The following is a 229,608-nucleotide window of genomic DNA, read 5'->3' as shown; positions in this document are numbered from 1 at the left end:
GCCGGTCCACCCGCGTGGTGGACCGGCCGCCGTGCGTGCGGGTCAGTCGGCGCCGGCCAGCCCGATCGCGAACGCTTCCTCCAGGTCGGTCTGGGAGTACGCCCGGAACGCGATGTGCGACTCGGTGTTGAGCACACCCGGCACCTTGGAGATGCTGCCCGCGATGACCTGGGCGATCTGGTCGAACTCGCGGACCCGGACGATGGCGATGAGGTCGACGTGCCCGGCGACCGAGTAGACCTCGCTGACGCCGGGGAGGTTGGCCAGGGTCTCCGCCACCTCGGGAATCGCATCGGTGGCGCAGTCGATCAGCACGATCGCGGTGATCACGGGACATCTCTCCGTTCGTCGGCGTCGTCGCCCATGCTAGATGTTTCGGTCCGGAACTGGAGGCGGGAGCCGTCGGGCTTCAGCCGTGCGCGGCGCAGGGCACGGTCAGGTCGTCTCCGGCCCGGATCGCGTCGTGCAGCCGCTCGCCGTCGCGCACTGTCGCGCCCGGCCAGACCACTGACCGGCGGACGTCGCCGCCGACCCGGGCGCCCGCGCCGACCACCGACTCCACGCAGTGACCGGTCACCGTGGCCGACGGGTCGACGAGGACGCCACCGGCCGCGGCGTGCAGGTTGGCCGCCAGGTAGTCGGCCGGGGTGCCGGTGTCGTAGAAGGTGCCCGGGAAGGGCACCACCTCCAGGGCGCCCGCCGCCTCCGCGGGGCGCCACACGGCGCGGACCAGGTCGGAGACGACGACCGGCAGGTCGCGGACCAGTCGCCAGGGCAGCAGCGAGAACCCGGTGAAGCAGTGCCCGGCGAAGGTGCCCGGCGCCGCCGGGTCCGCGGCGGGCTGACCCAGCAGGCGTACGGTGTGCCCGTCCCACCCGTCGAGCAGGGCCGCCACGTCCGGGCCGGGCGCAGCCGCCGGATCGGCGAGGTACGCGTCGGCGTTGCCGACCAGTACCGGCCGGCCGTCGATCCAGTCCCGCAGATGGGCCACCCCGCCCGCGGTGCCCAGCGGGTCACCCGGCTCGACGGACAGGTGCGCGCGCTCGCCAACGTGGGCGACCACCTGGTCACCGAGGTAGCAGGCGTTCACCGCGACCCGGGCGGGACCGGTCAGGCCGAGCCCGGCCAGCCGGGCCAGGGCGCGGTCCAGCAGCGGCACGTTGCCCACCGGGCAGAGCGCCTTGGGGACCCGTTCGGTGAGCGGGCGCAGCCGGGTGCCCTCGCCGGCGGCGAGCACCACCGCGCACAGCTCCGCCGGCACGCCAGCCGCGCCGATCACGGCAGGTTGTCGGGAACCGGTGGCGGGAACTGCCCGGCCAGCGGCCCGATGTCGTAGTAGGCGAGCAGCCGGGCAGTGGCCCAGCTCAGCTTGGGCAGGTCGTCCAGCGGGTGCCAGGCGGCCTCGAAGACCTCCGCGCCGTCGACCGCCAGCTCGGTGCTGGACGCCGGGACCTCCGTCTCGAAGACCATGTCCACCCAGCCCTTGGCGTGCACGATCGCGTTCGGCACCGCCGGGCGCAACCGGGACGGGGGGAGCCGGATGCCGGACTCCTCGAACAGCTCGCGGGCCGCTCCCACCACCGGGGGCTCGCCGCGGTCCAGCAGGCCGGCGGGGAGCGACCAGCCCCGGCCGGGCGGCTGGCGCAGCATCAGCAGACGGCCCGCGCCCGTCGCCTCGCTGTCGCGGACCAGGGTGACCGCGCCGACGATGTACTTGGGCACGGCCAGCCGGACCAGGCGCCGACGCACCGGCAGCGGCAGCCGGTAGAAGGCCTGGTAGAAGATGGCCCGACCGGTGGCGCGGGAGCGGGGGATCATGACTCCAGGCTAGTGGTCACGAATGTCCTTCGGACGCGCCGGGGCCGGCCCGGTCACTGCCGGTGGTCGACCAGGTCGATGAGCTGGCGTACCACGGTGTCTGGCTCGATCACCCGGTCGAAGACCGCGACCAGCAGGGTCTCCAGGTCGGGATAGCCCAGCTCCTCGGAGAGGCGCAGCAGGGGCAGGTCGCTGGCGAGGCCACGATTGTGCTGACGCAGGGTCAGCCCGATGGTGGCCCGCCCGAGCCGGACCTTGTCGCTGATCGTGATGCCCGGCTCGGTGTGCTCGGCGAACCACCGGTTGATCTGCATCTGCGCGTGCGGTGACTTGACGAAGGTCAGCCACTCCCGACGGGGGCCGCGCGGCGCCACACCGGCCTCGAAACCGTTGTCGCCGTCGTTCTCGGTGAAGATCTCCACCACGTCGCCCTCGTCCAGCTCCGAACTCAGCGGGGCCAGCCGACCGTTGATCCGTGCGGCGAGGCAGTGGTCGCCCCGCTCGTTGCCCAGCTCGTACGCGAGGTCGACGGGCGTCGCGCCGGCCGGAAGCACGATCTGCCGCCCCTCGGCGAAGACCTGGATCTGGCCCTCGGCGAGGTCGCACCGCAGCGACTCGAGGAACTGCGCCGGGTCGGCCGCACCCGGCTCCCAGTCGAGCACCCGGCGCAGCCAGTCCAACTGCTCGGCGCGCGCCGCGGCGCTGCTGGCCCCCGAGCGGGGAAAGCGGAAGTCGGCGGCGATGCCGTACTCGGCCGAGCGGTGCATCTCCTCGGTGCGGATCAGCACCTCCACAGTGCGGTCCTGTGGGCCGCAGACGCTGGTGTGCAGCGAGCGGTAGAGGTTGTTCTTGGGGGAGGCGATGAAATCCTTGAAACGGCCGGGGATCGGTCGCCAGGTGCCGTGGATCGCGCCCAGCGCGGCGTAACAGTCGGTGGCCGGGCCGTCGACCACCACCACGATGCGGGGCAGGTCGTACGGGGCGGTGTGCTCGCCGGCGATGGTGTCTTTCCAGATCGAGTAGAGGTGCCGGGGACGAGGGCTCACCTCGGCGTCGACCCGGCTGCGCTTGAGCGCCACCCTGGCCCGGGTGACCACCGACTCGAGGTACGCGTCCCACCCCGGCCGGTCGTGCACGTGCCGGGCCAGCCGGGCGTGCTCGTCGGGCTCCAGGTGCAGCAGCACCACGTCGTCCAGCTCGCGCTTGAGGGTCTGGATGCCCAGCCGGTCACAGAGCGGGACCAGCACCTCCTGGGTCTTGCGGGCGATCCGTTCCCGGGAGGAGGCCGAGCGCACCCCGAGGGTGCGCATGTTGTGCAGCCGGTCGGCCAGCTTGATGATCAGCACCCGGACGTCCTTGGCGGCCGCGACGATCATCTTGCGGATCGTCTCCGCCTCGGCGGCCTTGCCGTAGAACGCCTTGTCGAACTTGGTCACCCCGTCGACCAGGTGGGCCACCTCGCCGCCGAAATCCTCGGAGAGCGCCTGGAGGGTGTAGCGGGTGTCCTCCACGGTGTCGTGCAGCAGCGCCGCGACCAGGGTGGTGGTGTCCATCCCCAGCTCGGCGCAGATCTGCGCCACCGCGAGGGGATGGGTGATGTACGGTTCCCCGCTCTTGCGGAACTGCCCGCGGTGCATGTTCTCCGCGATCGTGTACGCCCGTCGCAGCACCGCGGGGTCGGTGCCGGCGTGGATGCCCCGGTGGGTGCGCACCAACTGGGTGACCGGGTCGGAGTCGGTGGTCGGCCAACTGAGCAACGACCGCAGCCGGCGGGCGAGCGGCAGCTCACCCGGCTGTGTCGGCAGGGCGCCCCCCAGGGCGGCGCCGTGTCCGGCGTCGACGTCCACGAGGGACACCTCCTCACCCCGGCTCCGCATCGCCGAAACCCGGCGGCGGGGAGCAGGCCCACGAATCGGGCAGGACTGCACTTCTCTAACAGCCTAAGCGAGTCGACGTAGTCCGATCGGTCAGTTGGTCATGAGCGTTCGGTCGAGAGTTGATGGGACGCGCCGTTCTCAGCCTTCGCCAGCAGGTCACGGAACCGCCCCGCACCACCGGCCGGGGAGGACCAACCGGAGGACATCTCCACCAGCCGGGTCTCCGGTCGTTCCAACCAGGACAGAATCCGCTCGGACTCCTCGGCGGTGGCCGCCGGCACCGGGCCGTGCCCGCCCGACACCGTCTCGGCGGTCGCCCGGATGGCGGTCAAGGTGGGCCGCGGGTGCACGCCCGGCGGGGACACCCCCGCACCGGCCAGCCGGCCGTGCCGCACCAGCGCCAACTCCCAACCGCCCCGGGCGGCCGGCCGGGCGGCGGCCAACTCGACGATCCCGGTCAGCGCTGCCAGCCGCTGCATCCGCACTGTGGCCCGCAGCACCGCGGCCAGCCGGGATCGCAGCACCGCCGCCTCCTCGTAGCGCTGGTCGGCCGAGAGCACGTCGATCCGGGCGAGCAGCGCATCCACCACCGGCTGGGGGTCGCTGGCGGTGGCGGTGCGGAAGGGCGCGGCGGCCTGGTGGTCGTACTCCTCGGGGGTGATCTTGTGCTCGCAGGGTGCCGGGCAGCGACCCAGCTCGGCCAGCGCGCAGGCCGGCGTGATGGTGCGCAGCGAGAGCCGGTGCGTGCACTGACGCAGCGGCACCGCGTCGTGGAAACCGGCGGCGGCCAGCTCCGCGGCGCGCCGGGAGGTGAACGGCCCGAGGTACGCGGTGTCGGTGGGGGAGAGGTCGCGCACGATCGACAGCCGAGGGTACGGACCGTCGGTCAGCTTGAGCCAGACCATGCGCTCCGGGTATTTCGACCGTCGGTTGTACGGCGGGGCGTGCGCGGCGATCAACCGCAGCTCGCGGACCTCCGCCTCCAGCGAGTGGGCGCACTCCACCGCCTCGACCCGCTCGGCCGCCGCCAACATCTCGGAGATCCGGGCGCGCTTCTCCCCGGCGGTGAAATAGCTGCGCACCCGGGTGGCGATGTCGACGGAGGTGCCCACGTAGAGCGGGCGGTCGTCGGCGGCCCGGAAGATGTAGACCCCGGGGACCTTGGGCAGCCCTTCGGCCAGGTGCCGTTTGCGGCGCTGGGTCGGGGTGACCGCCCGGGCGAACTCGATGGCGTCGCCGACCGTGTCCACCCGGTGCCCGCCGAGCCGACCGATCAGCCCGTGCAGCACGTCGACTGTGGCCTTCGCGTCGTCGAGCGCCCGGTGGGTGGGCTGGGTGGCGGTGCGGAAGTAGGCGGCCAGGGTGCCGAGCTTGCGGTTGGGCACCTCGTCGCGGGTCAGCACCCGGCGGGCGAGCGCCGCCGTGTCCAGTACGCGGGGATTGGGCCAGCGGTAGCCGTGCTTCGCGCAGGCGGCCTTGAGGAAGCCCACGTCGTACGGGGCGTTGTGGGCCACCAGCACCGCGTCGGCGATGAACTCCAGGAAGCTCGGCAGCACCTGCTCGATCGGCGGCGCCGGCAGCAGCATCGCCTGGGTGATGCCGGTGAGCACGGTGATGAAGGGCGGGATCGGCTGCCCCGGGTTGACCAGGGTGGCGAGCACACCCAACTGCTCACCACCGCGCACCTTGACCGCGCCGATCTCGGTGATGCCGCCGCCGTCCGGCGCGCCGCCGGTCGTCTCCAGGTCGACCACCACGAAGGTGGTCGCGTAGAGCGGCAGCGCCGGGTCCACCCCACCCACCGCCGGGTCGAGACCAGCGAGGGACTCCTGGACGTACTCCGCCTGTGCCATCGGCGGCACGCTAGCGCCTCGGTCCGACACTCCCGTCGCAGCCGTCCCACCAGTCACCATGGGGCTAGGATGAGAGATCGGCTCACTCACCGGGCGGTGGGCCCGGTCGCGGTGGGAGACTTGCCACATGCCCCTCGCCGAGCCGCACGACGACCACCTCCCACAGGAGGACCTGGTCGCGCTCGGCGGGGCCATCAGCAACCCGGACGACAACGTAGTCACCGAGACATCCGGGGCATCCGACCCCACGGCGGCAGGCGACAGCCCGGACACCGAGCCGGAGCCGGCCCAGTCCGAGCCGGCCGTGTCCGAGCCGGCCGTGTCCGAGTCGGAGTCGGAGTCGGCCCTGCCGGAGCCGGAGCCGACCCTGCCTGAGCCGGTCCGGCAGCGGATCGTCACGCTGACCGCCGCGGTCCTGCCCACGCTGCCCGCCGACGAGGTGCCGGTGCCGCTGCGCCGGGTGGCCAAGTTCGCCCCCAACCGGCGGGCCCGGCTCGGCGCGCCCGTCATCGCCGCCCAGCTCACCGCCGACCCGCTGTTCCGGCAGCGGGTCACCGCCCGCGTCCTGGCCGACGCCGGTGACCTCGGGGCCGCCGTCGTCGAGGGCACCGCGCCCGCCGCCGCCGACCCGGTCGAGGTCGCCGCGCTGGCCTACCTGGCCCGGCCGCGTGGCTGGCGGGAGCTGATCGACGCCAGCGGCGCCGCCGTTCGCGCCGAGGCGGACAGCGCGGTCGTCGCCGAGCTGGTCCGGGAGGCCGAGCAACGGGCCACCCGCGCCGAGCACGACCGGGCGGTGGCCCGGGTCGAGGCGGAGAAGCTGCGCGACGAGCTGGCCCGCGTCCGTGAGGAGCTGGGTCAGCTCCGTGAGGAGTCCCGGCAGGTCGCCCGTACCCTGCGGGAGACCCAGGCCCGCGAGCGCAAGGCCACCGAACTGCTGGCCACCGAACGCGGCCGGGCCGCGCGGGCCAGCGCCGACGTGGACGCCGAGCTGCGCCGCGCCCGGGCCCGGCTGGCCGAGGCGGAGGCCGCCGCCGGGGTGGCCCGGGCGAGCGCCAAGGAGGCCCGCTCGGTCGACGACGCCCGGCTCTGGCTGCTGCTGGAGACCATCGGTCAGGCCGCCGTCGGCCTGCGCCGGGAGCTGGCCCTCGACCCGGTGGACAAACTCCCCGCCGACTTCGTGGCCGACGCGTTCGCCGAGCAACCGGGCACCGCCCCGGCCAGCCCCGCCGCACGCGCCCGCGACACCGACGACCCCGCCCGGCTCGACCAGCTTCTCGCCCTGCCCCGGGCGCACCTCGTGGTGGACGGCTACAACGTCACCAAGCGCGGCTTCGGTGACATGTCCCTGGAGCAGCAGCGCAAACGCCTCATCACCGGGCTCGGCGGGATCGCCGCGCAGACCGGCGACGAGATCACCGTCGTCTTCGACGGCGCCGAGCGGATGCACGGGTTGCCGCCCGCGCCGCGCGGCGTCCGGGTGCTCTTCTCCCGCAAGGGCGAGACCGCCGACGAGCTGATCCGGCGGCTGGTCCGTGCCGAGCCGGCGGGTCGACCGGTGGTGGTGGTCTCCTCCGACCGCGAGGTCGCCGACGGGGTACGCCGGCACGGCGCCTACCCGCTGGGCGCCGACTCGCTGCTGCGGCGGCTCGCCCGCTCCTGACCTTTGCAAGATCGACACGGGTTTCTTGAAGTCGGGGTGTCCGGCCGGGCGGGATGGCCCGGCTTCGCTAAAGAGGAGTCGATCTCGCCCTCGAACGGACGGTCGGTGCGGTTCTGTCGTACCCGGTGGTTAGCGTCGATGTGACCGACGGTGCTCGGTCGGCGACGACAGGGCGCCGGCCCTGCGCCGCGAGCCGATCAGGAGGCGTGATGCTCATCGACTGCGACGGGTGCGCGAAGCGGGCCGACGGCTGTTCCGGCTGCCCGCTGACCGCCCTGTTCGACGAGACGTCCCCGGCGGCCGGGCTGGTCGCCGCCGAGGTCGAGGCGATCGAGGTGCTCGCCCGAGCCGGCTTCGACGTGGAGGTGCTGGCCGCGCCCGCGCGGCCTGAGACCGCTCGCCGCCGCGCCACCCGGCAGGTCGCTTGAGCGCGAGACCGCGCCCGGGAGCGCGCTTTCCGCGGGCCATAGGATGAGCGGTCACGGCGGGAGGAGCGGCGCGATGAGCGGGGTACGACGGAACGACGGCACACTCGTCGGCGCTGCGCTCGCTGGCGCTGCGCTCGCTGGTGGCGACGACGCCCGCCGTGCGGGGAGCACGGCGGTGACGCAGTGACCCCGCGCGGGTGGGCGTTGCTGACCCTGGCCGGGTTGACCGTCGCGTTGGTCGTGCTCGCCGCGTTGCTCATCCCGTGGCATCGACCGCCGGCCCCCCGCGCCGACCAGCTCGCCGCGCTGGGTGACCTGCCGGCGGAGCAGGTCGCCAAGGGGCGGGAGTTCCGGGCCGCGCTGCGCCCCGGCGGCTACACGGCGCTCGCCGTCGGGCTGTTGGTCGCCCTGGCGCTCGGGCTCACCCCGCTGGGCAGCCGCCTGATCGAGCTGGTGGCTCGGCCCTTCGGCGGGCACTGGGCCGCGCAGGCCGTGCTCGGTGGGCTGGCCGTGGTGCTCGTCGCCGACCTCGTCACGCTCCCGTTCGCCGCTTGGCGTCAGAGCGTGCTCACCCGCTACGGGTTGAGCACCAACGGTTGGAGCGGCTGGGCCGTCGACCTGCTCAAGTCGTACGCGGTCAGCGCGGTGATCGGCGCGGTGGCGCTGTTCGGCTTCTACGCGGTCATCCGGCTCGCGCCCCGCTGGTGGTGGGCGTTCGGCGCGGGTGGTGCGGCGCTGCTGGTGGTGCTGCTGTCGTTCGTGCTGCCGGTGCTGGTCGAGCCGGTGTTCAACCGGTTCACCCCGATGGAGCAGGGCCAGCTGCGCACCGAGCTGATGAGCATGGCGGCCCGCGACGGGGTGCCGGTGCGCGACGTGCTGGTCGCCGACGCCTCCCGGCGCACCAAGGCGGTCAACGCGTACGTCTCCGGTCTCGGCCCGACCCGGCGGGTCGTCGTCTACGACACGTTGCTGACCGAGGCGACCCCGGCCGAGGTGACCGCCGTGGTGGCGCACGAGTTGGGGCACGCCAAGGACTCGGACGTGGCGGCCGGCACGCTGACCGGGGCGTTGGGTGCCGCCGCCGCGGTGGTGGCGCTCTACCTGCTCGGCTCGTGGGGGCCGCTGCTACGGCTGGCCGGTGTCGACTCGGTCGCCCAACCGAGCGCGTTCCCGCTGCTGCTGGCCCTCGTCACGGTGGCCGGGCTGATCGCCGCGCCGGTCCAGGCACTGATGTCGCGGCGGGTGGAGGCACGAGCCGACGCCCATGCGCTCGCGCTCACCCGCGACCCGGAGGCATTCGAGTCGATGCAGCGCCGGCTCGGCTCGGTCAACCTCGGCGACCCCGATCCGCCGCGCTGGGAATACCTCTACTCGGCCTCGCATCCGTCCACCGTGGAGCGGATCGCCGCCGCCCGCGCGTACGCCCGGGAGTCTGGCCGATGAGCCGCACACTGCTGATCACCAACGACTTCCCGCCCCGCCCGGGCGGGATCCAGTCCTTCGTGCACAACCTCGCGGTGCGTCAACCGGCGGGCTCGGTGGTCGTGTACGCGTCGAGCTGGCGCGGTGCCGCGAAGTTCGACGCCGACCAGCCGTTCGAGGTGATCCGGGAGCGCACCCGGGTGCTGTTGCCCACCCCGTTGATCGCCCGCAGGGCGGCGCGGCTGGCTCGCGCGTACGACTGCGACACGGTGTGGTTCGGCGCGGCGGCGCCGTTGGGTTTGCTCGCCGCCGGTCTGCGGCGGCGGGCCGGCGTCCGCCGGGTGGTGGCGCAGACCCACGGCCACGAGGTTGGTTGGGCGGCGCTGCCGGCGGCCCGGCCGGCGCTGCGGCGCATCGGCCGGGGCGTCGACGTCACCACCTACCTCGGCGAGTACACCCGCAGCCGGTTGGCCCGCGTGCTGGACGGGGTGACCGAGCTCCGCCGGTTGGCGCCCGGGGTCGACGTGGACACCTACCACCCGACCGTGGACGGTGAGCAGGTCCGGGCCCGGCTCGGGCTGACCGACCGGCCGGTGGTGGTCTGTGTGTCCCGGCTGGTGCCGCGCAAGGGTCAGGACATGCTGATCCGGGCACTGCCGGAGATCCGTCGTCGGGTGCCCGAGGCGGCGCTGCTGATCGTCGGCGGCGGGCCGTACCGGGCCACCCTGGAGAAGCTGGCCCGGCAGACCGGTGTGGAACGGGACGTCGTGTTCACCGGCTCGGTGCCGTCGGCCGAGTTGCCGGCGCACTACGCGGCCGGCGACGTCTACGCGATGCCCTGCCGCACCCGCAACCGCGGTCTCGACGTGGAGGGGCTGGGCATCGTCTACCTGGAGGCCTCCGCGACCGGCCTGCCGGTGGTGGCCGGTGACTCTGGCGGCGCACCGGATGCGGTCCGTGAGGGGGAGACCGGCTACGTCGTCCGCGGCCGGGACGTCGCCCAGCTCGCCGACCGGGTCGCCCGGCTGCTCGCCGACCGGGATCTGGCCCGCCAGCTGGGTGCTGCCGGCCGGGCGTGGGTGGAGCGGGAATGGCGCTGGGAGGCGCAGGCGGACCGGATGGCGGCGCTGCTCGCCGGCTGAGGGCAGCGCCGTGCTCAGCTCTCCCGGGTCGGTGCGTAGCGAGGCACGTACTCCTGGCCGGTGAGCTTCTGGATCGCCGCCATGACCTCATCGGTGACCGTCCGGATGTCACGTGGCCCGTTGATCCGTTCGGCGACCGGGATGGGCGGGCCGAACCGCAGGGTGACGGGGTGCCGGCGGGGCAGCCGCGCGTCGACCGGCAGCACCTCGGCGGTGCCGGTCACGCCGACCGGGATGATCGGCACCTCGGCGTCGCGGGCCAGGCGGGTCATCCCGACGCGGCCCCGGTAGAGCCGTCCGTCCGGCGAGCGGGTGCCCTCCGGGTAGACGGCGACCAGGCCGCCGGCGCGCAGCACCGGTACGGCGGCGTCGAGGGCGCGCAGGGCAGCCCGGCCGTCGGCGCGGTCGACCCGGATGGCACCCATCCCGGCGACGATGCGCCGGTTGAGCCAGCCGCCCGGGCCGCGGCCGGTGAAGTACTCGGCCTTGGCCCAGAAGGTCACGTGTCGGGGCGCCGCGGTGACGAGGAACAACTCGTCGGCGACGGACAGGTGGTTGCCGGCGAGGATCGCGCCGCCGTGCCGGGGCAGATGCTCCAGCCCCTCCACGCGGGGCCGCCAGCCCAGCCGCAGCGTGGTGCCGACGGTCAGCTTGGTGAGGTCGTACAGCAGGGGCACGTGTTCTCCGGGTTCGGGTTCAGGTGGGGTTCGGGCCGAGATGGGCGTCGAGCGCGGCGCGCAGCAGGGCGTCGTCCTCGGTGGCGCCGGTGGCCAGCGGCAGGCTGCCCCAGGCCCAGAGCTGGGCGATGCCGTGCAGGTTGGCCCAGAGCGCGCCGGCGAGCACCGGTGCGGGGGCGTCGGTCGGTCGGCGTAGCTGGGCCACCAGGTCGGCCAGCACGGCGAACAGCGGGAGGCTCGTCTCGCGCAGCCGCAGCCGGCCGCTGTCCAGCAGGTCGTGGCGGAACATCAGCTCGAACATGCCGCGATGGGCCGCCGCGAAGTCCAGGTACGTCCGGGCCAGGGCGGTGATTCGGGTACGCGGGTCCGGGTCGACGTCGCGCAGGGTCTTCTCGACCCTGGCGGTGAGGTCCGCGAAGCCCTCGCGGGCGATGGCGGACAGCAGGTCGACGTGGGTGGGGAAATAGCGGCGCGGTGCGCCGTGCGAGACGCCGGCACGGCGGGCGATTTCCCGCAGTGACACCGCCGACTGGCCCTCGCGCAGCACCAGGTCGACTCCGACGGCCACCAGTCGCGCCCGCAACCCCGTCTCGTCCGCGTCCATAGACACTGTCTACCATCCAGGCGTAGACGTTGTCTACGCCTGGTCGGCTTGCCCACGTGGGCGAGCTTCTCGCTGGTCGCGACCCTGATGGCGGGTCAGACGAGGCTCAGCACCGCCCCCGTCGGGAGTCGTCGGTCGGGCGTCGTTGTCTCGTTGAGCGGTATACCTGTGAGTCATATATATGCCGGTGAGGTATACCGCCTACTCGACTTGGTCGCCCGACCCCCGAGGAACCCGGCGACCGCGGCCGGGGGTCGGCGAGGGGTTCCGACCACGGCCAGGACACAACCCGAAACCGGACAATCTGTGCGCGTCTCGATCAGTCTGTCGCGTGATCCACTCCGGTTTCATGAAATCGGGGTGTTCTGGCGCCAGGGATACCCCGACTTCATGAAAGGCGAGTGGATCATGCTCGGCCGTGGGGCCGTGGGGCCGTGGGGCCGTGGGGCCGTGGGGCCGTGGGGCCGTGGGGCCGTGGGCCGGTCCGAGCGGGGCGCGGACGCCGGAGGTGGTCCGAGCTGGCGTGCGAAGGGGCACCGGGGTCGTGGTCAGGCCGGCGCGAACGGGGTCGGGGTGGCGGGGTCGGGCCCGAGGGGTCAGCGGATGCGGGCCAGGATGCGATCGGCGGGGGCCGGGCGGCCGAAGTGCCAGCCCTGGGCGGCGTCGCAGCCGATCGCCCGCAGTCGCTCAGCCTGCCCGGCGGTTTCCACGCCCTCGGCGGTGACGGTCAGGTCCAGCGCGTGCGCCAGCGAGACCAGCGAGGCGAGGATCCGCTCGTCGGTGCGGCCGACGGACGGCGACCGCAGGCCGGCCACGAACTCCCCGGCCACCTTCAGCTCGGTCACCGGCAGGTCCCGCAGGTACGCCAGGTTGCTGTAGCCGGTGCCGAAGTCGTCGATGGCGATCCGTACCCCGAGGTCGGCCAGGACCCGCAGGGCGCGTACCGGCTCCTCGGCGGTGCTCATCATCGTGCTCTCGGTGATCTCCAGTTGCAGCCGCTCCGGCGGTAGGCCGGTCTGCCGCAGCAACGCGCGGACCTCCTGCACCAGCCCGGGCCGGTGCACCTGGCGTACCGCCAGGTTGACGCTGACGAACGGTGCGGCGGCGCCACCGGCCGACCAGGCCTCCGCCTCGCGGCACGCCTCGGCCAGCACCCACCCACCCAGCTGCACGATCAGGCCGGTCTCCTCGGCCAACCCGATGAAGCTGTCCGGTCGAAGCACACCCAGCTCCGGGTGCCGCCAACGGACCAGCGCCTCGACGCCGACCAGGCTGCCGTCGCGCAGTGAGGTCAGCGGCTGGTAGTCGAGGTAGAACTCGCCGCGTTCCAGGGCGGCCGGGATGGCGGCGGAGAGCGCGTACCGGGCCAGTTCACGTTGGTTGCGCTCGGCGTCGTAGAGAGCCCAGCGGGCCCCGCCGGCGGCCTTCGCCCAGTGCAGCGTGCTGTCGGCGGCCCGCATCAGGTCGCTGGGGTTGGCACCGGCCACCTGGCGCTCGACGATGCCGATGCTCGCCGAGATCTGCAGCTCGTGCCCGTCGACCAGCGCCGGTGTCCGCACCGCGGCCAGGGCGGTCTCGGCCACCTCCAGCATGTCGTCGGTGCCGCCGCTGCGCTCCACCAGGATGACGAACTCGTCCCCGCCGAGCCGGGCCAGCAGGTGCTCACCCATGGCCTTGCACAACCGCTCGGCCACGGTGACCAGCAGATGGTCGCCAACCTGGTGCCCCAGGGTGTCGTTCACGACCTTGAAGCGGTCCAGGTCCAGGAAGCACACCCCGACCCGCTCCGCGCCCCGGCCCGGCTCGTTCAGCGCGGCGGTGAGCCGCTCGGTGAACAGCGTCCGGTTGGGCAGGCCGGTGAGGGGGTCGTGGGTGGCCTGATGCCGGAACCGGGCCTCGCTGGCCCGCAGCGCCCGCTCGGCCTGGGTGCGGGCCCTCATCGCGGCCCGGCGGATCGACTCCTGCTCGTCGAGCGTCCGGTCGCGCAGCGCGCGGGCGTAGCCGGTCGCCACCGCCGCGAGCAGTCGGGCCATCCGGTCCTCGACGTCCTCGGCCACCAACCCCAGGTCGCGCACCAGGCGGAGCTGGATGACCTCGACGGTACGACCGAGGCCCTCCGCGGAGGCGATGTGCGCGGCGACCAGTTCGGCGCCGACCCGGTGCCCGGCACGCAGGTCGAACGGTTCGGTGAGCAACGCGCCGGCCAGTTGCCCGGTGAGCCGGTGCAGCAGGGTTTCCAGCTGGGCCTGGGTCATCGGCAGGTAGCTGGTGCCGGAGACCGCCTTGGCCCAGGCGCGCGCGAACGTGCCCGGGTGGGTGGCCACCTCGGGCAGCTCAGCCACCGAGTCGCCCGACGCCGCCCATGAAGACCGCGCGCTCGGCGTCCTCCGCGCTCTCCGGGGTGTCCGGTCGCCACTCGGGCACCCAGACCACGCCGGGGTCGAGCAGCTCGAACCCGTCGAACAACTCGGTCAACTCGGCGCGGCTGCGCACCCACAGCGGGTTGTCGGTACGCCGGTAGACCCGTTCGGCCTCGGCGCGTTCGTCGTCGCTGCGCCCGTCGTCGCTGGCCTGCGACAGCACGAGGTAGCTGCCGGGGGCCAACGCGTCGCGCAGCGTCCGCAGCAGCTCCGCCGGTCGGTCGTCGTCGGAGATGAAGTGCAGGACGGCCACCACCATCACGGCGACCGGTTGGCTCAGGTCGAGCAGCTTGCGGACGTCGGGGTGAGCCAGGATCGCCTCCGGGCGCCGCAGGTCCTCCTGGACGACCACCGCCCGCTCGTTGCCGGCGAGGATCTCGCGGCTGTGCGCCACGGCCACCGGGTCGACGTCCACATAGACCACCCGTGACTGCGGGTCGAGCCGCTGGGCGATCTCGTGGACGTTGCCGACGGTCGGAATGCCCGAGCCGATGTCCAGGAACTGCCGGATCCCCGCCTCGGCGAGGTGGTGCACGGCCCGACGCAGGAACGCCCGGTTGGCCTGGGCCATCAGCGGCGCCTCGGGCACCGCCGCGACCATCGCCTGCGCCGCGGCTCGGTCGGCGGCGAAGTTGTGGGAGCCGCCGAGGTAGTAGTCGTACATCCGCGCGACGCTCGGGCGCTCGATGTCGATGGTGTCGGGTGCCCAGTCCGGCCGCTGCATGCGTCAACCCCTCGAATCCGCGACGCGAGCGTCGTCGCCCGCGCGGGTATTGTGCACCCGCCACGCACGCCAGACCATAGCGCGCCGGAGGTTGCCCGCCGACGTCGGTCGATACGCGACGGCCCGCGCCTGGCCGAAGCTGGCGCGGACCGTCGGTCGCGACGTCCCGCTCGACGAGCGGGGACAGGTCAGAACTTGGGAGCGTCCGGTGCCTCGAGCAGGCCGAGCCGGAGCGCGGTCATCAGGGCCTGAGCCCGGTTGGCCGCACCGAGCTTCTCGTAGAGCTTGGAGATGTGCGTCTTGGCCGTGGACTCGCTGACGAACAGCTGCTTCGCGATGCCCGCCACGCTCATTCCGTCGGCGAGCAACCGCAGCACCTGCCCCTCCCGCGGCGACAGCTGCGGGCCGGACGGGGCGAGCCGACGCTTCATGGCCTCAGCCAGGTCGGCGGCGGTGAACGCGCTGGGGGAAGAGGCGGCGTGCCGTGCGGCGGCCACCACCTCGTCGGCCGGGGCGGTCTTCGGCACGAAGGCGCTCGCGCCGGCCTCCAGGGCGCCGAAGAGCTGGTCGTCGCCGGCGTACATGGTCAGCACCACGATGCCCATCGACGCGCTGGACTTGCGCAGCGCGCGGGTGGCCTCCAGGCCGCTGCCGTCGGGCAGCCGCAGATCCATGATCACCACGTCCGGCTGCAGGGCGCCGGCCTGGCGTACGCCCTCCGCCGCCGTGGCCGCCTCACCGACGACCTCGAACTGGCGGTCGCGCTCGAAGGCGTGCCGCAGGCCCTTGCGAATCAGGTCATGATCGTCGACAAGGAGGACCTTGGTGCGGGTGGCCGGTGTCGGACTTGTGGTCATCCTCGGGTTACTCCCCTTCTGATGGTGCTGCGCTGTCGCGCACGTTGTCGCGCCGGGCCGAGGTGCCGAGAACCACCGCCACGGTCGTGCCGCTGGGTTGCCGCGGCCTGATCTCCAACCGGCCCCGGATACGTTCCGCCCTCTCGGCCATGATCGCAAGACCGTACCGTCCGTCGGGGCGCTGGTCAGCCATCCCCTGACCGTCATCCGACACTTCTATTTGCGCATACGGCGGGTCGACCTCACACGTGACCCACAGATTCGAGGCTCCGGCGTGCTTGCGGGCGTTGGTCACCGCCTCCTGGGCGATGCGCAGCAACTCGGCCTCGGTGGCGGCCGGCAGCCGCGCGGTGGACTCGTCCAGCGAGAGGTGCACCCGCAGCCCGCCGGACGCGCCGACGGTGCGCGCGTACTCGGCGATCGCCGCGGCCAGCCCGCCCTGCCGGTCCACCTCGCTGCGCAGCTCGAAGAGGCTCAGCCGCAGCTCCTGGATCACCCGGGTCACCTCGGCGCGCAGCGTACGCAGGGCCTCGGCGGTCTCGTCGGCGTCGTCGAAGACGGTGGCCAGGGCGTTGTCGATGCCGTAGCCGACCATCACCAGCTCCTGCGCCACCCCGTCGTGGATCTCCCGGGCCAGCCGCTGCCGCTCCTCGTTGGTGGCCAGCGAACGCACCTCGTCGAAGAGCAGCGCCGCCTCCAGCCGCAGCGCGGCCGGGCGGGTCAGCGCGGTCACCCGGGACACCACCGGCGGCGGGTACGCGTGCGCGGCGTCCGCCTCCAGCACCACCAGCCCCACCGTGCGTACCCCGGCGACCAGCGGAACGATCAGCGCGGACACGTCGCCGCCACGGTGCGAGCGGGACTGCGAGCGCGCGGCCGTCGTGGCCTGCTGGCTGGCCCAGGCGTCGGCGATGGCCGAGTCCGCGTCGAGTGTCGTCTCCCAGTCCACCCGGTCGACGCCGGCCTGGGCGAGCACCACGAGCCGGCCGCCGCCACTGGCCGACAGCACCGCGCCCCGGTCGGCCCGGGCCACCGTGCGCAACTCCTCCAGCAGGTGCTCGGAGATGCCGCCCGGATCCAGGGTTGCCCCGGGCAGTTGCCGGGCGACCGTCCGCAGCTGGGTCAGCAGTCGCGTGGCCTCGGCGTACGGCTGGGGTTTGCCCTCGTTGCGAACGGCCATCACCCGGTGCAGGGTGCCGGCGGCGTAGAGCCCCAGCGCCGCCAGGATGAGCCACTGCGCGCAGACCGCGAGGTAACCGAGCTGGCCGAGCTGGGGCCCTCCGTCGACCTGGGTCAGCGCGCCGCTGACCAGCAGGGTGGCGGCGGTGACCGCGAGCAGGGCGGTGCCCTCGGAGAAGCGGCGGCGCAGCGCGGTGACGGTCACCGGGACCGCCAGGTAGGGGAGTACCGCCGAGGCTCCGAGGCCGTCGACGGTGCCACCGATGGACGCGACCGCCGCCACGTGACTCGCGGCGAGGCCCAGCACCACCACCTCCGCCACCCGGCTCAGCGGCGCGATCAGCCGGTGTTGCGGGGCGAGCAGGGACGGCAGCCCGGCCACCGCCAGCAACGCGATCCACCACAGCTGGCCGACGTCACGGGTGGCGAACAGGGTCAGGACGGCGATCAGCGCCAGCATCACCAGGCGGGCGGCCGCGGCGAGGGGATGCGGGTGCGGTGCGGTTGCTGTGGATGCGGGCACGTGACGGATGGTAGTCAGCCTCGGTAGATATCGGCGATCTCCGCCGCGTACGTCTTGTGGACAACCTGGCGTTTGACCTTGAGCGACGGGGTCAGTTCGCCGGTCGCCTCGGTGAAGTCGCGGGGCAGGACCCGGAACACCTTGATCGCCTCGGCCTTGGAGACGGCCTGGTTCGCCGTGTCGATCGCGCTCTGGATCTCCTGACGCAGGCCCTCGTGCTCGCGCAGCTGCTCGACTGTGGTGTCGGCGGGCATCCCGGCGCTCTCCAGCCAGGCCGGCAGCGCCTCCTCGTCGACGGTGACCAGTGCCGCGATGAACGGCTTGCTGTCACCGACCACGACACACTGGCTGATCAACGGGTGCGCCCGGACCAGGTCCTCCAGCACCGCCGGGGCGACGTTCTTGCCGCCGGCGGTGACGATCAGCTCCTTCTTGCGGCCGGTGATGGTGAGGTAACCGTCGGCGTCCAGGTGGCCCAGGTCGCCGGTGCGGAACCACCCGTCGCCGCTGATCGCCTCGGCGGTTGCCGTCTCGTTGCCCCAGTAGCCCTGGAAGATCAACTCGCCGGATATCAGGATCTCGCCGTCGTCCTCGATGCGGATGGTCACGCCGGGCAGCGGACGGCCGACGGTGCCGATCCGGGTGCCGTCCGGCAGGTTCGCCGCGGCGGCGGGCGACGTCTCGGTGAGGCCGTAGCCCTCCAGGATCGTCACGCCGATGCCGCGGAAGAAGTGACCGAGTCGGGCGCCGAGCGGCGCGCCGCCGGAGATCGCGTCCCGGCACCGGCCGCCGAGCGCGGCGCGCAGCTTGCGGTAGACCAGCCGGTCGAAGACCACGTGCTGGGCGCGCAGGGCCAGGCCCGGTCCGCCCGGGGTCTCCAGAGCCTCGCTGTACGAGATGGCGACCTGCTCGGCGCGGGCGAAGATGCGCCCCTTGCCGTCCGATTCGGCCTTCTGCTTGGCCGCGTTGTAGACCTTCTCGAACACCCGGGGCACGGAGAGCACGAAGGTCGGCCGGAACTCCTGCAGCTCGGCGACCAGGTTCTTGGTGTCGGCGCAGTGCGCCATGGTGGCCCGGGCCTGCACGACGCCGATCTGGATCAGCCGGGCGAAGGCGTGCGCCAGCGGAAGGAAGAGCAGGGTGCTCGCGCCGGGGTTGAACAGGTTCGGCAGCACCGGGATCGCGTTGGCGATGTCGGCGTACATGTTGCGGTGGGTGAGCACGCAACCCTTGGGTCGGCCGGTGGTGCCGCTGGTGTAGATGATCGTGGCGAGGTCGCTGGCCTCGACGGCCTTGCGCCGCCGCTCGACCTCGGCCAGTTCGACGCTGGCACCGCTGGTGACCAGCTCGTCGACCCCGCCCTGGTCGATCTGCCAGACGTGGCTCAGCTCGGGCAGCCGGTGCCGGACGCCGGCGACCAGGGCCGCGTGCGCCTCGGTCTCCACCACGACGGCGACCGCGTTGGAGTCCTCGAGGATCCACGCGGCCTGCTCGGCGCTGGAGGTCTCGTAGATCGGCACGGTGACCGCGCCGACGGTCCAGATGGCGTAGTCGAGCAGCGTCCACTCGTAGCGGGTGCGGCTCATCAGGCCGACCCGGACACCGGGCTCGATGCCGGCGGCGATGAGCCCGCGGGCGACGGCGGCCACCTCGTCCCGGAACTGGAGGCAGGTCACCTCGGTCCAGGCGGTGACGGCGCCCTCGGCGCTCGCGGTGGGGCGGGCGAACTGGACGGTGTCGGGCGCGGCCTCGGCGTTGTCCCACACCGGATCGGTGAGGTTGGCCGCGTCGCCAACGGTGACGATCGGCGGGACGGAGAACTCGCGCACCTGCACTCCTTCGTGCTCGCACTGGTCGGGCCAGCCGCCACCCGCGGGTGCCGGCTGTGTCGAAACCTACCTGGTGAACACCGGCACACCGCCAACGCCCGGGGCTGTTCCGGCCCCCTGCGGTCCTCGGGACCTGCCGACGGGGGCGGCGCGGCACGGGGGCGCTACCCGCCGGGTAGCCTCCCCCCATGGCGGACTCCTCCACCCAGTCGATCATCGTCGGCGCCGCACCGGACCGGGTGGCGGCGGTCATCTGCGACTTCGCGCGTTACCCGGAGTGGACCGACGCGGTGCGTCGCGTCGAGGTCGTCGAGGAGTACGAGGACGGCTACGCCAGCCAGGTGCGCTTCACCATCGACGCCGGGGTGATGGCCGACGAGTACGTGCTCGCCTACTCCTACGCCGAGGACCTGTCCCGCATCGAGTGGCACCTCGTCGCGCCCTCGAAGATGCAGAAGAGCCAGCGCGGGTCGTACGACCTGGTGGGCAACCCGGACGGCAGCACCACGGTGACCTACACGCTGGAGGTCGACCTGTCGGTGGGAATGCTCGGGATGTTTCGCCGCAAAGCCGAAAAGATGATCATGGACACCGCGTTGAAGCAGCTCAAGCGCCGGGTAGAAGCATCCGGTGCGGCGCAGTGACGCGTCCGGTGGCACGGTAGAGGAGCCGAGGGTGGGCGGAACGGATCCGGGTTCGGCCCGGGAAGAGGCGGAGCGGCTGGTCGCCACCCTGCTCGCGGGGGCGCGACTGGCCTCCGCGGGCTCGGCGAGCGGCGCGTTCGGCTCGCTGGGCGGGGTGCTGTCCGGTGTCCTCGGTCACAGTGCCGGCCCGGACGGGCGTCCCGGCCCCGGAGGTGCTTTCGCCACCGGATCGGCCGAATGCTGCGTCTGCCCGGTCTGTCGGGGCATCGCCGCGTTGCGCGACCCGAGTCCGGAATTCGCCGAACGTCTCGCGACCGGCGCCGGAGACCTGGCGGCGGGCGTCGCCAGCCTGCTCCGCGCGTTCTCCCCGGCGGAGCCGCCCCCGACGAGCCCCTCCGACCCACCCTCCCAGCCACCCGCCCGGACCGCGCCGGCACCGGCCGCGACCACCGACGGTGTGCTCCCGCAGCCGGCCCCGGACGAGCCGCCCGCCGCGGCCGGTGACAACCACGTGTGGCGCGATGCCACCCGCACCGGGCATGATTCTCAGCCGGCGCCGGAGCGGGATGTCTGGTCGGTCGCCACCCGGACGGCGGACCCACTCGCCCCGGCCGCCGCACCACCCGTCGACGAGGCCGGGTCGGCGACCGTACCGGCACCGACCACCCGTCCCGTGGTGCCCGCCTCGCGGGTGCCCGACGACACCGACGCGGAAGCATCGGGCGACGGCGCCTGAGCGCGGGACATTTCCGACCCGGACCGGCATGCCGCCGGACACGGGCCGGACGGCACAGCAGAGGGGGGCGGCAGCGGTGACGCTGACCATCGGAGTCGACGTCGGTGGCACGAAGGTGGCCGGCGGTGTCGTGGACGACACCGGCACGGTCCTCGTGCAGACCCGACGGGACACTCCCGCCGATGACGTCGGCAAGACCCGCGACGTCATCATCGAGCTGGTCGGCGAGCTGGCAGCCGGGCGGACGATCGAGGCCGTCGGCATCGGCGCGGCCGGCTGGATCGACGCCAGCCGCTCGACAGTGCTCTTCGCCCCGAACCTCGCCTGGCGCGACGAACCGCTACGCGAGTACGTCAGCAAGGCCGTCGGTCTGCCGGTGATCGTGGAGAACGACGGAAACGTGGCCGCCTGGGCCGAGTTCCGGCACGGCGCCGCCCGCGACGCCGACGACTCCATGATCATGTTCACCATCGGCACCGGCGTCGGCGGCGGCATCGTCCTCGGCGGCGAGCTGATGCGCGGCGCGCACGGCATCGCCGCGGAGCTGGGCCACATGCTGGCCGTTCCGGACGGCCACCAGTGCGGCTGCGGCCGGCTGGGCTGCATCGAGCAGTACGCCAGCGGCAGCGCCCTCGTACGTTTCGCCCGGGCCGGCGCTCGCCAGGAGCCCAACCGGGCCACCGCGCTGCTCGACCTGGCCGGCGGCGAGGCCGAGGCGATCACCGGCCCGATGGTGACCGCCGCCGCGCAGGGCGGTGACCCGATCTCCGCCGAGGCGTTCGCCCAGATCGGCCGGTGGCTGGGCACCAGCCTCGCCGACATGGCGCAGATCCTCGACCCGCAGACCCTGGTGGTGGGCGGCGGTGTGATCGACGCCGGTGACCTGCTGCTCGGCCCGACCCGCCGTTCGTACCTCGACGCGCTCGCCCAGCGTGGTCGCCTGCCGGTGGCCGAGGTGCTCCCCGCGGAGCTGGGCAACAGCGCCGGCGTGATCGGTGCCGCCGACCTGGCCCGCCGGATCTGAGGCGGTCCGGGATGGGCGTACCGCTGCGGGTCGTGTCGTACAACATCCACAGCCAGCGCGACGACACCGCCGCGCTGGCGGCCGTGGTCCGGGCCGCGCGGCCGGACGTGGTGATCGTGCAGGAGGGGCCGCGCCGGTTCCGGTGGCGGCAGAAGTCCGCCACGCTGGCCGAGTCGTTCGGCCTGGTGGTGGCCGCCGGCGGCCTGCCTGCGCTGGGCAACCTGCTGTTGACCAGTCTGCGGGTCCAGGTGCGGGCCACCCGGTGCCAGCGCTTCCCGCTGACCCCCGGCCGGCACCTGCGCGGCGCCGCGTACGCCGAATGCCGGGTCGGCGACGCCCGGTTCACCCTCGCCGGCTCGCACCTGTCCACCGACCTGGGTGAGCGTCCGGCCCAGGCCGCCGAGTTCAAGCGTGGGCTGGACGAGGCGACCAGCCCGGTGCTGGCCGGGGCGGACCTCAACGAGGGCCCGGACGGGCCGGCGTGGGCGACCGTGTCGCGCGGGTTGACCGACGCCGCGGTGGCAGCCGACCGGGCGGACCGGCTCACCTACTCCTGCGCCGAGCCGCGCCGACGCATCGACGCCCTCTTCGTCGACCCGCGGATCACCGTGGTCGACTACGACGTGGTGGACACCCCGCAGACCCGCCGGGCCAGTGACCACTTCCCTGTGCTGGTCGACCTGCTGCTGCCCGACGCCGACTGACCCCCGACGCCGGTTCGACCGTCGACGCTTCCGCGTCAGGGCTGGACATCCGGCTCCGTTGTGGAGAGGATTTCGCGGCGACCGGCACGCCTGCCGTACCAAAAGGAGATGTTTCGGTGTCCACCTCCACCGACCACGGCCGGCCCGACCCCGAAGCGATCCCGTCCGCGCTGAGCAGCGACGGTCGCCCGGTCTCCGACCGGGGCGACACGGTCTGCGTCATCGGGGCCGGGGCCAGCGGCCTGACGGCCATCAAGAACCTGCGCGAGCACGACTTCGGCGTCGACTGCTACGAGCGGGAGACCGGCGTCGGCGGCGCCTGGAACTGGCGACACGACCGCAGCCCGGTGTACGCCAGCACCCACCTGCTGTCGTCGAAGCCGTTCACCCAGTTCCCCGACTTCCCGATGCCGGACTCCTGGCCGGACTACCCGCACCACAGTCAGCTGCTGTCGTACTTCGAGCGGTACGCCGACCACTTCGACCTGCGCTCGCACATCTGGTTCGGCACCGAGGTGATCCGGGTCGAGCCCGCCGAGGGGGACCGGTGGGACGTCACCACCCGCTCCACCGGCGGGTACGGCCCGGAGCGCACCTCCCGATACGCCGCAGTGGTGATCGCCAACGGCCACAACTGGTCGCCGAAGCTGCCCCGCTACGAGGGGCTGGAGGAGTTCCGCGGCGAGATCATGCACGCCTCGTCCTACAAGGACCCGGCGCAGCTGCGCGGCAAGCGGGTGCTGGTGGTCGGTGCCGGCAACACCGGCTGCGACATCGCCGTCGAGGCCGCCCAGCAGGCGTCGCGCTGCTGGCACTCCACCCGGCGCGGCTACTGGTACGCGCCGAAGTACGTGCTCGGCCGCCCCGCCGACCAGGTGAACGACACCCTGCTGGCGCTGCGCGTGCCGCTGCGGGTGCGGCAGTGGCTCTACCACTGGACGCTGCGCCTGACCGTCGGCGACCTGACCCGCTTCGGCCTGCCCAAACCCGACCACCGGGTGTACGAGACGCACCCCATCGCGAACAGCCAGCTCGTCTACTACGTGGGCCATGGCGCGATCGGCCCGGTGCCGGACATCGCCCGGTTCCACCCGTACGCCGTGGAGCTGGCCGACGGCCGCCAGATCGACCCCGAGGTGGTCATCTTCGCCACCGGCTACCTGCCGCGCTTCGAGTTCCTCGACGCCTCGGTGTTCGGCGACAGCGCGGGCGCGGGTCGGCCCACGCTGTGGCTCAACGCGTTCACCCCGGGGCACCCGACGCTGGCGGTCGCCGGCCTGTTGCAGCCGGACTCCGGGTTGTTCACCCTGTCGCACTGGCAGACGGTGCTCTTCGCCCGCCTGCTGCGGGCTCGCCGAGATCGGCCGGAGCGGGCCGCCGCGTTCGCGTCTCGGGTGCGTGACCGGGCCGGTGAGCGCTACTCCGGGCAGGTCAAGGAGAGCAGCCGGCACTGGTTCGAGGTCGGTCACGCCGACTACCTGCGCGCCATCCAGCGCGCCCTGCACGACCTGGAGGGCAAGTGAGATCCCCCGGTCGCGGACGAAAGGCAGACCAGTGACTGAGCTGCGGATCATGCGAGGCCGGGAGTGGTCGCGTCCGGTCCGGCCGGCGCGGCGGGAGGTGCTCAGCGCCCTTCCCGAGCTGGAGGAGGGGCGCCCGCCGCTGCTCTTCGTACCCGGGTTCGGGCACGGCGCGTGGGCGTTCGCCGAGCACTGGTTGGGTCACGCCGCGTCGCGGGGCTTCCCGGCGTACGCGGTGAGCCTGCGGGGGCACGGTGGCAGCGAGCCGGCCCCGGAGGCAACGCTGCGGGCGTACGCCCATGATGTGGTCCAGGTGGCCGCGAGCCTGCCGCGGCAGGCGGTGCTGGTGGGGCACGGCGCCGGGGCGCTGGTGGTGGCCCACGCGTTGGCCCGCTACCCTGCGCGGGGCGCGGTGCTGGTGGCACCCGTCTTCGGCGGTTGGGGAGTGCTGGGTGCGGCGCTGCGCCGGAACCCGGCGGGCACGCTGCCGGCGGTGTTCGGCGGACCGCTGCGGCTCAACCGCGCGCAGTTGTTCAGCCGTGAACTGCCCGAGGAGGAGGCCCGACGGCACGTCGGACGACTCGGTCGGGCGGGCCGCCGGGCGCAGTGGGCGCTGCTGGGCGAGCCGCAGGCCGAGCCGGCCGTGGGCTCGCCTCCGGTGCTGGTGCTGGGCAGCCCGGACGACCGGGTGGTGCCGGCGTCGACGTTGACCCGGGTGGCCCGCCGGTACGGTTCGGCCCCGCTGCTCTTCCCCGGGATGGGCCACGACCTGATGCTGGACGCGCGGTGGGCGGAGCCGATCGACGCGATTCTGGACTGGCTGGAGAAGGAGCCCGCGGCGGCACACTGAGCCCCCGGGCGCCGGTGCGGCCCGCCGGCCCCGTCGGTCAGCCGCCGGCCTGGTGGGTGGCCGGGCTGGCGGTCGGGGCGGTGGCGGGTCGCGGCACCCGAGCCACGCCGTCGGGGTTGGTGTCGGTGCTGGACAGGCGACCGACCAGGGCGCCGCCCTCGTCCAGGGCCCGGAGGTAGGAGCGGGCCCACGCCCGGATGTCGTGCTCGTGCAGGTGGGCGCGCATGGCCCTCATCCGTTGGGTGACGTCGGCCGGGCTGGCCCGCAGCGCCGCGCGCAGACCCTGCTTGAGCCCTTCCAGGTCGTGCGGGTTGACCAGGTACGCCTGGGACAGCTCAGCGGCGGTGCCGGCGAACTCGCTGAGCAGCAGCGCGCCGGTGTCGTCCACACGGGCGGCCACGTACTCCTTGGCGACCAGGTTCATCCCGTCGCGCAGCGGGGTCACCGCCATCACGTCGGCCACCCGGTAGAGCGCGGCCAGCTCGGCCCGGTCGAAGGGCTGGGTGAGGTAGTGGATCGCCGGCTCGCCGACCCGGCCGAACTCGCCGTTGATCCGGCCCACCTCGCGCTCGATGCGCTCACGCAGGATCTGGTACTGGCCGACGCGTTCCCGGCTCGGCATCGCGACCTGCACGAGCACCGTGTCGCGGACCTTGACGTCGCCGGTGGCGAGCAGTTCGCTGTACGCCTTGAGGCGCTGCTCGATGCCCTTGGTGTAGTCCATCCGGTCCACGCTGAGGATGACCTGCCGCGGGTCGCCGAGATCCTGCCGGAGCCGGCGGGCCCGGGCGGCCACGTCGGGGCGGGCGGCGAGCGCCCCCATCTCGGCGGTGTCGATGGAGACCGGGAACGCGCCGATGCGGACGACCCGGTCGTCGACGCCGATCCGTCGGTCGGTGGCCGGCAACTCCAGCACCCTGGTCACCAGCTGGGCGAAGTTGTGCGCCGCCTGCACGCGCTGAAAGCCGACCAGGTCGGCGCCGAGCATGCCGCGCAGCAACTCGGCTCGGCGGGGCAGCTGCATGAACAGCTCCGGCGGCGGGAACGGCACGTGCAGGAAGAACCCGATGCGCAGGTCGGGGCGGAACGCGCGGAGCAGGCCCGGGACCAGTTGCAGGTGGTAATCCTGCACCCAGACCACCCCGCCCGGCTCCGCCACCTCGGCGGTCGCCTCGGCGAAGCGCTGGTTGACCCGCTGGTACGCCTCCCACCAGCGACGGTGATGCTGCGGCTGCTCCACGGCGTCGTGGTAGAGCGGCCAGAGGGTGGCGTTGGCGAACCCTTCGTAGTGGTCGCGCAGGTCCTCCGGGCTGAGCGCGACGGTGTGCATCCGGACGCCGTCCACGTCCGGCAGCGCGGGGGCCGGGCCGGTGCCGCCGGCCCAGCCCACCCAGGTCGCCGGGGTGTGCCGCAGAAGTGGGTGCAGCGCGCTGACCAGCCCACCCGGACTGCGTCGCCACTCGCAGGCCCCGTCCGGGGCCTGGCTGTCGTCGATGGGGAGGCGGTTGGCCACCACCACGAGGGAACTCTGTCGCATCTCGGGCATTCCGATCAGCAGAGACTGACCGCCGCGAGCAAGGGAAAACCGGTCAGTCAGCGGGGGAAGTGACGTACAGCGGTATTCCTACTGACAGTAAGTTACACCACTGTTACGGCGTCGGCGGGCCGGTGCTGTCCCGGGATGCGGGCCGGAGGTCAGACGACGGCGCCGTTGTCCGGGTCGTCCTCGTCCTCGTCGCCGGGGCGCAGCCGCCAGATCAGCGTGACGAAACCGGCCAGGATGCCGGTGAACCCGAACAGGGTGACCGCCGACCTGTCGATCGGAAGCAGCCAGGGGAAGAGGAAGAGCACGAACCCGACGACCACCCCGAGCACGCCGATGACCGCGTACTTGCTGACCTGGGGCAGCGGCGGCGGCGGGGGCGGGTGGTAACCCTCGTCGTCGTCCTCGTCGTCGGGCAGGTCGGTGCCGAAGGTGTCCAGCCCGTCCAGGAGTGACGGCTCGTCCGGCCGGGTGCCGCGCCCGACCGAGATCCCCGAGATGTCGGTCGCGGACGGCAGCCGGCGCACGTCGGTGGCGGTCGGACCGGGCTCGTCGGCTCCGGAGCGGGCCAGCGGGCCAGCGGTCGACTCGTCCCGGGCGTCCCGTTCGTCCACGTTCTCCGAGGCCGGCCACGGGTGCTCGTCAGTGGTCGGGGTGGTGTGGAAGCCGGCGACGATGCGCGCCCACTCGGCGTCGATGTCCGGTTCGTCGCGGGCTGGCGGCTGCTCCGGAGCGGTCTCGTCGGCAAGCTGGGTCAGGTAGTCCCGTGCGGTGGTCAGGTGCGAACGGTCGACGTAGAGCCGGTCGACCGGCCGGGCCGGAACGGTGGTGGTGCGGGTGACCGGGTTGAGGTCGGCGGAGGGCTGCAGGTAGGCGGCGATCCCGCCGGCGGCCAGCACGTCGAGCAGGTGCTCACCGACGCGCGGATCGACGTCGCCGACGACGGCGTACTCGTTCGCGTCGAGCCCGTTGTCCCGCCGTCCCCGGCGGGCCCCACCCGCTGACACCCGGACATCCCCCTTAACGCGCCTTCCGGCGCGGCCACCCCTGCCCTTCGACGCCCGACGGCACGCCGTGCTCTGAATCGTGACACGTCAGGGCATGGTTCCGGGAGTGCGTTGTGTCGCGTCTTCCAAAGTCACGGCTGCTGCCGCAGGTCACAGCGGGGCTCCTTTGTCCGTTCTTGCGCGACAAGTGCGATCTCGGTGATCGTTGGAATTCACGCGACCGACGCCTGTTCGCCTACGAACGATCGAGGACCGGAGGGGTGCGGTCGATGCGTCGAATCGGCGCTTCGTCCGTTGTGGGGCGAGCGCGGGGTTCGTAGGCTCGTCGGCACGCTCCCGGGCATGGTGCTGTCGCGGGCACACCACGGAAAGGACGCCGGTGTTCTACTGGCTGCTGAAGTACGTCATCCTCGGTCCGCTGCTCAAGCTGATCTTCCGCCCGCAGGTGGAGGGTCTGCACCACGTGCCGGCGACCGGTCCGGTGATCCTGGCCAGCAACCACCTCTCCTTCTCCGACTCGATCTTCACGCCGTTGATCATCCCGCGGAAGGTCACCTTCGTGGCCAAGGCCGAGTACTTCACCGGCAAGGGGGCCAAGGGCTGGTTGACCAAGCTGTTCTTCGTGGGCACCGGCACGATCCCGGTGGACCGCTCGGGTGGCCGCGCCGCCCGCGCCGCACTGGACACCCAGTTGCAGGTGCTGCGTGCCGGGGGAGTGGCCGGCATCTACCCGGAGGGCACCCGCTCGCCGGACGGGCGGCTCTACCGGGGCAAGACCGGGGTGGCCCGGCTCGCCCTGGAGAGCGGCGCGGTGGTGGTGCCGGTGGCGATGCTCAACGCCGACGAGATCCAGCCGCCCGGCAAGCTCATCCCCAGGATCGACCGGGTGAAGATCCGCTTCGGGGCGCCACTGGACTTCTCCCGCTACGCCGGGCTGGCCGGCGACCGGTTCGTCGAGCGCGCGGTCACCGACGAGATCATGTACGAGTTGATGGAGCTCTCCGGCCGCGAGTACGTCGACGTCTACGCCCAGAAACTCAAGACGCCGGTCGCCGCCTGACACGGCTCAACACGCGACCGCCGGCCCGGTCGGGCTGATCGGCCGACCGGCCAGGGCGAGCAGGCCGGGGGCGTCGTTGCGCAACGCGAAGGTGCGTACCTCCGCGCGGATCGTCCGTGCACCGGCCGGGTCGCCGGCGCGGGTCAGCTCCGCCGCCGCGAGCGCAAGCGCCAACACGCGGTCGCTGACGTCCGGGATCCGCCCGTAGGTCTCGGCTGCGGCCAGGTGCAGCTCGGCGGAACGTCGGTGGTCGCCGTCCGCCGCGGCCAGGGCCGCCGTCACGGTCCGCAACGCCGCCTCCGACCAGGGCGTGCGGTGCCCGACGCGGTCCAGCATTGTGCGGACCCGCACCGCCGCGCTCCGACCGCTCAGGGCAGCGGCGTACGCGGCCGCGGCGATCCACTCGCCGCTGGCCAGGGCCGGCACCGCCGACCAACGCCCGTCCAGCTCCTCGATCAGCTCCGCCGCCTCGTCGTCGCGCCCCTGCAACGCCCGACACAACGCGGCCATGCTCAGCATCGTCCAGAGCAGCCGGTGGAACCCGCTGCGCCGCGCGGTGTCCAACGCGGCGGTCAGGTCGTCCGGATCCTCGTCGTCGCGCAGCACCAGCAGACAGCAGCGCAACCCGCGCACCTGCATGTCCCAACTCCCGGTGGGCGTGTCCACGAATGCCTCCGCCGCCGCGAGGAGCCGGCCGAAGTCGCCGTCGAACCAGGCGCGCATCGCCTCCGCCGAGTAGCTGGTGGTCAGGGTCTGACCGCTGGCGGTCCGCGCCGGCGCGGCCGAGAGCAGGGCGTCGGACCGCAGCCAGTCGCCCTCCTCCCGGATCGCCCAGGCGAGGTTCTGGGTGGCCCGGGGCAGCGCCAGCAGTTGACCGGCCCGGGCGAACTCGACGATCGCGTGCAGCTCGTCCAGCCCGACCCGGTCCCCGGACTGGTAGCGGGCGGTGGCCGCGGTGATCCGGGCGTTGGTGCGGGTCTCGGCCAGGCCCAACCGCTCGGCGATCTCCGCCGCCGTGTCCGCCGCTGCCACGGCCGCGTCCCGCTCGTAGTTGAGCATGTGCAGCCGGCCCACCTCGGCGTACGCGTCCGCCTTCTGCGGGGTGTCCGGTAGTGGCTCGAACAACTGCACCGCGCGGTCCAGGCAGGCCAACGCGTCGCCGCGGTCGGCCCGCAGCCAGGCGGCCTGGCCGAGCAGCGTCCACGCCCGGGCGGCACAGGCGTCGTCGCCGTGCGACAGCAGCCGGTCGGCGAGCGTGTGCACCTGCTCCGCGCCGCCGCCGGAGAGGAACGCGTTGCCGTCCCGGTAGAACGAGATCTCCGTGCTCAGCAGCTCCAGCTGGAGTCGACCCACCGGGTCGCTGTCGTCGGCCAGGCCGAGTGCCCGGCCCGCGTGGCTGGCCGCCGCGTCCAACCCGTGCAGCGCGTACGCCCGCCGGGCCGCCCGGTGCAGTGCCTGCCGCGCCGGCCCGGCGTAGCGCCGCACCTGCATGCTCAGCGAGCGGGCGATCTCGTGCGCCGCCCAGCGGTGGTGGGCGAGCACCTCGGCCAGGTCGGTGTCGCGGGAGTGCGACAGCGCATCGAGCCAGTCGGCGGCCCGCTCGTGCCGGGCCACCCGCTCGGTACGCGGCAACCGCTGGTAGCAGACGTCGCGGACCAGCACGTGGCGGAACCGGAACTCCGCCTGCCCGGCCATCGTCGACGCAGCCTGCTCGTGCACGAAGTCGCGCTGTTCGAGTCGGCGCAGCGAACGCTCGACCGACTCGACCTGCTGCCCGAGTGCGGCGGCGACCGCGCCGGGCCAGAACTGCACCCCGACCACCGACGCGGCCAGCAGCACCGCGCGGTCCTTGGCGTCCAGCAGGTCCACCCGGTTGGCGATCACCGCGTGCACGCTCTCCGGCATGGTCAGCTCAAGCTGCTTGTCCAGCGACCACCCCCGCCCCGACTGGCGCAGCGCCCCCTGCTCGATCAGCATCCGGACGTACTCGTGCGCGTAGAGCGGGTTGCCGCCGGCCACCTCGATCAGCGGGCTCAGCATGTCGGCGGAGAACGCCGCCTGGCCGAACAGGTGCGCGTACAGGGCGGCGATGCCGGTGTCGCGCAGTGGCGGCAGGGTGATGGTCACCGAGCCGGTGATCGTCCCGGCCCAGCTCGGGTCCCGGTCGACCAGCTCCGGGCGGGCGGTGCAGAGCAGCAGCAACGGCACGTCGCGGGCCGCGGCCCCGAGCAGCTCCACGAAACGCAGCATCGCGTCGTCGGCCCAGTGCAGGTCCTCGAAGACCAGCACTGTGGGACGCCGGGTGGCCAGTGCCAGCAGGAAGCGACGCCACGCCGACTCCGCCTCCTCGGCCGGCAGCGGCGTGCCGGGTAGCCCGACCAGCGGGCGCAGCGCGTCCACCACCCGGTCCCGTTCGCCCGGGCCGACCAGCTCGCCCACGGCGGCGGCCAACCGCTGCGCGGCGCTGGCCGCGGGGTCGGTGTCGAGGATGCCGGCCTCGGACTTCACGATGTCGGCGAGCGCCGCGAAGGTGACGTTCTCCCCGAACGGCGGGCAGCGCCCGGTGCGCCAGGTCAGCGGCTCGTCGACCAGCCGGCCGGTGTGCCGGTAGAGCTCCCGCAGCAGCCGGCTCTTGCCGATGCCGGCCCGGCCGAAGATGGTGACCACCTGCGGTCGCCGGTCGCGCAGCGACCGGTGCAGGGCGTTGACGAGCATCCCCAGCTCGTGTTCCCGGTCGACCAGCGGTGTGGTGTCCGGCTCCCGGTCGGTGGGCTGGCGACGCAGCGGGGACAGGGCGAGCCACACCTCGGTCGGCGACGACCGCCCGCGCAGGGTGACCGGGGGCTGCTCCTCGTAGCGGATCGCGTCCTTGGTGAGCGCGTGGGTGGTGCCACAGACCAGCACCCCTCCGGGTGGCGCGACCGACTGCATCCGGGAGGCGGTGTTCACCACGTCGCCTGCCACGATGGCCTGCCCGCCGTCGCGCGCGGCGGCCACGTCGACAAGCGCCTCGCCGGTGGCCACCCCGACCCGGAACCGCAACTCGGTGCTGCCGGTCGGCGCGAACCGGGTGAGCACCCGTTGCAGCTCCAGACCGGCCCGTACGCAGCGCAGCGCGTCGGTCTCGGTGGCGATCGGGGCACCGAAGAGTGCCATCACCGCGTCCCCGATGTACTTCTCCACCACCCCGCCGTACTGACCGACCACCCGACGGGCGGCGGAGAAGAACCCGGTCTGCATCCCACGGACCTGCTCCGGGTCGGCGCGTTCGACGTACGGCGTGAAGTCGATCAGGTCCACGAAGAGCACGCTCACCCGGCGGCGGTCCTCCTGCGGGGTGACCGCGGCCGGTCGGTCCGCGCCCGGTCGGGGTGACCCGCACGACGTGCAGAACGTGACGTCCGAGGCGAGAGGGCGCAGGCAGTGCGGGCACACCGCGCCCAGCTCGGAGCCGCAGCCGCCGCAGAAGCGGTCCCCGTCGGCGGCCGTGCGTCCACAGCGTCCACACTGCGCGGCGATGACATCCCCCCAGAGGTCAACGGGTCGACGCCGATGGCGCGTCCCCTGACCGGAATTATCGCCCCCGTCGGCCGCTGTCAGGTACCGGCCTGTTGGCTTGTGGACAGTCACCGAGGGTGCCGAGCGACTAGATTCAGGCGGCCAGATATCGATCAGGGACCAGAGGGGACAGGTCAATGGTGTACGTCAAGCTGGAGAGCGACTGGACCGACGGCAACGGGGTCAGCCACTCCGCAGGCGACTCGGTGGACGTCGACGCGGCCACGCTCGCCACGCTGCAGGCCGAGGGGATCGTCAGCGAGCAGTCCCACGGCCCGGGTGGCGACGGCAAGGGCCCGGACAAGTGGGCCGGGCCGGGCAGCTCCGGGGTGTGACCCCACGCCGATGACGCCGAACGGCCGGGTCGCCCACGGGTGACCCGGCCGTTTCGTGCTGCTCGTGAGGTGTCAGCGGTCGTTCATGCCGGCGCGGCGGCGCAACGCGGCCACATCGGTCACCACGATCCGGCGGCCCTCCGTACGCAGCCAGCCGCGGCTGGCGAACGAGCCGATCGCCTGGTTGACGCTCTGCCGGGAACCGCCGGCCATCTCGGCCAGCTGACTCTGGTTGAGCTCGATCGTGATCATCGGTGCCTGGCTCTCGCCGGCCAACCGGACCAGCGTCTTGGCCACCCGACCGGGCAGGTCGAGGAAGACGTGGTCGGCGTTCTGCTCGGTGAGCCGGCGGATCAGCCCGCCCAGCGAGCGCATCACCGCGTCCAGGATGCGAGGGTTGGAGTGCACCAGCTCCATGAACGCGCCCCGGGAGAGCGCCAGCGCGGCGCAGTCCTCAATGGCCTCCGCCGAGGCGGACCGGGTGGACGCGTCGAGCAGGGAAACCTCGCCGAGCACGTCCGGTGGTCGGATCACCGACAGCACGGCCCGCTCGCCGGTGGGCGCGGTCCGAAAGACGGCCACCGCGCCGCGGCGCAGCACGATCAGTGACTCACCGGGGTCGTTCTCCACGAAGAGCAGTTGGCCTTTGCGGTAGGTGCGTGGGACGGCGGCGGCGATGACACGCTGCCGTACCTCAGGCTCCAACCCGGCGAACATCTCGACACCCGTGAGCGCGTCACCCGGCTCCGGCAGGCGCATCTCCACGGCCCAACCCCTCCCCGGTCATGGACCACAAACTCGCTCACCGGGTGAACCTGATGGCCCTGACAAGGTGAACTGACACCGATTCGGCGTCCGGTAGCGGTACACATCAGATCATGACGGTCCGGTCGCTTGCTGTACACCCCTCGAAGCACTTCCGTGACCGTCGCGAGCTGCGGCGTACCCGTTTCGGAGCTGCCGGTCCGGCCCCGGCGCCCGCGTGACCGCCGGCGCCGGGGCGGACCCCCGCCGGGGACGGCCCCGCGGCGGTGGGCGAGGATGGCCGGAATGGTCTACCGCTACTTCTACGACTGCGAGTTCATCGAGGACGGCACCACCGTCGACCTCGTCTCGATCGGTGTCGTCGACGAGTACGGCCGCGAGTTCTACGCGGTCTCCACCGAGTTCGACGACTCCCGCGCCGTGCCCTGGGTCCGGCGTAACGTGCTGGACAAGCTGCCCTCCCCGGCGGACCGGGCCTGGCGGTCGCGCGAGCGCATCCGCGACGACCTGTACGACTTCCTGGTCGAACCGATTCGGGACCGGCCGGGCGAGCAGTTGGAGCTGTGGGCCTGGTTCGCCGCGTACGACCACGTGGTGCTCGCGCAGCTCTGGGGTGCGATGCCGGCGCTGCCCCGGGAGATCCCCCGCTACACCAAGGAGTTGCGGCAGCTCTGGGACGATCGTGGTCGGCCGACCCTGCCCGAGGCGGACGCGGCCCGGCATGACGCTCTCGTCGACGCCCGGCACAATCTGGCCCGTTGGCGGGCGATGACGACCCGCTGAACGCCGGTCGTACCGTCGTAGGTTTGACCGGTTCTGTCCCGGGCATCGGTTCGACGAACCGAAGCGGAGGAGAGTGCCATGAGCAACGAGCCGACCAACGCCGCCGAGGCCCGCGCCCGGGTCACCGAGCTGGCCCGGGCCGCACGGATCTGCATGCTCACCACGATCGCCCTGGACGGACGACAGGTGAGCCGGCCGATGGGGCTCCAGGAGGCCGAGTTCGACGGCGACCTCTGGTTCTTCGCCCACGCCGACTCGGCCAAGATCCGTCAGATCCGGGTGAACCCGGAGGTCAACGTCGCCTTCTCCGACCAGAAGCACAACGCCTGGGTGTCGATCTCCGGGACCGCCACCGAGGGGTTCGACCGGGCCCGGGCCGAGCAGTTGTGGAACCCGCTGCTCAAGGCGTGGTTCCCCGACGGGCTGGACACCCCCGGTCTCACGTTGATCAAGGTGCACGCCAGCTCGGCCGAGTACTGGGCCTCGCCGAGCAGCACCGTGGTCAATCTCTTCGGCTACGCGAAGGCGGCGGTCACCGGCCAGCCGCCGAACGCCGGGGAGAACCACGAGGTGACCTTCTGAGCCGCGTCGCCCCGGGGCGCGCTGTCGTCGCACCGGCACGCCGACTACAGTTCGCAGTGACGGCCCGCCCCGGGCCGGCAACGGCGCCGATGGTCTGACCTGACACATACCCTGGGGCATATCGGGCTTTACCTGATGCTCCAGGAGGATGACGGATCATGCGTATCGGCGTGCTCACCGGCGGCGGCGACTGCCCAGGTCTCAACGCGGTCATCCGGGCGGTGGTCCGCAAGGGTGTCGCCACGTACGGTCACGAGTTCGTGGGCTTCCGGGACGGCTGGAAGGGCCCCCTGGAGGGTCTGTCCCGCCCCCTGGACATCGCTGACGTCCGCGGCATCCTGCCCCGCGGCGGCACCATCCTCGGCTCGTCCCGGACCAACCCGTTCAAGATCGAGAACGGCGTCGAGCGGATCAAGGACAACCTCGCCGCCCAGGGCGTGGACGCGCTCATCGCGATCGGCGGCGAGGACACCCTCGGCGTGGCCACCAAGCTCTACGAGCTGGGCGTGCACGTGGTCGGCGTCCCGAAGACGATCGACAACGACCTCGGCGCCACCGACTACACCTTCGGCTTCGACACCGCGGTCAACATCGCGATGGAGGCCATCGACCGCCTGCACACCACCGCGGAGAGCCACCACCGCACCCTGGTCGTCGAGGTGATGGGCCGGCACGCCGGCTGGATCGCCCTGCACGCCGGTCTGGCCGGCGGCGCCAACGTGATCCTGCTGCCCGAGCGGCAGTTCGACGTCGACCAGGTGGCCGGCTACGTCGAGAAGCGCTTCCAGCACCAGTACGCCCCCATCGTGGTCGTCGCCGAGGGCGCCCAGCCGCTGGACGGCCAGATGGTTCTCGCCAACCAGGAGCTCGACTCGTTCGGTCACGTCCGCCTCGGCGGCATCGGCCAGTGGCTCGCCGAGCAGCTGGAGGCCAAGACCGGCAAGGAGGCCCGCACCGTGGTGCTGGGCCACATCCAGCGCGGTGGCACCCCGACCGCCTTCGACCGGGTGCTCGCCACCCGCCTGGGCCTGCAGGCCATCGACGCGGTCAACGACGGCGACTGGGGCAAGATGGTCGCGATGCAGAGCACCGACATCGTCCGGGTGCCGCTGGCCGAGGCCACCCGCGAGCTGAAGACCGTGCCGCTGGAGCGGTACGCCGAGGCTGAGGTGTTCTTCGGCAGCTGATCGACGGTAGGCGGCGCGGCGGTCCTGCGGGTTCGTCGCGCCGCGACCCGATGCGGCGCGGCAGGCTTGCGGGTCCGCCGCGACCCGATGCGAGAGGGGTACGGCCGAGATGTCAGCCGGGGTGCACACGGTCGCGGTGATCGGCGCGGGCAAGATCGGTGAGCTGATGCTCTCCGGGCTGCTGCGCTCCGGATGGCCGGTGGACCGGCTGCTGGCAACCGCCCGCAGACCGGCCCGCGCCGAGGAGCTGACCGCCCGCTACGGCGTACGGGTCGTCGACAACCTCACGGCGGTGGACGAGGCAGCGGTGCTCGCGGTCTCGGTGAAGCCACAGGACGCCGCCGCGCTGCTCGACGAGATCGGCCCCAAGGTGCCGGCCGACAAGCTCGTCATCTCGCTCTGCGCCGGCCTGCCCACCAGCTTCTTCAACCGCCGGCTGCCCGACGGCACCCCCGTGGTCCGGGTGATGACCAACACCCCGGCCCTGGTCGACGAGGCGATGACCGCGATTTCGGCCGGCGCGTACGCCACCGGGGCCCACCTGGCGTTGGCCGAGGAGATGTTCAAGCCCCTGGGCCAGACGATCCGGGTGCCCGAGTCGCAGCAGGACGCGGTCACCGCGCTCTCCGGCTCCGGCCCGGCCTACTTCTACCTACTGGTCGAGGCCATGATCGACGCCGGGATCCTGCTCGGGCTGCCCCGGCAGGTCGCCCACGAGCTGATCGTGCAGACCGCGATCGGTTCCGCGGTGATGCTGCGCGACTCGGGCGAGCACCCGGTCAAGCTGCGCGAGGCGGTCACCTCACCGGCCGGCACCACCATCTCCGCGATCCGCGAGTTGGAGAAGCACGGCGTACGCGCCGCGCTGCTCGCCGCACTGGAAGCTGCCCGCGATCGTGCCCGCGAGCTGGCGGCACAGGCCGACTGAGCATTCCGGGCCCGTCCGGGAGCCGGGCGTGCCGCATACTGGCGCGGTGTTCACACTTGCCCAGGCCCGGCACCTGGTGGCCACCCTCCAGCCGCGCGTCAACGAGTTGATCCGGGTCCGGGCCGACCTGGCCGAGCTGCGCGCCGACCTGGCCGACCACGGCGTCAGCGCGCTCGGCGGTCTGGCCGAGGTCAAGGGGCTGGAGGCCCGGCTGCACGCCGTCGTCGACGAGCTGCACCAGCACGACATCCAGGTCAAGGGCATCGCTCCGGTGCTGCTCGACTTCCCCGGCGAGCGCGCCGGCCGCGCTGTGCTCTGGTGCTGGCTGGAGGGCGACTCCGACGTGCGCTGGTACCACCGGGCCGAGTGCGGCTTCGCCGGCCGCCGCCCCCTCTGATCCGCCCCGCCCCGCTCCGCCCTGCCTCGCGGCGGGGCTGACCGACGCTGAACGCTTGATCGACTCGGGATCCTGAAAGTCGGGGTATCCAGGTGGGGTGGACACCCCGGTTTCCTTGAACCCGAGTCGATCAAGCGGTGATGGCCTGACGTCGGGGCTGGATCGGGTGCAGTTGGCACCGAGGCTGACCGGCTTGCGAGCAGCACCTGCGTCGAGAGCCCGGCGTCCGTCGAGGGGCCCGGCCTCCGTCGAGGGGCCAGGGCCCTGCGTCGAGAGCCCGGCCTCCGTCGAGAGCCCGGCCTCCGTCGAGGGGGCCTGGCGTCCGTCGAGGGGGCCCGGCGTCCGTCGAGGGGGCCCGCGTCCGTCGAGGGGCCCGGCGTCCGTCGAGGGGCCCGGGCTGCGTCGCGGGACCGGGCTGGCCGCTCAGCCGGCTGCGGAGTCCGGCAGCACCGGACCGGGCGCTTCGGTCACCGCGAAGACCACGATGTTGTCCCGGTAGTGCCTGCTGCGCCGGTCGAAGTCACCTCCGCAGGTGACCAGCCGCAGCTCCGCGCCGGGCGTCGGCCCGTAGACCGCGGCGGTCGGGAACTGGTCCTTGCGCGCACGAATCGACCCGGTCACCCGGAACGACAGCCGTTGCCCGCCGCGCCACACGTCAACCCGGTCGCCGGGCCGCAGTTCGTCGAGCCGGGCGAAGACCGCCGGGCCGCGCCGCGAGTCCAGGTGGCCGGCGAGCACGGCGGGGCCGGTGTCGCCGGGGGCCGGGCCACCGCCGTACCAGCCGGCGGTGTCGAAGTCGGTCGGCGGGATCAGTGCACCACTGCGGTCCAGGCCCAGCACCGTGAGCGTGGAGTCGACGCCGATGCGCGGCACGCGTACCCGCGTGGGTGGACCCTGTGGCGTCGGCGCGGCGGCCACCGACGGGCAGTCGTCGGTGCAGCCGGGGTGCCAGGTCGCGGCCGGGGGCGCCGGACCGGTGGTGGCCAGCCCGACCCCGGTGCCGGCGGCCAGGCAGACCGCCGCCCCCGCCGCGACCAGCCCGACCAGCGGCACCCGGCGGTCGCGGTGCCGCCGGATCGACGGGTCGGGCCCGACGGTCACCAGGTGGTGCGCCGCCGCCGGCGCCACATCAGCAGGACCACCGCGACGGCCGCCGCGGCCACCCCGCCGGCCACCAGGGGGTACGCCCCGAGGCCGGTCCCGGCGGTGCCCCCAGCGCCGGTGTCCACCCCTCCGGCGGGAACGACGGTGCCGCCCTCGGCGTCGCGGCGCAGCTCGGCGGTCAGCCCGCCCTGCTTCGCGTCGAGCACCAGCAGTGAGTAGACCGCCCCGCCGACGAGCCGCACCTCGGCGTCGGTGCTCGGCCCGCCAGCACCCGTCAGGCGCAGCCGCCAACTGCCCGGGTCGACCTGCTGATATGCGGTCGTGGTCGCGAACTGCACGCCGTCGGCGATCATCGGCCCGTCGGCGGCGGCCACGTCCAGCACCGGGGTACGCACGGAAGCCTGCACGACGCGCACCTTGGCGCGGCCCTGCGTGGGGGCGCTGAGGTCGTCGTTGAGCACCCGCAGCCCCAGGTCCGCGTGTCGACCGACACCGGCCACCGTGTACGCGTCACCGCTGGCCACCGCGACCTCGGTGGTGAGCACCGGGGGATCGCTGGCGGGGGCGCCGGCCTCGCGCATCGCCACCGCGTACCGCCCGGGTGCGAGCTCCAGGTAGTCGGAGACCACGCCGTAGCCGACCCCGGGGAAGACCCTGGGTTTCGCGGAGTCCGGCGCGGCCAGGTAGACGTCGACGGCCGGGGTGTCGGGGGAGAGGTGGGCCAGCCGGACGTAGCCGACGGTGTCCGTGCCGGTCGCGGCACCGGCCGGAACCGGGATGCCGGTGGCAGCGAGGGCGGTGGTGATCAGGAGCGCGCCGGAGCCGGCCAGCAGCCGGCGGGGAAGGGTACGGAGCGTGTGCATGTCGCCTCCGGAAGCACTTTCGGTGAGCGGGCGGCAACCCAGAGAACAGGGTCCCGTGCGCGGGACTGCAACGCAAGTTGCGACGAGATGTTTCTTGACGTGTCCCGCCGCCGTCCCGGCGCCGCGCCCACCTCGGCGGGCGACGTGTCGTCACCCCTCTCGGACGGCGAGGAGGCCGAACAGGTCGGGGACTCCGCCCGGGCCTGTCTCGGCGACCCGGAGCAGCCGGAGACCAGCCGCCACTGTCGCGTTGACCAGGTCGGCGAGAGGGAGGTGCCAGGCGCCGACCCGTACCCGGACGCCGCTGGTGTTCCAACTGTCGAAGCTGCGCGACCGGTCGGCGTATCGCGCGTCGACGACGACGCTCGGATGCCGACCCCAGGCGGCGAACGCGCCCACGAAGCACGGGTGAACGCCCCCATGTACGGTGGCGTGCACCCGGCGGAGATAGTCACCCCCGCCCGAGATGAAGCCCTCGTACCAGTCCGCGTGGGCGTCGTACGCCGGTGTGCTCGTGGTTCCCATCAGCCGATGCTAGGAATCGGAGCCGCCCACGCCGTGCCCGTTCTTCCGCGGGCAGACGTGCCGGCGTCTGCCACTACGGGCCGCCGCGGACGGTCGTGCTCCCTTATCCTCGATCGATGCGGGATCGCCGGGTGGCGCTGGTGTGGGCGGCCTTCGTCGTCGTCGCGCTGGTGTCCTGCGTGCTCGTGCTGCGCCGCGATGACCGCCTCTCGGACCTGCACATCTACTACGGCGCACTGTCCGATCTGCACGCCGGTCGCCCGCTGTACGGGTTCGTGGCGGCCAACGGTGGGCCATTCACGTACCCGCCGTTCGCCGCGCTCGTGCTGGGCCCGATCACCGCCGTGAGTGAGGGCGTACTCCAGGGGATCTGGCTGGTGGCGACGTGCGCGGCGGTCGTCGCCGTCGCCGGTGCGGTCGGTGTCGCGTTGACCACCCGGCAGTCCCGGCGACCCCTCGTGGTGGCGGTGGCCGCCACGGTGCTGATGCTGTCCGCGCCGGTGCAGAGCAACCTGCGCTTCGGTCAGGTCAGCATCTTCATCGTGCTGATGGCCCTGCTCGACGGGATGGGCGTCGTCCCGCCCCGGCTGCGCGGGATGTTGGTGGGGGTCGCCGCGGCGATCAAGCTGACCCCGCTGCTGTTCGTGGTCTACTTCCTCGCCACGGGCCGCTATCGCGACGCCGGGCGCGCGGTGGCGACCTTCCTGGCCTGCGCGGTTCTCGCCGCGGTGGTGCTGCCGGCGGAGAGCTGGACGTACTGGACCGAGGCCGTGCGGCAGACCTCGCGGATCGGCAACCTCGCCTCGCTGGGCAATCAGTCCCTGCACGGGATGTTGCTGCGCGTCGGCGTCGACGAGGCGACGTTGCCCCTGCTCTGGGCCGGTCTGGTGGCACTCGTGTGCGCGGCGGCGCTGCTGCGGGCCCGACAGTTGACGGTGGAGGGCCGCGCGGGGCACGCGGCCGTGCTGGTGGGCTGCGCCACCGTCGCCGCGTCCCCGGTGTCCTGGACCCATCACCAGGTGTGGCCGGTGCTCGCCGCGATGCTGCTGATCGGCGCGTCCGGCGTCGCCCAGCGCGCCGCCGGCGTGGCGCTGCTCGCCGCCATGGTCGTCTCGTTGGGTGCGGTCCTCAGCCCGGTGTCGACACGGCCGGGCGTGCAGTTCCTCTTCGAGAACGCCCGCGCGGTCGGGGTGTGCCTGCTGTGCCTGGTCGGCTTCGGCGGCGTCGCGGTGGCCGCCACCCGAACGGTTCGCCGGCCGGCGGGCGGGCGGGGCTGGTTGCGGGTGGGTGTCACGGCCACGGTGGCGGTCGCGTTCTTCGCCGTGCAGCCGCTGCCCGCCGGGGCGGACCCCACCTTCAAGGCGTACGCCCTCGACGACGTGGTCAACCCGCGATACTTCTTCGTCTGCCGTGGCCCGGCCGAGTGCGCCGCCTACGGCACCGACGCGCCGGTCACCTTCAGCACCCGCGCCGAGAAGACCAAGGTGCGGGTCAACGGCGTGGTCTCCCCGCAGGTGACCCGCCTGGAATACTTCTCCGCGCCCGGCGGGGCGCCCCGGGCCATCCCGCTGCTCGACGCGTACCCGGGTAGCCGGACGTTCTCGTTCCGCTCGGCGAACATGGCCCAGGGGCGGCTGGTCGCGTACGCCTCGGACGGTCAGCCGATCGCCAGCTACGACGAGGAACTCGCCGCCGCCCTCCGTGCGACCACCCGATAGGTGATCGCAGGAGGGCGGCGGCGTAGCTCAGCGGGTCGCGGAGGCCACGGCGGCGCGCACCTTGTCGGCGTCCGCCGGTGCCGGGTGCTCCCAGTCGGTCGGCGTCGCGGAGTAGATCGTGCCGTACGCCGGGGTGTCCGGCTGGTAGCGCCACCCCTCGGCCAACGGGCCCACGTCCACCGCGTCGTAGCCGATCCGGTCCAGGAAGGCGGTCACCTCGGCCTTCGCGGCGGCGTCGTCGCCAGCGATGGCGAGGGCGCTGCGGTCGGCCGCACCGGACGGGCGGGGAAGCTCGGCCAGGCCCTTGTAGTAGATGTTGTTGAAGACCTTGACCACCCGCGAGTCCGGCAGGTGCCGCTGGAGCAGTTCGCTGCTGGTGATCTCGCCCGAGTCCAGCTCCGGGAAGGCCCCGTCGCGCTGCGGGTAGTAGTTGTTGGTGTCGATGACGACCTTGCCGGCCAGCGGCTCGACGGGCACGGCGCGGTACGCCTTCAGCGGCACGGTGACCACGACCAGGTCGCCGACCTGAGCCGCGTCCTGTGCCGTGCCGGCGCTGGCGTGCTCGCCCAGCTCGTCGACGAGGTCCTTCAGCGTCTCCGGGCCCCGCGAGTTGCTCAGCACCACGTCGTAGCCGGCGCCAACCGCCAGCCGGGCCAGGGTGCCGCCGATGTTGCCACTGCCGATCAGTCCCACAGTTGTCATGATTGATTCCAACTCCGTCCACCCGCGACGCATTCCGGTTGCCCGGTGTCGATCGGCTGCGCAGACTGCCGAGCATGCGCTGTCTCGTCGAGGACCTAGCGACCTTCGCCGTCACGGCGGGTGCCTGGCTGTGCCGCGAGCCCGTCCTGCACAACGTACTGCTCACGCTCGTCGCTGACCGGCTCTCCGGTGACGTGCCACTCTCCGGTGACGAGCGGTTCGTGCGGGTGGTCGACGGCGAGGCGACGGTGGGCGCGATGGTGTGGACTCCGCCGCGCGGGCCGCTGCTCGCCGCGATGCCGGTCGCGGCCGCGCGAACGCTGGCCGAGCACCTCGTCGGGGCGGCGCCGCCGCTGGTCGAGGTGCACGGCCCGGTTCCGGCCGTGGCGGAGTTCGCGCAGCGCTACGCCGAATGCGCCAGCCTGATGGCCGTACGCGGCACCGCGCAGCGGATCTTCGCACTGGACGCGGTCCGGCTGCAGACCGGCGTGCCCGGACATGCCCGACCGGCGACCGCGGCGGACCGCGACCTGCTGGTGTCCTGGGCGGCCGCATACAGCGCGGAGACCTCGCCCGGCCGTCGACCCGTCGACCTGTCCGGGCAGGTGGACGCCCGGCTGCGGCACGGCCTGCTCTGGCTCTGGGAGTGGGCCGGCAGGCCGGTCTCTACGGCCTGGTTGAGTCGACCGGTCGCCGACGTGGTCCGGGTCAGCGGGGTCTTCACGCCACCGGAGGAACGAGGGCGCGGCTTCGCCAGTGGCTGCGTCGCGCACGTCAGCCGGTACGCGCTCGACGCCGGCGCGACGACCTGCACCCTCTACACCGATCTGGCGAACCCGACCAGCAACCGCATCTACCAGGCCCTCGGCTACCGGCGCGTGGCGGAAGCAGCCCAGTGGCGCTTCGCCCCGCCGTCAGAGGTGTTGATCAAGAGGTTTGCGTCGGAAACCAACCCCGGGCTGACGCAAACCTCTTGATCACCGCTCTCAGGCGGGGAGGACCTTGTCGACTGCTGCCTGGAGGTCGGTGGACTCGGGGGTGACCGTGGGGGCGAAGCGGGCGGCGACCGTGCCGTCCGGTGCCACCAGGAACTTCTCGAAGTTCCACCGGACGTCACCGGTGTGCCCGTCGGCGTCCGGGGTGTCCACCAGCGCGGCGTAGAGCGGGTGCCGGTCGGGGCCGTTGACGTCGACCTTCTCGGTCAGCGGGAAGGTCACCCCGTAGTTGACCTGGCAGAAGTCGCTGATCTCGGCGGCGCTGCCCGGCTCCTGCCCGGCGAACTGGTTGCACGGCACGCCGAGCACCACCAGGCCACGGTCGGCGTAGGTGTCCGCGAGGGTCTGGAGGCCGGCGTACTGCGGGGTGAGACCGCAGCGGGAGGCCACGTTGACGACCAGCAACGCCTTGCCGCGGTAGCGGGCCAGGTCGGCGGGTCCACCGTTGAGGGCGTCGATCGGGATGTCGAAGACGGTCATGGGCCGAGGTTACGCGCTGGGCGCCGAGCGGCCGGGGGACGGTCCCGACGGGTGCACTCCATGCACCAGAGGAAATCGAAACATGCGCATCTTGACGAAGTGATGACGCCGTGAGTACCGTCTCACCATCTCTTTTGGAAAGTTTCCTAACAGTTCGGGAGACGCCTCATGAAAAGATCGCTCCGCCGGGCCCTCTGGGCCGGTGCCGTGGTCGCCGTGACCGTCGCTGCGGTACCGGTGACGACTGCCTTCGGCGCCGGCACGGTCACCACCACGTTCACCAGGGCACAGGACTGGGGGACCGGTCACGAGACGAGGGTGACCGTCACCAACGGATCAAGTGCCGCCATCAGCACCTGGCGCATCGAGTTCGACCTACCGTCGGGCACCACCATCAGCAGTGCCTGGGACGCCGACGTCACCAGCAGCGGCAACCACTACGTCGCGGTCAAGAAGAGCTGGGCCGGCGGCATCGCGCCCGGCGCCTCGTTCAGCTGGGGCTACAACGGCACCGGCGCCTTCAAGGCGCCGCTGAACTGCACCATCAACGGTGCCGCGTGCGGTGGCGGAACGCCCCCGCCGACCACCACGCCCCCGACCACCACCCCGCCGACCACGACGCCACCCACCACGCCCCCGCCCACCACGCCCCCGCCCACCACGCCGCCGCCGAACACGGGTGGCAAGAAGGTCGTCGGCTACTTCGCCGAGTGGGGCGTCTACGGGCGCAACTACCACGTGAAGAACATCCAGACCAGCGGCTCCGCCGCCAAGCTGACCCACATCCTGTACGCCTTCGGCAACACCACCGGTGGCCGCTGCTCCATCGGCGACAGCTACGCCGACTACGAGAAGGCGTACACGGCGGCGGACAGCGTGGACGGCGTCGCCGACACCTGGGACCAGCCGCTGCGGGGCAGCTTCAACCAGCTGCGCAAGCTCAAGCAGATGAACCCGCACCTCAAGGTGATCTGGTCGTTCGGCGGCTGGACCTGGTCCGGCGGCTTCACCCAGGCCGCACAGAACCCGGCCGCGTTCGCCGAGAGCTGCTACAACCTGGTCGAGGACCCGCGCTGGGCGGACGTCTTCGACGGCATCGACGTCGACTGGGAGTACCCGAACGCCTGCGGCTTGACCTGTGACACCAGCGGCCCGAACGCGTTCAAGAACGTGATCAGCGCCCTGCGGTCGAAGTTCGGGTCCAGCGCTCTGGTCACCGCCGCCATCACGGCGGACGGCAGCAACGGCGGCAAGATCGACGCCACCGACTACGCCGGCGCCATCGGCAACCTCAACTGGCTGATGCCGATGACCTACGACTACTTCGGGGCGTTCGCCGCGCAGGGTCCGACGGCACCGCACTCGCCGCTCACCTCGTACACCGGCATCCCGCAGCAGGGCTTCAACTCCGATGCGGCGATCCAGAAGCTCAAGAGCAAGGGCGTCCCGGCCAACAAGCTGCTGCTCGGCATCGGCTTCTACGGCCGCGGCTGGACCGGCGTAACCCAGGCCGCACCGGGTGGCAGCGCCACCGGGGCGGCACCGGGCACCTACGAGGCGGGCATCGAGGACTACAAGGTCCTCAAGAACACCTGCCCGGCCACCGGCACGATCGCCGGCACCGCGTACGCCAAGTGCGGCAGCAACTGGTGGAGCTACGACACCCCGTCGACCATCAACGGCAAGATGACGTACGCGAACAACCAGGGCCTCGGTGGCGCGTTCTTCTGGGAACTCTCCGGTGACACCAGCAACGGCGAGCTCATCGGCGCCATCAAGGGCGGTCTCGGCTGAGCCGAGTGCCGACGCATCACCCACACGGCGGGGAGGGGCCCGCACCGTCCCTCCCCGCCCGTGACACCACGGCCCGGCCGGCGCCCAGCGTCGGCCGGGCCGCCGTCATTGGGCTGGCCCAGCTCGATGTGGCAGACTCGCGGCTCGGCACGTCTCGATCTCGATGGCACCGGCGACGGAGGTGGTCATGCGCCCGACCCACCGCAGGCTGGCGGCAACCGCCGCCGGGCTGGTGCTGCTGCCGGTCGCCCTGGTCGGCTGCGGGATCGGCGGTGGCGACACCAAGGACGAGCCCACGCCCAAGCCGGCGCGGGCCCCCGCCGAGGAGGCCGCCGCCCGCTCCCGTGAGCGCGTGCAGGCGTACCTCGACGCGATGACCGCGAAGGACGTCGCCGCCGGCCGCAGCCAGCTCTGCGCACTCCTGCACGACGGCTTCGACCTGGGTGCCACCGGGCCCAACGGTGACTTCGCCGACCACTTCCAGGTGCCGGAGGCGGCCATCACGGACATTCGGCCCGGTCCGCTCGGGCAGGAGGTCAGCGTCTCGGTCTCGGTCACCGCCGGCAGGCGCACCGTCACCCGGCCGCTGGTGTTCACCGTGACCCGCGACGGCAGCGACTGGTGCATCGCCGGAGAGGCGCCCACCGGCCCGCCGGGCGCCGAAGCGCCGCCGGCCGGCGTCGCCCCCACCCCCGCTTCCTGACCGCGCCGGGCGGGTTGATCTCCCATCTGCCGGAACCGTCCCCCTCGCCGCCCGGTCACCCCGACGGTCGCCGTACGCTTTCTGTCATGCGCCATGAGTGGCATCAGCTGAGCCATCCCGCGGTGAGCAGCCCGGGCCTGCAGACCAGCCGACCGACCGTCGACTCCGCCGAGGACGCCGCGCTCGGGCTGGACCGATGGCGGGAGCTGCCCCGCGAGCAGGTCCCACCGTGGTCCGACCCGGCCGCCGTCGCGGCGGTCTGCAAGGTCCTCGACACCGTGCCGTCGGTCGTCGCGCCCTACGAGGTGGACCAGCTCCGGCAGAAGCTCGCCCTGGTCTGCGAGGGCAAGGCGTTCCTGCTCCAGGGCGGTGACTGCGCCGAGACGTTCGTCGACAACACCGAGAGCCACCTGCTGGCCAACGCCCGCACCCTGCTCCAGATGGCGATCGTGCTCACCTACGGCGCGTCCCTGCCGGTGGTCAAGGTCGCCCGGGTGGCCGGGCAGTACACCAAGCCCCGCTCGCTGCCCACCGATGCGCGCGGCCTGCCCGCGTACCGCGGCGACATGATCAATTCGCTGGAGGCCGACCCGGCCGCCCGGGTGGCCGACCCGCAGCGCATGATCCGGGCGTACGCCAACTCGGCGGCGGCGATGAACATGCTCCGGGCGTACCTCGCCGGCGGGCTCGCCGACCTGCACGCGGTGCACGACTGGAACAAGGGCTTCGTGAAGAACTCCCCGGCGGGGGAGCGCTACGAGGCGATCGCTCGGGAGATCGACCGGGCGCTGGCGTTCATCCGGGCCTGCGGGATGACCGACGACGAGGCGCTGCGTACGGTCACGCTCTACTGCTCCCACGAGGCCCTGGCCCTGGAGTACGACCGGGCGCTCACCCGGGTCTCCGACCGCCGGGCGTACGGGCTCTCCGGGCACTTCCTCTGGATCGGCGAGCGCACCCGGCAGATCAGTGGCGCGCACATCGACTTCATCTCCCGCATCGCCAACCCGATCGGCGTCAAGCTCGGCCCGACCACGTCCCCGGACGAGGCGATCGAGCTGTGCGAGAAGCTCAACCCGGACAACATCCCCGGCCGGCTCACCCTGATCAGCCGGATGGGCAACCACCGGGTACGCGACGCCCTCCCGCCGATCGTCGCCAAGGTCACCGCCGCCGGCGCCAAGGTGGTCTGGCAGTGCGACCCGATGCACGGCAACACGCACGAGTCGTCCAACGGCTACAAGACCCGGCACTTCGACCGCATCGTCGACGAGGTGCTCGGCTACTTCGAGGTGCACCGGGGGCTGGACACCCACCCCGGGGGGCTGCACGTCGAGCTGACCGGTGAGGACGTCACCGAGTGCCTCGGCGGCGCCCAGGGCATCGAGGACCTTGACCTGCCCGACCGGTACGAGACCGCCTGCGACCCGCGACTGAACACCCAGCAGTCGTTGGAGTTGGCCTTCCTCGTAGCGGAGATGCTCCGTGGCTGAGCCTGCGAGCCCCGCAGTCGGCAGCCGAAAGGATGATCATGGCTGATCTGTTCGTGGACCTGCGTTCCGACACGGTGACCCGGCCCACCGCCGGGATGCGGGAGGCGATGGCCACCGCCGAGGTCGGTGACGACGTCTACGGCGAGGATCCGACCGTCAACGCGCTGGAGGCCGAGGTCGCCGCGCTGTTCGGGCACGAGGCGGCGCTGTTCGCCCCGAGCGGGTCGATGGCCAACCAGATCGCCCTGCAACTGTTGGTGTCGCCCGGCGACGAGCTGCTCTGCGACGCGGACGCGCACGTGGTCACGTACGAGATCGGCGCCGCGGCCGCGTACGGCGGGATCTCCTCGCGGACCTGGCCTGCGGTGGGCGCGGACATCGACCCGGAGGTGGTGGCCGGGATGATCCGGCCGGACGGCTACTTCGCCGTTCCGACCCGCGCGATCGCCGTCGAGCAGACCCACAACCGGGGCGGTGGCGGCGTGATTCCGCTGGCCACCCTGCGGGATCTGCGGGGGGTCGCCGACGACGCGGGTGTCGCGCTGCACTGCGACGGCGCCCGGATCTGGCACGCGCACGTCGCGGACGGGGTGCCCCTGATCGAGTACGGCCGGCTCTTCGACACGCTGTCGGTGTGCCTCTCCAAGGGCCTCGGCGCGCCGGTCGGCTCGCTGGTGGTGGGCAGCGCGGACAAGATCGAGCGAGCTCGGATGATCCGTAAGCGGATGGGCGGCGGCATGCGTCAGGCCGGCATCCTCGCCGCGGCCGGCCGGTACGCGCTCGCGCACCACGTCAACCGGCTGGCCGACGACCACGCGAAGGCGGCCCGGCTGGCCGAGGCGGTCGCGCCGTTCGGCGTGCTGGCCACCACGGTCCGCACCAACCTGGTCGCGCTGGATCTCACCAAGCACACCCTGGACGCGCGGGCCCTGGCCGCTGCCGCACGGGCCGAGGGCGTACTCATCTCGGTGCTCGGCCCCCGCACCGCCCGCCTGGTCACCCACCTGGGCCTCGACGACGCGGCCATCGACCGCGCGGTCGCGGCTCTGCCCCGCATCCTCGCCGCGTCCTGACCTCCGGCCGGCGCCCTTCCACGAACCGGTGATCAAGAGGTTCGCGTCAGAGTCCGGCCTCCGGATGACGCAAACCTCTTGATCACCGAGGTGGGGCAGGGGTGGGGCAGAGGTCAGGGGGTCGGGGTCAGCCGGGTCAGGGTTGTTATGTCGGCGGCGTGGCCGATCTGCTTCTCGCTCGGGGTCTCCACGACGAAGGGGACGCCGGCGGTGGCGGGGTGGGTCATCAGCTCGGCGAAGGCGGGCTCGCCGATGGTGCCCTTGCCGATGTTCTCGTGCCGGTCCCGGGTGGAGCCGCACAGATCCTTCGAGTCGTTGGCGTGGACCAGCCGCAGCCGGTCCGCACCGACCGTGGCCACCAGCGTGTCCAGGGTCGCCGTCATGCCGCCCTCGACCGCCAGGTCGTGACCGGCCGCCCAGGCGTGGCAGGTGTCGAAGCAGACCCCGAGCATGGGGTGCCGGTCCACCGCGTCGAGGTAGGGCCCGAGCTGCTCCACCCGGGAGGCCAGTGACCGGCCACCACCCGCGCTCGGCTCGACCAGCAGCATCGGCCCGCCGGCGTCGGCGGCCCAGTCGAGCAGCGGCAGCAACTCCTCGCGGACCTGTCGCATCGCCGCCTCGGCGTACCCCTCGTCCACCGAACTGCCAGCGTGGAACACTACCGCCTGAGCACCGATCGCCACACCCCGACGCAACGCGTGCGCCAGCGTCTGTGCCGACTTCTCGACGGTGCCCGGGGTGGGGGAGCCGATGTTGACCAGCAGCGAGGCGTGGATGAACGCCGCAATGCCCCGCTCGGCGCAGCCGTCGCGGAACAGGGCGTCCTGCACGGGGTCACCGTTGGGCAGCGCCCAACCCCGCGAGTTGGAGACGTAGACCTGCACCACCTGGGCGCCCGTCGCGTCGGCGTACGGCAGGGCGGCCTTGGCCAGCCCACCCGAGGTCGGAGTGTGTGCGCCCACCGGACGCGAGGTGACCGCCGGCATCAGAAGCACGTGAGGGTGACCGGGGTGCCCGGCGGCACCTGCGAATTCTCGCCCGGGACCTGGATCCGGACCACGGCGTTCGGGTTGACCACGACGGTCACCGGGAAGCCCTGGCTCTCCAACGCCTGCTTGGCCTGCTGACACGGCAGGTCGATCACCCGGGGCACGACGATCGCCGCCGGGCCCTTGCTGACGTCCAGCTTGACCTGGGTGCCCTTCTCCACGCCGGCGCCGTCGGCGGGGCTCTGGCCGAGGATCTCGTCCCGGGGCTTGTCGGAGTCCTTGTAGGTCTCCACCAGCACCAGGTTGAGCTGGGCCAGGGTTGTCCGGGCCTCGGCCAGGCTCTTTCCGACCAGGTTCGGCACCGACACCGGCGCCCTGCCCCGGCTCAGAATGAGGGTGATCTTCGCGCCGGGTTTGACCTCGCTGCCCACCTTGGGGGAGGTGTCGAGCACGACCCCGGCCGGCAGGCTGTCGTCGTAGCGGGAGGCGCCCTTGGCCACCACCAGCTTCACGTTGACCAGGTCTGCCTCGGCAAGATCGAACTCCTTGCCGATCACGTCCGGCACGGGGAAACGCTCCGGGCCGAGGGAGAGGGTCAGGGTGATCGCGCCACCCTTGACGATCCTGGTGGCGGACGCGGGGCTCTGCTCCAGCACGCTGTCCTTCGGGGCCTGCTCGTCGAAGCGCGGCTCACCGTACTTCAGGGTGAGCCCGGCACGGTCGGCCTGCGCCTGTGCCTCGGCCTTGCTCAAGCTCACCAGCTGCGGGGCATCCGTGTAACGACCGACACCGAACCACCAACCACCGATGGCGGCCACCAGGCCCAGCGTCACCACCACGGCCGCGACGGCCAGCCGGCCGCGTGGGCTCGCCATCAGAGTGCTGCGCAGCGCTGCGAGTCGGGACCCCAGGCTGTCCGCGGGCTCCGGAGCGGCCCGACGTCGACCCGGCCCCTGGCTGCTGGCACCCTCGGGCAACCGCGCCCAGGACGGGCGGTCGGAAGGGCGGACCGTCGCGACCACCATGGTCGGTTGAGAGAGTGGCTCGCCGCTCACCGGGCGGAGCACGGCGGTGTGGCTGTTGGCGTCGCCCAGGCGATCCCGGGCAGCCTGCACCTCGGTCAGCAGCGCGCCGGCGTCGGCGGGCCGCGCGTCGGGATCGCGCCGAGTCGCCCGCTGCACCAGGTCGTCGAGGACCGACGGCAGGCCGGGCACCAGCGTCGATGGTGCCGGCACGTCCCGGTCGACGTGCTGCCAGGCGACGTCCACCGGGCGGTCCCCGTCGTAGGGCACGCGGCCGGTGAGCATCTCGAACAGCACGATTCCGGCCGAGTAGACGTCGGTGCGTGGATCGGCACGGCCCTCGGTGACCAGCTCCGGGGCGACGTACGCCACGGTGGCCATCAGCTGGTTGCCCTGCTCCTCGTCGGCGCTCGCCTCGACCGCCCGGGCGAGCCCGAAGTCCGCCACCTTGACGACGCTGTCGACCAGGTTGGCGACGCCGCCGGTGGGTGCCTCGGCGACCAGCACGTTCTCCGGCTTGACGTCGCGGTGCACCAGACCGGACCGGTGCGCGGCGGCGATCGCGGCGAGCATCTGCTCGACGATGGCCAGCGCCTCGTCCGGGTTGAGCCGGCGACGCTCGGCCAGCACGTCGCGCAGCGTGCGACCGCGGACGTACTCCATCACCAGGTACGGCAGACCGGCGTGGGTGCCCTGGTCGTAGACCGCCACCACGTTCGGGTGGGTCAGCCGGGCGATGGTCTTCGCCTCGTCGGTGAACCGGGCCACGAAGTTGGCGATCCGGGCTCTGGCCTCGGGCGCCTGGGTCGGGTGAATGATCTTGACAGCGACGGTGCGCTCGAGGCGCTCGTCGGTGGCGGTGTACACGGTCGCCATGCCACCACGGGCCACGCGACCGCGAATGCGGTAGCGCCCGTCGATCAGCGAGCCCAGCAACGTGTCGGCGACCTGAGTGTCCATCGGCAGGGAGTCTATGTGTCCAGGGGGTGAAGGATGAACAGGATGCTACAGCCGTACGCCGAACTGGAACGTCCCGCCGCGCTCGCCGCCCTCACCCGCTGGTCAGCGACGCGTACGAGACCGGGCGCCGATCGGTCGTCCGGGGTGCCGTTGGCTCGTCGTGGCGACGGCGTGGCAGGGTGGTCGGGTGACCGAACCCGTACCCGACCAGGCCGTCCCCGGCCCGGAGCTCGCCGGACCCACCGACCCGGCCGGTTGGCTGACCCTGCCCGACGTCGCCGAGCGCCTCGACGTGTCGATCAGCAAGGTGCACCAGATGATCCGTGACCGGGAGTTGCTGGCGGTCCGCCGCGACGGCGTCCGCCGGATCCCGGCGGACCTGGTGGCCAACGAGACAGTGCTCAAGCACCTGCCCGGCGTGCTCAACCTGCTCTCCGACAACGGCTACGACGACGAGGCCGCCCTGCGCTGGCTCTACGAGCCGGACGACACCCTCCCCGGCGCCACCGCCGCAGCCGCCCTGTCGGGCGACCAGGCCCGCGAGGTGAAGCGCAGAGCCCAAGCCCAAGCCTTCTAACCCCTCCCCGGCCCCACCCCCCGGGTCCACCCCGTCGATCATGAAGTTAGCGGCGCGACACGCCGTCGCGAACGCCGCCAACTTCATGATCGACCGGGGGAGAGGGGCCGGGGGAGAGGGGCCGGGGGAGAGGGGCCGGGGGCGGGGAGGGTGGGTTAGTCGGCTCGGCGGGTTGCGGCTATGGCCAGGTCCACCAGGGCTTGGCGGGCCTCGGTGTCGAGGTCGACGGCGGTCAGGGCGGCCAGCGCGGCGTCGGTGAGCGTGACGATCCGCTGCTCGGTGCGGGCGAGCGCCCCGCTCGCGGTGATCAGCTCGCGCAGCCGGGCCACCCCCTGCTCGTCCAGCTCCGGGTCGCCGAGCCGGCTGAGCAGCAGCTCGCGGCCCGCGTCGTCGGTGGCCTCCCCAGCCGCCGCCACGAGGAAGGTGCGCTTGCCCTCCCGCAGGTCGTCCCCGGCCGGCTTGCCGGTCAGCGCCGGGTCGCCGAAGACCCCCAGCACGTCGTCGCGGAGCTGGAACGCCTCGCCCAGCGGCAGCCCGTACGCCGAGTAGGCCGTCCGCACGTCGGCCGTCGCGTCGGCCAGCGCGGCGCCGAGCAGCAGCGGACGCTCGACCGTGTACTTCGCCGACTTGTACCGGGCGACCTTGCTGGCGCGTTCCACCGAGGTGTCGCCGGTGGCCTGCGTCAACACGTCGAGGTACTGCCCGACGGTGACCTCGGTGCGCATCTCGTCGAAGACCGGCCGAGCCCGGGCCAACGCCCGGAGATCCAGGCCCGAGGAGTGCAGCAGCTCGTCGGACCAGACCAGGCAGAGATCGCCGAGCAGGAGGGCCGCGGCGTCGCCGAAGCCGTCCGGGTCGCCGCCCCAGCCGGACTGCCGGTGTCGCGCCGCGAACCGCCGGTGCACCGCGGGCTCGCCGCGGCGAGTGTCGGAGCGATCCATCAGGTCGTCGTGGATCAGGGCGCTGGCCTGGACGAACTCCAGCGCGGCCAGGGCGGCGAGCACCTGGTCGCCGTCCACCCCGCCGGCGCCCCGGAACCCCCAGTACGCGAAGGCCGGCCGCAGTCGCTTGCCGCCGCCGAGCACGAAAGCCTCGATCGCCTCGGCCACCGGGACGAGGGCGTCATCCACGGCGGCGAGCCGGACCCGTTGACCGGCGAGGAATTCGGTGAGGGCCTTGTCGACGCGCTGGCGCAGGCCGGCGCGGTCGACGGGAGAAACGGGAGCAGCGTGGGTCACTCCCCGACGCTAGCGGGTCGCCCTGACCCGCGCTCTCCCACCACGCGTAGTCCCGCCGGTGCGGCCCGGACCGGTGTGCCCCGCCGGTGGCGCGCCGGCCCGCCCGGTGCGGCCCGGACCGGCTGCTCCTGTCGAGCCGGCCCGACGGGTGGCTGCGGCGGCCTCGGCGAGCGTCACCAGCGGCACGTCCAGGACGACGGCGAGCCAGCCGAGCCAGAAACCGCCGGGCACGCGGCGCTGTCGTTCCCAGCGGGACACCTCATGCCGGCTCAGCGTCGGCACCCCGGAGGCGGCACACAACTCGGCGGCGGCGTGCTGCTGGCTCCAGCCGCGGGCCAGCCGGCAGCGGGCCAGCAGCGGCCCGAGCTGCGCGGGGCGCGGCGCTGCGGGTGGGGTCACGGGTCCTCCTGGCGGGCGTCGGTGTGGTGACGACCCGCCCTGCCGACTGGCCGGGACCGGCGTCACCGCTCGGTTGCTGACCCCCGCGCGGGACCCCGGAGCCGCCCCCGCCGCCCCTCCCACGCCACCCATTCCTACCCCGGGGGTACGACACCCGCGCGCCACCGGGCCGGGACGCGCGGGGGACACGGGTCACCGGGTGGGAAGCGCCTGGGTCGCGGTGGCGTCGCCAGCTAGAGTCGGGTCGTGGCGCTCGGTCTTCCTTCGGTCCTCCCCAATCCGCAACCGGCGATCGGGGAGCTCATCCGTGAGCGCCAGCCGACCTTCTCGTTCGAGTTCTTCCCGCCCAAGACCGAGGCCGGGGAGCGGCTGCTCTGGCAGGCCATCCGCGAGCTGGAGTCACTGCGCCCGTCGTTCGTGTCGATCACGTACGGCGCGGGCGGGTCGACCCGGGACACCACGGTGGCGGTGACCGAACGGATCGCCACCGACACCACACTGCTGCCGATGGCCCACCTGACCGCGGTCGACCACTCCGTCGCCGAGCTGCGGCACGTGATCGGCCGGCTCGCCGGGGTGGGGGTGCGCAACGTTCTGGCGGTCCGCGGCGACCCGCCGGGCAACCCGGGCGGTGAGTGGATCCGCCACCCGGAGGGTGTGGACTACGCCGAGGACCTGGTCCGCCTGGTGCGCGATGCCGGCGACTTCAGCGTCGGCGTGGCCGCCTTCCCGTACAAGCATCCCCGCTCGCCCGACGTGGCCAGCGACACCGCGCAGTTCGTCCGCAAGTGCCGTGCCGGCGCGGAGTTCGCGATCACGCAGATGTTCTTCGACGCCGACGACTACCTGCGGCTGCGTGACCGGGTGGCCGCCGCCGGCTGCGACACCCCGATCCTGGCCGGGGTGATGCCGGTGACCCAGATCGGCACCATCGAGCGGTCCGTGCAGTTGTCCGGCGCGCCCTTCCCGCCGGCGCTGGCGGCCCGCTTCGAGCGTGTCGCCGACGACCCGGAGGCCGTCCGCCGGCTCGGCGTCGAGCAGGCCAGCGAGATGTGCCGCCGACTGCTGGACGAGGGTGTGCCCGGGATCCACTTCATCACCCTCAACCGGTCCACGGCCACGCGCGAGGTCTGGCAGAACCTGAAGGCCGGCGCGCGGGTGTGAACGTTGCTTCTGCGACACCTGATGCCCGGCACGACGGTTGATCCGTGGTGGGCACACAGCTGAACTGGGATCAGTACGCCACGGCGTGGGCGCGGTTGCACGGCGGGTTCGACCCTCGGGTCGCGGCCCCGGTGGTCCGCGCCTGGCTGCGATTCGCGTACCACGTCGGCTATGTGCTGGGCCGGCTGCGGGTCAGCCCGACCGCGGTCACAGTGGCCGGGGTGCTGCTCTGCTTCTGCGTACCGTTGCTGGTGACCCGCCCGGGCGACGGGCTCTTCCTGGGCGCGTTGTTCGTGCTGCTCGCCGCCGTGGCGGACAGCGTGGACGGTGCGGTGGCGGTCGCCACCGGCCGCACCACCCGGCTCGGCTACGTCTACGACTCGGTCGCCGACCGGCTCGGTGAGGTGGCGTGGTTGCTGGCGTTCTGGCTGGTCGGCGCGCCGGGCGCGCTGGTCGTCGCGGGTGGCGCGCTGTCCTGGCTGCACGAGTACGTCCGAGCCCGGGCGGTCGCCGCCGGCATGCGCGACATCGGCGCGGTCACCGTGGGCGAACGTCCCACCCGGGTCTCGGTGGCGCTGGCCGGGCTGCTCGTCGCCGGGCTGGCCGGGCTGATCGAGCCGGAGCTGGCCGCCGGCACCATCACCATGGCGACCGCGGTGTGGGTGCTGCTGGCCGGGTTCGGCCTCGGGCAACTGCTCTCCACCATCCGCCGCGCGCTGCTCGATGCCGGCTGAGCCCCGGAGCGTGCCGCCCCGCGCCTACCAGGCCGGGCCGATCTCGTCGGCGACGATCTGCGCGGAGAGGGTCACCATCGGCAGCCCGCCGCCCGGGTGGGTGGAGCCGCCCACCAGCCACAACCCGTTGGCCGGGCCCCGGTTGGCGGGGCGGAGCAGCCCGCCGGCGGTGCCGTAGATCGAGCCACCCGGCGCGCCGGTCGCCGCGTCCAGGTCGGCCGGGGTGCGGACCTCGCGGAACAGCAGCCGGTCGCGCACGTCCATGCCGCGCCGCGCCAGCACGTCCAGGACCCGATCGGCGTACGCGTCGGCCAGCCCCGGCCGTCGCCAGTCGACCGCGCCCGCCGCGGTGCCCTGCCGAGGGGCGTTGACCAGCACGAACCACGCCTCGTGTCCGGCTGGGCGGACCATCGGGTCGTCGGCCACGGTGACGAACACCGTCGGGTCGGCCGCCGGCCGGGCCCGTACGCCGCGCCCGGGGTCGCCGAAGATCGCGTCGAACTCCGCGTCGTAGTCGCGCGGAAAGAAGACATTGTGGTGGGCCAGCCCGGTGCTGCCGGAGACGCCGAGCAGCAGCACGAAGCCGGCGAGGCTGCGGTCGGTCAGCCCGGCCAGCCGACGCGGGTGCGGCAGCAGGTCACGGTAGACGGTGAGAGCGTCCACGTTGGCCACCACCACGTCGGCGGGCACCGGCGCGGTGACACCGGCGAGGCGTACCCCGTGCACCCGGCCACCGGTGGCGTCGATCCGGGTGACCGTGGCGTCGGTCTGCACGACCACGCCGAGGTCCAGGCAGCGGGTGAGCAGCGCGTCGGCGAGCGTGCCCAGCCCACCGCGCAGGTACCAGCCACCGAAGGCCAGCTCGGCGTACGGGACCGCGACCAGCGCCGCCGGCGCCCGACGCGGGTCGGCACCGGTGTAGGTGGCGTACCGGTCCAGCATCATCCGCAGCCGTGGGTCGGACAGGTGCCGGCGGCCCAGGCCACGCAGGGTGCGGCCCGGGGCGATGGCGGCCAGGTCACCGACCCGCCAGGCCAGCGACGCGAGGTCGCGGGGGGAGTCGACGGTACGGCGCAGGATGTCCCGCGAGGAGGCGTTCCACACCCGCGCGGCCCGACGCCACAGCCGCTGCCAGTCGGCCGCCGCCCGGTCGCCGAAGGCGGCACCGATCCGGGTGGCGAACTCCACCGGGTCGGCGCACGAGTCCAGTGCCGGGCCGTCGGCGGGGAAGACGTGCCGGACGATCGGGTCCAGCGGAACCAGGTCCAGGTATTCGTCGAGCTTCGCCCCGGTCGCCTCGAACAGGTCGTGGAAGACCTCGGGCAGGGTGAGCAGGCTCGGCCCGGTGTCGAAGTGGAACGACCCGGCCGGGGTGTCGTGCGCGTACCGGCCGAGCTTGCCGCCGACCGTGTCGGCCCGTTCGAAGACGGTCACCTGGTGCCCGGTGGCGGCCAGCCGGGCGGCGGTGGCGAGGCCACCCACCCCGGCGCCGACGACCACGATCCGCGCCATTCCGCGTCCTCCTAGCTGACCGGGCGACCCCGCCAGGTCAGGCGGCGTCGCTTTCGCAGATGGTACGACCGCAGGGTCAGCCAACCGAGGACCACGACCGACACGGGGTGTGCGAGCGCGTCGGGCCACCACCGGCCCCCGGTCGCCCGGGCGGTGAGCACCCGCCCGGCCACGCCCAGCAGGTATGCGATGAGCGCAACCATTGACACCCGGGGAGCTGTCGAGGCGAACCCCAGCGCGATCAGCGGCGGTGCGGTGTAGAGCAGCAGCAGCGACGCCACCACGGCCGCAGCCGCTCCCGGGTGCCCGAACGACGCCCAGAGCGACTTCGAGTACCCGTCGCGTAGCTGCGGCCAGTCGTCGTACATCCGGCAGGTGGCCAGCCGGGAGCCGTCGGCCAGGGCGATGCGCCCACCGGCCCGCTTGACCGCCCGGGCCAGCTCGACGTCCTCCAGGATCTTGTCGGCGACCGCGACGTGCCCGCCGGCGGCGGTGTAGCCGGCCCGGTCCAGCACCAGGAACTGGCCGCCCGCCGCGGCCAGCGACGGCCGCGACGAGCGCTCCATCGCACGCAGCGGCAGGAACGTCAGCCAGAGCCACTGCAGCAGCGGCTGCACCAGCCGGTCGGCCGCCGTCGCCACCACGATCCGGGGGTACGGCGACAGCAGCGTCGCGCGGGCGGCGCGCAGCTCGGTGACGGCCGCGGCCACGGCGTGCGGGGCGAGCACCACGTCAGCGTCGACGAAGACCAGCGCGGTGGCGTCCGGGTCGGCCCGGGTGGCCAGTTGCCAGCAGGCGTGCGGCTTGCCCAGCCAGCCCGGCGGTGGGGCGACCCCGGTGAGCAGCGTCACCCGGGGGTCGTCGCCGGCCACCGCGCGGACCACGTCGGCGGTGCCGTCGGTGGACCCGTCGTCGAGGACCACGACGCGCAGCCCGGGCACGCCGCGTTGGGCGAGCAGGGCGCGCAGGCAGGGCGTGACCCGGTTGGCCTCGTCGCGCAGCGGCAGCAGCACGGCGACCCGCTCATCGACCTCGTCGGGCCGGTCGGTGGGCCGGCGCAGCCAGCGGGTGGCGTTGAGCCAGGTGTGCCCGGTCAACGCGGCGATGGCGATGACCAGGGCGAGCAGGACGCTCATCGGGTCGCGTCGACGCCGGGCCGGTGCGGCTGGTGGTCCTCCCGGCGGGTGTCGTGAGCCCGCCGGGCACGCAGCACTGTCACCGCCAGCGGTACGGCGGTCACCGACATGCCGGCGGCACCCCAGAGCGCCGAGGCGGGCAGGTCGAGGAAGACGGCGTGGGCCAGGATGCTGGAGAAGTACGTCCACAGGTAGAGCGCGACCATCGGATGGTCCCGCCGATCGGTGTGCTCGGCGGCCGGCCCGGCCAGCGGGCGCAGCGCGCTCATCATCAGCACCGCGAAGAGCAGCCAGCCGAGGTAGTTGCTGACCGGGATGCCGGGCAGACCGGGCAACGCCGGGGTGGCGTCCCGCCAGACCCAGTAGCCCTCGGCCACCATCTGCGGGTCGAGGAAGAGGTCCCAGGCGGCCAGCCCCACGGTGGCCAGCGCGATCCGCCCCACCCATCGACCCAGCGTCGGCCCGCTGCCGCCGGCCGTCGTGGCCCCGCCGCCGGTCAGCCGGACCGCCGCCAGCCAGGCCGGCCAGGCCATCCAGGTCCAGGCCAGCGGAATGATCAGCGGAACTCCGGCCAGTTTGGGGCCCAGCTCGCCGGAGTAGTCGTAGCTGCCGAACGGCACCCCGGTGGCCACCCCGATCGCCTCGATCGCGAACCCGCCGCCGGTGGCCACCGCGACCAGCGCCGCCGCCACCCGAGGGCCCCGGCTGAGCAGCGCGTGGCCGACCGAGAGCAGCCACCCGAGCACGACGGTGGCCACGGTGAGCCCGGCCCTGGTGGCGCCGGTGGTGAGCGGGTAGCAGATCTGGGCGAGCACCAGGATGGCGAGCAGCGCCCAGGAGATCCGTCGGGTCATGACGCCGGTGGTTCGAGGGGCAGGTCCCGACCGAGTACGCCGAACGGCCGCTCGTCGCCGGGGAAGTGGAAGTTGCGCAGCACGTCGACGAAACCGAAGCGCCGGTACAACCGCCAGGCCCGTGAGGTCTGCTCGTCGGCCTCCGGGGTGGACAGCAGCGTGGTGTCACCCTCGGCCATGCCGAGCAGCGCGCGCAGCTGGCCGGCGCCCAGACCGTGCCCCTGCGCCGGTGGCCGGACGTGCAGCTCGACCACCTCGAAGCAGTGGGTGAGCCAGCGCTGGCGGGTCGGGGCGTCCAGTGCCCGGTGCACCTGGTCGTGCCACCACTGACCGGAGGCGCCCAGGTAGCCGTAACCGAAGCCGGCGAGGTGACCCTCGCTGGTCAGGCTGGCGACCGCTCGGAAACCCGGCCGGCGGACGTGGGTGGCGATGTAACCGCGCCGGGCCTCCAGCAGGTCGGTGCGGTATCCCATCGCCTCGCCGTAGACGGTCACCACGTCGTCCAGCCGCCGGACGAGATCGTCCGGCGTCCAGCGCACCAACCTCATGCCCGTCCACCCTTCACTGTTTCCGGGCCACCGTCGGCGACCCATCCGAGCACCGACCGGTCGCCGACCACGTCGCGCACCTCGAACCGGGCGAACAACTCCTCGGCGTACCAGCCCTCGGTGGGGGTTCGCATGATCGCCGCCCGGTGCTCCGGGTGACGGTACGCGAACGCCACCAGGTCCGTCGGGTCGCGCCACACGCTCACCGTGCCCTGCCAACCCAGCGGCGCCTCCCCGACCCCGAACCGGGCCAACAGCCCGGGCGCGTCACGCAGGGCGGCAGCCACCGGGGGGATCGCCCGCCAGAAGGTGGCTGCCCGGCGGGCCCGCAGCCGAGCCCGGGTCAGCGCCAGCACCGGGCCGGTGACCCGACCACCCGGCGGGTCACCGAACGGCCGCTGGCCGGACCACTCGCCTCGGCTGGTCAGCGGGCGCAGGTCGACCCGGGCGGAGGCGTGGGCGATGCGCGCCCAGGCCCGCCCTACCGCCGAGTCGTCGAAGCCGGCCGCCGCTGCGGGAGAGTCCCAGACGGTCAGCGCCGCCCACCGGGTCAGGTCGGCGTCCCCCGGCCCGAAACCGGTGCCGGTCCCGGTGCCCAGCAGCTTGCCGAACCGGGCGCCCGGGAGGGCGCGCAACCGGCGTGGGTCCACCGCCATCCGGGTCAGCGCCCGGGGCAGCGCGGCGCGGGAGGTCCGCCACACATGCAGCGTGACGAGCTCCGGTACGGCGTTCACGCCACCTCGGCCGGGCTGCCGCCGGTGACCCGCAGCAGCTCGGTGTAGGTGGTCGGGAAGACCGCCTGCGGTACGCCACCCGCGGCCCAGATCTCGGGGTACGCCGTCAGCGCCGTGTCCACCAGGGTGCGCAGCGGGTGCGGGTGCCCGAGCGGGGCGACACCGCCGATCGGCTGCCCGGTGTGCGTCCGGACGAACTCCGGGGTGGCGCGGCGCAACCGGGTGACGCCGAGCGACGCCGCCAGGCTGGCGGTGTCGACCCGGTGCGCGCCGGAGGTGAGCACGAGCAGCGGCGCGTCGTCCGCGTCGAAGATCAGTGAGTTGGCGATCTGGCCTACCTCGACGCCGAGCGCCTCGGCGGCCGCCGAGGCGGTGTGCACCGCGTCGGGAAGCAGACGGACCGTGCTGGGCTCACCGGTGCCGTCGAGCGCGCCGACGGCGGTGAGCGCGTCCTGCACCGCTCGTACGTTCGGGTGTGGCTGCATGTCGCCATTCTTCCCGGTTCGGTCGGGGTCGGTTCACCCTGGTTCGCTCGGCCGGCACGCCTGGCGCGTCACACGTTGCATTTTCGTCGGAGGGGAGGTGTACTGTCAGGAGCAGTTAGAACGAGTGTTCGATTGCCTCGAACGCCCGTTCCAACCAGCCGGAGCGCGGCGTTTCGCGGCGCCAGCTCCGGGCGGTGTGGCTCCGCGGGCCGCACCTGGGTTTCCGGGCAGTCGCGAGCCTGGTCCCGACAGGCAGGATCGTCGCCCGCCGCCCACGACCCCCGGGCGGCGGGCGACGAACCCGCCGGTACGCCGGCCGGGTGTGGTGTGGGGAAGCATCCACACCCGGCCGGCCACACCCGGTGCGTCTTCCTCCGCACCACTCGACCTCGGCGTCTCGTCGGCGGCACCAGCGCGCCGGGGCGACGCCTCGGCCATGTGGAGGAGACATCCATGCCGACCAACTCGGCTCAGGCACCGACGGTGCCGGCGCACGTGCTGCCGCACCGCACCCCCGCCCAGCTGCTCACGTTGGCCCGGCGCGGGCTGGTCGAGGCCGGCCAGACCCGACCTGACGGTCTGCGTTACGCGGCTGCCCACCTGGCGGCGCTGCGCGCGGCGGCCGCCCTACTCGCCGCGCGTGCCCGACCCGCGCCGAGTCGACGCAACCGGATCACCAGCGTCTGGGTCCTCCTCTGCGCCGTCGCTCCGGAGCTCGACGAGTGGTCCCGGTTCTTCGCCGCCGGCGCCAGCAAGCGCGCCGCCGCCGAGGCCGGCATCCCCCGGGTGGTCAGCGCCCGGGAGGCCGACGATCTGCTCCGTGCTGTCGAACAGTTCGTCACGGTGGTGGAGACCGCACTCGGCGTGGCCCACCAGCCGGCCCTGGACGGCCTCGCCGCCTGATCCCGCCGTGCCACCGGCCGCCCCGCGGGGGGAGCCGGGCGGCCGGTGGCACGGCGTGCCGGTCCTGATCTGATCCACAGCAACGACGGGGGAGTTGGTCCAATGGCGGGCCGCATGGTGGTCGGTTCCGCCGCACTGGCCGATCTGGTGCGCCCGGCGAGCGCGCCCGACCAGGTCGGCGGGCACCGGGTGCTGCCGGTGGTGCCCGAGCTGACCGGTCTGCTGCCCAACAGAGGCCTGCGTCGGGGCAGCACCATCGCGGTTGCCGCCGGCCAGCCCCGGCGCAGCGGTGGCACCTCACTGATGCTGGCTCTGCTCGCCGAGGCGTCCCGGGCCGGCTCGTGGTGCGCCGTGGTCGGTGTGCCGACGTTCGGTGCGGGCGCGGCCGCCGAGCTGGGCATCGCCCTGGACCGGCTGGCCCTGGTGCCGAATCCCGGCCCCGAGTGGGCCACCGTGGTCGCTGCGCTGATCGACGGGGTGGACGTCGTGGTCACCACCGTGCCGGCCGCGGTCTCCGCCTCGGTCGCCACCCGGTTGGCCGCCCGGGCGCGGCAGCGCGGCAGTGTGCTCGTCCCGTACGGCCGGTGGGACGGCGCGGACGTGACGTTGCAGGTGGTCCGTGGAGTCTGGGAAGGGCTCGGGCATGGCCGGGGGCGGTTGCGCCGCCGGGAGGTCACCGTCTCGGCGCGCGGGCGCGGGGCGGCTGCCCGACCAAAGGAGATCAAGGTCTGGCTGCCGGGTGACGAGCTGACCCGGGTGATCCCGCGTGTGATGCCGTCGACCGTGGGCCGTCCGGCCGCGCCGCTCGCCCTGGTCGGTCGGGAGTGACCGGCACGCCGGCACGGACCCTGCTGCTGTGGTGCCCGGACTGGCCGGTGCTCGCCGCCGAGATCGTCGACGGGGTGCCGGCCACCGGCCCGGTCGCCGTGCTGCACGCCAACCGGGTGGTCGCCTGCTCCGAGCGGGCCCGCGCCGAGGGGGTGCGCCGAGGGCTGCGCAAACGGGAGGCGCAGGGTCGCTGCCCGCAGCTCACCGTCGTGGATTACGACCCGGGTCGGGACGCCCGGGCATTCGAGCCGGTGGTCGCCGCGGTGGAGGAGTTGGTCGCCGGCGTCGAGGTGGTCCGTCCGGGCGCCTGCGCGGTGGCCGCCCGCGGGCCGAGTCGTTACCTCGGTGGTGAGGAGGCGGCCGCCGAGCGGATCATCGAGCACGTCGCCCAGTCGTGCCTGGTGGAGAGCCAGGTCGGCATCGCCGACGGGGTGTTCGCGGCCGGGTTGGCCGCTCGCTCCGGTCGGGTGGTGCCACCGGGTGGGACACCGGAGTTCCTGGCCGGGTTGCCGGTCGAGGCGCTCGGCCGCTCGGCGCTGGCCGACCTGTTGCGGCGGCTCGGTGTGCGCAGTCTCGGCGACTTCGCCGCGCTGCCGGCTGGCGACGTGCTGGCCCGGTTCGGGTTCGACGGTGCGCTGGCCCATCGGCTGGCCGCCGGGCGGGACCACCGCCCACTCGCCGTCCGGCAGCCGCCGGCCGACCTGACGGTGACCGCCGAGCAGGACGAGCCGATCGACCGGGTCGACGTGGCCGCGTTCGTGGCCCGGGCGTTGGCTGAGCAGCTGCATGAGCGGCTGGCTGGGCACGGGCTGGCCTGCACCCGGCTCGGCATCGAGGCGGTCACCGAGCACGGGCAGGAACTGCACCGGGTGTGGCGGCACGATGGCCTGCTCACCGCCGCGGCCATCGCCGACCGGGTGCGCTGGCAGCTCGACGGGTGGCTCTCCGGCAGCAGTGGCCGCACCGGCGCCCGGCCGGCCCGACCGACGGCCGGCATCATCCGGCTGCGGCTGATCCCGGACGGGGTGATCGCCCAGGCCGGTCTGCAGGCCGGCCTGTGGGGGGAGACCGGCGAGGAGCGGGAACGGGCGCACCGGGCGCTGAGCCGTGTGCAGGGCATCCTCGGCCCGGAAGCCGTGGTCACCGCGGTGCTCGGCGGTGGGCGCTCCCCGGCCGACCAGGTGCGACTGGTGCCGTGGGGCGACGAACGCCTCCCCACGCGTCCCGGTCCGGCACCGCTGTCCGGCGAGCCGATCGCGCGTCCGGGTCCGGGGCCGTTGCCCGGCGGGCCGATCGCGCGTCCCGGTCCGGGGCCGCTGTCCGGCGAGCCGATCGCACGTCCCGGTCCGGGGCCGTTGTCCGGTGGGCCGATCGCCAGTGGCGGCGGCCGGGCCGTCAGTGCCGGTCGGCCTGCCGACCACAGTGCCGGCGGGGTTCCACCGTGGCCCGGCCGGCTGCCGGCGCCCGCGCCGGCTGTGGTGCTGCCCAGCCCGCTCGCGGCGACCGTACACGACGCCGCTGGTGAGGCGGTGGTGATCAGCGCGCGGCTGGCGGTGAGCGCTCCGCCCGCCCGGCTGGTGGTCGGCACCGGCCGGCCGGCGGAGATCGTCGGCTGGGTCGGCCCGTGGCCGGTGGACGAGCGGTGGTGGGCTCCGGCCGAGGCTCGGCGGCGGGCACGGTTCCAGGTCTGCCTTGCCGACGGCACCGCCCTGCTGCTCGCCGTCGAGGCCGGGCAGTGGTTGGTGGAGGCGATCTATGACTGAGCGTCCAGCCGGGCTTGATCGACTCGGTATTCCGGAAGTCGGGGTGTCCCGCCGACCCGGACAGCCCGACTTCCCGGAGGTCGAGCCGATCAGGGCGAGGGTGCGGGAATGAGCTTCCACAATCCGAAGATGCCCTGGTCGGAGCTGGAGCGGGTGCTCTCCGGGCGGGCCGGCGGCGGCTCCGGGCGGGGCGGCGGCGGCTCCGGGCGGTCGGGCGGTTCCGGCGGCGGGCGGTCGCGCGACGAGCGGCACCTGCACGTGGTGGACCCGCTCGCCGTGGACGCCGACGGGGGAGACTCCCCGGCCTGGAGCCGCCACCGTGAGCGGTACCAGCCACCGGAGCTGACCCGCCCCGACGGGGTGGTGCCCTACGCGGAACTGCACGCGCACACCAACTTCAGCTTCCTCGACGGTGCCAGCCATCCGGAGGAGCTGGCCGAGGAGGCGGCCCGGCTGGGGCTCACCGCGCTCGCCGTCACCGACCACGACGGCTTCTACGGGGTGGTCCGCTTCGCCGAGGCGGCCCGCACGCTGGGCCTGCCGACCATCTTCGGCGCGGAGCTGTCCCTCGGGCTGCCCGGCCCGCAGAACGGCGAACCCGACCCGCACGGCGCGCACCTGCTGGTGCTCGCGCACGGCCATGAGGGGTACGCCCGGCTGGCCACCACCATCGCCCGCGCCCAACTGCGCGGCGGGGAGAAGGGCCGCCCGGTCTACGGAGAGTTGGAGGAGGTCGCCGCCGAGCTACGCGATCACGTGCTGGTGCTGACCGGTTGCCGCAAGGGGCACGTGCCGGGCGCGCTGCTCACCGAGGGGGTGGACGCGGCGGCCCGCGAGCTGGACCGGCTGACCGCGCTCTTCGGTGCGGAGACGGTGGCGGTGGAGCTGACCGACCACGGCCATCCTGTCGACGCCGACCGCAACGACGCGCTCGCCGACCTGGCTGCCGCGGCCGGGCTGCCGACGGTGGCCAGCAACAACGTGCACTACGCCAGCCCTGGCCGGCGTCGGCTGGCCACCACCGTCGCCGCCGTGCGGGCCCGACGCAGTCTGGACGAGATCGACGGCTGGTTGCCCGCGGCGGCCACCGCCCACCTGCGCAGCGGTGCGGAGATGGCGGCCCGGTTCGCCGCGTACCCGGGTGCGGTGGCGCGGGCCGCCGAGTTCGGCGCCGAGTTGGCCTTCGACCTCCAGCTCGTCGCGCCGCAGTTGCCGGCGTACCCGGTGCCACCGGGGCACACGGAGATGAGCTGGCTGCGGAAGCTGACCGCCGACGGGGCACGGGAGCGCTACGGGCCGCCGCAGGCGCACCCGACGGCGTACGCGCAACTCGACCACGAGTTGAACATGATCGAGGAGTTGGGCTTCCCCGGCTACTTCCTGGTGGTCTACGACATCGTCACGTTCTGCCGTGAGCAGGACATCTACTGCCAGGGTCGGGGCTCTGCGGCCAACTCGGCGGTCTGCTACGCGTTGCGGATCACCAATGTGGACGCGGTCCGGCACCGGCTGCTCTTCGAGCGGTTCCTCGCCCCGGAACGCGACGGCCCACCGGACATCGACGTGGACATCGAGTCCGACCGTCGGGAGGAGGTGATCCAGCACGTCTACACCCGCTACGGCCGGGAGCACGCCGCGCAGGTCGCCAACGTCATCTCCTACCGGCCCCGGTCGGCGGTGCGCGACGTGGCCAAGGCGTTCGGCTACTCGCCGGGGCAGCAGGACGCCTGGAGCAAGCAGATCGACCGGTGGGGCTCGGTCGCCACGGTCGACGTGGAGAACATCCCCGAGCAGGTGGTGGAGTACGCCAACGAGTTGCAGACGTTCCCACGGCACCTGGGCATCCACTCCGGCGGCATGGTGATCTGCGACCGGCCGGTGATCGAGGTCTGCCCGGTGGAGTGGGGGCGGATGCCCGGGCGCAGCGTCCTGCAGTGGGACAAGGACGACTGCGCGGCGGTCGGTCTGGTCAAGTTCGACCTGCTCGGCCTGGGCATGCTCTCCGCACTGCACTACGGCTACGACATGATCGGGTCCCGGCTCGACCTCGGTGACATGACACTGGACGACCCGGAGGTCTACGACATGCTCTGCCGGGCCGACTCGGTCGGGGTGTTCCAGGTGGAGAGTCGCGCCCAGATGGCCACCCTGCCCCGGCTCAAGCCCCGCGAGTTCTACGACCTGGTGGTCGAGGTGGCGCTGATCCGGCCCGGCCCGATCCAGGGCGGTTCGGTGCACCCGTTCATCCGGCGCAAGAACGGCCAGGAGCCGGTGACCTTCGCGCACCCGCTGATGCGCAACGCCCTGGAGAAGACCCTGGGTGTGCCGCTGTTCCAGGAGCAGTTGATGCAGCTCGCCATCGACCTGGCCGGCTTCGACGCGGCCGAGGCCGACCAGCTGCGCCGGGCGATGGGCGCCAAACGGTCGGTCGAGCGGATGACCCGTATCGCCGATCGGCTCTACGCCGGGATGGCCGAGCGGGGCATCACCGGTGAGTTGGCCGACGACGTCTACCGCAAGCTCACCGCGTTCGCCAGCTACGGCTTCCCGGAGAGCCACGCGATGAGCTTCGCCTACCTGGTCTACGCCAGCTCCTGGCTCAAGCGTTACCACCCGGCACCGTTCCTGGCCGCGCTGCTCAACGCCCAGCCGATGGGCTTCTACTCCCCACAGACCCTGGTCGACGACGCCCGCCGGCACGGGGTGGAGGTCCGTCGCCCGGACATCAACGCCAGCGGGTCGAAGGCGGTGCTGGAGTCCACCCCGGACACCCGGTGGGGCAGCGGGCCGGGGGAGCCGCCGCACGCCTGGGGGTTGGGCGGCCCGGCGGTCCGGCTCGGCCTGTCCAGCGTACGGACTCTCGGCGCCGACGTGGCCGAGCGGATCGAGGCCGAACGGGCCGCCGGTGGGCCGTACCGGGACATGCCTGACCTGGCCCGGCGGGTCGGTCTCACCGCCGCGCAGCTGGAGGCGTTGGCCACCGCGGACGCCTTCGCCTGTTTCGGGCTGACCCGGCGGCAGGCGCTGTGGGCCGCCGGCGCGGCCGCCCAGGACCGGCCGGGCCGGCTACCCGGCACGGTGACCGGCGCGGCGGCGCCCACGCTGCCCGGGATGGAGGCGGTGGACCGGCTGGTCGCCGACGTGTGGGCCACCGGGTTGTCGCCGGAGAGCCATCCCGCCCGGTTCATCCGGGGTCAGCTCGACGTGCTCGGCGCGGTGCCGATCGCCCGGCTCGGCCGGGTGGAGCCCGGCCAACGGATCCGGGTCGGTGGCATCGTCACCCACCGGCAACGCCCGGCGACCGCGGGCGGGGTCACCTTCCTCAATCTGGAGGACGAGACCGGGATGCTCAACGTCACCTGTTCGCCGGGGCTGTGGCAGCGCTACCGGCGGGTGGCCCGCACCAGCGCCGCGCTGGTGGTCCGGGGGCGGTTGCAGCGGCACGAGGGGGTGACCAACCTGGTCGCCGACCGACTGGACGCCATCGAGCCGCCGGTCAGCCCCGCCTCCCGTGACTTCCGCTGAGAGAGTGATCCACATTACGGTTTCCTGGGTCGTTGGGCGGGAGACTCGTCCCGAGCGGGCAGAGCCGCCCGTGATCCGTGAGGGGGAATGACAGTGACGGGCAATCACGCGTACACCGGTGGAATCGCCAACGCTCGGCGGACCCGGCTGGGTGCCGGTTGGGTGCCGTCGCACCTCGCCGACCCCCGGGAGTACGAGGTGACCAACGGCCCGGTTGCCAACGAGCGCCGGTCCCAGGCGGAGGACGAGGCCGAGGGCACCGAGTCCTGACCGACCCTGGCACCGCACACCCGATCGGGCGTGTGGCGGGTACGCCCGCCACACGTCCGCAGCGAGGATGGACCGGGTGACTAGGCTCGACCGGGTGGAGCAGACCCGAGGCCGGTTCGCCGGGCCGCCGCTGACCCCCCGTACCGCCGTGATCTGGTCGGTGCTCCGCGCCGAGCTGGACCGGCGCGGCGACGCCGAGCTGACCGTGCTGGACGTGGGCGGCGGCACCGGCGGTTTCGCCGTTCCCCTGGCCCGCGCCGGGCACCGCGTCACCGTGGTCGACGCCAGCCCCGACGCGCTCGCCGCACTCACCCGCCGGGCCGCCGAAGCCGGCGTGGCCGACCGGATCGCCGCCGTGCAGGGCGACGGCGACGCCCTCGCCGGGCTGGTCGAGCCGGCCGGCGTCGACCTGGTCCTCTGCCACTCCGTGCTGGAGGTGGTCGACGACCCGACGCCCGTGGTGACCGCGTTGGCCACCGCGCTGCGTCCCGGCGGCGCGGCCAGTGTGCTCGTGGCCGGGCGGGCCGCCGCCGTGCTGGGCCGCGCGATGAACGGCCACCTCGACGTCGCGACCGCGCTGGCCGCCGACCCGGCCGGCACCGCCGGACCACGGGACACGCTGCGCCGACGCTACGACGCCCCGGGCGCCGCCGCGCTGCTCGGCGCCGCCGGTCTCGTGGTCGAGGAGATCCACGGGGTACGCGTGCTCGCCGACCTGCTGCCGGCCGCGGTCGCCGACGGGCAGTCCGCCGCCCTGGTCGAGTTGGAACGCGCGCTGGCCGCCCAACCGCCGTACCGGGACCTGGCCGCCCAACTGCACCTCTTCGCCCGCCGGCCGGCATGAGCGACTCGCCACCTGTGGCGCCGCTGGCGGTCCTCGGGCCGCACCACGGCGGCGGCCGTCTCGCCGACGTGCTGCCCAGCGCGCTCGCCGTGCTGGGCGTTCCCGGCTCGGCCGACCCGCTCGGGCTCGTCCCCGCGTTGGCCGGGGTACGCCGGATCGCCGTGCTGCTGGTCGACGGGCTCGGCTGGTACCAGCTGCCGACCGCCGCCCCGTACGCGCCGACCCTCGCCGGGCTCGCCGCGACAGTGGCCCGGCCGATCATCGCCGGTTTCCCGTCCACCACCCCGACCAGCCTGGTGACGCTGGGCACCGGCGTCGCGCCCGGCGCGCACGGGGTGCTCGGCTTCACCGTGCGGGTGCCCGGCACCGACCGGGTGCTCACCCACACCGACTGGGCCGCGGACCCGTCGCCGCTGCACTGGCAGCCGGTGCCCACCCAGTTGGAACGGGCCCGCGCCGCCGGTGTGACGGTGACCGTGGTGAGCCGGCCGGAGTTCGGCGGCAGTGGGCTGACCGTCGCCGCCAACCGGGGCGGCGACTTCCGGGGCGCCGCCGGTGGGGACGCGGTGGCCGCCGCCATGCTGGCCGCACTGGCCGCCGGCCCGGGGCCGTCCCTGGTCTCCGGCTACCACGCCGACCTGGACCGGCACGGCCACGTCAGCGGCGTCGACTCAGCGCCCTGGCGGGTCGCCGCCACCGAGGTGGACGCCCTGATCGCCCGGTTGGTCGACGGGCTGCCGTCGGACGCGGCACTGCTGGTGACCGCCGATCACGGCCAGCTCGACATTCCCGCCGACCACCGCTTCGACCTGGACACCGACCCACGACTGCGCGTCGGGGTGCGGGTGGTGGCCGGTGAGGCCCGGGTGCGCTACCTGCACGTCGAGGCGGGCGCGGTCGACGACGTGCTGGCCGCCTGGTCCGAGGTGCTGGGCGCTGCGGCGCGGGTACGCACCCGCGACGAGGTGGTGGCCACCGGCTGGTTCGGTCCGGTGCCCGAGGAACACCTGGGGCGGATCGGCGACGTGGTGGTGACCTGCAACGACACGTACGCGGTCATGGCCAGCCGCACCGAGCGGCCGATGGCGTCGAAGCTGGTGGCGTACCACGGGTCGGACACCGCAGCCGAGCTGACCGTGCCTCTGCTGGTCGTCCGCGGCTGACCGGCGTCCGGTCCGGCCCGCCGGCTGCTGGTGGTGTCGTATCCCCGGGTTAACCTGCCGGGATGGGCCGCAGTCAGTCGTTGCCCCGGGGCGACGACGATCCGCGCTTCGGGCCGGACGCCGACGACTCCGGCAGCCCGATCCTGCACGTCGACATGGACGCGTTCTTCGCCGCCGTCGAGGTGCGCCGCCGACCCGAGCTGCGCGGCCGGCCGGTGGTCGTCGGCGGCGTCGGGCCACGCGGGGTGGTCAGCTCGGCCAGCTACGAGGCCCGCCGGTACGGCGTACGCAGCGCGATGCCGACCAGTCAGGCCCGAGCCCGCTGCCCGCACGCGGTCTATCTGCCACCTGACTTCACCGCCTACACCGAGGCCTCCCGGGCGGTCATGCAGATCTTCCGCGACGTCACCCCGCTGGTCGAGCCGCTGTCCCTCGACGAGGCGTTCCTCGACGTGACCGGCGCCCGCCGGCTCTTCGGCTCCCCGGCCACCATCGCCCGGCTGATCCGCCGTCGGGTCGCCGACGAGCAGGCGCTGACCTGCTCGGTCGGGGTGGCGCCGAGCAAGTTCGTGGCCAAGCTGGGTTCCACCCGGGCCAAACCGGACGGGCTGCTGGTGGTGCCCCCGGGGCAGGTGCTCGACTTCCTGCACCCGTTGCCGGTGGACGCGCTGTGGGGGGTGGGGGAGCGCGCCGCCGAGTCGCTGCGCCGGCTCGGCCTGACCACCGTCGGCGACCTCGCCGAGGCGCCGGTGGGCATGATCCGCCGGGCGGTCGGCGCCGCCTCGGCGGCACACCTGCACGAGTTGGCCTGGGGACGGGACCCGCGCGGGGTCAGCCCGGAGCACGTCGACAAGTCGATCGGCGCCGAGGTCACCTTCGACGTCGACGTGGCCGACCCACTGGAGATCCGCCGCGCGCTGCTCGCGCTCAGCGCGAAGGTCGGCATCCGGCTGCGAGGCTCCGGGCAGGTCGGGCGCACCGTCGCCCTCAAGGTCCGGCTGGCCGACTTCCGCACCGTGAGCCGCTCTCGCACCCTCGACGTGCCCACCGACACCGCCCGCGAGATGTTCGACACGGTCTGGGCGCTCTACACCGTTTTGGACCCGGGCGAGCGGATCCGACTGGTCGGCGTCCGGGTCGAAGGGCTCACCTCCGCGCAGGGCGCTCCCAGGCAGCTCACCCTCGGCGCGCCCGAGCATGGTTGGCGCGAAGCGGAAGCTGCCGCGGACGCCGCTGCTGCCCGTTTCGGGCGGTCCGTCATAGGTCCGGCCAGTCTGATGGGCGACCGTGACAGCCGTCGAAACGAAAATCCACCCCACCCGTAGGTCGTCCCGCTTTCCGACGCGCGAGCCCCCTCGTAGACTTGCGGGTAAGCAGCCGGATGGCTGCCACGGTCTGTCGGCCCGAATGGGCACGACCAACGTGACCGGGGAGGAGTGCCGTGCCGCTCTCGGAGCACGAGCAGCGGCTGTTCGAGCAGATCGAGCAGTCGCTTGCCGAGGACCCCAAATTCGCCTCGGCCGTGCGCGCCAGCGATCCGCGCTTCCATGCGCGGCGTCGCCTGCTCGTCGCCGCCGGCGTCATCATCGCTGGCTTGGCTCTACTGGTCTATGGCGCGGTGATCAAGACTCCACCGCTGGCGGTGGCGGGCTTCGTCGTCATGCTGGCGTCGGCCGCGTTCGCGTACCAGTCGCACCGGCGGGCACAGTCACCTGACCTGCACGTGGTGGGCGGCACGACGAGTCGTCGTCGCCCCCGCGGTGGCCGATCCGGTCGCAAGTCGTCACTCCTGGACCGCATGGAGGACAGGTGGCGGCAGCGCCCGGAGGGACACCGGTAGGCCGGTTCCGCCCCTGAGGCGGGACGTACGCCGCTGAGGCGGCCGTACGTCGCGACGAGTGGGTCGCCGGGCATTCCCGCCGGCGACCTCAGTGGCACCCGCGCGCCCTTCTCCCCGCTGCTTCTTGTCGGCGGTCTCCCTCCCCGCGGTCTCCCTTCCTCCTGTCTTCCCCTGCGGCCCCCTTTCCGCATGATCGTGCTCGATCCTGGATGTAGGGGCATCGGGCGCGAGGGGAGGGGACTACTTCCTGGATCGAGCGCGATCTTGGGAGGGGCCCGGGTATCCGTCGCCGCGCCGCCGCGAATCGACGGGCGACGGGGGACTGACGCGGGGGGCGGGCGACGGGGTGACCCGCGCCGGGGCGCTGGGCGGTGGCGCCTGATGCAGCGTGGGGCGGCGATCCACCGACCGCCGCCCCACACCTGGACCTGCGTTGTTCAGCGGGCCGCCCGGTCGGCCAACAGCCGTCGTGGGTTCCAGCGCAGCAGCCGGTACCGGGTCCGCCCGGTCAGCGCCGCCATTCGCCCGGACGTGTCCGCCATCGCCGTTCTCCACCGCAGCAGCACCGACGGCGGCAACACGGCGGCGAGGATGCGGGTCCGTCGGTCCGCCCGTGTGGCGAGCGCCCCGCGAACCGTGCGCAGCGCCGGCAGCAACCGCTCACCGGTCAGCGGATCCCGCGCGTAGCGGGCCCGTTCCTCCGCCTTGCCGAGCAGCCGCGCCGACTCCACAGCCGCGGTGTCGTCGCTGAGGGTGTCCCGGATGAGCCGGTCCGCGGTCGCCCTCGGCGTCTCGGTGAGGTCGACCGGAACCCGGAAGTCCACCAGGGTGTCGAGCAGCTCCGCCCAGGCGGCGTGCGCGTCCGCGCGGGCGCGGTTGGCGTCGGCGACGACAGTCACCAGGCGGGTCCCCGGCTCGGTGCCGTCGGCGACGGTGGTGGCGGCCACCGTGGCGCTCGCCGCCCGGCCACCGCGTCGACGCCGCAGCGCGAGCCGGCGCAGAGCAGGCACCGCCAGGAGCAGCAGCAGGGCCAGCACGCCGGCCGCCCACCAGGGCCAGACCGGCGGCTGTTCGTCGGGCGTCGTTCCGCCGAGGGCAAGCCCCTCGTCGGTGTCCCGGTCGGCGTTGTCCGGGCCGGCCGGCCCAGCTGAGGCCTCGGGGCCCGTCGGGGCGTCCGTGACACCCGTGCCCGGGGTGGTCGGCTCCGGCGCGTCGGTGTCCGGTGCCCAGGCCGACCGGGTGGAGCCGGGCACCCCGGACGCCGGGGTGGCGTCGAACGGCACCCAACCGAGGCCGTCGAAGAAGACCTCGGTCCAGGCGTGCAGGTTGAGGTTGGTCAGCGTGAAGGTGTCACCGTCGCGCTTGCTGCCGTTGGTGAAGCCGAACGCCACGCGGGCCGGGATCCCGGCCGCGCGGACCAGCCAGGCCATCCCGGCGGCGTACTGCTGGCAGTAGCCGACCTTGTTGGTCAGGAAGTTGACGATGTCCTGCCCGCTGCTGCCGCTCTCGGTGCTCAACCGGTAGCTGAACCCGTTGTCCGCCGAGAAGTGCTGGTAGATGGCCAGCACCCGGTCGTAGTCGGTGCGCTTGCCCTGGACCAGCCCCTTGACCAGCTCGTCCACCTCCGGCACCCGCTCGGGGGTGGCGGTCAGCTGCCGGCGTACCGGGTGGTCGGCCGGGAGCGGCTGCGCGGCCCGCAGCGCCGCCGGGGTGTACGTCGAGCGGACGTAGTCGAAGGAGTACTTGCGGCCCCGGGAGTTTTCCCGGTTGGAGAAGACGACCTGCTGGTTGGGGTCGTAGAGCCAGTTGCCGTTGAGGTCCTCGGTGCGTACCGGCTCGGCGTACACCGGCATCAGCGACATGCTCAGGCTCTTGGTGACCTCGACGGTCGCCCGGTAGGTGGTCTGCTGCACGCCCCGACCGGCCCGTTCGGCCGGGTCCGGCAGGTCCCGGTTGGCTGGCCGGCCGCTCGGGCTACGCGCCTGGAAACCACCCGGGCGCAGCTCGTCGGCGACCGCGTAGCGCAGGTAGAACGGGCTCTGTTCGGACGTGGTGACCTTGACCAGATCGGCCACCTGGGACTGGTTGAGCTGGCCGGCGAGCGAGGCGAACAGGTCGATCCGACCCGATGTGCCACCCGAGCCGGGGCCGTTGCCGGTGCCGTTGCCCGACCCCCGGCTCAGGGAGTCGAGCAGCCCGCCGGTCATGCCGGGCACCGCCAGCGGCAGCATCACCGCCAGGGCCACCCCGACCGCCGCGAGCCGGCGGCCGGCGGACGCCAGCGGCGAGGCCTCCCACACGTCGACGTCACGGCCGTCACCGGTGAACCGGCGCCCGAAGCGGCGTACGCGGTCCACGTTGTCGGTGACCAGCAGCCAGAGGTAACCGGCGGCGCCCACGACGAACGGCACCGCGGGGACGCTGTCCACGTAGACGGCGACCGGCACCGAGTAGATGGCGAGCATCGGCAGCCCCGCCAGCGCGGGCCGGCGCAGCCCGACGGCCAGTACGTCGACCAGGACGGCGACCCCACCGACGCCGAGCACGGTGATGAACAGCAGCGGGTCGGTGTCGGGGACCTCGACGCCGTACGAGCGCATGTCCTGCATGGAACCGGCGAGCAGATCGTTGAAGTGCGCGAGCGTGCCCGGCGTGGGCAGGACGGCGAGCAGCTCCGCGCCGCTGGGGAACAACCAGGTCAGGGCAAGGAGCAGGCCGGCCAGCATGCCCAGCACCTGACCCCACAGGGGGGCCCGGGCGAGCCGGGTCAAGGCGGCCACCCCGGCCACCACGGCGACCGCGATGACGGACTGGATGAGCCACGTCCAGCTCTGGAAGATGGCCGACAGCGGCGCGGCGGCCAGCACGGTGGCCGTGGCCGCCACCAGGCCGATGTTCCGACTGGCGATCATGAGGGGAACCTTCCGTTCATCGCACGCCGCCGGCCACCGTCTCGGCCAGTGCGGCGCGAAGCGCGAAGCCCTGGGAGCCCCGGCCGGCCTGCGGCCACAGCGCGGGCAGTCGGCCGCCATGGTCGACACCGACCACCCGCCAACCGCTCTGCAGCATGGCGAGGACGGCGGCGGCGTGCGCGCGTTCTGCCTCGGCCCGGGCCTTCTCCGGCAGGCTGAGCCAGGTGGAGCTGTTCAGCAGGAAGCCGACGCAGGTGGCGCCGTTGCCCCGCAGACCGGCCAGCAGCTCGGCCTCGGCCACGCTCACCGTGCCGAACAGCCCGATGATCAGACCACCGTCGGCGCGTTGACGGACCCGTTGCACGAGGTCGGTCAGCTCGGCGCGCTGATCCAGTCGGACCTCCGCGAGGTGGTCGAGCAGCGCCCCGTCACCGCCGGCCTCCGAGGCGTCGACATCCGCCCCCGAGCCGGTGACCAGGCGCAACTTGTAGCCGGCCTGGCGCAGGTGGACGGCGATGCTCGCGGCGGCGGAGACGGACCACTCGAAACTCGCCGTCGGCCCCTCGCCGCGGTGGCCGTACGCGCGGGTGTCCAGGACGACAGTGGCCCGGCTCTCCCACGGCTGCTCCTCGCGGCGCACCATCAGCTCGCCGGTGCGTGCTGTCGACTTCCAGTGCACCCGGCGCAGGTCGTCGCCGCGCCGGTATTCCCGGGTCGCCGCGTCGTCCTCGCCGTGCACCGCGACCGAGCGGGCCCGACTGTCGCCGCTGCCCGCGTACTCCCCGGGGAGCCGGACCGACGGCAGTGCGGTGACCTGCGGAATGACCGTCAGGTGGTCGGTGCTGGGGAAGGACCTGGTGAGCTCGCAGAGACCGAACGGGTCGGTCATCCGGACCACCAGCGGGCCCACGTCGTAGCGACCCCGCACGTCGGCCCGGACGGTGTACGCCACGGAGGTGGCCTGGTGCGCGCCGAGCCGCTCCAACACCACCCGGGGCCGGCTGCCCAGCGCGTAGGGCAGCCGGTCCTCCAGGAGCAGGGTGCCGGTCGGCAGCCGGGAGAGGTTCTGCAGGCGCAGCACCACCCGGGAGTTGGCGCCGACCGGGACCCGGTGCGGGTCCAGTGAACGGTTGCAGGCCAGCTTGTAGCGGCTGCGCCCGACGTAGGCCGCGGCCAGCAACGGCAGGACGGCCAACAGCACAGCCACCCGGAGCAGGTCCTTCTCGCCCAGGATGGCGGCCGAGATCGCCGCCGCGATGGCGGCGGCGAGGAAGGAGCGCCCGCGGGTGGTCAGCCCGCGTAGCCCGGCACGCACGTCATGGCCTCCGCGGCTCGTAGGGCGCGCGGCCGTTGCCGGTGCCGGTGCCGGGGCGGGTGTCGTACGGGTTGCGCTGCCTGTCGTGTGGCAGCGGCAGGCGGTGCACCAGCTCGGAGACGATCGCGTCGGTGGTGCGTCGGGCGAGCTGCGCGTCGGCGGTCGGGATGATCCGGTGCGCGAGCACCGGCACCGCCAGGGCCTGCAGGTCGTCGGGGAGCACGTAGTCGCGACCCTCCAGGGCGGCGACCGCCCGGGCGGTGCGCAGCAGTTGCAGGGTCGCCCGGGGGGAGGCGCCGAGCCGCAGGTCGGGTGCCTCGCGGGTGGCGGTGACCAGGTCGATCGCATACTGCTTGACCGCGTCCGCGACGTGCACCTGCCGGACGGTGGCGATGAGCTGTCGGACGATGGCCGCGTCGGAGACCGCGCGCAGCTCGTTCAGCGGGTCGGTGGCCCCGTGCCCGTCGAGCATGGCCAGCTCGGCGTTGGAGTCCGGGTAACCCATCGCGATACGGGCGGTGAACCGGTCGCGCTGCGCCTCGGGCAGCGGGTAGGTCCCCTCCATCTCGATCGGGTTCTGGGTGGCGATGACCATGAAGGGGGTCTGGAGCTGGTAGGTGACACCGTCGACGGTGACCTGCCGCTCCTCCATGCACTCCAGCAACGCCGACTGGGTCTTCGGCGAGGCCCGGTTGATCTCGTCGCCGACCACCAGATTGGCGAACACGGCACCGGGACGGAACTCGAAGTCGTGCGTCTCCTGGTTGTAGACGCTGACCCCGGTGACGTCGCTGGGCAGCAGGTCGGGGGTGAACTGGATCCGCCGCACCGTGCAGTCGATGGACCGCGCCAGGGCCTTGGCCAGCTTGGTCTTGCCGACACCCGGCACGTCTTCGATCAGGAGGTGACCCTCGGCGAGCAGGACGGCCAGGGCGAGCCGCACGGTGGCGGTCTTACCCTCGATGACCTGCTCGATGTTGGCCACGATGGCCTCGCTGGCGGCGCGGAACTCGTCGTGCGGCAGTAGGCCGCCCACCTCGTCCCAGGTCTGTTGTGTCACGGGCCTCCTCCTCGTCGCCATGACGGCAGCTCTGTATAGAGCACCTGGACCCGCCGTTGGGTTCGCGACGTCGAGCCTCGTCTGCCGCAGGAATCTCACTGGTCTCTCAGGCTAACCATGTTTGTCGTTATCGCCGACCCCCGCAGGTAGTCCGCCGCTTACGCACCGGAATATTCGCCGTTCGGGAGATGCGTGACCGGTCCGAGCCCGGGTATCCGGTGGCCCGCCCGCGTGGCCCACCGGTCGGCGGCGGCGACGTAACCGGGGGAGAGCACCGTGTGGCGGGAGCGCGACATCTACGGGCAGGCCGACGACGGAGGCGTACGCCTCGGCGGCGGGTTGGCGCAGTGGCGGCTGCACGCGGACCACGTCGACGTGGCGGCCGGCACCGGCGGGCGACGGGTGCGCATCGAGGCCGAGTTGCTGCCGGTCGTGGTGGACCTGGACACGACCGCCCTGGTCCTGCTCGACATGCAGAACGACTTCTGCTCTCCCGGAGGCTGGACGGACCGGTCCGGGCTGGACTACACGGCCTGCCGGGAGGCGATCCCCGGCGCGGTACGCGCGGTGGAGGCCGCCCGCCAGCTCGGCGTACCGGTGCTGTGGGTCTACTGGTACAACCGTTCCGACCTGCGCAACCTCGGTGCGCCGACGCTCTGGTCGTTCAAGCACCGACTCGACCAGGCCGGCATCGGGGAACAGTTGGACCACGGCCCGGTGCTGACCGAGGGGTCGTGGGGCGCGACGCTCGTGGACGAGCTGCGGGAGCTGGTGCGCCCCGAGGACCTGCTGGTGGAGAAGTTCCGGATGAACGGGTTCCACGCCACCCACCTCGACCAGGTGCTGCGCACGCAGGGCATCCGCACCCTCCTGTTCGGCGGGGTCAACACCGACCAGTGCGTCAGCACGACGGTCGAGGACGCGTACTTCCGGGACTACGCCACACTGCTGCTGACCGACGCCACCGCCACGTCCAGCCCGGCGTACTGCAAGGACGCCGTGGTCTTCAACTCCCAGCAGTGCTGGGGCTTCACCACCGACACCGCCCGGTTCGCCGCGGCCAGGTGACCGGAGCGCCTCCGGCCCGGCGGCGGCGGTCCGCCCCCGCACCGGAAGGCGAGGTACACTGCGGGACATGGCCGGAGTCTTCCTGCTTCTTACCGGGCCGTGCTGATGCGCTGAACGCAGCGACAGCACGGCGGCCCCTCCTGCGCGAGGGGCTTTTTTGTGCCCGCCGCCGGCCCGGCCCGGTGGTGCCGAGACGAAGCGAAGCGAAGCGAGGAGAGACGATGAGTGAGGCAGCCGCACCGGCGGGCGACATTCCCCCGTTCCGGTACACCGCGGCCCTGGCCGACGAGATCGAGATTCGTTGGCAGGACATCTGGGCGCGCGAGGGCACCTTCCACGCACCGAACCCGACCGGCCCGCTGGCCGACCCGACCCACCCACGCGCCGGCGCGGAAAAGCTGTACGTGCTGGACATGTTCCCGTACCCGTCCGGCGCCGGCCTGCACGTCGGCCACCCGTTGGGCTACATCGGCACCGACTGCTACGCCCGCTACCAGCGGATGGCCGGCCGCAACGTGCTGCACGCGATGGGCTTCGACGCGTTCGGTCTGCCCGCCGAGCAGTACGCGGTGCAGACCGGCACCCACCCGAGGACCACGACCGTCGCGAACATCGAGCGGTACAAGGCGCAGCTGCGCCGGCTGGGGCTGGCGCACGACGAGCGTCGCTCGGTGGCCACCATCGACACCGATTTCTACCGCTGGACCCAGTGGATCTTCCTGCAGGTCTTCAACTCCTGGTACGACCGTGACGCCGGCCGGGCCCGCCCGATCGCCGAGCTGATCGCCGAGTTCGAGGGCGGCAACCGGCCCACCCCGGACGGCCGGGCGTGGGCCGAGCTGAGCGTCGCCGAGCGCCGCCAGGTCGTCGACGACCACCGCCTGGCGTACGTCTCGCAGGCCCCGGTGAACTGGTGCCCGGGGCTGGGCACCGTGCTGGCCAACGAGGAGGTCACCGCCGACGGCCGCTCGGAGCGGGGCAACTTCCCGGTCTTCAAGCGCAACCTGAAGCAGTGGATGATGCGGATCACCGCGTACGGCGACCGGCTGCTGGACGACCTGGACACCCTGGACTGGCCCGAGCCGATCAAGCTGATGCAGCGCAACTGGATCGGCCGTTCCACCGGTGCGCACATCGACTTCCCCACCGGGCAGGCGCCGGTGCGGGTGTTCACGACCCGACCGGACACCGTCTTCGGCGCCACCTACATGGTGCTGGCGCCCGAGCACGAGCTGGTCGACGCGCTGGTGCCGGCCACCTGGCCGGACGGGACGAGGGACGCCTGGACCGGCGGGCACACCAGCCCCCGGGCGGCCGTCGAGGCGTACCGCAAGACGGCGGCGGCCAAGACCGACGTCGAGCGGCAGTCCGACACCAAGGAGAAGACCGGCGTCTTCATCGGCGCGTACGCCACCAACCCGGTCACCGGCGGGCAGATCCCGATCTTCATCGCCGACTACGTGCTGGCCGGCTACGGCACCGGCGCGATCATGGCGGTGCCGGCTCAGGACGAGCGGGACTGGGCGTTCGCCGAGGTCTTCGAGCTGCCCATCGTGCGCACCGTGCAGCCAGCGGAGGGCTTCGATGGCAAGGCGTACACCGGGGACGGCCCGGCGATCAACAGCGCCGCGCCCGAGCGCGGCCTGGACCTGAACGGCCTGGGGGTCGCCGACGCCAAGGCGGCGATCATCTCCTGGCTGGAGGCGAACGGGCACGGCACCGGCGCGGTCACCTACCGGCTGCGCGACTGGCTGTTCTCCCGCCAGCGGTACTGGGGCGAGCCGTTCCCGATCGTCTACGACTCCACCGGCGCGGCCATCGCCCTGCCGGAGGAGATGTTGCCGGTCGAGCTGCCGGAGGTGGACGACTTCTCGCCGAAGACGTTCGCCCCCGACGACGCCGACAGCAACCCGGAGACCCCGCTGTCGCGCCGGCGCGACTGGGTCGAGGTCGAGCTGGATCTGGGTGACGGGCCGCAGCGCTACACCCGGGAGACCAACGTGATGCCGCAGTGGGCCGGCTCCTGCTGGTACGAGCTGCGCTACCTGGACCCGACCAACAGCGACCGGTTCGTCGACGCGGAGAACGAGCAGTACTGGATGGGCCCGCGCGGCGACGGCGACTGCGGGGGCACCGACCTGTACGTCGGCGGCGCCGAGCACGCGGTGCTGCACCTGCTGTACGCGCGGTTCTGGCACAAGGTGCTGTACGACCTGGGGCACGTGTCGTCGTTCGAGCCGTTCCGCAAGCTGTTCAACCAGGGCATGATCCAGGCGTACGCGTACACCGACTCGCGCGGCAGCTACGTGCAGGCCGAGGAGGTCGTGGAGCGCGACGGCGCCTACTACCTGGGTGACCTGACGGTCAACCGCGAGTACGGCAAGATGGGCAAGTCGCTGAAGAACGTGGTGACCCCCGACGACATGTGCGCCGCGTACGGCGCGGACACCTTCCGGGTGTACGAGATGTCGATGGGCCCGCTGGAGGTGTCCCGCCCCTGGGAGACCCGGGCGGTGGTCGGCTCGTACCGGTTCCTGCAGCGGGTCTGGCGGGCCGTCGTCGACGAGCAGACCGGAGCGCTGCGGGTCACCGAGGACCCGGCCGACGAGGCGACCCGCCGGCTGCTGCACACGGTGATCGACGGGGTCCGTGGCGACATGGACGGCATCCGGTTCAACACCGCGATCGCCAAGCTGATCCAGCTGACCAACGGGCTGACCGGGCTGTCGGCGACGCCCCGCGAGGTGGCCGAGCCGCTGGTGCTGATGGTGGCGCCGTTCGCCCCGCACCTGGCCGAGGAGCTGTGGCGCAAGCTGGGCCACGACACCTCACTGACGTACGCGGACTTCCCGACCGCCGACCCGGCGCTGCTGGTGGCCGACACGGTGACCTACCCGGTGCAGGTCAACGGCAAGGTCCGTGGCCGCATCGAGGTCCCCGCCGACACCGCCGAGGAGGCCGTCCGCGCGGCGGCCCTGGAGGCGGTGGCCGCAGCCCTGGCCGGTAAGGAACCCCGCAAGGTCATCGTGGTGAAGGGCCGGATGGTCTCCGTCGTCGTCTGACGCCGCCAGCCCTCACCGGTGTCGATCATGGAGTTGTGGTGCCTGGTTCGCCCCCTGGCGGCCGTTTGATCCCCCACCACAACTCCATGATCGACCCAGGCGCGCCCGGTCAGACCTCCAGCGCGGCCGCCACGATTGCGCGGTTTGACTGCAGCCAGTTCTGCCAGCTTCGTATCCCGTTGACCGCGCCCTGGTCGCGCAGCCGGCGCATGCCCGGCTCGTCGCGGTCGGCGCCGGCGTCGATGCCCCGCCAGGTGCTCTCGATCTGGTCGAGCATCACGCCCACCAGTTCAGCCCGCGCCAGCGTGGCGGGTGCGGTCGCGGTCGGCGCCGCGTCGTAGGCGTCGCAGAGAAGTCGGCAGCGCCGACCCAGCTCGACCGGGTCGGCGCCCTCGCCCAACGCGGCCCAGTGCCAGCCGGCGAACGAGACGTCCTCGATCCGGCGGCCCGGGGCGGCCAGGTCCCAGTCGAGGAAGGCCACCGGTAGTGGCCCGGCGGGGGAGTCCCGGTACACCGTGTTCTTCGGCGACAGGTCGCGGTGGCACACCGTCTCGGCGTCGCCCGCCAGCCCGGTGCCCGCACACGCGTCGTGCAGCCGCCGGATCAGCTCGGCCAGCCGCACCAGTGCCGCGTCGGAGAAGAACGCCGGATCCTCCCGGTCCCGCCACGGCACCCGACCCGCGACGTAGCTGAGCATCTGCCGACCGTGGGCGTCGACGCCCAGGTGGTGCGGCGCGAGGTCCGCGCCCACCCCGGCCAGGTGGCGCAGCAGCGCGCCGACGAAGTCCAGGTTGGCGGGCGGGGTACGTCGTACCGTGTCCCCGATCCGGACCACGTCGGCGACGAACCCGCCGGACAGTGGCTCTCCGGCCGGGCCGGCGGTCGGCTCGGGCACGGTCAGACCGGCATTCGACGGCGTCGGCGCTCGGCGCGCCACCACTGGTGGATGAGGACCACGCTGGCGATCAGGCCGAGGCTGGCCGGTGCGGCGGCGTACCAGTTGATGTGGCCGGGTGAGCTGACCGCGGAGCCGATCGCCGCGTAGCCGATGGCGGTCGGCGCGGAGGCGATCACGCTGCCGGCCAGGAACGGCAGCACCCGTGCGCCGGTCGTGCCGTAGCCGTAGCTGACCAACCCGAAGCCGGCGATGGGCAGCAGCCGCACGGTGACCACACCGAACACGCTCTGCCGGGCGAACCAGCCGTCGAGGCGGGCCAGGCGACCACGGACCCGTTCGGCCACGAACTCCCGGCCGAGCAGCCGGCCGACCGTGAACCCGATGGCCGCGGCCACAAGCGCGGCGCCCAGGGCGTACGCGGCGCCCTCCAGGGGGCCGAAGATCGCACCCGCGGCGAGCGTGATGAAGGTACGGGGAACCAGCGCGACCAGCAGCAGAGCGCCGCCGAGGATCGCCGCCACCGGGGCGAGGTCGCCCAGCCGGTCGGCCAGCAGCGGCAACTGCTCCGGATCCGGACGGGGCACCAGGAGCAGTAGCAGCCCGCACCCGCCGATCAGCAGCACGAGCAGGGCGAACCGGGCGGCCGACGGCTGCCGGAGCAGCCGACGGACGGCACGGATCATTGCCGGGCGGCGGCCACCGCGGAGCGGCGCTCGTTGCGGAGCCGGTCGGGCCAGGTGTCGTCCAGCGGAGGAAGCTGGTGTGCCCCGGTGGCCCAGCGCAGCAGCAGGTCGGCCAGGGCGGGGTTGCGGGCCAGCGCCGGGCCGTGCGAATAGGTGCCCAGCAGCTTGCCGCGCCACGCGCCCTCGGTGGCACCGTCGTTGCCCACCCCGGCGGTGATCCGGGCCAGCGGGGAGACCTCCGGGCCGAGGTGGGTGCGGCCGCCGTGGTTCTCGAAACCGGTCAGCGGTGGCAGGCCGAGCCGGGGGTCGATCTCACCGGCCAGCTCGCCCACGGCCCGGCTCGGACCCCGGTCGGACTGGAGGTCGAGCAGCTCCAGGCCGCGGCACTGCACGCCCTTGGCGAAGAACGAGGTGCCGAGCAGTTGGTAGCCGGCGCAGACACCGAACACCACCGAACCCTGGGCGACCGCCCGGTGCAGACCGCCGTCGGCGAGCAGGCGCTGCGCGCCCAGCGCCTGCGGGCCGTCCTCGCCGCCGCCGACCAGGTAGATGTCGGCGGTTGCGGGCAGCTGCTGGTCGGAGCGGACCTCCAGCACCTCGACGGGCATGCCGCGTTGGCGGGCCCGGCGGGCGAGGATTAGGGCGTTGCCCCGGTCGCCGTAGGTCGACAGCAGGTCGGGGTAGATCCAGACGATGCGCAGGCTCTCAGATGACACGGTCCAACTCCGCTCGGATGTCCTGGAACGCGGTGTAGTTCGCGATGACCTCCAGCCGCCCGGGCGGGACCGACCGGATCGCGTCGTCGAACGTGCGGACGTGCTGGAACGGCACGTCGTTGACGTCCAGGCGGACTGCCAGGTCGTATGCCCGGTCGCCGGTGATCAACACCTGCCGGCCGCGGAGCGGGGCGAAGTCGACGTCGAAGAGCCATGACGTGTCGAGGCCGTCGGGGTCGCGGGCGTTGATGGAGAGCAGGGTCGGCGCGTTGTCGGCCATGTCGAAGGCCTCCAGCCAGCTGGCCGGGTTCTTGGCCAGCAGCAGGCGGATGTTGCGCCCGTCCTTGTCGACCTGCGCGTAGCGGCCGGCGACCGAGGTGACGATGCCGAGGCGGGACACCGCGTCGACCGGACGGACGCCGAACTCGGCGGCCACGGCCAGCGCGGTCGCGGCGTTGCCGAGATTGACCTTGCCGGGCAGTTGGAGGGAGACCTTGTGCCAGGCGCCGGTGGGGTCGAGCACCCCCTCGTCCTCGACGACCCACTGCGGCTCTGGTCGGCGCAGCGCGCAGCCGGTGCACCACCACTGGTCGCCGGAGCGCTGGATGGTGGAGCCGCACTCGGGGCAGACCCAGGAGTCGTCGTGCCAGCGCTGGCCGGCACTGAACCAGGTCACGTGTGGCGGGTTGATGCCGCGGGCGGGGTCGCCCGGCGGGGTGGCGGCCCAGACCACCATCGGGTCGTCGGCGTTGGCCACCACCCGCACGTTGGTGTGCCGGACCAGGGCCGCGCGCCAGAGCTGCGCCATCATGGCGACCTCCTTGGCGCGGTCGAGCTGGTCGCGGGAGAGGTTGAGCAGCGCGACCACGTGCGGCTCGGTCGCCTCCAGCACCTGGGCGAGGTAGTGCTCGTCCACCTCCAGCACCGCGTACGGGGTGCTGCCGGCCTTGGCCAGCGCCGAGGTGTGCCCGCTGGGCATGTTGGCGCCGAACGAGTTGGTGGCGACCCGGCCGAGCACGCCGACCGCGGCGGAGGTCAGCCGGGTGGTGGTGGTCTTGCCGTTGGTGCCGGAGACGAGCGCGATCGCCCGCCCGGCCGAGAGGTGGGCCAGCAGGTCCGGGTCGATCTTCAGGCCGATCCAACCGCCGATCACCGAGCCGTCGCCGCGGCCGGCGGCCCGGGAGAGCGCCGCGGCGGTCCGTGACACGGAGCTGGCCACCTTGGCCCGTAGGGGCATTTTCGCGTCGGTCACGCGAGCGAGGTTACCGGACCGCCCGCCCCGCCAGATCGCCGCCGACGGTGAACCGTTCGGCCGTGGTGGCCGCGCGGGCGGCCGGGTGGACCTCCGCCGGACGGAGTCGATCTATGTCGGAAAGCGGACCACGCCGGAGGGCGGTCCGAGCCCTCCACTCTGCTCCACCCCTTGTGACGTGCTGTTTTAGGCGGGGATCGGGCGCGCCACGCGGGCGAATCTGGTTGCGGGTGGAGGGAAGTGGAGTAGAGTGGGGACCAATGGTGAGGCCGGGAGGGCTCACCGGCCCGGGGGGTCAGCGGCGCCGCGAACGCCGTTCAAGGGCGAGGGGGTTGGGCCGATGTTCCTCGGCACCCACACTCCGCGCCTGGACGAAAAGGGCCGGTTGATCCTTCCGGCCAAGTTTCGGGATGAGCTGGCGGGGGGTGTCGTGGTCACCAAAGGGCAGGATCGTTGCCTCTACGTCTTCCCGACTCCTGAGTTCCAGCGGATCGCGGAGCAGTTGCGCGCGCAGCCGATGACGCACAAGGCGGCCCGGGCCTACAGCCGGGTCTTCTTCGCGAGCGCTCACGACGAGGTTCCCGACAAGCAGGGTCGGGTGACCATTCCAGCCCATCTGCGGGAGTATGCCGCGCTCGACCGCGAGTTGGTGGTCATCGGCGCGAGCACGCGGGTGGAGATCTGGGACAAGGTCGCCTGGGAGACCTACCTCGCCGAGAGCGAAGACGACTTCGCCGACATCGAGGAGGGGGTGCTGCCCGGCGGTCTGTAGGGCGGAACGGCGCCCGACGTACTGCGAGATCTCCAGCCGCTTTCGAGTTCCTGGCACCCCTTCCCCGGTGCCAGGCGCACGATCCAGTCATCGGGCGACGGTCCGGTGTCCGGCGGGAGCGGATGGGGATCTGGCGGTACGACGGCAGCGCCGTCCGACGACAGGCGCACGAAGAGAACGGACGTTTCAACCAGTGGGGGTCATCATGGGGGAGTTGCGCGGCACGCACGTGCCGGTGCTGCTCGAGCGGTGTCTCGAGCTGCTGGCCCCCGCGCTGGGTCGAGGCGGCCGGACGATCTACGTCGACGCGACGCTCGGCTTGGCTGGGCACGCGGAGGCGGTGCTGGAGGCGCACCCGGAGACGGTCCTGATCGGGCTCGACCGGGACACCGAGGCGCTCGCCCACGCGCGGGTCCGACTGGCCCGGTTCGCCGATCGGGTGCACCTGGAGCACGCCGTCTACGACGAGCTGCCGGACGTGCTCGACCGGTTGGGCTATCCGGGCATCGACGGGATCCTGTTCGACCTGGGTGTCTCGTCGTTGCAGTTGGACGCGCCCGACCGCGGGTTCGCGTACGCCCAGGACGCGCCGCTGGACATGCGGATGGACCAGACCCGGGGGGTGACCGCCGAGGAGGTGGTCAACACCTACGGGCATCCGGACCTGGCCCGGGTGCTGCGGGTCTACGGCGAGGAGAAGTTCGCCGGCCGGATCGCCTCGGCGATCATCCGGGAGCGGGAACGCGCCCGGATCACCTCGTCCGCGCTGCTGGCGGAGCTGGTCCGGGACTCCATCCCGGCGCCGGCCCGACGAACGGGCGGACACCCGGCAAAGAGAACGTTTCAGGCTTTACGGATCGAGGTAAACAGAGAGCTGGCAGCGCTGGAGACAGCGTTGCCATCCGCGCTCGACGCACTGACCGTGGGCGGTCGCATGGTGGTCCTGTCCTACCACTCGCTGGAGGACAGGCTCACCAAGGCGGCGCTCGCGGACCGGGTCCGCAACACGGGCCCGGTCGACCTCCCGGTCGAACTTCCCGGGTCCGGTCCGACGTTCCGGCTGCTCAGCCGGGGCGCCGAACTGCCCGGGGAGGCGGAGGTCGCCGCGAACCCGCGCGCCGCCTCGGTGCGGCTGCGGGCCGCGGAGCGACTCGACCCGAACGCGACAGAGCTTGGGCGGACCGACCGCGAACGGTCTCGCCGACGGGTGAAGGGAATGCACCAACCGGGCACGGGGTCCGCCTGATCCGTGGGGGGTCAGGGGCACCGGGACGGCAGAGGGACGGACGTTGAGGGGGAGGGACATGAACATTGACAAGCGCGGCCGCCGGGACGTCACCGGCGGCGAGCAGCGCGCACCGCGGTCGGGGGGCCGGACCGCGGCGGAGCGGGCTCCGCGCCTCGGAAACGGTACGCCACGCATCGATCGAACGAATCGGCAGGGGGAGACTCGCGCCCGGGAGGCGCGCGAGTTCCCCACCCAGGGCACCGCCGCGCTGCGGCCGGTCGAGAAGGCGGCCAGCGCCACCGCTGCCCGCCCGCCTCGGCTGCGGGTGGCGCCGCCACCGCCGGTGTCGGTGCCGCGCGCGCCGTTCGCGGCGCTGATCGTGGTGTTGGTGGTCGGTGGGGTGCTGGGGATCCTGGCGGTCAACACCAAGATCAATGAGAACGCGTTCCGGTTGGAGCGGTTGCAGCAGCAGCAGGCTCGACTGGACCTGGAGAAGCAGCAACTGGACAAGCAGATCGCCGAGGCCGAGGCGCCGGGCAACCTGACCGCCGAGGCGCGGCGGCTGGGCCTGGTGGACGCCGGCGAGCCGGGTTACATCCGGCTGCCGGACGGCAAGACCATCGGCGTGCCGCAGCCGGCGACCGGCAAGCCGTCGGTAACCAGCCAGGGTGCGGGAGGCTGACCAGTGCCACCAAGGTCGGACGAGCCGCGCCGGGACCCCACAGGGGCCCGGCGCGGTTCTTCACGTGACGCCGGCCCCGTCGACGGGGAGTCCCGCGCCGGCGAACCAGGTATCGGGGGCATCTCCGGGGCTCGCGCGTACACCCCGAGGGGTCGAACCGTTCGCGAGGAGCGCGGCACGCCGGCGCGCAGCGGGGGTGCCGAGCAGCGGCGTACGCCCCGCAGCACCCGCTCCGGCGACCCGTTCCGGCCGGCGTTGCAGGTGCTCGACGGCGGCCGGGCCGCCGCCCGGGCCGGCCGGCGCGACGCTCCGGCCGCTGGGCGCGGCGGCGTCGTGCGCACCGTCTCGCCGCGCACCCCGCGTGCCCCGGGCGTCGACGAGCCGCCGCCACGCCGCCGGACCACATCACGCGCGCCGCGCCGCACCGACCGACCGGCGGCCCGTCGTCCGTCCCGGAAGCCACCGCGCCCGCCGAAGCTGGCCGAATCGCGACTGCGCCTGCGGCTGGGCACCGCGCTCGCCCTGACGTTGTTCGCCGCCATCGGGATCCGGCTGATCTTCCTCCAGGCGGTCGACGCTCCGGCGTACGCCGGGGGCGGCATCTCCGACCGCCTTCGCACTGTCGAGCTGCCGGCGCCGCGGGGCGCGATCTACGACAGCACCGGCGCGCCGCTGGCCCGCAGTGTCGAGGCCCGCTACGTCTTCGCCGACCCGACCGAGGTGAAGGACCCGCCCGCCACCGCGAAGGCGCTCTCCCCGCTGCTCGGCATCCCGGCGTCGAAGCTGGTCGAGCTGATGAAGCCCCGCAGGCTGGAGAACGGCAAGTTGTCCACGTTCGCCTACCTGGCCCGGGGGGTGGAGATCCCGACCGCCAAGCGGGTGCAGGCGCTGGAGCTTCCCGGCATCGGGGTGCACCGCGACGAGAGCCGTGACGTGCCCGGCGGCGACCTGGCGGCCAACCTGATCGGCTTCACCAGTCAGGACATGGCCGGCCTGGAAGGGTTGGAGGCCCGCTACGACGACGTGCTCGCCGGGCAGGACGGCAAGCGGGTGTACGAGGCCGGCCTCGGTGACCTCGCGGCGCCGATCCCGGGCGGCTACAGCCGGACCACTCCCGCCAAGCCGGGCAGCTCACTGACCCTCACCATCGACCGTGACCTGCAATTCCGCACGCAGCAGATCCTCAGCGCGGGCATGGCCCAGCAGCGCGGCGGCACCGGCGTGGCCGTGATCATCGAGATCCCCTCCGGTGCGGTGCTGGCCCAGGCCAGCAATCCCACCTACAGCGCGGCGAAGCCGTTCCCGAGCGACCCGGTCGCCCGGGAGGACGCGGCGACCAGCTTCGTCGTCGACCCCGGCTCGATCCACAAGGCGATCACCTTCGGCGCGGCGTTGCAGGAGGGGGTGATCACCTCGGACACGGCTCTGCCCATCGCCAACAGCATCAAGATGGGTGACACCTGGTTCTCCGACACCCATCCCGCCAACGGCAAGAAGATGAGCGTGCCGGGGATGCTCGCCTACTCGTCGAACGTCGGCACCATCACGATTGCCGAAAAGCTCGGCCCGGACCGGCTGATCGACTACCAGAAGCGGTTCGGGCTGGGCAAACCCACCGGCGAGGGGATGCCGGGGGAGGCCAGCGGGCGACTGCTGCCGGCCGACGAGTGGAGCGAATCGTCGCACGGGTCGGTGCCGATCGGGCACAGCGTCGACGCCACGCCGCTGCAGATGGCCGCCGCGTACGCCGCCATCGCCAACAACGGCACGTACGTGCAGCCGCACCTGGTCAAGGAGGTGATCGGGCCGGACGGCAAGCGCACCCCCGCGCCCGCCCCGGTGACCCGGTCGGTGCTCAGCCCGCAGAACGCGGCGGCCCTGCGCACCATGCTGGAGGCGGTCACCACCGTCGAGGGCGCCACCGGCACCCTGGCCGCTGTCCCCGGCTACCGGGTCGCCGGCAAGACCGGCACCGGGTGGCGACTGGTGGACGGCAAGAAGCAGCCCGGCGAGGTGTCGTCGTTCATCGGCATGGCCCCCGCCGAGAACCCCCGGTACGTGATCGCGGTCTTCGCGTACGCCCCCGGTGGTGGGGGCGCGGCGATCGCTGGCCCGGCGTTCCGCGACATGATGCAGTTCACGCTGCGTCACTACCGCGTACCACCGTCAACCGGTGGTTCCGCACCCAAGTTCGTGGTCTATCCGCGCTGAGCAGCAATGGCGGGACATCATCGGTGAGTGCCGACGAACCACCGGGGCGGCTGTGCGGCCGGAACCGGACGACGGGGTAGGGTCTGACGCCGTGCCCGGCAATCCACGTCCACGTACCGTGACCGGAGTCCGGCTCGGCGATCTCGCCGTCCGACTCGCCGTCGACCTTCCGGCGGACGCCGCCGAGGTGGTCGTCACCGGGGCCACCCACGCCAGCCAGGAGGTCCATCCCGGCGACCTGTACGCGGCGTTGCCCGGCGCTCGCCGGCACGGCGCGGAGTTCGCCGCCGGCGCCGCCGAGGCGGGTGCCGTGGCCCTGCTGACCGACCCGGCGGGTGCGGAGCTGGCCGCGGGCAGCGGGCTGCCCGTCCTGGTGGTGCCCGACCCGCGCGCCGTGCTCGGCGAGCTGGCCTCGGCCGTGTACGGCGACCCGACCGCCGGTCTCACCGTGATCGGGGTGACCGGCACCGCCGGGAAGACCTCCACCGCGTACCTGATCGAGTCGGGGCTGCGGGCGGCCGGCCACACCACCGGGTTGATCGGCACGGTCGAGACGCGACTCGGTGACCTGGTGATCGACAGTGTGCGCACCACTCCGGAGGCGACCGACCTGCACGCCATGCTGGCGACCGCGCGCGAGCGGGGGGTCACCGCGGTGGTCATGGAGGTCTCCAGCCACGCACTGGCCATGGGTCGCGTGGGCGGCGTCCGGTTCGCCGTCGGCGGCTACACCAACTTCGGCTCCGACCACCTGGACTTCCACGCCGACAGCGACGACTACTTCGCCGCCAAGGCTCAGCTCTTCGACGGGCGGTGCGCGGTCGAGGTGCTCAACCACGACGACCCGGCCCTGAAGCCGCTGTACAAGCCGGCCACCGTCACCTACTCGGCGGCCGGCGACCAGGACGCGAGCTGGTGGGCCGACGGCGTGGGCGGCGAGGGGTACGCGCAGCGGTTCACCGCGCACGGCCCGGACCGCGTGGTCCTGGACGCCGGGGTGGCACTGCCTGGCCGGCACAACGTGGCGAACGCGCTGCTGGCCATCGCCACGTTGGTCGGTGCCGGGGTGGACCCGACGACCGCGGCGGCCGGGGTGGCTGCCTGCGGTGGGGTGCCGGGCCGGCTGGAGCTGGTCGACGTCGCCGCGCCGGTGCGCGGCGTGGTCGACTACGCGCACAAGTCGGACGCGATCGTGGCGGCGCTGGCCGCGCTGCGCGAGTTGAGCGCCGGACGGCTGATCTGTGTGATCGGCGCCGGCGGTGACCGGGACCGGGGCAAGCGGCCGGTGATGGGCGCCGCCGCGGCGGAGGGAGCCGACCTGGTGCTGGTGACCGACGACAACCCGCGTACGGAGGACCCGGCGGAGATTCGCGCCGAGGTGCTCGCCGGCGCGTACCGGGCCGGAACGGCCGCCCGGATCATCGAGGTGGCCGGCCGCCGCGCCGCGATCGACGAGGCGGTTCGGCTGTCCGAGCCCGGCGACGTCATCGCGCTGCTCGGCAAGGGGCACGAGCGCGGCCAGGAGGTGGCGGGCGAGGTGTTTCCGTTCGACGACAGCATCGAGCTGGCCGACGCGCTGCGGGCCCGCTTCGGGGACCTGGCGGTCCAGCGGTGATCGCGCTGAGCCTGGCCGAGGTGGCCGCTGCGGTCGACGGGCGGCTGGAGGCCGCCGACCCCGCCGCCACCGTGACCGGTTCGGTGGAGTTCGACTCGCGCAAGGTGGGGCCCGGTTCGCTCTTCGTGGCCTTCCCCGGTGAGAAGGTCGACGGGCACGACTACGCGGCGACGGCGATCCAGGCCGGCGCGGTGGCGGTGCTCGGCAGCCGTGCGGTGCCCGGGGTGCCGATGGTGCTGGTGGACGACGCGCTGGCCGCGATGGGCCGGCTGGCCCGTGCCGCGGTGGACCGGCTGCCGGAGCTGACCGTGATCGGTGTGACCGGCTCGTCCGGCAAGACCACCACGAAGGACCTGATCGGTCAGCTCACCGCCCGGCTCGGGGCCACCGTGGCGCCGCCCGGCTCGTTCAACAACGAGCTGGGCCACCCGTACACCGCGCTGCAGGCCGGGCCGGACACCCGCTACCTGGTGATGGAGAAGGGCGCCCGGGGGATCGGGCACGTGCGGTACCTGTGCGAACTGGTGCCGCCCCGGATCTCCGTGGTGCTCAACGTCGGCACGTCGCACATCGGCGAGTTCGGCTCGCAGGACGCCATCGCCCAGGCCAAGGGAGAGCTGGTCGAGGCTCTGCCGGCGGACGGGCTGGCGGTGCTGAACGCCGACGACCCGCGGGTGGACGCGATGGCGGGTCGCACCGGGGCCCGGGTGGTCCGCTACGGCGAGGCACCGGACGCCGACGTGCGCGCGGAGGACGTGACGCTGGACGAGCGGGGGCACCCGTCGTACACCCTGGTCACCCCGGAGGGACGCGCGCCGGTGCGGCTCGGGCTGACCGGCCGTCACCAGGTCGGCAACACGCTCGCCGCGGCGGCGGTCGCCCGGGAGCTGGGCATGCCGCTGGCCGAGCTGGCCACGGCTCTCGGCGAGCTGGGGCTGGTCTCGACCCGGCGGATGGACGTGTTCGACCGCCCCGACGGGGTGACCGTCATCGACGACTCGTACAACGCCAACCCGGCCTCGATGGCGGTGGCGGTGCGGGCGCTGGCGAGCATCGGTCAGGGGCGGCGTACCGTCGCGGTGCTCGGTTACATGGCCGAGCTTGGCCCGTTCGAGTCCGACGGCCACGCCGAGATCGGCCAACTCGTGGCCGAGCTGGGCGTCGACCGGCTGCTCGTTGTGGGTGAGCCGGCCGCGCCGATCCACGAAGGCGCGACAGCGGTAGCGAACTGGGGAGGAGAGTCGGTGCTGCTCACCGATCAGGCGGCGGCCGTCGAGGTGCTGCGGGGCGAGCTACGACCGGGTGATGTCGTCCTGGTCAAGGGCTCCCGGTACCGGACCTGGGAGGTGGCCGACGCTCTGCGCGCCGACGCCGGTGGGGAGCCGACCCGATGAGGGCCGTCATCGTCGCCGTCGGGGTGGCCTTCCTCGTCTCGCTGTTCGGCACCCCGATCGCGATCAAGTTGTTCACCCGGCTCAAGGCCGGTCAGCCGATCCGGTCCGACGGCCCGGCAATGCACCAGGGCAAGAAGGGCACGCCCACGATGGGCGGCGTGGTCTTCATCCTGGCCACGGTGATCGCGTACGTGGCCGGGCACCTGGCCCTGACCAGCCTGCCGGACCAGCAGATCGCCCAGGTGGAGCCGACCATCACGGCGTTGGTGCTGCTGGGGCTGATGGTCTTCTCCGGCGCTGTGGGTTTCCTCGACGACTTCCTCAAGGTGCGCAAGCGCAACAGCGCCGGGCTGAACAAGCGCGGCAAGCTGCTCGGCCAGATCCTGGTCGGCGCGGTCTTCGGCGTGATCGCGCTGTGGTTCCCGAGCACGATGACCGACGGCTCGGGCCTGGCGACCAACACCGAGACGGTGGGCAGCACCACGCTGAGCTTCATCCGGGACATCGATGCCCTGGAGGTCAGCAAGGTCGGCGCGGTGATCATCTTCATCTTCGTGGTGATGGGCGCGACGAACGGTGTCAACCTCACCGACGGCCTCGACGGTCTGGCCACCGGCGCCTCGGTGATGGTGCTCGCCGCGTACGCGCTGATTGCGTTCTGGCAGTACCGGCACTGGTGCGCGGACCCGAACTACACCCAGCCGTACTGCTACGAGGTCCGTGACCCGTTGGAGATCGCGCTGATAGCCGGGGCGGCGGCCGGGGCCTGTGTGGGCTTCCTCTGGTGGAACACGTCCCCGGCACGGATCTTCATGGGCGACACCGGGGCATTGGGGCTGGGCGGTCTGATCGCCGGCATGGCGATGTCCACCCGCACCATCCTGCTGCTGCCGATCATCGGTGGGCTCTTCGTGATCATCACGATGTCCGTGGTGATCCAGATCATCTCCTTCAAGACCACCGGTAAACGGGTGTTCCGGATGTCGCCCCTGCAGCACCACTTCGAGTTGGCCGGCTGGAGTGAGGTCAACATCGTGGTGCGCTTCTGGATCATCGCGGGCATCGGCGTGGCCATCGCCCTGGGCCTGTTCTACAGCGAGTTCCTCGCCAACATGACCTGATCGGGCCCTCGCCATCCTCGCACTCTCCGGCCGCCCGGACGGCCCGCTCCGCGCGGGTTCCGTCCGGGCGGTTGGTGCTTTCAAGGCCGGGGCGGGAGTTCGACACGCCCGGTGCGTCGTTGTGGGCGTGCCCGGCGCGTCCAGCGGTGATGATGTCGGGGTGGGGGAGGACTCAGGCACCGACGACAGGACAGCCGGTCGGCCGCGACGGTCACCGGGCGCGACGCGTACCGCTGCGGCGGGCGCGCCGCCCGACGACGCGCGCGGCCCGGAACCGGGTGCGGCACCGCGGGCAGCGGACCCGCCACCACCCGTGCCACTGCGCGGGTTGGACGGGGCCGGTGGGCTCGCCGCCCTGCGCGGTCTGCTGGCGCGACCGCTGGCCTCCTACTACCTGCTGCTGTCCAGCGCCGGCCTGCTGCTGCTGATCGGGCTGACCATGGTCTTCTCGGCGACCAGCGTGAAGGACTACGCCGAGGACGGCAACGCCTCGGCCTCCGTGACCAAGCAGGCGATCTTCGCGGTGATCGGCATCGGGGCGTTCTGGGTCTGCCAGCGGCTGCCCGCCAGCACGTACCGCTCGCTGGGCCGACCGCTGCTGTTCACCTCGATCGGGCTGCTGCTGGTGCTCAACCTGCTGCTCGCGTACGCCCGGCTCAGTCACCAGGACTCGGCCCGGATCGGCCCGATCGAGGCGCGGCTGCTCTGGCTGTTCATCGGCGGAATCCAGGTCCAGCCCTCCGAGCTGGCCAAGTTCGCGCTGGTGTTGTGGGGCGCGCACCTGATCGCCCGCAAGGGCGCCGCGCTGGGGTGGTGGCGGGAGCTGGCCACCCCGCTCTTCCCGGTGATGGGCCTGCTCTTCGTCCTGGTCGGCTACAACGACGTGGGCACGATGCTCTGCCTGCTGGCCCTCGTTGTGGGTCTGCTCTGGGCCGCCGGCGTCCGCATGCGGGTCTTCGGCGCGCTGACCGTGGTCGGCCTGCTCGGCGTTGGCCTGCTCATCGCGGTGGCCTCGCTGGGCGCCGGCTCCGGCGAGAAGGGCGCGGACAACTACCGCTTCGCGCGGCTGGTGATGTTCTTCAACCCGCCGGACCCGGAGACGTGCAAGCTCGGCGACTGTCTCCAGTTCTACCAGGGTCGACTGGCCATCGAGCACGGCGGTTGGTTCGGTGTCGGGCTGGGCAAGGGCAGCCTGAAGTGGGACTGGCTGCCCGAGGCGCACAACGACTTCATCTTCGCGATCATCGCCGAGGAGCTGGGCGTGATCGGCTGCGCGGTGGTGCTCGCACTGTTCGCGGTCCTCGCGTACACCGGGTTGCGGATCGCCCGCCGGGTCGACGACCCGTTCCGCCGGTTCGCCGCCGCCGCCATGACCACCTGGCTGGTGAGCCAGGCCGTGATCAACATTGGTGGGGTGGTCGGGCTGCTGCCGATCACCGGCCTGCCGCTGCCGTTCATCTCCGACGGCGGAAGTGCCCTGGTGGTGACGTTGGCGGGCATCGGCATGCTGGCGTCCTTCGCCCGCGCCGAACCCGATGCGGCCCGAGCACTGCATGCCCGTCCGCCGGCCCGGTGGGTCCGACTACTCTGGGCCCCGTTGCCGCCGCTTCCCGGCCGGCGTCGCCGGCCGGCGACGCCGCCCGCTGGCCGAGGGTCCGTGCCCCGGTCCCGCGAGCGGCGCCATGACGACCAGGCCGCGCCGCGCGGGGTCCGCCAGGACCGGAGCCGCGGGGGTACGGCGAGCGAAAGGAGACGCTGATGGGTCCGCTGCGTTCGGTGGTGCTCGCGGGAGGTGGCACCGGGGGGCACGTCTACCCGCTGCTCGCCTTCGCCGACTGCCTGCGCCGACACGACCCGGGCGTCCGGATCACCTGCCTCGGCACACCACGCGGCATGGAGAACGATCTGATCCCGCCGCAGGGCTACGACCTGCGGCAGATCCCGGCGTACCAACTGCCCCGGTCGGTCAACATGAACCTGGTCCGTACCCCGGGCCGGATGTGGACCGCGGCGCGCGCGGCGGGCAAGGTGATCGACGAGGTGCAGGCCGACGTGGTCGTCGGCTTCGGCGGGTACGTCTCGGTGCCGGCCTACCTGGCCGCCTGGCGCCGCGAGATGCCCATGGTGATCCACGAGGTGAACGTGCCACCGGGTGTGGCCAACAAGCTGGGCATGAAGTTCACCAAGAACGTCGCCGTCGGCTTCCCGCACCAGCCGAGCCAGGCCGAGTCGCTGCGCGACGCCACAGTGGTCGGGGTGCCGCTGCGCCGCACCATCGCCGCACTGGACCGGTACGCGCTGCGCGACGCCGCCCGCGCCCACTTCGGGCTCCGCCCGGACCTGCCGGTGCTCTTCGTCTCCGGCGGCTCGTCCGGCGCCCGGTCGATCAACCTGGCGGTTTCCGGGGCGGCCAAGGAGCTGGCCCGCAACGGCGTGCAGGTGCTGCACGTGATGGGCGCCCGCAACGAGCCGGTGCCGATCCCCACCGACCTGCCGGTGCCGTACGTGACGCTGCCGTACCTGTCCGAGATGGAGCTGGGCTACGCGGCCGCCGACCTGATGCTGGCCCGGGGCGGGGCGATGACCGTCGCCGAGGTTGCCGCGATCGGGCTGCCGACGATCTACGTGCCGTACCCGCACAGCAACCAGGAGCAGCGGCGTAACGCGCTGCCCGTGGTGGAGGCCGGCGGTGGGCTCCTGGTCGACGACACGGAGCTCACCCCGGACTGGCTGGAGCGCACCGTCATCCCGCTGATCCGCGACCCGCAGCGGCTGTACGCGATGGGCGCGGCCGCGGGGGCGTACGGCCGACGCGACGGTGACGAGGCCCTGCGCTCCTTCGTCATGCAGGCGGTGGCCCGATGACCGCGCAGTTCACCCCGGCCGGCACGCTCACCGCGGAGGACCTGGGCACCGTCCACCTGATCGGGGTGGGCGGGGTGGGCATGCTCGGCGTGGCCCGGCTGCTGCTCACCCGGGGCATCCGGGTCTCCGGCAGCGACCTGCGTGAGTGGCCGTCGCTGGCGGGTCTGCGGGCGCTCGGCGGCACCATCTACCTCAGCCACGAGGCGACCAACCTCGACGGCGTGGACACCGTCGTCTACTCGTCGGCCATTCCCTCCGACCACCTGGAGCTGGTCGAGGCGCGTCGGCGTGGTCTGCGGGTGCTGCACCGCTCGGAGGCCCTGGCCGCGGCGATGACCGGCCGCCGGGCGGTGGCTGTCGCCGGCACGCACGGCAAGACCACCACCACCTCGATGGTGACGATGGTGCTCCAGCAGGCCGGTGTGGACCCGTCCTTCGTGATCGGCGGCGAGATCTCCGAGGTCGGCTCGGGCGCCCACCACGGCACCGGCGAGCACTTCGTGGTCGAGGCGGACGAGAGCGACCGCTCGTTCCTCATCTACCGCCCGTACGTCTCGATCATCACGAACGTCGAGGCGGACCACCTCAACACCTACGGCGACTACGCGACGCTGGAGGCGGCGTTCGTGGAGTTCGCCCGCCTCACCGACCCGGACGGGTTCATCATCACCTGCGCCGACGACCCGGGCGGTCGGCGGCTGGCCGAGAGCCTGCGCGCCGAGGGGCGGCAGGTGTTCACCTACGGCGAGGCGGCCGACGCCGACCTGCGGCTGACCGAGATCGTCTCCTCCGCGCGTGGGGTGCGCTATCTGGCCGCGATCGACGGTCGGTCACTGGGCGAGTTCCGGTTGCCGGTGCCGGGGCGGCACATGGGGCTGAACAGCGCCTCCGCGGTGCTGGCCGCGTACCTGCTGAAACTGCCGCTGGAGGCGGCGGAGGCCGCGCTGGCGGTCTTCCCCGGAGTGCGGCGGCGTTTCGAGCGCAAGGGCGTCGCGGACGGCGTGCTGGTCTACGACGAGTATGCCTACCATCCGACCTCGATGACGTTGGCGATGCAGACGCTGCGCGAGGTGGCCGGCGACGGGCGGCTGATCGTCGTCTTCCAGCCGTACCGGCTGTACCGCACCCGCGACAACCAGGCGGAGATCGCCGAGGCGCTGGCCATCGCCGACGAGGTGGTGCTGTTGGAGGTCTTCGGGCCGGGCGAGCTGCGCCAGCCCGGCGAGGGCTCGGCGGCGCTGATCGCGGCGGTGGGGCTGCCCGCCGACCGCAAGGTCTTCGTCGACTCGTGGGAGGCGGCGCCGGTCGAGGTGGCCCGCCGCGCCCGCCCGGGGGACGTGGTGGTGACCATGGGCGCCCCGCCGATCTCGCTGATGGGTGACGAGCTGCTCGCCGCCCTGGGCGCGCGTGCGAACGGCTCCGCGCCGACCGCGACCGTCGACCCGGTGGCCACCGCCCCGGTGATCGGTGATCCGGTGCCGGGTGGCGCCACGGCCGGGGGCGACGGAGCGGCCCTCGGTGGCACCGTCGCGCCCGGCGGCACGGCGCCCACGGCCGGATGAGTCCCGGCCCGGCCCGAGGGCGGACCCGCGCCGCCGACGGCGGCGCCCCGCGTCGCGGTCCGGTGCGGCGTTGGCAGCTGGTCCGGGCGAGCCGCGACGCGGTACCGCCCTCGACGCGCCGGTTCATGGCCCGTGCCCGGCAGCGCCGCATGCGCGCGGCGCTGCCCTGGGCGGTGGCCGCCGGGGTGCTCGCGCTGGCTGGGCTGGTCGCCTGGACGGTGCTGGGCACCGGGCTGTTCGGTGTGCGGGAGGTGCGCGTGGAGGGTGCCGACCTGGTCACCCCGGTGCAGGTGCACGACGCGGTCGCCGTACCGGACGGGGTGCCGCTGGCCCGGGTGGACCTGGCGGCCGCCGCCCGCCGGGTCGGCGCCCTGGCGCCGGTGGAGCGGGCCACCGTGTCCCGCGACTGGCCCGGCACGCTGGTCGTGCGGGTGACCGAGCGGACTCCGGTGGCGGCGGTGCCGCAGGGGGAGGCGTACGCCCTGATCGACCGCAGCGGGGTGGCGTTCCGGACGGTGGACCAACGCCCCGCCGGGATGCCGCAGGTGACGGTGGGCCGACCGGCCGCCGACGACCCGGGCACCCGGGCCGGGCTGGAGGTGCTCGTCGCCCTGACCCCGCGGTTGCGCGCCGAGGTGGTGGACGTGAGCGTGGAGGGATTGGCCCGGATCACCCTGCGGCTGCGAGGCGACCGGACGGTGGTCTGGGGCGACGCGACCCGGGGCGCGGACAAGGCCCGGGTGGCCACCGCGCTGCTCGACGAGGACACCGATCGGATCGACGTGAGCGCCCCGGACGTGGTGACCTTCCGCTGACCCGGCGAGCGCGTCAGGGCGTGACCTGTCGCGCTCCGGCCGGCGACACGCCGGGCGGGTCCTTGGCTCATCGCGTGGTGGCGCTTACGTTGCCCCGAAGAGGTTCAGTGGTTGACATAACTGTAAGCCTCTAGTAGAGGGTGAGGGTTCACTCCTGACTCTCGCTGGTGACAGCTGTCGTCGGCCGCTGGTCTGGCCACGCCGTACCCGGTCGGCCGAAGCCAATCTCGAAGGAAAGGACCGGAGATGACACCTCCGCACAACTACCTGGCGGTCATCAAGGTCGTCGGCATCGGGGGAGGCGGCGTCAACGCCGTCAACCGGATGATCGAGGTTGGGCTCAAGGGCGTCGAGTTCATCGCGATCAACACCGATGCCCAGGCGCTGCTGATGAGTGACGCCGACGTCAAGCTCGACGTCGGCCGGGAGCTGACCCGTGGCCTGGGGGCCGGGGCCAACCCGGACGTCGGCAAGAACGCCGCCGAGGACCACCGCGACGAGATCGAGGAGGTGCTCAAGGGCGCCGACATGGTCTTCGTGACCTGCGGTGAGGGTGGCGGCACCGGCACCGGTGGCGCTCCGGTGGTGGCCAACATCGCCCGCAAGCTCGGTGCGCTGACCATCGGCGTGGTGACCCGGCCGTTCTCCTTCGAGGGCAAGCGCCGTCAGGTGCAGGCCGAAACCGGGATAGACGAACTCCGCAACCAGTGCGACACGCTGATCGTGATCCCGAACGACCGGCTGCTGGCCCTGGGTGACCGCAACATCAGCATGATGGACGCCTTCCGCACGGCCGACCAGGTGCTGCTCTCCGGTGTGCAGGGCATCACCGACCTGATCACGACCCCGGGTCTGATCAACCTGGACTTCGCCGACGTCAAGAGCGTGATGAGCGGCGCCGGCAGCGCGTTGATGGGCATCGGCAGCGCCCGCGGCGAGAACCGCGCGGTCGAGGCGGCCGAGGCGGCCATCTCCAGCCCGCTGCTGGAGCAGAGCATGGACGGCGCGCGCGGCGTGCTGCTCTCCATCGCCGGCGGTTCCGACCTCGGCCTGTTCGAGATCAACGACGCGGCCCAGCTGGTCACCGACGCCGCCCACCCGGATGCCAACATCATCTTCGGCGCGGTCATCGACGACGCGCTCGGTGACGAGGTGCGGGTGACGGTCATCGCGGCGGGCTTCGACGGCGGCACGCCCGCGTACAAGGCGGCCGAGCCGACCCGCAAGACCAACACCAACCAGCCCGCGCCGCAGAGCACCCCGGCGCCGGCGCCGGCGACCAACCCGGCTCCGGCCCAGTCGCCGCGCCGGGTGCTCTTCGACGACGTGGACGTTCCCGATTTCCTCAAGAACGGGTCCTGAGCACCGCCGATGACCGACAGCTCAGCCACGGTACGACCGGACCGGCACGCCGAGATCGCGGCCGGCCTGGCTCAGGTCCGGTCCCGGATCGCCGACGCCTGCGCGCAGGCCGGGCGGGACCGCGCCGACATCACGATGATCGCGGTGACGAAGACCTACCCGGCCAGCGACGTGTTGGCGCTGGCCGGGCTCGGGGTGACCGACATGGGGGAGAACCGCGACCAGGAGGCCGCCGGTAAGGCCGCCGAGGTGGCCGCGGCCGGGGTGCGCCCCCGTTGGCACTTCATCGGCCAACTCCAGCGCAACAAGGCCCGCTCGGTGGTCCGGTACGCCGACGTGGTGCAGTCCGTCGACAGTGTCCGGCTGGCCCGGGCGTTGGCCAACGCCGCCGCCGACCGGGAGGTACCGCTGGACGTCATGGTCCAGGTGAGCATCGACGGCGACGCGGCCCGGGGCGGCGCACTGCCCGGCTCGGCCGACCCGGGCGCCGGACTGGAACCGGTGGCCGAGGCGGTGGCCGACGCGCCCGGGCTGCGTCTGGTCGGTCTGATGGCGGTGGCTCCGCTGGGTTGGGAGCCGGATCGGGCCTTCGCTCAACTCGCGGAGGTTGCCGGCGTGTTTCGAACGGTCCATCCGGGAGCGACCGAGCTGTCCGCGGGAATGAGCGGAGATTTCGATATCGCGATCCGATACGGCGCGACACATGTCCGCGTCGGCAGCGCGTTGCTCGGAATGCGTCCCACGCTGCGGTAGCCTGACCGCGAGACATGCAAATTACATCAGTGTTGTTTCAGGGGTGGCGTCCCCTAGTCGGGGGTCGTGGCGCGCGACGCGAATCGCGCGCCAGGGGATTGCCGCCCCGGTCCGATGGGCATTGTTGTCCACTCGCGACGGGCGACATGGCACGGGGGCGCGTGCCGCACGGCGGACGGAAGGGCGCGGGATGGGTGCACTGCGCAAGGCGGGGGTCTGGCTCGGTCTGGTCGAAGAAGACGACGAGCGGGCCTACGACGACGGTGGCTACGAGAAGGGTGGCTACCGCGACTCGCGTTACCGGCAGAGCCGGTACGCCGAGGAGTTCGCCGACGAGGACGAGGACGACACCGAGGAGCCACCGGCTCCCCGGCCGCGGATCAGTGAGCGGGGTCGACTCTCCGAGCGGGCGAGCGGGCGGTTGAGCGAGTCCGAGCGTGGTGACGGTGAGCGTCCGGAGCGGGTCGAGCGGTCCAGCGTACGGTCGATCACCCGGTCGTCGGCTGGTGAGACCTCCGGCGCGCTGACCTACCACACCCGCGACAATCTGGCCCTCGCGCCGCAGGTCACGTCGCGTGAGCGGGCGTTGCCCGAGGAGGAGCAGCGCTACCAGATCACCACGCTGCACCCGACTACCTACCGCGAGGCGCGCACGATCGGTGAGCACTTCCGTGACGGGGTTCCGGTGATCATCAATCTCACCGAGATGGATGAGGCCGATGCCCGCCGTCTGGTGGACTTCGCCGCCGGTCTGGCGTTCGGCCTGCGCGGTACGATCGAGCGCGTGACCAATCGGGTGTTCCTGCTCTCACCGGCTAATGTCCAGGTCACCGCTGAGGACAAGGCCAAGATCGCTGAGGGCGGTTTTTTCAGTCTGAGTTGACCCCGCCCGACCCGAGGGACGTCGCTGACCGTGTTGTCGATCTTACTGCAAGTGTTGTACCTGGTCCTTTATGTCTTCCTGCTTCTCCTCTTGTCCCGGTTCGTGTTGAGCGCCGTCCTGCAGTACGGCCGTCGCTGGCAACCGGGGCGGGGAGCATCGGCAGGATTGGAATCCGTGTGGAGCGTCACTGATCCCCCTCTCAACGCGTTGAGGCGTGTGATCCCTCCGCTGCGAATTGGTACCGTGAGCATCGACCTGGCCTCCCTTGTGCTCCTGGTTATCCTGTTCGTGCTGATGGAGTTCGTGTTAGGGCCGTCGATCAGGGCATCTGCCTGATGACCGACGCGCTTTCGCGGCCGCAACTGACCCGAGGAGTTTCGATGCCGCTGACCCCGGCCGACGTCCACAACGTCGCCTTCAAAAAGCCGCCGATCGGCAAGCGGGGGTATGACGAGGAGGAGGTCGACGCCTTCCTTGACGAGGTCGAGCGCGAGCTCGCCCGTCTCATCGAGGAAAACAACGAGCTGCGCGCCCAGGTGGAGCGCGGCGGCCGTGGCGGCGCCCCCGCCGGCCCCGGCGGCGACGCCCGACTGGCGGCGGAGCTCAACGACGTCAAGGCCCAGCTGGACCGCGTGCAGCGCGACAAGTCGGCGGCCGAGCAGGCCGCCCGCGCGATGCAGGCCGAGCTCGAGCAGGTCCGTGCGACCGGCGGCCCGGCCGGCGGCGTCACCGGTGACGGTGAGCAGCAGGCCCTGCGCGTGCTGATGATGGCCCAGCGCACCGCCGACGACCACGTGTCCGACGCTCGCCGCGAGGCCGACCAGCTGCTGTCCGAGGCCCGCGGCAAGGCCGAGGAGGTGACCCGGGAGGCGCGCGCGAAGGCTGACGCCCTTGAGCGGGACGCCCGCCAGCGGCACCAGGAGGCCATGGGCGGCCTGGACGCCAAGCGCACGGCGCTGCAGAAGCACATCGAGGAGCTCAAGCAGTTCGAGCGCGAGTACCGCACCCGGCTCAAGGCATACCTGGAGAGCCAGCTGCGTGACCTCGACGGTCGCGGCCAGGGCCTCGAAGCCGAGATGACCCGCTCCGAGGCAGGCCGGGTCGCCGGCGGCAACGGGCTGGCCGCTGCGGGCCTCGCCGGTTCGTACGGCGGCGGCGGGCGCTCCGGCGCCCTCGAAGCCGGACGCTGAGCACCGGCCGGCGATCGTTCTCCGCCAATGGTGACGATCGCCGGCCCAGCCTGGATGGTACGACGCGGCGGGGGTGAGCCGTGATAGTCGCAAGTCTCCTGCTCATCCTCGTCGCGGTGGTCCTACTGGTGCTCGGTCTGGCCAGTGGCTCCAGCTTCATGTTGATCATCTCCATCGCGGCCAGTCTGCTGGCCGCCGTGGCGTTGGTGGTGGGCGCCCGCCAGGCAGCCGCCAACCGCGCCACGGCGGATCCCGGTCGGCCCGGCCGGCGACACCCCGACGCACCCCGCACGGCCAGCCAGGCCACGGGTGTCGCGTACGGGCCGCCGCTGGTCGAGCCGGAGGTGCCGGTCCAGCACGTGCCCACGACGGTCGGTACCGGCGGCACCGGGTGGCGGCAACCACCCGAGCCGCCGGTCGACCATGCACCGCAGTTCGACAGGCGCGTCGACGATGCGCCGCCCTTCGATTCCCGCGTCGACGATCCGCGCGTCGACGATGCGCCGCCGTTCAATCAGGGCTCGCCGTTCGTGGCCCCGGCCGACGACGCGTCCGCTCCCGTCCGGCCCGTCAGCCCGGCGTCGCCGTTCGCGGCGTCGACCGACGACGCCTTCCTCGACGGCGCCCCGACGGCCGACGAGCCGGCCGAGCAGCCGGTCACTCCCGCCGAGGCGGCCCGGGTGGCGCGACTTCCCGATGAGGTCCGGGTGGTCGACGGTCACCCCCGCTACCACCTCGCCAGCTGCCCGCACCTCGTTGGCCGGGTGCCCGAGGTGCTACCGGTCGCCGAGGCCGTCGAGCTCGGTTTCACGCCCTGCGCGCACTGTGCACCCGCCACCGCCCTGCTCGCCGACGCCCGGCCGATCTGAAGCGGCGCCGGTGCCCGCGCAGGAGACGCTCACGGTGGCGGTACGGGTGAAGCCGGGCGCCTCCCGTACACGGGTCGGTGGCCGCTTCGATGGTCCGCACGGGCCCGCCCTCGTGATCGCGGTGCACGACCCTGCCGTCGACGGCCGGGCGACCGAGGCGGCCCGCAAGGCGTTGGCCGCCGCCCTGGGCCTCCGGCCGGCCGCGGTGTCACTGCGGGTCGGCGCGGCCAGTCGGGACAAACTCTTCCTCGTCGATCGGCCCGGCCCGGAGCTGTCCGAGCTGCTGCACCGACTGCGCGACGGATCAGCCGAGTGAGGAACGCCCAGGCCAGGCAACCGTGATGCCCGGGTTGGAGCAACCGTGACGCCCGGATTGGACATCGCGCTGCTGCTCGGTGCGGCCGTGCTGCTGGTCGCCGTCGGCGCGGTGCGGCTCTCCACCCGGCTCGGCGTGCCCAGCCTCCTCGTCTACCTGGCACTGGGCGTGGCGATCGGCGAGGGCGGGCTGGGCATCCGCTTCGACGACGTCGAGCTGACCCGGGCCCTCGGCTTCTGCGCGCTCATCGTGATCATCGCGGAGGGCGGCCTCACCGCCCGGTGGACCACCCTGCGTCCGGTGCTCGGGCTGGCCTCCGCGCTCTCCACGGTCGGCGTGATCGTCAGCATCGTGGTGGTCGGTGTCGCCGTACACCTGCTGTTGGGGTTGGACTGGCGGTTGGCGCTGCTCTATGGCGCGGTGCTCTCGTCCACCGACGCGGCGGCCGTCTTCGCCACCCTGCGACGGCTGCGGCTGCCGCCACGGCTGGTGGCGACCCTGGAGGCCGAGTCGGGCATGAACGACGCCCCGGTGGTGCTGCTGGTGGTGCTGCTGTCCCACGAGGGCTGGGCGCACCCGTGGTGGTACGAGGTCGGGCTGGTCTGTTACGAGCTGGGTGTGGGTGCGGCGGTGGGCGTGGGCGCCGGCGTCGCCGGCGCCTGGGCGCTGCGCCGGGCGGCGTTGCCCTCGGCCGGGCTCTACCCGATCGCGGCGGTGGGCATCACCGTGCTGGCGTACGCCGCCGGGGCGGTGCTGCACGCCTCGGGGTTCCTCGCCGTCTACGTGGCCGGGGTGCTGCTGGGCAACGCCCGGTTGTCACACCGGCAGGCGATCCTCGGTTTCGCGGACGGGCTCGCGTGGCTCGCCCAGATCGGGCTGTTCGTGCTGCTCGGGTTGCTGGCCTCGCCGGGTCGACTGGACGCGGCCGTGCTGCCCGCGGTGGTCGCGGGACTGGCCCTGGTGCTGCTGGCCCGGCCGTTGTCGGTGGCCGTCTCGGCGCTGCCGTTCCGCGTCGGCCTCCGCGAACAGGCGTTCCTGTCCTGGGCGGGGCTGCGCGGGGCGGTGCCGATCGTGCTGGCCACCATTCCGCTCTCCGAGCGGGTGCCCGGTGCGGAGCGTCTCTTCGACGTGGTCTTCGTGCTGGTGGTGATCTTCACGCTGGTGCAGGCCGGGGCGCTCGGCCCGTTCGCGCGGTGGTTGCGGGTGACAGCGCCAGCCGAGGCGGCGGAGATCCATGTGGAGACCGCGCCGCTGGAGCGGATGCGGGCGGACCTGCTCCAGTTGGAGGTGCCGCCGGGCTCGCGGTTGGCCGGTGTGCACGTCGACGAGCTGCGGCTCCCGTTGGGCGCATCGGTCACGCTGGTGCTGCGCGACGGGGTGGGTTTCGTGCCCGCACCGGACACCCGCCTGAAGACCGGCGACAGCTTGTTGATCGTGGCGACCGCGGGGGTGCGGGATGCGGCGGAGCGCCGGCTACGGGCGGTCAGCCGGCGGGGTCGCCTGGCCCGGTGGTTTGGTGAGTACGGGGATGAGGCGGTCGATTGATCTGCTAGCGTTCCCTTTGCCCCAGTTCGGCAGGGCTAGGGGCTGTTTAGCGGAGCGACGGTGCGGCACGTTGTCGGACGCCTGTACGTTCCGTATTCTTGCCAGCCTCCGGAGTGCGCGGCCACCATCGCCGTGCGCCCCTTTTCGTACATTAGGGGACGCCTTGGTCGGCGCCCCCTGACCAGGATGCCGCGGACCACGCGGCTCCCCGGCCGAGGGAGCGACCCATGGCGAAGCCAGCCGATACCAGGACCGCCGGGCGCAAGCCGGTGACCAAGCCCACCCGGAGCACGGCGGAGACCGAGAAGATCCGGGCGGCGCTGGCGGCGCGGAGGGACGAGCTTCGCGCCGAGTACGATCAGACGCTGAGTGAGATCACCGAGCTGCAGCGCGACCGGCTGACCGACTCGGCCGGGGACGACCAGGCCGACACGGGCACCAAGACGCTCGAGCGGGAGCAGGAGATCTCTCTCGCCAACAGCATTCTGGAACGGATCACGCAGGTCGAGCGCGCTCTGGAGCGCCTCGACGAGGGTGGTTACGGCTGGTGCGAGCGGTGCGGCAACCCGATCCCGGTCGAACGCCTCGCCGCCTTCCCGTCGGCCACCCAGTGTGTGACGTGCAAGCAGCTGGAGGAGCGGCGCTGAGGTCCGTTCCCCGGCGGCGATGAGACGGTGAGCGATCACCGCCGAGACTGTCGATGGGGAGCGCATGACCGCAGTACCGTCCGCCGAACCCGGCCGCACCGACCCGGGAGGCGGCACACGCCGGCCCCGGGCCGTCGCGATCCTTGCCGGAGTCGCCCTCGTGGCCCTGCTGGCCGACCTGGTCACCAAGCACCTCGCGCTGGCCGCGCTGACCGACCGGGAGCCGGTCCGGCTGCTCGGCGGGTTCGTCTACCTGAGCCTGACCCGCAACAGTGGTGCCGCCTGGAGCATCGGCTCGGACCACACCTGGATCTTCCCGCTGATCACGATCGGTGTGGTCGGCTGGATCGTCTGGATGGCGCTGCGACTCCGCTCGCTGCCCTGGGCGATCTCCCTCGGCCTGGTGCTGGGTGGCGCGCTGGGCAACCTCGTCGACCGGATCTTCCGGGCGCCCTCGCCCTTCCACGGGCACGTGGTCGACATGATCAGCCTCTTCGACCCGTACGGCCAGGTGTGGCCGGTGTTCAACCTGGCGGACAGCTCGCTGGTCTGCGGTGTGCTGCTGGCGGTCCTGTTGGAGCTGACCGGTCGCCAGCGGGACGGCCGGCGGGCCGGACGCGACGACGCCCCGGCCGAGACGGACGCCACCCAGGGCGCCGACCAGAAGGAGCGGGCATGACCTCCGCCTTCGCCGCTGGCGGCGACCACCGTTCCCTCCCGGTGCCGGACGGCCTCGACGGCATGCGACTGGACCAGGCGGTGTCCCGCCTGTTCGGGCTCTCCCGCACCGCCGCCGCAGCCCTGGTGGACGCCGGGGACGCGCTCGTCGACGGCACCGCCCGACCCAACTCACACAAGGTCAAGGCCGGCTCCTGGCTGGACGTCACGCTGCCGGCCCCGGTCGCACCGCCGACAGTGGTGCCGCAGGCGGTGCCCGGCCTGCGGGTGGTCTACGCCGACGACGACATCGTGGTGGTCGACAAGCCGGTGGGCGTGGCCGCGCACCCCAGCCCCGGGTGGACCGGCCCGACCGTGATCGGCGCCCTCGCCGCGATCGGGCACCGCATCTCCACCAGTGGCGCCGCCGAGCGACAGGGGGTGGTGCACCGGCTCGACGTGGGCACCACCGGGATCATGGTGGTCGCCAAGAGCGAGCAGGCGTACACGGCGTTGAAGCGGGCCTTCAAGTACCGCGAGGTGGACAAGGGCTACCACGCGGTGGTGCAGGGTCACCTGGACCCGCTGCGCGGGACCGTGGACGCGCCGATCGACCGTCACCCCACCCACGACTACCGCTGGGCGGTGGTGTCCGGCGGCAAGCCGAGCATCACCCACTACGACACCCTCGAGGCGTTCCCGGCGGCCAGCCTGGTCGACGTTCGACTGGAGACCGGCCGGACCCACCAGATCCGGGTGCACTTCTCCACACTGCGGCACCCCTGCGTGGGTGACCTCACCTATGGTGCCGACCCCACCCTCTCGGCCCGTCTCGGCCTGGCCCGACAGTGGCTGCACGCCCGCGAACTGAGCTTCCTGCACCCCCGAACGGGGGACGAGGTCCGGTTCGTCAGCGACTACCCTGACGATCTGGACCGTGCGCTTCAGATCCTGCGTGACTGAGCGGCGACCGCCCGACACCGCTCCGACGAGGGGATCCCGCCCGTGCGCGCCGGCAACCTGCTGCGGCAGCTGGACCAACGGCTGCTGCCGCCGCTGACCCGGGCCGTGACCCGGCTCGGCGACCGGTCGGCGCGGTCCGGGGTGCTCACCTGGGCCGCCGTGCTCTCCGCGGCGGCGGTCCTGGGCACCGCGGTCTGGGCCGTCGACGACACTCCGGTCGGCGACCGGACGGTGGGTGAGGTGACCCGCGTCGGTGTGACCGACGGCGATTCCGTCCCCGGCTACCTGCGGTCCGCCGCCGCCGACCTGGCCGCGCTGCCCGCGTCGGCGCAGTCCGCGGGGGACGGGACCTACGCGCTGGTCACGCTTGCCGCGTACCTGCCGCCGCAGCGTCTGGCGACGGTGCTCGGCGACGTGGGGGTCTCCACCGTCTTCGGGCGGGTTCCGCTACCGGGGCGGCAGACCGAGATCGTCAAGATTCCGGCGCTGCGGGTGCCGGACGACGTGGTGGCCGGGATGGACCAGGTGGCGGCCCGCAAGGACGTCGAAGCCGCCGACTACCGGGCCTTGGCCGCCACTGTCGACGGTGACAGCCCGGATGAGCGGGAGCTGCGGGAGCGCTACGCCAGTGGCGCCGAGGTGGCCGCCGCCGAGGCGGCCGCGTACCGCACCGGCTGCGCCTGCGTCTACGCCGCGGTGGTGCGAGCGACGCCGGGAGCGCTGCGCGGTGTGGCGGCCCGGCCGGACGTACGTGCGGTCGACCCCGCCCCCGAGGTGTACCGCCTGGACCGCACGGTCTTCACACCTCCGCTGCCCGAGCAGCGCGACGTGGTGCGTCCGCCCGCTGACATCGGCCCGAGTCCGGCGCCGACACCCGACGGAGACGCGCCGTCGACACCCCCCGCGCCCGCGCCGATGGCGTCGATGGGCGAATCGTCGGAACCCGCACCGGTCGTCACGACTCCGTCACCCGCGCCGTCCCCGGCCGCGTCGACCGAACCGCCCCCGCCGACCGTCACCACCTCCCCGGACGGCATCGGTGCCGAGCCGCCGACGCCCGCGTCGTCGTGATCTGCGTCGGCTGGTGTGCGCTCTGAGGTGTGGTCCGAATAGGGTTTGGTTCGTAGCCTGTCAGACGGAGATCGATGGCGCTGGGAGGGCGGGCCGTGGAGGGCAGTGAGACCGGCTGGGGCCGGCCGGCCGAACCAGCGCCGCGGTGGCGCGCGTTGTTGGACCGCGCCCGGCTGGGCGGTCGCGGCGCGGAGCAGACCGAGCCGGACCGGCATGCCGAGGACCCGTCACCGGATCCGCTGCCACGGCGCGCGGCACCGAACGGCAACGCCGGGCGGGCGTCCGCCATCGGGCATCCGGCCGAGCTGTCGTACGGCGCGGAGCCCGACTACCGGGCCGAGGCGACCTACCGGGTCGACCCCGCATACCGGGCCGACCCGGGTTACCGGGCGGAGCCGGGTTACCGCTCCGAGCCGGACTATCGGGCCGAGTCGGTGTACCGCTCGGAGCCGGACTACCGGTCGGAGCCGGCGTACCGGTCCGAGCCGGCGTATCGCGCCGAGCCGGATTACCGGGCCGAGCCGACGTACCGGGCGGACCCGGGTTACCGGGCGGAGCCGGGTTACCGCTCCGAGCCGGACTATCGGGCCGAGCCGACGTACCGCGCCGAGCCTGGCTATCGCGTTGAGCCGGAATATCGGGCCGAGCCGACCTACCGGGCCGACCCGGGTTACCGGGCGGAGCCCGAGCCGCCGCCGGCCGTCCCCGACCCGGGCCAGTCGCGGTACGCGTTGCTGGACAACGGCTACCGGCCGGGCGACCCGCCGGTGCAGTCCCGGTACGCCCTGCTGGAGACCGGCTACCAGCCGGAGACCGGTTACCCGGCGCCCGCGACCCCGTCGGTCGCACCGCCACTCGCCGCACCGGTCGCGCCGCCGGTGGCCCGGCCACCCGTCGCGCCGGTGGCACCGCCACCCGCCCCGTCGGTCGGCTCGGCGGTCGCCGAGCGCGCCTACCCGCCCCGGATCGAGTGGCGCCCGCAGGGCGTCGACCAGGAGCAGGAACGCGCCAACGGGGTGCTCCGGCGTGACCTGGGCACGCCCCGGGTGTTCGCCTTCGCCAACCCCAAGGGCGGGGTGCACAAGACCACCGCCACCGTGCTCGCCGCGGCCACTGTCGGCAGTGTGCGCGGGCAGGGCGTGCTGGCCTGGGACGACAACGAGCTGCGCGGCACCCTCGGGCTGCGCGCAGGCAGTGCCCGGCACGCCCGGACGATCCGTCACCTGATCACCGATCTGGCGCAGATCGAGATCCTCGAGGGCGAGACCCTGCTGGGTCGGCTGGACGACTACCTGCGGCACGCCTCCGACGGCTCGTACGACGTGCTGGCCGGCGAGGAGAGCCCGCGCTTCGCCCAACGCCTGGACCAGTTCACCGTCCGACGTGTGCTGGAGCTGCTGCGGCGCACCCACGACGTGGTCTGCGTCGACACCGGCAACAACGTGGAAAGCCCCAACTGGCGCACCGTGATGCAGGCCGCCGACCAGCTCGTGGTGACCACCGTGCCCCGGGAGGATGCGGCATTCAGCGCCGACTGGATGCTCGACCTGCTGCACGAGGAGGGCATGGGCGAGCTGGCGGACAACGCCATCACCCTCATCTCCTGCCCGACCCCGGGCCGCTCGCCCTTGCAGGACGACCTGGAGCGGCACTTCGCCACCCGCACGCGAGGGGTGGCCGTGGTGCCCTACGACCCGGCGCTGGAGACCGGGTCGTCGATCGAGTACCACCAACTCCAGCCGGAGACCCGGCAGGCCTGGTTGCAGGCGGCGGCGATGATGGTGGAGCCGTTCGCCCGGTGAGCTGGTCTGCCGCCACCGGAGCCCCGACCCTGCGCCGGGCCTGAGAGGATCATCGGGTGAGCCCGGACAACCCCGAACCCGAGCGGCCCGTCGACGATCCCGACCGGGCCGCTTCGCCCGACCCGTCGGGGGCGACCACGTCGCAGACGCAGCCTGCTGCCCAACCGCCGGCGTACGTCGACCCGCCGGGCGCCGCACCCTCGACCGCGTCCCGGAGCTGGTTCGAGCTGACCTCCGACGAGCCGCGTCGTCCGCTGCGCACCGCGGCGACGGTGCTGGGCGCCGTGCTCGCGCTGGCCGTCCTGGGTGTGCCGTTCGGGCTGCTCTGGGCGGTGCTCGCGCCGGCCACGCCGGTGCTCAAGACCGCCGAGGGGGCGATCTACGCCGACCCGCAACCGGAGCAGCCGATCGCGGCGGACGGGTGGTTCAGTCTGCTCGGGCTCGGCTTCGGGCTGCTGGTGGCGCTCGCCCTGTGGTTCGCGCTGCGCCGGTGGCGCGGCCCGGTCGGGTTGCTCGCCGCGGTTCTCGGCGCGTTGGCCGCCGCGCCGGTGGCCTGGCAGGTGGGGCGGCGGGTCGGTCTGGCCACCTTCGACCGGCTGCTGGACACCGCTCCGGCGGGGCAGTCCTTCACCAAGCCCCCGGACCTGCGGGCCGGCGGGGTCGACTGGCTGCTCGGCGTCCTGCCGGTGCCGCACGGCAACCTGCTGCTGCCGGCCTTCGGGGCCGCGATCACGTACACCCTGCTGGCCGGCTGGTCGCGGTGGCCGGGCCTGCGCCCGGAGCCCGAGCCGGCCGACCTCAGTTGGGTGTCGGTGGGGACGACGCCAGCTCCGCCAGCGGCACCGGAACCGCCCGCACCTGGCGCAGCAGAGCCGCCTCGCGGTTGAGCAGCCGCAGTTCGGCGCGCAGCCGCGCGGCGGTGTCGTCGATCGCCAGCAGTCGCTGCCGGTCGTCGACGGTGAGCGCCGCGGTCGCCGCCACCAGGTGGGAGAGCACCGTCGGATCCTCCGGCAGTTGCTCGGAGATCTCCTCCGGGTCGGAGCGGATCAGGCTGAGGTACTGCCGGAACACCGCGATCACCCGGGCGGCCAGCAGATCGGCCACCTCGTCCGACCCGGCCGGGTCGGGCAGCCACTCGACGTCGGCGGTCAGATAGGGGGCCGCGCTGTCGTCGACCTCGGCGATCCGGAAACGGCGTCGGCCGACCGTGACGATGTCGAAGCCGCCATCGGTCAGCTCGGTCACCTGACGCAGCTCGGCGGTGCAGCCCACCTCGTGCAGGGTGACCTCACCGGCGTTGGGCGTCGCGCGGGCGCCGGGACCGGCGGGCGCGACCTCCCAGCCAGCCTGGATGGCCACCACACCGAACTCGCGCGGAGCGCCCTCGGGCAGGTCGACGAGGTGTCGGACCAGCGCCCGGTAGCGCTCCTCGAAGATGTGCAGCGGAAGCACCAACCCGGGAAAGAGCACCGTTGCGAGCGGAAACACCGGCAGCCGTGCGGTCACATGGTCGAGCCTAACCAATCTCGCCCGCGTGGGCGTGGCCCGGCTCACCGTCCCGGCGGACGGGCGGCTCGGGTGTACTCCGGGTCGGCCGCCTAGACTCGCAAGGGTGCTGAATCGGATCGACCTGCGCAAGGGTCTCGGAGACCCGCGCCGCCTGCTGCCCCGTGCCCAGCTCGACGTGTCGGTTGCCGTCGAGCGGATCCGCCCGCTGGTGGAGGCGGTTCGCGAGCATGGCTACCCGGCGATCCGGGAGGCCAGCGAGCGATTCGACGGCATCTCCCCGGAGGTGCTGCGGGTGCCGGTCGAAGCGATCACCGAGGCCGAGGGGGTGCTCGACCCGGCTGTACGCGCCGCGCTGCTGGAGTCGATCAGCCGGGCCCGTCGGGTGCACGACGACCAGCGGCGCACCGACCACACCACGCAGGTGGTGCCCGGCGGCACTGTCACCGAGCGCTGGCTGCCGGTCGACCGGGTCGGCCTCTACGTGCCGGGCGGCCTGGCGATGTACCCGTCGACGGTGGTGATGAACGTCGTGCCCGCGCAGGCGGCCGGTGTGCGGTCGCTGGTGGTGGTCAGCCCGCCGCAGAAGGACAACGGTGGTCTGCCCGACCCCCGGGTTCTCGCCGCGTGCGCGCTGCTCGGCGTCGACGAGGTGTACGCCGTTGGCGGGGCCCAGGCGGTGGCGATGCTGGCGTACGGCGCCGCGGTCGACCCGTTGGGTGAGCTGCGGTGCGACCCGGTCGACCTGATCACCGGTCCCGGCAACATCTGGGTGACCGCCGCCAAGCGGCTGCTGCGCGGCGTGGTCGGCATCGACGCCGAGGCCGGGCCGACCGAGATCGCCATCCTCGCCGACGACACGGCCGATCCGGCGCACGTGGCCGCCGACCTGATCAGTCAGGCCGAGCACGACCCGCTCGCCGCGAGCGTGCTGGTCACCCCGTCGCTGGCGCTGGTCGAGTCGGTCGAGCGGGAGTTGGCCCGGCAGGTGCCGGCGACCAAGCACACCGAGCGGGTGACCACGGCGCTGACCGGTGAGCAGAGCGGCGTCGTCCTGGTCGACGATCTTGAGGCGGGGTTGCGGGTGGTCGACGCGTACGCGGCCGAGCACCTGGAGATCCAGACGGTCGACGCCCGGCAGTGGGCGCTGCGGGTCCGCAACGCCGGGGCGATCTTCGTGGGCGCCTGGTCGCCGGTGTCGCTCGGCGACTACTGCGCCGGGTCCAACCACGTGCTGCCCACCGGCGGCTGCGCCCGGCACTCCTCGGGGCTGTCCGTGCAGTCGTTCCTGCGCGGCGTGCACCTGATCGAGTACACCGAGGCCGCGCTGCGCGACGTGGCGCCGCACGTGGTCACCCTGGCCAACGTGGAGGACCTGCCCGCGCACGGCCAGGCGGTCCAGGCCCGTTTCCCGGGGGCGTCCACGTGACCCGCATCGAGGACCTGCCGATCCGCGACGACCTGCGCGGGCTCTCGCCGTACGGGGCGCCGCAGCTCGACGTGCCGGTGCGGCTCAACACCAACGAGAACTCGTACGCGGTGCCGGAGCCGGTGGTCGAGGCGATCGGCAAGGCGCTCGCGGCCGAGCTGCGCGAGTTGAACCGCTACCCGGACCGGGACGCGCTGGCGCTCCGCGCCGACCTGGCCGAATATCTCGGGCACGGGCTCACCGTCGAGCAGGTGTGGGCCGCCAACGGCTCCAACGAGATCCAGCAGCAGCTCCTGCAGGCGTTCGGTGGGCCGGGGCGCAGCGCGCTCGGCTTCGTTCCGGCGTACTCGATGCATCCGCTGCTGGCCCTCGGCACCGGCACCCGGTGGGTGCCCGCCGAGCGCGGCGTCGACTTCGGGTTGACCGCCGAGGAGGCGGTCGCCCAGGTCCGTGAGCACCGGCCCGACGTGGTCTTCCTCTGCTCGCCGAACAACCCCACCGGCACGGCATTGGACCCGGCGGTGATCGCCGCGGTGCTCGACGTCGCGCCGGGCATGGTGGTCGTGGACGAGGCGTACGCCGAGTTCGCCCGGCCGGGGACGGTCAGCGCCCTCGCGGTGCTGCCCGACCACCCGCGGCTGGTGGTGAGCCGCACGATGAGCAAGGCGTTCGGCTTCGCCGGCGGGCGGTTGGGCTACCTGGCCGCCGACGCGGCGGTGGTGCAGGCGGTGCAGCTCGTCCGTTTGCCGTACCATCTCTCCGCACTGACCCAGGCCGCCGCGCGGGCGGCGGTGACCCACCGCGACGCACTCCTCGGCACGGTCAGCGCGATCATGGCGCAACGGGACCGGATCGTGGCGACGCTGCGCGAGCGTGGGTTGCGGGTCGCCGACAGCGACGCCAACTTCGTGCTCTTCGAGGTGGGCGGCGACCAGGCCACCGTCTGGAAGGCCCTGCTGGCCCAGGGCGTGCTGGTGCGGGATGTCGGCCTGCCCGGCTGGCTGCGGGTGACCGCGGGCACCCCCGCCGAGACCGACGCCTTCCTTACTGCAATGGAGACTGTGACGTGGGAGCGCGAGGAGTGAGCTCGCGAGCCCCGCAGTCGCGACCGAGAGGCAAGCAATGAGCCGGAACGCCCGGGTGGAGCGGATCACCAAGGAGACCAAGGTCCTCGTCGAGATCGACCTCGACGGCACCGGCGCCGCCGAGATCAGCACCGGCGTGGGCTTCTACGACCACATGCTGCACCAGATCGCCCGGCACGGCGGCTTCGATCTGACCGTGCGCACTGCCGGTGACCTGGAGATCGACGCCCACCACACGATCGAGGACACCGCGCTCGCCCTGGGTGCCGCGTTCGACCAGGCGCTGGGCGACAAGGCCGGCATCCGGCGGTACGGCTCGGCGACGGTGCCGATGGACGAGGTGCTGGTCCGGGCCGCGGTGGACCTCTCCGGTCGCCCGTACGTGGTGCACGACGAGCCGGCGCTGGCCCCGTACATCGGGCCGGTGTACGCGACCAGCATGACCCGGCACATCTGGGAGTCCTTCGGTCAGGCGGCCCGGGTCACGCTGCACGTCGACGTGCTGCGCGCGGCCCGGCCGGGCGGTCACCCGGACGCGCACCACGTGGTGGAGGCGCAGTTCAAGGCGGTCTCCCGGGCGCTGCGGGAGGCGACCGCGATCGACCCACGCTCGGCGGGCGCGATCCCCAGCACGAAGGGCGCGCTCTGATGAGCGCGAGGAGTGCAGCGAAGCGGAGCCCCGCAGTCGCGATTCGAGGGTGGCTCTGATGGGTGCCGCGTTGCCGACGTTGTTGCTGATCCTGGCCGGGGTGCTGGTGGGTGGCACCTGGTCGCTCTACCGGCAGGGCGCGCCGAAGGCGGCCGTGCTGGTCACCGCGGCGCTCGCGGTGCTTGCCACGGTCGCCGGGGTTCTGCGGCTGCTGCCGGAGAACGGGTGATCGGGGTGACGACATGAGTGATGTGGTGGTGCTCGACTACGGCTCGGGCAACCTGCGCTCGGCGGAGCGGGCGCTGGCCGCCGCCGGCGCCGATGTGCGGGTGACCGATGACCTGGCCGCCGCGGCCGCCGCCGACGGCCTGGTGGTCCCGGGGGTGGGCGCGTACGCGGCGTGCATGGCCGGGATCGAGGCGCTCGGTGCCGGCCCGGTGATCGCCGAGCGGGTGGCGGCCGGTCGGCCGGTGCTCGGCATCTGTGTGGGCATGCAGGTGCTCTTCGAGTACGGCGAGGAGCACGGTGTGGTGACCAAGGGGCTCGGGTTGCTGCCCGGCGGGGTGACCCGGTTGGCCGCCACCCGGTTGCCGCACATGGGTTGGAACACGGTCCGGGCGCCCGAGGGGTCGGTGCTCTTCGCCGGGTTGTCGGAGCAGAGCCGGTTCTACTTCGTCCACTCGTACGCGATGGGGGACCCGGCGGCGCTGGCTGCTGCCGGTGCCACGGTGACCACCGCCCACCACGACACGGATTTCGTCGCCGCGGTGGAGCGTGGTCCGCTGTCGGCGGCCCAGTTCCACCCGGAGAAGTCCGCCGACACCGGTGCCGCGCTGCTGCGCAACTGGCTCGTCACACTGCCCAGCGGTGACTGACCGTCGTCGCCCGGTGCCCGGCGCGATGGTGTCGCGGTGAGCCGGGAACGGGCCCGTCGTCGGGCGGTGCGTGAGGCCGAGCAGGCCCGGGAGCGGGCGGTCCGGCAGCGGCAGGTGGCGCGCCGTCAGCGCCGTCGCGCGGTGGTCCGCCGGTTGACGCCGCAGGTGCGGCGGGGCCGCACCGGACGGCTGCCCCGGCACAGCCGGGGTGAGCGGGCCGCGATCGTGCTGCTGACCGGTGCCGCGCTGATTCTGATCTGGACGTTCGTCGACAACCTGGCGCTGCGTGTCGCGCTGATGGTGCTCTTGCTGCTCGTACTGCCGGCGATCGTCGTGATCGCCCTGGACCGTCGTACCTGATCGAGGAGAACACGTTGAGCCTCACCCTGTTACCCGCTGTGGATGTCGCCGACGGCCGGGCCGTCCGGCTCGTGCAGGGCGCCGTCGGAAGCGAGAGCATCTATGGCGAGCCGTTGGACGCGGCGCTGGCCTGGCAGCAGGACGGCGCCGAGTGGATCCACCTGGTCGACCTGGACGCGGCGTTCGGTCGGGGCACCAACGCGCACCTGCTCGCCGAGGTGGTGCGCCAGTTGGACGTGAAGGTGGAGCTCTCCGGCGGCATCCGGGACGACGAGTCGCTGCGGGCGGCGCTGGGCACCGGCGCGACCCGGGTCAACATCGGCACCGCTGCCCTGGAGGACCCGGTCTGGTGTGACCGGGTGGTGGGGGAGTACGGCGACCGGGTGGCCATCGGGCTGGACGTGCGCGGCCACACCCTCTCCGCGCGGGGTTGGACCCGCGACGGCGGTGACCTGTACGAGGTGCTGGAGCGGCTGGACAAGGCGGGCGCGAGCCGGTACGTGGTCACCGACATCACCAAGGACGGCACGATGCGCGGGCCGAACCTGGACCTGCTGCGCGAGGTGTGTGCCCGCACCGACCGGCCGGTGATCGCCTCCGGTGGGGTGTCCACGTTGGACGACCTGCGGGCGTTGGCGACCCTGGAGTCGATCGGGGTGGAGGGCGTGATCGCCGGTAAGGCGCTCTACGCGGGTGCCTTCACGGTGGCCGAGGCGCTGCGGACCCTGGCCGAGGCGTGACGATCACCCGGCTCTCCTCGGGTGGCCCGTGGGAGCAACGGTACGGCTATTCCCGGGTGGTCCGGGCCGGTGACCTGGCCTTAACAGCCGGTTGCACGGCGACGGTGGACGGTCGGGTGGTGCACGTCGGTGACGCCGCCGCCCAGACCGCACAGGCGTTGCGGATCGGGCTGGACGCGCTGGCCGAGGTGGGTGCGGAGCCCGGCGACGTGGTCCGGACCAGGATGTACGTGACCGACCGGCTGCACGCCGACGAGGTGGGCCGGGCGCACAACGCGGTCTTCGGCGCGGTCCGGCCGGCGGCGACCCTGGTGGTTGTGGCCGGTCTGCTGGATCCGGAGCATCTGGTCGAGGTGGAGTTGGAGGCGTACCTCGGCGGTCGCTGAGGTCTGCGGTCGGCGCGGTGCCGGCCGCTTCCCGGCCTAATAGGTTGTGCACAACTTAATTGTGGGCTACGGTTCAGCGGTGACCGATGATCTGCTGCTGCGCCGACAGGTGTGCTTCGCGCTCTACGCCGCGTCGCGCGCCCTCACCGACGTCTACCGGCCGATCCTCGACGAGTTCGGGCTGACCTACCCGCAGTACCTGGTGCTGCTGGTGCTCTGGGAACGCCCCGACGACGCCCCCACGGTCTCCGAGCTCGGTGCCGAGCTGCGACTGGACTCCGGCACACTCTCCCCGCTGCTCAAGCGGCTGGAGGGAGCGGGCCTGGTGGTTCGGCGGCGGTCGGCGCGCGACGAGCGGCGGGTCGAGGTGGGCCTCACCGAGCAGGGGCGGGCGCTGCGGGAGCAGCTCTGCGACGTCCCGCTGCGGATCGCCCTGGCCACCGGGCTGGGCATCGATGAGCTTGTCGCGTTGCGCGACACGCTCACCCGGGTCACCGACACCATCCATCGACAGAAGGAGCAGTGACTCTCATGCAGGTTGTCTACACCGCATCCGCGACCGCCAAGGGCGACGGCCGCGACGGCCACGTCGAGACCTCCGACGGCACCCTCGCGCTCGACCTGGCCGTGCCGAAGGAGATGGGTGGCGCCGGCGGCGCCGCCAACCCGGAGCAGCTCTTCGCCGCCGGCTACGCGGCCTGCTTCCACAGCGCGCTGCGGCTGGTGGGCCGCCGCGCCAAGGCCGACGTGAGCGACTCCGTCGTCGCGGCCGAGGTCGGCATCGGCCCGAACGGCAGCGGCGGTTTCGGGCTCACCGTCGAGCTCGTCGTCGACCTGCCCGCCGTCCCCCGCGAGACCGCCGAGCAGATCGTCGAGCAGGCCCACCAGGTCTGCCCGTACTCGAACGCGACCCGCGGCAACATCGACGTCGCACTGACCGTCCGGGAGACCTTGGCCGCGTGACGTCGCGGACCGAGACCCCCACCGCGGACGAGAGGACGACCACCCCGTGACCAGAAACCGCGAGATCCACCTGGCCAGCCGCCCTCAGGGCTGGCCCACCGAGGACACCTTCCGGCTCATCGAGACCGACGTCCCGACGCCGGGCCCGGGCCAGATCGTGGTCCGCAACCAGTACATGTCGGTCGACCCGTACATGCGCGGACGGATGAACGACGTCAAGTCGTACGTGCCGCCGTTCGCCCTCGACGCGCCGCTCGACGGTGCCGCGATCGGCGAGGTGGTGGCCAGCGCGGCGCCGGACGTCGCCGTCGGGACCACTGTCCTGCACGGGCTCGGCTGGCGGGAGTACGCGCTGCTCGACGCCACCGCCGCCCGGCCGGTCGACCCAAGCGTCGCGCCGGTCAGCGCGTACCTCAGCGTGCTGGGCATGACCGGGCTGACCGCGTACGCCGGGCTACTGGAGGTCGCCGCGATGAAGCCCGGCGAGACGGTCTTCGTCTCCGCCGCGGCCGGTGCGGTCGGCAGCCTGGTCGGCCAGATCGCCAAGCTCAAGGGTGCCGGCCGGGTGGTCGGCAGCGCCGGCTCCCCGGCCAAGGTCGAGCGGCTGCGGGCGCTGGGCTTCGACGCCGCCTTCGACTACCACGACGGGCCGGTCCGCGAGTCGCTGCGGGCGGCCGCCCCGGACGGCGTCGACGTCTACTTCGACAACGTCGGCGGCGATCACCTGGAGGCCGCCATCTCGGCCATGAACCTGCACGGCCGGGCCGCGATCTGCGGCATGATCTCGCAGTACAACGAGACCGAGCCGGCGGCCGCGCCGCGCAACCTGGCGCTGGTCATCGGCAAGCGACTCACCCTGCGCGGCTTCCTGGTCAACGACCACAACGACATGCGGGCGGCGTTCGTCCGCGACGTCGCCGGCTGGCTGCGCGAGGGCACGCTGTCCTACGACGAGACGATCGTGGACGGCATCGAGAACGCTCCGGACGCGTTCATCGGCCTGCTGCGTGGCGACAACCTCGGCAAGATGCTCGTCAAGGTGTGACCCAGGCCTCGTTCACGGCGGTCGACCCGATCGGGTCGACCGCCGTGCCGTTGGCGGAGGATAGGCTCGCGGCATGACGGTGGCGGTGCGCGTGATCCCCTGCCTGGACGTGGACGCCGGGCGGGTGGTCAAGGGGGTCAACTTCCTCGACCTTCGCGACGCCGGCGACCCGGTGGAGTTGGCCGCCGCGTACGACCGGGCGGGCGCGGACGAGCTGACCTTCCTCGACGTCACGGCGTCCTCGAGTGACCGGGGCACCATGCTCGACGTGGTGCGCCGCACCGCCGAGTCGGTGTTCATCCCCCTCACCGTCGGTGGCGGGGTCCGGCAGGTCGCCGACGTCGACACGCTGCTGCGTGCCGGGGCGGACAAGGTCGGCGTGAACACCGCCGCCATCGCCCGCCCCGAGCTGATCGCCGAGATCGCCGACCGGTTCGGCCGGCAGGTGCTCGTGCTCTCCCTCGACGTGCGTCGGTCGCCCGACGGCGGCACGCCCAGCGGCTTCGAGGTCACCACCCACGGCGGTCGGCGCGGCACCGGAATGGACGCGGTGCGGTGGGCGCAGCGGGGCGCCGAGCTGGGCGCGGGGGAGATCCTGCTCAACTCGATGGACGCCGACGGCACCAAGGCGGGCTTCGATCTGGAGCTGATCGCCGCGGTGCGCGCGGTTGTGGACGTGCCGGTGGTCGCCAGTGGGGGCGCCGGTGAGGTGGCTCACTTCCCGCCCGCGATCGGCGCTGGTGCGGACGCGGTGCTCGCCGCCAGCGTCTTCCACTTCGGCGAGCTGACCGTGGCCGAGGTCAAGGACGCGCTGCGGCACAGCGGCCACCCGGTGCGCTGAGCCGGTCAGTGCCCGCCGGAGTGCCCCTCCGGTGACCGTCGGGGCGTCGGGATCGAACGGACCGCGTATTCCTGGACGGCCGCGGCGTGGTCGGCCTCTTCCAGGATCCATTCGGCGCTGCCGGGTGCGTGCCGCCGGGTCAGCACGCCCTGCACGGTGTCCACCATGGTCGCCACCCCCGCCCGAGGTCGGGTGCGCCAGAGCTGCTCACCCTCGGCGGTGATCCGGAACCAGCCGTCGGCGACGCTCACCAGCCCGGCGCCGACCAGCCGCTGGATCGCGGCCTCCACCTCGTGCCGCTGCGGGATCGCGTGGTTGAGGTGGTCGGCGGTGGAGAGCACGTCGGTCAGGCGGACGCCCTCCGGCCGTCGACTCGTCGCCGACCGATGGTGCCGTCCGGCTCCGCTCGCGATGACCAGCGACACGAAGATCCAGGCGTCCGTCCAGCGCCAACCGTTCTCCCCCATGCAGAGATGATGACGGCGCGCGTCGCGGAAGGGAACACCCACCCTCCATCCGGCACAGAGGACCACCGCCGCGTGCCGGTTCGCGAACGGTCGGTGAGGGCTCAGCCGGTGGGAGCGGCCGGGGCGGTGCTGCCTGGTCGCGGCACGTCCGCCTCCGCCGGCGGAACGGCGGCGCCGTCGGACACGGCGCCGTCGGTGACGGTGGCACCGTGCGCGGTGGCGTCGGACACACTTTCCTCGGGTACGGCGAACGGCGGGATGAAGAGCTGGGCCAACGGACCGATGGCCAGCGCGTATGCGACAGTGCCGAGGCCGACCTTGCCGCCGAGCAGCCAGCCCAGCGCCAGGACGGTGACCTCGATGACGGTGCGCACCAGCCGCACCGACCAGCCCGGCCGGCGGGCCACGAAACCGGTCATCAGCCCGTCACGTGGGCCCGGACCCAACCGGGCACCGAGATACATGCCGGTGGCAGCGCCGTTGGCGACGATCCCGGTGACGAGCAGCCCGATCCGGACGCCGAGGGGGCCACCGGCGGGCAGCAGGGCCAGTGTGGCGTCCACGACCAGACCGATCACCACGACGTTGCTGATCGTGCCGAGACCCGGCCGCTGTCGCAGCGGAATCCAGAGCAGCAGCACCAGAGCGCCGACGCCGATGGTGACGGTGCCGAACGAGAGCCCGGTCAACCTGGAGAGGCCCTGGTGGAACACGTCCCATGGGTCGAGGCCCAGGTCGGAGCGGACCATCAGGGCCATGCTGACGCCGTAGAGGACGAGCCCGAGGTAGAGCTGGACCAACCGTCGAACCGGCCGGTGGCGCAGATTGCCAAGCAATGCCATGCATGCCACCCTAAGTGCCAATCCACGTCGAGGAAGAAGCCAATATCCGGGGAGTGGCTATGACGGGTCAGGTGCGCGGCGTCCAATTGGCGCGTCTGCTCGGTCAGTGGCACGCGTTGCCGGGCCGCCGACGCAGCCCCGACTACGCCGCCCTGGCCGGCGCGGTGCGCGGTCTGCTCGCCGACGGTCGTCTGCCGCTGGGCGTTCGCCTTCCCGCCGAACGCGAGCTGGCAGAGGCGCTGCGGATCAGCCGGACGACTGTCACCGCCGCCTATCGGCACCTGCGCGAGACCGGGCACCTGGCCAGCCGCCGGGGCGCGGGCAGTTGGACGATGCTGCCCGGCAACCACCGGGTGGCGAGCACCGGCCTGTGGACCCCGTTGGACGACCGAGACATGATCGACCTCGGTGCCGCCGCGCCCGCCGCCCCACCGCAACTGCTGGCGGCGGCCCGGGCCGCCGCCGAGGACCTGCCCCGCTACCTGGGCGGAGCCGGTTACCACCCGACCGGCATCATCGAGCTGCGCGAGGCCGTGGCCGACGGCTACACCGCACGAGGGCTGCCCACGTCGGCCGACCAGATCATGGTCACCAGCGGCACCCAGCACGCACTGGACCTGGTGCTGCGGCTCGCGCTGGCCCCGGGCGGCAGTGTGCTGGTCGAGTCCCCGACCTACCCCAACGCGCTCGCCGCGCTGGCCGGGCGACGGGCCCGGATCACCACCCACGGTCTGGCCGCCGACGCCGACGGCTGGGAGCCCGACCTCCTGTTGGGCAGCCTCCGGCAGACCCGGCCCAAGCTGGCCTACCTGATTCCGGAGTTCCAGAACCCGACCGGGCACCTGATGCCCGCCGCGCTGCGCGAGCGGGTGGTGGCCGCCGCGCACGCGGTCGGCACCGATCTGGTCATCGACGAGTCCTTCGTGGACCTTCCGCTGGACGGCACCGAGCTGCCACCCCCGGTCGGCGTCTACGACCGGCACAGCCGCGTGATCAGCATCGGCGGGATGAGCAAGGCCTACTGGGGTGGTCTGCGGATCGGCTGGGTGCGCGCCTCTGCGCCGCAGGTGCAGCGGCTGGCCGCCGTCCGGGTCGGGGTGGACATGGCCAGCCCGGTGCTGGACCAACTGGTGGCGGTGCACCTGCTCGCCGAGGCCGACGCCATCGTCGCCGATCGTCGCGTCGAGTTGGTCGCCCAGCGCGACGCGCTGCTCGGCGCGCTCGCGCACCGCCTGCCGGACTGGCGGGTCACCGTGCCCCGGGGTGGCGTGACGCTCTGGGCCGAGTTGGACGGTCCGGTCTCCAGCGCGCTGGCCCGCGCCGCCGAGGAGGTCGGCGTACGACTGGCACCCGGCCCCCGGTTCGGCCTGGACGGCACCCTGGAACGCTTCCTGCGGCTGCCGTTCACCCTGCCCGCCGCGGACCTGGTGGAGGCCGTGGGGCGGATCGCCGCGGTGCGGTACGACCTGGACCGCACCGGCCGGCAGCGATGGCGGGAGCCCGCCGTCATCGCCTGAGCCGTCGCCGAACCGACCACCGGCCCACGATCGTCGGGCCAGCGCCAGATCTCTCCACGGTATGAAGGAATGCACCTTTCGCCCCATCTTGGCTGCCACAATCTCCTGATGGGCGAGGGCGGGGGGATGCGCGGGGTCCGCCGGAGCGCGCCGGGCTCACGGGCAACCCCGCTCGAACTCTTCTACGACCTGGTCTTCGTCTTCGCGTTCCTGCACGTCACCACGGCCACCGCCGGCAATCCGACCGCCCGGGGCCTGGTGCAGTGCCTGGTGCTGCTGGCCCTGCTCTGGTGGTGCTGGTCCGGGTTCGCCGTGCTGGGCAACCTGATCCGTACCGACCAGGGCATCGTCCCGGCGGTCGGCTTCGTCACCATCGCCGCCGCCTTCGTGCTGGCGCTGAGTCTGCCGAAGGCGTTCGTCGACCGTCCCGGTGGGCTGTTCGGCCCGCTGGTCTTCGCGACCTGCTACTTCGTGGTCCGGGTGAGCGAGACGGTGATCTTCCTGTGGATCGGTCGCCGGAACCGCGACGTGCGTCGGCGCTGGCAGATGCTCGCCCTGCCGGCGCTGGTGGCCACGGCCCTCATCGTGGCCGCCGGGCTGCTGCCGCAGCGGCTCTTCGACGGAACAGCCGAGTCGGTGGCCCGCCTGCTGTGCTGGATCGCGGCCCTCGGTGTGGAGTATGGAGCCGGCCTCGCGCTGCGGGGCACCGGGTGGACGGTGCTCTCCGCCGGGCACTGGGCGGAGCGGCACGGTCAGATCGTCCTGGTCGCCCTCGGCGAGACCATCATCGCGCTCGGGTTCAGTCCCGACGAGACAGTTGGTCTGCCGCTGACCTGGCCGGTGCTGTTCGCCGCGGTCCTCGGCGTCGCGGTGGTCGCCGCGATGTGGTGGGCGTACTTCGACACCCTGGCGCTCGGCATGGAACAGACCCTGCACCGCACTCGTGACCCGGACGCCCGCGCCATCCTGGCCCGGAACGCCTACAGCTACCTGCACCTGCCGGTCATCGCCGGCATCATCCTGTTTGCGCTCGGGCTCAAGGGGCTGATCCACGAAGGCGCCAATCCGAATACGCCGAGCTGGGGCATCCCGCTGCCGAGCTTCGACCTGTTGGCGCTCTACGGTGGGGTCGGGGTCTACCTGCTCGCGCTCATCGTGCTCGGCCGACGGATGCTCGGCGCCCCCCGCTGGCCCACGGTCGGCGGGATCCTGCTGCTGGTCGCGCTGGTGCCGGTTGCCGGGTCGCTGCCCGAGCTGATCGCGTTGGGAATGTTGGCCCTGGCCACGATGCTGGCCGTGGCCGCACAGACGGTCGTCGACTCGCGGCGCCGGGCCGGCGTCCGGCAGATGGCGTTCGAGGAGCAGCTCGCCGCGGAAGAGGAACACACGAGGTGGCGGGGCCGCCACCTGTGAGGGCCCCGTGCCGGCTCTCCCGCCGACACGGGACCCTCGGCCGGCTCACAGTTCGGCGAGCGTGCCCGCGTACATCTTGTCGATCTGGGCCGCGAAGTTGCTCTCCACACCACGTCGCTTGATCTTCAACGACGGGGTGATCTCGCCGTCCTCGATCGTCAGGTCGCGCGGCAGGATGGCCACCTTCTTGATCGTCTCCCAGCGGTTGAGCTTGGCGTTGAGCTGGGCGACGTACTCCTCGACCATCGCCTGGGCCTCCGGCGAGGCCACGATCTCGGTGTAGCTGCGCCCCTCCAGCGGACCACCGGCGACCCAGCCCCGGATCGCGTCCGGGTCCAGCGTGACCAGCATCGTGCAGAAGTTGCGGGCCTGACCGACGACGACCGCCTGCGAGGTGTACGGGCAGATCGCCTTGAACATCCCCTCGATGTGCGACGGCGCGATGTACTTGCCGCCCGAGGTCTTGACCAGGTCCTTCTTGCGGTCCGTGATCCGCAGGTAGCCCTGCTCGTCCAGGGTGCCGATGTCACCGGTGCGGAAGAAGCCGTCCTCGGTGAACGCGGCGGCGGTCTCCTCCGGCAGGTTGTGGTAGCCGCGCATCACCGGCCGACCACGCACCAGGATCTCCCCGTCGGTGTCGATCCGGCACTCCAGGTCACCCATCGCCCGGCCCACCGTGCCGATCTGGAGCCCGGACGGCGGGTTGACGAAGTTGCCGGCGCTGGTCTCGGTCAGGCCGTAGCCCTCCGAGATCGGCAGGTTCGCCGCGGCGAAGAAGGTGGCGATCTCCGGGCTGAGCGGAGCCGCGCCGGACACCAGCACCCGCATCCGGCCGCCGAGGCGGGCCTGGAGCTTGCTGAACACCAACTTCTCGGCCAGGCCGTAGCGCAGTCTCAGCCCGCCCGGCACCGGCTTGCCGGCCTGCTCCAGGGTCACCTTCTCCTTGCCGACGCCGACGGCCCAGGCGAAGATCTTCGCCTTCGCGCCGCCACCAGCCTGCGCGGTGGTCACCGCCCGGTTGTAGACCTTCTCGAACACCCGGGGAGCGCCGCACATCAGCGTCGGGCGGATCACCGACAGCAGGTCGACCAGCTTCTCCACCCGCCCGTCGACATAGGTGGGCAGGCCGACGTGGATGGCACCGCAGAGCAGCGTCTTGCCGAACGAGTGGGCCAGCGGCAGCCACAGGTACTGCAGGTCGTCGTCGCGCAGCAGCCCGACCTCCGCCTGCGCCACGGCCTCCCAGCACCAGCCGCCGTGCAGCAGCTCGACGCCCTTGGGTCGTCCGGTGGTGCCGGAGGTGTAGATCAGGGTGGCCAGGTGGTCCGGGCCGATGCCGGCCACCAGCATGTCGATCAGATCCGGCTCGGCGGCCAGCGCGCGGGTGCCCCGCTCCTCCAACTCGGCGAGGGTCAACTGGGGGATCGCCGCGGTCTGGTCGGTGTCGCCGTCGAGGAGCACCACGTGGGTCAACGCCGGCAGGTTGGCGCCAGCGATCTTCGCCGCCTGGGCCGGGTTCTCCGCGAAGAGCACCTTCGAGCCGGAGTCGGCGATGATGTACGTCGCGTCCGCCGGCTCGGTGGTCGGGTAGACGGTGGTGGTCGCCCCGCCGGCGCACATGATGCCGAGATCGGCGATCACCCAGTCCAGTCGGGTGTTGGCGAGGATCGCGACCGGGTCTTCCTGGCCGACGCCCAGGCCGTGCAGGCCGGCGGCGACCGCCTTGGCGCGCTGGCCGACCTGCTCCCAGGTCAGCCAGACGGGCCCCGAGTCGTCGGGGGCGGGGGACGCGAACGCGTTCCGGTCGGGGGTGGCCGCCACGCGCTTGAGGAACATGTCCGGGATGGAACGGTACGGTACATCGAGAGCCATCGCTGTAGCCGCCTTCGGGGGTGGTGGCGTGACGGTCGTCACGTCATGATGGTTACCGAAGAGTATTGCGTGGCACCGTGCATCGGCTAGCCCTGGTGATCGTCCGTCCGGCCCAACGCACCGACCGGTACGCGGAATCAGGCGTACCGGGCAGCCACGACTGACCAGTCGTAGGTGGCCCGGACCCAGTTGCGCCGGGTGGCCACCGCGTGGGTCATCTCGTCGTTCCCACTGGACAGCAGCGCCTCCTCCGCTTCCAGGTACGCCGCCAGGCTCTGGTTGAACCGGTTCGCCACGACCCGCAACGCGGTCGCCTCGTCCCCGGCGGTGCCCTGGGCGATCACCGTGACCAGGTTGTGCGCCTCCGGATCGGCCCGGCTCTCCTTGCCGTAGGAGAAGAGGTCGTTGCACCAGCAGACCAGGTCCACCGCCAGCAGATCCAGTGCGAGCAGCGCCGGGTTGGCGCGCTGGATCGCCCCGAGGGGCCGCGCCGATGCCAGGTCGGTCAGGGTGAGGCAGGGGTGCACGCCGCCGATGTGCCGGCGCAGTTGGACGTACTCCGCCACCTCCGGCACACGCCGACGCTCCCGGTTGGTCGCCTCCCAGAGCAGTGCCAGCAGATATTCCCGCATCTGGCTGACGAACCGCAGCAGCAGCGCCGCATGGTCGTCGTGCAGCCGGGTCCGGCGGCACAGGTCGTGCAACGCGTCACCCAGGGGTCCGACGGCGGGCGGTGGGACGTCCGGGTTGCCGTACCGGTCCAGCACGTCGAGCAGGGTGCTGATCGCCGGTCCCAGGCGGACCGGGTCGGCGCCGAGACCGTCCTCGTCGCAGGCGTCGTCCATCACGAAGAGCCAGCTGATCAGGTCGGTGAGCAGTCGCAACCCGTCCACCGAGCCCGTCGGGCAGGCGCGGCCGGCCAGGCCGGCGGCGTCGGCCCGTTGCAGCCGACGAACCCGTTGGCTGGAATCGATCAGCCCGAAGGTCTGGGCCCACTCGATGCTCTCGTCCGCCACCCGTTCGGTGGCCTCGTGGCGACCTACGGGAAACGGGGGCTCCCGCAGCGCCGAAATCGCGAAACTCCGCACAGTCCGCCCCCACTCGTCGCCGCTCGGCAAGGAGCGGCGCGGTGAAGCGTACGTGAGGAGGTATCAGCCTTCCTCGCTGGGTGTGGGGCATTCCACAGTAGATTGGTGACCTTTTCGATGCAGACCGTCACATTCCCAGGCTGGCGGTCCGCAGGCGTCGGACGGCCTCCGGTGGGCCGTCCAGTTGGACCCGGGCCACCCGTTGCCGACCGGAAAGAAACAGGACCAGCTCGGCCGGAGCGCCGACCACCCGAAGCGGCTCGCCGCCCCGGCCGACGGAGAGTTCGCCGTGACCGGGCGCCTGCACGTAGAGGTCCGCCGGAAAGCGGCGCAGCGTCAGCCGGGCCATCGGGGAGGCACGCTTCCAGAGCGCAGCCTGGAGGCCGACCGGCAGGTCGCGGGGCTGCCACCCGGAGCCGGCCCGCCGCACGTCCTCGTGATGGATGAAGAACTCCATCATGTTGGCCAGCTCGTCGGTCAGCCGGTTGCTGACCGGACTCCAGAACGGCGGGTTGCGCACCTGCGCGACCAGGTCCGGATAGGGCCCCGCGGCGAGGCGGAGACGGACCCGCTCGGCATAGCCGCGCAGCGGCGGCAGCACGAGGCCCCCGGCCGCGTCCGGGCGGCGTTCCCGCAGCACCAGGTGTGCGGCGAGGTCACGGGTCGCCCAGCCCTCGTTGATCGTCGGGGCGTCCGGCCCGAGGGCCAGAAGGAGGTCGGTCAGCGCATCGCGCTCGGCTCGGGCGTACCGCGGCATGGCCCGATCGTAGGCCCGGCGACTGATTGTCGCGCCACAACGGGCGCCAGGTCGATGTCCGCCGTTCGCCCCGTCCGGTACGTGATGGTCGACATATCCCGTCGGGGTCGGCGGTGCTGGCCCGGACCGGTAAGGATGAGGGAGATAATTGCGGCTTACGGCGGGGGAGAGTGTGGCGAGCAGGACAAGTCGGGACGTGCTCAGCCGAGGGCTGGGGGTCCTGCGGCAGGCGATCCGCGAGCAGCCACGGATCTTCACCGTCGCGGTCGTGGGCAGCGTGCTCTTCGGCGGGATGATCATCGTCAGCGCGCGGGTCGTCGGGTCGGTCATCGGCGAGGTGGCGCTTCCGGCCATCGAACGCGGCGAGGTGGGCGCTGGCACCCTGGCGCTGGCGGCGACCGCGTTGTTCGGGATCAGCGTGCTGCGGGTGGCGGGCATCTTCGGCCGTCGGCTCGGTGCCGGCTACATGCAGTACCGCCTCCAGGCCTCCTACCGCCGCCGGGTCACCCGCCGGTACCTGGAGCTGCCGCTGTCCTGGCACCACCGCAACTCCACCGGCACCCTGCTGTCCAACGCCAACTCCGACGTGGAGGCGGCCTGGTACCCGATCGCGCCGCTGCCCTTCGCCGTCGGCACGCTGGTGATGCTGGTCGGCGCGATCGTGTCGCTCTTCGCCACCGACTGGGCGCTCGCCCTGGTCGGCCTGGCGGTCTTCCCCGCGCTGTTCGCGCTCAACGTCGTCTACTCCCGCCGGATGGCACCCCGGCAGGCCCGGGCGCAGCGGCTGCGCGCCGAGGTCAGCGGCATCGCCCACGAGAGCTTCGACGGCGCCCTGGTGGTCAAGACGATGGGTCGCGAGGCACAGGAGACCGCCCGGTTCGCGGGCCGCGCCGGTGAGCTGCGCGATTCGTTGATCGCGGTCGGTCGGCTGCGCGGCGTCTTCGACCCGCTGTTGGAGACCCTGCCCAGCCTCGGCACCCTCGCCGTGCTGGTGGTCGGGGCGTTCCGGCTGCGCCAGGGCGCGATCAGCGTCACCGAGCTGGTCAGCGTGGCCTTCCTCTTCACCGTGCTGGCTTTCCCGGTGCGGGCCATCGGTTGGGTCCTGGCCGAGCTGCCGCGCAGCGTCGCCGGCTGGGACCGGGTCCGCCGGGTGCTCGACGCCACCGGCGAGATGCCGTACGGGCAGCGCGTGCTCGACCCGGCCAGCGCCGGCCCGGCCACCCTCACCTTCAGTGACGTGCACTTCTCCTACCCGCCGGCCGAGGCGCACCAGACCGGCGCGCAGGTCCTCGGTGAGGTCGGCTTCACCGTGCCGGCCGGTCGGACGGTGGCCCTGGTCGGGCCGACCGGCGCCGGTAAGTCCACCATCGCCTCACTGGCGGTGCGCCTCGTCGACCCGGACTCCGGCACCGTCAGCCTGGACGGGGTGGACGTGCGCGAGCTGACCGCCGCGTCGCTGGCCGGCACTGTGGCGCTGGTCGCGCAGGTGCCGTTCGTCTTCGACGACACGGTTCGCGCCAACATCGCCCTCGACCGGCAGGGCATCGACGACGAGGCCGTCTGGGCGGCGCTGCGGCTCGCCGAGGCGGACGGGTTCGTCGCCGCGCTCCCCGACGGCCTGGACACCATGGTCGGTGAGCGGGGCACCTCGCTCTCCGGCGGGCAGCGGCAGCGGCTCACCCTGGCCCGCGCGCTGGCGGGCCGGCCGCGCCTGCTGGTGCTCGACGACGCGACCAGCGCGGTGGACCCCCGCGTGGAGGCGGCCATCCTGGCCGGGCTGCGGTCGTCGACGGCCGAGCCGGGGGTGCCGGTCGCGTCGATCCTGGTGGTGGCGTACCGGCGGGCCACCATCGCGCTCGCCGACGAGGTCATCTACGTGGAGCAGGGGCGGGTGGTCGCCCGGGGCACCCACACCGAGCTGCTGGCCACCGTGCCCGGCTACGTCGACCTCGTCACCGCCTACGAGCAGGCCGAGGTCGACCGCGCGCAGGAAAGTTCGTACGGCGACGATGTCGCGCCGCTGCCCTCGGGCCTGGAAATCGAGGTGGACCGGTGAGCGCGAGGAGTGCAGCGAAGCGGAGCCCCGCAGTCGCGAACGAAAGGCGGGCCCGGTGAGCGCGACGGGGACGGATGACAAGCGGGAGGAGACGACCTGGCAGACCCTGCGCCGGGGTCTGGCGCTGTCGCCGGAGCTGCGGACCGGTCTGGCCGGCACGTTGGCCCTGGCGTTGGTCTACATGGTCGGTCGGGTGGCCGTGCCGGTCGCCGTGCAGCAGGGCATCGACCGTGGCCTCGTCGGTGGTCTTGACCTCGACGTGGTCTGGACGGTGGTGGCGATCACCACGGCGATCCTGGTGATCACGACGGTCTGCGGCTATCTGATGATGCGCCGGCTGTTCACGGTCAGCGAGACGGCGTTGGCCAACGTGCGGACGCGGGCGTTCCGGCACGTGCACGACCTGTCGATGTTGCACCAGCAGTCGGAGCGGCGCGGCTCGCTGGTCTCGCGGGTGACCAGCGACGTCGACCAGATCACCCAGTTCCTCCAGTGGGGCGGGGTGATCCTGCTGGTCAACCTCGGTCAGTTGGTGGTCACCACCGCCGTCATGCTGGCGTACTCCTGGCAGTTGACCCTGGTGGTGCTGGCCGCGTTCCTGCCGGCCGTGTTCGTCATCCGGCAGTTGCAGCAGCGCCTGGGCTCGGCGTACGCGACGGTGCGGCAGCGCACCGGCACGCTGCTCGGCGCGATCGGTGAGAGCGTCGTGGGTGCGCCGGTGATCCGGGCGTACGGCATCGCGGGGCGCACCGAGCGACGGTTGGACGAGGCCATCGACGGGCAGCGGCTGGCGCAGCAGCGGGCGATCCGGATCAGCATCGTGGGCAGCTCGGTCGGTGAGTTGGCCGCCGGGCTGGCGCTGGCCGGCGTGGTGGTGCTCGGGGTGATGCTGGGCGTGGACGGCACGCTGTCGATCGGCCAGCTGACCGCGTTCCTGTTCCTGGTGACGCTCTTCATCCAGCCGGTGCAGATCGCCACCGAGGTGCTCAACGAGGCGCAGAACGCGATCGCGGGCTGGCGTCGGGTGCTGGACGTGCTGGACGTCGCCCCGGACGTGGCTGACCCGGGGGAGCAGGGGCGGGAGCTGCCGAGCGGGCCGCTGGACATCCGCTTCTCGGGGGTGCGGTTCGCGTACCCGGGCGGTCCGCCGGTGTTGCACGACATCGACCTGGAGATTCCGGCGAAGAGCCGGGTGGCGGTGGTCGGCGAGACCGGCAGCGGCAAGACGACCTTCGCGAAGCTGCTGACCCGTCTGATGGACCCGTCGGCGGGCGCGGTGCTGCTGTCCGGGGTGCCGCTGGCGGAGGTCCGGTTCGACTCGCTGCGCTCCCGGGTGGTGATGGTGCCGCAGGACGGCTTCCTCTTCGACGCGACGGTGGGGGACAACGTCCGGTTCGCCCGACCGGAGCTGACCGACGAGCAGTTGAGCGCGGCCTTCACCGAGCTGGGTCTGTCGGACTGGTTGGACGGCCTGCCGGCGGGCCTGGACACTCCGGTCGGCGAGCGCGGCGAGGCGCTCAGCGTCGGGGAGCGGCAGTTGGTCGCGTTGGCCCGCGCGTACGTGGCCGACCCGGACCTGCTGGTGCTGGACGAGGCGACCAGCGCGGTGGACCCGGCGACCGAGGTGCGGTTGCAACGCACCCTGGACGCGGTCACCAGGGGCCGGACGACCCTCGCGATCGCCCACCGGCTCTCCACGGCGCAGGCGGCCGACGAGGTGATCGTCGTGGACCGGGGTCGGGTGGTGCAGCGGGGCCCGCACGACGAGCTGGTCCGCGACGCGGACTCGGTCTACGGCCTGCTCTACGCGTCCTGGCTGGAGCAGACCCGGTGACGTGATGCGCCGGTGTGGTGGACGTCGAAGGTCGGGTGCTCTAGGCTCCGGCTTAGGTAAGCCTAACCTTCGAAGGAGGTCGCGCCCATGCGGCCCAACCCCGCCGAGATCGTTCGTACCCTCGTCGCCGGCCGCCTGCCCGGTCTCGTCCACCTGGCCCACCGGCCCGGCCCGCACCACGCCCGGCACGTGACCGACCCGGACGGGCGGGTGCTGCTGCTGGTGCCGGTGGCCAGCCACCTGGCCGCCGCGCTGCAACCGGTGGGCGGGGGCAGCGACGTGGCGGTGGTGCTCGACGTGCTCGACCTGCCGCCCGCGGCCGGTGCGCCCGGTCTGGGTCGCGCCTGGGTCTCCGGGTGGGCTGCCGAGCTGCACGGCGACGAGGCCCGCCAGGCGGCGGTCGACTTCGCCGCGGTGGAGCCGACCGGGGACCTGCTCGACCTGGGCACCCGGTTCCGGCTGTTCCGCTTCGAGGTGGTCGAGGTCCGCTGGGAGCGGGCCGGCGCCGTGCACCGGGTCGACCCGGTCGAGTACGCCGAGGCCGAGCCGGACCCGGTGCACCCGGTCGAGGCGCGCCTACTGGCCGACCTCGCGGAGCGCGACAGCGCGCAGGTCACCGAGTACCTGCGCCGGCAGCTCGGGTTGACCGAGCACACCCCGGACGGGCCACCCCGGGTGGTGCGCATCGACCGCTACGGGCTGGTGGTCGCCCTCGGTCGACCGGGCGCCCGGCGCCGGATCCGGCTGGCCTTCCCGGGTCCGCTGGCCGACGCCGACGAACTGGGCTGGCTGCTCCCGACGCTGCGCCGACCGGCCGAGGCCGCCCGCCGCACTGAGCCGGTCAGCGGGACCGATCGCGGGTCGCGGCCAGCGCCCACGCCACCAGCGCCGGCTGACCGAGTAGGCGTAGCGCCCGCTTGCGGTCGGTGTCCAGCCCGAAGCCGTTCCGGCGTTCGACGAACTGGGCGATGTTGCCGGGGAAGACCCCGACGAAGAAGCCGGCGGCGGCCCGGCCGAGCAGCCGGCGGGCGGGTTGGCGCCACGTCGCCAGCAACGCCGATCCCAGCACGACCTCAGCGAGACCGGACACGACCACGACCTTGTCGACGTCGACGGGCAGCCAGGACGGCACCTGTGCCCGAAACTCCTGCCGCTTCGTCGTCAGGTGACCAACGCCGGTGCTCAGCAGGACAGCGCCGAGGGAGGCCTGACCGATGGCCTGCAGAACGGGTTTCGCCGGTTGGCTCATGATCCTGTTCCTGGGGCTCTGTCGAAGACTGGTTCCCCTACCATCTCCGATTCCGCACCGTTCAACCCTGCGAACCGGAGAGCCGGCCTGTCTCGACCGACCTTGCTGGACGGCTAGGGCCTGTTTCATAAGGCCGCCAGTTCTTATGAAACAGGCCCTAGGTCGGCAGGGGGCCGGTGAGGTAACGCTGGATCGTCGGGCCGATCGCGGCGACCAGGGTTTCCGGGTCCGCCGAGGCGACCGGCTCCAGACGCACCACGTGCCGCATCATGGCCAGGCCGATCATCTGGGTGGCCACCAGGGAACCGCGCAGCGGCAGTTGGGCCGGATCGACGTCGAGCTGTTCGAGCACCCGCCGCAGGACCTGGGTGGTGACGAACTCGCGCAGCAGTCGAGCGGTCCACTCGTTGCTCACCGCGGAACGCAGCAGTGCCTGGGCGGCGCTGCCCGCCGGTGAGTCCCAGACGCCGAGGAAGGTGCGCACGAGTCGCTCACCGGCCCCGTCCGGGTCGCCCGCGATCACCTTCGGCACCAGCTCACCAGGGTCGACCGGAAAGTCCATCGCGGTGAGGAAGAGCTGGTCCTTGCTGCCGAAGTAGTGGTGCACCAGCGCCGGGTCGACGCCTGCCGTGCCGGCGATGGCGCGAATCGAGGCGGAGTCGAAGCCACGCTCGGCGAACGCCGTGCGCGCCGCGTCGAGGATCGCCTCCCGGGTGTCCGGGTTGCCGGGTCGCCGGCCGGTCCGCCGCGTCATCGCCGCCCTTCGTTCGTCCACCTGGGCAGCCGTGGGCCGGTCCGCCCACGGCTGCCGCAGCCTCACCCGCTGCGCCGACGCAGGGTGGCCGCCGCGAGCACGAGCGCGAGCACCACCGCCCCGAGCACCACCGCCACGTCCCGCCACATTCTGCCGGTCGGCTCGGCGTGGGCACCGACCTCCTGCAACGCCTCGATGGCGTACGACAGGGGGAAGGCGTCACTGAGCGCCTGGAGCCAGCCGGCCATCTGGTCGCGGGCCACGAACAGCCCGCAGAGCAGCAGTTGGGGGACCACCACGACTGGCAGGAACTGTACTGCCTGGAACTCGGTGCGGGCGAAGGCGCTGCACAGCAGCCCGAGGGCGACACCGAGCACGGCGTCGACGACGGCGATCCCGATCACCAGACCGATGCTGCCGGCGGTCTCCAGGCCGAAGATCCAGTACGCCACACCGGCGGCGACCGCGGCCTGCACCGCGGCGGCCAGCCCGAACGCGATGCCGTACCCGAAGAGCAGGTCGAGCTTGCCCAGCGGTGTGGTGAGCAGCCGCTCCAGGGTGCCGGAGGTGCGTTCGCGGAGCATGGCGATGCTGGTCACCAGGAACATGATCACGAAGGGGAAGATGCCCAGCATCACCAGCGCGATCCGGTCGAACGTCGTCGGCTGCCCGGGCGGGGTGGGCTGGTCGGAGTACATGAAGTAGACCAGGGTGAGCAGGGCGGCCGGCACCACCACGAGCAGCGCGATGGTCCGCCGGTCGTGCCGGAGCTGGCGCAGGATGCGGCCGGTGGTGGCCGCCAGGATCCGCGGGTTCATGACTGCTCCTGTCCGGCTGTCGTGGCGGTGCTGGTCGGGTCTGCCTCGCCGGCCCGGATCAGGCGCAGGAACGCCTCGTCCAGGTCGTCGACACCGGCGGCGGTGCGGATGGCGGCCGGGCTGTCGTCGGCGATCAGCCGCCCCTGGCGGATCAGCAGGAGCCGGTCGCAGCGGGCCGCCTCGTCCATGACGTGACTGGACACCAGCAGGGTGGTGCCGGCGGCGGCCATCGCGTGGAACCGGGCCCAGAGGTCGGCCCGCAGCACCGGGTCCTGACCGACGGTCGGCTCGTCGAGGATGACCAGCTCCGGCTCGCCGACCAGCGCGCAGGCCAGGGAGGCCCGGCTGCGCTGGCCGCCGGAGAGGGTGGCGACCAGTTGGCCCGCCGCGTCGGCAAGCCCGACATCGCTGACCGCGCGGTCGGCCTCGACCCGCCCCCGCCCGTACAGGGCGGCGAAGTAGCGGGCGTTCTCCCGAACCGTCAGGTCGGCGTAGACGCTCGGCGCCTGGGTCAGGTAGCCCACCCGGTGGCGCAGTGCCGGGGTGCCCGCCGGTTGGCCCAGGACGGTGATCTCCCCGCCGCCGACCACCTGCACGCCGACCACCGCGCGCATGAACGTGGTCTTGCCGCTGCCGCTGGGGCCGAGCAGACCGGTGACCGCCCCGCGCGGGACGCGGCAACTGATGCCGTCCAGCACCCGCCGCCCGCCTCGGTCGACGACCAGGTCGCGGACGGCTATCGCGTCGTCCATCGCGCACCTCCAAAGAAACTCATCATTCGTTGAACTCAACGCTAGATGAAATACCGATCCGGGCGCAACGGCCAAGACCCGTGTCCGACTGCCCGCCGTCACGAAGAGCGTGAGAACGGGCAGTATGCTCCGGACCGGACACCGAGTCCGCCAACGGGCATTGCGCGCCGATCGGACGTACGGCACGATGGCGCGGTGGGTCACGCTCCGTTACCGAACAGCGGTTTTCTTGAGGACTGGGCCGCGCGGTTGCGGCAGGGCGCCGAGCGGCCGGTCGTCGGCATCCTCCTGCGCGGCAGTCACGCCCGCCGCGCCGCCACCGCACACAGCGACGTCGACCTCGACGTGCTGGTCGGCGGTGCCCCGTACGCCGCCCGGCAGGCGTACCTGGCCGAATCCGCAGGCCGGGTCACCCACGTCTCGGTGGCCGCCCGTGACGTCCGCTCCTGGGTGCACCGGCTCGGCGAACCCGCCGACTGGGCGTTCGGGCTGCCGGTCACCACGCCGGCGCGACTGCTCTGGGCCGACCCGCACTGGCGGCCCCGGATCGATCTGCCGGTGCTCTGTCAGCCCGCCGAGCCACCCCGGTTGGAGGAGCTGATCGCCACGCTCGGTAAGACCGCCGCCGCCCGCGTCGCCAACGACCGCGTGGGGGTCCGGCTCGCCGTCGCCGACCTGGCCCGCCTCTGCCCGTCGGTGCTGCGCCCGGCCAACCCGTCGGTGCGGGTCCACTCCCGTCGGGCGGCCTTCGCGGCGGCCCTGGAACTGCCGGTCGCCCCACCCGGCTACCGGTCGGACATGCTGCTCTGCCTCGGGCTGCGCCCGGGCGCCACCGGCCAACTGTGGGCCGCCGCCGTACGGCTGGTCGCCGGCACACTGCCGCTCATCCGGCCGTACGCCGAGGAAATCGCCGACACGGCCGGCGCGGACCTGGCCGCCGCCCTGGTCGACGGTCGGCTGGACCGCTACGTGGCCCAGTTGGCCCGACCAGCCGGGCTTGCGCCGCAGTCCGGGCGGGAGCGGTCGCCGGTGCCCGCACCGCGTGCGGGACAATTCGTCACTGTGCCCGTACCTGACTCGCCGGTGACCGGCGTTCCCAGCGATCCGAGCGACCCGGTGGTGTCCGAGCCGGCTCGTCCGTCCCGGCTCGACCCGGCCATCGCGGCCCGGCTCCGCCGTTCCGCGGACGGCCTGGTGGCCGCCGTGGTTCGCGCGCACGACTCCGGCGAGGTGCTGATGGTCGCCTGGATGGACGACGAGGCGCTGCACCGCACCCTCACCACCGGCCGCGCCACCTACTGGTCACGCAGCCGACGCGAATACTGGGTCAAGGGCGCCACCTCCGGGCACCACCAGTACGTCCGCTCGGTCGCCCTGGACTGCGACGGGGACGCGCTGCTGGTGAGCGTGGACCAGGTCGGAGCGGCCTGCCACACCGGGCACCGGACCTGCTTCTTCACCGAGCTCCCCGTCACCACGCCGGAGGCACGGTGAGCGCGGCGCGGTCGAGCCCCACAGCCGTGAACGAAAGGCAGACCCAGCCATGACCGACGGCATCGTCAGCCCCGATCTGGCCGCCTTCACCGAGCTGGCCACCCGCTGGCGGGTGGTGCCTGTCACCCGGCGGTTGCTGGCCGACGCGGAGACCCCGGTGGGGGTCTACCGGAAGCTGGCCGGCGGGCCGGGCACGTTCCTGTTGGAATCGGCCGAGCAGGGCGTCGGGTCCGCCGGCATGGCCTGGTCGCGGTACTCGTTCATCGGCGTACGCAGCAGTGCCACCCTCGTCGAGCGGGACGGCGTCGCGACCTGGCTCGGCCAGCCGCCGGCCGGGCTGCCCACCGAGGGTGACCCGATGCGGGTGCTGCGGGAGACGGTGGCGGCGCTGGCCGGCCCGGTAGGGGACCCGTCCGACGGTCTGCCGCCGTTGACCGGCGGCATGGTCGGCTACCTGGGTTACGACCTGGTCCGCCGTTTCGAGCGGTTGCCGGAGCTGACCGAGAACGACCTGGGTGTGCCGGAGCTGGGCATGATGCTCGCCACCGACCTGGTGGTGCTCGACCACTACGACGGCTCCGCGATCCTGGTCGCCAACGCGGTGCTGCCACCATCGGACGCCCCGGACCGCGCCCCGCAGGTGACCGCCGCGTACCACCACGCGGTCGGTCGACTCGATGCGATGACCACCGCGCTGTCACGGCCCATCCCGCCGATGATCTCCACCGTCGAGCGTCCGCCGGCCGGAGAGGTGCTCTGCCGTACGCCCGCCGACGGGTACCCGAAGGCGGTGGAGGCGGCCAAGGAGGCGATCCGGGCCGGTGAGTGCTTCCAGATCGTGCTCTCCCAGCGCTTCGAGCGGTCGATCCACGCCGACCCGCTGGACGTCTACCGGGTGCTGCGCACCAGCAACCCCAGCCCGTACATGTACCTGCTGCGCTTCGACGGGTTCGACATCGTCGGCTCGTCCCCGGAGGCACACCTGAAGGTCACCGGCGGCGAGGACGGGCGACGGCGGGCGCTGCTGCACCCGATCGCCGGCACCCGGCCGCGCGGCGGCACCCCCGCCACCGACGCAGCGCTCGCCCAGGAGCTGCTCGCCGACCCGAAGGAGCGGGCCGAGCACGTCATGCTGGTCGACCTGGGCCGCAACGACCTGGGTCGGGTCTGTCAGCCGGGCAGCGTGGAGGTGCCCGAGTTCGCCACCATCGAGCGGTACAGCCACGTCATGCACATCGTCTCCACCGTGACCGGCACGCTGCGGGACGACCAGACCGCCTTCGACGCGCTCGCCGCGACCTTCCCGGCCGGTACGCTCTCCGGCGCGCCCAAGGTGCGGGCCATGGAGATCATCGAGGAGTTGGAGCCCGTTCGCCGGGGCGTCTACGGGGGCACTGTCGGTTACTTCGGCTTTGGCGGCGACCTGGACATGGCGATCGCCATCCGGACCGCGCTCATCCGCGACGGCCGCGCCTACGTGCAGGCCGGGGCGGGGGTGGTCGCCGACTCGGACCCGGCCGCCGAGGACCAGGAGACGCGGAACAAGGCCGCCGCCGTGCTGGCGGCGATCGCGGCCGCCGAAACCTTGCGGCCTGCCAGGTGAGTGCGAGGAGTGCAGCGCAGCGGAGCCCCGCAGTCGCGAACGGGAGGTGGGCTCGGTGAGTGCGAGGAGTGCAGCGCAGCGGAGCCCCGCAGTCGCGAACGGGAGGTGGGCTCGGTGAGTGCGAGGAGTGCAGCGCAGCGGAGCCCCGCAGTCGCGAACGGGAGGTGGGCTCGGTGAGTGCCGAGGAGCGGTCCGCTGTGGGCCGGCGCGAGTTGACGTACGCGGTGTTGCTCTGTCTGGCCGGCGCGGGCCTGGCGTTGTGGGCGGCGACGCGGAGCTGGTCGGTGGAGCTGACGGTGCGCCCGGCTCCGCTGCCGCCGGTGCGGGACACCCGCAGCGGTGCCGGGCTGCTGCCCTGGCTGCCGGCGCTGGCGCTGGTGGCCTTGGCGGGTGGTGGCGCGGTGCTGGCCACCCGGGGTCGACTGCGGCAGGTGCTCGGCGGGCTGCTTGGCGCGCTGGGGCTGGCCGTGGCGGCGGGCGGCGGGTACGGGCTGGTCGCCGACATCGGCGGCTCGGTGAGCCGGCAGTGGCCGGCGCTCTGCCTGCTCGGCGGTCTGCTGGTTGCCGCTGGCGGGTGGTGGACGGCGTTGCGTGGTGGCGGTTGGCCGGCGATGGGCGCCCGGTACGAGCGGCCGGTGCGTTCGGCCCCTGCAACCACGTCGGTGCCGGCTGGTTCGGAGGGTCCGCCGGCTCCGCTGGCCGGGCGGCGGACCACCGAGGCGTGGGACGCCCTGGACCGGGGCGAGGACCCGACGGCCGACTGACGCGACGGCCGGTGCGGTCGACGGGTCAGCCGACCGGCTGGTGCTCCCGCTGAGCTCGGCGACCGGCGGCGCGGGCGGCGGTCAGTTCGGCTACCAGGCGGTTCAGCTCGGCACGCTGGTCGGCGCGGGCCCGGTCGGCGCAGACGGCCTCCCAGGCGTTGCCGCGGGCGGTCCGCATCCGTCCTTCGCCCACCACGGCCCGCTCCACGCTGTGCACCACGCCGACGGCGAGCGACGCCACCGTGCGCGAGATGGTGGTCAGGCCGATGGTCGGCTGCGGCTCGGAAATGCTCATGGTCACCTCGCACGAGGAGTTGCGACGGTCGGGGCAGGCGCGCCATTGAGTCTGCCCGAGGACGATGCTCGCCGGCTGACGTTTCGCCGCCGTGAACGTCCGGTCAACTGTCCCGCCTTGGCCCTGACCAGGGCCGCCTGTCAAACCTTGAGCTTGCTCACAACATCGATCGGCGTCATTGTCACCGAGCGCCGTCCGCCAACTGGTGGCATGATCGATGGATCGGCCCGGTTCGACCGTGGCCGCCGGGCCCCGTACCCGTGACGGTGGTCGATATCGGAGGTGGCGCTGCGTGACACACCGTTCACGGCAAGTCGGCCATTATGCCGCAGCCCTTTTCGTGAGCAGCGCCATACCCCCGGCGTCCGGCGTCGGTCGGCTGCCCCTAGCATCGGCCCATGACGCCCGGAGAGGGGAGTCCGTTGATGACTGCTGAGCATGCGCACGCGGAGGGGGACGACGCCGGTCAGGCAGCGTCCGTAAGCGTGCTCGACGAGATTCTGGCTGGCGTACGTGAGGACGTCGCCCGACGCCAGGAGCAGGTTCCGCTGGAGCGGATCCGTGAACTGGCAGCGGCGGCGCCGCCGCCGCTGGACGCGTACGCGGCGCTGCGCAAGCCCGGCGTCGCCGTGATCGCCGAGGTGAAGCGCTCGTCGCCGTCGAAGGGCCGGCTGGCCGAGATCGCCGATCCGGCCGACCTCGCCGTCGACTACGCGGCCGGTGGGGCTCGGGCGATCAGCGTGCTGACCGAGGGACGCTGGTTCGGCGGCTCACTGGACGACCTGGCGGCCGTCCGGGCCGCGGTCACCGTGCCGGTGCTTCGTAAGGACTTCGTGGTCTCCAGTTACCAGGTGCACGAGGCGCGCGCGCACGGCGCCGACCTGGTCCTGCTGATCGTCGCCGCGCTCGAACAGAACGTGCTGATGGGTCTGCTGGAGCGCATCGAGTCGCTGGGCATGACCGCGCTGGTCGAGGTGCATGACGAGGAAGAGGCCGACCGCGCTCTGGAGGCCGGCGCGCAGGTGATCGGGGTCAACGCCCGTGACCTGCGTACCCTGGAGGTCGACCGGTCCGTGTTCGAGCGGATCGCGCCCGGCCTGCCCAGCAGTGTCGTCAAGATTGCCGAGTCTGGCGTCCGTGGCCCGCACGACCTGATCCGGTACGCCTCGGCGGGCGCCGATGCGGTGCTCGTGGGTGAGGGCCTCGTCACCCAGAAGAGCCCCCGCGAGGCGGTCGCCGAACTGGTCAACGCGGGCAACCACCCGGCAACGCCCAGGCCGGTGCGCTGACCTCGCACCGAACGCCCCACCGAGAGGATTTTCCGATGAGCGCCGACGCGCTGGCCCCGGTGGCCGGCTCGCAGCCCGACTCCGCCGGCCACTTCGGCCGCTTCGGCGGTCGGTTCGTTCCCGAGGCCCTGGTGGCCGCGCTGGACGAGCTCGACGGGGCGTGGCGCACGGCGATGGCGGACGAGTCCTTCCGGGCCGAGTTCGCCGCGTTGCTGCGTGACTATGCCGGCACTCCGTCGCTGCTCTACGAGGCCCGGCGGTTCTCCGCCAAACTCGGCGCGCGGGTGCTGCTCAAGCGGGAGGACCTCAACCACACCGGCGCACACAAGGTGCGCAACGTGCTCGGCCAGGCGCTGCTCACCAAGCGGATGGGCAAGACCCGGGTGATCGCGGAGACCGGTGCCGGGCAGCACGGTGTGGCCACCGCGACCGCCGCCGCCCTGTTCGACCTCGAGTGCGTGGTCTACATGGGCGAGGTCGACACCGAGCGGCAGGCACTCAACGTGGCCCGGATGCGGATGCTCGGCGCCACCGTCGTCCCGGTCACCAACGGCTCGCGCACGCTCAAGGACGCGATGAACGAGGCGATGCGCGACTGGGTGGCCAACGTCGACGAGACGCACTACCTGATCGGCACCGCCGCCGGTCCGCACCCGTTCCCGGCGATGGTCCGCGACTTCGTCCGGGGCATCGGCGACGAGGCCCGCCAGCAGTGCCTCGACCTCACCGGCGCGCTGCCGGACGCGGTCACCGCCTGCGTCGGTGGCGGGTCCAACGCGTTGGGCATCTTCCACGCCTTCGTCGGCGACGAGGACGTGCGGCTGTACGGCTTCGAGGCCGGCGGCGACGGCGTGACCACCAGCCGGCACGCGGCCAGCATCACCGGTGGGTCGGCCGGCGTGCTGCACGGTGCCCGCACCTACGTGTTGCAGGACGCCGACGGGCAGACGCTGGAGTCGCACTCGATCTCCGCCGGCCTGGACTACCCGGGCGTCGGGCCCGAGCACGCCTGGTTGCACGACACCGGCCGGGCGACCTACCTGCCGGTGACCGACGACGAGGCGATGGCCGCGTTCGAGCTGCTGTGCCGCACCGAGGGGATCATCCCGGCGATCGAGAGCGCGCACGCGCTCGCCGGCACCCTCACGCTTGCCCCGAAGCTCGCCGCGGAGCTGGGCCGGGAGCCCACCATCGTGGTGAACCTCTCCGGGCGGGGCGACAAGGACGTGCACACCGCCGGTGACTACTTCGGCATCCTCGACAAGGAGCGGTGAGATGAGCCGGATCGGGGTGGCCTTCGACAAGGCCCGCGCCGACGGGCGGGCACTGCTGGTCGGCTGCATGCCGGCTGGTTTCCCGACCGTCGAGGGCAGCATCGCCGCGATGACCGCCATGGTCGAGGCCGGCGTCGACGTCATCGAGGTGGAGATTCCCTACTCCGACCCGGTGATGGACGGGCCGGTGATCCAGAAGGCCAGTGACATCGCCCTGGCAGGTGGCGTACGCACCGCGGACACCATGCGCATCATCGAGGCGGTGGCGGCCACCGGCGCTCCGGTGGTCACCATGACCTACTGGAACCCGGTCGAGCGGTACGGCGTGGACGTGTTCGCCCGTGATCTCGCCTCCGCCGGTGGCACCGGGCTGATCACCCCCGACCTTATTCCCGACGAGGCCGACGAGTGGCTGGCCGCCTCGGACGCGCACGGGCTGGACCGCACGTTCCTGGTGTCGCCGTCGTCCACCGACGCTCGGCTGGCGATGACGGTGGAGCACTGCCGCGGTTTCGTCTACGCGACCGCGGTGATGGGGGTGACCGGCGCCCGGGCGAGCACGTCCGACGCCGCGCCGACGTTGGTCTCCAGGGTCCGGGCGGTCACCGACCTGCCGGTCGGTGTCGGTCTGGGCGTGGGCACCGGTGTGCAGGCCGGCACCGTCGCCGGGTACGCCGACGGGGTGATCGTCGGCAGTGCCCTGGTCCGGTGCGTGCTCGACGCGCCCACCGAGGCGGAAGGGCTGGCCGCGCTGCGTACCCTCAGCGCCGAACTCGCCGAGGGCGTCCGCACCCCCACCCGCTGAGCCGCCCGCCGCCGGTCCTCGGGCCGGGCAGGTGTGTGTAGTGAGCGATATACCTCCGAGTCATATCTATGACTCGGAGGTATATCGCTCATCGGGAGATGGCCGGTCGCGCGGATGTCCGCGACCCCGCGACGGACCTCGCAACGCTTCCCGGCGGCTGTCAGCGGTGCAGGGACGGGTCGGCGGCCTCGCCGCGTTGCTCCGGAGGCTGCCCCGCCCCCGCGCCCTGCCCTGCTTCCGACCGCTCGCCCTGGCCGGTCCGCGACCGCCCGCCGTCGTCGGTTGTCGGTCGGCCCGGGTCGGCGACACCGGGCGTCCAGGAGACATCGTGGAGGACGCCGGAGCGGCCCGCGCGGGCGTCGGTGACGGCGGCGCGGGTGAGCGGCGTGACCGACTCGGGCAGCGCGTCGGGGGAGTGCCAGGACAACCGGCAGCCCGGCGGTGGGTCGGCGGCGGGTCGGACCCCCGCCGCACGGGCCCGGAACACGTGCACGAGGACGTCCGGCAGCGGCCCGGCGCGCCCGGGTGACGTCTGCCCGGTGGGGCCGGTCAGGTGGTAGACGCCGACCAGGTCGACCAGCTCGATCTCCCAGCCGGTCTCCGCGCGGATGTCCCGCAGGGCCGCCCGCACCGGGCTCTCGGCTGGGCGCAGCCGCCCGCCGGGCAGCGCGTAGCGGCGTTCCCCCCGGCCCTGCCGGCAGAGCAGCACCCGGCCGGTGTCGTCGCTGACGACCGCGGCGACCGCCCAGGTGAGCGCGCTCATGGACAAAGAGCGTACGGGGGTGCAAACCAGAAGTCACCGGGATGCGCACCCCAGCGGCCCGGGGTGCCGCTGCGGGGGTGTGCAGCGGTAGCGTGTGCACCCGTGACCCTCGCCTCGCTGTCCCCCCAGGCGGCCCTGCCCAGCCCCAGCACCGCGGTCTGGCAGCTCGGGCCGGTGCCGATCCGGGCCTACGCGCTCTGCATCATCGCCGGCATCGTGCTGGCCTGCTGGGTGACGGAGCGCCGGCTGCGGCAGCGCGGCGTTGCGCCCGGTGCCGTGCTCGACATCGCCGTCTGGGCGGTGCCGGCGGGCATCATCGGCGCCCGGATCTACCACGTGATCACCTCACCGGAGAAATACTTCGGCGCCGGTGGTGAGCCGATGAAGGCCTTCGCCATCTGGGAAGGCGGTCTCGGCATCTGGGGTGCCGTCGCCGGTGGCGCGCTCGGCGCCTTCATCGCGGCCCGGCAGCTCGGCATCCCGTTCGGGGTGGTGGCCGACGCGTTGGCACCCGGGCTGCCGCTGGCCCAGGCGGTCGGCCGGCTCGGCAACTGGTTCAACAACGAGCTGTTCGGTGGCCGGACCACCCTGCCGTGGGGTCTGGAGATCCACCGGATGGACCCGGACAATCCGGGGCACGCGCTGCGCGACGACGCCGGGCAGCCGATCCTCGAACCGGGCCTCTACCAGCCGACCTTCCTCTACGAGGCGCTGTGGAACCTCGGAGTGGTCGCGTTGGTCCTCCTCCTCGACCGCCGGCTCAAGCTGGGCCGGGGCCGGGCGTTCGCGCTCTACGTGATGGGCTACACCGCCGGCCGGTTCTGGATCGAGCTGATGCGCACCGACGAGGCCAACCAGATCCTCGGCGTACGGCTCAACGTCTGGACCGCCGCGCTGGTCTTCCTCGGCGGGTTGATCTACTTCGTCCGGGTGCGCGGCCCCCAGGAATTCCTGATCCCGCTCGGCGCGGCGGCGACGCCGACCACGCCCCCCACGTCCGACCTGTCCCAGGTGGACCTCTCCGAGCGGGAGACCCCCGCGGCGGCCGCCGCGCCGGAGGGCTACCGGGTGGTCAGCGAGGAGCAGTACGCCACCTGGCAGGACACCGGCGTCGTGCCGCCCGAGCCGACCGCCGACGAGGACGTTCGGCCCGGTGGCGGCGAGCCGCTGGGTGACGAGTCGCGTGGCGACGAGGGAACCGTCGACAGCCCGTCGGCCGACGACGACCCGTCGGCCGCCCGTACCGACCGGGCCGACGCCACTGGCGCACGGCCCGCCGACCGGGACAGCTGAGCGGGGGCGGCACCGATGCGAAGCGCGGTGGTGGTCGGCGCAGGGGTCGGTGGCCTCGCGGTGGCCGGCGCGCTGGCCCGCTCCGGCTGGCAGGTGACCCTGCTGGAGCGCGCCGAACGGGTCCGTCCCGAGCCGACCGCCGTGGTGCTCTGGCCCAACGGCGTCCGCGCGCTGCAGGCCCTGGGCCTCGGCGCGGGCCTGGCTGCCATCGCCACTCCGCTGCCCGACGGTGGGGTCCGTCGCCCCGACGGGCACTGGCTCGTGCAGCCCCGGGCCATCCCCGCCGACCGGATGCCGGTGGTCGTGCACCGCGAGGACCTGCACGACGCGCTGATCGCCGGGCTCGGCGAGCGGGTCGAGCTGCGGACCGGTGTGACAGTACGCCACGTCCGGGTCGAGCCGGGCGAGCGACCGGCGGTCAGCGACGGACGGCAGACCATCGAGGTCGACCTGGTGGTCGCCGCCGACGGCACGGACAGCGGCATCCGCCGCCAACTCGCCCCCGAATCCCGGGTGGTCAGCTCCGGATCCGCCGCCTGGCGGGCCGTCATTCCCTGGTACCAGGCACCTCGGCTACCCGACGACCAGCCACTCGCCGGCGAGATCCTGGGCGCGGGCTACCGGTTCGTGGCCGCGTCGTTGGGCGAGCGCGGCTCGTCCGGCGGGTCCACCCGGGGCGGCATCTACTGGGTGGCCACCGCCGCCGGCGCACCCCGCCCGGAACCACCGGAGACCCAGCTCGCCCTGTTGCGCCGCTGGTACGCGGGCTGGCCCGCCCCGATCGGCGCACTGCTCGACGCCACCGACCCGGCCGACCTGATCCAGCAGGAGGTCCGCGAGCTGCGACCGCTGCCTCGCGCGTACGGCTTTCCGGCCGGGCCGGGCGGGGTCGTGCTGCTCGGCGACGCGGCGCACGCCATGCCGCCGCACCTCGGGCAGGGCGCCTGCCTCGCGTTCGAGGACGCCGCCACCCTCGCCTCTCTGCTGCGGGAAGCTCGGCTGCCCGACGCCGTTCAGGCGTACGACCGGATTCGCCGCCCGCGGGCCGCGACAGTGGTCCGGCAGACCCGACGGATGTCGGCGGTGCTCCAGGCTCGGGGCCGGTTGGCGTTGCGAGCCCGGGACGCCGCACTGGGCACGATCAACTCGCGACTGCTCTCCAGCGCCGCAGCCTCCGCGGCCCAGTGGCGCCCGCCAACCTGACCCACCCCGGACCCATCCCGGGTCAGGGGATCAGGGCGACCGGTTCGGCGATGCAGGCGGTGCCGATGCGGCGGAAGCCGACCCGCAGGTAGACCCGGGCGATCTCCTCGCTGCCCGCGGAGAGGAAGACCAGGTCGGTGCCGGCGGCGAGCAGCTCCCGGGCCAGGGTCGCGGTGAGTGCGGCGCCCAGCCCGCGTCGGCGGGCGGCCGGCAGGGTGGCCACCCCGGCGATCTCGGCGACGTCGTCGACGCGCATGGCCATGCCGCTGGCCAGCGCACCGTCGGTGGGGGTGCCGGCCAGCGCGGAAATCCGTCGACCGTCCGCGATCCGGGAACGCTCCTCGTCGAGCGCGGCCAGTTCGAGTTCGGTGACGGCGGCGTCCCGCTCGGCCGGACCGGCCTCGCCGGGCGCGGTGCCGGCGGCGGCGAACGACACCGCTGCCACCGCACGCCGCGCGGCGACATCGGCGGCGAAACCGGGGGAGTCGGCGGCCAGCACCCGCACCGCCACGTCGGACAACGTCGCCGGGTCGGGCAGCGCGGCCGGGTCGAGCACCATCAGCGGTGCCTCCAGCACGTGCAGCCCCGCCGAGCGGGCCACCGCCAGCAGCTCGGGGCTCGTCTCGTGCACCCACTCGAAGGCTTCCGGCAGGCCCAGCTTCCGCTGCCGCTCGCGGACCGAGGTCACGTCGGCCAGCGACGCCGGCTCGGTGGCGTCGAGCCGGGGGCGGGCGTAGAACGGCCAGCCGGCACCGTCGCGGACGAACAGCACCAACCCGCCATGCTCCTCCGCAGCGGCGACGTCGCGGGGCACCGCGTCGTAGAAGCGCTCCAACCGGTCGAAGACGTCCCTGTGTAGCTGATCCACCGCGCGAGACTACACGTCCCAGCCTGTGGACGGTGTGATCAATCTCAGGTGGTCCTGCGACCCCGGCCCTAACGTAGACTCAATAGACCCACGGGCCGACGTCGTCCCCACCATGATCCAACCTGAGTGACGACAGGAGGCCCGGTGGCTCAGCCGTACGCGGACAAGATTCAGCCGTATCCGCACAGCCCGCAGGCGTCCCCGATGCCTGACCCCCGCCCATCCGCCCAGGGCCTCTACGACCCGGCGCAGGAGCACGACGCCTGCGGGGTGGCCTTCGTGGCGGACCTGCACGGCCGGCGTTCGCACGCGGTCGTCGCCAACGGGCTCGGTGCCCTCTGTCGACTGGACCATCGCGGCGCTCGTGGCGCCGAGCCGAACACCGGCGACGGCGCCGGCATCATGATCCAGGTCCCCGACACCTTCCTGCGCGCGGTGGCCGACGTCGCGCTTCCCCCGGCGGGCGAGTACGCCACCGGGCTGGTCTTCCTCCCCGACGACGACACCGCCGAGGCGCGTGCCCGGCGGGTGGTCGAGAAGTACGCACTGGTCGAGGGAGCTGACCTGCTCGGCTGGCGGGACGTGCCGATCGACCCGAGTGAGCTTGGCGAGACGGCCCTGGCGGCGATGCCCCGGGTCCGGCAGCTCTTCCTGGCCGCACGTCGGCTCACCGGCTCGCCGGAGGGGCCGGCCGGCTCACCGCTGCGCGGCATCGACCTGGACCGGGTGGCGTTCAGCCTGCGCAAACAGGCCGAGCGGGAGACCGCCGAGCGGGGCGTGCCGGCATACTTCCCGTCGCTGTCCAGCCGCACCATGGTCTACAAGGGAATGCTGACGCCCGACCAGCTGCCGGCGTTCTACCCGGACCTGCGCGACGAGCGGATCGACAGCGCGATCGCGCTGGTGCACTCCCGCTTCTCCACGAACACCTTCCCGTCCTGGCCGTTGGCGCACCCGTACCGGTTCATCGCCCACAACGGCGAGATCAACACGATCCGTGGCAACCGCAACTGGATGCAGGCCCGCGAGGCGCTCCTGCGCTCGCCCAACGTGCCGGGCAACATCCGGCGGGTCTTCCCGGTGTGCACGCCCGGCGCCTCCGACTCGGCGAACTTCGACGAGGTCCTGGAGCTGCTGCACCTGGCCGGACGGAGCCTGCCGCACGCGGTGCTCATGATGATCCCCGAGGCGTGGGAGAACGACCCCGGTATGGAGCCGGCCAAGCGCGCCTTCTACCGCTTCCACGCCAGCCTCATGGAGCCGTGGGACGGCCCCGCGTCGGTGGCCTTCACCGACGGCGAGATCGTCGGCGCGGTCCTGGACCGCAACGGGTTGCGCCCGGGGCGCTGGTGGCAGACCGACGACGGGCTCGTGGTGCTCGGCTCCGAGGCGGGCGTGCTGGACCTCGACCCGGCCCACGTGGTCGCGAAGGGGCGACTCCAGCCGGGCAAGATGTTCCTGGTCGACACCGTCGCGGGTCGCATCGTGCACGACGAGGAGATCAAGTCCGAGTTGGCCGCAGCCCAGCCGTACGGCGAGTGGCTGCACGCCGGGCTGATCGAGCTGGGCGACCTGCCGGCGCGCGAGCACACCGTCTACACCCACGACTCGGTGCGCCGCCGGCAGCAGACCTTCGGATACACCCAGGAGGAGCTGAAGATCCTGCTCGGGCCGATGGCCCGCACCGGCGCCGAGCCGCTCGGTTCGATGGGCACGGACACCCCGATCTCGCCGTTGTCGACCCGGCCGCGGCTGCTCTACGACTACTTCCACCAGCTCTTCGCCCAGGTCACCAACCCGCCACTGGACGCCATCCGCGAGGAGCTGGTGACCAGTCTGGCGTCGACGATCGGGCCGGAGGGCAACCTGCTCGACCCGGGCGCGGCGAGCTGCCGCCAGATCGTGCTGCCGCACCCGATCATCGACAACGACGAGCTGGCGAAGATCCTCTCCATCGACGAGGACGGCGACCTGCCCGGCTTCAAGGCGGTCCGGGTGTCCGGGCTGTACCGCATCCGGGAGGGCGCGGCCGGGATCAAGGCGCGGCTGACCGAGATCTGCCGGCACGTCTCCGAGGCGATCGAGGACGGCGTCCGCATCCTGGTGCTCTCCGACCGGGACTCCAACGCCGACCTGGCGCCGATCCCGTCGTTGCTGCTCACCGCCGCGGTGCACCAGCACCTGGTGCGGGAGCAGACCCGCACGCAGGCGGCGTTGATCGTGGAGTCCGGCGACTGCCGGGAGGTGCACCACGCGGCGGTCCTGATCGGGTACGGCGCGGCGGCGGTCAACCCGTACCTGGCGTTCGAGTCGGTGGAGGACATGATCGCCACCGGCGCGCTCGTCGGGGTGGAACCGGCTGGCGCGGTCCGCAACTACGCCAAGGCGCTCGGCAAGGGCGTCCTGAAGATCATGTCGAAGATGGGCATCTCGACGGTCTCCTCGTACTGCGGGGCGCAGGTCTTCGAGGCGGTCGGCCTGGACACCCGGCTGGTCGAGCGCTACTTCCGGGGCACCCCCAGCCGGATCGGCGGGGTGAACCTCGCGGGCGTGCACGCCGAGGTGGCCGCCCGACACGCGCTGGCCTGGCCGCCGGCGGGCTCCGCCGCCTCCGACCGGTTGGAGGTCGGTGGCGAGTACCAGTGGCGCCGCGAGGGTGAGCTGCACCTGTTCAACCCGGAGACGGTCTTCCTGTTGCAGCACGCCACCCGCAGCCGGCAGTACGACGTCTTCCGGGAGTACACCGCGAAGGTCGACGCGCTCGCCGCGCAGGCCGGGTCGCTGCGTGGACTGTTCACCCTGCGTACCGGGCTCCGGCCGGCGGTGCCGATCGACGAGGTCGAGCCGGCCAGCGAGATCGTCAAGCGGTTCGCCACCGGCGCCATGTCGTACGGGTCGATCTCCGCGGAGGCGCACGAGACGCTCGCCATCGCGATGAACCGTCTCGGCGGCAAGTCCAACACCGGTGAGGGTGGCGAGGACGTCGATCGCCTGCATGACCCGGCCCGCCGTTCGGCGGTCAAGCAGATCGCCAGCGGCCGGTTCGGTGTGACCAGCGAATACCTGGTCAACGCGGACGACCTCCAGATCAAGATGGCCCAGGGCGCCAAGCCGGGCGAGGGCGGTCAACTGCCCGGCAACAAGGTCTGGCCGTGGATCGCCCGTACCCGGCACGCGACCCCCGGTGTCGGTCTGATCTCGCCGCCGCCGCACCACGACATCTACTCCATCGAGGACCTCGCCCAACTGGTGCACGACCTGAAGTGCGTCAACCCGGCCGCCCGGGTGCACGTCAAGCTGGTCAGCGAGGTCGGCGTCGGCACCGTCGCCGCCGGCGTGGCGAAGCTCAAGGCCGACGTCATCCTGATCTCCGGCCACGACGGCGGCACTGGCGCCTCCCCGATGAACTCGCTGAAGCACGCGGGCACCCCGTGGGAGCTGGGGCTTGCCGAAGCCCAGCAGACGCTGCTGCTCAACAAGCTGCGCGACCGGGTCACCGTGCAGGTCGACGGTCAGCTCAAGACCGGCCGCGACGTGCTGATCGCGACGCTGCTCGGCGCGGAGGAGTTCGGCTTCGCGACCGCGCCGCTGATCGTCGCCGGTTGCGTCATGATGCGGGTCTGCCACCTGGACACCTGCCCGGTCGGCATCGCCACGCAGAACCCGGTGCTGCGCGAGCGCTTCACCGGCACCCCGGAGTTCGTGGAGAACTTCTTCCTCTTCCTCGCCGAGGAGGTCCGGGGATACCTGGCCGAGCTGGGTTTCCGGTCCATCGAGGAGGCGATCGGGCAGTCCGAGCTGCTCGACGTGGCCCCGGCGCTGACGCACTGGAAGGCACACGGGTTGGACCTGGCGCCCGTCCTGCACCTGCCGGAGCTGCCCGCCGGCGCGGCCCGGCGGGGGGTCCGCGCGCAGGATCACGGCCTGGAGCTCTCCCTGGACAACGAGCTGATCGCGCTCGCGCAGCCCGCCCTGTCCACCGGCGCGCCGGTACGGGTCGAGGTGGCGGTCCGCAACGAGCACCGCAGCGTCGGCGCGATGCTCGGCGGTGAGGTGACGCGCCGCTTCGGCGGTGCCGGCCTCCCGGAGGACACCATCGAGTTCGTGCTGCACGGCACGGCCGGGCAGTCGTTCGGCGCGTTCCTGCCGCGCGGGGTGACCCTGCGGCTGCACGGCGACGCCAACGACTACGTGGCCAAGGGCCTCTCCGGTGGGCGGATCATCGTCCGTCCGGACGCCGCAGCGCCGTTCCTCGACCCGGACGCCGAGCCGGGGCAGCGGGCCGAGGATCAGATCATCGCCGGCAACACCATCCTGTACGGGGCCACAGCGGGTGAGGTCTTCCTGCGTGGCCGGGTGGGGGAGCGGTTCGCGGTGCGCAACTCCGGTGCGGTCGCCGTGGTCGAGGGGGTTGGCGACCACGGCTGCGAGTACATGACCGGCGGCACTGTCGTGGTGCTCGGCGCGACCGGCCGTAACTTCGCGGCCGGCATGTCCGGCGGCACGGCGTTCGTGCACCACCTGGACCGCGCACGGGTCAACACGGAGTTGGTCGACCTGGCGCAACTGGGCGAGCAGGAGCAGTCGTTGCTGCACGAGCTGGTCCAGCGGCACGTGGCCGAGACCGGGTCGGCGGTCGCCGAGGAGCTGCTCAAGCGCTGGCCGGAGGCGGTGGCCGAGTTCACCGCCGTGGTGCCCCGCGACTACCGCCGGGTGCTGGAGATCATGAAGGCCGCCGAAGCCGCCGGCCGCAACGTCGACGACGCGGTGATGAGCGCGCTCAGCGCGCCGTCCGCCGTGCCGGTGCCGCCCGCCCCGCGGGCGGCTGCCCAGGAGGTGGCTCGTGCCTGACCCGAACGGTTTCCTGCGCTACGACCGGCGACTGCCGGCCCGCCGCCCGGTGCCGGTGCGGATCAGCGACTGGCGCGAGGTCTACCCGCCGGCCGGCGAGGAACTGGTCCGTGAGCAGGCCACCCGGTGCATGGACTGCGGCATCCCGTTCTGCCACGACGGCTGCCCGCTGGGCAACCGCATCCCGGACTGGAACGACCTGGTGCGGACCGGCAACTGGGACGCCGCGGTCGAGTCGCTGCACGCCACCAACAACTTCCCGGAGTTCACCGGCCGGCTCTGCCCGGCGCCCTGCGAGGCGGCCTGCGTCCTCGGTATCTCCGGCGGCCAGCCGGTGACCATCAAGCAGGTCGAGGTGGAGATCGCCGACGCCGCCGCGGCACGCGGGTTCACCCCTCGCGCGGTGCCGGCGCCGTCCGGTCGGTCGGTCGCCGTCGTCGGCTCCGGGCCCGCCGGCCTCGCCGCCGCCCAGCAACTGGCCCGCGCCGGTCACGCGGTGACGGTGTACGAGCGTGACGACGCGATCGGTGGCCTGCTCCGGTACGGCATCCCCGACTTCAAACTGGAGAAGCGGCACATCGATGCCCGCCTGGCCCAGCTCGTCGCCGAGGGGGTGCGCTTCCGCACCGGCGTGAACGTCGGGGTGGACGTCACCGCCGAGCAGTTGCGCGCCGAACACGACGCGGTGCTGCTGGCCTGCGGCGCGTTGCAGGGGCGGGACACTCCGGAGACCCCGGGGCGGGCGCTTCGGGGCGTACACCAGGCGATGGCGCACCTGGTCGCGGCGAATCGCGCGGTCGCCACCGCGGCCACCGACCAGCCTGGCGCCGCGGCCACGGGTGAGGCCCGGCCGGCGCGTGCGCTGCTGCCGGACGGCACGCCGATCGACGCGGCCGGCAAGCACGTGGTGATCATCGGTGGTGGTGACACCGCTGCCGACTGCCTCGGTGTCGCCCACCGGCAGGGCGCCGCGGGCGTGCACCAGCTCGACCTGTACCCGCAGCCGCCCCGGGAGCGCGACGAGGCACGGGACCCGTGGCCGACGTGGCCGTGGATCCTGCGCAGCTACCCGGCGCACGAGGAGGGTGGCGAGCGGGTCTTCGCCGTTGCGGTGCAGGAGTTCGTCGACGACGGCACCGGGCAGGTGCGGGCGGTGCGGATCGCCGAGGTGACGGTGGAGAAGCGCGACGGCCGACGGGTCGTCACCGTGGTGCCGGGTTCCGAGCGGGAGCTGCCGGCCGATCTGGTGCTGTTGGCGATCGGCTTCGACGGCACCGAGCAGCAGCCGCTGCTGGCCCAGTTCGGCGTGACCCGTAATCCCAGGGGCGCTGTGGACGCCCGCGACGACTGGCAGACCGATGCTGACGGGGTGTTCGTGGCCGGTGACATGCACCGGGGTGCCTCGCTGATCGTCTGGGCCATCGCCGAGGGGCGTGCGGCGGCTGCCGCGATCCACTGTCACCTCGGTGGTGTCGGTGCGTTGCCGGCCCCGGTCGGCCCGGCCGCTCAGGCTCTCGCCGCTCGCTGAGTTTGCGGGCGTCCGGTCGGTGGGGCAGGTCTGCTGCCTCACCGGCCGGGCGGTCGTTCCCGCCGCTCTGGTTCGCCTACCGGCACATCCGTGCCGTGGAAGCGAGCACGGCCGAGGCGACAGGCGTCCCAGCGACTCCGTGACCGGGCTTCTCCAGGCCCTCGGCCGGGTGGTGAAGCCGGCCGGGGACGACCTGCGGGAGGGCAACAGCACCTCCGACGGTCCCTGTAGAGCTGCCCCAGATATGGGCCGCGGTCATCGCCCCATTTTTGGGGCAGCTCGACAGGCAAGCACCGAAGTGGTCGGTCATCGGTCTGCGCTCCGGGGAGAACGCGGGATGCCGGCGCCGGAAGGGCCCGCCGCAGGGCGGCGGGCCCTTCCGTCCACACCGGATGCCTAGTGCGACAGCAGGTGGTGCGACTCGCGGATCTTGGCCCAGGACTTCGGCTCGGTCGGCGGGGCCGCCTTGCGTGCGGCGGTGGCCACGTCGGGCCGACCGGCGGTGAACAGCCAGGTGGTGAACAGGTCGTCCAGGTCCAGCCCGGAGATCCGTTCCGCCAGCGCCTGGAACTGCTCGATGGTGCCGTTGCCGTACCGGTGCTCGCTGGTCCAGGCCGGCAGGATCTCGAAGAACGCGTCGTCGCCGACGGCCAGCCGCAACTGGTGCAACGTCATCGCGCCGCGGTCGTAGACGGCGTTGTCGAAGACCCGGGCGGCACCAGGGTCGCCGGGCAGCACCTGCCAGAACTCGTCGTCGGCCGGGTAGCTGGCGTAGGTGAAGTCGAACACCTCCTGCGCGGTGCCCTCACCCTGCTCCTCCGACCAGAGCCACTCGGCGTACGAGGCAAAGCCCTCGTTGAGCCAGATGTTGCGCCACTCGGCCACCGAGACCGAGTCACCGAACCACTGGTGGGCGTTCTCGTGCGCCACCACGTAGGTGTTGGCGCCGCGTCGCCAGAAGCCCGGCCCGTACACCGGTCGGGTCTGGGTCTCCAGTGCGAAGCCGATGCCGTCGATCGGCCCGGCCACGCCGCCCTGTGCCTCGAACGGGTACGGCCCGAAGATCCCGCTCTCCCAGTCGACGATCTCGGCGGTCCGCTCGATGCTGGCCCTCGCGGCCGGCCCGAGCGCGCCCAGCGAGGTGCTGTACGCGTTGACCACCGGCTGGCCGCCCGGCGTGGTGTCGGTGACGATGTCGTACTGGCCGATGGCCATGAAGGCCAGGTAGGTGGCGGTGGGTGAGGTGGTCCGCCAGATCCACCGGGTGCGGTTGCCGGCCTCGGCCACCGGTGGCCTCGGCTGCACGCCGTTGCTGATCACCTCGACGCCGGTGGGCACCGACACCGAGATGTCGAAGGTGGCCTTGTCCAGGGGGTGGTCGTTGCTCGGGAACCACCACCAGGCCGACTCGGGCTCGTTGACGGCGAGGGCGCCGTCGTCGGTGCGCGTCCAGCCGGTGTAGCCGCCGACCAGGGTTTCCGACGGGATGCCGTGGTAGCGCACCACGATGGTGAGCTGCTGGCCCCGGGTCACCGTGCGGGCCGGCGTGACCACCAGCTCGTGTGCGCCCGCGGTGCTGGTGGTCGCCGCCCAACCGTTGACCCGCACCGACTCGACGTCGAGCAGGAAGTCGAGATTGAACGCCGACAGATCCTGGGTGGCGGTGGCGAGGATGGTGGTGGTGCCGGTGAGCAGGTCGGTGGCCGGTTCGTAGCGCAGCCGGACGTCGTAGTGCTCGACGTCGTAGCCACCGTTGCCGTAGTCGGGGAAGTAGGTGTCGCCCAGGCCGGCCGCGCCGGGTTGCGGCGCGGCGGTGACGATCGGCCGACCCCAGCCCGTCGGGGCGGCCTGGCCGGGGGTGCCGGCGAGCATGGTGCCGGCGGTGGTGAGGGTCAGGGCGGCGGTGGCCGCCGTGAGTGCTCGTCGCACGAGGTGGACTCCCTCCATCGGGTGTTCGCCACGCAAACCTAATCGACAACGGTGAACGTCGCCGACCCGCCGCGCGGCATCGGCGAGCTATTCCATTGATGTGCATGTTTCGATAGCATTACCAGCTAGTAACAAGAGACCCACCCCTGGCCACGCGCGCGGTCGCAGGATCCCACCACCCCTGTCCTGTGGAGGTCCGTCATGCCCCACCGCCCGGACGCCGACGGCTACCGCTACGGATACCTGCCGGCGCTGAACGCCATCACCGGCTGACCGGAGCGCACCACCGACCCACACCGTCGTACCCGCACCGGCCGGCGGCCGAGCGTCCCCTGTGGGCGCTCGGCCGTCGGCCGGCTCCGCGTCTGTACCCGATGCGTCACACTGGGTGGAATCGGAGGTGAGGCGTGCGACGGTCCGAGGTGCCCAAGCAGGAGTTGATCGGTCAGCGGCAGGCGGCCGCGGGCCGCGACCGGCTGCCGGCTGGCGGGTTGGAGTTCTTCGCGCTGCTCGCACGGCTGCTGCGGCGACCCCGTCGCGGCGACCGTCGGCTGCCGCTACTCTGGCTGGTCCGTTCCGACACGGCGGATCTGATGGTGCCGCTGCGCCGCTTCCTCGGTCAGGGCGCCCGGCGGCGGGTGCCGCACGCCGTGTTGGACGCCGACGCGCCACCGGGCGCCGGGGACGTGCCGGCGCTGCTGCGCGAACTGCACCGGCAGCTCTCCCTGGAGGCGTTCGGCGCCGCCCGGCTGCGCTTCCGGCACTACCCGCTCGCCGACTGGCTGATGCACCAGAGCCTCAGCTTCGGCATCGACGCCGACGACAGCCGTGCGGCCCTGGTCCGCCGGTTGCGCGACCGCCGGGGCCCGCGTACGCCCGAGGCCCTGCCCACCGGCGGTGACGCGGTCAGCATCGTCTCGCAGGTGCTGCTCTGGGTGGTCCGCCGCGCCGTGCCGGGGGTGGTCTTCCGGGCCGCCGTCTCCGGCCGGGTGCCGGTGCTCGGGCGGCACTACAACTGGTTCATGCGCCAGCAGTATCTGGCGCCCCGGCAGTCGGTCACCTTCCTCGGCTTCGCCGAACGCCTCACCGCCGGGTGGCGCGACGGCGAGCAACCCGACCAGGTCAACAAGCTGCTGCTGCACGCGTTCCTGGAGGACCTGCGGCAGGCGTACCGGCGTCGACCGTGGCGTCCGTCGGACTGGCGGCGCACCGCGTACCCGGCGCTGCTGATCGATCACGTCGCACCCGGCAACGTCGGTGGCGAACTGGTCCGCCTGATCGGCGACGTCCGCACCGAGACGGGCCGCAACGACCCGCTGCTCATCGTCGTGTCCGGCGGGCAACCACCGCCGGAACTGCCCGAGCCGCACCCGCTGACCGAGGCCGACGAGGCGTACGACGAGTGGGCCGAGGCGCTGCCGGAGATGCGGCGGCTGCGCCGCCCGGCCGCCTGGCTGGTGGCGTTGCGCCCCGACGACTCCGGCACCGGCCCGCCGTCGCGTGGCGGCATGCGACCGTTCTCCGCGCCCGACCCGCCCTGGTGGTCGCGGCGCTTCCTGCCGGCTGCGCTGTGCCTGGTGCTGGTGGCGGCGCTCGGTGTGTGGGCGGGCAGCCGGTGGGCGCCGGGCTGTCACCCGTCGCTGACCGGAGGTCGGGTCTCGGTCGAGGTGGTCGCCAGCGGCGAGTGTGTCGGCTACAGCGACAGCGCCGCACAGGTGTTCAACAACGACCCCGGTCAGGAGGGTCTGCGAAAGATCCAGCAGCGCATCTTCGCGCAGAACCGCGCCGCCGAGGAGGTCTGGCAGAGAAGCGACCGGCGCCGGCCCTTCCTGACCCTGGTCTACCTGGGCACCCTGACCGGCAACCGGACCCGCGCCGACGAGGAGTCCTACGTCTCCGAGCGCGAGGAGCTCGAAGGCATGGCCACCGCCCAGTACGCGTTGCTGAAGGAGTCGGCAGGCGCCGACGGCGCCGCGCTGCTGCGGATCGTGGTGGCCAACGGTGGCCGGCAGATGATCTACGCCGACCGGGCCGTGTCGATGCTGGCCGAGCTGGCCTCGGACGACCCCACCGTGCTCGGGGTGGTCGGCCTGGTGGAGAGCCGGACGAGCACCGCCCGAGCTGAACAAGGTCGGGCTGCCGGTGCTGGCACCCACGCTCTCCGCCGACCGGATGGACACCAACTCCCGCCTCTACCTGCAGATCTCCGCGCCCAACACCGATCAGGTAAAGATGATCGACGCGTACGCCCAACAGGTGCTGAAGGTCGACGAGGCGCACGTCTACTACACGACGTTGGAGGGCAGCTCGCTCACCGAGGACCTCTACGTGGGCACCCTCGTCGACGGGCTGCGGCAGCGGTTCGGCGCCCGGATGACGCGCCTCGACGAGTGGCGCACCGGTGAGCGGCTGACCGACGAGTGCGGCTACCCCGGCCTGCTCTTCTACGCGGGCCGCTGGACGGAGTTCGACGGTTTCCTGCGGGCGCTGCGCGAGTGCGGGGGCAACCCGCCCCGGCACCTCGTCGCCGACGACTCGGTCAACCGCTACATGGCCAACCCCGGGCTCCGCGCCGCCGCCCCCGGCAACCTGCCGGTCACGTACGTCTCCAAGGCCTCCCTGGCCACCTGCGCCGCGCTTCGGGTCGCCGAGGAACGCCGCGACGATGCCCGGGCCAGTTTCCTGTCCTGGATCCAGGCCGACGACCTGCTGGACCCGCCGCGCTGCCGGCCGGACTCCGGGCACCAGGTCGGCGAGCGGGTCAGCCTCGCCTACGACGCGGCGATGATGATGATCAGGGCGGTGGAGAGCCTCGCCGCCCGGCTGCACCACGCCGACCCGCGACAACGGTGGGAGCCGACGTCGGTCAACCCGGTCGCCGTGCACGCGGAGGTGCTCCGGCAGAACGCCGGCCAGGGCTACCGGGGGGTGGCCGGGCTGATCCGGTTCACGCCCGAGTCGGGCGAGCCGGTCGACAAACGGCTGGCCCTGCTGCGGGTGGAGCAGGTGCCACAGGTGGCGACGGCGCCGGTGGAGGTGTTCCGCTGTGGGCTGGCCGACGCGCCCGACCTCGTGCCGTGCGGCCCTGCCTGACGGGTCCGGCGTGACACGTCCTCGCAGGACTGTCCGGGTGCCACCGCTGTCCGTTAGGGTTCCTGGGACCAGGCGGCCGTCGGCGTTGGGGGCAGAGGGTGGGCAGGCTCGCGTCGGCGTACGGGCAGGCGATCAACTCCCACCGGGCGGCCCGAGCGCACCTCGACGCCGCCCGGAACGCGCTCGGCACCGCACCGGCTGCCGTCGCCCCGGCCGGCGTCGACGCGCTGGTCACCCGCCTCGCCCGCCTCGGCGGCGCCCTGGCCACCCCCGCTCCGGGCGCCACGCCGTTGACCGACGAGCCGGCGGCGGTCCGGATCGGCGAGGCGTCCGTCTCGGACAGTGGCTTCCCGGTGCTGGTTCCCCTCGGCGGTGGGCACCACCTGGCCCTGGACACCGACGCCCGCGACCCACGGGTCGCCGGGCTGCTGCGGGCACTGGTGCTGCGGCTGGTCGCCACCGCACCGCCCGGTCAGGTCCGGGTCGCCGGCATCGACACCGCGGCGCTCGGCGCCACCTTCGGCCCGTTGCGTCCCCTGCTCGACGCGGGGGTGCTCGACCCGCCGGCCACCAGCGAGGCCGAGGTGGCCGCGCTGCTCGATGACGCCGAGCAGCATGCCCGCGCCGCCCAGCACGGTCAGCCCGCTGGCCGGCACCTCCTGGTGGTGGTCGCCACCGCCGCGCCACCGCCGCGCGAGCTGGCCCGGCTCGCCGCGCTCACCCACGCCGGTCCGGCCGCCGCCGTCTGCGTGCTGCTCACCGGCCACCCGTCCCGGGTGCCCGGCGAAACCGCGCCGCCGCTGGGTGGCACCACCGCGATTCGGCTCCACCAGGGGTACGCGCAGATCGGCGACCCGCCCGGCATCCCGTTCAGCGCCGACGGCAGCGGGCTCGCCGCACCCGTGGTGCTCGACGGCGACCCGCCGGCCGCCTCGGTACGCGCGCTCGCCGAGCACCTCGGCGCCGCCACCCGTCGCGCCGACGCGCTGCCCTTCACCGACCTGCTGCCCGAGCGGCGCTGGGCCGAGTCGGCCGGCAACGGTCTGCGGACGGTGATCGGCCGGGCCGGCACCGCACCCCTGACACTCGCCTTCGACGACGCCACCCCGCACTGGCTGGTCGGGGGGCGCACCGGCGCGGGCAAGACCGTCTTCCTCCTCGACGTCCTCTACGGACTGGCCGCCCGCTACTCCCCGGCCGAGTTGCAGCTCTACCTGCTCGACTTCAAGGAGGGCGTGAGCTTCACCGAGTTCGTGCCCACCGGTCGGGACCCGTCCTGGCTGCCGCACGCCCGTGCCGTCGGCATCGAATCCGACCGTGAGTACGGCCTCGCCGTCCTGCGCGAGCTGCGCCGGGAGGCGCAACGCCGGGCCGGCGCGCTGAAGCGCCACGGCGTCACCAAGCTCGCCGACCTGCCACGGGACAATCCGCTGCCCCGCATCGTGGCGGTCATCGACGAGTTCCACGTGCTGCTCGCCGGCAACGACGCGCTGGCCCGTGAATCCGTGGACCTGCTGGAGGAGTTGGCCCGCAAGGGCCGCTCGTACGGCATCCACCTGGTGCTGGCGAGCCAGAGCATGACCGGCATCGAGGCCCTCTACGGGCGGGCCGAGGCTATCTTCGGGCAGTTCGCGTTGCGGGTGGCGCTGCCCGGCGGCGGCGGGGTGCTCGATCAGCTCAACGACGCCGCCGCGGCCCTGCCGGTCGGCTCCGCCGTGGTCAACACCGCCGCCGGCGCGGTCGGCGCCGACACCGTGCTGCGTTTCCCCGACGCGCACGCCGCCGCCGCGGATCTCGCCGCGTTGCGCCACGAGCTGTGGCAGGCCCGCCCGCCGGGCTCGCGGGCACCGGCGGTCTTCAAGGGGTACGAGGCCGCGCGGGTCGAGGACGACCCCACCTTCGCCGGGTTGCGCCCCGGTGGTCGGCGCCCGATGGCCCTGGTCGGCCGGACCGTCGACGTGCACGGCACCACCGCCCTGTTCCTGATGGACACCACGCCCGGCCGACACCTCGCCGTGGTGGGCACCGCACCGACCGGCGCGGACGTGCTGCGCGCCGCGACGCTGAGCCTGGCCCGTCAGCACGCCCCCGGCGACGCCCGGTTCCAGTTGGCGTCCCTGGTCACCGTCGCCGACCCGGTCGCCGACGACACCGAAGCGGCCCTGCGGGCCGCCGGCCACCCGGTGCACCGCCTCGACGCGGCCGGGCTGCGCGACCGCGTCACCACGTTGGCCGCCGAGCCCACCGGCCGCGAATACCTGGTGGTCTTCGGCATGGACGCCGCCGCGCCGGTGTTCGGGGCGGCCGACCCGGGCACGTTCCGCTCCGGCCTGGACGACCTGCGCACACTGCTGCGCCAGGGCCCCGGGCAGGGCGTGCACCTGCTCGGTTGGTGGCGGGGGCTGCGCCGGCTCGCCGACGACCTCGGCGGCACCCAGAACCGCGACGACGTCGCCTGTCTGGTCGCCCTCAACGTGCCGGGGGCCGAGCTGGCCCTGCACCTCGGGACGCACGACCTGACCTACACGCCCCGCGCCGACCGGGCGCTGCTGATCGACCGGCACGACCAGCGCACCCGGCTGATCGTCCCGTTCGTCGGCGACGGGCACGACCCGGACGGGGAGCGGTGACAGTGTCCTTCGAGGAGTACGCGGCGCTGGCCCGACAACTCGCCGAGCAGCGCCGGGCCGGTGAACAGCACGCCGCCACCGAGTCCGCACGTCGCCGTGACCTGCACGCCGCCGTCGACTACCTCCAGCAGAGGCTGACCGCACAGGGGCACCGCCTCGACCAGCTCGGCCGAGCCATCGGCATCGATCAGCCACCACCCGTGCCCGCCGGTTCTGGTGCCGGGCCGGTCTCGGGCGCTGGTGCTGCTTCGACCTTTGCTGCGGGGCCGGTCTCCGGTGCGGCCGACGGGTCGGGGTCGGGCGGGTCAGGATCGGCCGGGTCGGGTGAGACCGCTTCGTGGCCCGGTCCACCGGGTGCGAGCGGGTTTCCGTCGGGCTCCGGCGTCGGGCTCGGCCCGTCCGGGCCGCCCGGAACGGGGGACGGGGGACCCGACGGCGCAGCCGGCGTGCCGGGGCGGGCGGGGGTCGGGGCGTACCCCGAGCTGCCGGCGGGGGAGGCGCGGCTGGCGCTGCCGACGGCGGTGAGCCCGGCGGGCGTCGGGGTGCCGGCGCAACGCGCGGCGGCGGTCGACCCGGCGGTGGAGCTGGAGTTGGCCCGGCGGATGGCCGACGAGGCCGACCGGCACGGGCAGCAGGCGGAGCTGCTGGCCCAGCGGCCGGCGCTCCTGCCGACGTGGTCGCCGCTCGCGCGGGCGGCTGCGGTCTACGCCGCGTGCGGTGCCGCCGCCGGGGTGCTCGTGCTGGCCCTGGTGCTCGCGTCCGGTGTCGGTCTGGTCGACGGGTTCACGCTCGGCGCGTGGATCTGCGCGGGGCTGCCGGCGGTGGCGTTCTTCGGCGGGTACCTGGTGCTGGGCAGGTGGGGGCGGCCCGCGATGGTCACCGGCACCCCGCCGCGTTATCTGCCGCTCGGGTTCCTGATCTGTTTTCTGCTGGTGCCGATGGCCTACTGCGCCTACCTGCTGCTGGCCCGTGGCCTGCGCTGACCCCGCCGCGATCCCGCCCGTCCCGCAGGCCCGGCGTGGTCGACTTCCGCCCGCGCGGCGTGATCGACTTCCGCCCGCGCGGCTTGATCCACTCGGGTTTCAGGAAATCGGGGTATCCGGGCGGCCCGGATACCGCGATTTCCTGAAACCCGAGTCGACCTTGAGCTGGCGGCCGGACTGCTGTAGGGCTTCCCGGCCTATTCCGCGTGGTAGGTGAGGAGCCCGCTGTCGCTGAATCTCTGCTCGGTGCCGCTGTTGGAGAGGCCAAAGACGCGACAGGTGCGGCCGTCGGTGGGTTGCCCCGCTGACGCTTCGGTGTAGGACCAGACCTGACCCACCTGCGCCTTGAACGTGCGACTGGTCCGCGCTGGCACGTCGAGCGCCTTGTGTGGCTCGCAATCGTCGTCGAAGAGCCACAGCACGAACGGCTCGCTGCTCGCCGAGGCGGTGCCGCGTACCGGGTCTCCCCACCGGTCGGCGGGGATGTCCCGGTGGAAGTACGCCACCGCTTCCTCGCCCTTGGTCTGCGCGATGCAGGCCCGGGCGAGCTGCGCCCGAGATTCTGTGGTCACCGTGGGCGCGGGCGTCGTCGAGGAAGATGACCGGGAACCGTCGAGGATGCCCCACCTGTCACCGGTGGCGTGGGCAGCGACGAGCACGAGGGCCGCAACTGCCGCGAGCCCGCCCGACAGCACGATGGCCCTGGCCCGGCGGCGACGGCCGGTGGGGCTCGCGGGGTTCCCTTGAGGTGCCACGTCGCGCCACTCCTCCAGCGGAATGCCCGGACCGTTCTCCTGGCTGCCGGCAGCAGAGTCTATGACGCTCCCCGCCCCGGCGCTGTCCCGCGAATGCGGTCCGTGTCGCGTCAGCTGCTGGTCGTTCGCGCCTGCCTGCTGCTGAGCGGTCAACAGCACCGGTTTACCGAGCGCCACTGTAGATCTTGGACAGTTTCCGTCGAGCGGGAACGGAAAGTGTCCAAGATCTAGGTCCTCGCGCGAGTCGGGACGGGACATTCTCGCCGTTGGCCCGTTTCGGCATCCGCTAACGGCGGGGTGGTGAGCGCGCCAGCGAGTGGTCGCGCTTAGTGCGTGCATCTCGTACGCTCCCATGTGGTCTCCGCCTGTGCGGTGGTGGAGGCGATGGTCGACCACGGGGGAGGCGCGCGTGAGCGCAGCACAGATCATCGCGAGGCTGGCGGCGGCGTCGCAGAAGCTGGACGAGGCGAAGGCCAAGACCGCAGCGGCAGCCCAGGACGCAGCCGAGGCACGCGCGCTCGTGGCGGGTGCGCTGGAAGGCGTGGCCGCAGGCCCGCTGGTCGGGATGATCGATGCGTACCGTCAGGCCCTCGCGCAGGCGTCCCAGGGTGGCGACCCGGCCAAGCAGCACGTCCAAGAGACGATCGCGAAGGTCCGAGCGCTGGGAAACTGATCACGGGTGGTGGGAGCGTGACCCACCAACCACCCGTGCGACCTGCGGTCCCACCGCCGACGACGGTGACCTGGTTGCGAACACCGATGGGCGCTCGTTCAGGCAGGCGCCTAGAGGCTCGACCGGTTCAGCGTGTTATCCGGAATGTCTGCTCGAACCTCGGTCCGCTACAGCCCACGTCGCCGCACAGTTCGAAGCCTCCGCTGATCAGTGCCACACCGGGCTTGATGACGAGGCCGCCACCCTCCACCCACGCCCGCCCGGTCACGATCTGCGGCTGGCCGGTGCAGTAGACAGGACCCCAGCCGGAGGCGGACGCGACCCTGTCGCCCGACCGCTGTCGGATGATCATCTCGGCCCCGCCAGACAGGCCGGACTGGCAGGTCACGCTGAGGCTGACGTCCACGGCGACGCCGCGCGCGACCAGGGTCGCGGCCGTGACCTCAACGTCACTTGCCGCGCTCGCCGGCGTCGGCGCCAGCATCATGACGAGTGACATCCCGAGTAGTGCGATGGTGGCGATGATGCGGCGCACGACGGTTCTCCTTGCCGGAGTGGGTGCTTACCTACGGTCACCCTAGCCCTCTCCGGCATCTACGGAGATCAATTGCCGGTTGATTCTTTCCGAGGCGCGCGTTCGATGACGACCAGGGGGATCTCGCGGTTGGTGCCCTTCTGGTAGCGCTCGTACGTGGGGAAGACCTTCGTCATCACCGGCCACAGCCGGGCCCGCTCCTCGCCCGTCGCCGTGCGGGCCCGACCGGCGAAGCGTTCCGCGCCGACCTGGATCTCCACCGCCGGGTCGGCGCTCAGGTTCAGGTACCAGGCGGGGTGCTTGTCCGCGCCCCCGTTGGACGCCACCAGCAGGTGGTTGTCACCGTCGCGGCCGTACATCAGCGCGGTGCGGCGCAGGGCGCCCGTGCGGCGCCCGCGCGTGGTGAGCAGCAGCGACGGTACGCCCTGGTAGGTGCCGCCGTCGGCGCCGTCGGTCTCGACGTACCGCTGGATGTGCTTGGCCACCCAGCCGACCGGGCTGTCCTCGATCGTCTCGTGCTGTTCTGCCGCCGTCATGCCACGAGACTAGTGCGCGGATGCGCGTGTGTTGCCTGGCCGAAGCGGGTCAGCTTCGCGATCGCGGCAGGCAGCACTTCTTGTATTTCGCCCCGGACCCGCACCAGCAGGCGTCATTGCGTCCGGGCGGCCAGGCCCTGAGGTCGGGCCCGGTGAGCGAGTCGGCGTACTCGTCCTGGGTTTCCTCGTCGGTGGGGTCGCTGCCCTCGCGTTCGGCGAAGGCGGCCAGCCCGGCGACGGAGCCGACGACCACGCCCAGGTCGGCGCCACCCAGCCCGGAGGCGTCGACGAGGGCACGTTCGGTCTGGGTGCGGTGCTCGTCCCAGCTGGTGGGGTAGCTGTCGGCGAGGGCGGGCCAGCGCAGCAGCAGCGCATTGAACTCCGCCTGCGGCCAGAACAGCAGAGTCGCCGGGCCGTCGTCCAGCGCGTCGAGCGCGTGGTCGCTCGCGGCGCGCAGTCGGTCGGCGAGGTTGTCGTACTCGTCGTGCGGGAGGCCCATCTCCTCGCGCAGGTTGTGCCGCCGCTGCGTCAGGCCGTAGATCATGGCCGCGGCCTCGTCCTGGGCGTCCTCGGATTCGTGCTGCTGGGTCCGGGTCCGTTCCAGGATCGCGTCGAGCGCCCCGGTCAGCCATTCCAGCGCCAGGTCGGTGTGGCCGGCCTCGGCCAGCTCGTCGATCAGGTATGTGGCGTTGGGGTTGGTCTCCAGCAGCGGGCGCAGGGCGGTCAGCTCGGCCATGCCCTCGTCGGAGCGGCCGAGGCGCAGCAGCAGGCCACCGCGCACCGACCGGGCGTACGCGTCCTCGTCGGGCTGTTCGGCGATGGCGCGGGTGGCCAGCGCGAGCGCGTCGGCCAGGTCACCCGCCTGCTCCAGGATGTCCGCGGCGACCAGCAGGGCGTACGCGGTGTCGTCGGGGTCGGCGACCCGCCCCTCGTCGACGGCGCCCACCAGCTCGGCGACCAGCGCGGCCGGGTCCGGGCTCTCCGGACCCAGGGAGCCGATCTCCTCGATGCGGTCGGTGGTCAGCAATTCGGGCATGTGGGCATCCTGAAGAACGGCGAGTGGTGGACGGGGAAGCGGCCAGCGTACTCCCGGACATGGCGGAGCCCGGGCGGCGAACCGCCCGGGCTCCGACACGGTCCCTCAGCGGGTCGCCGGCATGGTGGCGAACTCGCCGGCTAGCTCGGACTCGACGATCGTCGCGGTGGACGGCCGGGGACCGGCCGCCTTCCGCCGGGCGGACGGGACGGCGAGGGCCGCGAGCGCGGCGGCCAGCGCGATGGCCGTGAGGACCAGAAACCCCATCGTGAAACCGGCCTCCCGGGGCAGGCCGTTGGCCTGCGGGTTCGCGGTGATCACACCGCTGACCACGGCGGCGCCGATCGCGCCTCCGATGGTGCGGATGTTGGCGTTCATGCCGGTCGCCACGCCGGTCTGGCTGGCGGGCACGCTGGCGACGATCAGGTTGGCCATCGACGCGAAGGCCAGGCCGATGCCGAGGCCGACCAGGCCGCCGGCGATGGCGACCTCCCAGCGGGTGTCGTGCGCGGCGGCGAGCATCGCGGAGGCGGCCACGTTGAACGCGGCACCGGTGGCGAGCTGCGCCTTGGCGCTGAAGACGGCCTGGAGACGGCCGGCGACGAGACCGGCGACGAACATCGCGACGAGCATCGGCAGCATGAGCAGGCCGGCCTGGCTGATGCTCGCGCCGAAACCGTAGCCGGCGGCGGTCGGGGTCTGGACGAACTGGGGGAGGAACGCGTACACGGAGAACATCGACGCGCCGTAGAGCAGGGCGACCAGGTTGGTGGTCCAGACGCCGGGCAGGCGCATCATCCGCATGTCGATCAGCGGGTTGGGCGACCGCACCTCGGCGACCAGCCAGCCGACCAGCAGCACCACGGCGAGGGCGAGCAGGCCGAGCACCCGGGGGCTGGTCCAGCCCCACGCCGCGCCCTGGCTGATCGGCAGCAGCAACGCGACCAGCCAGCCGGAGAGCAGCACTGTCGCTCGCCAGTCGATGCGACCGGGGGTGCGGACCGGGGACTCGGGGACGAACAGGTGGGCGGCCACGGCGGTCAGCCCGACCACGACCATCGGGATCCAGAACAGCCAGCGGTAGTCGAGCGTGCTGACGATCGGGCCGGCCAGCACGATGCCCAGGCCACCGCCGACGGCGACGATCGCCGAGATGGCGGCCACGGCCGTGGAGACCCGCGCGGCGGGGAACTCGTCGCGGATGATGCCGAACGACAGCGGGAAGACCGCTCCGCCGATGCCCTGCACGACCCGGGCGATGATGAGGACGCCGATGTTCGGCGCGATGGCGGCCAGCAGGCAGCCGAGGGCGAGGGCGGCGAGCGCGACCACCAGCATCCGCTCCTTGCCGACCATGTCGCCGACCCGTCCGAGGATCGGCGTGAAGATCGACGCGGAGAGCAGGTAGGCGGTCAGGACCCAGGTCACGGTGTTCTGGGAGGTGTGCAGATCGTGCTGGATGGTCGGCAGCACCGGGGTGATCAGCGACTGGAGCATCGCGAAGAACCCGGCACCGGCGGCGAGCACGGTGAAGGTGAGCCGACGCGAGCTGCGTCGGGAGGTCACTGCCACGAGAGAAGACTCCTGATGATGGTACGGAAGGAGGTTTGTCACCCGTCGTCTGTGGCGGGCTGGCTGTCGGGTCCGGGCGATCGGGTGGCCAGGCGGATCGGGCGGATCCCGAGGTAAGCTAAGCGGAGGCAGGCCTCCGGGGTTCCGGAGGGGTGCCTCCACTAAGCTAGCGGAGGGTTGCCTCCGGTTGCAACCAGGACGAGGTGACTCACGTCATGACCAGCGCGGGGCAGGTGCCCGAGGTGTTCGCGCAACGCCCGAAGCGGGCCGACGCACGGCGTAACTACGACGCTCTGGTCGCCGCTGCGCGCGACGCGTTCGCCGAGAACGGCGCTGCCGCCTCCCTCGAGGACGTGGCCCGGCGGGCCGGCGTGGGCATCGGCACGCTCTACCGCAACTTCCCCAGCCGGCGGCACCTCTTCGAGGCCGTGTACGTCGAGGAGGTCCGGGCGCTGAGCCGCTCCGCCGAGGACCTGGCCGAGCTGCCCCCGTGGGACGCCCTCGTCGCCTGGTTGCACCGCTTCGTCGCGTACGTCGCCACCAAGCGGGCGCTCGCCGAGCAGTTGCTGCACGACTCGGAGATCTTCCAGAGCTGCCGGACGGAGATCTACTCCGCCGGCGAGCCGCTGATGCGTCGCGCCCAGGCCGCCGGCGTGGTCCGTGACGACATCGGCTTCGACGACGTGGTGCGGCTGATCAGCGGCCTCACGATGGCCCAGTTCCCGTCACCCGAGCAGCGCGACCGGGTGCTCGGCGTGGCTCTGGACGGGCTGCGCGCGCCCACCCGCTGACGCTCGCTCGCCCGACGGGTCAGCGGTCGACCAGCAGCAGCCACTCGTCGTCGAGCTGTTGGACCACCGCGCCCGTCGGCCAGCGGTGGCCAGGATCGACCACCGCCCGGGCCTGATCGACCTGAGGTGGCCGGCTGAACTGCGTGTCGCGGAAGCTGGCCATGCTGTGGAACCGGGCCCGGCCGAAGTTCGCGGCGTCGGTGAAGCGGGCCTGGTCGAACAACGCCTCTGCCCCGAACACCGTCCAGCGGAACAGCGCCATGTTCGTGAAACGGGCGGCGTGGAAGTTGGCCGACCGGCCGAACTCGGTGTGCTCCATCGACAGGGCGCCGTCGAAGACGGCTTGCCGGAATGTGGTGGAGTCCTCGAAGCGGGTCGCGTCGAAGCTGGTCGGCTGACCGAAGGTCACCTGGCGAAATGAGGTATGGCCGGCGAAGGTGGACCGTCGGCAGGCCAGGCCGTCGGCGAACGTGGCCCCGTCGAAGGTGGCCTGACCGCTGACGCGGACGCCGTCCAGCAGGACCTCACCGTCGGCCGCGAGGCCCTCGAAGACCACGTCGCCGAAGGTCGCGGCCCCGAGCTGGAGACGCCCCCGCACCGTCACGCTCGCGAAGGTGGTCGTGCCGGTGAACGCCGTCGCCGTGAAGTTCGCGTCGACCAGGGTGCAACCCGTGGCGTCGAAGTCGACCAGCGTGGCACCGGTCAGGTCCAGCACCACCTCCGGCCAGTAGGCGTCGTCGTCCGCGCGCAGGTGGCGGGTCAGCACACGCTGCGCGGTGCGCCGGACCTCCGTCTCGCGCGGCTGGTCGTCGGGCGCCGGCATCCGCAGGTACGCGCAGAGCACCGCCCCGATCGTCGGGCGCTGCCCCGGATTGTCCTGACCGAGGCGTTCCAGCGCGTGCAGCCCGCCGAGGCGTACCGCCGCGCTGTCGTTGCCGAGCAGCTCGACGGCCCGGGTGTAGAGCTCGGTCAGTCGACGTTCGGCGGCGTCGTGCTCGGCGGCGGTGGCCTGCCGGTCCTGCTGGCGTTGCGTGGCCTCGGCCACCGACTCGGCGTGCGCCTGCACGCGGTCGCGGTGGGCCTGGTCCCGGGCGGCGACGCTCTCCTGGTGCCGCTGCGCGCGTTCGGTGATCCACTGGCGGCGGGCGGCCAGGAGCAGGGCGAGCCCTCCGCCGGTGCCGGCGACCACGGTCAGGCCGGTGCGGATCGCGTCGATGCGCAGCGTGGCGCGGGTGTCCGGCTGGCTGGCCCGGTCGGCCTCGGTGAGCAGCAGGTCCAGCACCAGCCAGCCCAGGGCGGCGGCGAGCAGCAGGCCGACCAGGACCAGCCACCAGGGCATCACCCGTAGCTGGCGCTCGGTGGGTTCGTCGGCGGACACGGCCACAGCATGCCATCCGCCGACCCGACCCGGGGTGCGTGCGCCGGGCCGGCGGTCCGATGTGGAGAGCTGCGATTTGCCCGTTTGCACCCTCGCCGGGACAACGGGTTACCGGCGCGTAACAAGTCATTGACGTTTCTGAATTGTTGCGGGGATGATCGTCGCACGGTCGACCGGACACCCCACCCACCTGCCCGGTACGCCGGGTGCCTCCCCCCGGAGGTGCAGCCATGCTGCTCCGAAAGACCGCCCTCGTCGTGTCCCTCGTCGCCGCCGCCCTGTTCGCGTCCGCCGGCGCGGCGACCGCCGCCCCCGCCGATCCCACCCCGGCCCCCGCTACCCCCGAAGCCTTCGCCGCCGCCGCCGCGGCCAACCCGGTGATCGTGGTCGGCGGGCTCAGCGGCATCGCCGTCGCGTACGAGCCGATGGCCGCCCGGCTGCGCGCCGATGGCTACCGCACCTTCATCTACCAGTTGCCCGGGCTGGGCCTCGGCGACATCCCCACGTCCGCCCGCGCGTTCGCCACCTACGTCGACCAGGTGCGCGCCAGCACCGGCGCGGCGACAGTGGACGTCGTGGCCCACTCCGAGGGCGGCCTGGTCAGCCGCTACTACCTCAAGCGGCTCGGCGGCACCGCCGCCATCGGGCGCTACGTCAGCCTCGGCACACCGCACTACGGCACCTACGTCGCCAACATCGTGGCGTTCCTCGGGCTGGGCAGCTGCGCCGGCGTCGTGGCCTGCCAGCAGATGACCATCGGCTCGGCGTTCCTCGCCGACCTCAACGCCGGCGACGACACCCCCGGCGCGGTGCGCTACACCACCATCCGAACGCTTCAGGACGAGCTGGTCCGGCCGACCGGGAACGCCGTGGTCAACGACGGTGCGACCAACGTGCTGATCCAGGCGTACTGCCCGCTGCGGGTGGTGGGGCACCTCGGCCTGGTGCTCGACGGCACGGCGTACACCATCGTGCGTGGCGCCCTGGTCGACGGCCCGGTGCGACCCAACTGCCTCGCGCTCTGACCCGGTCCCCATGGGGGTGGTCCCGACGGGACCACCCCCACGGTCGCGCGACGGCGAGTGTCGGGTCGGCGACGGTACGGCGAAACAGGATGGCAGACATCAGGTGTCCTCGATAGCCTGCTCCGGCTGTCCACACGCGACAGAGAAGGCGACTTTCCCCAAGGAGCAGCGCGCATGACCGAGCCGCATCCCGTGCCGCCGGAGGGCACTCCGCCGACCGTGCCGCAGCTCGACGTCCGGGCCGCCGAACCGCCGGCGGCCGACACGCCGCCGCCCACCGGGGGGTTCGCCGACCGGCCGCCGGGCTATCCGAGCGCGCTGGTCTGGCTGCGCGCCGGGATCCTGCGGGACTGGCGCGGCGTGCTCGGTGCCTTCTTCGCCACCTGGTTCTACCTGCCGGTCGCGCTGCTCCTGGCGTTCTGGGGCGGTCTCGTCCTGGCTGTCAGCGGGCTCTTCGCCGGTGGGTTGGGCGCCGATGACCAGCTGCCCCAGGTGCTGCGCGACGCGCCGCTGATCGGCCCCCTGCTGGAGGCGTTCCTGACCCGCTCCGGCGGGGTCCTCGGCGGTGTGGTCGGCTTCGTCGTCGGGTTCCTGGGCGGCTTCCTCGCCGTGCTGGTGGTGCCCTGGCTGGGCGCCGACGCCGGGCCGCTCACGGTGGTCACCGGCCTGGTCGGCACGGCCGTCGCGGCGGTGCTGATCGGGGTGCTCTACACGCTCTACCGGGTGCTGCTGGAACCGCGACTGCTGGTGGTCTCCGGTGCCCGTCAGCCCAGCCGCCGCGAGTACGCGCGGCTGCGCCCGGTGCTGGACGACTGCGCCCGACGGCTCGGCCTGCCCAACGTGCCGCGGCTGCTCATGGAGGACGATCCGGTCCTGAGCAACGCCCGCACGTACGCCCGGCACGTGGTGGTCACCACCGCCGTGCTGACCGAACCGGACGACGAGATCGCCGCGCTGTTCAGCCACGAGCTGGTGCACTGGCGCACCGGGGACGAGATCACCAGCGCCTTCGTCCGTGGCGTCGGTCTGCCGTTGACCCTCGCACACGCCCTGCCGACCTGGCTGATGCGGACCTTCCCGCACCCGGCCACCAACCTCGTGGTCTTCCTGTTCTTCTGGCCGGTGCTGCTCACCATGCGGTACGTGGTGCTGCCGCTGCACGCCCGTGACGTCCGGGCCGCGGAGTACCGGGCCGACCTCGGCGCCGTGCTCACCGGGCACGTCGAGGGGATGCGGCGCGTGCTGGAGCGGCGGCTGTCCTTCGAGACGGGCCGCAGCGGCTGGGACGAGGCTGTCTGCGCCACTCACCCGCCGCACGAACTGCGGCTCGACGCGCTGGAGCGGGCGTCGGTGGCCGGCGTGTCCGCCGAGGCGGGCGAGCCGGCGGTCACCGCCGAGCGGCTGTTCGGCCACTCCGGCCCGGTCGGCACCCGCCGCACCTGGCTGCTGGTCGGCGCCCTGGCGCTGGCGGCCTGCGCCGGCACCGGTGGGCTCGGCGTGGTGCAGTGGGCGTTCTTCCGCCCCCAGTCGGCGGTCGACGGATACTTCTCCGCGCTCGCCGACACCGACAGCGACGCCGCACTCGGCTTCCTGACCGACCAGAGCGGCGTCACCGACCGCAAGCTGCTCGCGCGACTGCTGCGCGCCGAGGGCTACCAACCACCGACCGACGTGGAGATCAGCTCACTGGAACGCGACGGCGACACCGCCACCGCCACCGTGGCGTACCGGCTGGCCGGCGCGGCGCAGACCTCCACGGTCAGCCTGCGTCGCGACGACGAGGCGACCGCAGGCTTCCTCCACGGCTGGCGGATCGACGGTGGGCTGGCCGCGCTCAACGCACCGGTCGCCGGCCCCGGGGTGCGGCTCAACGGGGTGGAGCTGCCCGGCGACGCCGAGGGCCCCGCGCTGACGCTGCTCCCCGGGTCCTACGCCGCGACCGGCCCGTCCAGCGCGCTCAGCGAGACGCCCGCCGAGACCGTGGTGGTCGGCCCCGGGCAGAGCGCGGCAACCCTGCAACTGGCTCCGGTGCTCAAGCCCGCGGCAGTCGAGGCCGTCGAGGCCCGGGTGCGCGCCTGGTTGGACGAGTGCGCCAAGCAGACGGTCGCCGCGCCGCCCGGCTGCCCGTTCCGCTACTACGGCGGCTCTGCGCAGAAGGTCTCCTGGAAGATCCTGGAGTACCCGAAACTGGCCGTCGAACTGACCGGCCCGGCCAGCGCCCAGGTCGCCACCCCGTACGAGACGCAGGGCAAGGTGCAGGTCAGCGGCACCAACACGTACTTCGGCGGCACCTCACCGTTCACCGAGGAGGACGCGTTCACCGTCGCGGGTGTCGCCACCGCCGACGGGGACGCCGTCGCCTTCCGTCCCGCCGCCAACTGACCGGGGAGAGACCGTGACCGAGAGCTTCGCCGCAGCCCGGCTGCCCGTGCGGCTGACCATCAACCCCCGGCAGCGGCAGCCCCCGTCGGTCGACCTGCTGGCCTGGATCCACCGCCAGCCGGAGTACCGGCCGGTGGTCCGCCAGGCCGGTGGCGGCGGGGGACGGCCGGGCTTCAGCGACGCGGTGATCATCGCGGTGCTGGCCCAGGGGCTGCTCCCGGGTCTGTTCAACCTGTTGCAGTCCTGGGTCGACCAGCAGCGCACCGAGGCCAGCATCCGGATCCAGACCGGAGACACCGAGGTGGAACTTCAGGTGAGTGGGCGCACCGACTCTGCCCGCCTGCTGGCCCAGGCAACCGAGGCGCTGCGGGCTGCCCGGGAGCCCGGCCCGGACACCGCCCGTGAGCTTGGCGCGGGCGCGGCCCGGGAGCCTGGCGCGGACGCCGTCGACTGACACCGACGGCGTCCGCACCGGTGGGTCAGCTCGCCTTGGCGAGCGCCTCGAACTCGTCGTCGGTGAGCCGAACGTCGGCCGCGCCCACGTTCTCCTCCAGGTGCGCCACCGAGGACGTACCGGGGATCGGCAGCATCACCGGCGAGCGGCGCAGCAGCCAGGCCAGCGCGAGCTGCGCGGGCGACGCGCCGTGCGCGGTGGAGATGGCGTCCAGCGGGCCACCCGGGCGGGCCAGCTCACCGGTGGCGATCGGGAACCACGGGATGAACGCGAGGTCGTTGCGCTCGCAGTACTCCAGCACGTCCTCGGCACTGCGGTTCGCGAGGTTGTACAGGTTCTGCACCGACGCGATCGTGGTGATCGCCTGGGACTCCTCGATCTGCGCGACGCTCACCTCGGACAGACCGATGTGCTGGATCTTGCCCTCCTCGCGCAGCAGCGCCAGCTCACCCAACTGATCCGCGAGCGGCACCTTCGGGTCGATCCGGTGCAGCTGGTACAGCGGGATGCTGTCCAGGCCGAGGTGCCGCAGGCTCAGCTCACACTGCTGGCGCAGGTACTCCGGGCGGCCCAGCGCACGCCAGTCGCCCGGACCGGAGCGGCTCAGCCCGGCCTTGGTCGCGATGACCAGGTCATCGGCGTACGGGTGCAGGGCCTCCCGGATCAGCAACTCCGAGACGAACGGGCCGTACGAGTCGGCGGTGTCGATGAACGTCACGCCCAGCTCGACCGCGCGGCGCAGCACCCGGACCGCCTCGGCTGGGTCCTTCGGGTCTCCCCAGACACCCGGGCCGGTGATCTGCATCGCCCCGTAGCCGAGCCGGTTGACGGTGACGTCGCCACCGATGCGGTACGTGCCGGACGCCTTCGCGGGCTGCTCACTGATGTTGGTCGCCATGTGTAGATCATGCCCCGGAGGCCGACCGGCACACCCATGGTCGGCCGACTGTGTGGCTGGACACCGCACCTGCGCCGAGGCGAGTTGCCCCGAAGCGACATGTACGACCGGGGCGTGCGTGCGACGCTGGCCGGAGCCGGTGCCTTCCGGCGCGACGGCAGAGGGAGCACCCATGGCGGGAGTGCCGCAGGTCAACTTCGCGCTCGACACGTACGAGTGCATCGTGATCTATCCCGGCGCGGCCGGACGGGTCCTGCCCGCCGAGACCGTGCAGCGGTTGCAGGCCGAGCACGCCGAGCACATGCAGGCCCTACAGCGAAGCGGCATCATCCTGGTCGCCGGTTCGGTGGACGGGCCGGCCCGCGAGCCGGAGCCACCGATCGGCTTCGGTCTGGCCCGCACCGGCAGCGTCGACGACGTCCGCAGCGTGCTGGAGGCCGACCCGGCGGTGCAGGCCGGGCTCTACCGGGTGGACGTGCTGACCTTCCTCTGCCCGGCCGGATCGCTGGAGTTTCCGCTGGTCAAGACGGAAAGCTGACTGGCCGGTCAATAGACGGCTGTCGTGATGACGACGGCGCTCGGCGGCCCGCCGGTGTTACGGTCGCGCCCAGCGAGGGCCGCCGCCGGGGCGCACCCGGAAAGCCTTGGGTCGGCCCCGGTCGAGGAGTCGCCATGATCTCCGCCGCCACCCCCGATGTCGTGACGGCCACCGCCCGGCTGCGCGCCCTGCTCGGCGACCGGCTGCACGAGCCGGGCGATCCGGCGTACTTCACCACCACGACGCTCTGGAACGGCGCGGTTCAGCGCACGCCGGCCCTGGTGGCCCACTGCCGGGACGCCGGCGAGGTGGCCGACGCGGTCCGCGTGGCCGCCCAGTGCCACCTGCCCCTGTCGGTCCGCTCCGGAGGGCACGACTGGGCCGGCCGGGCGCTGCGCGACGGCGGCCTGGTGCTCGACCTGACCGGACTGCGCGCCGTCCGGGTCGACCCGGACGCGGCCACGGTGACCATCGGTGGCGGCGTCACGGCCGCCGGACTGCTCGCCGCCACCCGCCCGTACGACCTGGTGGTGCCCACCGGCGTGGTCGGCGCCGTGGGCATGGCCGGGCTCAGCCTCGCCGGCGGGTACGGCCCGCTGTGCGGCCGGTTCGGGCTGACCCTGGACAGCCTGCTCGGCGCGGAGGTGGTCCTCGCCGACGGCCGCCGGGTCACCGCCGACCCCCGACACGACGCCGAGCTGTACTGGGCGCTGCGCGGCGGCGGCGGGAACGTCGGCCTGGTCACCGAACTGCGTTTCCGCGCGCACCGGCTGCCCGGCGTGCTGGCCGGCATGATCATGTTCGCTCTGGCGGAGGCGCCGGCCGTACTGCGCGGCTACGGCGCGCTCATCGCCGAGGCCCCGAACGAGCTGACCGTGATGACCGGTTTCCTGCCCGGCCCTGCCGGCGAACCGGTCATCTTCGTCTGCCCGTTCTACAGCGGCCCGGACCTGGACGCCGGGCTGCCGTGGATGGATCGGCTGCGCGCGCTTGGCACCCCGCTGGTCGACCAGATCGCCCCGCTGCCGTACGCGGACGCGCTGCGGATGTTCGACGGCGGGATGGTCGACGGCAACCACTACCTGCTGCGTACCCGCTGGCTGCCCGCGCTCACCGACAGCGCGGCGGACGTGCTCGTCGACGCGGCCCGGCAGGTCAGCTCCCCGTTCTCCGCGCTGGCCGTGCACCACTTCCACGGCGCGGCCACCCGGGTCCGGCTCGCCGACACGGCGTTCGGCCTGCGCACCGACCACCTGCTGACCGAGATCATCGCGGTCTGGGCGCCCGGCGATCAGGCCAGGCCACACCGGGAGTGGGCCGAGCACACCTCGGCGGCGCTCGCACCGCACGCCCTGCCCGGTGGCTACCCCAACCTGCTCGCCCCCGAGGAGACCGACCGGGTCCGGCTCGCCTACGGCGCGAACTGGCCGCGGCTGCGTCGGGCCAAGCACCGCTACGACCCGCGTGAGCTGCTCACCGCGGTGCCCACCCTGCCCCGGTCAGCGCGCTGATGGTGACCTGCCGTCGGGAGCACCCCGACAGCGCACGCCACCGGAGGCGTACGATTCCCGGCGCGCGGTCGCCGTTGCCCGTCGCCACAACGTTCCCGGTGCGGTTCCACCCGCCGGCCCGACGCGCACCGCGCGTCGTTGGACACATGTTCCGCTGCCTGCAATGGGTCGGCCCCGAGTCCGACCTGAAGGAGAGACTAGCCTGATGGGCGTGACACGCCGTGTGAAGATCGTCTGCACTCTTGGTCCCGCCACCTCGTCCCCGGAGCGCATCCGGGGCCTCGTCGAGGCTGGTATGAACGTGGCGAGGCTCAACTTCAGCCACGGCAGCCACGCCGACCACGAGGCGGTCTATCGACTGGTCCGGGAGGCGTCCGAGGCGGCAGGTAAGCCGGTGGCCGTCCTCGCCGACCTCCAGGGCCCCAAGATCCGGCTCGGTCGGTTCGCCGACGGCCCGCACGAGTGGCGCACCGGCGACTCGGTCGTGATCACCGGTGACGACATCATCGGCACCAAGGAGCGGGTCTCCTGCACCTACCAGAAGCTGCCGCACGAGGTGAAGCCCGGCGACCGGCTGCTGATCGACGACGGTCGCGTCGCCGTCGAGGTCACCGACGTCACCGGCAACGACATCCGCTGCCTGGTTACCGAGGGCGGCCCGGTGTCCAACAACAAGGGCGTGTCGCTGCCCAACGTGGCGGTCAGCGTGCCCGCCATGTCGGACAAGGACGCCGAGGACCTGCGTTTCTCGCTGGGGCTCGGTGTCGACCTGGTCGCGCTGTCCTTCGTCCGCTCGGCCGAGGACATCAAGCTCGTGCACGGCATCATGGCCGAGGAGGGCGTGTTCCGCCCGGTCCTGGCCAAGGTCGAGAAGCCGGAGGCGGTGGAGCACCTGGAGGCCATCGTGCTGGCCTTCGACGGTGTCATGGTCGCCCGCGGTGACCTCGGTGTCGAGATGCCGCTGGACCAGGTGCCCCTGGTGCAGAAGCGCGCCGTGCAGCTGTGCCGGGAGAACGCCAAGCCGGTCATCGTGGCCACCCAGATGCTCGACTCCATGATCGAGAACTCTCGCCCGACCCGGGCGGAGGCCTCCGACGTCGCCAACGCGGTGCTCGACGGCGCGGACGCGGTGATGCTCTCCGGCGAGACCAGCGTCGGCAAGTACCCCGTGCTGACCGTCAGCACCATGGCCAAGATCGTGACGACCACGGAGTCCGGCTCGATCGGCGTGCCCCGGTTGCAGCACGACCCGCGTACCCACGGCGGCGCGCTCACCGTCGCCGCCTCGTCGATCGCCCGGGCCATCAACGCCAAGGCGCTCGTCGCCTTCTCGCAGACCGGCGACACCGTCCGACGGCTGTCCCGCCTGCACTGCGACCTGCCGCTGCTGGCCTTCACGCCGGTGCCCGAGGTGCGCGACCAACTCGCCCTCTCCTGGGGCGTGGAGACCTTCCTGATGCCGTTCGTGCAGCACACTGATGACATGTTCCGTCAGGTCGACCAGGCGCTGCTGGGCCTCAACCGGGCCAACCCGGGTGACTACGTGGTGATCGTGGCCGGTAGCCCGCCCGGCACCCCCGGCTCGACCAACACGCTGCGCGTACACCAGCTCGGGTCGCTGGTCGACGCGGCGTCGGCGCGGGCGCTGCAGTGAGCGACGGTCGGGTCGCGGTCGGCCAGGCCGCGGTGGACCAGCTCCTGGAAGTGCTGGACCTCGACCCGACCGGGGAGATGAGCTTCCGGGGGATGAGCCCCCCGGTCGGCCCACAACGGGTGTACGGCGGCCAGGTCGCAGGTCAGGCCCTGGTCGCCGCCGGCCGCACGGTTGACCCGGAGCGCTTCGTGCACTCGCTGCACGGATACTTCGTCCGCCCCGGCGACCCGGTCGAGCCGATCGAGTACCAGGTGGAGAACATCCGCGACGGCCGGTCCTTCTCGGTTCGCCGCGCGGTCGCCCTCCAGCACGACAAGCCGATCTTCTTCATGTCGGCGTCGTTCCAGCGGGCCGAGGAGGGTCTGGACCACCAGGTCACCGCCCCTCTGGACGTACCGATGCCGCAGGACGTGCCGACGATGACCGACCGGCTCTCCCGCTACCCGGAGCGGCTGGGCATCTGGGGCCAGATCCCGCGTCCGATCGACGTGCGCTACGTGGGCGAGCCCGGCTGGGTCCGACCCGGTGACCGGCCCGCCGACCCGCACCAGCGGGTCTGGATGCGCATCGACGGCAAACTGCCGGACGATCCGCTGCTGCACGCCTGCGCGCTCACCTACGCCTCGGACCTCACCCTGCTCGACTCGGTGCTCTCCGCGCACGGCGAGGTGTGGGGGCCGGGCGGGCTGGTCGGCGCCAGCCTGGACCACGCCCTGTGGTTCCACCGGCCGTTCCGGGCCGACGAGTGGTTCCTCTACGACTGCCTGAGCCCGTCGGCGTCCGGCGCGCGTGGGCTGGCCACCGGCCGGATGTTCACCACTGACGGCCAGCAGATCGCCAGCGCCGTGCAGGAGGGCCTGCTGCGCCGCGTCGGCGCCTGACCTTCTCGAGCATCCCCGCCAGGCGCGCGCCCGCACCGGCCGCGTCGTGGCGGGGATGAGGCGGGTCAGGCCTGGTAGATGGCCTCGCCGGCGATCTCGATCTGCACCGTCTTGCCGACCAGCACTCCGCCGCTCTCCAGGACGACATTCCAGAGCAGGCCGTAGTCCTCACGGTTGATCTCGGCCGTCGCGCTGAATCCGAAGATGTTCTGCCCGTACGGATCACGACGGGTGCCACCGAAATTCACCTCCAGGTCGACAGCCCGGGTGACCCCCTTCGCCGTCAACTCACCGGTGAGGACGAATCGTCCGGGTGTGCTGTCGGACTGCGGCGGAACAATGTGACTCCGGCCTCGTCCGCCCAGCCGATGGTTGCGCAGACGCGCCCACTGGAATATGGGGTCCTCGGCGCCCTGCCATTTGATTCCGGTGCTTCGATATTCGAGAGTGGGATAGCGCTCCACATCGAGGAAGTCGGCACTCTTCAGATGCGTGTCCCGGTCGACACTTCCGGTGGTGATGCTGGCCGACATTATGGTGGCCGTCACAGAGGAGAGCAGCGGGTCCTCCGCCACGATGATCTCAGCAGTGGCCTCGGCGAACTCGCCGCGCACCGGGCTCACCATCATGTGCCGGGACAGGAAACCGATCCGCTTGTGCGCCTGATCGAGAAGATAGGTGCCGGCGACCGGGATGGTCATGCCATCCCAGGTGCGTGTGGCGACATCGGTCATCGTATTGCCTTCCCCCCGAGCGCACCCGGGTGTTTATCTATATCTTGCCGGCGGCCACGTAAACGGCCAGACATTCGTACTCCCGCCCAGCATAAGGACGCTCCAGAACAGCATTTCGGCCCCCACCGCGCGGTGGATCATGATGCGCTTCGCCGATCCGCGACGGTGGCGGGAACGGGCGCGAGCGGCACGGGTTTTCGTCGATGCGTACCCGATCGGCCGAGGGTCGCCCGCCCAGCCGGCTGACCAGCGACTAACCTTGCCGGCATGCGCCTATCCGCCCGGGTCGACTATGCCCTCCGCGCGGCCGCCGAGCTTGCCGCGACGGCCAGTGGCCCCGGGCGCGGCCGGCCGGTCACGGCCGACCAGATCGCCCGTGCCCAGGAGATCCCGCCGAAATTCCTGGAGAGCATCCTGCTCCAGCTGCGTCGCGGCGGCATCGTGCACGCCCAGCGTGGCCCGGAGGGCGGCTACTGGCTGGCCCGCCCCGCCGAGGAGATCTCCCTCGCCGAGGTGATCCGGGTGATCGACGGGCCGCTCGCCCACGTACGCGGGCAGCGTCCCGAGCAGCTCGGCTACCACGGCCCGGCCCGGGCGCTCCAGGAGGTCTGGATCGCGCTGCGGGCGAGCGAGCGGGAAATCCTGGAGCTGGTCAGCATCGCCGACGTGGCCGCGGGCACCCTGCCCGCACGGGTCACCGAGTTGGTCGCCGACCCGCGCGCCTGGATCTGAGCGCCGCCCGCTCTCCGGCCCGTGCCACCCGCGGTACGTCCACCGCGAGGTGCGGTCTGTAGTGGCGCGCTCCGCATGGTGGCGTCCCATCCACCGATCGGGGGCTTGACCCTGGCAGCACCGTGCCGCATTGTCGACCAAGTCGATAGGAGATGCCGAAAAGTCAGGGGGCGCTCGTGCGCAAGCTGCTGGTCCTCGCTCTGGTCGGGCTCGTCGCGCAGTTGATCGACGGCTCGCTCGGCATGGCGTACGGGTTGACCTCGTCGACCCTGCTGCTGGTCGCCGGGGTCGCCCCGGCCGCCGCCTCGGCCTCGGTGCACCTGGCCGAGATCGGCACCACCCTCGCCGCTGGGGTCGCGCACTGGCGGTTCGGCAACGTCGACTGGCGGGTGGTGACCCGCATCGCCCTACCCGGCGCGATCGGCGCCTTCGCCGGCGCCACAGTGCTCAGCTCGATCTCCACCGAGGCGGCAGCGCCGTGGATGGCTGCCATCCTCTTCACGCTCGGCGCGTACCTGCTGATCCGCTTCGCCCGACCGCTGCGCACCGATCGGGTCGGCGGGCGTCTCCGCGGTCGTTTCCTGGGCCCCCTCGGCCTGGTCGCCGGCTTCGTCGACGCGACCGGCGGCGGCGGGTGGGGCCCGGTGGCCACCCCGGCACTGCTGGTGTCCGGCCGCATGGAGCCCCGCAAGGTGATCGGCTCGGTCGACACCTCCGAGTTCGTCGTGGCCGGCGCCGCCAGCGTCGGTTTCCTGATCGGGCTGGGCACCGAGGGGTTCCTGCTGCCCACCGTCGCGGCACTGCTGATCGGTGGGCTCATCGCCGCCCCGCTGGCCGCCTGGCTGGTGCGCATCGTCCCCGCCCAACTCCTCGGCGCGGCCGTCGGCGGCGTGATCGTGCTGACCAACGCCCGCACGCTGCTCCGCTCCGCCGAGCTGGACGGCCCGGTCCGCCCCATCACGTACGCCCTGTTGGCCGCCGGCTGGCTGGCCGCCCTGGTGCTGGCCGTGCGGGCTCTGCGCCGTACCCGCCTGGCCCGCGCCGAAGCAGCGATCTCCGAGGCCGCCGCTGCTGCCCTTCCTGCTGCTCCCGTCACTCCGGCCGTGGTGGTCGCGGGCGAGTTGGCCGCGACGGGTACGCCCAACCCGCGCTGACCGCGCGCCACACCCGCCCGACGGTCAACGCCGCGATTCCCGGGGTTGAGCCGTCAAGATCGTGCTCGATCCAGGATGTAGTTGCCTCGGGCTGGCGGGATGTCACTACATCCAGGATCGAGCGTGATCATGCCGCGCCAGGCAGATCGCGCGGTAGATCGCACAGGAAGATCCGCACAACATCAGGGATGTTGCTGCCTCCTGCGCGTCGGAGACAGCAACATCAGGGAAGTTGCGCGGATCTTGATGCGCGGTGCGGCCCGGTGCGGGGCGGGGCGGTGCGGTGCGGTGCGGGGGAGGGTGTCAGGGGGTGAGCAGGTCTTTGGCCGTGTTGGCGAGCAGCGTCCAGGCCTCGTCGACGTGCGCTTCGGTGGTCTGCGGGGAGCCGATGGCCATGCGCAGCGTGTAGCGGCCGGCGACCCGGGTGTGTGTCAGGTGCACCCGCCCGGTGCCGTTCACCCGGGCCAGCAGTGCGGCGTTGACGTCGTCGTCGGCGCGCAGTCGGAAGCAGACCAGTGAGAACGGGTGTGCCGCCGACAACTCGAAGCGGTCGTCGGCGCGTATCCGCTCGGCGAACTGGGCGGCGAGCGCCACCCCGGAGCGGATGTGGGCCCGTAGTCCTTCGGCGCCGTACCAGCGCAGCACGAACCACAGCTTCAGCGCACGGAAGCGCCGGCCCAGCGGCACCTGCCAGTCCCGGTAGTCGATGACCGCGCCGGAGTCGGAGGCGGCGTTGCGCAGGAACTCCGGCAGTACGGTCAGTGCCTCGATCAGCTCGGCGCGGTCGGCGACCCAGAACGCGTCGCAGTCGAAGCCGGTGAGCAGCCACTTGTGCGGGTCGAAGCAGTACGAGTCGGCGTACTCCAGGCCGGCGTGCGACCACCGCAGCTCGGGGCAGACGGCGGCGGATCCCGCGTACGCGGCGTCGACGTGCAGCCAGATCCCGTACTCCGCGCAGATCGCCCCGATCTCCGGCAGGGGGTCGATGGCCGTGGTGGAGGTGGTGCCGATGGTCGCCACCACGATGGCCGGTACGTCCCCGGCGGCCAGGTCGGCCTCGATCGCCGCGCGCAGCGCGTCGGGCAGCAGAGCCTGGGTGTCCGGGTCCACCTCGATGGACCGGACCCCGTCGCTGCCCAGCCCGGCGATGCGTACGGCCTTCTCGATGGAGGAGTGGCCGTGGGTGGAGGTGTAGGCGCGGTAGCGCCGGTCGATGCCGGTGTCGCGCCAGCGACCTCCGCTGGCCCGGTGCAGTGCGGCCAGGGTGGCCACCAGCGTCGCCGAGGAGGCGGAGTCCTGGATGACCCCGCCGCCGCTGCCGGTCGAGCGGAACCGCTGCGGCAGGTCCAGCAGGTGGGCCAGCCAGTCCATCATCACCGTCTCCAGCTCGGTGCAGGCGGGGCTGGTGGCCCAGAGCATGCCCTGCACGCCGAGCCCGGAGCTGACCAGGTCACCGAGCACGCTCGGGCCGGAGGTGTTGGCCGGGAAGTAGCCGAAGAAGCCGGGGTGCTGCCAGTGGGTCAGCCCCGGTACGACGATGGAGTCCAGGTCGGCGAGGACCGCCTCGACCGGTTCGCCACCGGTGGTCGGTGGCGTGGAGGGGAGGGCTGCGGCGACGGTGCCCGGCGGGTCGGACGGGGCGACCGGCCGCTGTTCGACAGTCGCCCAGTAGTCGGCGATCCAGTCGACGACGGCGTGGCCGGCTCGGCGGAACTCGTCGGGGTTCATGTGTGGGGCGCTCACACCCAGGAGTCGATCAGGTGATGCTTGCCGGAGCAAGACCTGAAAATGAACCACGGCCGTCGATGTTGCGTACCGGAAAGCGCTTGCCTTACGATGCGCGGTGAGCCGGATCCGTGAGTTCCAGGGCGTTCAACCCCGATCAGATCGCCGTCCGCCGCAGTCGCGGCAGGGCCGGTCCACTGTGCTTCCCGGGCAGGGTCAGTGGGCCGCAGCGATCATCACCGGATCCCCGGAGGCAGTCCATGCACCCGTCCAGACATCGGCTGATCCTGCTCGCCGGTACGACGGCCGCCGCCGTCGTGGCCGGCACTCTCGGCACGGTCGCCGCCTCGGCCGCCGCCGCCGGCTGCCGGGTCGACTACCAGATCACCAACCAGTGGCAGGGCGGTTTCGGCGCCAACGTCACCGTCACCAACCTCGGCGACCCGGTCAACGGGTGGGCCCTCACCTGGTCGTACGCCGTCGGGCAACAGGTCACCCAGGCGTGGAACGCCACCGTCACCCAGTCCGGTGCCCAGGTCACCGCCCGCAACGTCGAGCACAACGCCGCCATCGCGACCAACGGCACCGCCGCGTTCGGCTTCAACGGCTCCTGGACCGGCAGCAACGCGGCACCGACCAGTTTCGCGCTCAACGGCGTCACCTGCACCGGCGCCCCGCCCACCGGCGAACCGACCACGCCGCCCCCGACCACGCCGCCCCCGACCACACCACCACCCACCACTCCACCGCCGTCGGCCGGCGTGTTGCAGATGGAGAACCTGGACCGCGGGCTGATCAGCGTCCGCTCCGGCAGCGGCAACCTGGTCTCCTGGCGACTGCTCGGCACCGAGACCTCCGGGGTCGCGTTCAACCTCTACCGGGGGGCGACCAAGGTCAACGCCAGCCCGATCACCGGCGCCACCAGCTACCTCGACAGCGGCGCGGCGGCCGGCTCGGCGTACACCGTGCGGGCCGTGGTGGGCGGCGCCGAGCAGGCGGCGTCGGCGCCGGCGTTGCAGTTCGGCGCGGGCTACCTGGACGTGCCGTTGCAGGTCCCGGCCGGCGGCAGCACCCCCAGCGGCGAGAGCTACAGCTACAGCGCCAGCGACGCCTCGGTGGGTGACCTCAACGGCGACGGCAGCTACGAGATCGTGCTCAAGTGGGAGCCGTCCAACGCCAAGGACAACTCCCAGTCCGGCTACACCGGCAACGTCCACATCGACGCGTACACCTTGGCCGGCACCCGGTTGTGGCGCATCGACCTGGGCCGCAACATCCGCGCCGGCGCCCACTACACCCAGTTCCAGGTGTACGACTACGACGGCGACGGCCGCGCCGAGGTGGCCATGAAGACCGCCGACGGCACCCGTTCCGGCACCGGCCAGGTCATCGGTTCGTCGTCGGCGGACCACCGCAACTCCAGCGGCTACGTGCTGTCCGGTCCGGAGTACCTGACCATGTTCAACGGGCAGACCGGCGCGGTGCTCTCCACCGTCAACTACGACCCGCCGCGCGGCACCGTCTCCTCCTGGGGCGACTCGTACGGCAACCGGGTGGACCGGTTCCTCGCCGGCACCGCCTACCTCGACGGGCAGCGCCCCTCCCTGATCATGGCCAGGGGTTACTACACCCGAGCGGTGATCGCGGCCTGGGACTTCCGCGACGGCACGCTGCGCAAGCGCTGGACGTTCGACTCGAACGCCTCCGGTAACGGCGCCGCCGCCGGGCAGGGCAACCACCAGCTCTCCGTCGCCGACGTCGACTCCGACGGCCGCCAGGAGATCGTCTACGGGGCCGCCACCGTCGACGACAACGGACGGCTGCTCTATTCGACGGGCAACGGGCACGGCGACGCCCTGCACGTCGGCGACCTCGACCCGGGCCGCGCCGGCCTGGAGGTGTTCAAGGTCGACGAGGACGCCAGCAAGCCCAGCTCCTGGTTCGCCGACGCCCGTACCGGTCAGATCCTCTGGTCCACACCAGCCTCCGGCGACAACGGCCGGGGTGTCTCCGCGGACATCTGGGCGGGCAGCCCTGGTGCCGAGTCGTGGTCGTCGGCGGCCACCGGGTTGGCCAACACCCGGGGGCAGAACGTCGGCCGTAAGCCGTCGTCGGCCAACTTCCTCGCCTGGTGGGACGGTGACCCGGTGCGGGAACTGGTCGACGCCACGAAGATCGACAAGTACGGCACCGGCGGCGAGACCCGGCTGCTCACCGGCAGCGGGGTGGCGTCCAACAACGGCACCAAGTCAACGCCGGCGCTGTCCGGCGACATCCTGGGTGACTGGCGCGAGGAGGTCATCTGGCGGACCAGCGACAGCCGGGCGTTGCGCATCTACAGCACACCCACACCGACCAGCACCCGGATCCACACCCTGATGCACGACCCGCAGTATCGGGTGGCGATCGCGTGGCAGAACACCGCCTACAACCAACCGCCACACCCGGGGTTCTTCATCGGCAACGGGATGGCCGACCCGCCCACCCCGAACATCTACCTACGCTGATCTGATCCCTGGTGGCCCCGAACCGGGTCGCCTAGGGTGGCAGGCACCGGGCCGCAGCCGCGGAATCCGCTCAGCTCCGGCCCGGTGCGCCACACCGCGGCATTCTCGACCCGTCCCGACCGAGAATGCCGTACCACCACCGGCACCAACATTAGGCACCGTCCGGGTCGGCCGGGTGACGCTGACGTGAAGATCGTGTTTCACGCCGCCCGGTGCAGACCGCCCGCCACCTGCTCGGCAATCAACTCGTACGACCGCACCCGGTCCTCGACGTCGTACACGAGCGTGGTCAGCATCAGCTCGTCCGCGCCGGTGCGCTCGATCAGCTCGGTCAGCTGCCGGCGCACCGTCTCCGGCGAACCCATCGCCTGACCGTCGCGACGCTGCAGGACGAACTCCCTCTCGAACTCCGAGTACGGGTACGCCGCCGCCTCGTCCGGCGTCGACAGCGGCTCCGGCCGGCCGGAGCGCAGCTTCAGGAACGACAACGCGCTGGGCCCCGTCAGCCACTCGGCCCGCTCGTCGGTCTCCGCGCACACCGCGTTGACCGCCACCATCGCGTACGGCTTGTCCAACCACTGCGACGGCCGGAAGTTCTGCCGGTACAGGGCCAGCGCCGGCAGGGTGTTCGCCGAGCTGAAGTGGTGCGCGAAGGAGAACGGCAGACCGAGCAGACCGGCGAGCTGGGCGCTGAAACCGCTGGAACCCAGCAGCCACACGGCCGGCTGCTCACCGCGACCCGGCGTGGCGATGATCTGCCCCGGCTTCTCCCCGCTGAAGTAGTTCATCAGGTCCGCCAGCTCACGCGGGAAGCCCTCCGCCGACAGGCCCTCCATGGTGCGCCGCAACGCCAGCGCGGTCACCTGGTCGGTGCCCGGCGCCCGGCCGATACCGAGGTCGATGCGACCGGGGTGCAGGGCCTCCAGGGTGCCGAACTGCTCGGCCACCACAAGCGGCGCGTGGTTGGGCAGCATCACCCCACCCGATCCGAGGCGGATCGTCGAGGTGTTCGCGGCCAGGTGCGCCAGCAGCACGGCGGGAGCGGAGCTGGCGATCGCCGGCATGTTGTGGTGCTCGGCCACCCAGAAGCGGTGGTAGCCCAGCTCCTCGGTGCGTCGGGCCAGCTCGGTGGTGGCCTGCAACGCCGCGCCAGCGGAGGTGCCCTTGGCGACCGGGGCAAGATCAAGAACAGACAACGGTACGGTGATCACAAGGTCAACCAACCCGTCACCGGGCGGCTTTGTTCCGCCACGCGGGTTTTCGTCGGCCAGCTCACCCGCTGCTCAGCCCATCCCGCGCGCCTGCTCGAAGATCAGACTGGTCTGGGTGTGCTGCACCACCGGGTCGACCGCCAGATGGTCCAGCACGAAGTCCCGCAACGCGTCACCGGACGCCGCCCGCACGTGCAACACGTAATCCTCCGCGCCGGCCACGTGGAACACCGACACCACCCCCGGCAGTCGCACCGACCGGGCCCGGAACGCGTCGACCGCCGCCCGCTCGTGCGCGGTCAGCCGCACCGACACCAACGCCTGCAACGGCAGACCGAGCGCGGCCGGATCCACCTCGGCGTGGAAACCACGGATCGCGCCACGCTCGCGCAGCGCCCGCGTACGCGTCAGACACGTCGACGGCGCCACCCCCACCCGCTCGGCGAGGGCGTTGTTCGGCAGGCGGCCATCAGCGGCCAACTCGCTCAGGATCGCGCGGTCCACCTCGTCCAGGGCCGGATACGGCCGCACATCGTTCGGCTCAGGAGGCATCCCGCCATCATCACCCGAATCCGTCGCCAAAACCAAGCCGGTCGACAGAATGATCTGTCGAACCATTGCCCATCGGGCGGTAGATGTTCGACGCTACCGGCATGACGACGGTGGACACCCGGGCCGTACACGCCGGCCGCGACGACCTACGCGCCCTCGGCATGCACGTGCCACCCATCGACCTGTCCACCACCAACCCACTGCCCTCGGTCGACGACGGCGGCGCCGCGTACGAGCAGCTCGCCACCGGCGGCACCCTCCCCGCCGAGGGTGGCGCCGTCTACCAACGGCTCTGGAACCCCACCGTCGCCCGCTTCGAAACCGCCCTCGCCGAACTGGAGGGCACCGCGCAGGCCGTCGCCTTCGCCAGCGGCATGGCCGCCCTCACCGCCACCCTGCTCGCCGCCGCCCGCGACGACCGCCGGCACGTCGTCGCCGTTCGCCCCCTCTACGGCGGCACCGACCACGTCCTCGCCACCGGCCTGCTCGGCACCACCGTCACCTGGGCCCGCCCCGACGAGGTCGCCGCCGCCATCCGACCCGACACCGCGCTGATCATCGTCGAGACACCCGCCAACCCCACCCTCGACCTGGTCGACATCGCCGCCCTCGCCGCCACGGCCGGCGACGTCCCGCTGCTGGTCGACAACACCGTCGCCACCCCCGTCCTGCAACAACCCGCCCGACACGGCGCCACCCTCGTCCTGCACAGCGCCACCAAGAGCATCGGCGGGCACGGGGACGTGCTCGCCGGCGTCGTCGCCTGCGACGCCGACTGGGCCGCGCGACTACGTCAGGTCCGCGCGGTCACCGGCGCGATCCTGCACCCACTGGGCGGCTACCTGCTGCACCGCGGCCTGCAGACCCTGCCGCTGCGGGTCCGCGCCCAACAGGCCAGCGCCGAGAAGCTCGCCGGCTGGCTCGCCGACCACCCGGCCGTACACCGGGTGCACCACCCCTCGGTGTACGACCCGGCGGCGCTGGTCGGCCGGCAGATGGCCGGACCCGGCAGCCTGCTCGCCTTCGAGGTACGCGGCGGCGCACCCGCAGCGGCCGCCGTCACCGGCGCCTGCCGCCTCATCACCCACGCCGTCTCCCTCGGCGGGGTCGACACCCTCATCCAGCACCCCGCCTCGCTCACCCACCGACCCGTCGAGGGCGACGCGAAACCCGCCGCCGGCCTGCTGCGACTCTCGGTCGGTCTCGAAGACCCCGAGGACCTGCGCGCCGACCTCGCCCAGGCTCTCGACACGATCGCCTGATCAGCGCAGCTCGCGGTTGCCCAACACCCGGGTCGGGGAACCCTGCCGCGCCACCCGCAGCATCGCCCGGCCGATCCCGTCGGTGGTGGTGACCTGGTTCGGCAGCAACCGACGCAACACCGGAAAGAGCGGCCGCGCGACCGCGTACCCGAACCGGTACAACCGGGTCTTCGACACCGCACCGTACGTCGGCTGGATGAAACCGGGACGCGCCGCGTAGCCGTTGGGCAGCAGCTCGATGATCGCGTTCTCGGCCCGACCCTTGACCCGCGCCCACATCACCCGACCCCGACCCGACGAATCGGTGCCCTGGCCCGACACGTAGACGAACGTGACCTGCGGGCTCACCTCCGCCAACAACCGCGCCGCCGCGAGCGGGTAGTCGTAGCTCACCCGCGTGTACGCCGCCTCGTCCAGACCCAACGAGGACACCCCCAGGCAGTAGAAACACGCGTCCACACCGGTCAACTCGGCGCGCACCGCATCCAACTCGCCCACGTCCGCGACCGTGAGCTCCCGCAGCTTCGGGTCCTGCCGACCGGTCGGCCGGCGACCGACAGTCAGCACCTCCCGCACGTCGTCGGCGAGCAGGCACTCCCGCAACACGCCCTGGCCGACCATGCCGGTCGCACCGAAGATGACCACCCGCATCAGTTCCCACCCCTGTCGTCGACCCCGCCACCGGCCATCCGCCCGCGCGTCAGCCAGGCTCCCACGATCGACACGACCCGTGCGGGCGGCGGTCAGGACTTCGGGCCGACGTGCCGGTCCAACGCGGCGACCGCGCCCCGCCGCGCCACCGAGAGCGAGTTGCGCCGGTTCATCCGCCAGGCGATGCCCAGCAGGTCGAGGCCCCACTGGCACAGCCGCATGATGTCGGTCGACTCGTTGACGAACATGTAACGCGGATAGACGTACGCCTTGCCGCGCACGGTGACCCGGTTGGCGAAGCGGCAGCCGTCGGAGTGGAACAGGCCACGCAGGAAGTCACCGGGGTGGCTCTGGAGAATCGGTCGCTGCCAGTCGGTCAGGACGATGGGGCGATCGTGCTTCTTACCGGGGCCGTGCTGCGGGAGCAGGCACGGCCAGTGGACCCCACTGCTCTCGACCGAGACGCAGCCGTGCTTGGGGATCCTCTGCACCCGCGTGGCGAGCACCCTGAGCATGGCCGCCTCGCATGCATCGACGAGATTCGGATGGCTCGCCGTGCACGCGATCCGAAGCACCGGCACCTTCGGTGAGACGGCCAGATGACCGTCGCCCAGATAGAGGCCGAGCAGGTAGGCGTAGGCGGCGGGGTCGGTCGGATTGTCGACATCCGGCAGGCAACGGAAGCAGCGCAACCCGGTGCCGAGCTTCGCCCGTTCGGGTCGATCGACGCACCAGTGCCAGACCGTGGTGTAGGGCAACGAGAGAGTGCGGGCTACTGCGTGAATGGTGTCTCCGCGAGCGCGGAGAGCGCGGGCCTGTGCCCGCATCTGCGGTGGGTGCACACCCGCATCATCGAACAGGTGTATGACAAAGTGCCGGGAGCGGGATTCGAACCCGCAAGCCCTTTCGGGCAGAAGTGTTTGAGACTTCCGTGTATGCCGTTCCACCATCCCGGCGGGTGGCGCTTACTGTACCCGACTACTCTCATGCGGGAGCATGGGTGGTAGCCGTGCAGTGATCGATGGTGGGGGTAGGGCTGGTGGCTGAGATGCCGACGGATACCGAGCGCAGGCGCGTACTGATCGCCGAGGACGAGGCGCTGATCCGGCTGGACCTCGCCGAGATGCTGGTCGAAGAGGGTTACGAGGTGGTGGGGGAGGCCGGCGACGGCGAGACCGCCGTCCGCCTCGCCGAGGAGTTAAAGCCCGACCTGGTCATCCTCGACATCAAGATGCCGATCATGGATGGGCTGGCCGCCGCCGAGCGCATCGCCGGTGCCCGGATCGCCCCGGTGATCATCCTGACCGCGTTCAGCCAGCGTGATCTGGTGGAGCGGGCGCGGGCGGCGGGCGCGATGGCGTACCTCGTGAAGCCCTTCCAGAAGAGTGACCTGGTCCCGGCGGTGGAGATCGCGCTGTCGCGCTACTCGGAGGTCGCGGCCCTGGAGGCCGAGGTCGCGAGCCTGACCGACCGTCTGGAGATCCGCAAGGCGGTGGAGCGCGCCAAGGGCGCGCTGATGACCACGTACGGGATGACCGAGCCGCAGGCGTTCAAGTGGATCCAGCGCACGGCGATGGACCACCGGATGACCATGAAGGAGGTCGCCGAGCGGATCCTCGCGGAGACCGCGGGCGGCGAGGTGTCGCAGCAGCCGACCGTCTGAGCGCTCCCCGCGACAACGGGCCGTGTGGGCCGCCGGGAGCGGCCTGCGGTGGTTAGCATCGGCGGATGTCCGTCCGAGGGGTGATCGCGGTGTTCGGCCTCTTCGCGCTGGTGCTTGCCGGGTGCGACGGGCCGGCCGCGCCGCCCGGCGGCGCGGGGTCGGCGACGCCGGCCGCAGCGGCGTTGCGGCCGGTGTGGCAGTCGCTGACGCTGCCGGCGCCGCCGGGCGGTGCGGGGCGCCCGATGATCCGTGACGCGGCGTCGTGCGCGGGTCGGTGGTTCGTGGTCGGTGGCGTCGCCGACGCCGAGGGCGGCACGCGTCCGGCGGCCTGGACCAGTGTGGACGGTACGACCTGGACGGTGCTGCCGGTTCGCGCGGATTCCTTCTACGGTCGGCAGAACGTGTTCCTGTCGGTGGCCTGCCGGGACGGGAAGGCGGCGCTGATCGGCGCGAAGGTCGGTGGCGCGCACGGCTACCCGCGGGTGAGCACCTGGCGGCAGGTGGCCGACGGTGCGCTGGTCGAGGTGCAGGCGTCGTTCGAGACGTACGGCGGGCCGACGGCGGTGAACGTGTCCCGCCTGGCGGCGGGTGCGCAGGGTTGGTTGATCGTCGGTAACCGCTCGGCGGGCGCGGCCTCCTGGGTGTCGTCGCCGGACGCGGCGGAGTTCGCGCTGGTCGAGGGTGCGCCGGAGCTGGCGAGTGACGCGGTGGGGGTGACCTGGGCGTTCGACTCGGTGGCGACGTCCTCGGGCTGGTTGGCGGTGGGCGGCCTTTTGCCGGCCGGCCGGATCGACCGTGACCCGGCGGTCTGGTCGTCGCCGGACGGGCGGTCGTGGCGGCGCACCGTGCTGCCGGGCGGTTCGGAGTACGAGGAGTTGCAGCGGGTGGTGCTGGTCGGCGGCGTGCCGGTGGCGGTCGGTCTGCGCGGGGCGGTGTTCGGCGCCTGGCGGCAGGAGGCGCAGAGGTGGGTGTCCGCCGGGACGTTCGGGCGGCGGGCCGGGGCCGGGGTGCCGAGCGTGACGTCGCTGGTGTCGTCCGGGGATCGGTTGTTCGCCGCGGTGACCGACGGGGCGCGGCACTCGGTGTGGGTGTCGTCGGACCGGGGTGGGTCGTGGCGGGAGGTCACGGCGCCGCTCGATGTGCCGGCCGGTGTTGATCGGGACGTGACGCTGGTGGCGGTGGGTGACCGGTGGTGGTTGGCGGCCGACGACGGGACACGGTCCGGGCTGTGGTGGGCGGGCGGTGTGGGCGTCTGAACGCCGACGTTCACGTGCTGGGGTGGTCCGGTTGCGGTCCGCTGAGGCGTTTCCGCAGGTCAATCGGCTTTTTTGGCAGTAGTGCCCGGTCCGGGTGGGTGCGGGTGGACTACGACCGGGCGTGGATTTAAGGACCGTCCGGCGGATTCACCTGTTACGGACATCGACATGATTGCCCACGTCTTCGTAACGGTTTCGCAGACCCAGCGTTCAGGCCTTCCGGGACGGTATGCGGTGTCGGTACGCTCCGCCATCACGAGCCGTAACGCAGGGGCAGTCCCTGCGGGGTGGGTGGAATTGCGGTCTGCTGCTGTCGCCGTCGCAACGGGTCAGCCGCGTCCGCATCTGGAGGAGGTCTGAAGCCGTGAGGCGAAGCTATGTACGGGCGCTGGGCACCGTTGCGCTCGCCGCGACCCTGGTGGTCGCGGCTGGTTGCCAGGATTCCGGTGGCAGCGAGGGTGGAACCGCGTCCGGTGACTGCGGTGGCAAGATCGCGATCTTCGGCGCGTTCACGGGTGACAACGCGGGTCTGGTGATCCCGTCGCTGAACGGCGCGAAGCTCGCCGTGGAGCAGTTCAACACGGCGAACCCGAACTGCAAGGTCACCATGCAGGAGTTCGACACCCAGGGTGACCCCGCGGTGGCGACCCCGTTCGCGAACCAGATCGCGGGGGACAACTCGTTCCTCGGTGTCATCGGTGGTCACTTCTCCGGTGAGTCGGACGCGACGATGCCGATCTACCAGGCCGCTGGCCTGGCGATGGTCAGCCCGTCGGCGACCCGGACCGACCTGACCCAGAAGGGCAACACGTCCTTCTACCGCGTCGTCGGCAACGACGGCACGCAGGCCGGTGCGGTGGCGAGCTACCTGAAGACCCAGAACGCGCAGAAGGTCTTCATGGTCGACGACGCCAGCGCCTACGGCGCCGGCATCACCGACGAGCTGGGCAAGCAGCTCGGCCCGCTGGTCGTCAACAAGGACAAGATCCAGGAGCGGCAGACGCAGTTCGACGCCACCGTATCCAAGATCAAGGCCGCTCAGGCGGACTTCGTCTTCTACGGCGGCTACACCCGTGAGGCCGCTCCGCTGGTGAAGCAGATGCGTGCCGCCGGTGTCCAGGCCAAGTTCGTCGGCCCGGACGGTCTCTACGACACCGCGTTCCCGAAGGGTGCCTCCGGTGGCGCCGAGGGCGCGATCATCACCTGCCCGTGCCTCCCGGCCGACAAGGCCGGCGGCACCTTCTCCGCCGACTACCAGAAGAAGTTCGGCATCCCGCCGGGCTCCTACGGTGCTGAGGGCTTCGACGGCGCCACCATCTACCTGGACGCCTTCAAGGCTGGCAAGAAGACCCGGGCGGACATCCTGGCGTTCGTGAAGTCGTACGACAAGCAGGGTGTGTCGAAGTACATCAAGTTCGACGCCAAGGGTGACGTCGACCCGACGAAGGTCGTCATCTGGGCCTACCAGATCAAGGGCGAGGCCATCGAGGCGCTGCAGGAGCTCAAGCTCAGCTGACGCCCCACGCAATGGAGTGCGGCCGGGGTGTCTCACCCCGGCCGCACTCGATTCAAGGAGACCCCCGGTGCATTTCGATGAACTGATCGGCCATCTCGGCCAGCACACGGTCGATGGCCTGTCCAAGGGCGCCATCTATGCCCTGATCGCCCTTGGCTACACCCTCGTCTACGGCGTCCTTCGCCTGATCAACTTCGCGCACTCCGAAGTGTTCATGGTCGGTACCTTCGCGGTGCTGATCCTCTGGAACCAGCTCGGGGTGCAAAATAACCCGCCCATCGGCCAGGCGATCCTCTTCCTGGTGCTCGGTCTGATCGTCGCGGCGGTCGCCTCCGGCGGCACGGCCCTGGCGCTCGAACGGATCGCGTACCGGCCGCTGCGGCGCAAGAACGCGCCGCCGCTGATCTTCCTGATCACTGCGATCGGTCTGTCGCTGGTCTTCGTGGAGCTGTTCGGGCAGGTCCTGCCCAAGCTGCTCGGTGGCGCGTTGCCGGATGTGTTCGGCCGGCCGCGGCAGATCGTCGGTATGCCGACGATCATCCAGCAGGAGACCCTCTTCACCGTCGGCAACACGGCGATCACGAACATCCAGCTCATCGTCTTCGTCGCGGCCGTGGCCATGATGGCGGTGCTGGACTGGTTCATCAACCGCACCCGGTACGGCCGGGGTGTGCGGGCCGTGGCCCAGAACCCGGAAACCGCCGCGCTGATGGGCGTCAACCAGGAGCGCGTGATCATGCTGATCTTCGTGCTCGGAGGCATCATGGCCGGCGCCGCCGCGTTGTTGTGGAGCATGCGGTTCGGCTTCACGCAGAACAGCATCGGCTTCGTGCTCGGTCTGAAGGCGTTCACCGCAGCGGTGCTCGGCGGCATCGGCAACCTGCGCGGTGCGCTGCTGGGTGGCCTCTTCCTCGGCATCGTCGAGGTCTACGGCGCGACGCTCTTCGCGTCCAACTGGGAGGACGTCATCGCCTTCGTGGTGCTGATCGTGGTGCTGATGTTCCGGCCCACCGGCCTGTTGGGTGAGTCGCTCGGGAGGGCCCGCGCATGATCGACAAGATTCGCTCCGCAGACCGCCGCCGGGTCAGTTTGTTGACCTCGGTCGGCGACCGTTGGGGGGCCCTGCCGAAGTGGCAGAAGGCCATCGGTGTGGTGGCTCTGCTCGTCTTCGTCTACCACCTGCCGTACCTGGGCAAGCTGCCCGGCGGTCTCATGATCCCCGGTCTGAACAACCTGCGTACCGACTCGATCGAGGGCGGCAACAACTGGGCGGGCGTGCTCTTCATCTGCGCCATCTACGTGCTTGTCGCGATCGGTCTGAACGTGGTGGTCGGCCTCGCCGGCCTGCTCGACCTCGGCTACATCGGCTTCTTCGCCATCGGCGCGTACAGCGTGGCGCTCTTCGGCTCGGTGAACTCGCCGGTCGTCAAGTGGATCCAGCAGGAGTTCAACCTGCCGCCGACCTGGGCGGTGACCTGGGGGATCTGCCTCCTGCTCGCGATCGTGCTGACGATGATCTCCGGTGTGCTGCTGGGTTGGCCGACGCTTCGGTTGCGCGGTGACTACCTGGCCATCGTGACGCTCGGCTTCGGTGAGATCATCCGCATCGTCGCCCGCAACGCCACCGGCGTCACCAACGGTCCGGTCGGTATCTCGGCCATTCCGGGTCCGGAGGGTCCGCCGTCGGCGGACAACAAGGTCTTCGGTCTGATCGACGCGAAACCCTGGTACTGGCTGGCGATCACCTTCGTCCTGCTGATGGTGATCCTGGTCCGTCGGCTGGAGCACAGCCGGGTCGGTCGCGCCTGGCTCGCGGTTCGTGAGGACGAGGACGCCGCCGCGGTGATGGGCGTGTACCCGTTCAAGTTCAAGCTGTGGGCGTTCGCCATGGGCGCGGCGCTCGGCGGCCTGTCGGGTTTCCTCTTCGGCAGCCGTAACGCGTTCATCGACCCGACCCAGTTCAACGCGAACCTCTCGATCCTCTTCGTCGCCATGGTCGTGGTCGGCGGTTCCGGCAACATGATCGGCGTTTCGCTCGGTGCGGTCCTGCTGGCGTACCTGCCGGAGCGGTTCCGCGACTTCGCCGACTACCGGTGGCTGGTCTTCGGGTTGGCCATGGTGCTGGTGATGATCCTGCGTCCGCAGGGCCTGATCCCCAGCCGGCGGCGGGCCCGTGAGTTGAAGGACCGCGCGGCGGAGGCAGAGGAGGCGCCTGCTCATGTCTGACCAGACCACCAGCACGTCCGCGCCGAAGATCCCGGCCCAGCCGGGGCCCCGGTCGGTACTGCTCGAAGTCGACGACGTCACGCTCCGCTTCGGCGGCGTGGTGGCCCTCGACAAGATCAATTTCAAGATCTACGAGGGCGAGATCCTCGGTCTCATCGGGCCCAACGGCGCCGGTAAGACCACCAGCTTCAACGTGATGACGGGGGTCTACAAGCCGACCTCCGGAGCGGTCCGGTTCCAGGGCCAGCAGGTGACCGGCCGCAAGCCGCACCAGATCAGCCAGCTGGGCATCTCCCGTACGTTCCAGAACATCCGTCTCTTCCCGGAGATGACGGCACTGGAGAACGTCATGGTCGGCACCGACTCCCGGCACAAGACCAGCGTGCCCGGAGCGCTCTTCCGGGTGCCCCGGAAGAAGCCGAAGCCGCACGAGTTGCCGCAGGTGACCGCTGAGGCGGGCATCCAGCGGACGTGGCAGGAGACGCGTCGCACGTTCGCCAAGACGTTCGGGCTGTCCCGGCACATCCTGGAGGAGCGGGCAGCCGAGGCCAAGGCGCTGGAGCTGTTGCGGTTCGTCGGTATCGCCGACCGGGCCAACGACGAGGCGCGCAACCTGCCGTACGGCTACCAGCGCCGGTTGGAGATCGCCCGCGCGCTGGCCACCGAGCCGAAGCTGATCTGCCTGGACGAGCCGGCCGCCGGCTTCAACCCGGCGGAGAAGGAGGAACTCCTCACCCTGATCCGCAAGATCCGGGACATGGGCCTGACCGTGCTGCTCATCGAGCACGACATGCGGCTCGTCATGGGTGTCACCGATCGGATCGTGGTGCTGGAGTTCGGCCGCAAGATCGCCGAGGGTGCGCCCGCGGAGGTCAGCCGCGATCCGAAGGTGATCGCCGCATACCTGGGGGAGCCAGCCGATGACGCTGCTTGAGCTCGAGAACGTCGCCGTCGCGTACGGCCGGATCGAGGCGCTGCACGGCATCAGCCTCACCGTGAACGAGGGTGAGGTGGTGGCCCTGATCGGTGCGAACGGCGCCGGTAAGACCACCACGATGCGGGCCATCTCCGGGACCCGGTCGCTCGCCAACGGGAAGATCACCTTCAATGGTGAGGACATCAGCAAGCTCCGGGCCGACCTGCGGGTGGTCCGGGGGCTGTGTCAGTCGCCGGAGGGGCGGCAGATCTTCCCGGGTATGACGGTGATGGAGAACCTGGACATGGGGGCGTACACCCGGCGGGACTCCGCCGGCATCGCCGCCGACCTGGAGCGGGTGCTGACCCTCTTCCCGCGGCTGGCCGAGCGGCGCAAGCAGGCCGGCGGCACGCTCTCCGGCGGCGAGCAGCAGATGCTCGCGGTCGGCCGGGCGTTGATGAGCCGTCCGAAGCTGCTGCTGCTCGACGAGCCGTCGATGGGTCTGGCCCCGCTGGTGATCCGGCAGATCTTCGACATCATCACGGAGATCAACCAGCAGGGCACCACCATTCTGCTGGTGGAGCAGAACGCCCAGCAGGCGTTGTCGCGGGCACACCGCGGCTACGTGCTGGAGACCGGTCGGATCGTGAAGGAGGGGTCCGGTCAGGACCTGCTGCACGATCCGTCGGTCAAGGAGGCGTACCTCGGCGTGGCCTGAGCCACCCGAGCGACGGCCGGTCACCCCTGCGCGGGGTGGCCGGCCGTCGGCGTTCGGGCCGGCCGCCGTTCCGGCGTCGTGTCACCCGGTGCCGCCGGCCAGGGATGTCGGTGCGACGGACTAGAGTCGCTGCCGTGACAGCTACGACGCCGCGCCTGCTCCTCGTCGACGGACATTCCATGGCATACCGGGCTTTCTTCGCCCTACCTGTGGAAAACTTCTCCACCACGACGGGTCAGCCGACCAACGCGGTCTACGGCTTCACCTCGATGCTGATCAACGTGCTGCGCGACGAGCAGCCCACCCACATCGTCGTCGCCTTCGACGTCTCCCGCCATTCCTTCCGCACCGACAAGTACGCGGAGTACAAGGCCGGCCGCAGCGAGACCCCGACCGACTTCAAGGGTCAGGTCAGCCTGGTCAAGGAGGTCCTGGCCGCGCTCCAGATCCCGGTGGTGGAAAAGGAGGGCTTCGAGGCCGACGACGTCATCGCCACGCTCGCCTGCCAGGCCCGCGACCAGGGCATGACGGTGCTGATCAGCAGCGGCGACCGGGACGCGTTCCAGCTGGTCGACGACCAGATCACCGTCCTCTACCCGCGCAAGGGTGTCTCCGACCTGGCCCGGATGGACCCGGCGGCGATCGAGGCGAAGTACGGCGTTCCGCCCCAGCAGTACCGGGACCTCGCCGCGCTCGTCGGCGAGACCAGCGACAACCTGCCCGGCATCCCCGGCGTCGGCCCGAAGACCGCCGCCAAGTGGATCACCACGTACGGCGGCGTGGAGGGCGTTATCGCCCGCGCCGACGAGATCAAGGGCAAGGCCGGCGACAGCCTGCGCGAGCGGCTCGCCGACGTGATTCGCAACTACGAGATCAACTGCCTGGTCTCCGACCTGGAGCTGCCGCTGCGCCCGGAGGACGCCCGGTGGACCGGTTGGGACCGGGAGGCGGTGCACCAGGTCTTCGACACCCTGGAGTTCCGCATCCTGCGCGACCGCCTCTACCAGTACCTGGAGGCCGTCGAGCCGGAGGCCGAGTCCGGGTTCGACCTCACCGGCGAGGTGCTCACCGAGCCCGGCGCGTTGGCCGGCTGGCTGACCACGCACGCGCCCACCGGCACCCCGGTCGGGTTGGCGGTCAAACTCGACACCGGCCCCAACCGCCGGCACACCGCCTCGATCACCGGCCTCGCGCTGGCCACCGCCGGCGGCGCGGCCGCCTGGGTCGACCCCGCGGGGCTCGACCCGACCGACGAGGGCGCCCTGGCCGGGTGGTTGGCCGACGCGCAGCGACCCAAGGTGCTGCACGACAGCAAGCCGGCCGTGCTGGCCTGCGCCGCGCACGGCTGGCAGCTCGCCGGCATCGTCCGCGACACCCAGATCGCCGCGTACCTGGCCCGCCCCGACCAGCGGTCCTACGACCTGACCGACCTGGCGCTGCGCTACCTGCACCGGGAGCTGCGCGTCGACGTCCCGGAGTCCGGTCAGCTCACCCTCGACGGGCTGGGCGACGAGGGTGTGGTCGAGCAGAACCTGATGCTCCAGGCCCGGGCCACCCTCGACCTGGCCGATGCGATCGACACCGAGCTGTCCCGCGACGGCGAGCAGTCCGCCCGGCTGATGGCCGGGGTCGAGCTGCCGCTGATGCGGGTGCTGGCCGGCATGGAGAGCACCGGCATCGCCGCCGACACGCACTATCTGTCCGAGTTGGAGGCGCACTTCGCCGCCGAGGTGAAGGCCGCCGCTCAGGGCGCGTACGAGGCGGTGGGCCGGGAGTTCAACCTCGGCTCGCCCAAGCAGTTGCAGGAGATCCTCTTCACCGAGCTGGGCCTTCCGAAGACCAAGAAGATCAAGACGGGTTACACCACCGACGCCGACGCCCTGCAGTGGCTCTACGCGCAGCAGCCCCACCCCGTGCTGGCCCACCTGCTGCGCCACCGCGACGTCGCCAAGCTCAAGTCGACGGTGGACGGTCTGCTCAAGTCGGTCTCCGACGACGGCCGGATCCACACCACCTTCAACCAGACGGTGGCGGCCACCGGTCGACTCTCGTCCACCGAGCCCAACCTGCAGAACATCCCGATCCGCACCGAGGAGGGCCGGCGGATCCGGCGGGCCTTCGTGGTGGGGGAGGGCTACGAGTGCCTGCTCACCGCCGACTACAGCCAGATCGAGATGCGCATCATGGCGCACCTGTCGTCGGACGACGCACTGATCGACGCCTTCAACTCCGGCGCCGACTTCCACGCCGCCACCGCCTCATCGGTCTTCGGGGTGCCGCTCGACCAGGTCACCCCCGACCAACGCCGCAAGATCAAGGCAATGAACTACGGCCTGGCGTACGGGCTGAGCGCCTTCGGGCTGTCCCAGCAGCTTGGGATCAACACCGAGGAAGCGCGTGGGCTGATGGAGAACTACTTCGCCGGGTTCGGCGGGGTGCGCGACTACCTGCACCAGGTGGTCGCCCGGGCCCGCCAGGACGGCTACACCTCCACCATCCTGGGTCGCCGCCGCTACCTGCCCGACCTGGTCAGCGACAACCGGCAGCGCCGTGACATCGCCGAGCGGATGGCGCTCAACGCCCCGATCCAGGGTTCCGCGGCCGACATCATCAAGGTGGCGATGCTGCACGTCGACACCGCGCTGCGCGAGGCCGGGCTGCGCTCGCGGATGCTGCTGCAGGTGCACGACGAGCTGGTCTTCGAGGTGGCCCCCGGTGAGCGGGAGGCTCTGGAGGCGCTGGTCCGGCACGAGATGGGCGGGGCGTACCCGCTGTCGGTGCCGTTGGAGGTGTCCGTGGGCGAGGGACGGGACTGGAACAGCGCCGACCACTGAGCCTTTGGCGGTCGCGGTCGGGTTCTGGGCTTGGTCGCGGCTGGGGTTCCGGGCTTCGGCGCGGTCGGGGTTCCTGGGTTGGTCGCGGTTGGGGGTTCCGGGGCAGCCCGACCCGCTCCGGGCGGTCAGGCTTGATCCCTGCGCGGGTCGGGCTGCCCCGGAACCCCGACGAGTCTCTGCGGTCGGTCCTGCTCGGCGCGGTGAAAGGCTGCCCGTGATCGCCAGGTCCGCGCTGCTCACGCCGCCGTTTACCGACGCCTGGTCGCCGGCTCCGCGTCGCGCCCGCCGCTGCGCGCCGCCTTCTTGATCGCCAGGTCGCGCCGCGTCCGTCGCCGTGCGCCGACGCGGGCCCAAGATCTGCGCAACTTCGGGGAAAGTGCTGGGTCGCTGGGTTCTGAGGCACCAACTTCGCCGAAGTTGCGCGGATCCTGCCGTGGAGTGACGTGGTGGGGCGGGCTCACGGGCTACTTCAGGGGGTCGTGGCCCCAGTTCATCAGGGACCAGCGCCACTTGGTGTCGCGGACGTTGCCGGACGGGCGTTGCGCCATGTGCCGTCGGACGTAGCCGACCACCTTGCGCATGTGCTTGTAGTCGCCCTCGGACAGGTCGCCGCGTTTGCGACGCAACAGGTTGATGATCTTCCGGCCGGACTCGTGGCCGACGGACTCGCCGCCGCCCGAACGGCCGCCCTTGTGCCAGCCGACCTGCTTCGACTCGTCGGTTTCGAGCCACGTGGACAGCTCGCCGGGCTTCATGTTCACCGCCTCGGTGAACTCCCGGTAGGTGTCCCGGCCCGGGTCGTCAGCTCTGCTCATGACGCAGCGCCTCGGGGCGGTGGGCCACGTCGCGGCCCGTTCCGTCACTGCGGACCCGGTACTGCGGGTCGTCGGGGGCCGCGTTCACGGCCCGTCCGCGGATCCGCGTCCGCTCGGTGATCGTGCCCTGCACCACGCCGTACGCGCGGCTGCCGTGGGCCGACCAGGAGACATGGTCGCCCTGGTGGAATCTCTGTTCGGCCATGGTCCTCGGCTACCCGACACGGGTGGGGCGAAACGACCGGCCGGCACGGTCAGTCGGCGGGCTTCTCGGTGACGAAGATGGCGGTACCGGGGAAGAGCCGACCGCGCAGCGGGCTCCACTGCCCCCAGATCCCCTCGTGCCCCTCCGGCCACTCCGGCTCCACCAGGTCCAGCAGTCGGAACCCGGCGCCGACCAGCTCACGGATCCGGTCGCCGAGGGTGCGGTGCTGCTCGACGTAGGTGGCCACGCCGGACTCGTCCTGCTCCACGTAGGGGGAGCGGTCGAAGTAGGAGTGGACGGCCGTCAGGCCGCCCTCACCCGGGTCGTCGAGGAAGATCCAGCGCATCGGGTGGGTCACCGAGAACACCCACCGCCCCCCGGGGCGCAGCACCCGGTGCACCTCGGCGTGCAGGGCCGCCGAGTCGTCCACGAACGGGATCGCCCCGAACGCGGTGCAGGCGAGGTCGAACGACCGGTCGGCGAACGGCAGGGCGAGGGCGTCGGCCTGAACCAGCGGTACGCGTACCCCGGTGTCGTCGGCCGCCTTGGCGGCGTGCCGCAACATGCCGGCGGACAGGTCGAAGGCGACCGGCCGGGCGCCCTGGGTGGCGAGCCAGCGGGCAGCGGCCGCCGCGCCGCAACCAACCTCCAGCACCCGCCGCCCGGACAGGTCACCCAGCAGCCGGGCGTCGGCCTCGCGCAGCCCTTCCGGACACCAGACGAAGTCCACGTCGCCGAGGAACGCGCCGTGCTCGGCCTGGTAGTCGTCGGCGTCGGTGTCCCACCAGCCGCGGTTGGCCCGCCGGGCCTCGGCGTCACCCACCCGGCGCCGGGTGACCCGGCTGTCGTCATCCACGGCGCTCACGCTAGGCCCCATCCGCCCCGTTCGGTGCGGCGGCGCGTCCGAGATCCTGCGACTCCTCGCGCGGTGACGCCTGATCGACTCGATTTCCGTAAAGTCGCGGTGTCCGGGCCGGTGGGACACGCCGATATTCAGGAAACCGAGTCGATCACGCGGACCACATGGTCGCTGGAAGCTGCGACGACTGGGGCTGCTGTGACGCACGAGACAGCAGAGGCCGTTTACGGGCGATTGTTCGCCTTTCGCAGGTCACCGCACGCAGAGAAGCCGGGAGGGCTTGCACGCTGTGGTAATGCGCACGGTAGGCTAGACGATGCGCTCGCGGATCGCGTTGCCTCGGCAGGGAGCAGGTACGCGGTCGTCGGAGCCACATCATGATCCTCACTAGGCGATCGTTCGGTGTGCCCGGCGGCGGATCCGCTGGCGCGAACAGGTCACTGCGACACACCAGCCTGCTGTGACAACCCACCGACCGGAGCAACCGCCCACATGACGAGCAGCATCGAGGCCCCCTCGAGCGCCACCCGGGTCACCCACGACGATCTCGGTTCCGAGGAGGCATTCCTCGCCGCGATCGACGAGACCATCAAGTACTTCAACGACGGCGACATTGTCGAAGGAACCGTCGTCAAGGTCGATCGGGACGAGGTCCTGCTCGACATCGGCTACAAGACCGAGGGTGTCATCCCCTCTCGGGAGTTGTCGATCAAGCACGACGTGGACCCCGCCGAGGTTGTGACGGTTGGCGACCACATCGAGGCCCTGGTCCTCCAGAAGGAGGACAAGGAGGGTCGTCTGATCCTCTCCAAGAAGCGGGCACAGTACGAGCGGGCCTGGGGCACGATCGAGAAGATCAAGGACGAGGACGGCGTCGTCCGCGGTTCGGTCATCGAGGTGGTCAAGGGCGGCCTCATCCTCGACATCGGGCTGCGGGGCTTCCTGCCCGCGTCCCTGGTCGAGATGCGTCGTGTGCGCGACCTGCAGCCGTACGTCGGGCGTGAGCTCGAGGCCAAGATCATCGAGCTGGACAAGAACCGCAACAACGTGGTCCTGTCCCGCCGGGCCTGGCTGGAGCAGACGCAGTCCGAGGTGCGCACCGAGTTCCTCAACAAGCTGCAGAAGGGCCAGGTCCGCAAGGGCGTCGTGTCCTCGATCGTCAACTTCGGCGCCTTCGTGGACCTCGGCGGCGTCGACGGTCTGGTGCACGTCTCCGAGCTGTCCTGGAAGCACATCGACCACCCGTCCGAGGTTGTCGAGGTGGGCCAGGAGGTCGAGGTCGAGGTCCTGGACGTCGACCTGGACCGCGAGCGGGTCTCGCTGTCGCTGAAGGCGACCCAGGAGGACCCGTGGCGGCAGTTCGCCCGCACCCACGCGATCCAGCAGATCGTGCCGGGTAAGGTCACCAAGCTGGTTCCGTTCGGTGCGTTCGTCCGCGTCGATGACGGCATCGAGGGCCTGGTCCACATCTCCGAGCTGGCCGAGCGCCACGTGGAGATCCCGGAGCAGGTCGTCCAGGTCGGCTCCGAGGTCATGGTCAAGGTCATCGACATCGACCTGGAGCGCCGCCGGATCTCGCTGTCGCTCAAGCAGGCCAACGAGGGCTTCGTCGAGGGCGAGGAGCACTTCGACCCGACCCTCTACGGCATGGCCGCGACGTACGACACCGAGGGCAACTACATCTACCCGGAGGGCTTCGACCCGGAGACGGGCGAGTGGCTCGAGGGGTACGACAAGCAGCGCGAGACCTGGGAGAACCAGTACGCCGAGGCTCGTCTGCGCTGGGAGGCCCACACCAAGCAGGTGCAGACCTCTCGGGCCGCCGACGCCGAGGCCGCTGCCAACCCGACTCCGGTCGTCCCGGCCGCTGCCGGTGGCGGCGGTGGCACCACCTCCTCGTCCAGCCCGGCCCCGAGCCGGCAGGCCGAGGAGCCGGCCGGCACGCTGGCCACCGACGAGGCGCTCGCCGCACTGCGGGAGAAGCTCGCCGGCGGTAAGTGACCCACTGAACGACGACGGGCCCCGTCCCCGCGATCTTCGGATCGCTGGGGGCGGGGCCCTCGCCGTGGGTGAGGCCCTCTCGCCGTGGGAGCAGCCGGAGGCCTCTCGCGTGGCACGCTGCCCAGCCAGCCAGCCAGCCAGCCAGCCAGCCAGCCAGCCAGCCAGCCAGCCCCGCAAGATCAACCGCCCCCATGACCGCGCAAGATCGCGCTCGATCCTGGAGATAGGGGCCTCCGAGTCGCCGGGACACCACTAGAACCTGGTTCGAGCACGATCTTGCGAGTGGCCAGCCGGGCCGAGCCGAGCCTGCCCGGGTCGGCCCGTCCAGGCTGCGTGCCTCGGCCGTTCGGGCCGGGTCGGTCGGGGTTCGAGCACGATCGTGCGCGCGCCTCGGTCGTTCGGGCCGGGTCGTTCGGGACGATGGCGGTGGGTTTGGCGGCGGGCTCGGGGATCCGGTTGACTGGTCGGGTGCTGAGAGTGGGGTTGACCGGCGGGATCGGGTCGGGAAAGAGCGCGGTCGCCGCGCGGCTGGTCGAGCGGGGCGCGGTGCTGATCGACGCCGACCAGGTGGCCCGGGAGGTCGTGGCGCCGGGCACGGAGGGACTGGCCGACATCGTTGCGGCCTTCTCCGACGCGGTGCTGGGCGACGATGGTGCGCTGGACCGTGTTGCGCTGGGCGCTGTGGTGTTCGCCGACGAGAAGGCCCGCCGTCGGTTGGAGTCGATCACGCACCCCCGGGTTCGGGCCCGTACCGCGGAGCTGGCCGCCGCGGCGGCACCCGGCGCGATCGTCGTCAACGACGTACCACTGCTGGTCGAGGTGGGTCTCGCGCCCACGTACCACCTGGTGATCGTGGTGCAGACGGCCGTGACGACCCGACTGGAGCGGCTGGCGCGGGATCGGGGGATGGGTCGCGCGGAGGCGGAGCGGCGGATCGCCGCCCAGGCCGACGACGCCCGCCGACGGGCGGCCGCGGACGTGGTGCTGACCAACGACGGCAGCCTGGCGGATCTGCACGACGCCGTCGACGAGCTCTGGCGGCACCGGCTGGTGCCCTACGAGGACAATCTGCGCGAGCGGCGGGTGGTCCTGCCGGACCGGGTCGACCCGGCGGGGACCGACGCGAGCTGGCCGGAGCAGTACGAGCGGCTGGCCGCCCGGATCCGGCACACGCTCGGCTCGGACGCCCTGCGGATCGACCACATCGGCTCGACCGCGTTGCCCGGCCTCGCCGCCCAGGACGTCATCGACGTGCAGGTGGCCGTGCGCAGCCTCGCCGACGCCGACGGGGCGCTGGTCGACCGGCTGGCGCACGCCGGGTTCCCCCGGGTGCCGGGGCACTGGTGGGACGTCCCTCGTCCGGCCGGCAGCGGTCGGTGGGAGAAGAGGTTGCACGGCAGCGCGGACCCGGCCCGCCCGGTTCGCCTGCACGTGCGGGTGGCCGGCTCGCCGGGTTGGCGGTACGCGCTGCTGATGCGCGACCACCTGCGGGCCGACCCGGATCAGCGGGCCGCTTACCTGCTGCTCAAGAGGGACCTGGTCGACGCCGCACCGGAGGCTGGCGATTCGGGCACGGCCCGCGACCCGTGGTTCGACGAGGAGTATCTGCGGGCCGAGCAGTGGGCCGAGCAGACCGGCTGGCGTCCCTGAGCGTCAACGGTCAGCGGGGCCGAGGCGTCGTGGGTCGGGGCTTGGCGGCCGGGCGGGGTGTCGGGGTCAGTCGGGGCACCACGGCGGGCTGGAGGTCCAGTTGGGCCCACGCGTTGGCGTCGGTGTGCAGCTCCAGCCGGCGTAGCGACCCGTCGCGGTCGATCCAGTAACGCAGCCGCGCGTCGGCCGGGCCCACCTCGACGACGTCCACGGTGCGTCCGGCGGTGACGTCCTCGCGTACCCGGACGGCCGTTCCTGGTGGCCCGACCGACCCGGCGGCCACCGCGGCCTCGACCAGCACGTTCAGGTCGTCGCCGCCGGACCGCTGGGCCCGCCAGGGCCCGGCCGGGGGCGGCAGCGGTGGCCGGTCGGGCGCTTCCGCGGTGCCGCCACCAGCGGCGGCGGCCGGCAGATCCGCCCGGGCCAGACCGGCGGTGTCGCGCCGCAGCAGGGTCCGACGGTCCGGCACGCCCAGGTCGGCAACCGCGAGGTACGCGGTACCCGTGGTCCAGCTCACCCAGCCGGCGCCCCGCAGGTTCGTGTCCGTGCCCACGGGCGCGGTCAGCGTCATCGTCGCACCGCGCTGGGCTCGGAGCCGGGCCGGCAACCGGTCCAGTCGACGCCGCTCGGCGTCGGTCAACGCGCGGGGCAGGCCGGGCCGGCCGCCGAGTGCGTCCACCGGACGCAGCGTCGGCCGGTCCGCCCGGTTGAGGATCATCGTGACCGGGCCGACGCCGGGCAACCGGGTCACCAGCTTGTGCAGTCGGGCGTCCTGGTCGAGCCAGAACCGGGTCTGCCCGTCCGGCTCGGAGCTCGCCGACCCGGCGCTCGGCGTGGGTGCCGCGGTGCTGACGAGTGCCGGGCTGCGGCGTGGCGGCCCGGCCGGCAGCGGCGCCTCAAGGACGTCCACCGGGCCGGCCGCCACGGTGTCCTGAGCGATCCACCGCGCACCGCTGCCGGTCACCGCCTGAGTCTGGTCCGGGCGGTCGGCGGCGAGGCCGAGGAGCAGGTCTAGGACGGGTGCCAGGTTCGTCCCGGGTGCCAGGCGGTGCAGCCGCCAACGGTCCGCCGGAGGCAGCAGGGGCGGCGCGGCGGGAGTGGGCACTGCCGCCGGGTCGGGCCGGATGACCAGGACCGGGCCGACCCGCTGCACCAGCCCGCGTTCGGCGCCCGCACCCGGCCCACCCACGTCGAGGTAGACCAGTGACCGCGACCAGTCCACCCAGCCCACCAGTTCGATCCGGGCGGCGTCGGCGCCGGCGGTGACGCGGACTCCGGCGCGCAGGTCCCGGAGGTTGGTGACCCGCACGGCGGCCAGCCGCTCGCCCTCCGCGAGGGTCAGCGGCCGGGTCGGCTCGGGCGGGTCGGGGGCCCAGCTCAACAACCCGAGCACCAGCGCCGTCGCGGACGTCGCGGCGGTCAGGGCGAGCAACAGCAGCAGGGTACGTCTGCGGCGGCTGACCGGGGCCGGGCCGGTGGCGTCCGCAGTGTCGGTGGGGGGTTCGGCAGCGGCCTCGCGGCGGGTGGTCGTCCCGGTTGTCCCGGGACCTCGCCCGGTGGTGCCCCGGTTCTGCGTGGGGCCCTGGCCGGTGGTGGTCCGGGTCTTCTCGGGCACCTGGCCCGTGGTGGTCCGGTTCTTCTTGGGCTCCCGACCCCTGGCGGTTCGCAGAGCGGCGGTGGGCAGCCCTGGGCTGCCCGATCGGGCGTTTGCAGGTCGGCTGGCCCTGGCTGCGGCGTCGGCGTCGCGGTCGGTGGCGGCTCGGCGGGCGCCGGTGGGCCGGCCGGTGGTCGATCCGACGCCGGTGTCCGTGCTCCGGGTGGTCTCGGAGGCGGTGCCGGAGCGGTGCCGCCCGTTGCCTGACCGCCCGATCTTGGGGGAGCTGGGCCGTCCGGCGGTGGTGACGTCCGGCCGGGGTGTGCCGCGGGGAGTGGCGTCGGGTGCCGGGGTCGGAGAGGTGTCCACGGAGATGAAACGGGCGGGGAGGCGTCGGGGTGACGAGCAGGGGCGCTCGCGGCGGCCGGTCTGCGCCTCGAGCGCGACCACACGGGTGCGCACGCCGGGCGAGCCGGGTGCTGCGACCGCAGTGCCGGGGGCGACCGGCCGTGATGTGACGGCCTGGCCACCTGCCCGGTCGGCCGCCGCGAGCGGCCTACATGAAGAGGGTAGTCCCGGTGACATGGGCCACACAATGGGAATATTGAAGCTGATCACGTACCTGGCGTGACGGCCGTTCCTGTCGGACCCCCGGCGTACCGTTGACGGTATGGCGCTCGACATTCCCCGGCTCGACAACCGCTTCCAGGTCGTCAGTGACTTCCAGCCGGCCGGCGACCAACCGGCGGCCATCGACGAGCTTGCCCGTCGGGTTCGGCGCGGCGACCGCAACACCGTGCTGCTCGGCGCGACCGGCACCGGCAAGAGTGCCACCACCGCGTGGCTGATCGAGCGGCTGCAACGCCCGACCCTGGTGCTCGCCCCGAACAAGACGCTCTGCGCGCAGCTCGCCAAGGAGTTCAGCGAGCTGCTGCCGCACAACGCTGTCGAATACTTCGTCTCGTACTACGACTACTACCAGCCTGAGGCCTACATCCCGCAGACCGACACCTACATCGAGAAGGACTCCTCGATCAACGAGGAGGTCGAGCGTCTGCGGCACTCGGCGACGATGTCGCTGCTCACCCGCCGCGACGTGATCGTGGTGGCGACCGTCTCGGCGATCTACGGCCTGGGCACCCCGGAGGAATACCTCAACCGGGCGGTCCGGGTGCAGACCGGGCAGGAGCTCGACCGCGACCAGTTGCTGCGCCGGCTGGTCGACATCCAGTACACCCGCAACGACATGGCCTTCCAGCGGGGCACCTTCCGGGTCCGCGGTGACACGCTGGAGATCATCCCCGCGTACGAGGAGCTGGCCGTCCGCATCGAGCTGTTCGGTGACGAGGTGGAGAAGCTCTACTACCTCAACCCGTTGACCGGTGACGTGGTCCGCGAGGTCGACCAGCTGGTGATCTTCCCCGCCACGCACTACGCGGCCGGTCCCGAGCGGATGGAGCGGGCGATCCGTGACATCGAGGTGGAGCTGGCCGAGCGCCTCGCCGAGCTGGAGCGCCAGGGCAAGCTGCTGGAGGCGCAGCGGCTGCGGATGCGCACCACCTACGACATCGAGATGATGCGGCAGGTGGGCTTCTGCTCCGGCATCGAGAACTACTCGATGCACATGGACGGGCGGCTGCCCGGCAGCCCGCCGCACGCCCTGCTCGACTACTTCCCCGACGACTTCCTCACCGTGGTCGACGAGTCGCACGTGACCATCCCGCAGATCGGCGGCATGTACGAGGGCGACGCGTCCCGCAAGCGGATGCTCATCGACCACGGCTTCCGGCTGCCCAGCGCGGCCGACAACCGGCCGCTGCGCTTCGACGAGTTCCTGGAGCGGGTCGGCCAGATGGTCTACCTGTCCGCGACCCCCGGCACCTGGGAGATGGAGCAGGCCCAGGGCGAGTTCGTCGAGCAGGTCATCCGGCCGACCGGTCTGGTCGACCCGCAGGTCGTGATCAAGCCGACCAAGGGCCAGATCGACGACCTGATGCACGAGATCAAGCTACGGACCGACCGCGACGAGCGGGTGCTGGTCACCACTCTGACCAAGAAGATGGCCGAGGACCTGTCCGACTACCTCCTGGAGAACGGCATCCGGGTGCGCTACCTGCACTCGGAGGTCGACACGTTGCGCCGGGTGGAGCTGCTGCGTGAGCTGCGCAAGGGCGACTACGACGTGCTGGTCGGCATCAACCTCCTCCGCGAGGGTCTGGACCTTCCCGAGGTGTCGCTGGTGGCGATCCTCGACGCCGACAAGGAGGGCTTCCTGCGCAGCGGCCGGTCGTTGATCCAGACCATCGGCCGGGCCGCCCGTAACGTGTCCGGTCAGGTGCACATGTATGCCGACAAGATCACCCCGTCGATGGCGGCGGCGATCGACGAGACCGACCGGCGTCGGGCCAAGCAGATCGCGCACAACGAGGCGCACGGGATCAGCCCGGAGCCGTTGCGTAAGAAGATCCACGACATCCTGGACGACATCTACCGCGAGGCGGAGGACACCGAGAACTCCCGCGTCGGGGGCGCGGTGCGTCAGCTGTCGCGAGGCAAGGCACCGGTCAAGGAGACCCGCAGCCGGAGCCGGTCCGCCGCCGCCACCCCGTCACGGGAGGGGATGGCCCGCGCCGACCTGGCCCAGCTCATCCAGGAGCTCAACGACCAGATGCTGGCCGCCGCCCGCGAGTTGCAGTTCGAGCTGGCGGCTCGGATCCGCGACGAGGTTTCCGACCTGAAGAAGGAGCTGCGCGGCATGGACGCCGCCGGCGTGAAGTGACACCCATCCGGCCGGCCATCAGCGCTCCCCGGGAGCGCGGCCGGCCGGATCGCGGGAAGGGCGGGCGGGGTTGACTGCGGTGGCACCGGTCGACGAGTTCGTCCTCGGCGTGCCCGAGGTCAGCCTGCGTCCGTTCGTCGACCGGTACGTCGGCTACCGGCAACGGGCGGACGTCCCGCTGGTGCGCCGCGAGTCGGCGGGCGTCTTCGTGGTGCTGATCCTGGGGTGGGGCGCTCCGCTGGACGTGACCGACCCGCGCAGCGCGCAGCGCGGCGTCACGAGGGTCGACTCGTTCGTGGCCGGCACCTTCGACGGCTGGTGCACCACGCGCACCGTGGGTGTGGGGGAGGGCGTCGAGCTGCTGCTCGCCCCACTGACCGCCAGGCGGCTGCTCGGCCTGCCGCTGAGTGAGCTGACCAACCGGGCCGTCGGTGTCGGGCAGCTCCCGGGCCATTGGCTGGATCGGCTGCGTGGCCGGCTCGCAGAGACGCCCGGCTGGCCGGAGCGGTTCGCCCTGCTCGACCGGGTCCTCGCGGCCCGGCTGGCGGCGTCCCCTCCGGTCGATGCCCGGCTCGACTGGGCGTGGCGGTGGCTCGTCTCGAGCGGTGGGCGGGGGAGTGTCGGTGTGTTGGCCGACGAGCTGGGCTGGAGCCGGCGACACCTCGCGTCCCGGTTCCGGCAGGAGGTTGGTCTGCCGCCCAAGATGGCCGCCCGGTTGCTGCGTTTCCAGCGGGCGTACGCGGTGCTGACCGACGTCGGGCCGACCGCCGGGGCGCCAGCCGGCGTCGACCAGCCCGAGGTGGGCGCCGTCGACTGGGCCACGGTGGCGACGCGATACGGCTACTACGACCAGTCCCACCTCATCCGGGACTTCCGCCAGTTCGCGGGGGCCACGCCGGCCGCCCTGCTCGCCGCCCGCACCCCGACCGGCTGACACCACCCGGTCGGCGAGACGCGCCCAGGTCACATCCGTCCAATCCGGATCGGGGCCGGCGGCAGCAGAATCGGGTCATGCGAACCGTCTACCCGATCTTCCGTTACCCCGACCCCCGTGCCGCCATCGACTGGCTCTGCTCCGCCTTCGGCTTCCAGGTGCACGCCGTGCACGAGGCGCCGGACGGCACTGTCGCGCACGCCGAACTCATCCTCGACACCGGCATGATCATGTTGGGTGGTCGGACCGACGCGGCACCTCGACCGGCCGACGACGACTGGTCGGTCTACGTGGCGGTGCCGGACGTCGACGCCCACTGCGCCCGGGCACGCGCCGCCGGTGCCGAGATCACGCGCGAGCCGTTCGACACCGACTACGGCTCCCGTGACTACGCCGCCCGCGACCTGGCCGGCACCGTCTGGTCCTTCGGCACCTACCGGCCCTGAACCAACCGCGCGGCAGGCCGGGAGTCGCGCCGCACTCCGGGCCGCACAGCACCGCAGGGCCGCACCGCACTCCGGGCCGCGCAGCACCGCAGGGCACCGTCGCACGCGGGACTCCAGGTGCGCGGGACTCCGGTGTACGGAACTGGAGAGCGCGGCTCGACACCCCGCCTGACGTGCGGAAACGCCGGACGATGGCCGGTCCGCCCACCGGACGGCGCCATCTCCTCTGATTGCGGTGCGCGAGCGAGCTATTGCACTGGGTGATCGTCCTGCGTACTCTCCCTCGGTGGGGAGGCCGGGATGCCGCTGCCAACAAGTCCTGTCATTCGACGTGCACGTCTCGGCGCAGAGTTGCGCCAGTTACGCCGGCGCGAGGCGCTGACCCTGGAACAGGTCTGCGACCGGCTGGGCTGGGCCTCGACGTCGAAGTTGTCCCGCATCGAGCTGGGTCAGAGCCGCCCTGACCTCGCCGATGTGCTCGATCTGCTGGACATCTACAAGGTGCCCTCGCCCGCCCGGGACGCGCTGATCGTGATCGCCCGGGACGCGGCGACCAGCCGCGGCTGGTGGAAGACGCTGGGCGAGATGAGCGAACGGCAGCGCACCTACGCGGAGTTGGAGGCGGGTGCCGCCGACATCGTCGAATACCAGCCTGCGATCGTGCCGGGGTTGCTCCAGACGCCCGCGTACGCCCGGGTGCTGGTCGCGGCCGGCGCCCAGCTCACGCCCGGCGTCGACGTGGAGGCCGAGGTGCGCGCCCGGGCGCTGCGGCAGGAGGTGTTGCGGCGGGCCTATCCGCCGCGTTACACGGCCGTGCTCGCCGAGGCCGTCTGTGACCCGGGCGACCTGCCGGATGAGGTCTGGCGTGAACAGTTGCGCCATCTGGTCGCCGTGACCGGGCTGTCCCATGTCACGGTGCGGCTGCTGCCCCGCGGGGCGGCCGGTCGTGGGCTGCACCCGCTGACCCCGTACTCCTGCTATGCCTTTCCCGACCCGGCGGACCCGCGGACGGTGATGTTGGAGGCGTTGACCACCGACGTGCGGTTGGCCACCGTGCTCGACGTCGACCGCTACCAGCGGATGACCGAGGCGTTGCTGGCGGCCGCGCTGTCACCGGAGGAGACGGTCACCGTGCTGGCCCGCCGCGTCGGCGGGTAGGAGCCGCGCCGCGCGGCCACCGAGCCCGGCGCCCCCGAGCCCGTCGGGACCGGCGGCCGGCGCGTGCGCAGGGCACGATAACCACGGGGTACGACAGCAGGCTCAGGCCGGCACGTCGAGGAAGTGCTCGACCACGGGCGGCCCGGCGAAGTGTGGCCCGATCAGCGCCCGCCACTGCTCGAACCGTTCGGTGGCCCGGAAGTTCTCCTCGTGCGCCTCGACCGAGTCCCATTCGACGAGCAGCACGAAGCGGGTCGGGGACTCGATGCCCCGTGTCATCCGCACGGACCGGCAGCCGGTTGCCCCGGCGAGCACCGGGTGACCCTCGGCGTACGCGGCGGCGAACGCGTCCTCGTGTCCGGGCAGTACGTCGATGAGCGCGACCTCAAGCACCATGTCGGACAGCCTCGCACGGCGGGCCGGGTCGGCGGTGTCGCGGGGTCTGTTCCGGTGTCGACGGTGCCCCTGGGTTCCGTGGCGAGCTGGCAGGGTGCCGGTGGTGGAGTTGGCGGGGACGCACGCCGAGCGGCTGGCCCGGGCGGTGCGCGCCTGCGACGACCTGCTGGCCGCCAGCTGGTCGCTCAGCGACCCGACAACCGCACCCGACCTGCACTAGCCTCCTAGGACGCGACAGCGGGTGTGACGTGGCGGTATGACTCAGCCGGCCCGGCCCCCGATATTCCCTACAAACGGGTGGTTGGCGCCACCGGCTGCCCGGGGTGTGATCACGGCGCGTGGTGGGCAACAATGGTCACCGAGGAGGGGAGTATTCCTTCGCGACGGAGTCGTCAGCACGGTCGATCGTCGGAACCACGGCGACCCGACCCGGCCCCGTAGGTCGCCGTTCCGTTCGCGGGCGGCGGCGGAAGAGACCTCCGACAGTCACCAGAGTGAGCGACAGCGGCACACCGGCCTCTCCGGAGGCGTACGGTGTGCCCGACGCCGCGTGTCTGCCGGAGGAATGAACGTTGGACGTGTCCGGATTGGTGTGGGCGGGAACGCTTGTCGCACTGACTGCGGTCCTGCTCGTCGACCTGTTTATCATCGGTCGGCGCCCGCACGAGCCGAGTGTGCGCGAGTCGAGCCTCTGGGTCGCCTTCTACGTCGGTCTCGCCCTGATCTTCGGCGTCGGTGTCTGGTTGACCTCGGGCGCCAGCTCCGCGGGGCAGTTCTACACCGGTTGGCTCACCGAATACAGCCTGTCGGTGGACAATCTCTTCGTCTTCGTGATCATCATGGCGCGCTTCGGTGTGCCCCGGCAGTACCAGCAGAAGGTCCTGCTCGTCGGCATCGTGCTGGCGCTGGTGATGCGCGGTGGGTTCATCGCCGCCGGTGCCGCGCTGATCTCGCAGTTCTCCTGGGTCTTCTACATCTTCGGCGCGTTCCTAATCTACACCGCGGTCAACCTGGCCCGGCAGGGTGAGCCGGACGAGGACGAGTTCTCCGAGAACCTGCTGATCCGGTGGAGCCGTAAGGCGCTACCGATCTCCAAGGGCTACGACGACGCGAAGCTGATCACCCACGAGAACGGCAAGCGGTTGTTCACCCCGATGCTGATCGTGATGATCGCGATCGGCACCACCGACCTGATCTTCGCTCTGGACTCGATCCCGGCGATCTTCGGCATCACCCAGGAGCCGTACCTGGTCTTCACCGCCAACGTCTTCGCGCTGATGGGCCTCCGTCAGCTCTACTTCCTGCTCGGTGGCCTGCTCGACCGGTTGATCTACCTGAGCTACGGCCTGGCCGTCGTGCTCGGCTTCATCGGGGTCAAGCTGGTGCTGGAGGCGTTGGCCGACAACACCCTGCCGTTCATCAACGGTGGTGAGCACGTCGGCTGGGCGCCGCACATCCCGATCTGGCTGTCGCTGCTGGTCATCCTCGGCACCCTGGGCATCGCCACCGCCGCCAGCCTGATCAAGTCCTCCCGGGACCGGCGCCGCGAGCTGGCCGACGCCCGACGTTGACGTGTCGCCGGCCGGGTGCGGGAAACGCGCCCGGCCGGTCAGACGCGGTGTGCGCCCACCAGCGTCGCGGTCCGGTCGGCCGGCAGGGGCTCCTCGATGACCCGCCGCCGCCGGTAGCAGGCGTGCAGCATCCGCCGCTCGCCACGGTTACCGGGCGGGGCGGTGACGATGCCGATGTGGTGGATCTTGCGGCCGGGTCGGGCGAAGAAGTAGAGATCACCGGGGCGTTCCGCCCCCAACTCCAGCGGGGTGGTGGCGACGGCCTGGTCATCGGCGTCGCGGGGCAGCAGCACCCCGAACCGCCGCCAGGCCAGGTGCACCAGCCCGGAGCAGTCGATGCCGTGCGCGGAGAGACCGCCCCAGATGTAGGCCACATCCAGCAGCCGCTGCGCCACCGCGAGCGCCTGCGCTGCGGCTGGCGCCTCGGCCGACGTGGCGACGAGGTGGTCGTCGGGCAGCCAGAGCGGCGCGGCGTGGCCGGGGACGTGCACCGGCCGCCAGTCGTCGCGCGCGGGGCCGGCCGGGACGAGGCGGGTGCCGACGACGACGCCGGGCAGCACCTCGGGACCGTTCGGAGCGGCGTGCAGCCCGGTGACTGTGGAGTCGACCACCAGCGGCGGGTCGGTGCCGGTGTCGGTGGACGGGTCGACGGGGGTCAGTTGCTCGGTGGGGAGCCAGCCCGGGTAGCCGCGCGGGTCCAGCTTGGCGGCGGGCTGCTCGACGGCGACGACCCGGGCCCAGCCGTCCGGGCGCAGCTCGCTGACGAGGACCCGCTCGCCGAGCAGGAGCTGGCTCAGCACGCAGTCGCCGACCTGCTGATCGGTGTCCAGACCGGAGACCCAGGTCAGGATGTCGGCGCCGGCGGTCAGCGCCGGACGGTCGACCGGGCGGACCGCCTCGGGGGAGGTCCACAGCGTCGCCACCGCGACCCGGACGACGGCCTCTCGGCCCGGTTGCAGCTTCACGTCAACCCCCAGATCGAGTCGGCTGTCCAGGGAACCCTATGAAAGAAACCAACGCTCATCAACCACGCGCCTGCACCTTTGCTTCAGCGAGGCCGGAGATGCCCAGGCCAGGCGCGTCGGGCAACACCACGGTCGCCCCCTCGTAGCGTATTCCGCCCTGCACCGGTGACCAGGCCAGCCACCAGGCGGCGTCCAGGTCGGGCACCGCCGTGGTGCCGTACGCGGCGACCAGGCTCGCCGCCGCACCGATGCCGACCTGGCTCTCCATCATGGAGCCGACCACCGTGCCGAGCCCGTGGGCGCTGGCCAGTTCGAGGAGGGTACGCGCCGGGTGCAGCCCACCGCACTTGGCCAGCTTGACGTTGACCAGGTCGGCGGCCCGACGACGGATCACCTCCACCAGGTCGCGGACCCCGAAGACCGCCTCGTCGGCCAGGATCGGCACGGACACCCGGTCGCTGACCCAGGCCAGGCCGTCCAGGTCCCAGCGGGCCACCGGCTGCTCGACCAGCTCCACGTCGAGGCCGGCGTCCTCGATGCCCCGAATCACCCGGACCGCCTCCCGGGGCGTCCAGCCCTGGTTGGCGTCGAGCCGGATCCGCACCCCCGGGCCGACGGCCGCGCGAACGGCACGGACCCGGTCCAGGTCGGTGCTCGCGTCGGTGCCGACCTTCAACTTCAGCACGCCGAAGCCGTCCGCCTGCCGCTGCCGCGCCGCCGCCGCCAGGTCGACCGCGTCGCCCGCCGCGAGCGTGACGTCGGTCGGCACCCGCAGCCTGGTGCCCCCGAGCAACCGCACCAGGGGTACGCCCAACCGCCGGGCGGCGAGGTCGTGCAGGGCGACGTCCACCGCGGCCTTCGCCGCCTCGTTGCCGACCACTGCGCGCTGCACCTCGGCGCACCGGGCCACCAGGTCGTCCGGGTCACGGCCGATCAGCTGGGGGCCGAGCAGTTCGCGTACGCACGCCAGTGCGCCGGCGACCGACGCGCCGGTGACCTGCCACACCTGCGGGGCCTCGCCGAAGCCGGAACGGCCGTCGGAGTCGACCAGTTCGACGACGAGGGTGTCCACTGTGGTGGTACGACGCAACGCGGTGACGAACGGGGTGTGTAAGGGGGCCGAAACCCGGTGGGTGCGTACCTCCGAGATCGTCATGTCAGGCACCCTATACGCAGGCGCACGTCGGGATGGGAGACCGGATGACCGGGCAGGGCTGGGAGCTGGTAGGTGCACCGAACGCACGCGATCTGGGTGGGCTCGTCGGTGCCGACGGGAGGCGGATCCGGGCGGGGCAGTTGCTCCGCACTCCCGCGCTGGGCCGGCTGACCGACGAGGATCTGCCGGTGCTCGCGAAGCTGGGACCGGCGTGCGTGCTCGACCTGCGCGCCCCCGCGGAGATCGAGGTCGCCCCGGCGGATCGACTGGCCGGTGAGCCACGGGTGGTGTGCCTGCCGGTGCACGATGCGGAGCACCCGGTCTTCACGTACGTGTCGGCCGTGCTGCTCGGCCACGACCTGAACGCGTACGCGGAGCTGGCACGGCAGGGCACGACGGGGGCGATGGCCGCCATCTACCGGTGGTTCGTGACCGGCGAGTCGGCTCGGGTCGGCTTCGCCGAGGCGGTGCGGCTGGCCGCCCAGCCGGAGAACCTGCCGTTGGTCTACCACTGCTCCGCCGGCAAGGACCGCACCGGTTGGCTGACCGTCATCCTGTTGACAGCGCTCGGGGTGGACGAGGCGGCGATCCGCGCCGACTACCTGCGCAACAACGAACTGACCGACAGCCTGCGCGCGGTGATCATCGAGGCGATGCGGCGGCGGCAGCCGGAGCTGGACGTCGACGCGGTGCTGCCGGTGTTGGAGGTCCGCGCCGAGTACCTCGACGCCGGCTACGACGAGGTGCGCCGGGTGCACGGCTCGTTCGACGCGTACCTGCGGGACGGGTTGGGGTTGACCGACGAGACCCTCAGCGCGTTGCGGGCGCGACTGCTGGAGTGACCGGCGGGCCCGGGGGTGTGCCGACGCGGGCGGCCAGGCCGAGGACGATCAGCGCCTGGCCGGCGGCGTAGGTGGCCATGACCAGCACGGGTGCGCCGGGTGGTTGGGCCACCTCGGCCACCCCGGCGGCGATCAACAGGTCGGAGCCGAGGAACAGCGCGGCGCCGAGACCGACCCGCCAGCCCTGGGTGGTGGCGGTGGTGGCCATCGCGGCCAGCGCGAGCGCGTAGCCGGCCACCGGCACGGCGAGCCCGGCGTCGGTCAGCCCCGCCCACATCCACCACAGCGCGACGACGGTCAGCACCGCGTACGTCAGGGGGACCGCGAGCAGCGGCGCACGCCGCAGCGCGGTCGCGGCCCCGTGTCGGGTGAACGCCACGATGTAGCAGAGGTGCGTGCCGAGAAAGCAGGCCATGCCGGCGATGAACCAACCGGTGCCGTCGCCGAGCAGGAACACGTCGCCGCCCGTGGAGAAGGCCAGCCCGACGAGCACCAGCCGGTCCGGGCGGGCGCCTCGCTCGGCGGCGGCCCGCCAGAGGTACGCGGCCAGCAGCGGCATCAGCAACGGCTTGGTGAGTGCCTCGGCCACGCGGCCATCGGTGGCGTTGGCCAGCAGGTTCGCCGCCGTCACGACGAAAAAGGCGATGAGGATGGTGCGACTGCGGGGCATCGGCGGCTCCGGGGTGGGGGTGCGAGCAGCCTAGCCGGAGCGCCGGGTCGTGGTCAGAGCTGGTGACGGGCGGCCCAGACCTGCGCGGAGATGTGTGCGAGCAGCCCGCAGGCGTCGTCCTCGACCTCGTCGTCGCCGCCGGCCAGGTCGGTGGTGGTGCAGACGGTGATCAGGTAGGGCGGGGCGTCGTCGGGCAGGACCAGGCCCGCGCCGTGTCGGACCCCGCGTACCCAACCGCTCTTGTGCGCGATGCGGGTGCCCTCGGGCAGGCCGGCGGCCAGGTCCTCGCGGTGCTCCTGGGCGAGGAGGACGTCCAGCATGGCCGCGCAGCCGGCGGGCGAGGCGAGCCGGCCCGGGGTGTCGGCCCCGGTGGCCAGTGCGCCGAGCAGGGCGGCCAGGTCGGCGGCGGTCACCGTGTTGGTGATGCCGGCCTCCCGGGCGGCGAAGTCCTCGATGCCGCGGCCCGTGACGCTGGTGCGGGCGCCGGTGCGGGCCCACACCTCGGCCACCGCGGGCAGCCCGACGTGCCCGATGACCAGGTTGGTGGCCAGGTTGCTGGATCGCACGATCATCCGGTCGGCCAGCCAGCGCAGCGACGCCGTGCCGCCCAGCCGGTCCCAGACCGCGTCGTCGTTGTCGTAGTGCTGGGCGCAGGAGAACCGGGGCGCGCCGGGCTGGGCGGAGTCGAACTCGTTGACCACGGGGACCGGGGCGTCCAGGTCCAGCGTGCCGGCCTCGGCGGCGCGGTGCAGGGCGGCGAGCACCGCGACCTTCATGGTGCTCGCCGCGTAGTGGGCGGCGTCCGGGTGGCGGGCCCAGGTCGGCGGCGCGTCGGGTCGGCCCACGTACGCCGAGACGGTGCCGGGCACCTTGTCCAGGTGGGCGTCGAGATCATCCCAGGTCATGCCGGTGACCGTAGCCGATCGGCGGCAGCCAGTCGGGCTGGCCCGCGTACCCCCTGGGGAAAACGGACGGGCGCGCCGGCCGCAAGCGGCCGACGCGCCCGGTGTCGGGTGCTGGTGTGCTCAGCCGGCGTGCTTGCGGCGGGCGGCGGCCCGGCCCCGCTGCTGCTGGTCGAGCACCACCTTGCGGATGCGCACCGAGGTCGGGGTGACCTCGACGCACTCGTCCTCGCGGCAGAACTCCAGTGCCTGCTCCAGCGAGAGCTTGCGCGGCGGGATCAGCTTCTCCGTCTCGTCGGAGGTCGACGCCCGCATGTTGGTGAGCTTCTTCTCCTTGGTGATGTTGACGTCCATGTCGTCGGAGCGGGAGTTCTCCCCGACGATCATGCCCTCGTACACCTCGGTGGTCGGCTCGACGAAGAGCTGACCGCGCTCCTGCAGGTTGATCATCGCGAAGGCGGTGACCGCGCCGGCCCGGTCGGCGACCAGGGAGCCGTTGTTGCGGGTGCGCAGCTCGCCGAACCACGGCTCGTAGGACTCGAAGACGTGGTGCAGGATGCCGGTGCCCCGGGTGTCGGTGAGGAACTCGGTGCGGAAGCCGATCAGGCCGCGCGCCGGAACCAGCCACTCCATCCGGATCCAGCCGGTGCCGTGGTTGACCAGCTGCTCCATCCGGCCCTTGCGGGTGGCGAGGAGCTGGGTGATAGCGCCCAGGTATTCCTCGGGGGCGTCGATGGTCAGCCGCTCGACCGGCTCGCAGGTCTTGCCGTCGATCTCCTTGGTGACAACCTGCGGCTTGCCGACGGTCAGCTCGTAGCTCTCCCGGCGCATCTGCTCGACCAGGATGGCCAGCGCCAGCTCGCCGCGGCCCTGCACCTCCCAGGCGTCCGGCCGCTCGGTGGGCAGCACCCGCAGCGACACGTTGCCGATCAGCTCCTTGTCGAGCCGGTCCTTGACCATCCGGGCGGTGACCTTGGAGCCCTTGACCCGGCCGACCAGCGGCGAGGTGTTGGTGCCGATGGTCATCGAGATGGCCGGCTCGTCGACGGTGATCAGCGGCAGCGGGACCGGGTTCTCGAGGTCGGCGAGGGTCTCACCGATCATGATCTCCGGGATGCCGGCGACGGCGATGATGTCGCCCGGGCCGGCGGTCTCGGCCGACGTGCGCTCCAGGCCCTCGGTCATCAGCATCTCGGAGATGCGGACCCGTTGGGTGCTGCCGTCGGTGCGGCACCAGGCCACCGTCTGACCCTTGTTGATGGTGCCCTGACGGACCCGGCACAGCGCGAGCCGGCCGAGGAACGGCGAGGCGTCGAGGTTGGTGACGTGGGCCTGCAGCGGCGCGCCGTCCTCGTACGAGGGTGCCGGGATGGTGTCCAGCAGGGTGCGGAACAGCGGCTCCAGGGAGGTGCTGTCGTCGGGCACCGAGCCGTCGGCCGGCTGGGTCAGCGAGGCGATGCCGTCGCGGGCGCACGCGTAGACGATCGGGAAGTCGATCTGCTCCTCGTCGGCGTCCAGGTCGAGGAAGAGCTCGTAGGTGTCGTCCACGACCTCCTTGATCCGGGCGTCGGGCCGGTCCACCTTGTTGATCACCAGGATGATCGGCATCCGGGCCCGCAGCGCCTTGCGCAGCACGAAGCGGGTCTGCGGCAGCGGGCCCTCGCTGGCGTCGACGAGCAGCACCACACCGTCGACCATGGTGAGGCCGCGCTCCACCTCGCCACCGAAGTCGGCGTGGCCGGGGGTGTCGATGATGTTGATGGTGACCGGGTCGGAGCCGTCCGCCGGCAGGTAGCGCACACCGGTGTTCTTGGCCAGGATCGTGATGCCCTTTTCCCGCTCCAGGTCACCCGAGTCCATCACCCGCTCGGTGTTCTCGCCCCGGGCGCCGTACGCCCCGGCCTGCCGCAACATGGCGTCGACCAGGGTGGTCTTGCCGTGGTCGACGTGAGCGATGATGGCGACGTTGCGGAGGTCGGTGCGAAGCTGCATACCCTCTATCCTTCCGCCTGCGCTCGCGCAGGCTGCGTCGGGGTCACCCCCAGGTGCCCCTGATCTATGGTGAAACTGCTGTCCGGGTGGTTCCCCCGGCTGGCATGCTGGCTCCCGTGTCCCGGGGGCCTGAGTGCACGACCTGCTGACCTGGGTGCAGGGTCTGCCCACCCTGTGGATCTACCTGGTCGCCGCGCTGATCGTGGCGGGCGAGACCGCGGTGATCTTCGGCCTGCTCGTGCCGGGTGAGGCTACCCTGCTGCTCGTCGGTTTCCTCACCTACAACGGTACCTTGCGGCTCGCGCCGGCGTTGCTCGCGATGATCGCCGCGGCGGTCCTCGGCGACGGGCTGGCCTTCCGCGCCGGACGGCGCTACGGCCCCCGGCTGCGTGCCGGGCTGGGTCACCGGGTCGGGCCACAGCGGTGGGGTCGGGCCGACGCCATGCTCGCCCGGCTGGGTGGTAGGGGCGTGTTCGCGGCCCGTTGGGTGGCCTTCGCCCGCACGTTGGTGCCCCGGTTGGCGGGTGCGGCCGGCATGCCGTACCGGCGGTTCGCCCTGTGGAACCTGGCCGGGGTGGTGACCTGGGTGGGCGGCTCGATCCTGCTCGGCCACCTCGCCGGTGAGTCGTACGACACGGTCTCCCGACTGCTCGGCCGAGCCACCGGCGCGGCGCTGGTGCTGCTGGCCGGCCTGTTGGGTGTGGTGCTCGCCGGCCGGTGGCTGGGTCGCAACCCCGACCCGGTACGCGCCCTGCTGTCCCGGGCGGGCGCGCTGCCCCCGGTGCGCTGGCTCACGGCCCGCTACGGGGTGCTGTTCTTCCTGGTGGCCATGCGGATCGGGCCGGGGTGGACGCTGCTGCTCAATCTGGCCGCCGGGCTCCTGCTGCTCTTCGCCGCCGGGTTCGCCATCGCGGGCCTGCTCGCCGTGGCCGTCCGCAACAGCGGGTTGGCCGCCCTGGACGGCGCCATCGCGGGCTGGTTCGCCTCCCGGCGTACCCCCGGCGCGGCCGACGCCACGATGGCCGTGGTGTCGGTGCTACGAGGGTCGGTGCTGATCGTGCTGGTGGCGGTGGTGGCCGCGGTGCTGGCGTGGCGTAATCGACCCTGGCGGGCGGACCTGCTCAGCGTGGTCGGCACTGTGGGTGCGTTCGTGCCGCTGGTGGTGCTGGCCGTGGTCGCCGAGCTGACCGGACCGCCCGGCAGCGCGCCAGGTGGCGGCAACTCTGCCCCGCTGCCGACCCAGAACGCCGTGGTCGCGGCCAGCCTGTGCACCCTGGCCTGGCTGGTGTCGCGCAGTTCCCGCTGGCCGGTGGCGGTGGCCGCCTGGACAGCCGCCGCCGCGGGGGTGCTCGGGATCAGCGGCGCACGGCTCTACCTCGGTCTGGACACGGCGAGCAGCACCGCCGCGGCGGTGCTGCTCGGGGTGCTCTGGACGGTGGTCTTCGTGGTGGCGTGGGCCACCCGGGACCGGGCGGTGGGGGATCTGGAGCAGCCGGTGGAACAGGCCCGGCCGCCGTCGCAGGGGCACCGCCGCCCAGTTGAACCTTGCTAGGGTGCGGCGAGGATCACACCGGGGGAGGCAAGGGCATGGTTCGACGGACGAGACGGCTGGGCACGGCGGTGCTCGCCGGGTTCCTGTTGGTGAACGCGCTGGTCGGCTGCGCCGCCAAGGGGCAGAGCCCGCAGGACCTGGCCGCTCCGGTGGCGGTCACCGACGCGCCGACGGACGCCCCCGCCGACGAGGCCACCGGGGAGCCGAGCCCGTCGGTGAGCGCCCTGGAGTCGATGGGCGCCGCGCCGGGACGTAGCGCGACCCCGACGCCGACGAAGAAACCGACGAAGAAGCCGACCCGCACGGCGCCCAAGCCACTCGCCGTGGCGAAGCCGCCCACCGAGACGCAGGTCCCGCCGGCCCCGCCGAAGCCCGCGCCGAGTTCCTGCAAGCCGACGTACAAGGGCACCCAGGCGACCCGGGCCGAGGCGAAGGCGGCGCTGACCGACGCGGCCGGGCGCACCTACTGGCCGACCTCCGCGCCGGACATCAAGGTCCCGCTCACCCTGCTCAAGGCCACTGCCTGGCAGGAGAGCGGCTGGCAGTCCAACATCTACGCCTGCGACGGCGGTGTCGGGCTGATGCAGGTGATGCCGGGCACCGCGACCTGGATGAACCAGCGGTTCGAGAAGAGCTACGAGATCGACGACTACCGGGACAACGCCTACCTCGGCGCCACCTACCTGGCCTGGGCCACCAAGTACATCGGCGACATGTACTTCGAAGCCGACTACCGTCTCGATCCGGCCCTGTGCACCGCCGAGCTGAACTCCTGCCTGCTCAACGCGGTCATCGCCTCGTACAACTTCGGGCACGGTGCGGTGGCGCAGGAGGGCAAGCCCCTGGCCATCCCCAACCCGTCGTACGTGCGCAACGTGCGGGCGCTGATGACCGAGTGCGTCTGCCTGGACTACTGACCTCGACGGGGCCGTGACGGTGTCGCCACGGCCCCGCATCGGTCAGTCGCGGGCGGCGACCGGCTCCGGCGAGGCCGGGATGTCCTCCGGGCGGTCGCGGTTGATCCGCCCGGGCCACCAGAAGCGCTCACCCAGCATGAACGCCAGCGCCGGCACCAGGACCGTGCGCACCAGCAGGGTGTCCAGCAGGACGCCGATGCAGACGATGATGCCGATCTGGGTCAGTGTGATCAGCGGCAGCACGCCGAGCACCGCGAAGACCGCGGCGAGCAGCACCCCGGCGCTGGTGATCACGCCGCCGGTGACCCGCAGGGCGGAGAGCATGCCGTCACGGGTGCCCGCGCTGCGGGCGTCCTCCCGGGCTCGGGTGACCAGGAAGATGTTGTAGTCCACCCCGAGGGCCACCAGGAACACGAAGGCGAGCAGCAGCACGCCGCTGTCCAGGGCGGGGAAACCCAGCACGTGGTCGAAGAGCAACCACGCCGCGCCGAGGCTCGCGAAGAACGACGCGATCACGGTCAGCACCAGCAGCAGCGGTGCCAGCAGGCCGCGCAGCAGCAGCACGAGCACGGCGCCGACCAGCAGCAGGATGATCGGCAGGATCAGTCGCAGGTCGCGGTCGTTGGCCTCGTCGGAGTCGTACGTGGCGGCCACGGAGCCACCGACGATCGCCCCGGACGGCGCGTCGGCGCCGGCGGCGGCCGGGGGAGCGGAGTCGGGAACGGCGGCGACGGCCTCGCGCAGCGCCTCGATCGCGCGGTCCGAGGCGGTGGTGCCGGGCTCGGCTTCCAGGACCACGTCGACCTGGGCCACGGCGTCACCGGCGTCACCGGGGCGCGCCGAGGCCACACCGTCCACGCCGGTGGCGGCGTCGGTGACGGCCCGCACCGCCGCAGGGGTGGTGAGCACGGCCACCGGCTGGGTGCTGCCGGCGGGGAAGGCCCGCGCGAGGGTCTGCGCCCCGGTCACCGCCTCGGGCTCGGCCCGGAACTGCTCGGTCTCGGACAGGCCGGTGCGGATCCCGAGCCCACCCAGCGCCAGGCCGCCGAGCAGCAGGGTGGCCAGCACCGCGACCACCACCGGACGGCGTTCCACGGCGCTGCCGAGCCGGCCCCAGAGCCGTCCCTCACGGACCGGGCCACCGACACGGGGCACGAACGGCCAGAACAGACCCCGACCGAAGAGCACCAGGACGGCGGGGAGCACGAACAGGGCCGAGAGCATGGCGAAGACCACACCGGTGGCGCAGGCCACCGCCAGCGCCCGGTTGGTCTCCTGCTCGCTGAGCAGCAGGGTGAGGACACCGAGGATCACGGTGCCGCCGCTGGCGAGGATGGGCTCGGCGGTGCGGCGCAACGCGGCGCGCATCGCCGCGAACCGGTCCTCCTCGCGCCGCAGCTCCTCCCGGTAGCGGGCGATGAGCAGCAGGGCGTAGTCGGTGGCGGCGCCGAAGACCAGCACGCTGGCGATGCCGGTGACCTGGCCCTGCTGAAGGTTGATGCCGACGGCCGGGACGATGGTGTCCACCGCGCGCAGGGTGAGCTGCTCGGTCGCCGCGACCACGGCCAGCGGCACGATCCACAGGAACGGGCTGCGGTAGGTGATCAGCAGCAGCAGCGCCACGACGGCCGCTGTCACCGCCAGCAGGGTGATGTCGGCGCCGTCGAACACCGAGGAGAGGTCGGCGGTGAAGGCGGGGGAGCCGGTCACCTCGGCGCTCAGCCCGGGCAGGTCCGCCAGGGCGGTGCGCAGCTGGTCCACCGTCTCGGTGACGGCCTCCTGCCCGCCGGCGGTGTCGATCGGGACGGCGATGAGGGCCACCGTGCCGTCCGGGGAGACCTGTGCGGGGCTGACCTGCCCACCCACCGCGAAGCGGCGCAGGTCGCCGGCGCGAGCGTCGACAAGGGCCCGGTCGGCGTCGCTCAGCGCGCCCCGGTCGCCTCGGCTGACCACCACGATCGCCGGTTGCACGTCGCTGGACGGCAGCTGCTCCTGTAGGCGCTGCACCTGGGTCGACTGCCACTGGACGGACAGGCCGGTGGAGGAGACCGGCGCCGGGTTGTCCGGCTGGGGTGTCCCGAAGACGGCTGCGGCGACGACGATCGCCGCAGCCACGGTGAGCCAGGCGGCCAGTCGGCCGCGGGCGACTCTGGTGAACACAGACATCAGGTGACCTCAGGGTCCTTCGAAAGCCGAGTATCTTGACTTTCGAGATTATCGACCGTTGTTCTATGCTGCAACCCGAGAGACCGACGACGGGAAGAAGCGGCGCGAGGTGGCGACTCACGGCATGTACCGACGGCGCGACACGCGCCGCGAGCAGCTGGCCGCGGAGATCACCAACACCCTCCGGCGGTACGCGGCGGACGCCCAGCAGGTCGGCCACGCCTTCGCCAACCTGCACGGCCTCAACCCGACCGACCTGCAGGCCTTGATCGCCGTGATGGACGCCGAGCTGCTCGGAGACCCGATCACCCCCGGCCGTCTCGGTGAGCAACTCAACCTCTCCTCCGGCTCGGTCACCGCCCTGATCGACCGACTTGAGCGGGCCGGCCACATCCGCCGCGACCGCGACACCGTCGACCGGCGCAAGGTGCTGCTGCACTACGCCGACCAGGGCGCCGCCCTGGCCATGCAGTTCTTCCGGCCGCTGGGTGCCCGTACCGACGCGGTGATGGCCCGCTTCGGCGAGGACGAGCTGGAGATCGTGCAGCGGTTCATGGCGGAGATGAGCGAGTCTCTGCGGGGCCACCGCGACGCGGTACGCGCCGCCCGGCCCGAGTCGCCCCGCCGCCCGACGGGCTGACCGGTGCCGGACCGGCTCGCCGCCCGCCTTGCCGCCGCCGCACTGCGGCTGCCACCGATCCGGCCCGGTTCGGTGCGGGTCAGCCGTGACATCCCGGTCCGGGCCCGCGACGGTGTGGTGCTGCGCACCGACCACTACGCCCCGGCGGTCCGGGACGCGCCGACCGTGCTGATCCGCACCCCGTACGGGCGGGGCGGACCGCTGCGGCTGCTCGGCCGGCTGCTCGCCGCGCGGGGCCGGCACGCGGTGATCCAGTCCTGCCGGGGCACCGACGGCTCCGGTGGGACCTTCGCCCCACTCGTGCACGAGCGCGACGACGGGTTGGACACCCTGGAGTGGCTGCGCCACCAGCCCTGGTGGGCCGGCCGGCTCGGCATGTTCGGGGTCAGCTACCAGGGCTTCGCGCAGTGGGCGCTGGCCGCCGACGCCGGCGAGGAGCTGCGCGCGATGGTCGCGGTGGTGACCGCCTCGGCCACCCGCGACTCGACGTACGCGGGGGAGTCCTTCGCCCTGGACACCGTGCTGACCTGGGCGGAGCTGCTGCACGCGCAGACCGTGCCGTGGCTGGCCCGGCAGTGGGAGCTCAAGCGCGGGCAGCCCCGGCTGGCCGCCGCGCTGAGGCACCTGCCGCTGGTGGACGCCGACCGGGTGGCCACCGGCGTGACCATCCCCTTCTTCCAGGAGTGGCTGCGTCACCACAGCCCGGACGCCGTCTACTGGCGGACCCGGGTCTTCGCCGACCGGGTGGCCCGGGTGCGGGCGCCGGTGGTCATGGTCACCGGCTGGCACGACATCTTCCTGCCCGCCCAGCTGGACGACCACGCCACCCTGCGCGCCGCCGGCGCCCAGCCGCGACTGGTGATCGGCCCCTGGACGCACGGCAGCCCCGGCCTGTTCGTGGCCGCCCTGAGTGAGGGGCTGGCCTGGCTCGACGAGCACCTGACGGCCACGCCACCGGCGGACGAAGATCCGCTCCGGAAAGCCCCGGTACGGCTGCACGTGAGCGGTCCCGGCGGCGGCTGGCGGGACCTGCCGGCCTGGCCACCACCGGCGGTCGAGACCCCCTGGCACCTGCATCCGGGTGGTGAGCTGGCGGTGCGCCCGCCGGTGACCTCGGAGCCCGACGGGTTCCGGTACGACCCGGCTGACCCCACCCCGTCGCTGGGCGGCCCGCTGCTCGTCGCCCAGCGGGCCGGCCCGGTGGACAACCGGCCCGTCGAGGCCCGCCCCGACGTGCTGACCTACACCAGTGCCCCGCTGACCGGGCCGGTCGAGGTGATCGGCCCGGTACGCGCCGAGATCCACGTCCGCAGCGAGCTGCCCTACCTGGACGTCTTCGTGCGACTGTGCGACGTGGACCGCCGGGGTCGCTCGTGGAACGTGTGCGACGGTCTGGTGCGGGTGACACCCGACCGCTTCCCGGCTGACCCCTCCGGGACGCTGCGGGTCCCGGTGCCGCTCTGGCCGACCGCGTACCGGTTCGCCGCCGGGCACCGGCTGCGGGTGCAGGTCAGCGGTGGAGCCCATCCGCGCTGGGCGCGCAACCCCGGCACCGGGGAACCCCTCGGCACGGCGGTTACGCTGCGTGCCGGCTGGCGGCAGGTTCTGCATGACCCGGCTCACCCTTCGGCGCTGCTGTTGCCGATCGTCCACTCTGCCCCCGCGCAACCTCCAATTTGAACAATGCCCCTCTGAGCTGGGCATTTACCGGAAATGCGGGCTATGGTTGAGTCAACGCCCGGCGCCGTGCATCAGCAGACCGGGCTCGCCCAAAGCCCAGCACCGCGTACGCGGTGTGACGTCGTGCCCGGTCCCCGCCCCATCTGAGAGGGGGACCCCATGACCCGGGCCCCGGCTAACCTGTTGGCCCTGCGAACCCTGCTCCTCACTCACCTCGACAACTCCCCCGGCCCGGACGACCTGGATCCGGCGGAGGTCGGCATCGTCGGCGACCCGGCCCACCGGGGCGGCTATCACTGCGGATCGGACCGGGTGGTCTCAGGCGACTACTCGGTGGTCGAGTCACCCCGGGATCGGGCCGGACTGACCCTCGACGCGGCGGCGCTGGACGTCGGCCCGTTCGAGGTTCGCTCCGGTGGCCGTACGCACACCCTGGTCAGCTTCTCGGCCTGGTGTGTGGCCCAGTGCGCCGCGAACGCCGCCGACACCCGGGACATTCGCGAGATCATCTACAGCCCCAACGGCAGCACGGTGAAGCGGTGGGACCGCCTCGGCAAGCGCAGCAGCGGCGACAGCTCACACCGCTGGCACACCCACTTCAGCTTCTTTCGTGACG

General features: G+C 72.5%; 198 protein-coding genes, 1 tRNA gene and 5 pseudogenes (1 of these 204 cut by a window edge). 127 read left to right on the top strand and 77 right to left on the bottom strand.

The genetic code is table 11. The annotated features are described in order from the left end of the window. Positions 1 to 42: 42 nt before the first annotated feature. The 5 genes from HNR22_RS10930 to HNR22_RS10910 all read right to left on the bottom strand — a co-directional run bounded on the left by HNR22_RS10930 (position 43) and on the right by HNR22_RS10910 (position 5,548). Positions 43 to 330, bottom strand: a complete 288-nt coding sequence (locus tag HNR22_RS10930) for an Lrp/AsnC ligand binding domain-containing protein (protein ID WP_179780265.1) — start codon at positions 328 to 330, stop codon at positions 43 to 45. Positions 331 to 409: 79 nt separating this feature from the next. Then, positions 410 to 1,279 carry a nucleotidyltransferase family protein gene (locus HNR22_RS10925; RefSeq protein ID WP_343059774.1) on the bottom strand — a complete coding sequence of 290 codons (870 nt, stop codon included), beginning with the start codon at positions 1,277 to 1,279 and terminating at the stop codon, positions 410 to 412. After that, complete coding sequence (locus HNR22_RS10920; RefSeq protein ID WP_179780264.1) at positions 1,276 to 1,818, bottom strand: NUDIX hydrolase; 543 nt, start codon at positions 1,816 to 1,818, stop codon at positions 1,276 to 1,278. Before HNR22_RS10920 ends, HNR22_RS10925 begins: the two co-directional genes overlap by 4 nt. A 53-nt stretch (positions 1,819 to 1,871) precedes the next feature. After that, a complete protein-coding gene (locus HNR22_RS10915) occupies positions 1,872 to 3,665 on the bottom strand; it encodes an HD domain-containing protein (protein ID WP_179783502.1) in 1,794 nt (597 codons plus the stop codon). Positions 3,666 to 3,793: 128 nt separating this feature from the next. Beyond that, a complete protein-coding gene (locus HNR22_RS10910; RefSeq protein ID WP_179780263.1) occupies positions 3,794 to 5,548 on the bottom strand; it encodes a DEDD exonuclease domain-containing protein in 1,755 nt (584 codons plus the stop codon). A 127-nt stretch (positions 5,549 to 5,675) separates the two neighbouring features. On the opposite strand from HNR22_RS10910, the gene HNR22_RS10905 reads away from it, so the two are divergent. The 4 genes from HNR22_RS10905 (at position 5,676) to HNR22_RS10890 (ending at position 10,200) form a co-directional block, all read left to right on the top strand. Further along, positions 5,676 to 7,208, top strand: a complete 1,533-nt coding sequence (locus HNR22_RS10905) for an NYN domain-containing protein (RefSeq protein ID WP_179780262.1) — start codon at positions 5,676 to 5,678, stop codon at positions 7,206 to 7,208. 209 nt (positions 7,209 to 7,417) lie between these two features. Beyond that, on the top strand, positions 7,418 to 7,636 hold the full coding sequence (locus HNR22_RS10900) for a hypothetical protein (protein WP_179780261.1): 219 nt from the start codon (positions 7,418 to 7,420) through the stop codon (positions 7,634 to 7,636). Positions 7,637 to 7,819: 183 nt separating this feature from the next. Further along, entirely contained in the window at positions 7,820 to 9,079 is a 1,260-nt protein-coding gene (locus HNR22_RS10895; protein WP_179780260.1) for a M48 family metalloprotease, read from the top strand. Next, entirely contained in the window at positions 9,076 to 10,200 is a 1,125-nt protein-coding gene (locus HNR22_RS10890; RefSeq protein ID WP_179780259.1) for a glycosyltransferase family 4 protein, read from the top strand. The genes HNR22_RS10895 and HNR22_RS10890 overlap by 4 nt, the downstream gene beginning before the upstream one ends. Positions 10,201 to 10,214: 14 nt before the next feature. Here the strand turns inward: HNR22_RS10890 and HNR22_RS10885 are convergent, their stop codons facing one another. The 7 genes from HNR22_RS10885 to HNR22_RS10855 all read right to left on the bottom strand — a co-directional run bounded on the left by HNR22_RS10885 (position 10,215) and on the right by HNR22_RS10855 (position 19,013). Beyond that, positions 10,215 to 10,877: a lysophospholipid acyltransferase family protein gene (locus HNR22_RS10885; protein WP_088949439.1), complete on the bottom strand. Its 663-nt coding sequence runs from the start codon at positions 10,875 to 10,877 to the stop codon at positions 10,215 to 10,217. A 19-nt stretch (positions 10,878 to 10,896) separates the two neighbouring features. Then, the gene (locus HNR22_RS10880) at positions 10,897 to 11,481 is read right to left on the bottom strand and encodes a TetR/AcrR family transcriptional regulator (RefSeq protein WP_179780258.1); all 585 of its coding nucleotides are present in this window, start codon (positions 11,479 to 11,481) and stop codon (positions 10,897 to 10,899) included. A gap of 596 nt (positions 11,482 to 12,077) precedes the next feature. Beyond that, the gene (locus tag HNR22_RS10875; RefSeq protein WP_246381928.1) at positions 12,078 to 13,736 is read right to left on the bottom strand and encodes a putative bifunctional diguanylate cyclase/phosphodiesterase; all 1,659 of its coding nucleotides are present in this window, start codon (positions 13,734 to 13,736) and stop codon (positions 12,078 to 12,080) included. Between the two features lie 79 nt (positions 13,737 to 13,815). After that, the gene (locus HNR22_RS10870) at positions 13,816 to 14,625 is read right to left on the bottom strand and encodes an SAM-dependent methyltransferase (protein ID WP_179780257.1); all 810 of its coding nucleotides are present in this window, start codon (positions 14,623 to 14,625) and stop codon (positions 13,816 to 13,818) included. A gap of 188 nt (positions 14,626 to 14,813) precedes the next feature. Beyond that, positions 14,814 to 15,482: a response regulator transcription factor gene (locus tag HNR22_RS10865; protein WP_007072219.1), complete on the bottom strand. Its 669-nt coding sequence runs from the start codon at positions 15,480 to 15,482 to the stop codon at positions 14,814 to 14,816. Between the two features lie 7 nt (positions 15,483 to 15,489). Then, positions 15,490 to 17,184, bottom strand: a complete 1,695-nt coding sequence (locus tag HNR22_RS10860; RefSeq protein WP_179780256.1) for a histidine kinase — start codon at positions 17,182 to 17,184, stop codon at positions 15,490 to 15,492. Between the two features lie 14 nt (positions 17,185 to 17,198). Beyond that, positions 17,199 to 19,013 carry an AMP-binding protein gene (locus HNR22_RS10855; protein WP_179780255.1) on the bottom strand — a complete coding sequence of 605 codons (1,815 nt, stop codon included), beginning with the start codon at positions 19,011 to 19,013 and terminating at the stop codon, positions 17,199 to 17,201. Positions 19,014 to 19,201: 188 nt separating this feature from the next. On the opposite strand from HNR22_RS10855, the gene HNR22_RS10850 reads away from it, so the two are divergent. The 6 genes from HNR22_RS10850 (at position 19,202) to HNR22_RS10825 (ending at position 24,491) form a co-directional block, all read left to right on the top strand. Next, a complete protein-coding gene (locus HNR22_RS10850) occupies positions 19,202 to 19,657 on the top strand; it encodes an SRPBCC family protein (RefSeq protein ID WP_179780254.1) in 456 nt (151 codons plus the stop codon). A 31-nt stretch (positions 19,658 to 19,688) separates the two neighbouring features. Beyond that, a complete protein-coding gene (locus tag HNR22_RS10845; protein ID WP_179780253.1) occupies positions 19,689 to 20,393 on the top strand; it encodes a hypothetical protein in 705 nt (234 codons plus the stop codon). A 76-nt stretch (positions 20,394 to 20,469) separates the two neighbouring features. Next, positions 20,470 to 21,417 (top strand): ROK family glucokinase, encoded by a 948-nt coding sequence (locus HNR22_RS10840; protein ID WP_179780252.1) that lies wholly within the window; start codon positions 20,470 to 20,472, stop codon positions 21,415 to 21,417. An 11-nt stretch (positions 21,418 to 21,428) separates the two neighbouring features. Further along, positions 21,429 to 22,121: an endonuclease/exonuclease/phosphatase family protein gene (locus HNR22_RS10835; protein ID WP_425488048.1), complete on the top strand. Its 693-nt coding sequence runs from the start codon at positions 21,429 to 21,431 to the stop codon at positions 22,119 to 22,121. A 116-nt stretch (positions 22,122 to 22,237) separates the two neighbouring features. After that, the gene (locus HNR22_RS10830; RefSeq protein WP_179780251.1) at positions 22,238 to 23,644 is read left to right on the top strand and encodes an NAD(P)-binding domain-containing protein; all 1,407 of its coding nucleotides are present in this window, start codon (positions 22,238 to 22,240) and stop codon (positions 23,642 to 23,644) included. A 49-nt stretch (positions 23,645 to 23,693) separates the two neighbouring features. Next, positions 23,694 to 24,491: an alpha/beta hydrolase gene (locus HNR22_RS10825; RefSeq protein WP_179783499.1), complete on the top strand. Its 798-nt coding sequence runs from the start codon at positions 23,694 to 23,696 to the stop codon at positions 24,489 to 24,491. Positions 24,492 to 24,528: 37 nt separating this feature from the next. Here the strand turns inward: HNR22_RS10825 and HNR22_RS10820 are convergent, their stop codons facing one another. Together HNR22_RS10820 and HNR22_RS10815 are read right to left on the bottom strand one after the other, a co-directional pair. Continuing rightward, positions 24,529 to 26,028 carry an alpha,alpha-trehalose-phosphate synthase (UDP-forming) gene (locus tag HNR22_RS10820; RefSeq protein ID WP_246380789.1) on the bottom strand — a complete coding sequence of 500 codons (1,500 nt, stop codon included), beginning with the start codon at positions 26,026 to 26,028 and terminating at the stop codon, positions 24,529 to 24,531. A 158-nt stretch (positions 26,029 to 26,186) separates the two neighbouring features. After that, entirely contained in the window at positions 26,187 to 27,041 is an 855-nt protein-coding gene (locus HNR22_RS10815) for a DUF308 domain-containing protein (protein WP_179780249.1), read from the bottom strand. A gap of 379 nt (positions 27,042 to 27,420) precedes the next feature. On the opposite strand from HNR22_RS10815, the gene HNR22_RS10810 reads away from it, so the two are divergent. Beyond that, entirely contained in the window at positions 27,421 to 28,101 is a 681-nt protein-coding gene (locus tag HNR22_RS10810; RefSeq protein WP_179780248.1) for a 1-acyl-sn-glycerol-3-phosphate acyltransferase, read from the top strand. Between the two features lie 6 nt (positions 28,102 to 28,107). On the opposite strand, the gene HNR22_RS10805 is transcribed toward HNR22_RS10810, so the two are convergent. After that, on the bottom strand, positions 28,108 to 31,620 hold the full coding sequence (locus HNR22_RS10805; RefSeq protein ID WP_179783498.1) for an adenylate/guanylate cyclase domain-containing protein: 3,513 nt from the start codon (positions 31,618 to 31,620) through the stop codon (positions 28,108 to 28,110). Positions 31,621 to 31,796: 176 nt separating this feature from the next. On the opposite strand from HNR22_RS10805, the gene HNR22_RS10800 reads away from it, so the two are divergent. Then, entirely contained in the window at positions 31,797 to 31,994 is a 198-nt protein-coding gene (locus HNR22_RS10800; protein WP_088949427.1) for a hypothetical protein, read from the top strand. 72 nt (positions 31,995 to 32,066) lie between these two features. Here the strand turns inward: HNR22_RS10800 and HNR22_RS10795 are convergent, their stop codons facing one another. Then, positions 32,067 to 32,759, bottom strand: coding sequence for a Crp/Fnr family transcriptional regulator (locus HNR22_RS10795; protein ID WP_007463121.1), 693 nt, complete (start codon positions 32,757 to 32,759; stop codon positions 32,067 to 32,069). A gap of 285 nt (positions 32,760 to 33,044) precedes the next feature. Here HNR22_RS10795 and HNR22_RS10790 point away from each other — a divergent pair, with 285 nt between their 5' ends. The 5 genes from HNR22_RS10790 (at position 33,045) to HNR22_RS10770 (ending at position 36,636) form a co-directional block, all read left to right on the top strand. Next, positions 33,045 to 33,542 (top strand): polyadenylate-specific 3'-exoribonuclease AS, encoded by a 498-nt coding sequence (locus tag HNR22_RS10790; RefSeq protein WP_179783497.1) that lies wholly within the window; start codon positions 33,045 to 33,047, stop codon positions 33,540 to 33,542. 78 nt (positions 33,543 to 33,620) lie between these two features. Further along, entirely contained in the window at positions 33,621 to 34,124 is a 504-nt protein-coding gene (locus HNR22_RS10785; protein ID WP_179780247.1) for a pyridoxamine 5'-phosphate oxidase family protein, read from the top strand. A 158-nt stretch (positions 34,125 to 34,282) separates the two neighbouring features. Next, on the top strand, positions 34,283 to 35,311 hold the full coding sequence (locus HNR22_RS10780) for a 6-phosphofructokinase (RefSeq protein WP_091408060.1): 1,029 nt from the start codon (positions 34,283 to 34,285) through the stop codon (positions 35,309 to 35,311). 109 nt (positions 35,312 to 35,420) lie between these two features. Beyond that, a complete protein-coding gene (gene proC, locus HNR22_RS10775; RefSeq protein ID WP_179780246.1) occupies positions 35,421 to 36,239 on the top strand; it encodes a pyrroline-5-carboxylate reductase in 819 nt (272 codons plus the stop codon). A gap of 46 nt (positions 36,240 to 36,285) precedes the next feature. Next, entirely contained in the window at positions 36,286 to 36,636 is a 351-nt protein-coding gene (locus HNR22_RS10770) for a DUF2203 domain-containing protein (RefSeq protein WP_088949422.1), read from the top strand. Between the two features lie 423 nt (positions 36,637 to 37,059). Here the strand turns inward: HNR22_RS10770 and HNR22_RS10765 are convergent, their stop codons facing one another. The 3 genes from HNR22_RS10765 to HNR22_RS10755 all read right to left on the bottom strand — a co-directional run bounded on the left by HNR22_RS10765 (position 37,060) and on the right by HNR22_RS10755 (position 39,128). Next, on the bottom strand, positions 37,060 to 37,737 hold the full coding sequence (locus HNR22_RS10765; RefSeq protein WP_343059773.1) for a class F sortase: 678 nt from the start codon (positions 37,735 to 37,737) through the stop codon (positions 37,060 to 37,062). Beyond that, positions 37,734 to 38,603: a DUF4397 domain-containing protein gene (locus HNR22_RS10760; RefSeq protein ID WP_179780245.1), complete on the bottom strand. Its 870-nt coding sequence runs from the start codon at positions 38,601 to 38,603 to the stop codon at positions 37,734 to 37,736. The genes HNR22_RS10765 and HNR22_RS10760 overlap by 4 nt, the downstream gene beginning before the upstream one ends. A gap of 150 nt (positions 38,604 to 38,753) precedes the next feature. After that, entirely contained in the window at positions 38,754 to 39,128 is a 375-nt protein-coding gene (locus HNR22_RS10755) for a hypothetical protein (RefSeq protein WP_179780244.1), read from the bottom strand. 116 nt (positions 39,129 to 39,244) lie between these two features. Between HNR22_RS10755 and HNR22_RS10750 the strand changes: the two genes are divergently transcribed. Beyond that, complete coding sequence (locus HNR22_RS10750; RefSeq protein WP_179780243.1) at positions 39,245 to 40,846, top strand: glycosyltransferase 87 family protein; 1,602 nt, start codon at positions 39,245 to 39,247, stop codon at positions 40,844 to 40,846. A gap of 27 nt (positions 40,847 to 40,873) precedes the next feature. On the opposite strand, the gene HNR22_RS10745 is transcribed toward HNR22_RS10750, so the two are convergent. Further along, positions 40,874 to 41,548, bottom strand: a complete 675-nt coding sequence (locus tag HNR22_RS10745) for an NADPH-dependent F420 reductase (RefSeq protein WP_179780242.1) — start codon at positions 41,546 to 41,548, stop codon at positions 40,874 to 40,876. 74 nt (positions 41,549 to 41,622) lie between these two features. Here HNR22_RS10745 and HNR22_RS10740 point away from each other — a divergent pair, with 74 nt between their 5' ends. Beyond that, a complete protein-coding gene (locus tag HNR22_RS10740) occupies positions 41,623 to 42,525 on the top strand; it encodes a GNAT family N-acetyltransferase (RefSeq protein ID WP_179780241.1) in 903 nt (300 codons plus the stop codon). Between the two features lie 9 nt (positions 42,526 to 42,534). On the opposite strand, the gene HNR22_RS10735 is transcribed toward HNR22_RS10740, so the two are convergent. Next, the gene (locus HNR22_RS10735) at positions 42,535 to 43,023 is read right to left on the bottom strand and encodes a glutathione peroxidase (RefSeq protein ID WP_179780240.1); all 489 of its coding nucleotides are present in this window, start codon (positions 43,021 to 43,023) and stop codon (positions 42,535 to 42,537) included. 168 nt (positions 43,024 to 43,191) lie between these two features. Between HNR22_RS10735 and HNR22_RS10730 the strand changes: the two genes are divergently transcribed. The 4 genes from HNR22_RS10730 to HNR22_RS10715 all read left to right on the top strand — a co-directional run bounded on the left by HNR22_RS10730 (position 43,192) and on the right by HNR22_RS10715 (position 48,086). Continuing rightward, the gene (locus tag HNR22_RS10730; RefSeq protein ID WP_179780239.1) at positions 43,192 to 44,817 is read left to right on the top strand and encodes a glycosyl hydrolase family 18 protein; all 1,626 of its coding nucleotides are present in this window, start codon (positions 43,192 to 43,194) and stop codon (positions 44,815 to 44,817) included. Positions 44,818 to 45,004: 187 nt separating this feature from the next. Further along, on the top strand, positions 45,005 to 45,520 hold the full coding sequence (locus HNR22_RS10725; RefSeq protein ID WP_179780238.1) for a nuclear transport factor 2 family protein: 516 nt from the start codon (positions 45,005 to 45,007) through the stop codon (positions 45,518 to 45,520). An 86-nt stretch (positions 45,521 to 45,606) separates the two neighbouring features. Beyond that, on the top strand, positions 45,607 to 47,013 hold the full coding sequence (locus HNR22_RS10720) for a class II 3-deoxy-7-phosphoheptulonate synthase (protein ID WP_124853452.1): 1,407 nt from the start codon (positions 45,607 to 45,609) through the stop codon (positions 47,011 to 47,013). Between the two features lie 38 nt (positions 47,014 to 47,051). Beyond that, the gene (locus tag HNR22_RS10715; protein WP_179780237.1) at positions 47,052 to 48,086 is read left to right on the top strand and encodes a threonine aldolase family protein; all 1,035 of its coding nucleotides are present in this window, start codon (positions 47,052 to 47,054) and stop codon (positions 48,084 to 48,086) included. 113 nt (positions 48,087 to 48,199) lie between these two features. Here the strand turns inward: HNR22_RS10715 and HNR22_RS10710 are convergent, their stop codons facing one another. Then, positions 48,200 to 49,072 (bottom strand): deoxyribonuclease IV, encoded by an 873-nt coding sequence (locus HNR22_RS10710; RefSeq protein ID WP_179780236.1) that lies wholly within the window; start codon positions 49,070 to 49,072, stop codon positions 48,200 to 48,202. Then, the gene (gene pknB / locus HNR22_RS10705) at positions 49,072 to 51,057 is read right to left on the bottom strand and encodes a Stk1 family PASTA domain-containing Ser/Thr kinase (RefSeq protein ID WP_179780235.1); all 1,986 of its coding nucleotides are present in this window, start codon (positions 51,055 to 51,057) and stop codon (positions 49,072 to 49,074) included. The genes HNR22_RS10710 and pknB overlap by 1 nt, the downstream gene beginning before the upstream one ends. 187 nt (positions 51,058 to 51,244) lie before the next feature. Here pknB and HNR22_RS10700 point away from each other — a divergent pair, with 187 nt between their 5' ends. Further along, the gene (locus HNR22_RS10700) at positions 51,245 to 51,634 is read left to right on the top strand and encodes an Rv2175c family DNA-binding protein (RefSeq protein WP_179780234.1); all 390 of its coding nucleotides are present in this window, start codon (positions 51,245 to 51,247) and stop codon (positions 51,632 to 51,634) included. 155 nt (positions 51,635 to 51,789) lie between these two features. Here the strand turns inward: HNR22_RS10700 and HNR22_RS10695 are convergent, their stop codons facing one another. Together HNR22_RS10695 and HNR22_RS10690 are read right to left on the bottom strand one after the other, a co-directional pair. Beyond that, positions 51,790 to 52,872: a polyprenyl synthetase family protein gene (locus tag HNR22_RS10695; RefSeq protein WP_179780233.1), complete on the bottom strand. Its 1,083-nt coding sequence runs from the start codon at positions 52,870 to 52,872 to the stop codon at positions 51,790 to 51,792. Between the two features lie 9 nt (positions 52,873 to 52,881). Continuing rightward, entirely contained in the window at positions 52,882 to 53,271 is a 390-nt protein-coding gene (locus HNR22_RS10690; protein ID WP_343059772.1) for a helix-turn-helix domain-containing protein, read from the bottom strand. 246 nt (positions 53,272 to 53,517) lie between these two features. Here HNR22_RS10690 and metF point away from each other — a divergent pair, with 246 nt between their 5' ends. Further along, positions 53,518 to 54,435 (top strand): methylenetetrahydrofolate reductase [NAD(P)H], encoded by a 918-nt coding sequence (metF, locus tag HNR22_RS10685; protein ID WP_179780231.1) that lies wholly within the window; start codon positions 53,518 to 53,520, stop codon positions 54,433 to 54,435. A 44-nt stretch (positions 54,436 to 54,479) separates the two neighbouring features. After that, entirely contained in the window at positions 54,480 to 55,169 is a 690-nt protein-coding gene (locus HNR22_RS10680; protein WP_179780230.1) for a CDP-alcohol phosphatidyltransferase family protein, read from the top strand. Between the two features lie 24 nt (positions 55,170 to 55,193). Here HNR22_RS10680 and HNR22_RS10675 read toward each other — a convergent pair whose 3' ends face one another. Genes HNR22_RS10675 through HNR22_RS10650 form a run of 6 tightly spaced genes read right to left on the bottom strand, consistent with a single transcriptional unit; the run spans position 55,194 to position 60,438 of the window. Further along, positions 55,194 to 56,681, bottom strand: coding sequence for a phytoene desaturase family protein (locus HNR22_RS10675; RefSeq protein ID WP_179780229.1), 1,488 nt, complete (start codon positions 56,679 to 56,681; stop codon positions 55,194 to 55,196). Between the two features lie 11 nt (positions 56,682 to 56,692). Further along, on the bottom strand, positions 56,693 to 57,817 hold the full coding sequence (locus HNR22_RS10670; RefSeq protein ID WP_179780228.1) for a glycosyltransferase family 2 protein: 1,125 nt from the start codon (positions 57,815 to 57,817) through the stop codon (positions 56,693 to 56,695). After that, entirely contained in the window at positions 57,814 to 58,671 is an 858-nt protein-coding gene (locus tag HNR22_RS10665; RefSeq protein WP_179780227.1) for a carotenoid biosynthesis protein, read from the bottom strand. The genes HNR22_RS10670 and HNR22_RS10665 overlap by 4 nt, the downstream gene beginning before the upstream one ends. After that, positions 58,668 to 59,219: a GNAT family N-acetyltransferase gene (locus HNR22_RS10660; protein ID WP_088949403.1), complete on the bottom strand. Its 552-nt coding sequence runs from the start codon at positions 59,217 to 59,219 to the stop codon at positions 58,668 to 58,670. Before HNR22_RS10660 ends, HNR22_RS10665 begins: the two co-directional genes overlap by 4 nt. After that, entirely contained in the window at positions 59,216 to 59,953 is a 738-nt protein-coding gene (locus tag HNR22_RS10655; RefSeq protein ID WP_179780226.1) for a monooxygenase, read from the bottom strand. The genes HNR22_RS10660 and HNR22_RS10655 overlap by 4 nt, the downstream gene beginning before the upstream one ends. Next, positions 59,950 to 60,438, bottom strand: coding sequence for a YbaK/EbsC family protein (locus HNR22_RS10650; protein ID WP_179780225.1), 489 nt, complete (start codon positions 60,436 to 60,438; stop codon positions 59,950 to 59,952). Before HNR22_RS10650 ends, HNR22_RS10655 begins: the two co-directional genes overlap by 4 nt. 453 nt (positions 60,439 to 60,891) lie before the next feature. On the opposite strand from HNR22_RS10650, the gene HNR22_RS10645 reads away from it, so the two are divergent. The 9 genes and pseudogenes from HNR22_RS10645 (at position 60,892) to HNR22_RS10605 (ending at position 71,574) form a co-directional block, all read left to right on the top strand. After that, positions 60,892 to 61,341: an SAV_6107 family HEPN domain-containing protein gene (locus HNR22_RS10645; RefSeq protein ID WP_179780224.1), complete on the top strand. Its 450-nt coding sequence runs from the start codon at positions 60,892 to 60,894 to the stop codon at positions 61,339 to 61,341. A gap of 102 nt (positions 61,342 to 61,443) precedes the next feature. After that, on the top strand, positions 61,444 to 62,169 hold the full coding sequence (locus HNR22_RS10640) for a hypothetical protein (RefSeq protein ID WP_088949399.1): 726 nt from the start codon (positions 61,444 to 61,446) through the stop codon (positions 62,167 to 62,169). Next, positions 62,166 to 63,932 (top strand): annotated as a pseudogene (locus HNR22_RS10635) (Y-family DNA polymerase). The gene HNR22_RS10640 and the pseudogene HNR22_RS10635 overlap by 4 nt, the downstream one beginning before the upstream one ends. A gap of 108 nt (positions 63,933 to 64,040) precedes the next feature. After that, positions 64,041 to 67,457 carry an error-prone DNA polymerase gene (locus HNR22_RS10630; protein WP_179780222.1) on the top strand — a complete coding sequence of 1,139 codons (3,417 nt, stop codon included), beginning with the start codon at positions 64,041 to 64,043 and terminating at the stop codon, positions 67,455 to 67,457. A gap of 93 nt (positions 67,458 to 67,550) precedes the next feature. Further along, entirely contained in the window at positions 67,551 to 67,727 is a 177-nt protein-coding gene (locus tag HNR22_RS10625; protein ID WP_172862076.1) for a hypothetical protein, read from the top strand. Positions 67,728 to 67,803: 76 nt separating this feature from the next. Beyond that, on the top strand, positions 67,804 to 68,571 hold the full coding sequence (locus HNR22_RS10620; RefSeq protein WP_343059770.1) for a methyltransferase domain-containing protein: 768 nt from the start codon (positions 67,804 to 67,806) through the stop codon (positions 68,569 to 68,571). After that, entirely contained in the window at positions 68,568 to 69,734 is a 1,167-nt protein-coding gene (locus HNR22_RS10615; RefSeq protein ID WP_179780220.1) for an alkaline phosphatase family protein, read from the top strand. The genes HNR22_RS10620 and HNR22_RS10615 overlap by 4 nt, the downstream gene beginning before the upstream one ends. Positions 69,735 to 69,796: 62 nt before the next feature. Beyond that, the gene (locus HNR22_RS10610) at positions 69,797 to 71,059 is read left to right on the top strand and encodes a DNA polymerase IV (RefSeq protein WP_179780219.1); all 1,263 of its coding nucleotides are present in this window, start codon (positions 69,797 to 69,799) and stop codon (positions 71,057 to 71,059) included. A gap of 116 nt (positions 71,060 to 71,175) precedes the next feature. Further along, complete coding sequence (locus tag HNR22_RS10605) at positions 71,176 to 71,574, top strand: DUF3040 domain-containing protein (RefSeq protein ID WP_088949394.1); 399 nt, start codon at positions 71,176 to 71,178, stop codon at positions 71,572 to 71,574. 437 nt (positions 71,575 to 72,011) lie between these two features. Here HNR22_RS10605 and HNR22_RS10600 read toward each other — a convergent pair whose 3' ends face one another. From HNR22_RS10600 to HNR22_RS10590, 3 genes are read right to left on the bottom strand one after another with little or no spacing between them, the layout of a single operon-like run. Continuing rightward, a complete protein-coding gene (locus tag HNR22_RS10600) occupies positions 72,012 to 74,486 on the bottom strand; it encodes a transglutaminase TgpA family protein (protein WP_179780218.1) in 2,475 nt (824 codons plus the stop codon). Between the two features lie 16 nt (positions 74,487 to 74,502). Next, on the bottom strand, positions 74,503 to 75,801 hold the full coding sequence (locus tag HNR22_RS10595; RefSeq protein WP_179780217.1) for a DUF58 domain-containing protein: 1,299 nt from the start codon (positions 75,799 to 75,801) through the stop codon (positions 74,503 to 74,505). A gap of 1 nt (position 75,802) precedes the next feature. Beyond that, positions 75,803 to 76,861 carry an AAA family ATPase gene (locus tag HNR22_RS10590; RefSeq protein ID WP_179780216.1) on the bottom strand — a complete coding sequence of 353 codons (1,059 nt, stop codon included), beginning with the start codon at positions 76,859 to 76,861 and terminating at the stop codon, positions 75,803 to 75,805. Positions 76,862 to 77,137: 276 nt separating this feature from the next. Between HNR22_RS10590 and HNR22_RS10585 the strand changes: the two genes are divergently transcribed. Continuing rightward, entirely contained in the window at positions 77,138 to 77,929 is a 792-nt protein-coding gene (locus HNR22_RS10585) for an isochorismatase family protein (protein ID WP_179780215.1), read from the top strand. A 221-nt stretch (positions 77,930 to 78,150) separates the two neighbouring features. Next, complete coding sequence (gene leuS / locus HNR22_RS10580) at positions 78,151 to 80,991, top strand: leucine--tRNA ligase (RefSeq protein ID WP_179780214.1); 2,841 nt, start codon at positions 78,151 to 78,153, stop codon at positions 80,989 to 80,991. A 109-nt stretch (positions 80,992 to 81,100) separates the two neighbouring features. Here leuS and HNR22_RS10575 read toward each other — a convergent pair whose 3' ends face one another. Genes HNR22_RS10575 through HNR22_RS10560 form a run of 4 tightly spaced genes read right to left on the bottom strand, consistent with a single transcriptional unit; the run spans position 81,101 to position 84,525 of the window. After that, positions 81,101 to 81,886: a phosphotransferase gene (locus tag HNR22_RS10575; protein WP_179780213.1), complete on the bottom strand. Its 786-nt coding sequence runs from the start codon at positions 81,884 to 81,886 to the stop codon at positions 81,101 to 81,103. Between the two features lie 2 nt (positions 81,887 to 81,888). Beyond that, entirely contained in the window at positions 81,889 to 82,572 is a 684-nt protein-coding gene (locus HNR22_RS10570) for a TVP38/TMEM64 family protein (RefSeq protein ID WP_179780212.1), read from the bottom strand. Then, positions 82,569 to 83,288: a glutamine amidotransferase gene (locus HNR22_RS10565; RefSeq protein ID WP_179780211.1), complete on the bottom strand. Its 720-nt coding sequence runs from the start codon at positions 83,286 to 83,288 to the stop codon at positions 82,569 to 82,571. The genes HNR22_RS10570 and HNR22_RS10565 overlap by 4 nt, the downstream gene beginning before the upstream one ends. Further along, positions 83,278 to 84,525 (bottom strand): MurT ligase domain-containing protein, encoded by a 1,248-nt coding sequence (locus HNR22_RS10560; RefSeq protein ID WP_179783495.1) that lies wholly within the window; start codon positions 84,523 to 84,525, stop codon positions 83,278 to 83,280. The genes HNR22_RS10565 and HNR22_RS10560 overlap by 11 nt, the downstream gene beginning before the upstream one ends. 355 nt (positions 84,526 to 84,880) lie before the next feature. Between HNR22_RS10560 and mraZ the strand changes: the two genes are divergently transcribed. The 25 genes and pseudogenes from mraZ (at position 84,881) to HNR22_RS10435 (ending at position 111,750) form a co-directional block, all read left to right on the top strand. Then, positions 84,881 to 85,312 (top strand): division/cell wall cluster transcriptional repressor MraZ, encoded by a 432-nt coding sequence (gene mraZ / locus HNR22_RS10555; RefSeq protein WP_088949385.1) that lies wholly within the window; start codon positions 84,881 to 84,883, stop codon positions 85,310 to 85,312. Positions 85,313 to 85,517: 205 nt separating this feature from the next. Next, positions 85,518 to 86,627 (top strand): annotated as a pseudogene (gene rsmH / locus HNR22_RS10550) (16S rRNA (cytosine(1402)-N(4))-methyltransferase RsmH). After that, positions 86,617 to 87,222 (top strand): cell division protein FtsL, encoded by a 606-nt coding sequence (gene ftsL / locus HNR22_RS10545; RefSeq protein ID WP_179780210.1) that lies wholly within the window; start codon positions 86,617 to 86,619, stop codon positions 87,220 to 87,222. The pseudogene rsmH and the gene ftsL overlap by 11 nt, the downstream one beginning before the upstream one ends. Positions 87,223 to 87,225: 3 nt before the next feature. Continuing rightward, complete coding sequence (locus tag HNR22_RS10540) at positions 87,226 to 89,433, top strand: penicillin-binding transpeptidase domain-containing protein (protein WP_179780209.1); 2,208 nt, start codon at positions 87,226 to 87,228, stop codon at positions 89,431 to 89,433. 52 nt (positions 89,434 to 89,485) lie between these two features. Continuing rightward, positions 89,486 to 91,048 carry a UDP-N-acetylmuramoyl-L-alanyl-D-glutamate--2,6-diaminopimelate ligase gene (locus HNR22_RS10535; protein WP_179780208.1) on the top strand — a complete coding sequence of 521 codons (1,563 nt, stop codon included), beginning with the start codon at positions 89,486 to 89,488 and terminating at the stop codon, positions 91,046 to 91,048. Then, entirely contained in the window at positions 91,045 to 92,442 is a 1,398-nt protein-coding gene (locus tag HNR22_RS10530; protein ID WP_179780207.1) for a UDP-N-acetylmuramoyl-tripeptide--D-alanyl-D-alanine ligase, read from the top strand. The genes HNR22_RS10535 and HNR22_RS10530 overlap by 4 nt, the downstream gene beginning before the upstream one ends. Next, complete coding sequence (gene mraY / locus HNR22_RS10525) at positions 92,439 to 93,563, top strand: phospho-N-acetylmuramoyl-pentapeptide-transferase (protein ID WP_088949380.1); 1,125 nt, start codon at positions 92,439 to 92,441, stop codon at positions 93,561 to 93,563. The genes HNR22_RS10530 and mraY overlap by 4 nt, the downstream gene beginning before the upstream one ends. A gap of 313 nt (positions 93,564 to 93,876) precedes the next feature. Then, positions 93,877 to 95,322: an FtsW/RodA/SpoVE family cell cycle protein gene (locus HNR22_RS10520; RefSeq protein WP_179783494.1), complete on the top strand. Its 1,446-nt coding sequence runs from the start codon at positions 93,877 to 93,879 to the stop codon at positions 95,320 to 95,322. Next, the gene (gene murG / locus HNR22_RS10515) at positions 95,322 to 96,428 is read left to right on the top strand and encodes an undecaprenyldiphospho-muramoylpentapeptide beta-N-acetylglucosaminyltransferase (RefSeq protein WP_179780206.1); all 1,107 of its coding nucleotides are present in this window, start codon (positions 95,322 to 95,324) and stop codon (positions 96,426 to 96,428) included. Before HNR22_RS10520 ends, murG begins: the two co-directional genes overlap by 1 nt. Beyond that, positions 96,425 to 97,990, top strand: a complete 1,566-nt coding sequence (gene murC / locus HNR22_RS10510; RefSeq protein ID WP_179780205.1) for a UDP-N-acetylmuramate--L-alanine ligase — start codon at positions 96,425 to 96,427, stop codon at positions 97,988 to 97,990. The genes murG and murC overlap by 4 nt, the downstream gene beginning before the upstream one ends. Further along, complete coding sequence (locus tag HNR22_RS10505; RefSeq protein WP_179780204.1) at positions 97,987 to 98,805, top strand: cell division protein FtsQ/DivIB; 819 nt, start codon at positions 97,987 to 97,989, stop codon at positions 98,803 to 98,805. Before murC ends, HNR22_RS10505 begins: the two co-directional genes overlap by 4 nt. Positions 98,806 to 99,051: 246 nt before the next feature. Beyond that, a complete protein-coding gene (gene ftsZ / locus HNR22_RS10500) occupies positions 99,052 to 100,167 on the top strand; it encodes a cell division protein FtsZ (protein WP_091407710.1) in 1,116 nt (371 codons plus the stop codon). 9 nt (positions 100,168 to 100,176) lie between these two features. Further along, positions 100,177 to 100,920, top strand: a complete 744-nt coding sequence (locus HNR22_RS10495; RefSeq protein ID WP_179780203.1) for a YggS family pyridoxal phosphate-dependent enzyme — start codon at positions 100,177 to 100,179, stop codon at positions 100,918 to 100,920. A gap of 190 nt (positions 100,921 to 101,110) precedes the next feature. Beyond that, on the top strand, positions 101,111 to 101,803 hold the full coding sequence (locus HNR22_RS10490; protein ID WP_179780202.1) for a cell division protein SepF: 693 nt from the start codon (positions 101,111 to 101,113) through the stop codon (positions 101,801 to 101,803). A gap of 30 nt (positions 101,804 to 101,833) precedes the next feature. Then, positions 101,834 to 102,139, top strand: a complete 306-nt coding sequence (locus HNR22_RS10485) for a YggT family protein (protein WP_088949372.1) — start codon at positions 101,834 to 101,836, stop codon at positions 102,137 to 102,139. Positions 102,140 to 102,183: 44 nt separating this feature from the next. Then, positions 102,184 to 102,993: a DivIVA domain-containing protein gene (locus tag HNR22_RS10480; protein WP_124820047.1), complete on the top strand. Its 810-nt coding sequence runs from the start codon at positions 102,184 to 102,186 to the stop codon at positions 102,991 to 102,993. 158 nt (positions 102,994 to 103,151) lie between these two features. Then, the gene (locus HNR22_RS32005) at positions 103,152 to 103,862 is read left to right on the top strand and encodes a hypothetical protein (protein ID WP_425488098.1); all 711 of its coding nucleotides are present in this window, start codon (positions 103,152 to 103,154) and stop codon (positions 103,860 to 103,862) included. A 10-nt stretch (positions 103,863 to 103,872) separates the two neighbouring features. Further along, complete coding sequence (locus HNR22_RS10470) at positions 103,873 to 104,178, top strand: DUF167 family protein (RefSeq protein ID WP_179780200.1); 306 nt, start codon at positions 103,873 to 103,875, stop codon at positions 104,176 to 104,178. Between the two features lie 45 nt (positions 104,179 to 104,223). Beyond that, the gene (locus HNR22_RS10465) at positions 104,224 to 105,723 is read left to right on the top strand and encodes a potassium/proton antiporter (RefSeq protein ID WP_179780199.1); all 1,500 of its coding nucleotides are present in this window, start codon (positions 104,224 to 104,226) and stop codon (positions 105,721 to 105,723) included. A gap of 227 nt (positions 105,724 to 105,950) precedes the next feature. Beyond that, a complete protein-coding gene (locus HNR22_RS10460) occupies positions 105,951 to 106,370 on the top strand; it encodes a TraR/DksA family transcriptional regulator (RefSeq protein WP_088949367.1) in 420 nt (139 codons plus the stop codon). Between the two features lie 64 nt (positions 106,371 to 106,434). Beyond that, complete coding sequence (gene lspA / locus HNR22_RS10455; protein ID WP_179780198.1) at positions 106,435 to 107,049, top strand: signal peptidase II; 615 nt, start codon at positions 106,435 to 106,437, stop codon at positions 107,047 to 107,049. Beyond that, positions 107,046 to 107,990, top strand: coding sequence for an RluA family pseudouridine synthase (locus HNR22_RS10450; RefSeq protein ID WP_179780197.1), 945 nt, complete (start codon positions 107,046 to 107,048; stop codon positions 107,988 to 107,990). The genes lspA and HNR22_RS10450 overlap by 4 nt, the downstream gene beginning before the upstream one ends. Positions 107,991 to 108,032: 42 nt before the next feature. Next, complete coding sequence (locus HNR22_RS10445) at positions 108,033 to 109,061, top strand: hypothetical protein (protein WP_179780196.1); 1,029 nt, start codon at positions 108,033 to 108,035, stop codon at positions 109,059 to 109,061. Positions 109,062 to 109,135: 74 nt separating this feature from the next. Then, positions 109,136 to 110,863, top strand: coding sequence for a MinD/ParA family ATP-binding protein (locus tag HNR22_RS10440; protein ID WP_218906309.1), 1,728 nt, complete (start codon positions 109,136 to 109,138; stop codon positions 110,861 to 110,863). A 56-nt stretch (positions 110,864 to 110,919) separates the two neighbouring features. Continuing rightward, the gene (locus HNR22_RS10435) at positions 110,920 to 111,750 is read left to right on the top strand and encodes a DUF2567 domain-containing protein (RefSeq protein ID WP_179780195.1); all 831 of its coding nucleotides are present in this window, start codon (positions 110,920 to 110,922) and stop codon (positions 111,748 to 111,750) included. On the opposite strand, the gene HNR22_RS10430 is transcribed toward HNR22_RS10435, so the two are convergent. Then, positions 111,662 to 112,369 (bottom strand): LON peptidase substrate-binding domain-containing protein, encoded by a 708-nt coding sequence (locus tag HNR22_RS10430; protein ID WP_179780194.1) that lies wholly within the window; start codon positions 112,367 to 112,369, stop codon positions 111,662 to 111,664. The two genes, HNR22_RS10435 and HNR22_RS10430, sit on opposite strands and share 89 nt — an antisense overlap. Positions 112,370 to 112,475: 106 nt before the next feature. Between HNR22_RS10430 and hisD the strand changes: the two genes are divergently transcribed. From hisD to hisF, 12 genes are all read left to right on the top strand, one after another. Continuing rightward, a complete protein-coding gene (hisD, locus tag HNR22_RS10425; protein ID WP_179780193.1) occupies positions 112,476 to 113,798 on the top strand; it encodes a histidinol dehydrogenase in 1,323 nt (440 codons plus the stop codon). Continuing rightward, the gene (locus HNR22_RS10420; RefSeq protein ID WP_179780192.1) at positions 113,795 to 114,883 is read left to right on the top strand and encodes a histidinol-phosphate transaminase; all 1,089 of its coding nucleotides are present in this window, start codon (positions 113,795 to 113,797) and stop codon (positions 114,881 to 114,883) included. The genes hisD and HNR22_RS10420 overlap by 4 nt, the downstream gene beginning before the upstream one ends. 37 nt (positions 114,884 to 114,920) lie before the next feature. Further along, positions 114,921 to 115,532, top strand: coding sequence for an imidazoleglycerol-phosphate dehydratase HisB (gene hisB / locus HNR22_RS10415; RefSeq protein WP_179780191.1), 612 nt, complete (start codon positions 114,921 to 114,923; stop codon positions 115,530 to 115,532). A gap of 58 nt (positions 115,533 to 115,590) precedes the next feature. Continuing rightward, the gene (locus tag HNR22_RS10410; protein ID WP_165435803.1) at positions 115,591 to 115,761 is read left to right on the top strand and encodes a hypothetical protein; all 171 of its coding nucleotides are present in this window, start codon (positions 115,591 to 115,593) and stop codon (positions 115,759 to 115,761) included. 13 nt (positions 115,762 to 115,774) lie between these two features. Then, positions 115,775 to 116,407, top strand: coding sequence for an imidazole glycerol phosphate synthase subunit HisH (hisH, locus tag HNR22_RS10405; protein WP_088949357.1), 633 nt, complete (start codon positions 115,775 to 115,777; stop codon positions 116,405 to 116,407). A 36-nt stretch (positions 116,408 to 116,443) separates the two neighbouring features. Further along, positions 116,444 to 116,767, top strand: a complete 324-nt coding sequence (locus HNR22_RS31335) for a hypothetical protein (RefSeq protein ID WP_179780190.1) — start codon at positions 116,444 to 116,446, stop codon at positions 116,765 to 116,767. A gap of 14 nt (positions 116,768 to 116,781) precedes the next feature. Further along, complete coding sequence (priA, locus tag HNR22_RS10395; RefSeq protein ID WP_179780189.1) at positions 116,782 to 117,507, top strand: bifunctional 1-(5-phosphoribosyl)-5-((5-phosphoribosylamino)methylideneamino)imidazole-4-carboxamide isomerase/phosphoribosylanthranilate isomerase PriA; 726 nt, start codon at positions 116,782 to 116,784, stop codon at positions 117,505 to 117,507. Beyond that, positions 117,504 to 117,893 carry a Rid family hydrolase gene (locus HNR22_RS10390; RefSeq protein WP_179780188.1) on the top strand — a complete coding sequence of 130 codons (390 nt, stop codon included), beginning with the start codon at positions 117,504 to 117,506 and terminating at the stop codon, positions 117,891 to 117,893. Before priA ends, HNR22_RS10390 begins: the two co-directional genes overlap by 4 nt. 79 nt (positions 117,894 to 117,972) lie before the next feature. Further along, positions 117,973 to 118,419: a MarR family winged helix-turn-helix transcriptional regulator gene (locus HNR22_RS10385; RefSeq protein WP_088951911.1), complete on the top strand. Its 447-nt coding sequence runs from the start codon at positions 117,973 to 117,975 to the stop codon at positions 118,417 to 118,419. Positions 118,420 to 118,424: 5 nt separating this feature from the next. Further along, positions 118,425 to 118,856: an organic hydroperoxide resistance protein gene (locus HNR22_RS10380; RefSeq protein ID WP_179780187.1), complete on the top strand. Its 432-nt coding sequence runs from the start codon at positions 118,425 to 118,427 to the stop codon at positions 118,854 to 118,856. Between the two features lie 46 nt (positions 118,857 to 118,902). Then, a complete protein-coding gene (locus tag HNR22_RS10375) occupies positions 118,903 to 119,901 on the top strand; it encodes a zinc-binding dehydrogenase (protein ID WP_179780186.1) in 999 nt (332 codons plus the stop codon). 73 nt (positions 119,902 to 119,974) lie between these two features. Next, on the top strand, positions 119,975 to 120,742 hold the full coding sequence (gene hisF / locus HNR22_RS10370; protein ID WP_141910516.1) for an imidazole glycerol phosphate synthase subunit HisF: 768 nt from the start codon (positions 119,975 to 119,977) through the stop codon (positions 120,740 to 120,742). 5 nt (positions 120,743 to 120,747) lie between these two features. On the opposite strand, the gene HNR22_RS10365 is transcribed toward hisF, so the two are convergent. Further along, complete coding sequence (locus tag HNR22_RS10365; RefSeq protein ID WP_179780185.1) at positions 120,748 to 121,209, bottom strand: hypothetical protein; 462 nt, start codon at positions 121,207 to 121,209, stop codon at positions 120,748 to 120,750. Between the two features lie 101 nt (positions 121,210 to 121,310). Further along, on the bottom strand, positions 121,311 to 122,051 hold the full coding sequence (gene yczE / locus HNR22_RS10360; RefSeq protein ID WP_179780184.1) for a membrane protein YczE: 741 nt from the start codon (positions 122,049 to 122,051) through the stop codon (positions 121,311 to 121,313). A gap of 59 nt (positions 122,052 to 122,110) precedes the next feature. On the opposite strand from yczE, the gene yczR reads away from it, so the two are divergent. Then, complete coding sequence (gene yczR / locus HNR22_RS10355; protein WP_179780183.1) at positions 122,111 to 123,568, top strand: MocR-like transcription factor YczR; 1,458 nt, start codon at positions 122,111 to 122,113, stop codon at positions 123,566 to 123,568. Between the two features lie 108 nt (positions 123,569 to 123,676). Continuing rightward, on the top strand, positions 123,677 to 124,981 hold the full coding sequence (locus tag HNR22_RS10350; RefSeq protein ID WP_179780182.1) for a low temperature requirement protein A: 1,305 nt from the start codon (positions 123,677 to 123,679) through the stop codon (positions 124,979 to 124,981). Positions 124,982 to 125,026: 45 nt separating this feature from the next. Here the strand turns inward: HNR22_RS10350 and HNR22_RS10345 are convergent, their stop codons facing one another. The 3 genes from HNR22_RS10345 to HNR22_RS10335 form a co-directional block, all read right to left on the bottom strand. After that, positions 125,027 to 126,853 (bottom strand): AMP-dependent synthetase/ligase, encoded by a 1,827-nt coding sequence (locus HNR22_RS10345; RefSeq protein ID WP_179780181.1) that lies wholly within the window; start codon positions 126,851 to 126,853, stop codon positions 125,027 to 125,029. A gap of 137 nt (positions 126,854 to 126,990) precedes the next feature. Beyond that, positions 126,991 to 127,941, bottom strand: coding sequence for a terpene synthase family protein (locus HNR22_RS10340; RefSeq protein WP_179780180.1), 951 nt, complete (start codon positions 127,939 to 127,941; stop codon positions 126,991 to 126,993). Positions 127,942 to 128,068: 127 nt separating this feature from the next. Further along, complete coding sequence (locus HNR22_RS10335) at positions 128,069 to 128,698, bottom strand: TIGR03085 family metal-binding protein (RefSeq protein ID WP_179780179.1); 630 nt, start codon at positions 128,696 to 128,698, stop codon at positions 128,069 to 128,071. A 172-nt stretch (positions 128,699 to 128,870) separates the two neighbouring features. Between HNR22_RS10335 and HNR22_RS10330 the strand changes: the two genes are divergently transcribed. The 3 genes and pseudogenes from HNR22_RS10330 to HNR22_RS31330 all read left to right on the top strand — a co-directional run. After that, entirely contained in the window at positions 128,871 to 130,754 is a 1,884-nt protein-coding gene (locus tag HNR22_RS10330) for an ABC transporter transmembrane domain-containing protein (RefSeq protein WP_179780178.1), read from the top strand. A 55-nt stretch (positions 130,755 to 130,809) separates the two neighbouring features. Further along, positions 130,810 to 132,588 (top strand): ABC transporter transmembrane domain-containing protein, encoded by a 1,779-nt coding sequence (locus HNR22_RS10325; RefSeq protein WP_179780177.1) that lies wholly within the window; start codon positions 130,810 to 130,812, stop codon positions 132,586 to 132,588. Positions 132,589 to 132,675: 87 nt separating this feature from the next. After that, positions 132,676 to 133,419 (top strand): annotated as a pseudogene (locus HNR22_RS31330) (DUF2470 domain-containing protein); the annotation flags it as partial. Positions 133,420 to 133,429: 10 nt separating this feature from the next. Here HNR22_RS31330 and HNR22_RS10320 read toward each other — a convergent pair. The 4 genes from HNR22_RS10320 to HNR22_RS10305 form a co-directional block, all read right to left on the bottom strand. Further along, positions 133,430 to 133,837, bottom strand: coding sequence for a DoxX family protein (locus HNR22_RS10320; RefSeq protein ID WP_179780176.1), 408 nt, complete (start codon positions 133,835 to 133,837; stop codon positions 133,430 to 133,432). A 157-nt stretch (positions 133,838 to 133,994) separates the two neighbouring features. Further along, on the bottom strand, positions 133,995 to 134,591 hold the full coding sequence (locus tag HNR22_RS10315) for a TetR/AcrR family transcriptional regulator (protein ID WP_179780175.1): 597 nt from the start codon (positions 134,589 to 134,591) through the stop codon (positions 133,995 to 133,997). Positions 134,592 to 134,653: 62 nt separating this feature from the next. Next, positions 134,654 to 135,409 carry an ABC transporter permease gene (locus HNR22_RS10310; protein ID WP_179780174.1) on the bottom strand — a complete coding sequence of 252 codons (756 nt, stop codon included), beginning with the start codon at positions 135,407 to 135,409 and terminating at the stop codon, positions 134,654 to 134,656. Further along, the gene (locus tag HNR22_RS10305) at positions 135,406 to 136,161 is read right to left on the bottom strand and encodes an ABC transporter ATP-binding protein (protein ID WP_179780173.1); all 756 of its coding nucleotides are present in this window, start codon (positions 136,159 to 136,161) and stop codon (positions 135,406 to 135,408) included. The genes HNR22_RS10310 and HNR22_RS10305 overlap by 4 nt, the downstream gene beginning before the upstream one ends. A 45-nt stretch (positions 136,162 to 136,206) precedes the next feature. On the opposite strand from HNR22_RS10305, the pseudogene HNR22_RS31325 reads away from it, so the two are divergent. The 4 genes and pseudogenes from HNR22_RS31325 to HNR22_RS10290 form a co-directional block, all read left to right on the top strand. After that, positions 136,207 to 137,037: pseudogene (locus HNR22_RS31325) on the top strand (hypothetical protein); the annotation flags it as partial. Positions 137,038 to 137,223: 186 nt separating this feature from the next. Further along, the gene (hisI, locus tag HNR22_RS31320) at positions 137,224 to 137,655 is read left to right on the top strand and encodes a phosphoribosyl-AMP cyclohydrolase (protein WP_343060035.1); all 432 of its coding nucleotides are present in this window, start codon (positions 137,224 to 137,226) and stop codon (positions 137,653 to 137,655) included. 49 nt (positions 137,656 to 137,704) lie between these two features. Further along, complete coding sequence (locus HNR22_RS10295; RefSeq protein ID WP_179780171.1) at positions 137,705 to 139,258, top strand: anthranilate synthase component I; 1,554 nt, start codon at positions 137,705 to 137,707, stop codon at positions 139,256 to 139,258. Positions 139,259 to 139,422: 164 nt separating this feature from the next. Further along, positions 139,423 to 140,022, top strand: a complete 600-nt coding sequence (locus tag HNR22_RS10290) for a Trp biosynthesis-associated membrane protein (RefSeq protein WP_179783492.1) — start codon at positions 139,423 to 139,425, stop codon at positions 140,020 to 140,022. 25 nt (positions 140,023 to 140,047) lie between these two features. Here the strand turns inward: HNR22_RS10290 and HNR22_RS10285 are convergent, their stop codons facing one another. After that, entirely contained in the window at positions 140,048 to 140,317 is a 270-nt protein-coding gene (locus tag HNR22_RS10285; protein ID WP_088951908.1) for a hypothetical protein, read from the bottom strand. Between the two features lie 485 nt (positions 140,318 to 140,802). Between HNR22_RS10285 and trpC the strand changes: the two genes are divergently transcribed. The 3 genes from trpC to trpA are packed head-to-tail and all read left to right on the top strand — an operon-like array spanning position 140,803 to position 143,685. Continuing rightward, positions 140,803 to 141,606, top strand: a complete 804-nt coding sequence (gene trpC, locus HNR22_RS10280; RefSeq protein ID WP_172862221.1) for an indole-3-glycerol phosphate synthase TrpC — start codon at positions 140,803 to 140,805, stop codon at positions 141,604 to 141,606. Positions 141,607 to 141,641: 35 nt separating this feature from the next. Continuing rightward, complete coding sequence (gene trpB / locus HNR22_RS10275; protein ID WP_179780170.1) at positions 141,642 to 142,880, top strand: tryptophan synthase subunit beta; 1,239 nt, start codon at positions 141,642 to 141,644, stop codon at positions 142,878 to 142,880. Between the two features lies 1 nt (position 142,881). Beyond that, positions 142,882 to 143,685 carry a tryptophan synthase subunit alpha gene (gene trpA, locus HNR22_RS10270; RefSeq protein WP_179780169.1) on the top strand — a complete coding sequence of 268 codons (804 nt, stop codon included), beginning with the start codon at positions 142,882 to 142,884 and terminating at the stop codon, positions 143,683 to 143,685. Between the two features lie 160 nt (positions 143,686 to 143,845). Here trpA and HNR22_RS10265 read toward each other — a convergent pair whose 3' ends face one another. Next, positions 143,846 to 144,448 (bottom strand): NUDIX hydrolase, encoded by a 603-nt coding sequence (locus HNR22_RS10265; protein ID WP_179780168.1) that lies wholly within the window; start codon positions 144,446 to 144,448, stop codon positions 143,846 to 143,848. Positions 144,449 to 144,550: 102 nt separating this feature from the next. Here HNR22_RS10265 and lgt point away from each other — a divergent pair, with 102 nt between their 5' ends. Together lgt and HNR22_RS10255 are read left to right on the top strand one after the other, a co-directional pair. Continuing rightward, a complete protein-coding gene (gene lgt / locus HNR22_RS10260) occupies positions 144,551 to 145,741 on the top strand; it encodes a prolipoprotein diacylglyceryl transferase (protein WP_179780167.1) in 1,191 nt (396 codons plus the stop codon). A 15-nt stretch (positions 145,742 to 145,756) separates the two neighbouring features. Continuing rightward, on the top strand, positions 145,757 to 146,944 hold the full coding sequence (locus HNR22_RS10255) for an FAD-dependent monooxygenase (protein WP_179780166.1): 1,188 nt from the start codon (positions 145,757 to 145,759) through the stop codon (positions 146,942 to 146,944). A gap of 22 nt (positions 146,945 to 146,966) precedes the next feature. Here the strand turns inward: HNR22_RS10255 and HNR22_RS10250 are convergent, their stop codons facing one another. Beyond that, positions 146,967 to 147,812, bottom strand: coding sequence for a GNAT family N-acetyltransferase (locus HNR22_RS10250; protein ID WP_179780165.1), 846 nt, complete (start codon positions 147,810 to 147,812; stop codon positions 146,967 to 146,969). A 204-nt stretch (positions 147,813 to 148,016) separates the two neighbouring features. Here HNR22_RS10250 and gltB point away from each other — a divergent pair, with 204 nt between their 5' ends. Then, positions 148,017 to 152,663 (top strand): glutamate synthase large subunit, encoded by a 4,647-nt coding sequence (gene gltB / locus HNR22_RS10245; RefSeq protein WP_179780164.1) that lies wholly within the window; start codon positions 148,017 to 148,019, stop codon positions 152,661 to 152,663. After that, positions 152,656 to 154,191: a glutamate synthase small subunit gene (locus tag HNR22_RS10240; RefSeq protein WP_179780163.1), complete on the top strand. Its 1,536-nt coding sequence runs from the start codon at positions 152,656 to 152,658 to the stop codon at positions 154,189 to 154,191. The genes gltB and HNR22_RS10240 overlap by 8 nt, the downstream gene beginning before the upstream one ends. 396 nt (positions 154,192 to 154,587) lie before the next feature. Here HNR22_RS10240 and HNR22_RS10235 read toward each other — a convergent pair whose 3' ends face one another. Continuing rightward, on the bottom strand, positions 154,588 to 156,138 hold the full coding sequence (locus HNR22_RS10235) for a M1 family metallopeptidase (protein WP_218906301.1): 1,551 nt from the start codon (positions 156,136 to 156,138) through the stop codon (positions 154,588 to 154,590). A 389-nt stretch (positions 156,139 to 156,527) separates the two neighbouring features. Here HNR22_RS10235 and HNR22_RS10230 point away from each other — a divergent pair, with 389 nt between their 5' ends. The 3 genes from HNR22_RS10230 (at position 156,528) to HNR22_RS31315 (ending at position 162,826) form a co-directional block, all read left to right on the top strand. Then, positions 156,528 to 158,525 carry a hypothetical protein gene (locus HNR22_RS10230; RefSeq protein WP_246380786.1) on the top strand — a complete coding sequence of 666 codons (1,998 nt, stop codon included), beginning with the start codon at positions 156,528 to 156,530 and terminating at the stop codon, positions 158,523 to 158,525. A gap of 786 nt (positions 158,526 to 159,311) precedes the next feature. After that, positions 159,312 to 161,843: an FtsK/SpoIIIE domain-containing protein gene (locus tag HNR22_RS10225; protein ID WP_179780161.1), complete on the top strand. Its 2,532-nt coding sequence runs from the start codon at positions 159,312 to 159,314 to the stop codon at positions 161,841 to 161,843. After that, on the top strand, positions 161,840 to 162,826 hold the full coding sequence (locus tag HNR22_RS31315) for a hypothetical protein (protein WP_246380784.1): 987 nt from the start codon (positions 161,840 to 161,842) through the stop codon (positions 162,824 to 162,826). The genes HNR22_RS10225 and HNR22_RS31315 overlap by 4 nt, the downstream gene beginning before the upstream one ends. 197 nt (positions 162,827 to 163,023) lie before the next feature. Here the strand turns inward: HNR22_RS31315 and HNR22_RS10215 are convergent, their stop codons facing one another. Further along, positions 163,024 to 163,581 carry a hypothetical protein gene (locus HNR22_RS10215; protein WP_179780160.1) on the bottom strand — a complete coding sequence of 186 codons (558 nt, stop codon included), beginning with the start codon at positions 163,579 to 163,581 and terminating at the stop codon, positions 163,024 to 163,026. Between the two features lie 409 nt (positions 163,582 to 163,990). Here HNR22_RS10215 and HNR22_RS10210 point away from each other — a divergent pair, with 409 nt between their 5' ends. Next, entirely contained in the window at positions 163,991 to 164,254 is a 264-nt protein-coding gene (locus HNR22_RS10210; protein WP_088949318.1) for a DUF6244 family protein, read from the top strand. Positions 164,255 to 164,381: 127 nt separating this feature from the next. On the opposite strand, the gene HNR22_RS10205 is transcribed toward HNR22_RS10210, so the two are convergent. From HNR22_RS10205 to HNR22_RS10190, 4 genes are all read right to left on the bottom strand, one after another. Next, positions 164,382 to 164,789, bottom strand: coding sequence for a hypothetical protein (locus HNR22_RS10205; protein WP_179780159.1), 408 nt, complete (start codon positions 164,787 to 164,789; stop codon positions 164,382 to 164,384). Between the two features lie 68 nt (positions 164,790 to 164,857). Continuing rightward, positions 164,858 to 165,325 (bottom strand): nitroreductase family deazaflavin-dependent oxidoreductase, encoded by a 468-nt coding sequence (locus HNR22_RS10200; protein WP_179780158.1) that lies wholly within the window; start codon positions 165,323 to 165,325, stop codon positions 164,858 to 164,860. Positions 165,326 to 165,374: 49 nt separating this feature from the next. Further along, entirely contained in the window at positions 165,375 to 166,361 is a 987-nt protein-coding gene (locus HNR22_RS10195) for an SEC-C domain-containing protein (RefSeq protein WP_179780157.1), read from the bottom strand. Between the two features lie 105 nt (positions 166,362 to 166,466). Next, on the bottom strand, positions 166,467 to 167,933 hold the full coding sequence (locus tag HNR22_RS10190) for an MFS transporter (RefSeq protein WP_179780156.1): 1,467 nt from the start codon (positions 167,931 to 167,933) through the stop codon (positions 166,467 to 166,469). 215 nt (positions 167,934 to 168,148) lie between these two features. Here HNR22_RS10190 and HNR22_RS10185 point away from each other — a divergent pair, with 215 nt between their 5' ends. Continuing rightward, a complete protein-coding gene (locus HNR22_RS10185) occupies positions 168,149 to 168,724 on the top strand; it encodes a TetR/AcrR family transcriptional regulator (RefSeq protein WP_179780155.1) in 576 nt (191 codons plus the stop codon). A gap of 19 nt (positions 168,725 to 168,743) precedes the next feature. Here the strand turns inward: HNR22_RS10185 and HNR22_RS31835 are convergent, their stop codons facing one another. After that, the gene (locus tag HNR22_RS31835) at positions 168,744 to 170,102 is read right to left on the bottom strand and encodes a pentapeptide repeat-containing protein (RefSeq protein WP_179780154.1); all 1,359 of its coding nucleotides are present in this window, start codon (positions 170,100 to 170,102) and stop codon (positions 168,744 to 168,746) included. A gap of 230 nt (positions 170,103 to 170,332) precedes the next feature. On the opposite strand from HNR22_RS31835, the gene HNR22_RS10175 reads away from it, so the two are divergent. The 3 genes from HNR22_RS10175 to HNR22_RS10165 all read left to right on the top strand — a co-directional run bounded on the left by HNR22_RS10175 (position 170,333) and on the right by HNR22_RS10165 (position 173,963). Then, positions 170,333 to 171,127: a lipase family alpha/beta hydrolase gene (locus HNR22_RS10175; protein ID WP_179780153.1), complete on the top strand. Its 795-nt coding sequence runs from the start codon at positions 170,333 to 170,335 to the stop codon at positions 171,125 to 171,127. Between the two features lie 174 nt (positions 171,128 to 171,301). Continuing rightward, a complete protein-coding gene (locus tag HNR22_RS10170) occupies positions 171,302 to 173,509 on the top strand; it encodes a M48 family metalloprotease (protein ID WP_179780152.1) in 2,208 nt (735 codons plus the stop codon). A gap of 13 nt (positions 173,510 to 173,522) precedes the next feature. Beyond that, positions 173,523 to 173,963: an effector-associated constant component EACC1 gene (locus tag HNR22_RS10165; RefSeq protein WP_179780151.1), complete on the top strand. Its 441-nt coding sequence runs from the start codon at positions 173,523 to 173,525 to the stop codon at positions 173,961 to 173,963. A 25-nt stretch (positions 173,964 to 173,988) separates the two neighbouring features. On the opposite strand, the gene HNR22_RS10160 is transcribed toward HNR22_RS10165, so the two are convergent. Next, positions 173,989 to 174,861: an aldo/keto reductase gene (locus tag HNR22_RS10160; RefSeq protein ID WP_179780150.1), complete on the bottom strand. Its 873-nt coding sequence runs from the start codon at positions 174,859 to 174,861 to the stop codon at positions 173,989 to 173,991. Positions 174,862 to 175,033: 172 nt separating this feature from the next. Between HNR22_RS10160 and HNR22_RS10155 the strand changes: the two genes are divergently transcribed. The 4 genes from HNR22_RS10155 (at position 175,034) to HNR22_RS10140 (ending at position 179,445) form a co-directional block, all read left to right on the top strand. Beyond that, positions 175,034 to 175,399, top strand: a complete 366-nt coding sequence (locus HNR22_RS10155; protein WP_088949307.1) for a YciI family protein — start codon at positions 175,034 to 175,036, stop codon at positions 175,397 to 175,399. A gap of 134 nt (positions 175,400 to 175,533) precedes the next feature. Beyond that, entirely contained in the window at positions 175,534 to 176,910 is a 1,377-nt protein-coding gene (locus tag HNR22_RS10150; RefSeq protein WP_179780149.1) for an FAD-binding oxidoreductase, read from the top strand. Between the two features lie 205 nt (positions 176,911 to 177,115). After that, the gene (gene pyk / locus HNR22_RS10145) at positions 177,116 to 178,564 is read left to right on the top strand and encodes a pyruvate kinase (protein ID WP_179780148.1); all 1,449 of its coding nucleotides are present in this window, start codon (positions 177,116 to 177,118) and stop codon (positions 178,562 to 178,564) included. Beyond that, positions 178,561 to 179,445 (top strand): acyl-CoA thioesterase domain-containing protein, encoded by an 885-nt coding sequence (locus HNR22_RS10140; RefSeq protein WP_179780147.1) that lies wholly within the window; start codon positions 178,561 to 178,563, stop codon positions 179,443 to 179,445. Before pyk ends, HNR22_RS10140 begins: the two co-directional genes overlap by 4 nt. Positions 179,446 to 179,510: 65 nt before the next feature. Here the strand turns inward: HNR22_RS10140 and HNR22_RS10135 are convergent, their stop codons facing one another. Continuing rightward, positions 179,511 to 180,179, bottom strand: coding sequence for a YceI family protein (locus HNR22_RS10135; RefSeq protein WP_179780146.1), 669 nt, complete (start codon positions 180,177 to 180,179; stop codon positions 179,511 to 179,513). A gap of 267 nt (positions 180,180 to 180,446) precedes the next feature. Between HNR22_RS10135 and HNR22_RS10130 the strand changes: the two genes are divergently transcribed. Beyond that, positions 180,447 to 180,911 carry an RrF2 family transcriptional regulator gene (locus tag HNR22_RS10130; RefSeq protein ID WP_179780145.1) on the top strand — a complete coding sequence of 155 codons (465 nt, stop codon included), beginning with the start codon at positions 180,447 to 180,449 and terminating at the stop codon, positions 180,909 to 180,911. A gap of 176 nt (positions 180,912 to 181,087) precedes the next feature. Next, a complete protein-coding gene (locus HNR22_RS10125; protein WP_179780144.1) occupies positions 181,088 to 182,065 on the top strand; it encodes a TSUP family transporter in 978 nt (325 codons plus the stop codon). A gap of 303 nt (positions 182,066 to 182,368) precedes the next feature. Here HNR22_RS10125 and HNR22_RS10120 read toward each other — a convergent pair whose 3' ends face one another. Next, entirely contained in the window at positions 182,369 to 183,808 is a 1,440-nt protein-coding gene (locus tag HNR22_RS10120) for a pyridoxal-dependent decarboxylase (protein WP_343059766.1), read from the bottom strand. Between the two features lie 242 nt (positions 183,809 to 184,050). Here HNR22_RS10120 and HNR22_RS10115 point away from each other — a divergent pair, with 242 nt between their 5' ends. Further along, positions 184,051 to 186,297: a rhamnogalacturonan lyase family protein gene (locus tag HNR22_RS10115; protein ID WP_179780143.1), complete on the top strand. Its 2,247-nt coding sequence runs from the start codon at positions 184,051 to 184,053 to the stop codon at positions 186,295 to 186,297. A 200-nt stretch (positions 186,298 to 186,497) separates the two neighbouring features. Here HNR22_RS10115 and HNR22_RS10110 read toward each other — a convergent pair whose 3' ends face one another. Next, the gene (locus HNR22_RS10110) at positions 186,498 to 187,508 is read right to left on the bottom strand and encodes an MsnO8 family LLM class oxidoreductase (RefSeq protein WP_179780142.1); all 1,011 of its coding nucleotides are present in this window, start codon (positions 187,506 to 187,508) and stop codon (positions 186,498 to 186,500) included. Positions 187,509 to 187,580: 72 nt separating this feature from the next. Then, positions 187,581 to 188,060, bottom strand: a complete 480-nt coding sequence (locus HNR22_RS10105; protein ID WP_088949299.1) for an Lrp/AsnC family transcriptional regulator — start codon at positions 188,058 to 188,060, stop codon at positions 187,581 to 187,583. Between the two features lie 83 nt (positions 188,061 to 188,143). Here HNR22_RS10105 and HNR22_RS10100 point away from each other — a divergent pair, with 83 nt between their 5' ends. Beyond that, the gene (locus tag HNR22_RS10100) at positions 188,144 to 189,322 is read left to right on the top strand and encodes a trans-sulfuration enzyme family protein (protein WP_179780141.1); all 1,179 of its coding nucleotides are present in this window, start codon (positions 188,144 to 188,146) and stop codon (positions 189,320 to 189,322) included. On the opposite strand, the gene HNR22_RS10095 is transcribed toward HNR22_RS10100, so the two are convergent. The 3 genes from HNR22_RS10095 to HNR22_RS10085 all read right to left on the bottom strand — a co-directional run bounded on the left by HNR22_RS10095 (position 189,323) and on the right by HNR22_RS10085 (position 190,929). Further along, positions 189,323 to 189,973 carry an NAD-dependent epimerase/dehydratase family protein gene (locus tag HNR22_RS10095; RefSeq protein WP_179780140.1) on the bottom strand — a complete coding sequence of 217 codons (651 nt, stop codon included), beginning with the start codon at positions 189,971 to 189,973 and terminating at the stop codon, positions 189,323 to 189,325. A 92-nt stretch (positions 189,974 to 190,065) separates the two neighbouring features. Beyond that, positions 190,066 to 190,731 carry a transcriptional regulator gene (locus tag HNR22_RS10090; RefSeq protein WP_246380782.1) on the bottom strand — a complete coding sequence of 222 codons (666 nt, stop codon included), beginning with the start codon at positions 190,729 to 190,731 and terminating at the stop codon, positions 190,066 to 190,068. 115 nt (positions 190,732 to 190,846) lie between these two features. Then, positions 190,847 to 190,929: transfer RNA gene (locus HNR22_RS10085), tRNA-Leu, on the bottom strand. 83 nt (positions 190,930 to 191,012) lie between these two features. Here HNR22_RS10085 and HNR22_RS10080 point away from each other — a divergent pair. From HNR22_RS10080 to polA, 8 genes are all read left to right on the top strand, one after another. Continuing rightward, positions 191,013 to 191,636, top strand: a complete 624-nt coding sequence (locus HNR22_RS10080) for an ANTAR domain-containing response regulator (protein WP_088951901.1) — start codon at positions 191,013 to 191,015, stop codon at positions 191,634 to 191,636. A gap of 65 nt (positions 191,637 to 191,701) precedes the next feature. Beyond that, a complete protein-coding gene (locus tag HNR22_RS10075) occupies positions 191,702 to 192,892 on the top strand; it encodes a hypothetical protein (protein ID WP_179780138.1) in 1,191 nt (396 codons plus the stop codon). 364 nt (positions 192,893 to 193,256) lie between these two features. Further along, on the top strand, positions 193,257 to 194,408 hold the full coding sequence (locus HNR22_RS10070) for an ABC transporter substrate-binding protein (RefSeq protein WP_179780137.1): 1,152 nt from the start codon (positions 193,257 to 193,259) through the stop codon (positions 194,406 to 194,408). A 67-nt stretch (positions 194,409 to 194,475) separates the two neighbouring features. Continuing rightward, the gene (locus HNR22_RS10065; RefSeq protein ID WP_179780136.1) at positions 194,476 to 195,459 is read left to right on the top strand and encodes an ABC transporter permease subunit; all 984 of its coding nucleotides are present in this window, start codon (positions 194,476 to 194,478) and stop codon (positions 195,457 to 195,459) included. Further along, a complete protein-coding gene (locus HNR22_RS10060) occupies positions 195,456 to 196,634 on the top strand; it encodes a branched-chain amino acid ABC transporter permease (RefSeq protein WP_179780135.1) in 1,179 nt (392 codons plus the stop codon). The genes HNR22_RS10065 and HNR22_RS10060 overlap by 4 nt, the downstream gene beginning before the upstream one ends. Beyond that, a complete protein-coding gene (locus HNR22_RS10055) occupies positions 196,627 to 197,568 on the top strand; it encodes an ABC transporter ATP-binding protein (protein WP_218906291.1) in 942 nt (313 codons plus the stop codon). The genes HNR22_RS10060 and HNR22_RS10055 overlap by 8 nt, the downstream gene beginning before the upstream one ends. After that, a complete protein-coding gene (locus HNR22_RS10050) occupies positions 197,555 to 198,268 on the top strand; it encodes an ABC transporter ATP-binding protein (RefSeq protein WP_141910468.1) in 714 nt (237 codons plus the stop codon). Before HNR22_RS10055 ends, HNR22_RS10050 begins: the two co-directional genes overlap by 14 nt. A 134-nt stretch (positions 198,269 to 198,402) precedes the next feature. Beyond that, positions 198,403 to 201,102, top strand: coding sequence for a DNA polymerase I (gene polA / locus HNR22_RS10045; RefSeq protein ID WP_179780134.1), 2,700 nt, complete (start codon positions 198,403 to 198,405; stop codon positions 201,100 to 201,102). Between the two features lie 467 nt (positions 201,103 to 201,569). On the opposite strand, the pseudogene HNR22_RS10040 reads toward polA, so the two are convergent. The 3 genes and pseudogenes from HNR22_RS10040 to HNR22_RS10030 all read right to left on the bottom strand — a co-directional run. Continuing rightward, positions 201,570 to 201,917 (bottom strand): annotated as a pseudogene (locus HNR22_RS10040) (DUF3140 domain-containing protein); the annotation flags it as partial. Beyond that, positions 201,904 to 202,122 carry a hypervirulence associated TUDOR domain-containing protein gene (locus HNR22_RS10035; RefSeq protein ID WP_179780132.1) on the bottom strand — a complete coding sequence of 73 codons (219 nt, stop codon included), beginning with the start codon at positions 202,120 to 202,122 and terminating at the stop codon, positions 201,904 to 201,906. The gene HNR22_RS10035 and the pseudogene HNR22_RS10040, both read right to left, overlap by 14 nt. Positions 202,123 to 202,171: 49 nt before the next feature. After that, on the bottom strand, positions 202,172 to 202,999 hold the full coding sequence (locus HNR22_RS10030; protein WP_099855864.1) for a class I SAM-dependent methyltransferase: 828 nt from the start codon (positions 202,997 to 202,999) through the stop codon (positions 202,172 to 202,174). 474 nt (positions 203,000 to 203,473) lie between these two features. On the opposite strand from HNR22_RS10030, the gene rpsA reads away from it, so the two are divergent. Together rpsA and coaE are read left to right on the top strand one after the other, a co-directional pair. Next, positions 203,474 to 204,982: a 30S ribosomal protein S1 gene (gene rpsA / locus HNR22_RS10025; protein WP_030337999.1), complete on the top strand. Its 1,509-nt coding sequence runs from the start codon at positions 203,474 to 203,476 to the stop codon at positions 204,980 to 204,982. Positions 204,983 to 205,450: 468 nt separating this feature from the next. Next, positions 205,451 to 206,632 carry a dephospho-CoA kinase gene (gene coaE, locus HNR22_RS10020; protein ID WP_179780131.1) on the top strand — a complete coding sequence of 394 codons (1,182 nt, stop codon included), beginning with the start codon at positions 205,451 to 205,453 and terminating at the stop codon, positions 206,630 to 206,632. Between the two features lie 10 nt (positions 206,633 to 206,642). On the opposite strand, the gene HNR22_RS10015 is transcribed toward coaE, so the two are convergent. Beyond that, entirely contained in the window at positions 206,643 to 208,688 is a 2,046-nt protein-coding gene (locus tag HNR22_RS10015) for a hypothetical protein (protein ID WP_179780130.1), read from the bottom strand. 208 nt (positions 208,689 to 208,896) lie between these two features. Here HNR22_RS10015 and uvrB point away from each other — a divergent pair, with 208 nt between their 5' ends. From uvrB to HNR22_RS09995, 4 genes are all read left to right on the top strand, one after another. Next, a complete protein-coding gene (gene uvrB / locus HNR22_RS10010; protein WP_179780129.1) occupies positions 208,897 to 211,005 on the top strand; it encodes an excinuclease ABC subunit UvrB in 2,109 nt (702 codons plus the stop codon). A gap of 79 nt (positions 211,006 to 211,084) precedes the next feature. After that, positions 211,085 to 211,939, top strand: a complete 855-nt coding sequence (locus HNR22_RS10005) for a helix-turn-helix domain-containing protein (RefSeq protein ID WP_179780128.1) — start codon at positions 211,085 to 211,087, stop codon at positions 211,937 to 211,939. A gap of 77 nt (positions 211,940 to 212,016) precedes the next feature. Then, the gene (locus HNR22_RS10000) at positions 212,017 to 212,385 is read left to right on the top strand and encodes a VOC family protein (RefSeq protein ID WP_179780127.1); all 369 of its coding nucleotides are present in this window, start codon (positions 212,017 to 212,019) and stop codon (positions 212,383 to 212,385) included. A gap of 300 nt (positions 212,386 to 212,685) precedes the next feature. Next, positions 212,686 to 213,543 carry a helix-turn-helix domain-containing protein gene (locus tag HNR22_RS09995; protein WP_179780126.1) on the top strand — a complete coding sequence of 286 codons (858 nt, stop codon included), beginning with the start codon at positions 212,686 to 212,688 and terminating at the stop codon, positions 213,541 to 213,543. A gap of 102 nt (positions 213,544 to 213,645) precedes the next feature. On the opposite strand, the gene HNR22_RS09990 is transcribed toward HNR22_RS09995, so the two are convergent. Then, a complete protein-coding gene (locus tag HNR22_RS09990; protein ID WP_088949279.1) occupies positions 213,646 to 213,939 on the bottom strand; it encodes an antibiotic biosynthesis monooxygenase family protein in 294 nt (97 codons plus the stop codon). Between the two features lie 572 nt (positions 213,940 to 214,511). Here HNR22_RS09990 and HNR22_RS09985 point away from each other — a divergent pair. Further along, positions 214,512 to 215,510, top strand: coding sequence for a TerC family protein (locus HNR22_RS09985; protein ID WP_179780125.1), 999 nt, complete (start codon positions 214,512 to 214,514; stop codon positions 215,508 to 215,510). 38 nt (positions 215,511 to 215,548) lie between these two features. Here HNR22_RS09985 and HNR22_RS09980 read toward each other — a convergent pair whose 3' ends face one another. Further along, complete coding sequence (locus HNR22_RS09980; protein ID WP_179780124.1) at positions 215,549 to 216,475, bottom strand: NlpC/P60 family protein; 927 nt, start codon at positions 216,473 to 216,475, stop codon at positions 215,549 to 215,551. A 58-nt stretch (positions 216,476 to 216,533) separates the two neighbouring features. After that, entirely contained in the window at positions 216,534 to 217,631 is a 1,098-nt protein-coding gene (locus HNR22_RS09975; protein WP_179780123.1) for a mandelate racemase/muconate lactonizing enzyme family protein, read from the bottom strand. 44 nt (positions 217,632 to 217,675) lie between these two features. On the opposite strand from HNR22_RS09975, the gene HNR22_RS09970 reads away from it, so the two are divergent. Further along, positions 217,676 to 218,473: a tyrosine-protein phosphatase gene (locus HNR22_RS09970; RefSeq protein ID WP_179780122.1), complete on the top strand. Its 798-nt coding sequence runs from the start codon at positions 217,676 to 217,678 to the stop codon at positions 218,471 to 218,473. On the opposite strand, the gene HNR22_RS09965 is transcribed toward HNR22_RS09970, so the two are convergent. The 3 genes from HNR22_RS09965 to typA all read right to left on the bottom strand — a co-directional run bounded on the left by HNR22_RS09965 (position 218,442) and on the right by typA (position 222,037). Continuing rightward, positions 218,442 to 219,143 (bottom strand): lysoplasmalogenase, encoded by a 702-nt coding sequence (locus HNR22_RS09965; RefSeq protein WP_179780121.1) that lies wholly within the window; start codon positions 219,141 to 219,143, stop codon positions 218,442 to 218,444. The genes HNR22_RS09970 and HNR22_RS09965 overlap by 32 nt on opposite strands. A 53-nt stretch (positions 219,144 to 219,196) precedes the next feature. Further along, the gene (locus tag HNR22_RS09960; RefSeq protein ID WP_179780120.1) at positions 219,197 to 220,048 is read right to left on the bottom strand and encodes a serine hydrolase; all 852 of its coding nucleotides are present in this window, start codon (positions 220,046 to 220,048) and stop codon (positions 219,197 to 219,199) included. Between the two features lie 120 nt (positions 220,049 to 220,168). Beyond that, positions 220,169 to 222,037: a translational GTPase TypA gene (gene typA, locus HNR22_RS09955; RefSeq protein ID WP_179780119.1), complete on the bottom strand. Its 1,869-nt coding sequence runs from the start codon at positions 222,035 to 222,037 to the stop codon at positions 220,169 to 220,171. Between the two features lie 133 nt (positions 222,038 to 222,170). On the opposite strand from typA, the gene HNR22_RS09950 reads away from it, so the two are divergent. Then, entirely contained in the window at positions 222,171 to 223,589 is a 1,419-nt protein-coding gene (locus HNR22_RS09950; protein WP_179780118.1) for a VTT domain-containing protein, read from the top strand. 35 nt (positions 223,590 to 223,624) lie between these two features. Continuing rightward, positions 223,625 to 224,506, top strand: coding sequence for a lytic transglycosylase domain-containing protein (locus HNR22_RS09945; protein WP_179780117.1), 882 nt, complete (start codon positions 223,625 to 223,627; stop codon positions 224,504 to 224,506). Positions 224,507 to 224,548: 42 nt separating this feature from the next. On the opposite strand, the gene HNR22_RS09940 is transcribed toward HNR22_RS09945, so the two are convergent. Continuing rightward, complete coding sequence (locus tag HNR22_RS09940) at positions 224,549 to 226,672, bottom strand: MMPL family transporter (RefSeq protein ID WP_179780116.1); 2,124 nt, start codon at positions 226,670 to 226,672, stop codon at positions 224,549 to 224,551. 124 nt (positions 226,673 to 226,796) lie between these two features. Between HNR22_RS09940 and HNR22_RS09935 the strand changes: the two genes are divergently transcribed. From HNR22_RS09935 to HNR22_RS09925, 3 genes are all read left to right on the top strand, one after another. Continuing rightward, on the top strand, positions 226,797 to 227,312 hold the full coding sequence (locus tag HNR22_RS09935) for a MarR family winged helix-turn-helix transcriptional regulator (protein WP_179783488.1): 516 nt from the start codon (positions 226,797 to 226,799) through the stop codon (positions 227,310 to 227,312). A 3-nt stretch (positions 227,313 to 227,315) separates the two neighbouring features. Continuing rightward, positions 227,316 to 228,992 carry a CocE/NonD family hydrolase gene (locus HNR22_RS09930; RefSeq protein WP_179780115.1) on the top strand — a complete coding sequence of 559 codons (1,677 nt, stop codon included), beginning with the start codon at positions 227,316 to 227,318 and terminating at the stop codon, positions 228,990 to 228,992. A gap of 159 nt (positions 228,993 to 229,151) precedes the next feature. After that, positions 229,152 to 229,608, top strand: partial view of a hypothetical protein gene (locus HNR22_RS09925; RefSeq protein ID WP_179780114.1) — the 5' portion only. It continues 416 nt past the right edge of the window; the window shows 457 of its 873 coding nt (coding positions 1-457); it begins with the start codon at positions 229,152 to 229,154; the stop codon falls past the right edge of the window.

Source organism: Micromonospora jinlongensis, assembly GCF_013410645.1.
GTDB lineage: Bacteria > Actinomycetota > Actinomycetes > Mycobacteriales > Micromonosporaceae > Micromonospora > Micromonospora zamorensis.
This window is presented reverse-complemented; position numbering and strand designations above follow the sequence as displayed.

What these genes read in the sequence shown, in the direction of transcription:
- HNR22_RS32005 (WP_425488098.1), top strand. Translation starts at nt 103,152, where the DNA reads ATGTTGATCATCTCCATCGCGGCCAGTCTGCTGGCCGCCGTGGCGTTG.
- HNR22_RS10235 (WP_218906301.1), bottom strand. Translation starts at nt 156,138, where the DNA reads ATGGAGGGAGTCCACCTCGTGCGACGAGCACTCACGGCGGCCACCGCC.
- HNR22_RS10150 (WP_179780149.1), top strand. Translation starts at nt 175,534, where the DNA reads ATGATCTCCGCCGCCACCCCCGATGTCGTGACGGCCACCGCCCGGCTG.
- HNR22_RS10335 (WP_179780179.1), bottom strand. Translation starts at nt 128,698, where the DNA reads ATGCCGCGGTACGCCCGAGCCGAGCGCGATGCGCTGACCGACCTCCTT.
- HNR22_RS10315 (WP_179780175.1), bottom strand. Translation starts at nt 134,591, where the DNA reads ATGACGCGGCGGACCGGCCGGCGACCCGGCAACCCGGACACCCGGGAG.
- HNR22_RS10645 (WP_179780224.1), top strand. Translation starts at nt 60,892, where the DNA reads ATGCCGACCAACTCGGCTCAGGCACCGACGGTGCCGGCGCACGTGCTG.
- HNR22_RS10665 (WP_179780227.1), bottom strand. Translation starts at nt 58,671, where the DNA reads ATGACCCGACGGATCTCCTGGGCGCTGCTCGCCATCCTGGTGCTCGCC.
- HNR22_RS10650 (WP_179780225.1), bottom strand. Translation starts at nt 60,438, where the DNA reads ATGCAGCCACACCCGAACGTACGAGCGGTGCAGGACGCGCTCACCGCC.
- HNR22_RS10660 (WP_088949403.1), bottom strand. Translation starts at nt 59,219, where the DNA reads ATGAGGTTGGTGCGCTGGACGCCGGACGATCTCGTCCGGCGGCTGGAC.
- murG (WP_179780206.1), top strand. Translation starts at nt 95,322, where the DNA reads ATGGGTCCGCTGCGTTCGGTGGTGCTCGCGGGAGGTGGCACCGGGGGG.
- pknB (WP_179780235.1), bottom strand. Translation starts at nt 51,057, where the DNA reads ATGGACACTCAGGTCGCCGACACGTTGCTGGGCTCGCTGATCGACGGG.
- HNR22_RS10640 (WP_088949399.1), top strand. Translation starts at nt 61,444, where the DNA reads ATGGCGGGCCGCATGGTGGTCGGTTCCGCCGCACTGGCCGATCTGGTG.
- HNR22_RS10060 (WP_179780135.1), top strand. Translation starts at nt 195,456, where the DNA reads ATGATCGACAAGATTCGCTCCGCAGACCGCCGCCGGGTCAGTTTGTTG.
- HNR22_RS10875 (WP_246381928.1), bottom strand. Translation starts at nt 13,736, where the DNA reads ATGACCCAGGCCCAGCTGGAAACCCTGCTGCACCGGCTCACCGGGCAA.
- HNR22_RS10055 (WP_218906291.1), top strand. Translation starts at nt 196,627, where the DNA reads ATGTCTGACCAGACCACCAGCACGTCCGCGCCGAAGATCCCGGCCCAG.
- gltB (WP_179780164.1), top strand. Translation starts at nt 148,017, where the DNA reads ATGCCTGACCCCCGCCCATCCGCCCAGGGCCTCTACGACCCGGCGCAG.
- HNR22_RS10460 (WP_088949367.1), top strand. Translation starts at nt 105,951, where the DNA reads ATGGCGAAGCCAGCCGATACCAGGACCGCCGGGCGCAAGCCGGTGACC.
- HNR22_RS10920 (WP_179780264.1), bottom strand. Translation starts at nt 1,818, where the DNA reads ATGATCCCCCGCTCCCGCGCCACCGGTCGGGCCATCTTCTACCAGGCC.
- HNR22_RS10035 (WP_179780132.1), bottom strand. Translation starts at nt 202,122, where the DNA reads ATGGCCGAACAGAGATTCCACCAGGGCGACCATGTCTCCTGGTCGGCC.
- HNR22_RS10450 (WP_179780197.1), top strand. Translation starts at nt 107,046, where the DNA reads ATGACCTCCGCCTTCGCCGCTGGCGGCGACCACCGTTCCCTCCCGGTG.
- HNR22_RS10890 (WP_179780259.1), top strand. Translation starts at nt 9,076, where the DNA reads ATGAGCCGCACACTGCTGATCACCAACGACTTCCCGCCCCGCCCGGGC.
- HNR22_RS10610 (WP_179780219.1), top strand. Translation starts at nt 69,797, where the DNA reads ATGGGCCGCAGTCAGTCGTTGCCCCGGGGCGACGACGATCCGCGCTTC.
- HNR22_RS09965 (WP_179780121.1), bottom strand. Translation starts at nt 219,143, where the DNA reads ATGCCCCGCAGTCGCACCATCCTCATCGCCTTTTTCGTCGTGACGGCG.
- HNR22_RS10255 (WP_179780166.1), top strand. Translation starts at nt 145,757, where the DNA reads ATGCGAAGCGCGGTGGTGGTCGGCGCAGGGGTCGGTGGCCTCGCGGTG.
- HNR22_RS10000 (WP_179780127.1), top strand. Translation starts at nt 212,017, where the DNA reads ATGCGAACCGTCTACCCGATCTTCCGTTACCCCGACCCCCGTGCCGCC.
- HNR22_RS10185 (WP_179780155.1), top strand. Translation starts at nt 168,149, where the DNA reads ATGACCAGCGCGGGGCAGGTGCCCGAGGTGTTCGCGCAACGCCCGAAG.
- murC (WP_179780205.1), top strand. Translation starts at nt 96,425, where the DNA reads ATGACCGCGCAGTTCACCCCGGCCGGCACGCTCACCGCGGAGGACCTG.
- uvrB (WP_179780129.1), top strand. Translation starts at nt 208,897, where the DNA reads ATGGCGCTCGACATTCCCCGGCTCGACAACCGCTTCCAGGTCGTCAGT.
- ftsL (WP_179780210.1), top strand. Translation starts at nt 86,617, where the DNA reads ATGAACATTGACAAGCGCGGCCGCCGGGACGTCACCGGCGGCGAGCAG.
- HNR22_RS10135 (WP_179780146.1), bottom strand. Translation starts at nt 180,179, where the DNA reads ATGACCGATGTCGCCACACGCACCTGGGATGGCATGACCATCCCGGTC.
- HNR22_RS10075 (WP_179780138.1), top strand. Translation starts at nt 191,702, where the DNA reads ATGTCCGTCCGAGGGGTGATCGCGGTGTTCGGCCTCTTCGCGCTGGTG.
- hisB (WP_179780191.1), top strand. Translation starts at nt 114,921, where the DNA reads ATGAGCCGGAACGCCCGGGTGGAGCGGATCACCAAGGAGACCAAGGTC.
- HNR22_RS10305 (WP_179780173.1), bottom strand. Translation starts at nt 136,161, where the DNA reads ATGGACGACGCGATAGCCGTCCGCGACCTGGTCGTCGACCGAGGCGGG.
- HNR22_RS10285 (WP_088951908.1), bottom strand. Translation starts at nt 140,317, where the DNA reads ATGAGCATTTCCGAGCCGCAGCCGACCATCGGCCTGACCACCATCTCG.
- HNR22_RS10835 (WP_425488048.1), top strand. Translation starts at nt 21,429, where the DNA reads ATGGGCGTACCGCTGCGGGTCGTGTCGTACAACATCCACAGCCAGCGC.
- HNR22_RS10755 (WP_179780244.1), bottom strand. Translation starts at nt 39,128, where the DNA reads ATGGGAACCACGAGCACACCGGCGTACGACGCCCACGCGGACTGGTAC.
- HNR22_RS10265 (WP_179780168.1), bottom strand. Translation starts at nt 144,448, where the DNA reads ATGAGCGCGCTCACCTGGGCGGTCGCCGCGGTCGTCAGCGACGACACC.
- HNR22_RS10900 (WP_179780261.1), top strand. Translation starts at nt 7,418, where the DNA reads ATGCTCATCGACTGCGACGGGTGCGCGAAGCGGGCCGACGGCTGTTCC.
- HNR22_RS09945 (WP_179780117.1), top strand. Translation starts at nt 223,625, where the DNA reads ATGGTTCGACGGACGAGACGGCTGGGCACGGCGGTGCTCGCCGGGTTC.
- HNR22_RS10480 (WP_124820047.1), top strand. Translation starts at nt 102,184, where the DNA reads ATGCCGCTGACCCCGGCCGACGTCCACAACGTCGCCTTCAAAAAGCCG.
- HNR22_RS10160 (WP_179780150.1), bottom strand. Translation starts at nt 174,861, where the DNA reads ATGGCGACCAACATCAGTGAGCAGCCCGCGAAGGCGTCCGGCACGTAC.
- HNR22_RS10490 (WP_179780202.1), top strand. Translation starts at nt 101,111, where the DNA reads ATGGGTGCACTGCGCAAGGCGGGGGTCTGGCTCGGTCTGGTCGAAGAA.
- HNR22_RS09990 (WP_088949279.1), bottom strand. Translation starts at nt 213,939, where the DNA reads ATGGTGCTTGAGGTCGCGCTCATCGACGTACTGCCCGGACACGAGGAC.
- HNR22_RS10365 (WP_179780185.1), bottom strand. Translation starts at nt 121,209, where the DNA reads ATGGGGGAGAACGGTTGGCGCTGGACGGACGCCTGGATCTTCGTGTCG.
- HNR22_RS10380 (WP_179780187.1), top strand. Translation starts at nt 118,425, where the DNA reads ATGCAGGTTGTCTACACCGCATCCGCGACCGCCAAGGGCGACGGCCGC.
- hisF (WP_141910516.1), top strand. Translation starts at nt 119,975, where the DNA reads ATGACGGTGGCGGTGCGCGTGATCCCCTGCCTGGACGTGGACGCCGGG.
- mraY (WP_088949380.1), top strand. Translation starts at nt 92,439, where the DNA reads ATGAGGGCCGTCATCGTCGCCGTCGGGGTGGCCTTCCTCGTCTCGCTG.
- HNR22_RS10675 (WP_179780229.1), bottom strand. Translation starts at nt 56,681, where the DNA reads ATGGCGCGGATCGTGGTCGTCGGCGCCGGGGTGGGTGGCCTCGCCACC.
- HNR22_RS10740 (WP_179780241.1), top strand. Translation starts at nt 41,623, where the DNA reads ATGCGCTGTCTCGTCGAGGACCTAGCGACCTTCGCCGTCACGGCGGGT.
- HNR22_RS10030 (WP_099855864.1), bottom strand. Translation starts at nt 202,999, where the DNA reads ATGGGGCCTAGCGTGAGCGCCGTGGATGACGACAGCCGGGTCACCCGG.
- HNR22_RS10410 (WP_165435803.1), top strand. Translation starts at nt 115,591, where the DNA reads ATGGGTGCCGCGTTGCCGACGTTGTTGCTGATCCTGGCCGGGGTGCTG.
- HNR22_RS10310 (WP_179780174.1), bottom strand. Translation starts at nt 135,409, where the DNA reads ATGAACCCGCGGATCCTGGCGGCCACCACCGGCCGCATCCTGCGCCAG.
- HNR22_RS10880 (WP_179780258.1), bottom strand. Translation starts at nt 11,481, where the DNA reads ATGGACGCGGACGAGACGGGGTTGCGGGCGCGACTGGTGGCCGTCGGA.
- HNR22_RS10505 (WP_179780204.1), top strand. Translation starts at nt 97,987, where the DNA reads ATGAGTCCCGGCCCGGCCCGAGGGCGGACCCGCGCCGCCGACGGCGGC.
- HNR22_RS09940 (WP_179780116.1), bottom strand. Translation starts at nt 226,672, where the DNA reads ATGTCTGTGTTCACCAGAGTCGCCCGCGGCCGACTGGCCGCCTGGCTC.
- HNR22_RS10350 (WP_179780182.1), top strand. Translation starts at nt 123,677, where the DNA reads ATGGGCGAGGGCGGGGGGATGCGCGGGGTCCGCCGGAGCGCGCCGGGC.
- HNR22_RS10630 (WP_179780222.1), top strand. Translation starts at nt 64,041, where the DNA reads ATGAGCTTCCACAATCCGAAGATGCCCTGGTCGGAGCTGGAGCGGGTG.
- lspA (WP_179780198.1), top strand. Translation starts at nt 106,435, where the DNA reads ATGACCGCAGTACCGTCCGCCGAACCCGGCCGCACCGACCCGGGAGGC.
- HNR22_RS10825 (WP_179783499.1), top strand. Translation starts at nt 23,694, where the DNA reads ATGCGAGGCCGGGAGTGGTCGCGTCCGGTCCGGCCGGCGCGGCGGGAG.
- yczE (WP_179780184.1), bottom strand. Translation starts at nt 122,051, where the DNA reads ATGGCATTGCTTGGCAATCTGCGCCACCGGCCGGTTCGACGGTTGGTC.
- HNR22_RS10820 (WP_246380789.1), bottom strand. Translation starts at nt 26,028, where the DNA reads ATGCGACAGAGTTCCCTCGTGGTGGTGGCCAACCGCCTCCCCATCGAC.
- HNR22_RS10715 (WP_179780237.1), top strand. Translation starts at nt 47,052, where the DNA reads ATGGCTGATCTGTTCGTGGACCTGCGTTCCGACACGGTGACCCGGCCC.
- HNR22_RS10170 (WP_179780152.1), top strand. Translation starts at nt 171,302, where the DNA reads ATGACCGAGCCGCATCCCGTGCCGCCGGAGGGCACTCCGCCGACCGTG.
- HNR22_RS10105 (WP_088949299.1), bottom strand. Translation starts at nt 188,060, where the DNA reads ATGCCTCCTGAGCCGAACGATGTGCGGCCGTATCCGGCCCTGGACGAG.
- HNR22_RS10600 (WP_179780218.1), bottom strand. Translation starts at nt 74,486, where the DNA reads ATGATCGCCAGTCGGAACATCGGCCTGGTGGCGGCCACGGCCACCGTG.
- HNR22_RS10800 (WP_088949427.1), top strand. Translation starts at nt 31,797, where the DNA reads ATGGTGTACGTCAAGCTGGAGAGCGACTGGACCGACGGCAACGGGGTC.
- HNR22_RS10295 (WP_179780171.1), top strand. Translation starts at nt 137,705, where the DNA reads ATGACCGACGGCATCGTCAGCCCCGATCTGGCCGCCTTCACCGAGCTG.
- yczR (WP_179780183.1), top strand. Translation starts at nt 122,111, where the DNA reads ATGACGGGTCAGGTGCGCGGCGTCCAATTGGCGCGTCTGCTCGGTCAG.
- HNR22_RS10670 (WP_179780228.1), bottom strand. Translation starts at nt 57,817, where the DNA reads ATGAGCGTCCTGCTCGCCCTGGTCATCGCCATCGCCGCGTTGACCGGG.
- HNR22_RS10865 (WP_007072219.1), bottom strand. Translation starts at nt 15,482, where the DNA reads ATGACCACAAGTCCGACACCGGCCACCCGCACCAAGGTCCTCCTTGTC.
- HNR22_RS10905 (WP_179780262.1), top strand. Translation starts at nt 5,676, where the DNA reads ATGCCCCTCGCCGAGCCGCACGACGACCACCTCCCACAGGAGGACCTG.
- leuS (WP_179780214.1), top strand. Translation starts at nt 78,151, where the DNA reads ATGAGTGAGGCAGCCGCACCGGCGGGCGACATTCCCCCGTTCCGGTAC.
- HNR22_RS10710 (WP_179780236.1), bottom strand. Translation starts at nt 49,072, where the DNA reads ATGCCGGCGGTCACCTCGCGTCCGGTGGGCGCACACACTCCGACCTCG.
- HNR22_RS10910 (WP_179780263.1), bottom strand. Translation starts at nt 5,548, where the DNA reads ATGGCACAGGCGGAGTACGTCCAGGAGTCCCTCGCTGGTCTCGACCCG.
- HNR22_RS10320 (WP_179780176.1), bottom strand. Translation starts at nt 133,837, where the DNA reads ATGAGCCAACCGGCGAAACCCGTTCTGCAGGCCATCGGTCAGGCCTCC.
- HNR22_RS10870 (WP_179780257.1), bottom strand. Translation starts at nt 14,625, where the DNA reads ATGCAGCGGCCGGACTGGGCACCCGACACCATCGACATCGAGCGCCCG.
- HNR22_RS10735 (WP_179780240.1), bottom strand. Translation starts at nt 43,023, where the DNA reads ATGACCGTCTTCGACATCCCGATCGACGCCCTCAACGGTGGACCCGCC.
- HNR22_RS10745 (WP_179780242.1), bottom strand. Translation starts at nt 41,548, where the DNA reads ATGACAACTGTGGGACTGATCGGCAGTGGCAACATCGGCGGCACCCTG.
- HNR22_RS10155 (WP_088949307.1), top strand. Translation starts at nt 175,034, where the DNA reads ATGGCGGGAGTGCCGCAGGTCAACTTCGCGCTCGACACGTACGAGTGC.
- HNR22_RS10130 (WP_179780145.1), top strand. Translation starts at nt 180,447, where the DNA reads ATGCGCCTATCCGCCCGGGTCGACTATGCCCTCCGCGCGGCCGCCGAG.
- HNR22_RS09960 (WP_179780120.1), bottom strand. Translation starts at nt 220,048, where the DNA reads ATGACCTGGGATGATCTCGACGCCCACCTGGACAAGGTGCCCGGCACC.
- HNR22_RS10200 (WP_179780158.1), bottom strand. Translation starts at nt 165,325, where the DNA reads ATGACGGCGGCAGAACAGCACGAGACGATCGAGGACAGCCCGGTCGGC.
- HNR22_RS10730 (WP_179780239.1), top strand. Translation starts at nt 43,192, where the DNA reads ATGAAAAGATCGCTCCGCCGGGCCCTCTGGGCCGGTGCCGTGGTCGCC.
- HNR22_RS09935 (WP_179783488.1), top strand. Translation starts at nt 226,797, where the DNA reads ATGTACCGACGGCGCGACACGCGCCGCGAGCAGCTGGCCGCGGAGATC.
- HNR22_RS10615 (WP_179780220.1), top strand. Translation starts at nt 68,568, where the DNA reads ATGAGCGACTCGCCACCTGTGGCGCCGCTGGCGGTCCTCGGGCCGCAC.
- hisH (WP_088949357.1), top strand. Translation starts at nt 115,775, where the DNA reads ATGAGTGATGTGGTGGTGCTCGACTACGGCTCGGGCAACCTGCGCTCG.
- trpB (WP_179780170.1), top strand. Translation starts at nt 141,642, where the DNA reads ATGAGCGCCGACGCGCTGGCCCCGGTGGCCGGCTCGCAGCCCGACTCC.
- HNR22_RS10785 (WP_179780247.1), top strand. Translation starts at nt 33,621, where the DNA reads ATGAGCAACGAGCCGACCAACGCCGCCGAGGCCCGCGCCCGGGTCACC.
- HNR22_RS09970 (WP_179780122.1), top strand. Translation starts at nt 217,676, where the DNA reads ATGACCGGGCAGGGCTGGGAGCTGGTAGGTGCACCGAACGCACGCGAT.
- HNR22_RS10570 (WP_179780212.1), bottom strand. Translation starts at nt 82,572, where the DNA reads ATGATCCGTGCCGTCCGTCGGCTGCTCCGGCAGCCGTCGGCCGCCCGG.
- HNR22_RS09995 (WP_179780126.1), top strand. Translation starts at nt 212,686, where the DNA reads ATGCCGCTGCCAACAAGTCCTGTCATTCGACGTGCACGTCTCGGCGCA.
- rpsA (WP_030337999.1), top strand. Translation starts at nt 203,474, where the DNA reads ATGACGAGCAGCATCGAGGCCCCCTCGAGCGCCACCCGGGTCACCCAC.
- HNR22_RS10175 (WP_179780153.1), top strand. Translation starts at nt 170,333, where the DNA reads ATGCTGCTCCGAAAGACCGCCCTCGTCGTGTCCCTCGTCGCCGCCGCC.
- HNR22_RS10440 (WP_218906309.1), top strand. Translation starts at nt 109,136, where the DNA reads ATGGCGCTGGGAGGGCGGGCCGTGGAGGGCAGTGAGACCGGCTGGGGC.
- typA (WP_179780119.1), bottom strand. Translation starts at nt 222,037, where the DNA reads ATGCAGCTTCGCACCGACCTCCGCAACGTCGCCATCATCGCTCACGTC.
- HNR22_RS10850 (WP_179780254.1), top strand. Translation starts at nt 19,202, where the DNA reads ATGGCGGACTCCTCCACCCAGTCGATCATCGTCGGCGCCGCACCGGAC.
- ftsZ (WP_091407710.1), top strand. Translation starts at nt 99,052, where the DNA reads ATGACACCTCCGCACAACTACCTGGCGGTCATCAAGGTCGTCGGCATC.
- HNR22_RS10560 (WP_179783495.1), bottom strand. Translation starts at nt 84,525, where the DNA reads ATGCCCCTACGGGCCAAGGTGGCCAGCTCCGTGTCACGGACCGCCGCG.
- HNR22_RS10115 (WP_179780143.1), top strand. Translation starts at nt 184,051, where the DNA reads ATGCACCCGTCCAGACATCGGCTGATCCTGCTCGCCGGTACGACGGCC.
- HNR22_RS10780 (WP_091408060.1), top strand. Translation starts at nt 34,283, where the DNA reads ATGCGTATCGGCGTGCTCACCGGCGGCGGCGACTGCCCAGGTCTCAAC.
- HNR22_RS10720 (WP_124853452.1), top strand. Translation starts at nt 45,607, where the DNA reads ATGCGCCATGAGTGGCATCAGCTGAGCCATCCCGCGGTGAGCAGCCCG.
- HNR22_RS10195 (WP_179780157.1), bottom strand. Translation starts at nt 166,361, where the DNA reads ATGCCCGAATTGCTGACCACCGACCGCATCGAGGAGATCGGCTCCCTG.
- HNR22_RS10495 (WP_179780203.1), top strand. Translation starts at nt 100,177, where the DNA reads ATGACCGACAGCTCAGCCACGGTACGACCGGACCGGCACGCCGAGATC.
- HNR22_RS10725 (WP_179780238.1), top strand. Translation starts at nt 45,005, where the DNA reads ATGCGCCCGACCCACCGCAGGCTGGCGGCAACCGCCGCCGGGCTGGTG.
- trpA (WP_179780169.1), top strand. Translation starts at nt 142,882, where the DNA reads ATGAGCCGGATCGGGGTGGCCTTCGACAAGGCCCGCGCCGACGGGCGG.
- HNR22_RS10345 (WP_179780181.1), bottom strand. Translation starts at nt 126,853, where the DNA reads ATGGCTCTCGATGTACCGTACCGTTCCATCCCGGACATGTTCCTCAAG.
- HNR22_RS10750 (WP_179780243.1), top strand. Translation starts at nt 39,245, where the DNA reads ATGCGGGATCGCCGGGTGGCGCTGGTGTGGGCGGCCTTCGTCGTCGTC.
- proC (WP_179780246.1), top strand. Translation starts at nt 35,421, where the DNA reads ATGTCAGCCGGGGTGCACACGGTCGCGGTGATCGGCGCGGGCAAGATC.
- HNR22_RS10790 (WP_179783497.1), top strand. Translation starts at nt 33,045, where the DNA reads ATGGTCTACCGCTACTTCTACGACTGCGAGTTCATCGAGGACGGCACC.
- HNR22_RS10100 (WP_179780141.1), top strand. Translation starts at nt 188,144, where the DNA reads ATGTTCGACGCTACCGGCATGACGACGGTGGACACCCGGGCCGTACAC.
- HNR22_RS10095 (WP_179780140.1), bottom strand. Translation starts at nt 189,973, where the DNA reads ATGCGGGTGGTCATCTTCGGTGCGACCGGCATGGTCGGCCAGGGCGTG.
- HNR22_RS09975 (WP_179780123.1), bottom strand. Translation starts at nt 217,631, where the DNA reads ATGACGATCTCGGAGGTACGCACCCACCGGGTTTCGGCCCCCTTACAC.
- HNR22_RS10760 (WP_179780245.1), bottom strand. Translation starts at nt 38,603, where the DNA reads ATGCACACGCTCCGTACCCTTCCCCGCCGGCTGCTGGCCGGCTCCGGC.
- HNR22_RS10050 (WP_141910468.1), top strand. Translation starts at nt 197,555, where the DNA reads ATGACGCTGCTTGAGCTCGAGAACGTCGCCGTCGCGTACGGCCGGATC.
- pyk (WP_179780148.1), top strand. Translation starts at nt 177,116, where the DNA reads ATGGGCGTGACACGCCGTGTGAAGATCGTCTGCACTCTTGGTCCCGCC.
- mraZ (WP_088949385.1), top strand. Translation starts at nt 84,881, where the DNA reads ATGTTCCTCGGCACCCACACTCCGCGCCTGGACGAAAAGGGCCGGTTG.